General features: G+C 42.1%; 166 protein-coding genes and 7 pseudogenes. 104 read left to right on the top strand and 69 right to left on the bottom strand.

Translation table 11 applies throughout. From position 1 onward, the window contains the following. The coding region (gene dnaX / locus A4S05_RS08670; RefSeq protein ID WP_069069432.1) for a DNA polymerase III subunit gamma/tau at positions 1-1,215 on the top strand (1,215 nt) is incomplete at its 5' end. Next, a complete protein-coding gene (gene holA / locus A4S05_RS08675) occupies positions 1,212-2,165 on the top strand; it encodes a DNA polymerase III subunit delta (RefSeq protein ID WP_069069433.1) in 954 nt (317 codons plus the stop codon). The genes dnaX and holA, both read left to right, overlap by 4 nt. A gap of 245 nt (positions 2,166-2,410) precedes the next feature. Here holA and A4S05_RS08680 read toward each other — a convergent pair whose 3' ends face one another. The 6 genes from A4S05_RS08680 to A4S05_RS08705 form a co-directional block, all read right to left on the bottom strand. Then, the gene (locus tag A4S05_RS08680) at positions 2,411-3,301 is read right to left on the bottom strand and encodes a nucleoside triphosphate pyrophosphohydrolase family protein (RefSeq protein ID WP_069069434.1); all 891 of its coding nucleotides are present in this window, start codon (positions 3,299-3,301) and stop codon (positions 2,411-2,413) included. Positions 3,302-3,506: 205 nt separating this feature from the next. Then, positions 3,507-4,625, bottom strand: a complete 1,119-nt coding sequence (locus A4S05_RS08685) for a nucleotide kinase domain-containing protein (RefSeq protein WP_069069435.1) — start codon at positions 4,623-4,625, stop codon at positions 3,507-3,509. Positions 4,626-4,716: 91 nt separating this feature from the next. After that, positions 4,717-5,532 carry a thymidylate synthase family protein gene (locus A4S05_RS08690; protein WP_069069436.1) on the bottom strand — a complete coding sequence of 272 codons (816 nt, stop codon included), beginning with the start codon at positions 5,530-5,532 and terminating at the stop codon, positions 4,717-4,719. Then, the gene (locus tag A4S05_RS08695) at positions 5,525-6,394 is read right to left on the bottom strand and encodes an ImmA/IrrE family metallo-endopeptidase (RefSeq protein ID WP_218107937.1); all 870 of its coding nucleotides are present in this window, start codon (positions 6,392-6,394) and stop codon (positions 5,525-5,527) included. Before A4S05_RS08695 ends, A4S05_RS08690 begins: the two co-directional genes overlap by 8 nt. Positions 6,395-6,438: 44 nt before the next feature. Beyond that, positions 6,439-6,789 carry a helix-turn-helix domain-containing protein gene (locus A4S05_RS08700; protein WP_069069437.1) on the bottom strand — a complete coding sequence of 117 codons (351 nt, stop codon included), beginning with the start codon at positions 6,787-6,789 and terminating at the stop codon, positions 6,439-6,441. Continuing rightward, positions 6,786-7,079 carry a hypothetical protein gene (locus A4S05_RS08705; protein WP_069069438.1) on the bottom strand — a complete coding sequence of 98 codons (294 nt, stop codon included), beginning with the start codon at positions 7,077-7,079 and terminating at the stop codon, positions 6,786-6,788. The genes A4S05_RS08700 and A4S05_RS08705 overlap by 4 nt, the downstream gene beginning before the upstream one ends. 275 nt (positions 7,080-7,354) lie before the next feature. Between A4S05_RS08705 and A4S05_RS08710 the strand changes: the two genes are divergently transcribed. Beyond that, a complete protein-coding gene (locus A4S05_RS08710) occupies positions 7,355-9,967 on the top strand; it encodes a DEAD/DEAH box helicase (RefSeq protein ID WP_069069439.1) in 2,613 nt (870 codons plus the stop codon). Between the two features lie 62 nt (positions 9,968-10,029). On the opposite strand, the gene A4S05_RS08715 is transcribed toward A4S05_RS08710, so the two are convergent. From A4S05_RS08715 to A4S05_RS08725, 3 genes are read right to left on the bottom strand one after another with little or no spacing between them, the layout of a single operon-like run. After that, positions 10,030-10,377: a hypothetical protein gene (locus A4S05_RS08715; RefSeq protein ID WP_069069440.1), complete on the bottom strand. Its 348-nt coding sequence runs from the start codon at positions 10,375-10,377 to the stop codon at positions 10,030-10,032. Between the two features lie 6 nt (positions 10,378-10,383). Next, positions 10,384-10,746, bottom strand: coding sequence for a hypothetical protein (locus tag A4S05_RS08720; protein WP_069069441.1), 363 nt, complete (start codon positions 10,744-10,746; stop codon positions 10,384-10,386). Further along, on the bottom strand, positions 10,743-11,069 hold the full coding sequence (locus tag A4S05_RS08725; RefSeq protein ID WP_084227035.1) for a DUF5674 family protein: 327 nt from the start codon (positions 11,067-11,069) through the stop codon (positions 10,743-10,745). The genes A4S05_RS08720 and A4S05_RS08725 overlap by 4 nt, the downstream gene beginning before the upstream one ends. A 178-nt stretch (positions 11,070-11,247) precedes the next feature. Between A4S05_RS08725 and A4S05_RS08730 the strand changes: the two genes are divergently transcribed. The 3 genes from A4S05_RS08730 to A4S05_RS08740 are packed head-to-tail and all read left to right on the top strand — an operon-like array spanning position 11,248 to position 13,487. Next, entirely contained in the window at positions 11,248-11,949 is a 702-nt protein-coding gene (locus A4S05_RS08730; RefSeq protein ID WP_256090878.1) for a hypothetical protein, read from the top strand. A 48-nt stretch (positions 11,950-11,997) separates the two neighbouring features. Further along, positions 11,998-12,852 carry a hypothetical protein gene (locus A4S05_RS08735; RefSeq protein WP_069069443.1) on the top strand — a complete coding sequence of 285 codons (855 nt, stop codon included), beginning with the start codon at positions 11,998-12,000 and terminating at the stop codon, positions 12,850-12,852. Continuing rightward, entirely contained in the window at positions 12,852-13,487 is a 636-nt protein-coding gene (locus tag A4S05_RS08740) for a DNA methyltransferase family protein (protein ID WP_069069444.1), read from the top strand. The genes A4S05_RS08735 and A4S05_RS08740 overlap by 1 nt, the downstream gene beginning before the upstream one ends. 209 nt (positions 13,488-13,696) lie before the next feature. Here the strand turns inward: A4S05_RS08740 and A4S05_RS08745 are convergent, their stop codons facing one another. Together A4S05_RS08745 and A4S05_RS08750 are read right to left on the bottom strand one after the other, a co-directional pair. Continuing rightward, positions 13,697-15,559 carry a type IV secretory system conjugative DNA transfer family protein gene (locus tag A4S05_RS08745; protein ID WP_069069445.1) on the bottom strand — a complete coding sequence of 621 codons (1,863 nt, stop codon included), beginning with the start codon at positions 15,557-15,559 and terminating at the stop codon, positions 13,697-13,699. A gap of 127 nt (positions 15,560-15,686) precedes the next feature. Then, positions 15,687-15,920 (bottom strand): hypothetical protein, encoded by a 234-nt coding sequence (locus A4S05_RS08750; RefSeq protein ID WP_069069446.1) that lies wholly within the window; start codon positions 15,918-15,920, stop codon positions 15,687-15,689. A 181-nt stretch (positions 15,921-16,101) separates the two neighbouring features. Between A4S05_RS08750 and A4S05_RS08755 the strand changes: the two genes are divergently transcribed. Then, positions 16,102-17,208: a DUF5895 domain-containing protein gene (locus tag A4S05_RS08755; RefSeq protein ID WP_069069447.1), complete on the top strand. Its 1,107-nt coding sequence runs from the start codon at positions 16,102-16,104 to the stop codon at positions 17,206-17,208. Positions 17,209-17,382: 174 nt separating this feature from the next. On the opposite strand, the gene A4S05_RS08760 is transcribed toward A4S05_RS08755, so the two are convergent. The 3 genes from A4S05_RS08760 to A4S05_RS08770 form a co-directional block, all read right to left on the bottom strand. Continuing rightward, on the bottom strand, positions 17,383-18,111 hold the full coding sequence (locus A4S05_RS08760) for a hypothetical protein (RefSeq protein WP_069069448.1): 729 nt from the start codon (positions 18,109-18,111) through the stop codon (positions 17,383-17,385). 3 nt (positions 18,112-18,114) lie between these two features. Beyond that, positions 18,115-20,082 carry a peptidase M23 gene (locus A4S05_RS08765; protein ID WP_084227036.1) on the bottom strand — a complete coding sequence of 656 codons (1,968 nt, stop codon included), beginning with the start codon at positions 20,080-20,082 and terminating at the stop codon, positions 18,115-18,117. A 298-nt stretch (positions 20,083-20,380) separates the two neighbouring features. Continuing rightward, positions 20,381-20,689, bottom strand: a complete 309-nt coding sequence (locus tag A4S05_RS08770; protein WP_069069449.1) for a hypothetical protein — start codon at positions 20,687-20,689, stop codon at positions 20,381-20,383. 130 nt (positions 20,690-20,819) lie between these two features. On the opposite strand from A4S05_RS08770, the gene A4S05_RS08775 reads away from it, so the two are divergent. The 5 genes from A4S05_RS08775 (at position 20,820) to A4S05_RS41425 (ending at position 25,390) form a co-directional block, all read left to right on the top strand. After that, complete coding sequence (locus A4S05_RS08775; protein ID WP_069069450.1) at positions 20,820-21,518, top strand: hypothetical protein; 699 nt, start codon at positions 20,820-20,822, stop codon at positions 21,516-21,518. Positions 21,519-21,625: 107 nt separating this feature from the next. Continuing rightward, a complete protein-coding gene (locus A4S05_RS08780; RefSeq protein ID WP_069069451.1) occupies positions 21,626-22,168 on the top strand; it encodes a hypothetical protein in 543 nt (180 codons plus the stop codon). A 225-nt stretch (positions 22,169-22,393) separates the two neighbouring features. After that, positions 22,394-24,172 (top strand): bifunctional 3'-5' exonuclease/DNA polymerase, encoded by a 1,779-nt coding sequence (locus A4S05_RS08785; RefSeq protein ID WP_069069452.1) that lies wholly within the window; start codon positions 22,394-22,396, stop codon positions 24,170-24,172. A 472-nt stretch (positions 24,173-24,644) separates the two neighbouring features. Further along, on the top strand, positions 24,645-24,947 hold the full coding sequence (locus tag A4S05_RS08790; RefSeq protein ID WP_069069453.1) for a hypothetical protein: 303 nt from the start codon (positions 24,645-24,647) through the stop codon (positions 24,945-24,947). A 278-nt stretch (positions 24,948-25,225) separates the two neighbouring features. Next, complete coding sequence (locus tag A4S05_RS41425; RefSeq protein ID WP_176726953.1) at positions 25,226-25,390, top strand: hypothetical protein; 165 nt, start codon at positions 25,226-25,228, stop codon at positions 25,388-25,390. Positions 25,391-25,469: 79 nt separating this feature from the next. Here A4S05_RS41425 and A4S05_RS08795 read toward each other — a convergent pair whose 3' ends face one another. Beyond that, a complete protein-coding gene (locus tag A4S05_RS08795; protein WP_069069454.1) occupies positions 25,470-26,072 on the bottom strand; it encodes a hypothetical protein in 603 nt (200 codons plus the stop codon). A gap of 284 nt (positions 26,073-26,356) precedes the next feature. On the opposite strand from A4S05_RS08795, the gene A4S05_RS41430 reads away from it, so the two are divergent. After that, entirely contained in the window at positions 26,357-27,442 is a 1,086-nt protein-coding gene (locus A4S05_RS41430) for a tyrosine-type recombinase/integrase (protein WP_176726954.1), read from the top strand. Here the strand turns inward: A4S05_RS41430 and A4S05_RS08805 are convergent. Then, on the bottom strand, positions 27,439-27,717 hold the full coding sequence (locus A4S05_RS08805; protein WP_256090880.1) for a hypothetical protein: 279 nt from the start codon (positions 27,715-27,717) through the stop codon (positions 27,439-27,441). The two genes, A4S05_RS41430 and A4S05_RS08805, sit on opposite strands and share 4 nt — an antisense overlap. 549 nt (positions 27,718-28,266) lie before the next feature. Beyond that, positions 28,267-28,620 carry a four-helix bundle copper-binding protein gene (locus tag A4S05_RS38695; RefSeq protein WP_084227037.1) on the bottom strand — a complete coding sequence of 118 codons (354 nt, stop codon included), beginning with the start codon at positions 28,618-28,620 and terminating at the stop codon, positions 28,267-28,269. Positions 28,621-28,896: 276 nt separating this feature from the next. On the opposite strand from A4S05_RS38695, the gene gorA reads away from it, so the two are divergent. Together gorA and A4S05_RS08820 are read left to right on the top strand one after the other, a co-directional pair. Continuing rightward, positions 28,897-30,240, top strand: a complete 1,344-nt coding sequence (gorA, locus tag A4S05_RS08815) for a glutathione-disulfide reductase (RefSeq protein ID WP_069069456.1) — start codon at positions 28,897-28,899, stop codon at positions 30,238-30,240. Positions 30,241-30,576: 336 nt separating this feature from the next. Next, positions 30,577-30,939: a multicopper oxidase domain-containing protein gene (locus A4S05_RS08820; protein ID WP_218107940.1), complete on the top strand. Its 363-nt coding sequence runs from the start codon at positions 30,577-30,579 to the stop codon at positions 30,937-30,939. Positions 30,940-31,011: 72 nt separating this feature from the next. Here the strand turns inward: A4S05_RS08820 and fldA are convergent, their stop codons facing one another. Together fldA and A4S05_RS43055 are read right to left on the bottom strand one after the other, a co-directional pair. After that, entirely contained in the window at positions 31,012-31,524 is a 513-nt protein-coding gene (gene fldA / locus A4S05_RS08825; protein ID WP_069069458.1) for a flavodoxin FldA, read from the bottom strand. Between the two features lie 475 nt (positions 31,525-31,999). Next, positions 32,000-32,134, bottom strand: a complete 135-nt coding sequence (locus tag A4S05_RS43055; RefSeq protein WP_256090881.1) for a hypothetical protein — start codon at positions 32,132-32,134, stop codon at positions 32,000-32,002. Between the two features lies 1 nt (position 32,135). Here A4S05_RS43055 and A4S05_RS08830 point away from each other — a divergent pair, with 1 nt between their 5' ends. The 3 genes from A4S05_RS08830 (at position 32,136) to A4S05_RS43065 (ending at position 34,160) form a co-directional block, all read left to right on the top strand. Then, positions 32,136-33,242: a sensor histidine kinase gene (locus A4S05_RS08830; RefSeq protein ID WP_069069459.1), complete on the top strand. Its 1,107-nt coding sequence runs from the start codon at positions 32,136-32,138 to the stop codon at positions 33,240-33,242. Between the two features lie 169 nt (positions 33,243-33,411). Next, a complete protein-coding gene (locus tag A4S05_RS43060; RefSeq protein ID WP_256090882.1) occupies positions 33,412-33,837 on the top strand; it encodes a hypothetical protein in 426 nt (141 codons plus the stop codon). Beyond that, positions 33,774-34,160, top strand: a complete 387-nt coding sequence (locus A4S05_RS43065; RefSeq protein ID WP_256090883.1) for a glycoside hydrolase family protein — start codon at positions 33,774-33,776, stop codon at positions 34,158-34,160. The genes A4S05_RS43060 and A4S05_RS43065 overlap by 64 nt, the downstream gene beginning before the upstream one ends. A gap of 67 nt (positions 34,161-34,227) precedes the next feature. Here the strand turns inward: A4S05_RS43065 and A4S05_RS08840 are convergent, their stop codons facing one another. After that, a complete protein-coding gene (locus tag A4S05_RS08840) occupies positions 34,228-35,130 on the bottom strand; it encodes a polysaccharide deacetylase family protein (RefSeq protein WP_069069460.1) in 903 nt (300 codons plus the stop codon). A 383-nt stretch (positions 35,131-35,513) separates the two neighbouring features. Here A4S05_RS08840 and A4S05_RS08845 point away from each other — a divergent pair, with 383 nt between their 5' ends. The 5 genes from A4S05_RS08845 (at position 35,514) to A4S05_RS08860 (ending at position 42,452) form a co-directional block, all read left to right on the top strand. Beyond that, positions 35,514-36,236, top strand: coding sequence for a DUF305 domain-containing protein (locus A4S05_RS08845; RefSeq protein ID WP_069069461.1), 723 nt, complete (start codon positions 35,514-35,516; stop codon positions 36,234-36,236). Between the two features lie 574 nt (positions 36,237-36,810). After that, positions 36,811-38,478 (top strand): efflux RND transporter periplasmic adaptor subunit, encoded by a 1,668-nt coding sequence (locus tag A4S05_RS08850; protein WP_069069462.1) that lies wholly within the window; start codon positions 36,811-36,813, stop codon positions 38,476-38,478. Positions 38,479-38,480: 2 nt separating this feature from the next. After that, positions 38,481-41,606 (top strand): efflux RND transporter permease subunit, encoded by a 3,126-nt coding sequence (locus A4S05_RS08855; RefSeq protein WP_069069463.1) that lies wholly within the window; start codon positions 38,481-38,483, stop codon positions 41,604-41,606. An 88-nt stretch (positions 41,607-41,694) separates the two neighbouring features. Beyond that, positions 41,695-41,853, top strand: a complete 159-nt coding sequence (locus A4S05_RS41435; protein ID WP_176726955.1) for a hypothetical protein — start codon at positions 41,695-41,697, stop codon at positions 41,851-41,853. Between the two features lie 110 nt (positions 41,854-41,963). Next, a complete protein-coding gene (locus A4S05_RS08860) occupies positions 41,964-42,452 on the top strand; it encodes a carboxypeptidase-like regulatory domain-containing protein (protein WP_069069464.1) in 489 nt (162 codons plus the stop codon). 153 nt (positions 42,453-42,605) lie between these two features. Here the strand turns inward: A4S05_RS08860 and A4S05_RS43070 are convergent, their stop codons facing one another. The 3 genes and pseudogenes from A4S05_RS43070 to A4S05_RS38700 all read right to left on the bottom strand — a co-directional run bounded on the left by A4S05_RS43070 (position 42,606) and on the right by A4S05_RS38700 (position 43,671). Further along, on the bottom strand, positions 42,606-42,734 hold the full coding sequence (locus tag A4S05_RS43070; protein WP_256090884.1) for a hypothetical protein: 129 nt from the start codon (positions 42,732-42,734) through the stop codon (positions 42,606-42,608). Between the two features lie 174 nt (positions 42,735-42,908). Continuing rightward, a pseudogene (locus A4S05_RS08865) lies at positions 42,909-43,301 on the bottom strand (sensor histidine kinase); the annotation flags it as partial. Continuing rightward, positions 43,279-43,671 (bottom strand): ArsR/SmtB family transcription factor, encoded by a 393-nt coding sequence (locus tag A4S05_RS38700; RefSeq protein WP_084227038.1) that lies wholly within the window; start codon positions 43,669-43,671, stop codon positions 43,279-43,281. The pseudogene A4S05_RS08865 and the gene A4S05_RS38700, both read right to left, overlap by 23 nt. 130 nt (positions 43,672-43,801) lie before the next feature. Here A4S05_RS38700 and A4S05_RS08870 point away from each other — a divergent pair, with 130 nt between their 5' ends. Both A4S05_RS08870 and A4S05_RS08875 read left to right on the top strand, forming a co-directional pair. Continuing rightward, positions 43,802-46,333, top strand: a complete 2,532-nt coding sequence (locus A4S05_RS08870) for a heavy metal translocating P-type ATPase (protein ID WP_069069466.1) — start codon at positions 43,802-43,804, stop codon at positions 46,331-46,333. Positions 46,334-46,336: 3 nt separating this feature from the next. Continuing rightward, entirely contained in the window at positions 46,337-47,254 is a 918-nt protein-coding gene (locus A4S05_RS08875) for a cation diffusion facilitator family transporter (protein ID WP_069069467.1), read from the top strand. Positions 47,255-47,376: 122 nt separating this feature from the next. Here the strand turns inward: A4S05_RS08875 and A4S05_RS08880 are convergent, their stop codons facing one another. From A4S05_RS08880 to A4S05_RS08900, 5 genes are all read right to left on the bottom strand, one after another. Next, complete coding sequence (locus A4S05_RS08880) at positions 47,377-47,817, bottom strand: hypothetical protein (RefSeq protein ID WP_256090885.1); 441 nt, start codon at positions 47,815-47,817, stop codon at positions 47,377-47,379. Positions 47,818-47,899: 82 nt separating this feature from the next. Beyond that, positions 47,900-48,565, bottom strand: a complete 666-nt coding sequence (locus A4S05_RS08885) for a class I SAM-dependent methyltransferase (protein WP_256090887.1) — start codon at positions 48,563-48,565, stop codon at positions 47,900-47,902. Between the two features lie 188 nt (positions 48,566-48,753). Then, complete coding sequence (locus A4S05_RS08890; RefSeq protein WP_069069470.1) at positions 48,754-49,794, bottom strand: F510_1955 family glycosylhydrolase; 1,041 nt, start codon at positions 49,792-49,794, stop codon at positions 48,754-48,756. 264 nt (positions 49,795-50,058) lie between these two features. Continuing rightward, positions 50,059-50,373 carry a hypothetical protein gene (locus A4S05_RS08895; RefSeq protein WP_069069471.1) on the bottom strand — a complete coding sequence of 105 codons (315 nt, stop codon included), beginning with the start codon at positions 50,371-50,373 and terminating at the stop codon, positions 50,059-50,061. Between the two features lie 96 nt (positions 50,374-50,469). Beyond that, on the bottom strand, positions 50,470-50,958 hold the full coding sequence (locus A4S05_RS08900; RefSeq protein ID WP_069069472.1) for a heavy metal-responsive transcriptional regulator: 489 nt from the start codon (positions 50,956-50,958) through the stop codon (positions 50,470-50,472). Positions 50,959-51,237: 279 nt separating this feature from the next. On the opposite strand from A4S05_RS08900, the gene A4S05_RS08905 reads away from it, so the two are divergent. Next, complete coding sequence (locus A4S05_RS08905) at positions 51,238-51,489, top strand: thioredoxin family protein (protein WP_010993969.1); 252 nt, start codon at positions 51,238-51,240, stop codon at positions 51,487-51,489. A gap of 126 nt (positions 51,490-51,615) precedes the next feature. Here the strand turns inward: A4S05_RS08905 and A4S05_RS08910 are convergent, their stop codons facing one another. The 6 genes from A4S05_RS08910 to A4S05_RS08935 form a co-directional block, all read right to left on the bottom strand. Beyond that, positions 51,616-52,494: a hypothetical protein gene (locus A4S05_RS08910; RefSeq protein ID WP_069069473.1), complete on the bottom strand. Its 879-nt coding sequence runs from the start codon at positions 52,492-52,494 to the stop codon at positions 51,616-51,618. Positions 52,495-52,537: 43 nt separating this feature from the next. Further along, entirely contained in the window at positions 52,538-52,732 is a 195-nt protein-coding gene (locus A4S05_RS08915) for a hypothetical protein (protein ID WP_069069474.1), read from the bottom strand. 106 nt (positions 52,733-52,838) lie between these two features. Then, positions 52,839-53,033 (bottom strand): heavy-metal-associated domain-containing protein, encoded by a 195-nt coding sequence (locus A4S05_RS08920; protein ID WP_069069475.1) that lies wholly within the window; start codon positions 53,031-53,033, stop codon positions 52,839-52,841. 236 nt (positions 53,034-53,269) lie between these two features. Beyond that, positions 53,270-53,683 (bottom strand): heavy metal-responsive transcriptional regulator, encoded by a 414-nt coding sequence (locus A4S05_RS08925; RefSeq protein ID WP_069069476.1) that lies wholly within the window; start codon positions 53,681-53,683, stop codon positions 53,270-53,272. Positions 53,684-53,792: 109 nt separating this feature from the next. Beyond that, on the bottom strand, positions 53,793-54,698 hold the full coding sequence (locus tag A4S05_RS08930; RefSeq protein WP_084227039.1) for a cupredoxin domain-containing protein: 906 nt from the start codon (positions 54,696-54,698) through the stop codon (positions 53,793-53,795). Positions 54,699-54,709: 11 nt separating this feature from the next. After that, complete coding sequence (locus A4S05_RS08935; RefSeq protein WP_069069477.1) at positions 54,710-56,971, bottom strand: heavy metal translocating P-type ATPase; 2,262 nt, start codon at positions 56,969-56,971, stop codon at positions 54,710-54,712. Between the two features lie 765 nt (positions 56,972-57,736). Between A4S05_RS08935 and A4S05_RS08940 the strand changes: the two are divergent. The 6 genes and pseudogenes from A4S05_RS08940 to A4S05_RS08965 all read left to right on the top strand — a co-directional run. Next, positions 57,737-58,021 (top strand): annotated as a pseudogene (locus A4S05_RS08940) (cell division protein FtsH); the annotation flags it as partial. A gap of 100 nt (positions 58,022-58,121) precedes the next feature. Beyond that, positions 58,122-59,054: a hypothetical protein gene (locus A4S05_RS08945; RefSeq protein ID WP_069069479.1), complete on the top strand. Its 933-nt coding sequence runs from the start codon at positions 58,122-58,124 to the stop codon at positions 59,052-59,054. 755 nt (positions 59,055-59,809) lie between these two features. After that, the gene (locus A4S05_RS08950) at positions 59,810-60,289 is read left to right on the top strand and encodes a DUF2808 domain-containing protein (RefSeq protein ID WP_069069480.1); all 480 of its coding nucleotides are present in this window, start codon (positions 59,810-59,812) and stop codon (positions 60,287-60,289) included. Between the two features lie 278 nt (positions 60,290-60,567). Beyond that, entirely contained in the window at positions 60,568-61,053 is a 486-nt protein-coding gene (locus tag A4S05_RS08955; RefSeq protein ID WP_069069481.1) for a DUF2808 domain-containing protein, read from the top strand. 110 nt (positions 61,054-61,163) lie between these two features. After that, entirely contained in the window at positions 61,164-61,649 is a 486-nt protein-coding gene (locus tag A4S05_RS08960; protein WP_069069482.1) for a DUF2808 domain-containing protein, read from the top strand. A 255-nt stretch (positions 61,650-61,904) separates the two neighbouring features. Beyond that, on the top strand, positions 61,905-63,542 hold the full coding sequence (locus A4S05_RS08965) for an iron uptake porin (RefSeq protein ID WP_069069483.1): 1,638 nt from the start codon (positions 61,905-61,907) through the stop codon (positions 63,540-63,542). 734 nt (positions 63,543-64,276) lie between these two features. Here the strand turns inward: A4S05_RS08965 and A4S05_RS08970 are convergent. Together A4S05_RS08970 and A4S05_RS08975 are read right to left on the bottom strand one after the other, a co-directional pair. Next, positions 64,277-65,605: a hypothetical protein gene (locus A4S05_RS08970; protein WP_069069484.1), complete on the bottom strand. Its 1,329-nt coding sequence runs from the start codon at positions 65,603-65,605 to the stop codon at positions 64,277-64,279. A 29-nt stretch (positions 65,606-65,634) separates the two neighbouring features. Further along, positions 65,635-66,729, bottom strand: a complete 1,095-nt coding sequence (locus A4S05_RS08975) for a cysteine synthase family protein (RefSeq protein WP_069069566.1) — start codon at positions 66,727-66,729, stop codon at positions 65,635-65,637. 1,002 nt (positions 66,730-67,731) lie between these two features. Here A4S05_RS08975 and rppA point away from each other — a divergent pair. Both rppA and rppB read left to right on the top strand, forming a co-directional pair. Then, complete coding sequence (rppA, locus tag A4S05_RS08980; protein WP_069069485.1) at positions 67,732-68,484, top strand: two-component system response regulator RppA; 753 nt, start codon at positions 67,732-67,734, stop codon at positions 68,482-68,484. Continuing rightward, a complete protein-coding gene (rppB, locus tag A4S05_RS08985) occupies positions 68,471-69,871 on the top strand; it encodes a two-component system sensor histidine kinase RppB (protein WP_069069486.1) in 1,401 nt (466 codons plus the stop codon). The genes rppA and rppB overlap by 14 nt, the downstream gene beginning before the upstream one ends. 140 nt (positions 69,872-70,011) lie before the next feature. Here the strand turns inward: rppB and A4S05_RS08990 are convergent, their stop codons facing one another. The 3 genes from A4S05_RS08990 to A4S05_RS09000 form a co-directional block, all read right to left on the bottom strand. After that, positions 70,012-72,141, bottom strand: coding sequence for a heavy metal translocating P-type ATPase (locus tag A4S05_RS08990; RefSeq protein ID WP_069069487.1), 2,130 nt, complete (start codon positions 72,139-72,141; stop codon positions 70,012-70,014). Between the two features lie 271 nt (positions 72,142-72,412). Continuing rightward, entirely contained in the window at positions 72,413-72,844 is a 432-nt protein-coding gene (locus tag A4S05_RS08995; protein WP_256090888.1) for a pyridoxamine 5'-phosphate oxidase family protein, read from the bottom strand. A 629-nt stretch (positions 72,845-73,473) separates the two neighbouring features. Beyond that, entirely contained in the window at positions 73,474-75,849 is a 2,376-nt protein-coding gene (locus A4S05_RS09000; protein WP_069069489.1) for a response regulator, read from the bottom strand. Positions 75,850-76,129: 280 nt separating this feature from the next. Between A4S05_RS09000 and A4S05_RS38705 the strand changes: the two genes are divergently transcribed. From A4S05_RS38705 to A4S05_RS43080, 17 genes are all read left to right on the top strand, one after another. Continuing rightward, positions 76,130-76,483: a four-helix bundle copper-binding protein gene (locus tag A4S05_RS38705; RefSeq protein WP_084227040.1), complete on the top strand. Its 354-nt coding sequence runs from the start codon at positions 76,130-76,132 to the stop codon at positions 76,481-76,483. A 329-nt stretch (positions 76,484-76,812) separates the two neighbouring features. Continuing rightward, entirely contained in the window at positions 76,813-77,541 is a 729-nt protein-coding gene (locus A4S05_RS09005) for a DUF305 domain-containing protein (protein ID WP_069069490.1), read from the top strand. 167 nt (positions 77,542-77,708) lie between these two features. Beyond that, entirely contained in the window at positions 77,709-78,008 is a 300-nt protein-coding gene (locus A4S05_RS38710) for a DUF2933 domain-containing protein (RefSeq protein WP_084227041.1), read from the top strand. After that, positions 78,001-78,681, top strand: coding sequence for a methyltransferase family protein (locus A4S05_RS09010; RefSeq protein ID WP_069069567.1), 681 nt, complete (start codon positions 78,001-78,003; stop codon positions 78,679-78,681). The genes A4S05_RS38710 and A4S05_RS09010 overlap by 8 nt, the downstream gene beginning before the upstream one ends. Then, a complete protein-coding gene (locus A4S05_RS38715) occupies positions 78,671-78,985 on the top strand; it encodes a DUF5676 family membrane protein (RefSeq protein ID WP_084227042.1) in 315 nt (104 codons plus the stop codon). The genes A4S05_RS09010 and A4S05_RS38715 overlap by 11 nt, the downstream gene beginning before the upstream one ends. A gap of 106 nt (positions 78,986-79,091) precedes the next feature. Continuing rightward, positions 79,092-79,589 carry a DUF1269 domain-containing protein gene (locus A4S05_RS09015; protein WP_069069491.1) on the top strand — a complete coding sequence of 166 codons (498 nt, stop codon included), beginning with the start codon at positions 79,092-79,094 and terminating at the stop codon, positions 79,587-79,589. Between the two features lie 68 nt (positions 79,590-79,657). Next, positions 79,658-80,038, top strand: a complete 381-nt coding sequence (locus A4S05_RS09020) for a hypothetical protein (protein WP_069069492.1) — start codon at positions 79,658-79,660, stop codon at positions 80,036-80,038. Between the two features lie 27 nt (positions 80,039-80,065). Further along, positions 80,066-80,260, top strand: coding sequence for a heavy-metal-associated domain-containing protein (locus tag A4S05_RS09025; RefSeq protein ID WP_069069493.1), 195 nt, complete (start codon positions 80,066-80,068; stop codon positions 80,258-80,260). Positions 80,261-80,433: 173 nt separating this feature from the next. After that, the gene (locus A4S05_RS09030) at positions 80,434-82,146 is read left to right on the top strand and encodes a multicopper oxidase family protein (protein WP_218107938.1); all 1,713 of its coding nucleotides are present in this window, start codon (positions 80,434-80,436) and stop codon (positions 82,144-82,146) included. 68 nt (positions 82,147-82,214) lie between these two features. After that, the gene (locus tag A4S05_RS09035; protein WP_069069494.1) at positions 82,215-83,759 is read left to right on the top strand and encodes a phytoene desaturase family protein; all 1,545 of its coding nucleotides are present in this window, start codon (positions 82,215-82,217) and stop codon (positions 83,757-83,759) included. 68 nt (positions 83,760-83,827) lie between these two features. Then, a complete protein-coding gene (locus A4S05_RS09040; protein WP_069069495.1) occupies positions 83,828-85,096 on the top strand; it encodes an FAD-dependent oxidoreductase in 1,269 nt (422 codons plus the stop codon). A gap of 11 nt (positions 85,097-85,107) precedes the next feature. Continuing rightward, complete coding sequence (locus A4S05_RS09045; protein WP_084227043.1) at positions 85,108-87,546, top strand: phosphoketolase family protein; 2,439 nt, start codon at positions 85,108-85,110, stop codon at positions 87,544-87,546. 94 nt (positions 87,547-87,640) lie between these two features. Then, positions 87,641-90,022, top strand: a complete 2,382-nt coding sequence (locus A4S05_RS09050; protein WP_069069496.1) for a phosphoketolase family protein — start codon at positions 87,641-87,643, stop codon at positions 90,020-90,022. A 529-nt stretch (positions 90,023-90,551) separates the two neighbouring features. Further along, positions 90,552-92,162: an oleate hydratase gene (locus A4S05_RS09055; RefSeq protein ID WP_069069497.1), complete on the top strand. Its 1,611-nt coding sequence runs from the start codon at positions 90,552-90,554 to the stop codon at positions 92,160-92,162. A gap of 72 nt (positions 92,163-92,234) precedes the next feature. Then, positions 92,235-92,789, top strand: coding sequence for an HdeD family acid-resistance protein (locus tag A4S05_RS09060; protein ID WP_069069498.1), 555 nt, complete (start codon positions 92,235-92,237; stop codon positions 92,787-92,789). An 86-nt stretch (positions 92,790-92,875) separates the two neighbouring features. Continuing rightward, the gene (locus tag A4S05_RS43075) at positions 92,876-93,868 is read left to right on the top strand and encodes a pyruvate kinase (RefSeq protein WP_256090890.1); all 993 of its coding nucleotides are present in this window, start codon (positions 92,876-92,878) and stop codon (positions 93,866-93,868) included. Next, complete coding sequence (locus A4S05_RS43080) at positions 93,840-94,469, top strand: pyruvate kinase (protein ID WP_256090891.1); 630 nt, start codon at positions 93,840-93,842, stop codon at positions 94,467-94,469. Before A4S05_RS43075 ends, A4S05_RS43080 begins: the two co-directional genes overlap by 29 nt. A gap of 201 nt (positions 94,470-94,670) precedes the next feature. On the opposite strand, the gene A4S05_RS09070 is transcribed toward A4S05_RS43080, so the two are convergent. Next, entirely contained in the window at positions 94,671-94,859 is a 189-nt protein-coding gene (locus tag A4S05_RS09070; RefSeq protein ID WP_069069499.1) for a hypothetical protein, read from the bottom strand. Positions 94,860-95,175: 316 nt separating this feature from the next. On the opposite strand from A4S05_RS09070, the gene A4S05_RS09075 reads away from it, so the two are divergent. After that, positions 95,176-97,209: an ATP-binding cassette domain-containing protein gene (locus tag A4S05_RS09075; RefSeq protein WP_084227044.1), complete on the top strand. Its 2,034-nt coding sequence runs from the start codon at positions 95,176-95,178 to the stop codon at positions 97,207-97,209. A gap of 79 nt (positions 97,210-97,288) precedes the next feature. Next, positions 97,289-97,579, top strand: a pseudogene (locus tag A4S05_RS09080) (CoA-disulfide reductase); the annotation flags it as partial. Here A4S05_RS09080 and A4S05_RS09085 read toward each other — a convergent pair. The 7 genes and pseudogenes from A4S05_RS09085 to A4S05_RS09110 form a co-directional block, all read right to left on the bottom strand. Continuing rightward, on the bottom strand, positions 97,573-98,799 hold the full coding sequence (locus tag A4S05_RS09085) for an MFS transporter (protein WP_069069501.1): 1,227 nt from the start codon (positions 98,797-98,799) through the stop codon (positions 97,573-97,575). The pseudogene A4S05_RS09080 and the gene A4S05_RS09085 overlap by 7 nt on opposite strands. Next, a pseudogene (locus tag A4S05_RS38725) lies at positions 98,796-99,047 on the bottom strand (HAD-IA family hydrolase); the annotation flags it as partial. The gene A4S05_RS09085 and the pseudogene A4S05_RS38725, both read right to left, overlap by 4 nt. 460 nt (positions 99,048-99,507) lie before the next feature. Then, positions 99,508-100,638: an ABC transporter permease gene (locus tag A4S05_RS09090; RefSeq protein ID WP_069069502.1), complete on the bottom strand. Its 1,131-nt coding sequence runs from the start codon at positions 100,636-100,638 to the stop codon at positions 99,508-99,510. Between the two features lie 30 nt (positions 100,639-100,668). After that, positions 100,669-101,337 (bottom strand): class I SAM-dependent methyltransferase, encoded by a 669-nt coding sequence (locus tag A4S05_RS09095; protein ID WP_069069503.1) that lies wholly within the window; start codon positions 101,335-101,337, stop codon positions 100,669-100,671. A gap of 61 nt (positions 101,338-101,398) precedes the next feature. After that, the gene (locus tag A4S05_RS09100) at positions 101,399-102,505 is read right to left on the bottom strand and encodes an ABC transporter permease (RefSeq protein WP_069069504.1); all 1,107 of its coding nucleotides are present in this window, start codon (positions 102,503-102,505) and stop codon (positions 101,399-101,401) included. Beyond that, complete coding sequence (locus A4S05_RS09105) at positions 102,502-103,752, bottom strand: HlyD family secretion protein (protein ID WP_069069505.1); 1,251 nt, start codon at positions 103,750-103,752, stop codon at positions 102,502-102,504. The genes A4S05_RS09100 and A4S05_RS09105 overlap by 4 nt, the downstream gene beginning before the upstream one ends. Positions 103,753-103,813: 61 nt before the next feature. Continuing rightward, positions 103,814-104,278 (bottom strand): hypothetical protein, encoded by a 465-nt coding sequence (locus tag A4S05_RS09110; protein WP_069069506.1) that lies wholly within the window; start codon positions 104,276-104,278, stop codon positions 103,814-103,816. Positions 104,279-104,608: 330 nt separating this feature from the next. Here A4S05_RS09110 and A4S05_RS09115 point away from each other — a divergent pair, with 330 nt between their 5' ends. The 8 genes from A4S05_RS09115 to ltrA all read left to right on the top strand — a co-directional run bounded on the left by A4S05_RS09115 (position 104,609) and on the right by ltrA (position 114,607). Continuing rightward, positions 104,609-106,273: an ISL3 family transposase gene (locus A4S05_RS09115; protein ID WP_069069507.1), complete on the top strand. Its 1,665-nt coding sequence runs from the start codon at positions 104,609-104,611 to the stop codon at positions 106,271-106,273. Positions 106,274-107,137: 864 nt separating this feature from the next. Continuing rightward, positions 107,138-107,890: a reverse transcriptase N-terminal domain-containing protein gene (locus A4S05_RS09120; protein ID WP_084227046.1), complete on the top strand. Its 753-nt coding sequence runs from the start codon at positions 107,138-107,140 to the stop codon at positions 107,888-107,890. Positions 107,891-108,020: 130 nt separating this feature from the next. After that, on the top strand, positions 108,021-108,248 hold the full coding sequence (locus tag A4S05_RS09125) for a hypothetical protein (RefSeq protein ID WP_069069508.1): 228 nt from the start codon (positions 108,021-108,023) through the stop codon (positions 108,246-108,248). A gap of 33 nt (positions 108,249-108,281) precedes the next feature. Then, positions 108,282-108,893, top strand: coding sequence for a hypothetical protein (locus tag A4S05_RS09130; RefSeq protein WP_069069509.1), 612 nt, complete (start codon positions 108,282-108,284; stop codon positions 108,891-108,893). Positions 108,894-108,950: 57 nt separating this feature from the next. Beyond that, positions 108,951-110,660: a recombinase family protein gene (locus tag A4S05_RS09135; protein WP_069069510.1), complete on the top strand. Its 1,710-nt coding sequence runs from the start codon at positions 108,951-108,953 to the stop codon at positions 110,658-110,660. After that, the gene (locus A4S05_RS09140; protein ID WP_256090893.1) at positions 110,632-111,549 is read left to right on the top strand and encodes a group II intron reverse transcriptase; all 918 of its coding nucleotides are present in this window, start codon (positions 110,632-110,634) and stop codon (positions 111,547-111,549) included. The genes A4S05_RS09135 and A4S05_RS09140 overlap by 29 nt, the downstream gene beginning before the upstream one ends. A gap of 123 nt (positions 111,550-111,672) precedes the next feature. Then, entirely contained in the window at positions 111,673-112,023 is a 351-nt protein-coding gene (locus A4S05_RS09145; RefSeq protein ID WP_069069511.1) for a four helix bundle protein, read from the top strand. 781 nt (positions 112,024-112,804) lie between these two features. Further along, the gene (gene ltrA / locus A4S05_RS09150; protein ID WP_084227048.1) at positions 112,805-114,607 is read left to right on the top strand and encodes a group II intron reverse transcriptase/maturase; all 1,803 of its coding nucleotides are present in this window, start codon (positions 112,805-112,807) and stop codon (positions 114,605-114,607) included. Positions 114,608-115,276: 669 nt separating this feature from the next. Here ltrA and A4S05_RS09155 read toward each other — a convergent pair. The 3 genes from A4S05_RS09155 to A4S05_RS09165 are packed head-to-tail and all read right to left on the bottom strand — an operon-like array spanning position 115,277 to position 118,288. Next, entirely contained in the window at positions 115,277-116,080 is an 804-nt protein-coding gene (locus tag A4S05_RS09155) for a hypothetical protein (protein WP_069069512.1), read from the bottom strand. Beyond that, positions 116,055-117,398, bottom strand: a complete 1,344-nt coding sequence (dnaB, locus tag A4S05_RS09160; protein ID WP_069069513.1) for a replicative DNA helicase — start codon at positions 117,396-117,398, stop codon at positions 116,055-116,057. The genes A4S05_RS09155 and dnaB overlap by 26 nt, the downstream gene beginning before the upstream one ends. After that, positions 117,395-118,288 (bottom strand): MarR family transcriptional regulator, encoded by an 894-nt coding sequence (locus tag A4S05_RS09165; RefSeq protein ID WP_069069514.1) that lies wholly within the window; start codon positions 118,286-118,288, stop codon positions 117,395-117,397. Before A4S05_RS09165 ends, dnaB begins: the two co-directional genes overlap by 4 nt. A 283-nt stretch (positions 118,289-118,571) precedes the next feature. On the opposite strand from A4S05_RS09165, the gene A4S05_RS09170 reads away from it, so the two are divergent. The 3 genes from A4S05_RS09170 (at position 118,572) to A4S05_RS09180 (ending at position 120,807) form a co-directional block, all read left to right on the top strand. Beyond that, on the top strand, positions 118,572-118,946 hold the full coding sequence (locus A4S05_RS09170) for a hypothetical protein (protein ID WP_069069515.1): 375 nt from the start codon (positions 118,572-118,574) through the stop codon (positions 118,944-118,946). Positions 118,947-119,201: 255 nt separating this feature from the next. Beyond that, positions 119,202-119,756 carry an IS607 family transposase gene (locus tag A4S05_RS09175; protein ID WP_256090900.1) on the top strand — a complete coding sequence of 185 codons (555 nt, stop codon included), beginning with the start codon at positions 119,202-119,204 and terminating at the stop codon, positions 119,754-119,756. Beyond that, positions 119,722-120,807: an RNA-guided endonuclease InsQ/TnpB family protein gene (locus tag A4S05_RS09180; RefSeq protein ID WP_069069572.1), complete on the top strand. Its 1,086-nt coding sequence runs from the start codon at positions 119,722-119,724 to the stop codon at positions 120,805-120,807. Before A4S05_RS09175 ends, A4S05_RS09180 begins: the two co-directional genes overlap by 35 nt. 29 nt (positions 120,808-120,836) lie before the next feature. On the opposite strand, the gene A4S05_RS09185 is transcribed toward A4S05_RS09180, so the two are convergent. The 8 genes and pseudogenes from A4S05_RS09185 to A4S05_RS09210 all read right to left on the bottom strand — a co-directional run bounded on the left by A4S05_RS09185 (position 120,837) and on the right by A4S05_RS09210 (position 128,293). Continuing rightward, a complete protein-coding gene (locus tag A4S05_RS09185) occupies positions 120,837-121,295 on the bottom strand; it encodes a carboxysome distribution maintenance protein McdB (RefSeq protein ID WP_069069517.1) in 459 nt (152 codons plus the stop codon). Beyond that, positions 121,288-122,052 (bottom strand): ParA family protein, encoded by a 765-nt coding sequence (locus A4S05_RS09190; protein WP_069069573.1) that lies wholly within the window; start codon positions 122,050-122,052, stop codon positions 121,288-121,290. Before A4S05_RS09190 ends, A4S05_RS09185 begins: the two co-directional genes overlap by 8 nt. Before the next feature lie 676 nt (positions 122,053-122,728). After that, positions 122,729-122,860 (bottom strand): hypothetical protein, encoded by a 132-nt coding sequence (locus A4S05_RS43085; RefSeq protein WP_256090894.1) that lies wholly within the window; start codon positions 122,858-122,860, stop codon positions 122,729-122,731. A 1-nt stretch (position 122,861) separates the two neighbouring features. Then, entirely contained in the window at positions 122,862-124,490 is a 1,629-nt protein-coding gene (locus A4S05_RS09195) for an ATP-binding protein (protein ID WP_069069518.1), read from the bottom strand. Between the two features lie 282 nt (positions 124,491-124,772). Beyond that, positions 124,773-125,145, bottom strand: a pseudogene (locus A4S05_RS09200) (four helix bundle protein). 32 nt (positions 125,146-125,177) lie between these two features. Further along, entirely contained in the window at positions 125,178-126,296 is a 1,119-nt protein-coding gene (locus A4S05_RS43090; RefSeq protein WP_256090896.1) for a transposase, read from the bottom strand. Beyond that, positions 126,277-127,068, bottom strand: a complete 792-nt coding sequence (locus A4S05_RS43095; protein WP_256090897.1) for an ISL3 family transposase — start codon at positions 127,066-127,068, stop codon at positions 126,277-126,279. The genes A4S05_RS43090 and A4S05_RS43095 overlap by 20 nt, the downstream gene beginning before the upstream one ends. Before the next feature lie 82 nt (positions 127,069-127,150). Next, positions 127,151-128,293 carry an IS4 family transposase gene (locus A4S05_RS09210; protein ID WP_069069574.1) on the bottom strand — a complete coding sequence of 381 codons (1,143 nt, stop codon included), beginning with the start codon at positions 128,291-128,293 and terminating at the stop codon, positions 127,151-127,153. A gap of 382 nt (positions 128,294-128,675) precedes the next feature. Between A4S05_RS09210 and A4S05_RS09215 the strand changes: the two genes are divergently transcribed. The 3 genes from A4S05_RS09215 to A4S05_RS09225 all read left to right on the top strand — a co-directional run bounded on the left by A4S05_RS09215 (position 128,676) and on the right by A4S05_RS09225 (position 130,437). Next, positions 128,676-129,323, top strand: coding sequence for a primosomal protein (locus A4S05_RS09215; protein ID WP_069069519.1), 648 nt, complete (start codon positions 128,676-128,678; stop codon positions 129,321-129,323). A gap of 173 nt (positions 129,324-129,496) precedes the next feature. Further along, positions 129,497-129,928: a hypothetical protein gene (locus A4S05_RS09220; RefSeq protein WP_069069520.1), complete on the top strand. Its 432-nt coding sequence runs from the start codon at positions 129,497-129,499 to the stop codon at positions 129,926-129,928. Between the two features lie 185 nt (positions 129,929-130,113). Next, positions 130,114-130,437: a hypothetical protein gene (locus tag A4S05_RS09225; RefSeq protein ID WP_069069521.1), complete on the top strand. Its 324-nt coding sequence runs from the start codon at positions 130,114-130,116 to the stop codon at positions 130,435-130,437. Between the two features lie 78 nt (positions 130,438-130,515). Here the strand turns inward: A4S05_RS09225 and A4S05_RS09230 are convergent, their stop codons facing one another. The 5 genes from A4S05_RS09230 to A4S05_RS09250 form a co-directional block, all read right to left on the bottom strand. Beyond that, the gene (locus tag A4S05_RS09230; RefSeq protein WP_069069522.1) at positions 130,516-131,061 is read right to left on the bottom strand and encodes a hypothetical protein; all 546 of its coding nucleotides are present in this window, start codon (positions 131,059-131,061) and stop codon (positions 130,516-130,518) included. 152 nt (positions 131,062-131,213) lie between these two features. Beyond that, positions 131,214-131,999: a DUF6753 family protein gene (locus A4S05_RS09235; RefSeq protein WP_069069523.1), complete on the bottom strand. Its 786-nt coding sequence runs from the start codon at positions 131,997-131,999 to the stop codon at positions 131,214-131,216. Between the two features lie 31 nt (positions 132,000-132,030). Continuing rightward, positions 132,031-132,801, bottom strand: a complete 771-nt coding sequence (locus A4S05_RS09240) for a mobilization protein (RefSeq protein WP_069069524.1) — start codon at positions 132,799-132,801, stop codon at positions 132,031-132,033. 45 nt (positions 132,802-132,846) lie between these two features. Beyond that, positions 132,847-133,389 (bottom strand): beta-ketoacyl-[acyl-carrier-protein] synthase family protein, encoded by a 543-nt coding sequence (locus tag A4S05_RS09245; protein WP_069069525.1) that lies wholly within the window; start codon positions 133,387-133,389, stop codon positions 132,847-132,849. A gap of 2 nt (positions 133,390-133,391) precedes the next feature. Further along, a complete protein-coding gene (locus A4S05_RS09250) occupies positions 133,392-134,540 on the bottom strand; it encodes a ParM/StbA family protein (RefSeq protein ID WP_069069526.1) in 1,149 nt (382 codons plus the stop codon). Between the two features lie 835 nt (positions 134,541-135,375). Here A4S05_RS09250 and mobC point away from each other — a divergent pair. From mobC to A4S05_RS09265, 3 genes are all read left to right on the top strand, one after another. Further along, positions 135,376-135,750 (top strand): plasmid mobilization protein, encoded by a 375-nt coding sequence (gene mobC / locus A4S05_RS09255; protein ID WP_228043408.1) that lies wholly within the window; start codon positions 135,376-135,378, stop codon positions 135,748-135,750. Further along, entirely contained in the window at positions 135,747-137,252 is a 1,506-nt protein-coding gene (locus A4S05_RS09260; RefSeq protein WP_069069528.1) for a relaxase/mobilization nuclease domain-containing protein, read from the top strand. The genes mobC and A4S05_RS09260 overlap by 4 nt, the downstream gene beginning before the upstream one ends. A 132-nt stretch (positions 137,253-137,384) precedes the next feature. Further along, the gene (locus A4S05_RS09265) at positions 137,385-138,740 is read left to right on the top strand and encodes a hypothetical protein (protein WP_069069529.1); all 1,356 of its coding nucleotides are present in this window, start codon (positions 137,385-137,387) and stop codon (positions 138,738-138,740) included. Positions 138,741-138,858: 118 nt separating this feature from the next. Here the strand turns inward: A4S05_RS09265 and A4S05_RS09270 are convergent, their stop codons facing one another. Further along, a complete protein-coding gene (locus tag A4S05_RS09270) occupies positions 138,859-139,476 on the bottom strand; it encodes a hypothetical protein (protein ID WP_069069530.1) in 618 nt (205 codons plus the stop codon). Positions 139,477-139,879: 403 nt separating this feature from the next. On the opposite strand from A4S05_RS09270, the gene A4S05_RS40140 reads away from it, so the two are divergent. From A4S05_RS40140 to A4S05_RS09290, 5 genes are all read left to right on the top strand, one after another. Then, a complete protein-coding gene (locus A4S05_RS40140) occupies positions 139,880-140,068 on the top strand; it encodes a hypothetical protein (protein WP_141699679.1) in 189 nt (62 codons plus the stop codon). 97 nt (positions 140,069-140,165) lie between these two features. Further along, positions 140,166-140,396, top strand: a complete 231-nt coding sequence (locus tag A4S05_RS09275; RefSeq protein ID WP_069069531.1) for a hypothetical protein — start codon at positions 140,166-140,168, stop codon at positions 140,394-140,396. 2 nt (positions 140,397-140,398) lie between these two features. Next, positions 140,399-140,845, top strand: coding sequence for an HNH endonuclease (locus tag A4S05_RS09280; RefSeq protein WP_069069532.1), 447 nt, complete (start codon positions 140,399-140,401; stop codon positions 140,843-140,845). 83 nt (positions 140,846-140,928) lie between these two features. Beyond that, a complete protein-coding gene (locus A4S05_RS09285; protein WP_141699680.1) occupies positions 140,929-141,192 on the top strand; it encodes a hypothetical protein in 264 nt (87 codons plus the stop codon). Positions 141,193-141,194: 2 nt separating this feature from the next. After that, positions 141,195-141,773, top strand: a complete 579-nt coding sequence (locus A4S05_RS09290; RefSeq protein ID WP_069069533.1) for a siphovirus Gp157 family protein — start codon at positions 141,195-141,197, stop codon at positions 141,771-141,773. Positions 141,774-141,945: 172 nt separating this feature from the next. Here A4S05_RS09290 and A4S05_RS09295 read toward each other — a convergent pair whose 3' ends face one another. Further along, complete coding sequence (locus A4S05_RS09295) at positions 141,946-142,509, bottom strand: Uma2 family endonuclease (RefSeq protein ID WP_069069534.1); 564 nt, start codon at positions 142,507-142,509, stop codon at positions 141,946-141,948. Between the two features lie 123 nt (positions 142,510-142,632). Between A4S05_RS09295 and A4S05_RS09300 the strand changes: the two genes are divergently transcribed. The 6 genes from A4S05_RS09300 (at position 142,633) to A4S05_RS09325 (ending at position 147,001) form a co-directional block, all read left to right on the top strand. Beyond that, positions 142,633-143,277: a hypothetical protein gene (locus tag A4S05_RS09300; protein ID WP_069069535.1), complete on the top strand. Its 645-nt coding sequence runs from the start codon at positions 142,633-142,635 to the stop codon at positions 143,275-143,277. A gap of 5 nt (positions 143,278-143,282) precedes the next feature. Continuing rightward, positions 143,283-143,720: a hypothetical protein gene (locus A4S05_RS09305; RefSeq protein ID WP_069069536.1), complete on the top strand. Its 438-nt coding sequence runs from the start codon at positions 143,283-143,285 to the stop codon at positions 143,718-143,720. Positions 143,721-143,870: 150 nt separating this feature from the next. Further along, positions 143,871-144,695: a hypothetical protein gene (locus tag A4S05_RS09310; RefSeq protein WP_141699681.1), complete on the top strand. Its 825-nt coding sequence runs from the start codon at positions 143,871-143,873 to the stop codon at positions 144,693-144,695. Beyond that, positions 144,668-145,426, top strand: a complete 759-nt coding sequence (locus A4S05_RS09315) for a hypothetical protein (protein ID WP_069069538.1) — start codon at positions 144,668-144,670, stop codon at positions 145,424-145,426. The genes A4S05_RS09310 and A4S05_RS09315 overlap by 28 nt, the downstream gene beginning before the upstream one ends. After that, on the top strand, positions 145,410-146,102 hold the full coding sequence (locus A4S05_RS09320; protein WP_069069539.1) for a hypothetical protein: 693 nt from the start codon (positions 145,410-145,412) through the stop codon (positions 146,100-146,102). The genes A4S05_RS09315 and A4S05_RS09320 overlap by 17 nt, the downstream gene beginning before the upstream one ends. Beyond that, positions 146,093-147,001, top strand: a complete 909-nt coding sequence (locus tag A4S05_RS09325; RefSeq protein WP_218107939.1) for a ThiF family adenylyltransferase — start codon at positions 146,093-146,095, stop codon at positions 146,999-147,001. Before A4S05_RS09320 ends, A4S05_RS09325 begins: the two co-directional genes overlap by 10 nt. 163 nt (positions 147,002-147,164) lie before the next feature. Here the strand turns inward: A4S05_RS09325 and A4S05_RS09330 are convergent, their stop codons facing one another. Beyond that, on the bottom strand, positions 147,165-147,884 hold the full coding sequence (locus A4S05_RS09330; RefSeq protein ID WP_069069540.1) for a response regulator: 720 nt from the start codon (positions 147,882-147,884) through the stop codon (positions 147,165-147,167). 740 nt (positions 147,885-148,624) lie between these two features. On the opposite strand from A4S05_RS09330, the gene A4S05_RS09335 reads away from it, so the two are divergent. Beyond that, positions 148,625-149,764, top strand: a complete 1,140-nt coding sequence (locus A4S05_RS09335) for a hybrid sensor histidine kinase/response regulator (protein ID WP_069069541.1) — start codon at positions 148,625-148,627, stop codon at positions 149,762-149,764. 130 nt (positions 149,765-149,894) lie between these two features. Here the strand turns inward: A4S05_RS09335 and A4S05_RS09340 are convergent, their stop codons facing one another. Beyond that, the gene (locus A4S05_RS09340) at positions 149,895-150,221 is read right to left on the bottom strand and encodes a hypothetical protein (RefSeq protein WP_069069542.1); all 327 of its coding nucleotides are present in this window, start codon (positions 150,219-150,221) and stop codon (positions 149,895-149,897) included. A gap of 268 nt (positions 150,222-150,489) precedes the next feature. On the opposite strand from A4S05_RS09340, the gene A4S05_RS09345 reads away from it, so the two are divergent. Then, the gene (locus A4S05_RS09345) at positions 150,490-153,861 is read left to right on the top strand and encodes an RNA dependent RNA polymerase (RefSeq protein WP_084227051.1); all 3,372 of its coding nucleotides are present in this window, start codon (positions 150,490-150,492) and stop codon (positions 153,859-153,861) included. A 70-nt stretch (positions 153,862-153,931) separates the two neighbouring features. Here A4S05_RS09345 and A4S05_RS09350 read toward each other — a convergent pair whose 3' ends face one another. Continuing rightward, positions 153,932-157,000, bottom strand: coding sequence for an NACHT domain-containing protein (locus tag A4S05_RS09350; RefSeq protein WP_069069543.1), 3,069 nt, complete (start codon positions 156,998-157,000; stop codon positions 153,932-153,934). A 291-nt stretch (positions 157,001-157,291) separates the two neighbouring features. Here A4S05_RS09350 and A4S05_RS09355 point away from each other — a divergent pair, with 291 nt between their 5' ends. The 8 genes from A4S05_RS09355 to A4S05_RS09390 all read left to right on the top strand — a co-directional run bounded on the left by A4S05_RS09355 (position 157,292) and on the right by A4S05_RS09390 (position 169,687). Further along, positions 157,292-159,337, top strand: coding sequence for a hypothetical protein (locus A4S05_RS09355; RefSeq protein WP_069069544.1), 2,046 nt, complete (start codon positions 157,292-157,294; stop codon positions 159,335-159,337). Positions 159,338-159,359: 22 nt separating this feature from the next. After that, a complete protein-coding gene (locus tag A4S05_RS09360) occupies positions 159,360-159,992 on the top strand; it encodes a hypothetical protein (RefSeq protein ID WP_069069545.1) in 633 nt (210 codons plus the stop codon). Positions 159,993-160,202: 210 nt separating this feature from the next. Further along, on the top strand, positions 160,203-163,550 hold the full coding sequence (locus tag A4S05_RS09365; RefSeq protein WP_256090898.1) for a hypothetical protein: 3,348 nt from the start codon (positions 160,203-160,205) through the stop codon (positions 163,548-163,550). Between the two features lie 33 nt (positions 163,551-163,583). Further along, positions 163,584-164,402 (top strand): hypothetical protein, encoded by an 819-nt coding sequence (locus A4S05_RS09370; RefSeq protein WP_069069546.1) that lies wholly within the window; start codon positions 163,584-163,586, stop codon positions 164,400-164,402. Between the two features lie 337 nt (positions 164,403-164,739). After that, complete coding sequence (locus A4S05_RS09375; RefSeq protein WP_069069547.1) at positions 164,740-165,858, top strand: hypothetical protein; 1,119 nt, start codon at positions 164,740-164,742, stop codon at positions 165,856-165,858. Between the two features lie 462 nt (positions 165,859-166,320). Beyond that, the gene (locus A4S05_RS09380; protein ID WP_069069548.1) at positions 166,321-167,052 is read left to right on the top strand and encodes a hypothetical protein; all 732 of its coding nucleotides are present in this window, start codon (positions 166,321-166,323) and stop codon (positions 167,050-167,052) included. 17 nt (positions 167,053-167,069) lie between these two features. Next, positions 167,070-168,698, top strand: coding sequence for a TrbI/VirB10 family protein (locus A4S05_RS09385; protein WP_069069549.1), 1,629 nt, complete (start codon positions 167,070-167,072; stop codon positions 168,696-168,698). Between the two features lie 173 nt (positions 168,699-168,871). Continuing rightward, positions 168,872-169,687: a hypothetical protein gene (locus tag A4S05_RS09390; protein ID WP_069069550.1), complete on the top strand. Its 816-nt coding sequence runs from the start codon at positions 168,872-168,874 to the stop codon at positions 169,685-169,687. Between the two features lie 41 nt (positions 169,688-169,728). Here A4S05_RS09390 and A4S05_RS09395 read toward each other — a convergent pair whose 3' ends face one another. Further along, positions 169,729-172,425, bottom strand: coding sequence for an ATP-binding protein (locus A4S05_RS09395; protein ID WP_069069551.1), 2,697 nt, complete (start codon positions 172,423-172,425; stop codon positions 169,729-169,731). A gap of 540 nt (positions 172,426-172,965) precedes the next feature. Between A4S05_RS09395 and A4S05_RS09400 the strand changes: the two genes are divergently transcribed. The 13 genes and pseudogenes from A4S05_RS09400 to A4S05_RS09455 form a co-directional block, all read left to right on the top strand. After that, the gene (locus tag A4S05_RS09400) at positions 172,966-174,342 is read left to right on the top strand and encodes an ATP-dependent DNA helicase (protein ID WP_256090899.1); all 1,377 of its coding nucleotides are present in this window, start codon (positions 172,966-172,968) and stop codon (positions 174,340-174,342) included. Positions 174,343-174,422: 80 nt separating this feature from the next. Continuing rightward, positions 174,423-174,542, top strand: a pseudogene (locus A4S05_RS44180) (ribonucleoside-triphosphate reductase); the annotation flags it as partial. Between the two features lie 224 nt (positions 174,543-174,766). Next, positions 174,767-176,566 (top strand): DUF262 domain-containing protein, encoded by a 1,800-nt coding sequence (locus A4S05_RS09405; RefSeq protein ID WP_069069552.1) that lies wholly within the window; start codon positions 174,767-174,769, stop codon positions 176,564-176,566. A 553-nt stretch (positions 176,567-177,119) separates the two neighbouring features. Further along, positions 177,120-178,184, top strand: a complete 1,065-nt coding sequence (locus A4S05_RS09410; RefSeq protein WP_084227052.1) for a hypothetical protein — start codon at positions 177,120-177,122, stop codon at positions 178,182-178,184. A gap of 281 nt (positions 178,185-178,465) precedes the next feature. Continuing rightward, positions 178,466-178,912 carry a DUF1257 domain-containing protein gene (locus tag A4S05_RS09415; protein WP_069069553.1) on the top strand — a complete coding sequence of 149 codons (447 nt, stop codon included), beginning with the start codon at positions 178,466-178,468 and terminating at the stop codon, positions 178,910-178,912. A gap of 3 nt (positions 178,913-178,915) precedes the next feature. Next, entirely contained in the window at positions 178,916-179,122 is a 207-nt protein-coding gene (locus A4S05_RS09420; RefSeq protein ID WP_069069554.1) for a DUF2997 domain-containing protein, read from the top strand. A gap of 117 nt (positions 179,123-179,239) precedes the next feature. Continuing rightward, positions 179,240-179,497, top strand: a complete 258-nt coding sequence (locus A4S05_RS09425) for a hypothetical protein (RefSeq protein ID WP_069069555.1) — start codon at positions 179,240-179,242, stop codon at positions 179,495-179,497. Then, positions 179,494-181,110, top strand: a complete 1,617-nt coding sequence (locus A4S05_RS09430) for an AAA family ATPase (protein WP_069069556.1) — start codon at positions 179,494-179,496, stop codon at positions 181,108-181,110. Before A4S05_RS09425 ends, A4S05_RS09430 begins: the two co-directional genes overlap by 4 nt. Before the next feature lie 104 nt (positions 181,111-181,214). Next, on the top strand, positions 181,215-181,766 hold the full coding sequence (locus A4S05_RS09435; protein WP_069069557.1) for a WGR domain-containing protein: 552 nt from the start codon (positions 181,215-181,217) through the stop codon (positions 181,764-181,766). 199 nt (positions 181,767-181,965) lie between these two features. Beyond that, positions 181,966-183,417, top strand: a complete 1,452-nt coding sequence (gene dnaN, locus A4S05_RS09440; protein ID WP_069069558.1) for a DNA polymerase III subunit beta — start codon at positions 181,966-181,968, stop codon at positions 183,415-183,417. 318 nt (positions 183,418-183,735) lie between these two features. Next, on the top strand, positions 183,736-184,152 hold the full coding sequence (locus A4S05_RS09445) for a XisH family protein (RefSeq protein ID WP_069069559.1): 417 nt from the start codon (positions 183,736-183,738) through the stop codon (positions 184,150-184,152). After that, on the top strand, positions 184,140-184,493 hold the full coding sequence (locus A4S05_RS09450) for a XisI protein (RefSeq protein WP_069069560.1): 354 nt from the start codon (positions 184,140-184,142) through the stop codon (positions 184,491-184,493). Before A4S05_RS09445 ends, A4S05_RS09450 begins: the two co-directional genes overlap by 13 nt. A gap of 246 nt (positions 184,494-184,739) precedes the next feature. Continuing rightward, positions 184,740-185,012 (top strand): annotated as a pseudogene (locus A4S05_RS09455) (DNA polymerase III subunit gamma/tau); the annotation flags it as partial.

A 185,012-nucleotide genomic window follows, 5' to 3' on the forward strand; every position in this document is an offset into this window, starting at 1 on the left:
GTTAGTGAAATTGATGCTGCTTCTAATAATGGTGTAGATGATGCCCGTGCTTTAATTGAGCGCAGTACCTTAGCACCTGTTGCAGGACGTTACCGAATTTTTATTCTCGATGAGTGCCATTGTCTAACCGGTAACGCCTTCAATGCTTTACTTAAGTGTATTGAAGAACCACCACCTCATGTTGTTTTCATTCTCTGCACAACAGAACTGCACAAGGTGTTACCTACCATTGTCAGCCGTTGCCAAGTGTTTAATTTCCGCACTTTGTCTGTTCAGGCAATTGTGCAGCACCTCGGTATTGTAGCAGATGCAGAATCTATTTCTATTGATGATGAGGCACTAACAGCGATCGCACGACTCAGCGATGGTGGACTCAGAGATGCACTGCAATTACTGGGTCAGGTGAGTCTTTTAGATGAAGATATCACTACCAATCATGTCATGGAAATCGCTGGTGGTGTAACAGAAACAGAATTAATGTCAATTTTACAGGCAATTTCCACCAACAACACCTTTAACTTGCTGCAAGTAGCAAGACTTCTAGTGGACTCTGGTAAAACGCCCAAATTGATTCTCTCCAACTTACTGCAAACATACCGAGATTTACTGATTATCAAGTCTGCACCCAAAGAGCAATCCCTGCTAACTGGTTGTGTGAGCTATGCTCAACTCAAGGTTTTAGCAAATCACTGGAATTTCGAGACGCTGAATTTGTCCCTAACAGAGTTACAAAAAGCAGAAAACTATCTTCGGTACACAGTAAATGCTGCTGTGTGGCTAGAAGTTTGCTTACTGAACCTGATACCCAGTTTATTTCCTGTCAGTGCAACCAAGACGCTAACTGCCAAACCTGTGCATGACGGCAAGTTGCTACCGACAGTTGGAGTATACACCACAAACAAGGTGACAGCTAAACCTGTAGATGACAATTTGTTACCAACAGTTGCAGCCAATACCGCTAACCTGGCTCAAATTTGGCTTTCTGTGATGGATATAGCTAAACCTAGTAATCAAAAGCTGTTGGCTCATGCTCATCTCGTTAAATTGCAAGGTGACAAGGCGATTTTAGAGGTTACACCAGCTTACTTGAATAAGTTTGAAAGTAGTAAAGAGGCGATCGCTAAAATGCTGCAACGAGCTACCCAAAGTCAACAACCAATGACTGTGTTAATTAAAACTGCCAACAAGAGCAGTAATGGGAGGGTAAAAGCATGATTGTATTGCTGACAGGTGATGACCAACACGCCATCCAGGAACAGCTAAATCAATACAAAGCAGAGATTGATGCTCAATGGCTCACACTTTGCTATCACCGATTTCCAGCCGATCGCCTTGACCGAGCTATCAGTGTAGCTCGCACTCGTTCCCTGACTGGTGGTAAAAAACTGGTAATTGTGGAAAATTGCCACCTCAAGCAGTGGGGTGATACTGAGCTGGAAACTTTGCAGCAGCTTGTTCAAGTGCCTGAATTCACAATTCTGGTGTTTGTCGCCACCAATGTAGATAAGCGCCTGAAGATTTACAAACATATTGTCAAGTATGCCAAGTTGTTTGAGTTTCCATTGATACCACCTTGGCGTACTGATTTAATTGAGAAGGCGATCAGTACTCAGGCTAAAAAAATCAAGCTGGTGCTGTCAAAGGGTGCAGTGGAATATCTAGCAGAAGCAATTGGTAACGACATGACTCGTGCAGCCGCTGAGTTACGCAAACTGTATACCTATGGTAAGGGCAGACAACTTGAGCTTGCAGAAATAAAAGAATTAGTACCATGTCAAACTCAGAATAGCCTACAACTGGCATCTGCTATTCGTCAAGGAGAAAGCAATCAAGTTTTGCACCTGCTGGATGATTTACTGTCACGCTCGGAACCATTAATGGTAATTGTTGCTACTCTCCTAACGCAGTTTAGAACTTGGCTGTGGATTAAGTCTGCGATTGTTTCTGGGATTAAGAAAGATAGTGAATTAGCTCAAATGTGCAGTATCAGCAATCCTAATCGCATTTACTATTTGCGTCAGGAGGTGGCAAATACAAGCATCAATGCTTTAGCTAAAGCAGTGACTATGATGCTGGATTTGGATATCTCTATTAAGAGAGGTGCTGAAAGTAAGGATTTACTGCTAATAATTCTTAGTGTTAGCAGGTTATTTAAGTTAACTTAATCAACATAAAGTTGACTGAGAGTTTTGGATTTTGGATTGTATATTTGATTCCGGTCTAAAATCCAAAATCAGTTATTTAAGTAAGTCAAAGTCAATATTTCACGTTGGTAAAAGGCAGGAGGCAAAGGAAATAAGGCATATGGTAAGTACCATAATAGTCAGCCAGGTTTCTGTGAACGCTTGATGTGAACCACCACTTTTACTTACACCAGATGGAGGAGGTATTAAACGATCTGTTTACCACTTTATTTTGCTTGATAACTTATCGAACTTGTATCAATGTCAATAATAACCTTACCGCCCCCATTTTTTTCTACTTGTCGCCAAACTTTATACCCATCAACAATTGCCTTCTCCCAATCACCTAGCGAACACTCTCGAACTTCTAAATGCAAGGTCATATTTTTTATAGTTTTCAATAGTTGGTCATCTATCGTTACAACCCCTTCCAAAAACCCATGATCCTTGGCATAGCTGAATACAAGTGCTGATATACCTTCATCAATAGCTATTGCCCGACCACCATCTTCAACCTCGTCAATACGAGGATTACTTTTACGCTTGCGTTTAAGGTTACTGCGAATGACTGGCGACCATCCCAAAACAGCAGCATAGGACAAATGAAAAATATCATGAAAGCGATAGCCATCACTAAAGTAGGAGTTATCGGTAAGGTAATTTCCAATCTGTTGACCATTAATAAATGCTCTCACTTTCACTGAGTTATCTTCGCTCACTTCAGTAAGATATAGCTCAAACTGTCGCGGTAAACTTTCGTGTTCGGAAAAGTTACTATCAAATATGTAGGCTGTAGTTTGACTATCTATTTGTACCGAATCTCTTCTTCCCCAACGGTCACGACACTTATTCAGATTAATTTGTGCAATTTCTGCCAAATCTAGATCAAATTTACTGGCTACGTTAGCAACGTACCAAAGTAAATCCCCTAACTCTTCTGCAACACAATCTTTAAAAAGTTTATGTGCATCTTTATCCCGGAGATGCTTTTTATATTCAGCGAGGAGTGAACCTGCTTCACCAACCAAACCCAGCAGAGGTATGATTATTCCATCTCCACTTTTAGTAGGAACTTGATCAGTTTTCAGGGCTTGTTGTTGATACTTACGAAAATCCATTATCCACTCCTTATCTTGAGATTATATTTGGTGTTGCTGATTATGGGCATGAAAAAATAGAGTCTGAAAGCAGGCTCACTTGGCCATGCTAAAGTTGCTGAAGCAAAGCCTTCTGTAGAGTTATCGGAGTTGATTAGAAACTTTTGCAAGGAGGGCAAATAATTTTAAATTTTTTAAATTTGCACCCCTCGTTTAGTAATACCTTCTATTTAGATTTGGAAGCAGCTTGAATTTTTATATCCTCTTCAATAGCTTGGTTAATTTTCCATTTTGGTGGATACCAATAACTAATTGGTTGTACGTTAACTGAATACTTTTGCTTTATACGTGTTCTTCCTGATATTCCCGATATTTCAGGGTGTTTCATCCGAGAATACTTATCTACCTCACAAAATAGATTTTGGCAGTCGATTAATTGCAGTCTCCGTCCCCAGAGGGAATGATAATTTAGTCCTAATCGCTCAAACTCAGATTCTTGGATATCTGCCATGAATTTAATAATTTCTGGTTCGTTTAAACCACCCAGGTCAAGAAAACATTTGCGGATACCATCAAGCGCACCAGGACCAGGAATTACAAACTCCATCTCGCTATAGCTAGTAATCTCGCTATAGTTAACATCAGTTATAAACTGGTATGCCAAAAAATCGCCAATAGTTGGATAATTATGTAATAAATCGAAACCCTGGTGCATATTCCGTGAATCTGCTAGCTTCTGTGGCAGATCATCAGCCATCATCTTCTCAATCAACTTGAGATTATTGCGGTGCTTTGTAGTATATCCAAATGTTTTGCCACCCGATGGCATGATATATGCCGCAGAATAGATAGTCTGACCGGACTGCATGGTTTCTGTGAGGATTTTATCGTAGCGTTCAAAGCAATAGTCAGCATAAGTAATATGTCCAATATTTTTTTCTAGAAGCTGCCAAGTTTCAATTTTGTTGAAAATTTTGAAGAGGATAATTCTAAAGAATACCTCATTGATTGAAGATGGTAGATCGTCCCGATAGATGACATTTCGTATCAAGTACTGGCTCGTGCGGTCGCTTGCGCGGTAGGCATTGGTAAATTTGTATGTGGAAAGAATTGGATCATCAGTCCAAGGCACTTGTGCATTTTCTAGCTTCTTGTAAAATATCTTTTGTCGTTCGGCAGCGAATTGCCAATAAGTATTGAATACAACTGTAGGCTTGGCGGGTAGAATATGTGAAATGATAACTGGCGATGAGATAGGTTTTTCTCCACTATCGCCAATTCCAAGACTTAACTGTTTGTTTTGATTGGCGTTTTCGCTAGACTGTTTCTGACGTTTTATTCCCATTTTATCTCTCTAAAGAAACATTTCTGTTTCCTTAAATCCGTAAAGTACTCTCACCCGCAAATATCTTTTATTAAGCTTGTCTGGAAAAAAGCTATGTTTGATCTATTGTATGTTCGCAAGTTGTTTGTTGCATAATATTCCGAGCCGCCTCTATAACTGGAGTTAAAGTTGGCGATTTTGTTCCAATTCTTTCTAATTTTGCTACACCTACGAAGCAGTTCATCCGGTCAAATGTCAGTCCCATTTCGTAAGCCATGAAATTGCCTAATCTGCATAGTCCCAAGTAGTTGCCGTATGCTTTATCAAAAAGTTGTTGGGTTGCGTAGAAAGCATTTAAAACAAGGGTTTTATCTTGATTATTTGGTACAAAGCTAACATGTTGTAAACAAGGAAAGCCTAGTTGCCTACAATTAGGAATATGGTCTCGCCCTGGATCAAAGATAGAAGCTTGGAACATACTTCTTCTGATTGTTGGGTGTGAATTATACTCAAAAATGATGTGTTCGAGTTGGTTGCCATTGTGGGGACCAGAACCAAAATCAATCAGCCTTTCAAAGTAAATACCACGTCGGTTTTTCGACGGTTCAGCAGCTTTGTATCTGGGAAGAGCATTAAGATAAATCTCAAAGAATTTCTTTCGGTCATACTTAGCCATTCGCCAGAGAGAGCTAGGAAAAATCGTATTTGCAACTGTGTGAATTTTTTGTTTTTTGTTCTTTACAAGGCAATTATCAAGAGCATCTCGAACTGATTTGTCTTCATTTACAATACCGCTGCTAAAACCTGTTAAACTAACCACCAATGGCGAAATTTCTTTGCCAGGATTATCGATAATGTGTAGAAATATACGACTCCAAGCGCAAGATAGGTTTGTTTCGTTAATGGGGAGAGGCGCACTATTACTCATCTTCCGGCTCCTCAAGATGGCGATATTTGCTTAGTCCTACAAACTGATAACGCGAAACCCGAACAAAAGCTGCCCACTCAGCGTCATGACAGTAAACGCGCACAATACCAGGACGGTTAGCTTGGAAGAGACGACCCTGTGAGTGATTTTCTTGGAAAGTGATAGTGTCGTTCGTTGCTTCTGCTGTGTTTGGTAGTAGAAGATGACTTCCAACTTCAGCATCAAGTGTAGGCATTGACCAATGTGCATCAGCAATTATCAACGGTTCTGCTGATGAACGCCCAAGAAAATCTTGGCGGATAGACTTGGGTGTAGATTTTAGAAGTGACGCAGCTTTGATGCGATTAATCATTTTTAGGGTATAAGTCATGTGATTGATCAGAGTCTCGTACCCAACACCAAAACTACAGGCAATCGTGAAAATCTGAAGTGGCGTTGCTGAAGCAATATCCCAGCCACGCGAAGCAAATGCTTTTCTCACCCCCAAAGTTGGCATAAGTAAGAAACCTGCAAAGGAGTCAACCAGAAACTCGTCAGGATGGAAAGTCTTAGATTTCTCCGAATCCTCTGTTAGTTCATCAATCGTTGAACTGTGTCCAAAAACGTGGTGTCCGAGTTCATGAGCGCAGGTAAAGTTACGCCTAGTAAGGGGTCGCAGCGCAGAAAGCCATATTTGTGGTTCATCTCCTTTGAGATATATGCCTTCCATGCTACTAATATCAACAAACTTAACTTTGACATTGAGTTTGTCGCACAAGTTATAGATACAAGCTGGGCTTTTAAGGTCTAGACCAGCTTGTTTCCGAATATCGATTGATTTAAGCATGGCCTGTTGAGCCAATTCTTGCCTCTGATTAGCCACAGATTTTTTCCTACACTTGGTATCAAGGTAACTAATATTACTAATCACAGGTTGTCTCTCCCCGTTCGCATTGAAGCAAGTAATGTTAACAGTCGGTCTAAATCTTCTGGCTTAAGCTTTTGGAGTTCTCTAGCAGCAAGCTGAAGTTTATTGTCATGGACATCGACCTTATTCGCACCTTCACCAAGTAGCCATGACACACTGACATCAAAAATTTCTGCAAGCTTTGTAATTTCTTCGGCGGAAGCATTTCTCTTGCCAGCCTCTATTTCAGAAATAGAGGGTCGATGTAGACCAAGAGTTTGAGCTACCTGAGCCTGAGACAAACCTGCCATCTTACGTGCTTCGCGAATGCGAGAAGCAATTATTGCTTTCTTGTCTTTTGCTTCAGTCATCTCCGTTTTTCCTCTTTACTGACGATTTCACAAACTACATCAGCTGATTCGTTGATGGTGAGTCGCCGCGTGCAATCCTCTGACAAAAAAATGTTTTTGTCATTAGGGATGTTCACGTTAAGTTCCGTAGCCAACATAGTGATGGCAACAGGCCAGAGGTAACTGTCAAGCCATGCTAAATCATTGATAGGACAAGTTGTTTCTGTGATTGGCTGTCCTTCATATCCGCTATCGCTCTGGATTTCTTTAAACACTTCTATGAGCTTGACCTTTACATTTTCTGGGGTCATAGTGCAGCACACTATATTACCGTTTGTAAGAAAATCTTACCAAGTGTAGGATAAAATGTCAATCGGAGTTCAGGGTAATATTTAGGCATTTAGATGTTAATCATCTCAAAGTCCTTGAAACCGACCAGAGGTAAGTTATATGTAGCGCACTGTGTGCTGAATATTCTTATGCCCAGGGTGAGCAATACGTAGTAAAGGTTATAATAAATACATATTTTTTCAGTAGCACTCCCCCAATGGGGGATTTTTTAGGGCAGTGAGCGAAGACTACGACTATGACCACGCCCAACTACAATGCCCTGCTACAAAGCTTTTGGACACCACCTCGTACACCCATTACAGAAAATTCCAACTCAAATAACCATCCTACTGAACCAACAGATATTACTGAATTTCTAGGTGAAGATTTACTATGGCAACAGACTATCCCTGCCAAAGAACCTAATCTGAAAAATATCCCTAATGACCTGCCAAATAAATTAATTAAAGCACTTCACTCATTAGGAATCACCCAACTTTACTCTCACCAACTTCAAGCATTACAAGCAATTAGACAAGGTAAAAGTTTAATCCTCACCTCTCCCACAGCCAGTGGCAAAACTCTCAGCACATACCCCGCCATTCTGGAAGGTTGTATAAATCAAGAACACCGAGCATTAGCATTTTATGGACTGCGAGCATTAGCACTAGACCAGTTCCACAAAATCTCTGAACTACTCTCTACCATACCCACACAATCCAGACCTATACTTGCAATGATCACTGGAGATGTCAAATCAGAAAAACGAGAACAAATCCTCAAGAGTGAACCGCATATTTTAGGTGTCACACCAGAATTAATCCACTTTCAACTCAAGCAAGCCTGGAAATCCGCGCATTGGGCAAACTTTTATCAGCGATTACGCTATGTACTGCTTGACGAAGCTCATACCCTCTCAGGTAGCTATGGCGCAAATATGTCCTGGCTGATTCGTCGCATTAAACTAGCAGTAGATCATTACGGTGGCGACTCCAAGAAACTGCAATTTATCTTCCTGAGTGCCACTTGTGGTAATCCTAAACAACTGGCTCTGAAAATCTCTGGTTTGAAACCAACTAAACTCAACCCCAAACCCCTGATTTGGATTCGCAAAAGTGGAGCAGCTTCACCATCTAGACAAATAATTATCACTCAGCCCAGTTACAATTTGACTGGTGATACCGCTCGAATAATTCAATTTTTGCTCAATCAAGGTAAATCAGGTATCGCCTTTTGTAACTCCCGACGCAGTGTGCGGGAACTAACAGAATTACTCAAATCAAACCAAGTAGCCGCCTTCTACAGTGGCATAACTTCTGAGCGTCGGACAGAAGTAGTTGACCAACTCCAGTCTGGCACGATCAAGTGGATTATTGCCACAGAAGCATTAGAAGCTGGAATTGACCTACCAGAATTAGAATGTTGCATTTTGCGTGGCTGGCCTGGTTCTAAAATGGCATACCAGCAACGCAGTGGCCGCGCCGGACGTTCTCAGTCTGGACTGACAGTGCTGCTTCCCAATGCTCTCAATCCCATAGACTGCTATGTAGCAGAACATCCAGAAATGCTGGTATCGCCAGAAGCTGAGGAAGTATTCTTTAATGACGAATATCCCATCTTTGCTGCTAAACATTTGATGTGTGCAGCCGCAGAAACTGGTATTCCTACTAATAAAATCAAGCACTACTTTGGCACAGCCGCTTACGAGGTAGCAAAACTTCTGTTAGCCCAAGGGCATCTAAATAAAGGTCGTAATGGACTGTGGGCAAAGGGTTATCCTCATAAAGATGTTAACTTTCGGGGTGGCTTATCCCAAACTACCATCAAGCTAGTAGATGCAGAATCTGGGGAAGAACTGGAGGAAATCTCAGAAGATATTGCTCACCGGGAAGTCCATCCCCAAGCCATCTACAAACGACAAGATGCCAATGGACGAATGCTGACTTATCAGTGCATCTCCCTTGACTTGAACAGCAAGCAAGCAATTTTAAAACAGACAGCAGATAGCTCACTGTTTACAGTTGCAGTTACAGACTCAGAAACCAGCAGCCTAACAGTGCTGACAGATCCGGTGAAGTTACCATTGCTGTTTTCTCAAGTCATTGAAGTTGATGACTGTCAGGAATACTTAACCCTGGAACTTAGTTTTGGTGAGGTTAAACACATTACCAGTGGTTACAGTTTAATGACCCAAATCTACGAGCAGACTTGTTTGAACAAGCGGTGTCTTAACTACAAAGAGCCGCTACCTAAAGAACGTCGTTGTCCACTTTGTAGCAAACTCACACGTAAGGCTGTAATTGTGAAAACCCTGTCAGAAGAAAAGTTTGAGCAGCCTTTCCGTACTCAATTTTCAGCACCAATGGTCAAAGTAGCGATAAACTCAAGTGCGCGGGAATACCTTCAGCACAATGCCTTGGAAACTAGAACCAATTTAACCCGCAGTGGAGAACCGATTCCCCCTGGCTATCAACAGTTATGGGAATATTCCAGTCCCTTGATTGCTATCCACAGCTTTGGGCATCAAATTATGAGAGCGTTACAGCTGGTGGCTAGAGTTGACCCAAAACAGGTGAATTTTACAGTAGTGAAGGAGTTAGGGGAAAATAACAATTACACAGGCTATTTCTATGATACTAGTGATGGTGGTAATGGTGCGGCTGAGGCTGTGTTTAAGCATCTGCCAAAACTTGCTGGTGCTGCTAGAGCGATCGCACTAGATTGCAATTGCGATACTGGCTGTGCCAAGTGCCTAATTCAACATGGTTGCCCTGATGGTAACACTGCTTTATTAAAGCAAATGGGATTACTGTTGTTAGATGCGATGGTCTCCGACCGACCGGAGGTCATCGCCTCCGACAAAATGTAGCCCATCGCTACACCTGATGTTTGACATGATCATCGTCGTAGACATCGCTCAACTTCCAGATTTTATTGTCCCAGATACTCTATCACTGCCTCCAAGTCTGCAATCGCCCGATTAAATCGATTGAGCATTGCTTCTGCTACTTCTGGTTGAGCCTTGACAGTTGGTAGTTTTTCCCTTACTACACCTTTGAGTGCTTCTAGCCACAGCGACAAATTTGTATGTCCAACTGCTGTCAACAATCCCATGTTGGTGAGAACTGACAAATGAAACCCAAGTTGGTCTTGTCCACCATAACCCAAATATCCGTTGCTCAGTTCTAGTTTTTCTGGAGTAAATTCAAAATACTGGTCAGAGGTAATACCAGCAGATTCTAGTTTGGGTTGTGGTAATGGAGGTTGGGATTGAGTCATTATCAGTTAGGATTGTTGTACAGCAGGTAATTTTGACATTTGCAAAACACTGTCTGACCAAGTGCCAAGTTCTTGAATAATCTGGTTTTTAGCTTCTGTGTTATTCCAGGCTTGTTCCCAGTTAAACAGCCAGCGTGTGAGAAACCTTCCTAAGTTTGCTAACTCAAAAGCATTGTCAATATCTATATCTGGGGCTATCCACTCAAGAAAATACATCGTCTCTCTAATCAGGCTTTTGACCACATCCTCATCCGTAGAATCACTGAAAAGTTGACTTATCCGTGCTAAATTAATTGCCAATTTTCCCAATCTAACAGGAATACTATCTTGCACAAAGGTTTCTTGCTCATAAGTTAAGCCACTATTCATCCCAGAAACTCCATAATAATTGCGGCAACAATATCTCTAATCTTAACGTCCATAATTTCCATTGAACGATTCTGTCGGGGACGGAGATTAACCATAGACTCATAGATTATCTGTTGTGTATCAGGTCTAAAACTAGCAGCCCAAATATCGCTCTGCTTACTACCATCTTCTAGCAACGCCTGTTCACAGTAAAAGTGCATTTCACCTCCCCCAGCCAGAATCCGATGTTCAATATCTACCGCTACCTTAATATAAAACTTTAACTCTTGTAGCATCTGCTCAATTTGCCCCGGTGTAGCACGAACTCTAATAATCTCAATCAAAAAACTTACTCCTATTAAACATACGCTTGCCCTGGCTATCTTGCCTAATTACATTAGCCTTCAACTATCAACATAAAAACCCAATTAGTGCATAACTTTGTAACTAAATTTTCTACTTCCTGCAACCGACAATACGCTGTATATCTGTATTTAAGCATGATTAATCGAAGTAATTAATTTGCAGCTTACCGCTGCATGGGAGAGATGTTATATTCTCTCCAACATGCCAGTAATTAATCTTGCCGATATTCAACAAATTACTAAAACACAACAACAAGTCCTATTCGCCAGTCAAAAATTTCATCCGAATCGCTCTGCCTTTGACTCTATAATTGCAGATAACTTCTCTTTGGTGATGAGACAACTATTTTTAGGACTGACTGTAGAACCTTTATTAAATGCCTATCCTCAAATTGCTCAGTGGGTTTCTCAAATACAGGAACTTGCACCGGAAATTTTTCAATTTCGGAAAAAATTATTAGTCGATAATCCAGTTATTGCACCTCTTGCAATTAATGACGATAAACAGTTTATTCAAGTATTAACAAATATAGCATTTAAACAAGGTATTCCCAGGCTTTATGAATGGGCTATACGCCATCCATATTTAAGCTGGCAAGACCGGGTAAAGTTGTGGACTACGACTATACAATACTCAGTTATTCCTGACCAAATTCAACTCGTAGTTTTAGCATTACATCCTGTTAAACCAGCCCAAAGATTAAATGTACGCTGGAATAAAAAGGATCAGATGCAGACTGAAAAATGGTTAATTAAACTACTGACTCAATCTCCAGATAACAAATCACAATCAAATATAGTCATTCCTGAGTTATCGTCAATGGTCAATTTAGAAGCTATTCCAGAAGTCAAGATTTAAGAGGCTAATGCCTCTGCCATTGGCAAATGTTTATTAAAGATAACACCAATGGTACTCAAATCGACTTTTGAACATGGATGGCTATTATCAAAACTACTGAAATTAGATGATGAATATCAAGGTAGGTGGGAGCAATGGCGATGGACAATGGAAACTGGAGAGCTACCTAAAGAAATACCACAAACTGAGTTTTTAGACTTAGGACATCCTCAAGTTTTACAGATGCTCTCAAGCTGTCTGCAATCTATTCCTAAAGGTGGGTGCGGCAGTCCTTCCAGATTTATTCCCTATTTCACTGACTGGTTACTTTATGCTCTAGGGCATCCTAGCATTCCTAAATTGCCTCATGAGCCAGAGGGATGTAACGGTGCGAGTAATCGTCTTATTCAAGAACTGGAACTGAAGCTTTTGATTTCTTGTCCCTTCGATTACTTCGGTCATTTGTTGGCTGCTAATCATTATGGACAATCAAGAGCTAAATTCTATCCTACTCCTACTTGGACAGCCAGGACAATGGCTATTGCAGCAGTTGACAGTTCTGCTGCAATAGCACCGTTTCATATATATGAACCAGCACTTGGTACAGGAAGATTAGCATTGGAAATGTCAAATTATGCCATCAGTTTGACAGGCTGGGAGTGGGATTCATTACTAATAAAAATAGCAAGTTTAAACTTCATGCTTTACGCTCCCTACTTGGCATTGCCTATTCCTAGTTTGGGTGGAGATTTAGTCATCGGAGACACCCTGACTGGCAAGGGTATTTCTTTTATCCGACCAAATTTAAAGTATGAAACTCCCGCATCAACACCTAAACCGAAGCTAAATAATAGATTGCTAATTAATGGTATCGAATACGAAAATACTAAATCAGAAAATATGTTGCAAGGAAGTTTATTTTGATGAACATTAAAATTACTGAGTGGCAACAACTATTTCAAAATTGTGTCAGTAATCCTCCTCTGATAATTTCCTTGCCTACTGTAGCACTTGCCAATCCTCCCTATTGCAAAATTAATCTCACTTCCGATTCAGAACTAGCCCGATTTGAGATGGCTTATAAATGGATAAAACACGGAGATGGAAGCTACGTTATTACATCCAAGTTGAAAACCCAAGCAGAACAAGAGTGCTTATTTGTAGAACAGTGTTTAAATCAATTGCAACCTGGTGAAATAGTCTGTATCTTGGTATCTAATGGAATTCTGTCTTCATCTAAACAAGCACACTTTCGCCAATGGCTATTAGAAGACATGGCTTTACTAATTGCTTCCATTCAGTTACCTACAGAAAACTTTCAGGTAGAATGTGGGTTGGGAATTATCACCAGCTTTTTAATTCTTCAGCGCAAAGGTGGAGATTTACCAATACCAGAAGACTACTCAATCTTTATGGCAGTTGCGGATAAAATTGGTTTTGATAGTCGAGGTCGTCGTCTCTTTCGTTCAATTAAAAATGGGCAACAAACCCAAGAAATTGATAGTGATTTACCGCTAATTATGGAAGAATTTAAAAAGTTTATGACACAAGTTTGGTAAAATCATATTTACCTAAAGTAATTCAGGACTTATATCAAGCTGGGTACGTAGCAGGCGCTCGTTAAGCATGAAAGAAAGCACTTCCCCCTGCTTTAAGAGCCTCCCTCTGCGGTCTTAATGATAAGTCTTTCACCGAACATGAGATTACTGGGGAGTTACAGGAGTGCCTTGCTCCACGAGGAGCTTTGCTAACAATATTTTGTCAAAATTTAATGCAATCCTGGTGTTTGATAAACTCGTTTAGTAAAATTGTCCAAAACATCAGGTTCACTGCTACTAGACTCCTGTGCAGGTGCTACATCTTCTTCTGGTAAAGGCAACATCCGCGCTGCTGACTCAATCCGTTCATGTAATGCTTGTGTTAACGTTTTAATATCAGGAATTATCACCTGACTTTCTAAAGCAGGTTTAACTTGTGTGTCCCAAAGAGCCTCACTATCATGCGCCCGTTTTTCATCCGCTTTGGACACTGGAATAATTAAAGGATAAGGAATAGAAGCTTGTCCCTCGGAACTGTAACCAGGACTGGTAATTACGCACTTGCCTTGAGGAAATTTCAAAATTTCGTCAGCACTGATTACAGGCATTTTTTGTAAATTCTCACTCCAACTAATTGAACGGCTCATTTGTCCGCCAAGCGATCGCCCTGTGGTACGATTTTTAATCAGCACTTCCTTCTCACCGTAACGTTTGGAGTAATCTTCAGCCGTTTTGTAATTACCAGGATTAAACAAAACATGGGTACTGCAAGCTGATGCGATCGCACTCCCCATCTTATCCCCATAAATATCGTAAAGTTGCTCTAAACTTTGGATACCCAGAATAAAGCAGGCACCGTTGGAACGATATTCATTAATCCACTGTGGTAATCTGTCCAGCTTAATTGATGGCAATTCATCCAAAGAAATAATTAACGGATCTTTGCGGGGACGGCTTAAATTACCAACGATCATCAAGTGCATTGCAGCCGCCAGCAGAGGCCCAACCACACTGCGACGTTCATCATCTAGCTTGAACACCACCATCTCTCTACCTTCAAGCTTAGTAGGAATATCCGATTTCCCTATAAATGCCCTCAGCAAATCAGCTTGGATGAAAGATGAGAAAGTACCTGCTGCTGTGGTCAAAATCCCCGAAATAGTCTTCTCTGCATCCTTGGCACTCAAAAATTGAATAAATGAAGTCGCCACCCATTCATCCAACCTTTTGGACTGTACCGCATGGTCAAGACGCTGTACCAGTTTTGGCAACCGCAGCACAGCATAAAGCATCGCCATATCTGGGTAAGGTGAACCCTTGACTAACTGTAAAAGTGCTTTAGCTAACAAGTCCCCGGCTTTAGCAAAGAACTCATCACTTTTACCACCACTGGAAGCATTGCGGTTAATCACTTGCCCAATTTCTCCTGCCATTACCCCATCGCGTGCATCACGCATATAATCCAAAGGATTGATCACACCGCTAAAGGGTTCACCGGGGGCAAATACTCGTACTTTATAGCCATAACGTGCAGCTAGGGGTGCATGGAGTCGTAGTTGGTCGCCCTTCTTGTCATAGAGTAAAATCGGAAAACCTTGCTGCATAGCACTTTCTAACATCCGGTCTATGGTAGAGTAGGTTTTACCAGACCCAGGCGCACCTATTACCAGTGTTCCCCTTTCGGCATTGGGAAACCAAACACTAGGAGATGCACCCAACATTGTTTGGAGATTAGTAATTAGCGATCGCCACTTGCCTTTTACCCAATAGCGAGGAGTTCCAGACCACAGGGTAACTTTATTGTGTTTGCACTCCTTGATTTGCTTGAGTGCTAGGTTAGTTGCTGCTAGTTTCTCGCTGATACCGGAGACTTTACCAGTGGTAATTTTTCCCTTACCAGTACCACTGATTTGCAACAACAGTATAACGAACAGTATTCCACCTACCATCATCCAACCTTGGGGATTATTATACTGTTGAAACAACTTGCCAAAGTCAATGCTAGCCAGAGGTGCTTGGAAGGATGAGACTTCAATTAATGTTGAGTTAGCAGTGATCTGGTTGTGTGGTAGATTTTTCTGGGAAATGTTCATAGCAGTGAAGTATGCATTTAGCAGAAATTTTAGCTACCAAGTGAAAGCTAGGGTATTGACCTTTTGGACATTTTTTTAGAGGTGTTAGAAACTCTATTTCTAGAGGAGTGTCAGATACATAACAGCTTTATGAATGATTGCTGTTAAACCTGGCCAATACATCTTCACGGGAGAGATTCGATAACTGCAACAGTAAAGAAGCATACTCTTGTGAAGGTAACTCTAGAATAGGCTGAATAATTGTGGCTAATTGTTCATCTAGCGTACCAAATCGAACTGTTAGTAAATTTTCTACAACCATACGTTGCCCTTGCTTTTGAGCCTCTTGCTCCCACTGTATATATAGTGGTGATAATTTCATGATTAACCTCCTGTTATCCTCATCTATATTTTCGCTAGTTTGTAAATTAGCATTCAAGATACTTTATTTGATGGCGTAATTTAAATCTGTGGTGGAGAGTAATTGCCTCATAAACAACGATTGGTAAATAAGTTTTGAGGCTAACGCCTCATGCGTTGGGCAATCATATTTATGTATTCCAATGGTTAAATCTAGGGTTTCAAACAACTCTAATCGCTCCAATCAATCTACTGCCAAAACTGCTGCTTCTAATCCCAAAGCTAATACCAAAGCTCAAGCAGCTAAATCTAAAGCTCCTAACACTCAATTGTCAGACCTTGATATTGACGATATTGACCCAGAACTTCTTAGCGACAGTTATAACCAAGTTAGACGACCGTTACTGCCTTACGGCATTGTCGTTAATGACAAACCCGCCGGACTTCTGATTCCAGAAGATCAGCTAGAAAAGGCTGGCTGGCTTGATATGCCACAGGAGGACGACCTAACTATTGTCACCCTAACTGAAGATGTTACTGGACTCTTAATTACTCAAGCACGGTTACTAGTTTTAGCTTTTGTACCAGAGTATATCCGTTATAAATCAGATGTTGAAGACTTAGGTGGTTCTTTTGTTGGGCTTTATGATGAATACAAACATAACCTTGACAAGAAAACAATGGATGTGTGTTCAGAACATGCACTGGTGTTTCTGGATGAGGATAATCAACCCCTGCATACTACTCCTGTCGTTGTCCGGTTTAAGAATGTAGCTCTCTGGAGTTTTAAATCGGTGCGTGAGGAGTTTTACCGTTCTTTGGAGAAAACCTTTGCTGACTATTTCCAAGTGCCATTTAGCGGCAAAAGCGATAGGTGGCGTAGCTTAGGTGTACTGTCAGTCGAGTTCAAAGCTGTCAAAGAGGGCGAAGGTAAGAATAAACACGACTGTTGTAAGACTGTAGATTATACCAAACCCACCGTTGAAAATCTGTCTCAATTTTATTTGGGTCAACCCGCAGCTAAAGCCCTAATTTGGCAACAACATGATGCGATCGCTGGTTTTAATGAACCTCAATCCCTACCTGCTTTGCCAGGAGAATCGGTGTCTGTAGACGTGGAAGTATTGCCACCAAATAAGAATAGGAACAAAACTCAAAGCGTTCGTAAATCGAAACCAGCGACCAAGCCACCTCGCAAAATTCAACTTATTGACGATGATGACTTCCTCGATGAAACCGACGATTTGGAAGCTGAGTTAGACGATGATGATTTTGAGGAGGAAGACGATGAACTGGATGATGAGGAATAGTCCAATGCAACTATAGCGTCTGTGCTGGTAAACTACCCACTACTCAGCACTCAGCACTCTTCATCCACCATTGACCTAGATACCGATTTAATGGGAATTTCCTAGAGGTTTTAGAATAAAACTCTGCCGTAGCTAAGATGACTATGGCAGAGTTTTATTCTAGATTTCGAGTTATCAACTTTGGGATTTTTTACCAGTAGTGAAAAGCTGACTATCAGCAAGTTGATAGTCGTTGCCATTGAAACAAAAATTCAATTGGCGTAGCTGCTCTTGCTCGGTTTGCAGTACTTTAATGCACGGTAATGCCTGACCTCGGTTCTCTCCCACTGACAACAAATGTTTACCTGTTGGCAAATTGGGATTCAAGTAACTCAAGAATACCTGAGTAATTGGTTTGTCCTTTCTGAGCCAGTAACCAGTATACAGACATCCCAAAGCACCACAGACATCAGGCGTATTCAAGTTGAAAACTGCGAACCTGCCCTCTTTCCCTTCCACACTCCAAGCCAGTATATTTTTAGCAGATACTTTGGCATTCAACTCTGTATTTTCTACAATCACCTGTTCAATTACTGAAGCAGGCACAACATTAGCAGCTTTGTTCCAAGTAACGGTTGCCGCATTTAAGCTACAGCCCCCTAAGCTCATGAGAATCGACAGCAACAAAAAGATGCCCAAACCAATGCGAAACCAATGAATCCAGTAGCGTACCCTCATAGTCGGTGCTGGTAATTGATATGCAGTTGCCTTCAGTGGTTGAGACTGAGTAGGGGAGGCGGAGTCAGAATAAACTCCCTTTCCTTCCCCTGTTTGCCCAAAGTGTATTTTTGAATTGGTATCAGTATCAAATATTTCTTTTATCTCATGGGGTGAAGTAATAGAAGTTTTAGATAAATCTGCCATACTCTACCTCCCATTTTCAGTATTTTTCGCAGTGCTGATGTAGCTAGAATTTACATTAGGAGAACAGGTCAGCGTTCCATTATCGCTATTACTGTTGCGATAACTAGCTAAAGCGGTTTTGCCGTAATCTTTGAGACTGAGGCGACCGAGGGCATCTGAGCCATTTCCATCAACTTTGCTGTAATCACCACCAAAATGCTTTTGAGCCACTCGTTCAATTAGACGTTCGCCCGTAAATGGCTCTCCTGTAGCCGGATCGATTTGCTCTTGTGTCACTTGAATTTTGTTAGCCATATCAGCCATAAATGCCCTATCTTGGTCGGCTGGAGGAAAAAACTCAAATAATTCAGCCTCTGTTGGTTGATGCCCTTGCTCCACTTGACTCAGGAACTCTTGACCTCCAGGCTTGGCAGCAATTAACTGCACTGCATAGGGGTTATAACTCATGAACTGGTAGCGACCGAGAGCGCGACCACAATTTAACCCCCCATCCGCACAGGTATGTATGCCAACTGCTTTGTAATCGCCACTACCAGCGCTCTCAATTTCCGCAATCGCATTTGAGAGCGATCGCAAATCAATACCGGAGAATGATTGATCTGTTATCGACCGACTACCATTACTAAACGTGCATGGATTAATCTTCTCTCTTACTCCAGTACGGTTGATAGTGCTAGCTTTAGGCTCTCTTGTAGCTCCAGTTGGTAGAGACGCAGTATTTGTCCTCTGTTCACTCAAATTGCCTACAAATATCAGAGAGTTAACCTTGTAGCTGAAAAAAGGAACAGGCCCGATAAAATAAGGTGTACAACCCATTCGCCAAGCACAGAACCGAAAGAACAAAGCCGTATCTACCGTATCAGTAGTTTCATCCGGCTCCATTACCACCACCTTAAAAGCTTTACCAAACGGTAGCCTTCCTGTTGGTTCCCGACCGTTGTTCACTGCTTTCAGGATACCCCGCCCGCCCTCGACTTCTTGGTATTTACCGGAAATCCACTGTTTACCTTCTAACTTACTGCGATCGCTACGACCTGTATTTTCCAAATCATCCAATTCTAAGTAAGCGCAGTCTTTTACAGTACAAGGCACAGAAAACCCTTGCACGTCTGAACCAGAAATCGTATTGTTACGGCGGTTTTCTGCTGGGCCATAAACTACATCAATCCGCATTACTAAGCTACCAATTTCAGTGATGGGATTAGGCATTAATCCTAAAGGTACTTGTCCCAAACCAGGAATATCCGAAACATTGCTATTCATCCAACCTGTAAATTGTTGTAGCTGTACTGCATCTAAGTTAGGAATTGAAGAAATAGAAAACTTTGACAAGTCGATTTCTCCCAGCTTCATTTGCCCAACTTCATACTGTGTTAGTACCTGAGCTAGTGTTAAATTAGATGCAGCAATTCCCTTTGATTTTAGTAAGGTTGCAACAGGTGTAATATTGTTTACTTGCGTCTTAGCCAATTCTGGGACAACCTGAGCTAAATGACTCAATGTCTGCTCCCCAATCAGAGGAAATTTACTCAAGGCAATTTTGTTGAAATCTATACTGTTAATGTCTGTGTTCGCCTCTGGTTGTGTGCCCAGAGCGATCGCTTGGATCGCCTGCAAAGAAAACTCCTCTGCCTGCAATGCTTCACTGATATCTCCTAACTTCAAATATTGGTCAGGAGTCATACCCACATTCCAAGTGCGACTCAGGTCATAACCCAGTGTTTGACTGTAGGGACTGCCATCAATTGCACCGGATTGACTGATACCTGGTAGCTGGCCCAGAGAAATGCGGCTCCAGTCTGGCAGCAAAACTTTAGTAGCAGGTAGTCGAGACTGAGGATTTGCAACTTCTACAATTCGAGTCGGTAAATTGCCATCACCAAATGTGTTGATTGTGGCTTGTGCGGCAATGCTATAAATAATACAAGTTATGACAACCAGAAGAGATATCCATGCTTTTGGTATCTTCATAATTCCAGGTTTAAAAATGACAGCACCTATACCCCAACAAGCAAAGTAATTTATTGAATAAAAACCCGGCGTTGCTGAATGAAGGAATGAAAATTAAAAATTCAATCTCTCAAACTCTTATTCTCTGCGCCTCCGCGTCTGGAGCATGTTAGCGTACCCCTGTGGGGAAGCAAGCTACGCGGAGCGTCTCTAAGAGTTGCGGGGCGTAAGCCCGACAAAAATCATCCCACTGATCAGCAACGCCAAAACCCCAATTACTTGTTGCTTATGGGGTATAAGAAGAGAGTGAAAATATGACTTATAACTCTAGCTCCGGGGATGGTGACTGTTGACTTTTCTTAGACTTGTAACCGGAGCCAGAGCCATATCCTGATAATTGAGGATTGGGATTAGCAGCCGATTCAGTGTAAGGTGTATCCCCAAGATTGATTTCAAAAATATTCTCTTGATAACCATCCCTAAATTGGTCTGCTTGCAAAGGATTACTACTATCTCCAGAACTTGATTGCTCAACACCGTAACCTTCAGATTGATAGCCACTGCCAGACTGATAATTACTACTGTCGTCAGTATCAAGATTTTGGTTAATTGTAGGTTCGTTATTCATTGGCATTACCTAAAAAAGCTGTATCAATGCCAGCATAAAAAGATTTATCTAGTATCAGCATTCACCTATTGGACATTAATTTTTTAGCCGATTGGCTATTTTTGGTGATGCGCTCATATCGAGATGAAAAATGGAGCAAATGAATTTCATTTCACCAGAAATAATGGCAGAAATCAGTGATGGTAATAGTACCAAACTGCCAGAAAACACCCGAAAAATGCTGCAAATTCTGGCAAGTTTAAATACACCAAAAGAATTATTAGCAAGTCTTTTGGAAATAGCTGAATTTTCCCTACACCATGTTCGCTACCTTGCAGGGCCATTGGTAATTCATCGCAGTCCTTGGAGTGATGCGATTCCCCAATGGCTGAAGTTTGCTTGTATTCAGGATCGATTGGAACTTATCTTCACTGAATACGAACAGGATCAGGTTGGTGTTTCCAGCACAGCCACAGAAGTTCTTACCTACATGATGCCTGCAACTTACGAAGCACCTCTGCATAGGGATTACGCTGACCTTTATCTTTGGGTAGGTAATGAAGTTTTAACAAAATACGATAAATTACCAAAGGGTTGCAAGAGTTTTTATGAATTTATAGGTGATGGTGATACGAGCAATGCCAGCAATAATCGCATCATTCATTTTAATCAGGTAAAAAATGAATTCAACTATCTTAGCAGGTCAATTCGACGCAGCATAGTTAAACACGCAGCACAAGAGGGATGGGGTAAGCGTCATGTCAATGCCTTGCCTAACTTAGACTCAATCCAAAGAACTCCAACTCCTAAACCTTCATCAAATTCAACTGTGCAAATTAGCTTGTTCTGAATTTTCCAGAAATCCTCAGTCTATTCAAATTTTCATCTGAGGATTTTTCTGTTAAATGGAAGCGATCGCTTCTTTAATTATGAACATAGATTTTCAAGCTAGTCATCATGAACACTCAAGAAACTCAAGAAGTTTTAAATCATCTCATCATTGGAATTACAGCCATATATGCCATTGTGATGGTCGTTGATTTCGTTGTGGGAATAGTCCATCTGTGGCAGAAATTTACAGTCAACATCGAAAACACAACATCTGAAAAATCACACCTGGAATCTATTGATATTAAGAAATCTCTCAATTTGAAAAATCAAAATCAATCAACTAACCGTATTACATCAAAATCAGAACCTCAACCAGACAACTTTATTAGCATTGATGTAGACAAAATTGATTTACGGACAGCCAGAAAAATTGCTACTGCCATAAAAAAAGCTTCAACATCCAATCCTGACTTAATTATCAAACAAAAAGTCAACAATAAATGTGTTCCTTTAGCCTGGTTGCAAGCACAGATTAAGCATCGTTTAGAACTGGCACCAGAAATTGTCAAACCCATTATTAGAGAATTGGCTCCTACTGCTTTGACATCTGTTCGAGAGAATATTCAGCATTCTAACATTGCAAAAACAGGTAAACGTAAAGTCAGTTAATCATATAAAGAGAGGAATATCGATATGGCGGTTATCGCTCGGATGAGAAGACAAAAGTACTTGCTGTACAATCTTTCCAGCAAAGTCTTTGTATCTCCCTCAACTGCACACCGCTATAGTATTACCTCTCCTTAATAGGTTTTCAAATCTTTGTATAAAACTAATTTGAAGTTGCTAGATATACAAGCTATCGCTTCTAGGTAAGAAATTCAAATTTAATTCATTATGGCTACAAGCTTAATAAATACAAATAACACCAGTATTTATACTCCACAATATACTCTTGTTTCCAATGTTTCAACTCTTAATTCTGCTCTCCAAGGTCTGTTTCAGGCAGAAGTTTTAGCCATAGATTGTGAAACAACAGGACTTGACCCTCTAACTGATTCTATTAGACTGATTCAAATAGCTGCACCAAACCATCCGGTAGTACTAATTGATTTACCAGCTATTCCCAAAAGCGATCGCCAACTACTCAAAAAACTGCTTGGTAACTCTGCTATCAAAATTGCTCATAATGCCAAGTTCGACTGGCAATTTCTCACACTCGCAGGACTTCAACCCTCTGGTCAATTCTTTGATACCCAACTTGCTTATAAAGTTCTAACCGCAGGATTAAAAACAAGCTCATCCTTACAAAATATAGCTAAAAAACTATTACACCTTCAACTAGATAAAACTCAACAAATCAGCGATTGGTGTAAACCTCTTACCAAGGTTCAATTGCACTATGCTGCCGTAGATGCTGCCATATTACTTGACCTTTACCCAATTCTCCTCAAGAAGTTAAAGCAGGCAAAGTTACTCAAAATTGCCCGACTGGAATTTCAGTGTATGCCTGTTGTAGCTCAAATGGAACTTAACGGAATGCTATTTGACTTATCCCGATGGCAGATACTGGGTGCAAAACTAGAAGCTGAAAAAACAGATGCTTTAAGCCAACTCAAGCAACTCCGTATTGCTAGTTCTCAGATGTCATTGCTGCCAGAACTGACAGATGCAGTAAACCCGAATTCACCTCAGCAAGTTTTGGCTGCTCTACAAGCTATTGGTATTAAAATCAACTCAACTAATCAAAGTAAATTAGTTTCTTTAGCTGCACAGTATCCCATAATTCAAGCATTGCTAGATTACCGCCGTCTATCCAAAATTATCGGCACTTTTACCGAGAAACTACCCCAGCATATCCACCCCAAAACTGGGAGAATTCATCCCAACTATTATCAATTAGGGGCAAAATCCGGTAGATTTTCTTGCCGCAAACCACCTCTACAAAATATTCCCCGTGATCAAGCAGCTCGTAGCTGCTTCATTGCTGCCCCTGGCTATAAAATTATCAAAGCCGATTACTCCCAAATAGAACTACGAATTATGGCTCGGCTTAGTGGTGATACAAAGATGTGCCAAGTCTATCGCCAGGGGGCTGACTTACATCGATTAACAGCATCTCTAGTAACTGGAAAATATATCAATGAAGTGACTGAGGAAGACCGCAGACTAGCAAAAGCAATAAACTTTGGATTGATTTTCGGTATGGGCGCTGCCAAACTCCAAATTTACGCCCAAGTAAAATATGGGGTGGCAATGACATTAGAACAAGCAAAAGCTTTCTCTAAACGATTCTTTGAAGCTTATCCTGGAATAGCTAGGTGGCATGAAAACATCAAACGTAAATACATCAAAGGCATTAAGGAAAGTCGTACACTAGCAAACAGACGACGGAGATGGGTAAACAAGCCCCGACTATCAGAGCTATTTAACCATCCAGTACAAGGTTTAAATGCCGACATCAACAAATTAGCTATGGTAAAACTTTCAAATCCATTAGCTAAATTCAGAACAAAACTTATCTGTGTAAGACATGATGAAATTGTACTGGAATGTCCAGAGACTGAAGTTGAGCAAGTTAGCAATATATTACACAATTGTATGGTTGCTGCTGCCCAAAAGTTTCTCAGTCCTATTCCAGTTGTTCTAGATATTAAAACATCAAATAGCTGGTGAACTACCCCAACTTGCGGAGTACGACTGAAGTTAGATTTGCAGTCAAGCTATTCTGAGAAGATTTGTCAAAAACTCAATTGCCCTCCTCACAGTATAGCTCGTGCAAAAATGTGATTAGAGGGCGTTTCATTTTTGACTCGAAGCACTATCCCCGCCCTATCCCAATACCGTTTAGTTAAGGACATTTATCTGTTGGGGCGGGCTGTTCTTGAGCAGGGGAAGCAGGGGGAGAAAAAGGCTTAACCCAAGCGTATTACACCCTATCCACTATTTCTGACTATTCCTGAATCGGTATTCTAGCCATTATAAATAACGGAACTATTTTAACTATATCTGCTTACGCAGATTGAGAGTGAATCCAGAGTTTAAAACCCGCTTAATTGGGTTTCATTTGTGTGTCTATAAACTCTGTAACTGACAAATACCTGATGTAATAAATGAGTTTAAATATTTACATATTTGAGGTGTATCAATGTCTAACCCCCGGATTTTAGGGGCAAGAGAAATTCATCTAATTTCACTCTACAGTCACTGGGAATTTGGTATGAAACCAGAAGAATTTTATGCCAAATGGGATGTGAGTTATGAACAAATTGCCTTAATCTGCTGTCGTTCTGATTCTACGGTCAGAGGTTGGTTTAAGCAAGGTAAATTTAGACGCTATCCTCAGCCTAATGATTTACGACATTTGGCATTCATGGACTTTTTACTGGAACATTTTGAAGAAGTTCCCGAACAACTTTGGCAATTGCTATGTCTGACTCATTCGCCTTGATCTCAATAACATTTCTATTCTACATATAGCAATCCGGTTTGATTCATGAAAGGTTTTTAAAACAAAAGCTTTGCCCTGCAAGGTTTTCAGACTCAGTACACAATATTTCATTCCAGTCGGAACGCTATATATCTGTCAAATCAATCTAATACACACATAATTCTAATTGTCAATATCAATTTGACCTGTCTTTGAGTATACCTCCTCGTTTAAGGTAAAATTTGGCGATTTAAAAGCACATAGCATGGTTATTTTACAGCATTTTTAAGAAGGAAAATATGACTTATTCTGAGCAATTAAAACCGTGGTGTATTGTCCGGAATGTTCCCAATCAAGAAAATATTGTTGTGAAAAGATTCCGCCGACGTGATGATGCTGTTGCTTATCTGCAAGTGTTGAAGCAGTCAGGCAGAGATATTGCTTTTAAAATCCTTTTTAAGTAAGGCTCAAAATATCAATATTCCACGGGATAATGAAGCTTTTAACGGTTCATTTTGAGAAGATTTGAAAATCATAAAAATACTAACTTGCCGGATGATATAATCCCGTATTTTCGTTAAATTCCCACCCCATACCCGATTTATCCTTGCCCTTGCACCATGCCACAAAAAGCGGTGGGTGCAGCTTATTTCGTTGCTCGCGTATAGTTTCTACATTTACACCAAGTCTTGAAGCTAAACCTTCTTCGGTTAATGGTTGAATTCGCGGAGTTTGCCCTTTGAAGGATGAATTGTTGTTGTACGATTTATTAGCCCGTCTTGGTTGGTTGTTGAGATGATTTTGAATTTTAATAATCGCCTCAGTAAACTGTGTCATTCGGGCTGTTATCCCCTCAATTTTTTGTTCTAAATCGGCGAGATTATGGATTGCTCCAGTTTCGTTGCTATTAGATTCACCGAAGTTCTGTGATTCCAGCTTATCCAGTCGTTCGCAAATAGCTAATATCGTTTGGGAAGTAGGGTTGGCGCTTCTACTGTTACTGTCCAACGCCAGTATTAATTCATCCAAAGAGTGAAGCAACTCGCTTGTTCGTCCTTGTCGGTGCAGCCGGGATAATTCCCTAACTGCTGGAATCAGGGGAGTGGGTACGCGGATCATCTCGCTGGGTTTGTTCTCGTCAGACATAGTGATATCGCAATTGATAGCAACAGCTATCGATATCAAGTAGATAGCAATGCTATCAACATATCAGGGATTGGTGATTCAAGCACAAAAGAGTTCGGGAATCGTCCGCCGTGTTTTGGGTCTTTCACCCTAGAAAGGATTTTGCTACTTTTGTGCAGGCTTTTGGAATTATTAACGAAGAGTGCCGGCAGTATATCCACTGCGTTGTCGTAGAATATAAAAGCTTCCTGAAAATGGACTTCCAGGAAGTTAAATATATATCGGGAAGTAACCTATTTTTTTATATGGACGCTGCTGATACTGGTGTTAATTCTGTAGAAATTCTTTCTCTCAACCATCAACAGAGTGTAATTAAAGCTACTAGTCAGCAGGTGACTCCTGAAATTGTTGAGGAAATTATTAGGCGATACTACTACCGTACTCCTGCTGTTAGTAATGATTCTGAGTTAATTTTGGCTTGGGCGGGGTCGCAGAACCGCGAACAAACTAAGCGTAAATACTATAGCTTTGGTCAAAAATTACTCAGATGGGTACTCTCTGAAGGTATACCAGATTTACGATTAGTGCAGCAGCCAAAGTTACTTGATTTTATTAATAGTTGGGGTGAGGTTTCCCCTTATACCAAATCTAACCACATTTTGATGCTGCGTTCCTTGTGGAGTTACGGTAGTGGGGAGAGTATTGGTTATTTTTTACGGAATATTGCAAGTACGATTTCTTACGAAAATTTCAGCAATTTACCTAAAGCCGACCGATATCTTGAAGACTGGGAGATGGCAAAGTTGGCTTCGGCTGCTAAGGATTTAGGAGGAATTCACTGGCTGGTATTTTGTTTGCTTTTTTACAGCGGGATGCGTGTTGGTGAGGTTGGTAGAGTGACGGTTCCAGGTGATGAACCTCTTAAACCTAGGGAGGATTATTCGGGTTTATATTGGCATAACTTTCAGTGGTATCCCGACCCCATACCGGAGGATAGACAGCGGGGATACTATACAATTAAGTTTCGAGGAAAGGGTGGGAAGTACCGCGAGATAGGGTTAGACCACAAGACTTCGCTCGTTTTCAAAAAGTATCGAGGTACGGCTCGTGATAGCGCACCAGTTTTTCCAAATGTGTCGCCTGACCCAGCAAAAAGAGGGTTGCCGTTGAGCGATAGGGCGATTAAGCGGGTGATTCAAGATATTTCTGAGGTTGCAAAGGTAAAATTCTCGTGTCACTGGTTGCGGCATTCTCACGCATCCAGGGCTGTGGATAGTAAACCGCTGTTTGAGGTGCAAGACCAGTTGGGGCATAGTAAAACAGATACGACAAAGACGTATGTTCGTTCCAAGAAGGGTGCGGGCACGGGTACAGTGCTGCCGAGATTTTAATTGAAAGACCTATTTTTCGGGTCTTGTCCACTTTTGGTGATCATATTCGGGGATGTTTGTTTAAGCGATAGTGCTGGCAACCCCCTGCGAGTAGCTTCTTCAGCAACTTGCATATGGTAATGGTGCTTTGAACGACTGGGTTTTCGGTTCTTGCTCCATTCGCTGATTTCGACGATTTTGCTCGCTTCTGTACTTTTGCACTTCTTAGGTCTGCCTACGTTTACACCTAATACCTCGTTAGCTTTTGCGATCGCAGACTCCTGGGTTTCTGACAAGATGGTACAAGATGTCCATCTTTTTTTCCACTTTGCTATTGAGTTTTCGGTTACGCCAATCTCTTGGGCTAAAGCTACATATTTTTTGCCTTCGTTTCAAAAAAGTGAGAGGTGATGGCTGAATGGCATACATTCCATTCCTGTTCCAATGCTACTCACGGGCGTAGCTGGGCTAATCGCTTCTCTATCTCCTGCTCATACCGTGTAATACTCGGTAGTGCTTCTGAGAAATCCCATGTATTACGAGGTAAATTAAGAAGGCAGAAGTACGAAGGCAGAGGGCAGAAGGGAATCCCCATAAATAAATTCAGGGGATTTAATAAGGACGCTGTATTTCTCGCGCTTCGCGTCTCAAAACACATCTTTTTTTACTTTGCATAAATAAATTTAGGGGCTTGAAACCCTTGTAGCAGAGGGCAAAAATTGTATTTCTTCCTTCTGCCTCCTGCCTCCTGCCCTCTGCCTTTCTTCGGTCAAGCCAATCATCTACATAATACATGGTGTATTATATCTTTATTTTGCAATCCAGCAGTCAGCGATTATAAATATTTACGCCATAGCTGTAGCCATTTGGCGACAAGACTCGGCGCAGCGACGGCAAGATGCAGCGCAGCGTTTGCAGTGGTCGCTATCGTGTTTTTCACATTCATTGGCACAGCGATCGCAAGCTTCTGCACAGATTCCGCACATTTGAGCATGGAGAGCCGAATTGCGAGACATGAAACGGGCGCACAGAGCGCAAGTATCAGCACAGTCTCGGCACAGCTTAATGCATTGAGCCATCATCTGTACCATGTTGCCACTTAAGCAGGCATCGGCACAGTTTTCGCAATCGCGTAGGCAATCAAAGCAAGCCTCTATGCAAGTTTCAAGCAAGGATTGGTGAGATTGGGTTGTCGTCATAATTATACCTCCGATTTCAAGTCATCAATTTCACATGAGACAGTATTTATGCCTCTGCGCCCTCAGATTAAAAAATAACTAATCTGCTTGCGTCTACCTAATGGCACAAGAAATATTTATTACTAATGACATAAGGAAATTTCATGCTGATTTCATTTGAATATGCATAACTATTTTTTAATTAAAATTCCAAGGATTTCATATTAATTTCATCACTGTGTGGAAAGCTAAAAATATAGGGAAATATAGTGTTCTTAAAAATTGAGTTAATAATTTATGAGCTTTGATTATGACCTCTTTGTAATTGGCGCAGGGCCTGGAGGTCTTGCTGCCGCTAGACAATCTGCTGGTTATGGTGCTCGTGTGTTAATTTCTGAACGCGACCAGGTAGGTGGCACATGTGTAATTCATGGCTGTATTCCAGAGAAACTGATGGCATATGCTGCTAGTTTTTCCCATGTTTTTGAAGATGCTGACGAATATGGTTGGGATAAAGTAAGTGACCGCATTGACTGGCATAAATTTATGACAGCTAAAGACCGAGCAATCCAACATCTGAATAAATTACATATTCAGCATCTTCAAGAAGCAGGGGTAAGCCTAATTTACGGAGAGACAAGATTTTTAGATTCTCATACTTTGGATGTTGGGGGACACCAGATTACTGCCAATAAAATATTGATTGCTGTAGGTGGAGAAGCTGTAAAACCCGAAATTCCAGGAATTGAATATGCTATTACTACACGTCAGATGTTTGAAATCAAGCAGCAACCGGAGCATATTGCGATTATTGGTAGTGACCAGATAGCAGTGAAGTTTGCTGGAAGCTTGAATGGGTTGATTTCAAAGGTTACTTTAATAGTACCGGAAGACCGTATTTTACCAGGTCGAGATGAAGATATTAGAACTACAGTTCAAGAAAGTATGATGAAGAATGGCATTCAAATTTTCTGCAACACTGTTGTCGAAAAAATTGAAAAAGTTCAAGATAGTTTACTCTTGAGTTTATTAGGAAATGAACAAGATAGTATAACTGTAAATACCGTTCTTAGCGCCATAGGTCGAGTTCCTAATTTAAGTGGTCTTGATTTGGAAAAAGCGGGTGTTCAAGTCAAACAAGGAGCGATCGCAGTAGATGAATACAGCCGTACTAGTCAAGCGAATATTTTTGCTGTTGGAGATTGCACCAACCGACCCCATTGGACTCCTGTCGCCATTGCCACAGGTCGTGCCTTTGCTGACACCGTATTTGGTAATCAGCCCCAAACTGTGAATTTAGAGTGCATTCCCTCAGCACTTTCTTCTCGACCGGAAGCGGCTACGGTTGGCTTGACTGAAGCTAAAGCACGCGAAAAATTTGGAGAATCAATACGCTGCTATTCCCAAAGGTTTCAACCTCTTTTCGACACGATTGCTGAACCGGAACAGAAAACTCTGATTAAATTAGTAGTTGATAGCAAATCAGACAGAGTACTCGGCGCTCATATGGTCGGTGAATATGCTGCTGAGATTATTCAATGTCTTGGACTTGCTATTCGGACAGGTATCACTAAAAAAGATTTTGATGCAACAATTGGTATTCATCCTTCAGCTGCGGAAGAGTTTTTCACCTTGCGCTAATTTTTGCTACTGACAAGAGTATATAGGATTTCTATTTGATTTCTGAAAATCCAGATTAGTCCAAAGCTCGGTTAACAAAGCCTAGAGGCTTAGTATACCTACCAAGATTCAAACCTGATTTTTATATCCAGCTAATACTCCTTAATGAAACACGCTTTTTAAGAAGTGGCTTGCTGTAAATTCAAAGGTAAATATGCGCTACAAATCAATTTCAAGGATAGTTTTATTGACACTAACTCTAGGATTATTGCTAATAACGCCACGCTTGGGAGTAAGTCAAAATTCACCTAATTCTATTGAGAGCATTCCCAATTTTATTGCTCAAAGCCCCCCTTCATCTCAGCCTGCGATCAACTCAAATATGCCCAGCATTATCCCTCTACCGAAACTATAAACGCCAAAATTGGTCAAAGAATCCGCTTTCGCTTTATTGGTTCAAATAATGCCTTCATCCACCCAATGCATATTCATGGCGGCCCATTCAAAATTATTGAAACAGACGGTAATCCTGTACCCGCCGTTGCCCAAATTGAAAAGGACACTATTAATGTAGCTCCCGGTGAACGTTACGACGTAATTTGGACAGCTCGTGAGCAGGGGAAGTGGTTGCTACATTGTCACATCGCCCATCATGCTACAAACGACAACGTTGAAGTAGAAGGTGGAGGTGGCTTAACAATGATTATCAACGTTACCTGAATGAAGGAAGCCTTACTGACCGAAAGGGCTAGTTCTGAACTGCACCTTTTCAGTGCGAGACTTTATACTTCTCTATAAACCAAACTCTTGCTTGAGTTGAGCAACCCAAGTTTGAATTCGTTCATTAGTTAAATCAGACTGATTATCTTCATCAAGCGCTAGACCTACAAATTTACCATCGCGGACGGCTTTAGACTCACTAAATTCATAACCATTTGTAGACCAATAGCCAACTGTTTCACCACCTTGTTCTGAAATTTTTTCTGATAAAATTCCTATTGCATCTTGGAAACTGTCAGGATAACCAACTTGGTCGCCTGCTCCAAAATAAGCAATTTTTTTGCCACTAAAGTCAATGCTATCTAGCTCGTCGGAGAAATTTTCCCAATCACTTTGCAATTCACCAATATTCCAGGTGGGGCAACCGATGATGATATAACTGTAATTCTTAAAATCATTAGGCTCCGCTTGTGAAATGTCATTTAACGTTACTACGTCTTCTCCACCAAATTCCTTTTGAATTATTTCCGCTTCCGTCTGAGTATTACCTGTTTGAGTGCCGAAGAATAAACCAATAATAGCCATTTGTCCTCCTTTATTTTCCTTTTAGTGATTGTTTTGCGTTGTGTTTCTGCGGTTGCTAATCTACCTGAAAGCCGCTGTTGTGTCTATGTGTCATCAGCTGATCCCAAGCACAAGAGTCAATAATTTATGCTATCGCCATACACATCTGATGACAAAACTTTCTCGCCTAAACTTAAGAGGTTTCAAGTGTAAAGTTCATCTGGCTAATGGCATGATTATAATTTATTTCCAATGGCTGATAATGATTTCATCTTAATTTCATCTTGATATGTATAAATATTTGAGTATTCTTTCAAGAAGATTTAACCTAATTTTAGACGTAAATAAAAATAGATATAATTATTAATGACAAAGTTTTGCTTTACTCATTTATAATAAATTCGGTAGTGATAAATATATAAGTGATAATAGAAATTTAGTATTTATACTCGGATAATTCAGTAACTATTTCCAGATTTTTGTATTGCTTTTTATACTACCAAATGACGTGCTGAATGTGGGTTACATACTGAGCCTTGGCGAGGGGATGGGAAATTGTTCTGGGGTGGGTGCGATCGCTAGAACGGCGATCTCCTGATGGTAGAATAAGTCTAAAATTAAGAACATTCATAATGTTACATGAATTTCTCTTAGCAGAACGTGACGAAATTCTCGCCTTGTGTTCAAAAAAGATCGCGCGTCTTGCTGATTCCATGAGTTCGAGCGACGAAATGGAAAGAGGATTACCTGTGTTCTACGATGAACTCATTGAGGTATTACGTGCTGATATAGATGAATCTGGGGAAGCACATAACAATTCTATAGAAAGTGTTCACAGAGCCTCCGCAGAGCGCCGGGGGAAAGAGTCATTAAAACTTGGCTACAGCATTTCTCAGGTTGTTCATGGCTACGGCGCTCTTTGTCAAGCTATCACTCAGTATATTCAGGAGAATAGTAGTGAAACAGCATCCCCTCGTGAATTCAATCGATTAAATTTCTGCCTCGATATCGCTATCGCTGAAGCGGTTACAGAGTTTAATCGAGGTCAGCGCGAGAATGCAGAGCGGGATGAGGTTCTACGTCTGGGATTTCTAGCACATGAGTTGCGAAATGCGTTGACCTCTGCTAGTTTAGCTTCCCAACTTATAATCACAGGGAAAGTCGGAGCCAATGGAAGTACATCTCGTATTCTTGAAAATGCCCATAGGCGTATGAGAGACATTATTGATCGTTCACTTGTTGAGGTGCGACTGCGGAACGAATCAACCGGACAATATCAGAGATGTCGAGTTATTCACCTAGTCAGTGAAGTTGAGGCTACTGCATGGTTTGAAGCAAGTGCGAAATCAATTCAGGTGTGTGTTGAGGTAGCGCCGGAATTGGAGGTTTTTATAGATCGTCACCTAATAATATCTGCCTTATCGAATCTAGTTCAAAATGCCATTAAGTTCACGAAGCAGGGTGGGATTGTATGGATACGCGGTAAGGCTGTAGGTGGGCGTGTTTTGCTTGAAATAGAGGATCAATGTGGAGGACTCCCGCCTGGTGAGGCGGAAGAACTTTTTAAGGCTTTTTCTCAGATGGGAACAGATAAATCAGGATTGGGGATTGGGCTTACAATTTCACGACGCGCCGTATCGTTAAACAAAGGTATACTATCAGTTCGGGATATCCCCCATCAAGGATGTGTCTTCTCAATTGATTTACCCAAAGCCTCCTCCCCTCTCCCCACTACATAATCCTCTAGCTCCATCTTCGCTGCTCTGACTTATGTAAACTCCAACTATTTTTCTAGTCTTTTTATCCAAAGCTAAAAATAAATAATCTTAGTTACTAAATCTTTATTATCACTACATATTTACCACTACACAAAAAAACAATTAATAAATATTATTACCACAAAAGTAGATGTCAAAAAAAAGTAAATTTTTGCTGTCATTGTTTCACAAACTTACTAAGATTATTGGTGATAAAATCCCCTGTCTAAATTTAGCTAAAGTTTTCTTGCTAAAAAAAGGGAGGTTTAAGTGGCGAACGCTAATTGTTGGAATATTGTCTATAGCTTTGTTAATTGTTCTTTGGCAAGGATTTAGTACTCGCAAAACCTCTACCATTCCTGAATACACTCCATCTTTAGTAATGAAAGGAGGCGATCCTTACATTCGCGCATTAATGCGGACTATTACTGCTAGTGAAGCTCTAGATTCTAACCCCTATACTTTACTTTATGGTGGTAAGCATTTTGCCGATTTCAGCCGTCATCCCAATGAATGTATAACAATTGTTTCTGTCCCTCACAAAGGCGAGTGCAGTACAGCAGCAGGTCGCTATTAAATTCTTACAACTACCCTACCTGGCAAGAAAAATTAAAAAAATACCATCATAAATTTTTTAATTCATCAAGCGCAAACCTAGAGAGTTTTGAACCACAAATTCAAGATAAAGTGGTATATGCTTGGCTCAATGACCACCACATTTGGGGAGTTGATATTGCAGTTCTGCTGAAACAAGGGAAACTAAATCAGGTTTTACAACTTTTATCTCGTACTTGGACAAGTCTGGGATATGGTACAGAAAATAATCAAGTCACGCCTTTGCTATCACAAGTTTATCAGCGAGTGTTAGCAGAGGAATTGGCAGTAATTAAAACAAGATAATTTGTATAAAAAAAGAATACAGATAGCTTGCATCAGGTAAAGTAATGAATTGATACTTATTGATACTTTATGTACCTTTATTCCCTTTATGAAACTGTGCTGTTGTTACCAACGGTGTTTTTTGTACCTGTATTTCTAATAATTCTGGTATGGTCACAAACCTATAACCACGCTGTTTGAGTGAAGCGATAATTTGTGGTAAAGCCTTAACAGTGCGTGAGCGATCGCCCCCACCATCATGCATCAGTACTATGCCACCAGGCTTTGCGTCTTTCAACACATTATTGATGAGTCTGGATACTGGAGGACGGCGATAGTCGATCGAGTCATCTGACCACATGAGAACAGCGTAATTATTCTTTTGAGCGTAATCAGCTACACCATTGTTGAGGATGCCATAAGGCGGACGAAACAGAAAAGTTTTTACTCCCATAATTTGGTAAATAGCTGTTGCGGTGGACTCAATCTCACGCGCAGCAACAGACAGGTTCATATGCCGATACCAGTGATGCCACGTATGATTACCAATTGCGTGACCATCGGCTACCTCTAGCTTGGCAATTTGGGGAAAATAATGCACCATCTCCCCCACACAGAAGAATGTTGCCTTAATATTTTGTTGCTTCAGTATTTCTAACACCTGTTGTGTGTATTTAGGTGCGGGGCCATCATCAAAAGTTAGCGCGATAACTTTGTCTGGTTTACTCAGCTGTGCTTGCTGAATAATTTTTCCCTGAAACTCATTAGGGACTGTAAAGATGTGGCTGTTTACTTGTGCAACACTGGCTTTATCGGATACCGAACTATGCTGATTGCTCACAGCGCTGGCACTGAGTTGTTCTGGTTTTTTGACTAATTTTTGATGGTCTGAGCGTTCTGAAAACCAAAATCTTCCGAAACTAAAGTCGCATAGGACTGCGACTAACGGGATGAATACTATTCCTCCAATCAATAATTTCAGCTTTACCATATTAAATTTACTTATATTTGCTATAAAGGCAAATTATTTTAAATACGTTACTTTCATAACATGATTATTTGCCATATTCTGAACTCTGGAGCTAACGCCGGCAAAGCAAAGCGGGGTGTCACAAAAGAATTAGAACCCTGTAGTCCTGTATTACAGTGTTCTAATTCCTTGTAGCTAGTCTTTGCCAAGAGCAGCAACCTTTAATTTCATCCTGATTTCATCTTCGGCTGTCAAACTATTTAGTAAGTACGATATTTGCATTGTAAGCAACCAGTTACTTGGGTGATTTTATTACCTGAGAAAAGAATAAATTACCTAAAGGGTTGACTCTCCAGTTTACTGGAGATTGCAAAATGAAATCAGGAAACATTTAGATAATCACTATGCAACTTTCTACTCTGAAAAACAGCTTTTTGTCATTTACCTTAATAGCGATCGCCTCTGTTCCTATCGGCCTGTTAACAGCCTGTTCTACAACTACTTCCCAAAACCAAGCATCAGACCCTACGACCACCGCCACTGATACTAGCGACAAGCAACCGATGAACCATGACGGTGGCATGATGAATCATGGTAGTGGCACGATGAACCATAACATGTCAATGGATTTAGGTTCAGCCGATGCTAATTATGATTTGCGTTTTATTGATGCGATGACTCCGCACCATCAAGGAGCAGTGGAGATGGCAAATGTTGCACAGCAAAAATCAAAACGCCCTGAAATCAAAAAGCTGGCTTCGGAAATTATTAAAGATCAAGATAAAGAAATCGCTCAGTTGAAACAGTGGCGCACAGCCTGGTATCCCTCCGCCAGCAGTACCCCAGTGGCTTATGATGCGAAAACAGGTAAAACAGTCGCAATGCCTCACGAACAAATGCAAGGCATGATGATGAATATGGACTTAGGAACCGCCGATGCTGAGTTTGACTTGCCGTTCATAAATGCAATGATTCCTCATCACGAAAGTGCAATTACAATGGCTCAAGATGCATTGAGTAAGTCTAAGCGTCCTGAAATCAAGAAATTAGCTCAAAGTATCATTGATTCACAACAAACAGAGATTAACCAAATGAAACAGTGGCGAAAAACTTGGTATAACCAGTGAGTCCAGTCCTGTACTGCTTCCCTACGGAACGCTTTGCGTTGCTTGCTTCTAGGAGTACGCAGAAACCGCAGGGTAGGCAGGAAACACACCGTAGGGACTGGCTATCTTCTCTTCTCTTCTTAGGCTGCACCCTAAGCGTAGCTATGCCGCAGGCTTTACGGGACGCTGCGCGTTGCAAGATCCCCGGAGGGTTACGGAGACGAAGGCAGCGAACGAGACGCTCCGCGAACTCAGTGGAAGCGACGTTAAGAGCTTCACGCTAAAAGGTTTGCCAAGCTAGGGAACTGGTGTTAGCGAGTAGTCCAACGTCAGTAAGAGCGTCACCTGAAGGTAAGCAAAAGTATCTATGTGAAGCATGATGTAAGTATCCAATGTCAAATAGATAGGGAACACTTGCTCTCTTGAATTCCAGTTGTGTTTAGAGTGATGTGATTCTGAGAGCGGTCAAAACTTAATTTCATCCTAATTTCATTTCTGAATGAAAGACTAGTAAAAGAGTGTATTTCTAAAATTTAAAAGTAATTTTGACTGTTCGCAATTTCTTCCCTCCCATACTCAAGGATTTTTAGTAGCGATGTCTAACTCTTTGCGTTCCCAAACACCTACAGCTATTCGTTATGTTTCTGGCACATTCCTGAGCCTGTTGTTATTAGCAAGTCCCGCAGTTGTCCTGGCTCATGCTGGACATGGAGACGAATTTCAAGGAGGAAGTGAAGCCACTTCAACGAATAATTCTATTCAGGTTGATGCCGACACAGCCAAACGGTTAGGGATTAAAGTCGAGCCTGTCCAACGTCAGCGGCTAGCCATTGGCATTAAAACCACTGGACAAATAGAGACTCTTCCTAACCAAAAAGTAGAAGTGACTACCCCAATTGAAGGGGCGAAAGTGGTTGAATTGTTGGTGGAACCAGGTGCATCAGTAAAGCTTGGTCAACCTGTTGCTATAGTTACTAGTCCAGGCTTGGTTACATTACGCGTGGAATCTCAGGACAAATTAGCACAAGGTCAAGCTGATTTACAGCTGGCCCAAGCTGACTTAAGACTGGCTCAACAAAATTACCAAAGATATCAACAAATAGCCGACTCTGAAATTGCTCAAGCACAGAGTCAAGTTGATTTTGCTCAAGAAAAGTACAACAAAGACAAGCAGTTAGCCACTGAAGGTGCTTTACCCCAACGCAATGCCTTGGAATCTCAAACCCAGCTAGCCCAGGCAAAAGCCGAACTTACCAAAGCTAACAGCCGTCGGGACGTTATCGGGGCAGAAAATCAACTTAAACGCGCCCAAGCATCAGTTCAACTAGCAAAGTCAAATATTAATCGCAGTAATACTAGTTATCAAACTCGACTTGCTCAACTGGGAAACCTTCCCAATGCTAAGGGATTAGTAACAGTAACCGCTCCTATATCTGGTAAGGTTGCTGATAGAGAAGTTACTATCGGTCAAACTTTTAATGATGCTGGTGGTAAATTGATGACGATTGTCAATGATAGTCGGCTTTTTGCCACAGCTAACATTTATGAAAAAGATTTAGGTAGAGTTAAAGCTGGTCAAAGGGTGACTCTAAAAGTAGCCAGTATGCCTGAGCGTACCTTTTCTGGACGAATTTCCCGGATTGGTACAGTAGTAGAAGGAGAAACACGAGTTGTACCAGTACAAGCAGAGGTAAATAACTCTCTTCGGCAACTCAAACCAGGAATGTTTGCAGAGCTAGAAGTCTTAACAGACCAAACGTCCTCTGCTATTTCAGCTATTCCGACCTCAGCAGTGGTTGACGCGAATGGTAAGAAAGTTGTTTACGTGCAAAATGGTAATGCTTACCAAACAGTTGAAGTGACTTTAGGACAAACCTCTGGAGATATGGTTGAGGTTAAGAGTGGCTTATTTGAGGGCGATATGATTGTCACTCAACGCGCACCACAACTTTATGCACAATCATTGCGGGGTGGTACTAAGCCAACAGGTGAGACAAAAGAAGCTCCTGCACAAGCGACTGAAGTTAAAACGCCCAGCTTCCCAGTACCGTTGTGGTTGCTAGGAGCAGGTGGAGGAACTGCAATAGCTGCTGTAGGTTTCATGGCAGGTCGTCGCAGCAAGCCTCAACTAGTTCCAGTAGGGGCAGAAGCCTATGATGTACCAGAAGATTCTATTAATGGTTCTACAAACTCAGATGATAACCACCGCGCGCCTCATGAAGAACCAAAAGTCATAATTATCAGTAAAAATACTCAACAATAAAGATGCTCAGTGCTATCATCAAATGGGCGATCGCTCGCCGTTGGTTAGTTATTCTTGGTACAATTATCCTCACAATTTGGATATTTCGGACGATTATCCAAATGCCCTTGGATGTTTTCCCTAACTTTGCACCACCCCAAGTTGAAATTCAAACTGAAGCACCAGGACTCGCCCCCGAAGAATTAGAATCCCTGGTAACTTTACCAATTGAAAGTGCGATTAACGGTACTCCTGGAGTGACAGCAGTACGCTCATCTTCAGCAGCCGGAATTTCTGTTGTCAAAGTCATTTTTAACTGGGATACTGATATTTATCAAGCTCGCCAGCTAGTAACAGAGCGATTACAACAAGCTCAAAGTAAGCTGCCATCAGGGGTAGAAACTCCACAAATTTCCCCTACAAGCTCTCCCATTGGAACTGTATTACAATATGCCTTCACCTCCCAAAGCACTTCTTTAATGGAAGTGCGGCGCATTGTTGATTGGCAAGTGACAAATCGCCTTTTAGCTGTGCCTGGCGTTAGTCAAGTAGTGGCGTATGGTGGCGATGTTCGCCAATATCAAGTATTAGTTGATCCAGCGAAGCTAAGAGCCTTTAATGTCACTTTAGAAGACGTAGAGCAAGCAGCCAAAGCTGCTAATGTCAATGCTCCAGGTGGTTATTTAATTACTCCTGACCGAGAAAAGTTAATTCGGGGGATTGGGCGAATTGAATCTATCGAAGAATTACAGCAATCAGTAATTACTGCTCGTAATGGTACGCCTGTCAATATCTCCGATATCGCTGATGTGCAAATTGGTGCGGCTATTAAACGGGGTGATGGTAGTTTTAACGGTCAAAAGGCGGTTATTGTAATGATTAATAAACAGCCTCAATCCGATACTCCTACTGTCACCCGTGCCATAGAGTCGGCAATGTTAGAGATTCAAGCCGGTTTACCCAAAGATATCAAAGTCACACCTACTTTTCGACAAGAAAACTATATTGATTCTTCTATTGAAAATGTTAGAGAGGCTTTAATTGAAGGTAGTATTATTGTTGCCTTAATTCTAATTCCATTTTTAATGAATTGGCGAAATTTAGCTATTTGTCTAACTGCTCTACCTTTATCTTTATTATTAGGAGTGCTACTACTAAATTGGTTGGGACAAGGTTTAAATACTATGACTTTGGGAGGACTTGCAGTAGCGATTGGTTCAGCCGTTGATGATGCAATTGTCGATGCCGAGAATGTCTACCGTAACCTGCGAGAAAATAAATATTCCCCCAACCCGCGTCCAGTTTTAGATGTTGTATTTGACGGTTGTCAAGAGGTACGCGATTCGGTATTTGGAGCTACCATCATTACCATAGTTGTGTTCTCCCCAGTTTTTGCTTTGGCTGGTGTAGAAGGCAGCATTTTTATTCCAATGGGATTGGGCTATATGGCAGCAGTTATCGCCTCTAGTATTACTGCATTAACGGTGACTCCGGCTTTATGTGCAATCTTATTACCTTATGGTCGCTTGCCAGAAACAGAACCTTGGGTTGCAAGATTTTTTAAGGGGCTTTACTATCCTCTATTAACATTTTCTCTACGACATTCTGGAATTGTTATAGGCGCTGCGATCGCAAGTTTAGTGGCTGCGGCTGTAATTGTCCCTTCCTTTGGCAGAATATTTTTACCAGAGTTTCAAGAGCAAACTTTGGTAAATACTCTAACTCTTTATCCGGGGGTTTCTCTGGAAGCTACTAATGCAGCTGGTGAAACACTTCAGCACGCACTTAAGGGAGACTCTAGATTTCCTTATGTGCAGTTGCGTTCTGGACGTGCGCCAGGAGACGGGGATGCAGCCGGGGTGAATTTGGGACACTTGGATATCGAGTTAAGCGACGTAGGGCTGAAAGACAGGGAAGGGACAATTGAGAAGTTACGGGAGGAATTTGCGAAATTACCAGGGGTAGCGCCAAATATTGGTGGTTTTATCTCGCATCGTATGGATGAGGTATTGTCTGGGGTGAGGAGTGCGATCGCTGTCAAAATTTTCGGCCCCGACCTAGAACAACTCCGCACCATTGGACAGCAAGTTGATGATGTGATGAAAACTGTGAATGGGATTGTAGATTTACAACTAGAACCCCAGATACCGATTGAGCAAATACAAATAGAATTCAACCGACTTGCTGCTTCACGATATGGTTTGACAGTAGGAAAACTATCTGAAATTATTGAAACTGCTCTCAATGGACGAGTAGTCTCTCAAGTTTTAGAAAAGCAACAAACTTTCGATTTAGTTGTGTGGTTAAAGTCAGATGCACGGCAAAATCTAGATACTATTCGCAATTTATTAGTTGATACTCCTAACGGTCAAAAAATTCCTTTAGCACAGGTTGCCACAATTGAAAATGGTACTGGGCCTAATACTATAAATAGAGAAAATGTCTCCCGTCTGATTGTTGTTTCTGCTAACGCTAATGGTAGGGATTTGCGCTCTATCGTCAATGAAATTCAAGCTAAAGTTAAACAGCAAGTACATCCACCCTCTAGTTACTATATCCAGTATGCGGGACAGTTTGAGGCAGAAGAAAGAGCAACTCAAAATATTTTAATTTCGAGTGCTATCGCCTTTGTCGTAATTACAATAATTATGTATCTTTCTGTCAAATCTATCCCTTCTACCGCCATGATTATGATTAACTTGCCTCTGGCGTTGGTGGGGGGAGTATTTTCAGTAGCTTTGACTGGTGGCGTTATTTCTATTGCTTCTTTGGTTGGCTTTATCACTCTATTTGGAGTTGCTACCCGCAATGGTTTGTTACTTGTGGATAATTACAACACCAAATTTGCTGAAGGAATGTCAATAAAAGAAGTTTTGATAAAAGGGACAATGGAAAGGCTTAATGCCATCTTAATGACAGCTTTTACCTCAGCTTTAGGGTTAGCACCTTTGATAGTTGAGAGCGGCCCTGGTAAAGAAATTTTGCAACCTCTTTCAATAGTGGTGCTAGGTGGATTGTTTACTTCTACAGCATTAACTTTAATGGTCTTACCAGCTTTATATGCTAACTTTGGTAAGTTATTGCTACCTAAACGTACTATTTCAGTTATAGAGGATGGCAAAGTACCAAAAGCAGTTTTTGAGCAATGATAAATATTATGTAAATTATATCTACTAGAATTCTTAATGAAACATCCAAATATAATTGTTAGCCTTGCATAAATTTGGAGTCATCTTGATGACTATTAGTTTGTGGAGATTGCGCGTCATAACGCAAATGCCCCTCGACGTATTTCCTACTTTCGCTCCGCCCCAAGTAGAAATTCAAGTTCAAGCTTCTGCTTTAGCACCAGAAGAAATAGAGTCTATCGTTGTTACTCAAGGTTCAGTTATATGACACTTAACTTATTAATTCTTCCCAGATGTCCACCTGGGAATGTAGAGATATTCATGCACTACGTATGGGATTTAGCTAAATTTTTCTAATAATCAATGAGGAGTAAATCAATGCAATCATTCAAATTAGGCTTTGTTGTTTTCGCCAGTATAGGATTACTTTTTTTGGGAGCTTGTGGTAATCAAGCTTCTGAGTCCAGTAGCAATCCTTCTGTGGCTACTTCAGAAACCGCAACGAATACAGGAACCACAGCCAACTCTAAAAAATCTGCTCATGGTGGCTCGGGTAGTAAAAATGCTCAAGTCGTTGAAGCAGGAAAATATCACTTAGAGTTTGTGCCTGAGAAAGAAGGTAGCACGACTCACTTAGATTTATATTTGCAAACAGGTGACAAACACGAAGCAGTTCCAAATGCGAAAGTTACTGCTGATATTCAGTCACCAGATGGAAAGCAAAAAACAGTTACCCTAACATACGATGCTGATGGTAAACACTACGCTACCAAGTTGGAGGGAGTTATAGCGGGTCAATATCAAGTGAAAGTTACCGCGAATGTTGGCACAGAAAAAGTCAACGGTAGGTTTAGTTTTAATCAGTAATCCGAGTATTTAGGCATCGCTTGCAGGGCAGTTATGGCTCATATTGATAGTCATTCATTAAGTTAGCCTAAATTTCAGGTAAGCCTTGCTTGCCCACCCTGAAAATAAGCTGATTAAAAATGATTTTTACCTAATTTCGAGCCTGAATATTGCTTACTGCTGAATCTGCTGAAAGAGAGTTTGTGTTTGCTGATACCTCTGGGTATCTCCTTCTTGTTGAAACAGAATTGCAGCTTGCTGTAAATCGGTAATAGCGCTTTTGCGATCGCCGGAATATTCCACTTTTGTTTATTCGTGCTAGTTGCAGTTTTTTCTGACTGAGCTAATTCTTTAGATGAAGGAGATGGTGCTAGAGTTTGATTAATACTTGATAGGTGAAGCCACAGCCTACGTCAAAAGACAAGTTGTTAAACTTAACTTTTTTAGTGATTTCATTTATATCCTTTAGGAGGGTATTCAATTCTCATCTGTTGATAGATAGGTCAGTTGCTTCGGTTCTCCAGTCAAGGGCAAGTGAACGATGAAGGTGCTACCTTTACCGACTTGGCTTTGCACCTGTATACTACCTCCATGAGCCTGAACAATTGCAGTCGCGATCGCTAATCCCAATCCAGATCCACCAGTACGACGCGAGCGTAGGCGCAGCCCGCCGTAGGCATCGCTATTCACTCGATAAAAACGGTCAAAAATCCGCTTTTGCTCGTGCGATGCAATGCCAATACCTGTATCTTGAACTTCAATCACTGCATCAGCGTTGCTGCGCTTGAGGATGATAGTTACATAACCGCCAGCAGGGGTGCATTGAATAGCAGCATTGGCAATTAGATTAGAAAGTACACGTAACAGTAGAGCGATATAAATTGATGACGTGACTATCAGCCAAGCTGTAATAGACATTTTTGCCTTCTCGACGATAACTAACTAAACGCATCGCTTTTAATAATCGCAATTGGTGAGAAACAGCTGATTCCGTCATTTTTATCAACGCAGCTAAATCACAAACACACAACTCTTGGTCAGCCAAAGCTGATATCAGCCGCAGACGATTTGGATCTGCAAGTATTCCAAAGACTTCTGCCATCTGTTTTGCCTTGTCTGTAGACAAGATTTGTGCCTGAGTTGAGCGTACATTATCTAGATGTACCAGATGGGTATCACAGGTTGGTGCATCAAAACTTTGAAGTAAGTTCAAGTCCTGCTTTCGCTTGGGCGTGTTCACGGTGTGTAATTTAGGCAATGGTTATCAATCTCAGTATACATAAAATAATAATATTTGTACAATTGAATAACTGTTCAACTATTTAGCTATAATACTAGCAATTAGCTTTTTAGCCTTTTTTGTAGGTGTCATGACTCAAATACCCTCCTTTAAAACTCAAGCCTTCCAGGTTAGTGGCATGGACTGCGGAAGCTGTGCTAAGACAATTGAAGCCAGCTTGCAGCAGTTAAGTGGTGTGACAGAAACTTCGGTGAGTTTTGCCACAGGACGGGTAAAGGTTTCCTACAACTTAGATGTCTTGAGTGAAGCTGAAATCGTAAATTCCATTACTGCTTTGGGCTATAGCGTTGATGTGGCTCTTACCAAAACCTTACAAGTACAGGTTGGTGGGATGGACTGTGGAAGCTGTGCCAAGACAATTGAGGTTGGGTTGCAGCAACTCCCAGGTGTAAGTGATGTATCAGTCAACTTTGCGACTGAAAGATTGCAACTATCTTATGATCCACAGCAAGTTAGTGAAAAGACAATTTTAGACCAGATTACTTCTCTGGGTTATACAGTCGAACACAGCCGTGATGCTAATCCCTATGATTACGAACACGACCACAGTCACAATCATACCCCTGCTCATTCAGTTTCCAAGCCTGCTCAGAATACCGCTGCGACAAACTGGAAATTCTGGCTTTCCAACCGCCGAGGGCAAAGTGTCATTCTCGCAGGAATAGGATTAATTTTAGGTTTACTCGCTCAATATTTAGCGCTGCCTATTTTTTTAGCGCGTGCTTTTTATGGCATCAGCATAGTTATTGCTGGCTATCCGATTGCACGGGCAGGTTTATTTGAGTTACGCTTGCGCCGCGCCGATATGAATCTGTTAATGACAATTTCAGTTGTCGGTGCAGTGATTTTAGGGGACTGGTTTGAAGGGGCACTAGTCGTCTTTCTGTTTTCTTTGGGTACAACCTTGCAAGTTTTCACTTTTGGTCGAACCCGCAATGCAATTCGCGCTCTGATGGATTTGACTCCACCTACTGCTACTGTGAAGCGGGGAAATCAGGAGGTGACAGTTCCAGTAGAGAGTGTGCGCTTAGGCGAAATGTTGACGATTCGACCAGGAGGGCGCGTGGCGTTGGATGGCGTAGTTATTTCTGGTAACAGTTCCATTAATCAGTCTCCAATTACAGGAGAATCAGTCCCAGTAGATAAAGAAATAGGCGATACCGTCTATGCCGGGACAATGAATCAGACAGGTTTTTTGTTAGTAAAAGTTACCCACACAGCAGGCGATACCACCGTTGCCAAAATTATTCATCTGGTGGAACAAGCTCAAGGAAGCCGCGCTCCCACCCAGCAGTGGGTGGATCGGTTCGCAGAGGTCTACACACCGATTGTAATTTTGATTGCGATCGCCATTGCCCTGATTCCGCCTTTGGCTTTTGCTCAACCTTTTAACGTTTGGGTTTATCGGGCGCTAGTGATGTTGGTAATAGCTTGTCCCTGTGCTTTAGTCATTTCTACTCCTGTTTCAATCGTAAGCGCCATTGGTGCAGCAACTCGTAAGGGCGTTTTGTTCAAAGGGGGTAATGCGCTGGAAACCGCCGGACGTTTGACTACTTTTGCTTTTGATAAAACTGGTACAATCACGCAAGGGCTACCCATTGTACAAAAGGTTTATGACCTTGGCAAAGTAAGCGCAAACATGGTGTTACAGATTGCAGCTTCACTTGAGCAACAGTCAGAACATCCGCTCTCCAAGGCAATCGTAGCCAAGGCTCATGAACAAGGCATGGAGTTAGAAACACCTATAAACTTCACGGCACTACCTGGGAAAGGAATTCAGGCGAACTTTAGGGAGCAGCGCGTTGGAGGGTTTCCCCTCAACCCCACTGTCGTAGGAACCCCAAAGCCCCCTGTTGTAGCGACTGCGTACTCCAAAGGAGAACTCGGAAAGTACCCGGAGGGCGATCTGTTGTACTTCGTAGGCAATCAACGGTTATTTTTAGACCAAGGTATTCACTTATCTAATAAGGCTGAATCTTTGTTAACTGAAATTGAACAACTCGGTCAAATTCCGGTACTGATAGGAACAAATGAAGGGTTATTGGGAGCGATCGCACTTTCCGATGGCATCCGCTTGGAAGCGACAGAAGCCCTGCGACAGTTGAGGCGGGTTGGATTAAACAGGTTAGTGATGTTGACAGGCGATCGCACTGCTGTTGCCAAGCAGATTGCCCAGCAAGTTGGAATTACAGAGTACCGAGCAGAACTGCTACCCGAAGATAAACTTGAAGAAATTCAACTCCTGCGTCAAAAAGGAGTAGTAGGTATGGTTGGGGATGGTATTAACGATGCCCCTGCACTTGCTGCTGCGGATATCAGTTTTGCGGTTGGTGGAATAGATATTGCTTTGGAGACAGCAGATGTAGTAATCGTGGGAAGCGACCTCAGACGACTTGCTTATGCAGTAGAACTAAGCCGTCGCACTGTATCTGTAATTCAACAGAATGTTGTCTTTTCTTTAGTCACAAAAGGTTTGTTTCTGCTGTTAGGAACCTTTGGATTTGTTGGGTTAGCTGTAGCTGTCTTAGCAGATACAGGAACTTCCTTATTAGTTACTGCAAATGGAATGCGGCTATTTAAAACCAAGACTATTAAGGATTAAGCAATGGTACACAACCACAAGCATCAGGGACATAAACACGGAAATCGCAACTACAACCGCGCTTTCGCAATTGGTACTGCCCTCAATATCGGATTTGTGATTGTTGAAGCAGTCTATGGCTACCGAGCAAACTCGCTTGCTTTGGTTGCCGATGCTGGTCACAATTTGAGTGATGTATTGGGATTGCTATTAGCTTGGGGAGCAAGTGCCCTCACCCGACGACTCCCAACCCGACAGTATACCTACGGATTGCGTCGTTCCTCGATTTTGGCGGCTCTGATCAACGCACTTGTTCTTCTCCTAGCAATGGGTGCGATCGCTTTGGAAGCAGTTCGTCGCTTTAGCGAACCTAACTCAGTATCAGGAGGTACAGTTATTGGCGTTGCTGTAGTAGGAATTATCATCAATACAGTTACTGCCCTAATGTTTTTGTCCGGTCGTCAACAAGACTTAAATATTCGAGGAGCCTTTCTGCACATGGCGGCTGATGCCGGAGTTTCGTTAGGGGTTGTATTAGCTGGCATCGCCATTGTTTTTACTGGCTGGTTGTGGTTTGACCCAGTTGTGAGTTTAATTATTGTTGTCGTAGTGGTAGTTGGAACTTGGCAACTGTTGAAAGATTCTGTGAATTTAGCATTAGATGCTGTACCACAGGGAATCGAGCCTTTAGCTGTGCAGACTTATCTGACCGAGCGTCCTGGTGTGGCTGGTGTTCATGATTTGCACATCTGGGCAATGAGTACTACCGAGACTGCACTGACTGCTCACTTAATCATGCCCGCAGGACACCCAGGTGATGCTTTTTTAGTACAGGTTTTTCAAGAGCTTCACGACCATTTTGGCATTGAACACGCTACGCTTCAGATAGAGACTGGCGATCCGAGGTATCCGTGTACCCTTGCTCCAGAAAATGTGGTGTAAGAGTTTACTTGTTTATACTTATCTATATTGACTTAGACGTGCTCTAACACTCTGCTATTCGCTTACCCTTAACAGGAGATCAGGAATAACTGATCTCTTCAGTTACAGCATAATTGGAAAGCTTAAGACTGCCTTGAATCTTTATACCTAACATTAAAAAGTTGCCTCTGAACAAACCAGATAATTATGGGCGGTATCAGTATCCACTGAAGCAAGGGAAGCAAGCCAGTACCTAAGAATGGAAGCGTCGGCATAACATCAGCATATTCCCATCTATCAAGCACACCAGTAGCTAAAGCTTCAAAAATAATCGTAATTGCAACACCAACTAAAATAAAGCTACTTAACTGCCACCAATTTAGCTGACGAAACCACTGGCGCGACTTGGACATAATTGCAACAGTCCAAAAAGCGGTAAGTGAAATTCCAACATCCCCTACAGTAGCAACAGTGCAATTTATTACCTTATCTGTGCAAGAAAATTCAGAAGAAACCTGAAAAAACGGCATTTGCTGCATCTCCCAAAGGAAATTTAGAAGAAAGGAGAAAATAGCGATATTCAACTCTGGTAAATTAAGCAGGTGTTGGGGATGAATGACTTTTGAGGAATTTGACATATTGCAACTAAGGCTATACTTACGTCTGTTAGAGCTTCTTAACTGCTACACCAATTATTTGAGGGCTGACGATAGCAGGGAGGTTTGCCCGAAAATGTTGATAATCTACTTGCTCAAACCCTGCATTCTCCAATGCTAACCAGGTTTCGCGGTCAAGATGGCAACCATCACCAAGCGTTTTCCAAAGCGGTTTTATTCCATGCTGTATCCGTCGCAACATTGTTCCTTGAGGTGCCGCAACGTGTTCAACGAAAAAGAAGCGTCCACCAGGCTTAAGTACTCGTATAACTTCCTGCAATACAGCAGCTAGATTATTTACAGAACATAAAACAAGTGTACTTACAACAACATCCATGCTGTTATCCTCGACTTCCAGGTGTTCGGCAGTTCCACTGCGGAGGTCAATATCTAAGGCGAGCCGCTCTGCTTCTTGCTGTAGATACGGATGCATGAAAGGGTTTGGCTCAATACCAATCCAATGGATGTCAGACGGATAGTAAGACAAGTTGGGGCCCGTACCTGGGCCAATTTCTAAAACGTTGCCATGCAGTTGGGCAAACAAAGCTCGTTTTCGGTCTGCTATTTCCTCCTCGTATTTAGCGTTGCCATGAGCCATCATCCAGGCAAATAAGCGTTTATACCAGTCTGGAGAACCTTTTGTATTTGACGCTACAGTATGTATCTTAGCCATCATTATTTTCTCAATTCTGGAACTACAGCTGGCTTTGCTCAAGCTATCATTATTACTTTCTACTGATTAACTAAGGTAATGGCTGAACTGTAATTTTAATTACAAATAATCCTAACGTTCAAAATGCCTTGATTGCAGATTTGAGCGATTAGTATTTCAAGTTATTATAACTATGTAGATAGCCTTCAAATTTATTTTACTTCTTTCCATGTCTTGCCGCTATCTTGGGATTGAAAGACAGCATTGTTATCATTTACCGTATAAAATATTTCGGGATTACTAGGGGCGATCGCTAATTTTACGACTACACCATTAGTTTCAGTCCAAAGTTTCTCCCACATTTTACCACCATCACTGCTGCGATAGACACCGGGTGCTGACTTGAGAAAGCGATAGCCATACATTACAGTGGTGTTACCCTCTTTTTGCAGAGCTAGACTGGCAACAGGAGCTTCCCGTGTATTAGGTACTAGCATCCAGTCATCGCCACTGTTGATGCTTTTGTACATTCCCGAACGGGTAGTTGCAAACAAATGCTCAGGGTTTCGCGGGTCAACTGCAAGGTCAAAAGGAGCATCGCCTAATCCATTCATGCGGGGTTTATTCCAAGTTTTCCCACCATCAGTAGAAGTATGCAGCCCTTGCGCTCCAGAAGCTGGCCATCCATAAAAAACGTTGGAATTACTGGGTGCGATCGCTATTGCATGAAAATCTACTCCAGGCATGGAAATCTGTTTCCAATCTTGCCCTTGATTTTCACTGATCTGGAATCCTAGATTACCTCCTGTGTGTGGATGTCCGCTGGAATAAAAGCGGTTACTGTCAGTTGGATCGGTAGTAAAGCCCATATAATCAGCTCGCTCTTTTCCCATCCAGAACCATTCCCCAGTTTCAGAACGTTGCAACAGTCCGTTATGACTTGCAACATAAATAATGTTGGGATTATCTCGATTCACAGTCAAACCATGAACGTGATTATTTGCTTGCCAATTGACCGCTTTCTCTAAGGATACATTTACAGCCTTTGGTTGAGGCTGATTGGTTGATTGGTTGGCAGAGAGTGGCTGGTTGGTTGACTGATTGCTAGTCGGTGGCTGGATAAAACGACCGAACCACACCCCCAAACCTCCGCCTAAAAAGAGCGAAAATGCTATGGGCACGGCACAGCAAACCACCATAGCAATTCCCATCCATTTCATCATGTTGTGGTCTTTTGAGTCAGGCTGACTCATAATTGTGTTGCTCCTGAGTAAGTTTTTTGCTGTAGTAAAGCTGTTTACTTATGATGAAATGCAAAAGTAAGGGCGATTTGAGCTTCTGGATAAAAGGAATGAGTCCGATAGTTATCCTGGTTTACCTTAAGTTCCTTAACTAAACTATAAGATGGCTTCCTTAGCAATTAATTCATTAGTCTTTTTCGGCGAGACTTTTCTAAGGACTCCTAGTTTTTTCTGACATTTTTAAAATGTGCTTCCCGCCGAACGATTTATCAAGCTCTATTTTGATGGACTGTCTTGGTTGTTCATCATTCCTGGCATATTGTTCATCATTCCTGGCATCTTATTCATCATTGCTTGGCAGCACTTACATCCTGTTTGGTTTGGCTGCTGTGGCGTTTGATTCGTTGGGACTGTTCTTTGACTGGTCAGCACTTGAATTAGTTTTGCTTCGTTTATAGCCCTGGTGGATTGATTCGGGGTAACAGTTACCTTTGGGGTGTTGGCAAAGGAAGCAGTGGTGGTTAAGGTAAGCAATGCAAAACTAGCTACGGCTCCGCTCAATACTGTCTTAACGCCTGTATTAATGTTCATTTTGTACTCTCCATTATTTTGTTAAATTAGTAGTCTCTGAGAAACTAAAGCCATTCTAAAGTCTCTAGTCGGGTATAGAGTCAAGTAATAAATTTACTAGTCTCGGAAATTGTGAACAGGTATATCAGAGCAAGCAACTTCCTCAATCAAGCTACAAAGCTCTTTATTACAGGGATTATCCAAAGGTCGGTTTGACCAACGTTGTTGATATGCCTCTAGCTCATCCTTCAGTTCCTTCATGCGATAAATCTGCTCCTCAAGATGAGCAATTTTTTGTTTAAGTAAGTCCCGAACTAGTGGACAAGCAGGGTCGCCTTGTGAACGGATGCCTAGCACTTGTTGAATTTCAGACAGGGAAAACTGTAAGGATTGGGCTTTTTTGATGAATTGCAGCCTGTTGATTGCCTCGCAGTCGTAATAACGGTAGCCACTTTCACTTCTTTCAACTGGTTTTATCAAGCCCAAGCCTTCGTAATACCGGATTGTTCCCACTGCTACATCAGTTTGCTTTGCCAGCTCACCAATTTTCAGCAGCTTTTTTGGGGATGATACTTCACAGCAAACTTGTTTCACGACAGCAATCATAGTTATTTACTACTATGTGTTGTTATAACTTTAAAGTCTATAGTCGGCTAGAGAGTCAAGTGATAATTGTCAATTTTTGTGTAAAGTTTAATTACAATACTTGTAGGCAAAAATATTAGCTTAAAACTTGACAATGCAGGCTTGCAAATTTTAGGGAATGATATGTCCAATAAATTTTAATAAAGGTTATTTGAAAAATAATATTTACCTATGGGGTTGACTCTATAGCCGACTAGAGGATTCAGAATGAATGAGTAGAAAAAATTTTTGGTAGACATCATGACAAAACGTCAAATTGAGATTTTTACAGCTGACTGTCCTCTTTGTGATGAGACAGTGCAAATGGTGCAAGAACTGACTTGTCCTGACTGTGAAGTATCGGTCTATAACCTGCGACAAGAGCAGGAGAAAGCCCAGCAGTATGGAGTAAATGCAGTACCAGCGATCGCAATCAATGGAAGACTTGTCTTAACTGGTAAACCGAATCTAGAGCAGTTGCGAGCAGCTGGTGTAGGTCAACCCCTAAATTAGAGGCAGTAAGAAGGAGGAATTTACCACCTATTTGGGTGGTAAATTCGCATAGCATACTGTGCATATACAAAGTTAGAAGCACGGGAGTTCGGCACTTCTCGCCTTACTGATAAAACATCAGCTAAATTAAACAGCATTTATCCAAAAATCAGCTGTGACGATTTTGCCATTGCGATTAAACTGACCCCAGAGCTTATACTTTCCTGGTTGAGGAAAGCTAGTCATAAAATGAACCTGTCCAGCAGGAGCATCTTTTAGCGCGTGAGCATGAATGTAATCTGCTGCTTTCAATGAAGTTGACTGCCGTAAGATGACTAAATGTCCTCTTTCTCCTAAGTATGGCTGCAAGTCTGTAAGCGGTTGATTGTTAGAAGTATCTTGTAATTTAAACATTAAAGTGACTTCTTTCCCTGCTTTCACAGTGGGTTCAGAAAGAGCGAGATTGACTTTAGTATCATTGAAAGTTTTATTGCGATTTAGGTTAATTTCTGGGGCTGCAATACTGTTTCCAGGAACTTGTGTTTTCAACACTGAAATTTGTTCTGTTTGACCAGCAGGTTTGTAGTCACTAAAAAATGTGTAATTGCCTGCTTGCGGAAAACGGGCTGCAACTTCAAACTGCCCATTTTCCTTATATGTCGGATGAAGATGACTGAAAAACTGAAGATCATCGCTGACAAGAATGAGGTGCATTAGCTTTTCTTGGAAAATGTCAAAATTTGCAACCACTTTCCCATTCAAATCTTGAACATCAATCAATATAGGAATACTTTTATTGGGGGTAATGATGCTTAGAACTTTGAGTTTTGCCTGAGTCAATGCTTTCTTCTCATCACCCGCGCCACTTGTTGAATGTTCTCTGTGATTTATCTCACCCATCGAATGCTCCTCATGCTGATGTGTGGCAGCAGATATTGGTTTCCCTTCGTCTCTAACTAATAAGGAGCAACTTTGAGCCAGTATCAAAGTAGTAGTTATAGCAATTGCATTCATAAATCGATTCATTGATTTTGCTCCATTTTTTAATAATTGAAGTTATTCAAAAGTCTCAATTCGTCTGGGGAGTTAATATGGCAAGAATTAGAACCACAACTTTTAGTTGCCAAGGTGCTAATATTAAACTGACAATTAGGCAAGCAACTGTAGATAAACTTGTTAATTCTGCCATGTCGTCACTAGAATTTTTAAACAAATAACTAACTGCTAAACCAATCGTCAGTGGAATCAGAAAAAGTAAACTCATATAAGTCACCTCTCTTCTAAAAGCAGAAGGACTTTTCTGAAATGAATATTTGACTATCAGCAGTTCATTCAATGCTGACTACTGATAGTAGAATAAACTCAAAAACCTAAACAGATGGATAGCCTATGGCAGCTATTACTTCTTTAATTTTAGTTTCAGGTGCTTGAGTTTCTATACTGACAATTTTTGTTTTTGTATCAGCTTGCACTGTTGCTGTAGAATCAATTGATTGAATTGCTTTGGTGATAGTATTCGCGCAAGCAGAACAAGCCAGTTTAGGAACCGTTAGTTGCAGCGTCATAGGATTAAATTCCTTATTGAGGATAACTAATTTTCTGAAAATCGTTGAGTAGATATACGATTAATCTACTCAACTAAAATTAGTTTAATCTCTCCAGCTTACGGGAGAGTCAAGAGGTAAAATTGAAAAAACAACTAATTTATTTATAAATAATTTATATCAATATAAAATCAGCATATCAACTTAGATTAATGCGTTGATATGCTGACAAAAAATCAAACGGACAGCTTGATTGTTTAATTTCTTTCAATAATAGGACAAATTGTTTGTTCAGGATTTTCAGGTATTGTCTCCCAACCAGAAACTAGCCCTGATAATTCTTGTCTCAGAATCAGTAATTGCTGAATTTGTTCATCAATGGCTGTTATCTTATCTTGCAGTTTAGCTTTTATATGTACGCATGGTAATTCACCTCCGTCGTGAACATTCAAAAAATCCTTAATTTCTGATAAGGTCAATCCCAGACTTTGGGCACGTTTAATAAAGTGAAGTCGCTCTAAAACATCAGAGTTAAATAATCTAAATCCACCCTCGGTTCTCCCTAATGACCTGAGTAAACCTAGCTCCTCATAATAGCGAATAGTTTTAATTGGTACACCGCTAGACTTAGCAACATTACCGATGAGTTTTGGTGCTTCTTGGACTAACATACTTAGCTGCTCTCATGTTAAATAAGTTTATTTACCTTATCTTAAACTCTCCAGTTAACTGGAGAGTCAAGTGAGAACAGGATCATCTTGCTAATTATTTGCTACTGGATTATGTGGCAGGCTTTACTTCCACAACACCACGATACATTTTCATCCCGCAGGTGAACTGATATTCACCAGGATACTTAGGTGTAAATTCCACTGAAGTGGTTTGGTTAGGAGCAAGGTCAACGGCTAAGTCAAAGTCCGGTATTAGCAATTTATCAAAACACTTGCTCAAATTGTGACGTTGGAAGTCCAATCTTACTGGTTGTCCCGCCTCTACAATTACTCGCTCCGGTTTATAACCCTTTTCAACCGTAACAGTCGCTTCTTGAGTACCTTCTAGTGTTTTCAATGCTTTTGTTGCTGACTCTGTAGGCACAGAAAGCTGTGGTTGAATATGGTGAGTAGCTTGAGAAGTAGTTACTGGGGTTGCTTTTGCAGTCGAGTCAGAAGATTGAACTTCTATCACTCCTCGGAACATATTCATACCGCAGTTGAAGGTATAAGTACCTGCTTTGTCTGGTGTGAACTCAATGGATGTGACCTGGTTGAGTGGTAGGTCTTTGGCGATATGGAAATCAGGTAGGCGTATTTCTTCAAGACAACTACTAGGGTCACGGCGTAGGAAATTAAGGCGGACTCTTTGACCTGCATTGACTAGAATTCGACTAGGTTCGTAGCCTCCATCTACAGTAATATCAATTTCTTGAATCCCATCATGGGCTTCGGCTTTTTGGGACTTTGGTTTACTTAGGAGAAACCACCAGATTTCTAGTCCGATTAACCCTAAGCCGGCTGTTGTAACTGCACCTTTTACCCAGAATGGTTGCTCAATGCGGCGGAACTGAGTTGTCTGCGATTGCTCGGTAGCTGGCATTTGATGATTCATCTGTGCAACTACTTTATCCGAGGCAACACTGAATACCAATCCCAAGCTTACTATACTGCCAAGAATTACTTTACTCAACATTTGCTACCTCCTTATGCTACTGGTTTAGCTTGAAATTTCCGCAGACGTAGGGCATTTGTCACAACTGAAACCGAACTAAATGCCATTGCTGCACCAGCAATGATGGGGTTAAGCAACCAACCGAAGATAGGGAAGAGAATACCAGCAGCGATTGGAATGCCAGCAACGTTGTAAATGAAAGCAAAAAATAAGTTTTGCCGGATGTTGCGAATCGTAGCGCGGCTGAGTTGAATGGCAGTGACAATACTTCGCAAGTCCCCGGAGATAAGTGTGATGTCACTAGCTGCGATCGCTACGTCTGTCCCGGTGCCAATTGCCATTCCCACATCGGCTTGGGCTAGGGCTGGTGCATCATTAATACCATCACCTACCATTGCGACAATCTTTCCTTCCGATTGCAATTTCTGCACTGTGGCAGCTTTTTGATCGGGGCGGACTTCTGCCAAAACACGCTTGATACCAACTTCACGAGCAATAGTTTCTGCGGTACGGTAATTATCACCTGTGAGCATAACTACCTCTAAACCCAGTTTTTGCAAAGCGCGAATTGCCTGTATGGAGGTGGGTTTGATGGCATCAGAAATACCCATCAATCCCTGAATTTGTCCGTCAACCGTAATCCAAATCGCGGTTTTGCCCAGATACTCCAAACGCTCTTTATCTTGTTGTAAGCCTTGAGCATCAATGCCTAATTCTGACATCCATCGTTGCGTACCAATTTGCACAAGATGACCAGAAACTATACCCTGTACACCACTGCCTGTAATTGCCTCAAATTCCTTGACCGGAGCTAATTCCACTTCTTGAGATTGGGCATATCTGACAACAGCTTCTGCCAACGGATGTTCAGAATTGCGTTCCACAGATGCCGTAAGTTGCACCAACCTCATCTCATTACCATTAGCAGTACCATTGACGGTGACAAAATCCGTAACTGTTGGTTTACCTTGAGTGATGGTTCCAGTTTTATCCAGCACAATTGTTTGAATTTTGTGCGCCAGTTCCAAGCTTTCAGCACCTTTAATCAAAATGCCATTTTCTGCACCTTTACCCGTTCCTACCATTACAGATGTTGGTGTAGCTAAACCCAGCGCACAAGGACAGGCGATAATTAGTACCCCAACCGTGGTAATCAGCGCCAAAGTCACGTTACCTGTAAAATTAAACCAAATGATGAAAGTGAGCAGTGCGATCGCAATTACCGCAGGCACAAACCATCCAGTTACTTGGTCTGCTAATCTCTGAATTGGGGCTTTAGAACCCTGTGCCTGCTGTACTAATTGGACAATCTGCGCCAGTACAGTGTCACTTCCGACTCGTGTTGCCCGAAACTTGAAACTCCCAGTTTTGTTGATGGTAGCTCCAATCACTTCATCGCCTGGTTGCTTTTTGACAGGCACGCTTTCCCCTGTTACCATCCCTTCATCAATTGTGGATGCTCCCTCAATTACTTCCCCGTCAACAGGAATTTTCTCGCCAGGACGAACCAGTATCACATCTCCAATAATTACTTCTTCAATTGGGACATCTACTTCTCGTCCATTGCGAATCAAACGCGCTGTTTTAGCTTGTAACCCAATCAGCTTACGGATAGCTTCTGAGGTTTGTCCTTTAGCACGATTTTCAAATAGTCTGCCTAGCAAAATCAGGGTAATGACGACAGCAGCAGTTTCATAATACACATCTGGTGTTAACCCCTGATTGATGAAAAAGCTGGGAAATAATGTGGGAAATAGCGAATAAAAATATGCTGCACTTGTACCCAAAGCAATTAGGGTATCCATTGTGGCAGCATGACGTTTTAAAGCTTTCCAACCATTGATGTAGAAAGAGTAACCACACCAGAACTGTACTGGAGTAGTGAGTATCAACTGCACCCAAGGATTATGCAACCATGCTGGGATAAAGGGTAAGTGCAACCCTGTCATCATTGGCAGCGACCCAATGACCAATACAATGCTAATGATGCCCCCTACCGTCACTTTTCGGATTAAATCGCGGGATTCTCTTAAGCGATGTCTTTTTTCAGCATCATCTTCTCCCGTCATCAGATTTTGTTCTTGGAGTGGGTAAGCAGAATAACCAGCTGCATCTATCGCCTCTTGAATGGCTTCTAAATCAGTTCTTCTAGGGTCATATTCAACTGTTGCCTGTTCTGCTCCAAAATTCACGATACATTCATTGACACCGGGGACAGAATTAATCGCGTCTTCAACGCTGTTGGCACAAGAGGCGCAACTCATGCCGCGCAGTTTGAGTGTGGTATTCTCCATCTGACTACTCCAATGACTAAATGGCGCTAACTAATTTCATCTTGAATGCTCCAGTACACTGGAGAGTCAAGAGTCGTGCTGAAATTTTTTTTTAAGCGCATATTGATACAGTATTATCAATGCTTACACTTAGAGATGTAGATGGTGAATATGTGGCTCAAATTGCTATCAATAGATAGACTAGATCACAAACTTTCGCAAACTGACGCAATAATAAGGGTTTCAGGCATCGTAAATTGGGGGAAGCAGCGTTTGTTTAAAGGCGATAAGCCTGAAGCATGGCTAGCGCTTACCGCTTTGTGTTAACTAACGGTATTGCCTGAAACGCTGATTAATCAGTCACTGTTTAATGTCTAAGTGTTTTCTTGTAATGTCCATGTGGCAAGGGTTATAAAAAACTTTGTGAGTTACTGAGATTGTTAACTTCTAGTTATTTATACGGCTCATTCCAAGAATTTATGCAAGTAGCTATAAGTTTTGATAAAAGTTCATTTTAAAATCAAAAACACTTTTATTCAGCAATTTCATCTTGGTTTCATCTTGATATGATAAAGCAGTTTTACGCTACACCTAACCTATCAAATTTTAAAACAAAGTTTTGCAAAAATTTCATCTTGATTTCATTTGTGTGTGATATAGGAGTCTTACCTGCTATCTTTAAAGTGAAAGTTGGCAAAGTATTTCATCTTAATTTCATTTCCGTGTGAGAACTTGGTTATAGGGTTCTCTCTTTAGCTGTGGACGACAAACACAACATATATATATGCAGTAACGATGGCTAATTTTAATGAAGCGATTGAACGAATGAGTACAGGTTTACAGCAAAAGTCCTACGTTCTCAACGAGATAGAGGAAAAAACTGTTGTTTACTATGAAGAAGATCACCCCATTGTAGGAGCCTTAATGCCTGGGGCTGGCAAAGTGGAGAAAATTTCTATTGTTCCTTGTGGCGTAAGAGCTTTGGGTTACACCTTGCAACTATCAGAAGAGAACTACTTCCTGATAGCAAAAGATGAAATCTGTACTCGAATTGCCACGCTTGTTTGTGGGACATTTTACTGAGGAGGCTCTTATAATATTTACACAAAATATGCAAAATATTTTGGTTCTGGTGTTTTTTCCAACTTACAGTTACTAATTCGAGAAAAAAATGAAGGATTTTTTTACTGCACTTGCTATCACTTCAACTCTTGTTATCACTCAAGCTTGCGCCTCACAAGTTAAATCTGGTGAAACACCACGCTCTACCACTGTGAGTAATGTTAATTCCCCTGCGAGTCACAATATGAGTGGTTCTCAAGCACCAAAGGCTGAGAAAAATTCTCATGATGGTCATAATATTAATAACTCTCAAGAAGAGCATTCTGGTCATTCTAAGTTAGAATCAGCCAACGCAATCGTAAAGATAACCCTTCCCGCTAAAATTACTCCTAAAATACCTGTACCTTTAGCGATTGATGTAACAGACAAAGAAGGTAAAGCAATTGCTAATTTTGATCAATTCCAAGAAAAATTAATGCATCTAATTGTTGTCAGTGATGACCTTCAATCTTTTAATCATATTCATCCCATATATAAAGGGAATGGACGCTTTGAAGTCGAAGCTAATTTTCCCCATCCAGGCAGCTACAGCCTTTTCAGCGATTACAAAGTAGCAGGAAAAGCAGAACAAGTTTCGGTGTTAAAAGCAGAAGTTCCAGGTAACAGTCCAACTGCACCCAAGATTGATTTAGCTACTACAAAGACTTTTGGTAATACTAAAGCTAATCTCAAGTTATCTCAACCCACAATCAAAACTGGACAAGAAGTTCACTTAATTTTCAATTTACAAGATGCTGCTAGCAACCAACCGCTGAAAGATTTGAAACCTTATTTAGGAGAAAGAGGGCATTTAGTCATCCTCAAGCAGTCATCGCCGTTAACACAAGCAGACTATATTCATGCTCATGCGATGAAAAATACTCCAGCTGCTGAGGTTCATTTTATAACTAGTTTCCCGAAACCAGGAAAATATAAAATGTGGGGGCAATTTAATCGAAATGAGAGGATTATTACTGCTGATTTTTGGGTAGACGTACAATAGGTATCTCAAATTTTATCCTGATGCTCAAATACTAAAATTTAGTCGTCTAAATTTATGGTTTAGTAGTCATTTTAGGCTTTTTAGTTGTGCCACTCTGGTATGGCTTAAAGCCTATATTTATATTATTAATTAAGCAAAACTATATAATCAGGTTTTTTAGAATGAATCTAACTTAATGAGCAAATAAACTGTAAAATTTCATCTTAATTTCATTTTATTTATTTATAATAAATATTAAGAACATGTTCCTCATGTTTCATAACTCTGATGGGCTTATAGTACAAATATAAGCCCATTTTTTTATCGCATATGAAAGTAAAGCAATTTATTTCATCTTAATTTTATCTGGAATTTTTATAATAACATTTATACCAAATCGAGATAGGTTATATTGTTTAAAAATGAGCGAAAATCAGTGTAGCCAAACCTTTAGTAAGTTTCTTTTCTGTGAGACGCTACGCTCAGAATGACAACCAAAGGCAATTTGGTATTGTAACGTATGCAAGTCATACTGGAAATGTACAATGTTGTGCGTATTAGACCCAAAGGAGGTGGCACAGAAGAACGTTGCAGTTTTGGTGATACTACAGTGCATGTAAAAGTTAACTTGTGCTTTGCAATCTTAAATTTCTTTTTTCAACTTGGTTATTTCATCTTAATTTCATAGTGACCTGTCAAACTGGTTTTGTAAAGGTTAATTCGCTGAGAATAAATCTGCAATCTAGTTGAGATAGTTTGTTAATTTAACAGTCAAGATGAAGAAAACATTGATTTATGCTGCTGTATGTATTCTGGCTACCACAACTTTTATTTCTCCTAACTATGCAAATGCGAAAATAGATAATAATAAGGTTGCTAGTATTGAAAATAATACCCAATCTACTCCTGCTGGTTGGCAATTCGTTAAATTGGCCTTCCAGTTACACGTTCCTAAAAAGGGTAAGGCTCTTTCGCAGCTAATTATTGATGCTCCATCCACAGTAGCTGTAACTAATGATATTGATGTCTTGGATGATAAAGGTCAAAAAATAAAAATTAATATTTCTTTAAATAGTAGAAGAATTATTATAGATTTTCCTGAACCAGTTACTTCTAACACTACTAATTTGCTAATAAATCTTAACAAAGTATATCAATCAACTCTTGGTTCTACTTCTATCTTTCATCTTTCGGTTAAAGTCATTGGTAGTGACGTAGAAATTCCTGTAGGTGTAGCTCAATTTTCCACACTTTAATTTATAGATTTTAACGATAATTGCTGAAATTTCATCTTGATTTCATTATGACTTGTCATGCTAGTAGATAGAGGTAGGATACCTCTTTAGCAAAACATCACCGACGATTTGAACTTGATAAGGGCAAGCTAACTACCTACTTCTCCTGATTAACGGCTGTATCAAGGGGTAGTTAAATATGGCTTTGCCAAGTTTTGATCTATCTATTAAGAGCAGATTCACTCACAATGCATGAACCTGCACTTTAACTAACGTGTTTAATTATTTTGGAGATAAATATGAAGAGGTCATTGATTTACGCCATTGTATTGACTCTGAGTAGCACAGCTATTTTTGCTCCTAACTATGTAAGTGCTAGAACAGATGATGGTAGGGTTCCCCATATTGATGGAAATTCACAATTCCCTCCCATACGCTGGGGAATTTTTAGACATACTTTCCGGTTGCACATTCCCCAAAATAGCAAAGCTGTCACCCAACTACTTGTCAAAGTTCCAGACAATGTAACTATAAGTAATAACATTTACGATATCGATGTCGTGGATGAAAAGGGGCAGAAAATTAACACTAATGTATCTGTCAACGGTAAAACAATACTACTAGCTTTCGCCGAACCAGTTGCTCCTAACACTAAGTTTAATGTTTACCTTAACAAAATAAAAAGACGAAATCTTGGTAATGGTTCTGTCTACAGCTTCTCAGCTAGAGAGGTTGGCATTGATGCAGAAATTCCCATAGGTGTTGCTTGGTTTCGTACTTACTAATGCAACATTATTTTTTCAGTAATAAACTATGGGATTTCATTGAGATTTCATCTGTGAATGTCAAACTGATAATAGAAAGGAAATTGAACTAGGTTTTGAGGATAATCAAAATGAAAAAATTGATTTATGCTGTTGTATTCACACTGGCATTTACATCTTCAGTTGATGCTGTTTTTGCAAGCGGTAAACCAGGTGATTTTAGCGCTTCCCATTTAATGAAAAGTGCTGCTAATCCTAATACTACTTATGCCACAGATGCTACTCACAAATTTGAAGTTCATGTGCAGGGTAAACCTCTGGCAGGACTTACAATTAATTTGCCTGAAGGAGTGAAAATTGATAGAGGAATTGAGGTAAAAAATCAATCAGGGCAAAAAATTCCCACGACAGTTTCTATTAATGGACAAAAAGCTACAGTAGCTTTTTCACAACCAATAGACCCTGAGACAAAACTCTCAATTTTAATGAGAGGAGTCAATACTCAAACCTATGAACCAGGCTATGGTGCAACTTGGCAGTACCAAGTCTATGCCAATCAAGTTGGATTCACGCAAGAAATTCCACTTGGTCTAGCTCTGATTCAGACCTACCCTTAGGCAGAGCAATTCTTAGAGTGTAAGGAGCTGGTGTCTAGGGATGTCATGTTGACAGAAGTAGGGATGTAAATTGTGATAGATGCGTGTTTGGTGGTTTTTTGATTCATTAACCTATCATTAACCTGTGATTTCATCCTAATTTCATCATGCTCTGAGAATCTAGTTATAGGAGTGAATCCTGTAAATAGATTTTCAGGTTTGAAGAGACAAGAAATCATGTCGGAATCAAATTTAGGTGTGAGTGAAAAAAGAATCATGACCAAACCATTCTGGAATGTTCTAAGGCTCAGTCCAGTTATTGTTGCCGCTATATTTTTCGCTGCTAACAGCGCCTTAGCAGCTGAGGCTAACGAACAGGTAATAACTGTAGACCAGTTGACTGCCCAATCAGACAACTTCGGTCAAGTCACATCAGTTTCTCAGTTTTCTGACGTACAACCCACAGACTGGGCATTCCAAGCCTTGCAGTCTTTAGTTGAACGCTACGGTTGTATTGCAGGCTATCCCAATAGTACCTATCGTGGCAACCGTGCTTTGACGCGTTATGAATTTGCCGCTGGTTTGAACGCCTGTTTAGACCGAGTTAACGAATTGATTGCCACTGCTACAGCAGACCTGGTAAGCAAGCAAGATTTAGCTACCTTACAGCGCTTACAAGAAGAATTTTCCGCTGAACTGGCAACTCTGCGCGGTCGTGTGGATTCCTTAGAAGCTCGCACTTCTGAACTAGAAGCTAATCAATTCTCCACTACTACCAAGCTGACTGGGGAAGCAATTTTTAACGTGTCTGATGTTTTTGGCAGCGATCAGAGGGCGGTTTCCTCTGGTGTTGATCAGGCTACGGCTCCCGACTTAGACACCAATACTATTTTTGCTAACCGGGTTCGTCTGAAATTGAACTCTAGTTTTACTGGAAAAGACAATTTAGAAATTCGTATCCAAAGCCGGAATATTAGCCCATACGGTACGAATGTAACGGGTACAAACATGACCCGTCTATCGTTTGACGGGAATGAAAATAACGATGCTTTAATCGATAAAGTTAACTACGCTTTTAACCTGAGCGATGCAGTGCGCGTCCAGTTTGATGCTGCCGGTGGTTTGTTGTACGAAAACAGCATTAACACCTTCAACCCTGACCTTCAAAGCAGCGGTAAAGGTTCTATTTCCCGCTATGGTCGGTTCAGCCCCATTTATCGTCAAGGAGAGGGCGGTGCAGGTGCGACCCTAATCTTCAATCCCAAAGGAGCTTTCACTGCATCTGTAGCTTATCTAGCTGGCAGAGCTAACGATCCTAGCGATGGTTCCGGTCTTTTCGATGGTTCCTATGCAGCCTTTGGTCAGATATCTTTCCAGCCCACTCAGGCATTAAATGTTGGTTTGACCTACGCTCGTACCTACCAAAATGGAGGACAGATTAACCTATTTAGCTCCACAGGCAGCGTCTATGCAAATAACCCCTTTCAAGGTGCTACTTTAACTGCTAACCACTACGGTGTAGAAGCTAGCTTTAAACTAAGCACTAATATTACTATTGGTGGTTGGTATGGTTTTAGCAACGCAGAAGCTAAGAATGGCGCTCGAGAGGGTGATGAAGCAGACTTTAACTACTGGGCTACGACCCTTTCTTTCAGAGACTTTGGCAAACAAGGTAACGTGCTTGGTTTTATTTTTGGTCAACCACCTAAAGCGACTGACAACGATTTTATCCAAGCAAACGGTGTTCGTCGTGAAGATGACGGCACATCCTATCACTTGGAGGGGCTGTACAAACTACAACTCACTGATAATATTGCCGTTACCCCCGGTTTGTTAGTCATCTTCAATCCTGAGCATAATGACACAAACGATACTGTTTATGTTGGTACACTGCGTACTACTTTCACTTTTTAAAACTGCTATCATCATGATTTCAGTAATAGTGTTGTCATCAATACATAGAACTGTTTTTAAGTTCTAATTCTGTCTAGTAGTATGTGTTAAATACAACACTCTAATCTTGCGATTAGGGTGTTGTATTATTTAGGCAAGTATAAATTTTAAATTTTCTGAGATAGCTTGATATTTCATCTTAATTTCATACTGATTTGTCACAATAAAGATAACTCAATAGATTTCTTGCTAGCAGTTAGTTAGTTTCCAGAACTTCTCTAACTGACTTTTGCTCACACCAAATTACAATCACTTATGGCAATGAGGTCTATTGAGTTTTTTCTAAATGTTAATAATTTACTACTTTGATTTTAGATAAAATAATAAAAACTTATATATTAAAATCACTAAAGATGAAACTTGTATAGTTTTAAGTAAATTTACTAGATTTTTAAGAGTTATGTGGCGCTAAAGCTTTTTACTTAGCTGATAGTAATAGTAGCGTATATCCTGTTAACTCTATCAGTTGCTTAGTAAACGATACAGCACTTCCGGCAGCTATAAGGTACATCCTAAAAGCTGAAAGCGATGATAGGAGAGGGGTAAGGAGAAAACTATATTGCATAATAGCCGGAAGCGCTGTATACTTTGCGATCGCAAAGTATATATCTTTTCACCAAAAATGCAGAAGAATCGAAATTTTTCAATTTCCTATCCTTCTGTAAGGAAAAAGTACTGCCTGTATTTTGACTCTCTTATTTACGTTGCAGTGCGAAAAAAAGCACTATAATTTCGCTGACAGTACCCGCAAGCATTCCATACGCTGCTGAAGTCGCTCCGTTATGTCTAGTAAAAATCAGACTTCCACATACTATCAGGGTGAAAGCTGCGGCAACTAATGTTGCAAGGTTGATGAACCAGTTCTTTGCTCGGTGAATAAGCAGCCCTTGAAACGTATTTTGCAGTGCTAGGAGCAGAGGGAAAAATGACAGTATTTGTACAACCGGACGAGATGCTTCCACAAGAGATGTATTATTTCCCAAAAACTGACCAAGTAACAAGAACCCTTTGTCTGTAAACCCAAGAAAAATTGGTATTACAGTAAAGCCCAAACCCACAAGAACCACAAAAGCAACCAGTGTCCGCCTGGAAGTTTCTTCATAGACAGCAATCACTACTTGTTGAATCATGCGTGTACCGTTAGCAATCGAAAGAACTAACCCCCAAGCAGCAGGCCACACAGCAAGTGCAAGACTGCCATCGAATGAACGAGCAATGAGACTTAAGAGTATTGCCCTTGCACCCCAAACAATAAGCATTGTTGAGGCTAAAGGAAGATAGTAAAATGTGACTCCTCGAAAAGTTTTAGGCAGTTTCTTAGTTTCAGAATTTACTTGCTGGTTGAGAATAGAAATAGCGCCAAGACGCAAACAAAACCATGTGACCAATACTGCTTCAATAAGTATGGCTCCCATCATGGTGATACCTGCAAGAAATGCCCCGTCACTTCTAAGACTAACCCCCACTGTCAGCGCTACAATTACCCAAGTCAATCGCGCCACACCTGCCCATCCTACAGCCACGCTCTTTTGAGCGCGGATAAGCAGCCCTTGAAAGAATCGTCGCCAAGCAATAACGAAAGGCCACAGGAACATCAATAAAAAAGCAGTTCTCCCTTGCGCTGCAATAAATGGGCTAACACCAAATACCTCTAAAAGAAGCCAGTTATACAAAGGCTCCCAAGTGAGTAAAAGGAAGATACCACTGAGAGAAAGTCCCGCAATTACTGTAAATTGCCAAAGTGCGCGGCGAGATTTGACTTGCCCTCCAAGAGCGGTTGAGGCATGAAGAATCATGATAATGGGGCTTTCTAGAAATACGGCAACCCCTTTGACTACCCCAACTCCGGCTAATGTCTCTTGCGGAAAGGCCAAGCGACTGAGTGCAGCAGTCTGAAGTGGATCGCCGAGAGTCATTGCCACATCAGTTAAGGAAAGAGGTATGAACTGAGCAAGTAACATCAATAGCGATCGCTGGGAAGCTATTTTATTACCTTCCTGTTCTTGCTGGGGTGAGGTGTTCATGAAATTTTTCAGCACTATATAATGAGTCACTAAAAATACACAGGAGTCAATGAGGCGATCGCATCATCAAGATGCTCTCCTTGTTTAAGGGTAAATCCATAACGGTCAAGCCAATGGTCGTCGTAGACTGTTTCAAGATATCTATCCCCTCGGTCTGGATTGATCATTAGAACCCGCGCACCAGCACCAAGAGAACGCGCCAGATGTAAGCCACCGGCCACAATTGCCCCTGTGGAAGCACCCAGAAGCAATCCCTCACGACGTGCCAGTGCATGACACACAGAGTAAGCAAGCGCCTCTGGTATCACATAAGCACGATTAAGCAGCGAAAGCTCCAGATTAGGTGGAAAGAACGATAACCCAACACCTGTCATCTTGTATGGTTTTGCTGGGGTTCCCATAATGACTGAACCCTCAACATCAACGCCAACAATACGTATTTCTGGAAATTGCGGTCGAAGATAACGAGCAATTCCCATTATTTGTCCCGCAGTGCTAACACCCACCACTACAGCATCAAGGTCGGAGGAAAAGTGAGCTTCAATCTCACGCGCAGTATAGTATGAGTGGGCCTCAGTATTCAGAGGATTTAAGTGCTGGCATGGATACCAAGCATGAGGAATAGTTGCGGCAAGCTCACGCGCTCGTTTCATTCTTGCCTTTTGCATCGAGCCTGATTCGTCTGCCTCATGTAGCGGTACATCCACAAGTTCAGCACCGTATGCTTTCAGCATTCGTCTAAAGGGTGGAGCAGTTTTTGCATCGACGACAATAATCACTCGATACCCTCGGACTGCTCCTACCATAGCCAGACCAACGCCGAAATTTCCTGAACTTGACTCGATAATCGTACCACCAGGTATAAGAAGCCCTTCCTCCTCTGCACGCGTCACGAGATAGACTGCATTTTTCTCCTTAATAGAACCTCCGGGATTACAGCTCTCTAACTTCAAGAAACATTCTGAGACAACACATACAGGAGAAATATTCTTGAGTTTTACAATCGGTACATTTCCTATTGCCTCGGTAACATCAGCGGCAGTAATCTTTTTCCATTTACTATGATTGTTCCATTGACAGTTAGAAACGTTCTCGAATGATGAAGATTTTGCAAGCTGATTCATATTTACCATCCAAAAAATTCAAAAATTAGTAGGAATTATCAGGGCTGAATTAACTTGCTCATTGGAGCGGATTTTTATTTGCAATATCACTACTACATTGTTTTATTGACGATACGAATTGTAGTGACTATTGCTTGTATAGCTCATCACCGCCTAAATCTGTTTCAATTTGACCAAAAGTAAATATCAATTAGGTCTGTTCGATAACTACCTGAGCAAGCCTTTAAGTCATGTCCACAAAAATATTGATATCCATTATGGAATCAACCTATTTTTTATCTTGAAGGAGAAATATGAAATCAAGATGAAATTTTCTATTTTGTCTTTAATAATTTCCCAAGTTCAGTATTCATCATGTGTTCTTGTCATCTAATTGACTTATCATTGTTGTATAATTTGAAGAAAGATTCAGAATTCAGGAGTCATAATTAATTACTGGTGGGTCTGAATTACCCACTAATTGAAGTCCACACACTTAAAAAAGTTATGTGGCATTTCACCATTTATTCACTCGCCATTTGCACAGAATTTATGTGCTAATTCTGACTTTTAAATCATGAAACTTTTTTTTGATAAACATAACAAGTTGATATTCAATGCATATGTATAAATTAGAATTAGTTGCAATATTTATTGTTATAACTTCTAACTTTAGTTAGAAGTTGAATGCTAACTTCACTTGCACATCAACTAATTAATGACAGCAAATTTTATAAATGTTATTGAGATAGTTGGAATTTCATCTTAATTTCATATTTACGTGTCAAAATTATTATTGACTCAATAGATATCTTGCAAAACTTAGTTTCTATAACTCCTCAAACTAAGTTCACACCCTATTTTGGCAAGTTGGTCTACTGAGTCTTTTCTCTTTAATTATGTATCGCTAAGATACTAGCCTACTGTTAGGTTTTATATAGCTTAATTCTAATTCTTAAGAATTTCATCCTAATTTCATATCTAAGTGTCAACCTATTTATAGGGATATCCCTATTGCAAACTATGCTTAAGTCACAAATTTACAACGAACCTTTAACTACTCAATTTGATATGAGGGTGCTGCTAGTCGAAGATGAGCCGGATTTGGGGGCTGCTATTAAGCGCACCTTAAATCAACAAAAGTACTTAGTTGATTGGGTAATGGATGGTACTGAAGCATGGGCTTACTTAGAAAATAGCTCGGCACAATATACAGTAGCGATTCTCGATTGGATGCTTCCTGGAATTACTGGTTTAGAATTGTGTAAAAGACTACGTTACAAAGGTAATCCTCTTCCTATCTTGATGTTAACTGCTAAAGATAGAATGGAAGATAAAGTTGCCGGATTAGATGCTGGTGCTGACGATTACCTAGTAAAGCCCTTTAGCATGGTAGAATTACTGGCACGATTGCGGGCTTTGCAGCGTCGCTCTCCGCATTTCCAACCTCAACAATTGACTGTTGGTAACTTGACTCTAGATTATGGCAATAGCACAGTTGTAAGACAAAATACTACGGGTGAACAGCAAAGAATTTCTTTAACTAATAAAGAGTTCCAACTGCTAGAGTATTTTATGAAGCATCCCAACCAAATTGTTACTACCGAACAAATTCGTAACCAGATTTGGGAAGTTAATGCAGAATCTAATAGCAATGTAGTGGCGGCGCAAATACGTTTGTTACGTCGCAAACTCACCAATAGCGACTGTCCTAACTTGATTGAAACTTTGCATGGTATGGGATATCGTTTGAATTTCACCAATGAATCAGAATAAGCTGTTTCGACTCACCCGCATTCGGTTGGCTCTATATTATGCCATCGTTATGGGTTTAATTTTAAGCATATTTGCTTTCGGTTTTTACCGTGCTGTGTTCCATGCCCATGTAGTAGCTTTGGACAGTGAAATCGAGTCTGTAGCAGGAACATTACACGATAGTATCGAACTAAAGCTACAGTCACCTGGACGTTTAGAACCATTGGCACATCAGTTATTCCCAAATATAGATAAATGTAGAACTGGAGCTACTAATTGTATTCAACAACAGCCAGATTCTAAACGTCATCTTCTTGGGATCGTTACTAAAAGTAGCTACTATATACGTTTTTTTGATACTTCGGGAAAATTAATTGCTACTGCTGGTTATTATCCAGAAGGATTACCTGACGTTTTTAATCAAAAAACTTGGCAATTTCTCAAAGACAGCAAAGGCAAAGATTACCATCAAATTACTTTATCACTGCATACCCAAAATTATCAAGACTGGGGATATATGCAAGTAGGGCGAAGTCTACAAGAGTTTAATCATTACTTGGATAGTGTGAAATTAGTTTCGGTATTAGGGTTGTTAATTGCAATGGGTATGACTGCTGCTGCTAGTTGGTGGCTATCAGGATTAGCTATGCAGCCAATTTATCAATCCTATCGACAAATTCAACAGTTTACAGCAGACGTAGCACATGAATTACGAACGCCTTTAGCTGCAACAGGTGCAACGGTGGAATCGGCACTTTTAATGTCCCAAATAGATGAAGAAGAGACAAGGGATATTTTACAAACTATACAACGTCAAAATCAACGGCTAACTACTTTGGTTGTTGATTTATTAATGTTAGCACGTTTAGATAAACAAGCCCAAAAATTACAACGTGAAAATTGTTGTCTAAATGATATTGTTAGCGATTTAGTTGAGGAATTTGAAGCGATCGCAAATGCCGCAGACGTAAAGCTGACATCTTCAATACAAGTGCATCAACCTCTGAATATTATAGGTAATGCTGACCAGCTTTATCGCTTATTTTCTAATTTAATTGTCAATGCAATTCAATACACACCCAGAGGAGGCGAAGTAACAGTTTTCTTAGATTGTAATGACTATCATGCTGTAATTAAAGTTCAAGATACAGGCATTGGTATCCCAAAACACGAACTGACTCGAATTTTTGATCGCTTTTATCGAGTGAGTAGCGATCGCTCCCGTAGCACTGGCGGTTCTGGATTGGGATTAGCGATCGCGCAAGCAATTATTCAGTCACACCACGGCAGCATAGATGTGCAAAGTAACTTAGGTGAAGGTAGCACTTTCACTATTAAGCTACCTTTTAATATACCCGCACTTAAAACCGTTCGCTCTATTTACCCATTTAAAATGTTTTATCCTTAAAGACAGATGCTTACAAAAAACTTTTTAGTTCAACTCTACCCTGATTAGGGGTGTGAGTAGTTTTGAAGCAGTGAAATGGCTTCTGCATCTAGGAGGTAACTTATATTACTCCGTCTCGATTGAGATTTGTTCTGATGTACTCAATCATGCAAACGAATGCCACGTAACGACATTGCATTAAATGAAACAACAACTGTCGAAACGCTCATCAGTATGGCAGCTATTGCTGGTGTTAATAGAATGCCGAATGGGTAGCCAACTCCTGCTGCTAATGGAATGGCAACAACGTTGTACCCAGCTGCCCATAACAAGTTCTGAGCCATTTTACTGTAGGTAGCTTTCGCAAGTTTAAGCGCGTAAGTTGCATCAAGCGGATCGCTTTTAACTAAGATTAGATCGGCAGATTCGATCGCAACATTGGTTCCGGCTCCGATCGCCAGTCCTAAATCTGACTCGGTTAAAGCAGGTGCATCATTGATGCCATCGCCCACAAAGGCGGTCGGCTTCTCAGCTTTGAGCCGATGAATTAGCGCAGCTTTATCCTGTGGTAGGACACGAGCATAGTAGCGATCAATCTGCAAATCTCCAGCAACAGCCTTGGCAACCGCTTCGGCATCGCCTGTAATCATTACCACCTGCACGTCCATTTTCTGTAATTTTACAACCGCTTCTCGTGCAGATGCCCGCACCTGGTCTGCTAACCCGAATAGGGCGAGAACTTGCTTGTCGTCCATCAGGACGATTGCACTTTCACCACGAGATTCACGTTCTTGTAGTCCCTTTTCCAACTCTGGCGGAAACTGCAATTTCAACTCCTGAACCCATTCTGGTCTGCCAACCCGATAGCGCTGACCGTCTACTACGCCTTCAACGCCCTGACCGGGAACTGCTTTGAAGTCACTGGCTTTTGAAAGCTGGAGTTTTCGATGGCTGGCTTCTTCTACGATCGATTGTCCGAGGGGGTGTTCTGATAAAGATTCTAGGGAAGCAGAAATGCCCAAAGCTTTTAACTCATCTATACTATCTGTATAAATTCGTTGCACGCCAAAATGTCCTGTCGTCAATGTCCCAGTCTTATCGAAGGCGATTGTTTTAATGCTTTTGGCACGTTCAAACGCTGCTCGGTCTCTCACCAGGATGCCATTTTTAGCAGACATTGTTGTAGCATTGACCAGCACTAAAGGGACTGCTAACCCTAACGCGTGAGGGCAAGCAATCACTAATACAGTAACCGCACGACTCACTGCAAAGGTTAGATCATCTGGTTTAACAGATAGCCAAACGACAAATGCTAGCGTAGCGATCCCGATCGCGATGAACGTGAGCCAATACGCAAGTCGATCGGCGACTGATTGAAATTTACTTTTAGAGGTCTGCGCTTCCTCGACCATCCGCATAATTTGGCTCAAGGTGGTGTTATCTCCGGTGCGAGTCACCTTGATTGTCAGCGCACCTTCTCCATTGACTGCTCCGGCGATCGCTTCGTCCTGGGCTTTTTTGACCACTGGGCGCGACTCCCCAGTTAGAAAAGATTCATTGACGTTAGAAGTACCGTCTACGATCTCACCATCGATCGGGACTTGTTCGCCCGGACGAACCAGAATGAGATCTCCCTCAACTAATGTACTTACCTGGACATCTTCGCTCCGCCCATTCACCTGCTTGTGAGCGACAGAAGGGACTAATTTTGCAAGCGCTCCTAGCGCATTGCTGGCTCCCTGCACAGAAGCCATTTCCATCCAGTGACCAAGCAACATGATATCGACTAAGGTTGCCAGTTCCCAGTAGAAAGAATCTCCCTTCAATCCGAAAGTCACTGCCACACTGTAGATAAACGCCACGGTGATGGCTAGAGCAACCAGAGTCATCATGCCAATTTTACTGCGGAGTTCGTAGTAGGCTCCCTTCAGAAAAACCCAGCCACCATAGAAATAAATAATAGTTGAGAAAATTGGAATAACCCAATTCACACCCGGAAACTGGATAGCTTGATAGTTAAACCAATCCTGAAACATTGGCGCAAAATAGAGAACGGGCAGCGTTAGCAGGAGACAAACAAAGAAACGTCGTTTGAAAATCTCAGGGCTGTGTCCAGCGTGTTTATCGTGCCCCGTGTGTTGATCATGCCCGGCGTGTTGATTGCGTCCCTCTTGGTTGCCGTGTGGGTCAGGGTCAGGCGGATTCTTTTTAACTTGCTTTCCATGTTCATCGTGCCCAGCGTTTCCCGGCTTGGGCTGCGTTTGCTGATGATTATGGTGATCGTGGTTCACAAATAAATCCTCCTGGTTTGCTGCGATGTCTTGACTATCAGATTTTTATGATGAAACTAAGGCGAAATTTTAGAGAGTTACTAAACTTCTATGCCCCAAGACGCTTGGCAAGTCGGGCATATTGGTATAATCACGCCAGCTTAAGATACAAATGGCGAGCGATACCTTTCCTACGGAACGCTGCACGTTAAGCGAAGCCATGCCGCAGGCTTTACGCTAACGCAGAACTCAAATCAGCCTTCAGCATAATCTTGTCTAAAATCTTCGATTTTCAGTGACTGCTGATGCCATCAGTGGTGCGTCCACTCATCTCACTGGGATGGATACGGTAGAGCGCCATAACCTCTGCACGACCCCAGGCATCAATCCAGGTGCGATTGATCGCAGGCGAAAGCGTTGGGTTTTTCGTTTTGACAAATTGCATCACGCGATCAATATCCTGCTGAAGAGTGATGTGTTCGGCTCGACCTGTCACAGTCACGCTGCGCCAATGCTCTAGATCGTGGACTTCTTCAACTTGCAAACAGACTGATGGATTTACATCCATGTACTGAGTCTTCATTCCGACCGTTGTGAAAATATATATTTCTGAGTCTTTGAGATAATAGTGCATAGGCACAACATACGGATGCCCTTCACCTACACAGCCAAGATGACCATGTCCTACTTTTTGCAAGAGATCATGGATCTCTTTTGTGCTCATTTCATCGATATCTAACATTACTGTTCTCCATCGCTGATTTCAAAATTATCGTTCGCCACTTAAACTGTCTGATACACAAAAACTTCCCCAATGCCAGAATGCGCGCGTTCGGGGGCGTTTGTATGCAACAGTCTTTACATACCCACTTTGACTGTAAAAAAACAATCTGAGGAACTTATGAGGAGATAAGAAAAGTTTGAGTTTTCGTCCAGGTAGAAGCGAAGCACGAGTCCGTAAATGTCGCCCAAAAGCTTACTCCTTGATGACGAAACCCCGGCATGAAGGAGTAAGCAATTGCAAACTGCTTAAACCACTTGTGTTTCGACTTTTCAAGTGTGCCATTCGGCAGGGAGACAAAGCCTGTCAAGTAATCGCACAGAAATATTTATACGTTAGATTTTAGACTGGATAAGGGTTTCAGGTCGAAATTTGTGTAATTAATTTTATCTTACTACTTACATTGATTTACGCAAAAATCTTTTGCTTACTGAGCCTTTGCCAAAGTATTGATCTTCGACACATAGCTGTTGTCCACAATCTCCATGTTCTTGCTCATATTTCGCAAACTTTTACTACAGAAATCACCAAATTTCCATATCACAATTTCTTTTATTTGTCAATACTTTCTACTAGACTGACACTCTAGAGCCTCCCACAGAAAAAATACAGGCACACCCAGCAACTTTAGACTGATGCAAGGCTTCGGATGCGGCTTGATAAAGAGAATGCAAATCCGTTCCATCATCTGGATATTGAGCAATTCCAGCACTAAATGTAATCCGAAATTGAGTCTGATCAGGAGCAACAAATTGTCTGTGGTGGAGCGTTGCTAATAATTGAGTGAGTCTTTGAATGCCATCTGCCTTAATCATGCTAGATAAGGCAACCACAAATTCATCGCTCTCCCAGCGAGCAATGACTGCATTTTGCCTAAAAGTCTGCCGGAGCAACTGTCCCCACTGACGCATCACCATGTCGCCAGTATTGTACCCATGACGATCGTTGATCTCCTTGAAATTGTCTAAGTCCAGAACTGCTAGACAGAGCGGCTGATTCTGTTGATTTGCAAGTTGAAGATATTTGTTTAAGTCTTGAGTTGACTTACGGCGATTAGAGAGTTTGGTCAAATGATCAGTCTCAGCAGCATTTTGAAGGAGTTTGATCCGCTCCAGTCGATTGATAATACGACTGACCAATTCTGGATTCATGATCGGCTTGCTCACAAAGTCATCTGCACCCACTGAAAACACTTGATTAATGATCGTGGCATCAGTATGCGCTGTCAAAAAAATGATCGGCAAGTGACCCCAGTGTGAGTCGTTGCGGATAATCTGGCAAAGCTCAACACCGCTCAACGCAGGCATTTTCATATCTAGAATCAGCAGATCGGGTGAGCAGGATTCTAGCGTTTCCCAAAATCGTTGAGGATCATTCAGCGTTGTTACGCTCAATCCCCAGGGTTCTAGAAACCCCTTTAAAGTTGCGAGAATCTGGGGATCGTCATCGATGACCATCACCCGTTGCTTTGCTGCCTCTGCTCGTTGCGCCGCTTGAGCGACCGTTTTCAGCACATGAGCCGGGGGCAAGGGTTTGTGTAAAAAACCATGTCCGCCGAGTTGGGCAACTTCTAGGCGATCGGTTAATTGATCGTGACTGGTTAAAACGATAACTGGCACAGCAGGAGTTTGATGACTGAGCTTTGCCAGTAGTCTTAAACTATCTGTTGTAGGATGAGTAATGTCGGGATCAAGTAGCACAACGGTAGGCGCATCCTGCTCAATTTTCGTTTCGGCTTCGGAAAGAGTCGTCGCGATCGCGCTCCGAAATCCCCAGTTCACAGCTTCATTCACTAACTGTTCCGCCAGTTGGCGATCGGCATCAATGATCAATAATAGAGGACGCTCATTCGCAAACACAGACTCTTCCTGTTCGCTCTGTTCTGTAGTTAAGTCGTTCGATGCGCGATCGATTTCTTGACGCAGGGCGGTCACCAGTTCGCAAAGGCAGAGGGTTTGATCCGATTTCAAAGATTCGTTGACGCGTAGCAGTTGTTCAATTTTTTCAGCGATTCGAGAGCCTTCGGACAACCCAAAGGTTGCAAGTGAGTCTGATAGGGTGTGAGCTTCCTGAGATGCCTGTTGTTGAATATCTGGACTCAGCATCTGTTGCATCAAAGCTGCACTTGCTTGCTCTAGTATTCTGACCTGTTCATCTACTCTGGTTTTGAAGCGATCCCAAACTTTCGATAAGGCACTGAGGGTTTGTTGTTGAATCGGTTGAGTCCCCTGAGAAGACGTGAATTGATCCGTGCTGATTGAATCGGCGATCGCTTCCAAGGGTTTAAGCCGATAACCTAGCCCATAAACCGTTTCAATCAAATCTGTGGGAGCGCCGACTCTCCTAAATTTCTGCCGTAGCCCCTTAATATGAGTTCTTACGGCATCTTCGCCGGGAGTCTCCTCATAAGCCCAGAGTTGATCCAAAATCACGCTGTAGGTAAAGACTCGACGACCATTCCGCAAAAAAAACTCTAGTATCGAAAACTCCTTGGGACTCAAGCATAGAGGTTGCCCTGCATAAGTGACTTCACGAGTTGCCGGATCAAGCCGCAAACTACCCCACTCCAGCACAGATTGAAAAGCTGTTCCTTTGCGACGCAGCAAGGCTCGAATTTCAGCAATCAATACCTCATGATCGAACGGTTTCACGATGTATGCATCGGCACCTGCATCTAGCCCGATTGCTTGGTCGTGGCTACTGCTTCGCCCAGTAACCAGTAGAATTGGCATTTGATAGCTGTGCGTTCTGATTCTACGGCAGAGACTTATTCCGTCTAAATGAGGGAGCGTAATATCTATCAGTAATAAATCATAGTCATAAACGACAATCAGTTCCCAAGCAACCTCTCCATCGTTAGCGACTTCAACCGTGTAATTTTGGTTGTAGAGAATACAAGTAAGCATGTCGGCATTTGCCTGATCATCTTCTACCACCAAAATTTTCATAGGGCTAACTCCTTTACAGGTTGAGCGCGGTAATCACGGAGTCCGCATACTTCTATCTAAAGTTAACGATAATTGGAGATGATGAAATCAAGATGAAATGAAGTGCTAATCGCCTAAAATCTGGAAAAATCTTTCTAAAGACATAAACCTTGAATCGCTCATAAGTTTCTCATAGTCTGAGTTTAGCTTGAGAGACAGAAGAACTCTGTTATTCCTGCACCTTGGTTGAGGGCATAACAATCTGCTCTTCATTGTGTTGATTCTTTAGGAGCTTTAAGCCATGACAACTACTCAATCCCGTCAATCTCTGCTAGATACATGCATTCAAGATTGCCTCGATTGTCTTCGTGAGTGTGAGTACTGCGCGACTGCTTGCTTAGACAGTGACATGGTGCAGATGATGGCTCAGTGTATTAAGCTATGCCGCGATTGTGCCGATATCTGCGATATTTGCGCCCGCTTCATGGCTCGTAATTCTGACCTGCACGCTCAACTGTGTGCGATTTGTGCAGAAGCCTGCGATCGCTGTGCGGCCGAGTGTGAGAAGCACGACCACCAGCACTGTAAGAAGTGTGCTCAAGCCTGCCGTCGTTGTGCCGAATCTTGCCGTCAGGTAGCTAAAGCAACGGCATAAAGCCATTTAATTTACCGCGTTGGCTGTTGTATGAGTCAGCGTGTCTTGCTTTGCAGCAGCCAGCATTGTGTACTTTGCGATTCAGAGTCATTTCAATTTCTGAGTCCGGGGGTGGATAAGGCAATGAGGATGGCTCAGACCAAATTATGGAACTTCTACTTGATGGCAGCATGAAAACTACATCGGAAACCAGGGTGTTAGACTTTCAACCTAACCATTATTATTTCCTAACAACTCTCATAACGGTCGGTTCGCTCATAGGTTTCTCATAATCTGAGCGTAGCTTGAAAGATAGAGGAACTTGGTCATCCCCTAACCAAGCTGAATTTATGAACAAGAAGTTTTTGGTCTACAGTTTAGTCGGGCTACTCAGTAGTGGTGCTGCTGCCGGATTCGTCCTTGCCAACAGCAAACAGGCTCAGTCATTACCTGCATCAGGAAATCCTCAACAACCCAGATCAGTCCGAGTCGATCAACATTTTATCGAAATGATGATCCCTCATCACCAAGATGCGATCGCAATGGCTGACCTGGCTTTGAGTCGCGCCAAACGCCCAGAAGTAAAAAAAATAGCTGAAGCGATTAAAAAAGAGCAAACTCTTGAAATTGAAGAGATGCGTACCTGGTACAAAAAGTGGTACGGCAAAGAAGTCCCTGCACATTCAATGACTGACATGGGCATGATGGGAAACCACCATAAACAAGGGCAGGGCACAGGCTCAGGCATGATGGGTCAAGGTCAGGGCATGATGGGTCAAGGTCAAGGCATGATGGGTCAAGGTCAAGGCATGATGGGTCAGGGTCAAGGCATGATGGGTCAGGGTCAAGGCATGATGAGCATGAAGACGGACATCGATGCGCTTAAGAAAGCCCCGGACTTTGACAAGGAATTTATACGGCAAATGATTCCTCATCATCAAATGGCGGTGAATATGGCTCAGATGGCATCTGGGCGTGCTGTTCGTCCAGAGATCCGCACTTTGGCTCAGTCAATCATCAAATCTCAAAATGCTGAAATCGCACAGATGCAAGGATGGCAGAAAGCCTGGAATCAATGATTTAGCTTGTTTAGCAGGGTAAGCGATCGTCAATCTGGGTAATACGGCTTAACAATTGCCGTAGGTCAGATATCTTCTAAAACTGGAGTCTGGTAATCGCGGATTTGGCGATCGCGTAGCCTCTCTAAAAGAGAATCGCAAGTCGTTCTATTCAGAATGAGGTCTTTATGCATCAACATGGTTCATCGAATCAGCCCCAGCCAAATCGTTTCAGCTTACCGATAAAAATTGTGCTATTTGCTTCGATCGGGATTATTACGTACTTCCTGATTACAGAACATCGGGCACATTTGGCGGGCTTTTTACCGTACTCTTTCCTGTTCATCTTTATACTCATGCATCTATTTATGCACGTAGGACATGGCGGACATGGAGGTGGTGACGGCAGCAATAGCCGAGAAGGCGGTAATTCGGACTCTGCAAATCAATCTATTTCAAGGAGATCGAACCATGAAGGACATGAGTAACGTTCCTGCTTACGGGCTGTGGTGGTTAGTGATTATTAATTCTCTGATATTTATCATCTTTGCCTTTAGTTTCACCAAGCCGCGTAACCCTAGAGATTGGCGATCGTTCGGGGCATTCTCAGCGTTCATTGTGGCATTGTTCGCAGAAATGTATGGGTTTCCCTTAACGCTTTACTTATTCTCCGGCTGGTTGCAAACCCGCTATCCAGGACTGAACATTTTTTCCCATGATTCTGGGCATCTTTGGTGGACTCTACTGGGGTGGAAGGGTGATCCTCATTTGAATCCGATTCACCTTTTGAGTAGCGTGTTGATTTTTGGTGGACTGATTTATTTAGGCAGCGCTTGGGAAGTTCTCTACAAAGCTCAACGAAGTCATACATTGGCGGTTTCAGGGCCATATTCAACCATTCGCCATCCGCAGTATGTCGGCTTCATTGTCATCATGTTGGGCTTTTTGCTGCAATGGCCCACTCTCTTGACGTTGCTCATGTTCCCTATTTTGATCACGATGTATATCCGATTAGCACACCAAGAAGAACGGGATGCCTTAGCAGAATTTGGTGACGAGTATGCTCGTTATGCCGCAGTGACCCCTGCATTTGTCCCCTGGGGTCGTCGCAACACCCAAAGAAAACTATCTCATGCACAGGAGTCTCATCATGACCCATAGTGTTCACCATACCGAAGAAACCCGTATACGTAGTTATTCAGCACTAAGGCTAAGTGTGCGTTCGCTATTTCTTGCTACAGCGATCGCTTCAGGCATTGCTTATTTAGTTTGTGTTCTATTCCTAACAGTGGCACCTCAAGCAACAATGGCATTCTTTAGCTATGTTCTTCACGCCAATCTGTCTGGTATCACCCGAAGCGTTACCTGGGGAAGCTTTATCGTCGGTCTTCTGATTTGGTCTGTAGGTACAGGTCTGTACGCTGCTTTCGTTGCTCGCCTTTACAACAAGCTTTCTGTGAGATAGAAAACAACAGTCTTCTTGCCATTTTTTTAGAACCAGAAACTGTGATTATTTTTGTGAAAGTTTTTCCTCTTCAAAGCTAAGTGTTCATTTTAATAGGTAGGAAAATATGAGTGATCTAATTGTGATTGGCTTTCCAGATGAATTTAAGGCAGATGAAGTGTTGCTTGATCTCAGAAAACTGGAGCGGGAATATTTGATCGATCTAGAAGATGCCGCGATCGTGGTCAGAAATAGACACGGCAAAGTCAAGGTTAAGCAGACTCAAGAACTTGTCGCTTCTGGTGCATTAAGTGGCGGCTTCTGGGGACTGTTAATCGGCTTGATCTTCCTTCATCCCATGCTGGCAATTTTTGGTGCAGCAGTGGGTGCCCTTTCCGGTGCATTAACGGATATCGGCATTGATGACAACTTCATTCAAGAACTAGGCAACACAATCGAACCTGGAACCTCTGCCATTTTTATCTTGGTGAGAAAATCTACACCTGACAAGGTTTTGGAAGACTTGAGCAAATTTGAGGGAAAAGTCCTACGAACTTCATTATCCCACGAAGATGAGGCAAAACTTCAGGCAGCTCTTACGAAAACCGAAGCAGATAAGTCGTAGCTCCAAGAAATCTCGAAGTCAGCATTTATCACTCCGAAAGGTGATTCTATGTTCAGGAAGTAACACAAATGGAAGCAAAAGCGATCGCAACTCAGCCATCTAATTCACTTCCTCCAAGCCAGCGAAGGATTGAAACTCTCCCTACACTAAATGCAGCTTTCCTGATTATTATTAGCCTTATTATACTCTCGGCGATTGCTGCTGCAATTTATGCTTGCATTCCCAAGAGTCGGCGGCATTCATTCAACTTCAAACCGCATCATAAGGTTCCGTGTCACCGCTGTCAATATTTTAGCGGTAATCCCTATCTTAAATGCGCTCTCCATCCAGTAAGCGTACTGACCGAACAAGCAGTTGACTGTACAGATTACTGCCCGAACACTGAAGCAAAACTGGTTGAAAAGTGGAGAAAAGCATTGCTGATTGTCCAAAAACTTTTTCTTAACTGAACCACATAAAAATAAGGATTTGACATTATGAAACTCCAACTAAAAGTTCCTGGAATGACCTGTGGTGGTTGTGTAAACACCATCACTCAAGCGATTAGAACAGTTGATGCTAAAGCTACCGTTCAGGGCGATCCAAAAACCAAGATTGTATCAGTGGAAACTCAAGCCTCAGAAGCTGCTATCAAGGATGTTATTACGGCGGCTGGCTACCAAGTTGCTTAGGGACTTCCAAAAAATAAATTATCCAAAATTATTTGTACATTTGTAGGGACGCAAGTCCTTGCGCCCCTACGTTTGCGGAGCGTCCCGCAGGGATGGGTTTTAACTGGAAGTCCCTTAGCAAAGTTCTGAACCGACAAGACAACCTCACTGACGTATTCATAAATGAGAGCGATATGCCTATTAAAATCACTCACCAATATCCCCTAGCCCGCCGAGATTTTCTTAAAGGGACTCGACTTGCAGCCGGATTTGTTATAGGAAGTGGAATTCACAGCCTACTATCCAGTTGTTCGCCTCAATCTTCCACCGCAAAAATAGCTAAGGGTAACACCGTAGCCCGTGGCCCGAATGCGAAATTCATTCCCGATATTGAAATCAACCTGAAGGCTGCACCGACAACGGTTCCAATCTTGCCGGGACAAACGACCCAAGTTTGGTCTTACGCAGCAAAACTTGTCAAAGGCGACCCAAACAGCTTACAAACTATTCCCGATAGTTATTTAGGCCCCATTATTCGCGTTCGCCAAGGTCAGCGCGTGCGGGTCAACTTCCAAAATGCCCTTCCTCAAGGGCAAGCCAGCATTGTGCATTGGCATGGATTAATTTTACCAGAGGAGATGGATGGACATCCTCGCTTTGCAATTCAGCCTGGACAAACCTATGTTTATGAGTTTGAGGTTATTAATCAGGCAGGGCTAAACTGGTTTCATCCTCATCCAGACGGGCTTACAGGGGAGCAAGCCTATGCAGGCTTGGCGGGGCTATTTATAGTCACGGATCAAGAAGAAGCGACCCTCAATCTACCCACAGGGGCTTATGAGATACCGATTGTGCTGCAAGATCGTACCTTAGATGCCAATAATCAACTCCTCTATCTCGGCAGCAAAATAGGTACCCCCCGTAATAGCAACATGGGCGGGATGCAACAGGATAACTCAGGTCAATCCAGCAATGACATGGGCGGTATGAGCAGCATGATGGGCTTTTTGGGTCAAAAGATATTCGTGAATGGTAAACCCAACTTCACACTTTCTGCGGCGACACGAGTCTATCGCCTTCGCATCTTAAATGGATCTAATTCACGTATCTACAAGCTTGCGTGGAGCAGTGGCGATCCACTGACCATCATTGGCACTGATGGTAGCTTACTGGCTCGACCTACCGAACGAAAGTATGTCATGTTAGCCCCAGGTGAGCGGATTGATGTTTGGGCAGATTTCAGTAAGTTGAAAGTTGGGACAGAAGTATCTCTAAATAGTCTGGCTTTTTCAGGAGCAGAAAATGTAGGAGGTAGCAGCATGAGCGGCATGATGAGTTCTGATAATGCCCCGGAACTTGGTTCAGCGATGATGCTATTCAACGTCAAGATTGAGCGCAAAGAAAAAGAAACTCTGCGACTCCCCAATCAACTAACAAATCTACCACTATTGCGTCCAGAAGATGCCGTTAATGCCGCACAGCCACGTCCTATTGAGCTTTCTCTCAAAGGTATGAAATGGGTTCTTAATGGGCATCTCTTTGAAATGAATACCGCAACGCCACAGGAAACTGTAAAGCTAAATTCTATTGAACAGTGGGAGATTATCAATAAACTCAACCCTGGAGCCGTGATGGATGCGAAGGGCATGGCGCACCCTATCCATCTACACGGCGTGCAGTTTCAAGTCATTAGTCGGGAAGTGCTGCCAGAACTTGCCGCAGGATGGCAAACTGTCAAGGATGGCTATGTAGACGAGGGCTTGAAGGATACTGTAATGGTAATGCCGGGTGAGCGAGTGAAGCTGCTCATGAAATTTGAGAAATACAGCGGCTTATTTACATACCACTGCCATACCTTGGAGCACGAAGACGCTGGCATGATGAGGAATTATCGAGTCAATGAATAACTGAGGCATCTATCAGGCTAGTTAAAAGGGACTAATCTCTGTTATTAAAATTTATTTAAAGGAAAAAAATGAGTGACCTACCGGATTACCTAATTGTCGGCAGTGGTTTATCAGCATTGGTCTTTGGTGCTTTAATGGCCAACTCTGGTAAGACTGTGCAAATCCTCGAAGCCCATGAGCATCCGGGGGGCTTTGGTCATACGTTTACGATGGCTAAAAAATATACGTTTAATGCCCAATTTCACTATGTATGGGACTGCGGTGAAGGACAAACCGTCAATCGGGTACTCAAAAAACTGGGCTTGGATCGGGAAGTGACCTTTGAGCGGTATGATCCCGATGGCTTTGATCATATGCGAATGCCGGAACATGCGTTGGACATTCCCTCAGAACCAGAGGAACTGATCCAGCGATTGTCTGCTCTGTTTCCTGCTCATAGCGATCGCATTCGCCAATTTATCAACGAAGTGGAAAAGACTGGTGCAGGCTTGAAAAGACTCGCTCCACCGATCAAACCAATTGAACTATTCAGCCATCCAAGTGAAATATTCTGTACCATCCAGCATCTCAACAGCACACTTCAGGATGTATTTGACAAGTTTCAGCTACCCCAAGCCGCCCAAACCCTATTAGCCCTGCAATGGCTTGATTTTTTACTGCCCCCAAATCAACTCTCGTTTTATGCCTGGGTCGCATTGTTCCGAGGCTATCAAGCAGGCGCATTTTACCCAACTCAGCATTTTGAGCATGTGATTAATTCGTTGGTCAATGTCATCGAATCGCATGGAGGACAGGTGTTACTCAACCATGAAGTCACGAATTTTAGAGTCACAGACAGAACGGTTACGGGAGTTCAGGCGATGGATCTCACCACCCATCAAACCCATGAATTTACAGGTGATACTGTGATTTGCAATATTGACCCCAAAAAAGCCGCCAAAATGATTGGTGAGGAAAAGTTCTCCAAAACTGTGCGTCGAAAACTCAACTATGAATATTCGGCATCTAACTACATGGCTTATTGTGTCGTCAAAGATATCGACCTCCAAGACTATGGATTTGGCAAGTGGAATCTCTCGCATACTGGGCATCACGATCTAAATGAAGCCTTCGTGCAGATGTATGAGCGCCATGACTTTTCTAATCCTAGTTTTGCCATCACAACGCCTACTTTACTTACAGAAGCGGGTCGGGACTGCCCAGAGGACTGTCAAATTGTCGAATTCCTCACCGTTGCCAATTACGACTATTTCAAGCAATTACGGGAGAGCGATCGCAAAGCTTACAGCCAGAAAAAACAAGAAATCTTAGACTCCATCCTGGATGTCGTGGAAGAACACTATGTGCCGAATTTTAGAAAACACATGGTTTTTCATATCACGGGCAGCCCTACTACCAATGAGCGTTTTTGCTGGAGTCCTAATGGAAATTCCTACGGCTCCATTTTGACGCCGCGCAATATGGGTCTAGGGCGACTGAATCACGAAACCTCCCTTAACCATTTTTATTTCTGCAATGCCTCATCGGGCTATCCGGGCTTTGCTCCCACATTTTGGACGGGGGCATTGCTCTACCAACGATTATCGGGCGACGTGCTTTTAGGCAACGGCTAAACAGGCGATGTCTACGACGCGCTATTCGGCGTCGCACATTATCCATTTCATAAACTTAGAGGTCAATTATGAGAATCGCTATTATTGGTGGCGGAGCTAGCGGCATGGCTACAGCTTACCTGCTTGATAAAGAAGGACATCATGTCACCGTGTTTGAGCGGCAACCCATGTTAGGAGGGCATATTCGTACACTGAACAAAAACGTGAAACCGAACCAAGCCGATTGCGATGAAATTTTGGAAAGCGGGGTGCTTGAATTTCCAACTGTTTTTTACAACTTCATCTCGCTGATGCAAGAGCTAGGGGTAGAACTAGAACCCGTGGATATTGGTTCAGCAATGTTTCTCAAAGATGGCAGCCACTTTCTATCGGCAGTCACCATCGAGAAAAACTTCGCAGGTATCCACGGGCTGATCGAACAGTTACGCCTCGATACCATCTATGTCCGTTCCGCTGCATTATGGCTGAGAACGCGATTTGCTAACTTGCAAAATTTGTCCAATCGTCCGCTGTCGGAATATTTAAAAGGCTCCGGTAGCCGCGATACCTGGCTGAAGTTGGTGGTTATGTATAGCTATTCAATGCCGTTTGAACTGATTGATGATTTTCCAGCAGAGTTGGCGATCCCTACTTTACGTGACTATCTCGCGGTCAACTGGGTCAGAGTTAAAGGCGGTGTGTATTCTTACATTGAAAAAATTCTGGCGCGATTTAAGGGTGAAATTGTGCTGAACGTAGAGATTGACCGTATTTCCAGAAGCTCGGATGTTGTCAAAATTGTGCGCTCGACGGGTGAAATTCAGGAGTTTGATAAAGTCGTGTTTGCTACACCCCCTGATCAAGTAATGGCGCTGTTAACAGACCCAACGGATGCTGAAACCAAACGCTTTTCTGCCTGGAAAGCCAACCATGTAACAACCTTAGTTCATAGAGATATTTCCATGTACGCCCGCCAAGGGATTACACAACCCTCAGAATTTGATTATTTCCAAAAGCCAGATAGTCGCTGGGGCTATAACGGCTGCCTAAATCAGCTTTGCGGTATCTCGTCGCCACAGCATAATTTTTTATCATTCCAACTAGAGGAGTTGATTGCACCCGATCGCATCATTCACATTCAGAAACACCACACCCCGATGTATACCACTGAATCCTTTCGATACCGGGATGAAGTCGTTGCTACCAATGGCGAGAACAATACCTACCATGCGGGAGCCTACCTTGGCGATGGTTTACATGAAGGAGCAATCGGCTCTGCCTTTCGAGTCGCTCAACTGATTGGGTCAAGCCTTGACTCTAGCTCCTTGAACCAAAAAAAGGAACTAAATTTTTATTGAAGTGAGTAACTATGCGTTTCTCAATTCTGCCGACTCCTGCCAATTCTGAAATTTCGATCCAACAAGTCCGGGCGGCTCATCAGGCGGAGCTAGACGCGATCGCGCGTTATTGTCGCCTAACGAATTACCTTGCGGCGGCTCAAATCTACCTGAAAGACAATTTTCTACTCAAGCAACCCTTAAAGTCGGAGCATATCAAAGACTGTCTGCTAGGACACTGGGGCACTTGCCCTGGCATTAACTTGATCTATGTTCACCTCAATTGCCTAATTCAGCACCATGACATCAGCCTTTTCCTCATCGCAGAGGCAGGATACGGAACACCTGCAATGTTGGCAAACCTTTACCTAGAAAGGTCTCTCCAGGCATTTTATCCCGAACTGACCCTAGATGCTAATGGACTGGCAACCTTAATTCGCGGCTTTTCCTGTCCCTGTGGTTTTCTGAATCACGATTATGCAGGTGAAGAACTCGGTTATGCTCTCACTGTCGCTTTTGGGGCAGTCATGGATAATCCTGACTTGATTGTGGCTTGCGTTATTAAGGATCAAGAAGCAGAAACAGGAGCGACAGCTACTGCCTGGGATAGCTACAAGTTGATCGATCCAGCAAAATCTGGCGCAGTGCTGCCGATCTTGCACCTCAATGGTGATAAGACTATCTACGCTGCGATGAGTGATATTGAACTTCAGCAACGATTTACAGGCTACGGATATCAAGTCCGAATTGTTGGCAGTCAGAAAAATCAGTTTGACAAAGATTCCGCGACTCAAAATGCGCTCGATCTAAATGTTGATCTTTATGGCTCGCTCGATTGGGCATATCGAGAGATTTGCAGAATTCAGCAAGCTGCACGTTTAGGGCAAGCGATTACTCAACCCAAGTTTCCTGTATTGATTGTGCGATCGCCCGAAGACTGGACAGGCATCCAGGAAATTGATCGAGCCTCGATTGAGGAGTCTCATCGCTCTCACCAAATTCCTGCCAAAGATTTAAAGACCAATCCGCAACAGTTGCAGCTTTTAGAAGACTGGTTACGCTCTTATAAAATTGAAGAATTGTTTGACCAACAGGGTTGCCCTATTCAAGAGATTCTAAATCTTTGCCCCCAAGATAAGCAACGCATGGGCTGTCATGCTCACATATCTGGTGAAGGTGTCTACAAGCCCCTAAATTTACCGAATATCTTTGACTTTGAAATTCCAATTCAAACAAAGTTCTGTTCATATGAAGAAGATCAATTCAGCAATACAGAACAGATTGGAAAGTACATCAAAACAGTCATTGAGCAAAATCCACAAACGTTCCGTATTTTCTGCCCAGATCAGCTAGAGTCGAGCAATTTATCAGCCTTACTAGAAGTAAACCATCGCAATGATCATGGTTCGATTCAGTCTGATGATTTGCAGGTCAGTTTGAGAAAAGAACGGATGCTGGAGTTTTTCAGCCAGCACACTTGTCAGGGATGGCTTCAGGGCTATGTGCTTACAGGTCGGCACGGACTTTTTCTATCGTATGAAGCGTCTTTAAACAGCATTATCAGCATGATGAACCAGCACGCCAGGTTCTTGAAACTGTCCAAAACATTCCCGTGGCGTTCGCGAAGCGTGGGCTTTACCCAATCATGCGTCGCCTCTCTGAATTATTTAGCAGTTTCAACCCCGTGGCAGCAGGAATCCAGTGACTTTTCTCAGCAAAGCTCTAGTTTTATCAATGCTGTGATGACGCAAAAAGCAGAAATCGTGCGAGTTTATCTACCGCCAGATGCAAACTGTTTGATCGCGACGATCGCGCATTGCTTAAACACGACCGATCAGATTAATCTTATCCTTACCAGTGCTGATCCGATGCCGCAATGGTTAACGATGGCTGAAGCGATCGCGCACTGTCGGGCAGGTGCTTCAATTTGGCACTGGGCAAGCACCGATGAAGGCATCGATCCTGATGTAGTGCTAGTTGGAATTGGCGATCGTTCCACAGTTGAAGTAATGGCAGCCGCTCACATCTTGCGGGACGAAATGCCAGCACTGCGGGTGCGGGTGGTAAATGTCACCGACTTGCGAGTGTTGGAAGAAGACGCGGAAAATTCTCAGCATTTAGACAAGGAAATGTTTGAAGCATTGTTCACGCGCGATCGCCCAGTCATTATCAACTTTCATGGCACTCTCGCAGTTTTGGAGCAGCTATTTTTTGGTCGTCCAAATCCTGACCGCTTTCAACTAAATGGCGATCGAGGCGAAGTCATCCCCTCGTTTGCTCAGAATCTGCGTCACGGCACTTCACGCTTTCATTTAATCATCCAGACGATTCAATTGGCAGCCCCGCATAATCCCAGTGTTGCGGCACGAGCGAGTGAACGAGTGCATTACTACAGGCATATTTTAGCAGAGCGATATCGTTCGAGCCAGAAACTGGGGGGCGATCGGGCACCGCCTCCTAGCTTGTCGTAATGCTGCACCCGTGATGAGTTTGAAAAAGATTTAATTCGTTACTGTTCCAATCGCTCTTGAAATTTCACTTGTAAACTTCTACTTCTTACCTAACATGACAGTTACTACTGCGATCGCGCCCAAAACCCTGACAACAGAAGAACTGCGAAAGATTCATGCTTACTGGCGTGCTGCGAACTATCTTTCAGTTGGTCAAATTTATCTCCTCGATAATCCACTCCTGCATGAACCGCTCAAACTAGAACACATCAAACCTCGACTGCTTGGACATTGGGGTACAACTCCAGGTCTTAACTTTATTTACGCTCATTTCAATCGTGTGATTAAAGCGCAGGATCTCAATGTTATTTATGTTGCAGGTCCAGGTCATGGAGGTCCAGGAATCGTTGCCAACGTTTATCTTGAAGGAACTTACAGTGAGGTTTATCCCAATATTTCGCAGGATATCGAGGGGATGAAGCAGCTTTTCAAACAGTTCTCCTTTCCAGGCGGAATTCCTAGCCACGTTTCTCCTGAAACACCTGGTTCCATCCACGAGGGTGGGGAGTTAGGATACTCACTGCTTCATGCTTATGGCGCTGCCTTCGACAACCCTGACCTTTTGGTTTGCTGCGTCGTTGGAGATGGAGAAGCGGAAACGGGATCTTTGGCGACCAGTTGGCACTCAAACAAGTTTCTGAACCCTGCCCGTGATGGTGCCGTTTTGCCAATTCTGCATTTGAATGGTTATAAGATTGCAAATCCGACGGTGTTGGCGCGGATCAGCCAAGAGGAACTGCAAAGCCTACTCATTGGCTATGGCTACAAGCCTTATTTTATCGAGGGAGACGACCCCGAAACCTTGCACCAACAGATGGCAGAAACGCTGGACATGATCATTCGTGAAATCAAAGCTATTCAACACGATGCCCGCACGAATGGCTTCTCAAAGCGTCCCCAACATCCCATGCTTGTGCTGCGAACTCCCAAGGGGTGGACGGGACCCAAAATTGTGGATGACCTCCCTATTGAAAATACGTTTCGCGCTCACCAGGTGCCTTTAGCCGAACTCGCAAGCAAGCCTGAGCATATCAAACTGCTGGAAGACTGGATGAAAAGTTACAAGCCAGAAGAACTGTTTGATGAAAGCGGGAAATTAATCGAAGAGTTAGCAGAACTAGCTCCGAAAGGGGATCGACGTATGGGGGCAAATCCTCATGCAAATGGAGGGTTATTGCTCAAAGATTTGAAACTGCCGAATTTTCAGGACTACGCTGTTGAAGTTCCGAAACCCGGTACTATTAAAGCAGAATCAACCCGCATCATGGGACAGTTCTTGCGGGATGTGATGAAACTAAACCTGGACAGTCGCAATTTTCGAGTGATGAGTCCAGATGAAAATAACTCAAATCGTTGGAATGCGATTTTAGAAGTGACAGATCGCGTCTCGACTGCCAAGATATTGCCGACGGATGATCATATTGCAACAGATGGTCGGGTGATGGAGGTTCTGAGCGAACATATGTGCCAAGGATGGCTAGAAGGCTATCTTTTAACGGGTCGCCACGGCTTCTTCTCGTGCTATGAAGCATTTATCCACATCATCGACTCCATGTTCAATCAACATGCCAAATGGTTGAAAGTTACTAATGACATTCCTTGGCGTAAATCGATCGCTTCACTCAACTACTTACTCACTTCTCATGTATGGCGGCAGGATCACAATGGCTTTTCACACCAAGATCCTGGTTTTATCGATCACGTTGTCAACAAAAAAGCAGATGTGATTCGAGTTTATCTGCCGCCCGATGCAAATACTTTGCTCTCAGTGACTGATCACTGTTTGCGAAGTCGTCACTACGTCAATCTGATCATTGCAGGTAAGCAACCCGAATTGCAGTGGTTGGACATCGAAACTGCTAGCAAGCATTGCACAGCTGGACTCGGTATCTGGGATTGGGCAAGTAACGATCAAGGAGTTGAACCCGATGTGGTGATGGCTTGTGCAGGTGATGTGCCGACTCTAGAAACTCTGGCGGCGGTTGATTTCTTGCGTCAACACTTTCCTAATCTAAAAATCCGCGTGGTTAATGTCGTTGATTTAATGACGCTTCAGCCTTCCAGCGAACATCCGCACGGTTTGAGCGATCAAGATTTTGATAGCATCTTCACACGCGATAAGCCGATCGTGTTTGCCTATCATGGATATCCCTGGCTGATTCATCGCCTCACCTATCGCCGCACCAATCACCATAACCTGCATGTGCGCGGGTACAAGGAAGAAGGAACTACGACAACGCCATTCGATATAGTGGTTCTCAATGACCTCGATCGCTTTCATCTGGCTCAGGATGTCATCGATCGTGTCCCGCAACTCCAATCCATCGGCGCTCATGCAAAACAGCTTCTCCGCGACAAACTCATCGAACACAGACATTACATCACGAAACACGGAGAGGATATGCCTGAGATTCTGAATTGGAAGTGGTCGTACTAACTAGCATTGTTGAATACGATTTATATCGTATTCAACCAATTCACTCGGTAAATCAAGCGACAGCGACTCAGAGTACTAGAGCGTGTTTGCAAATTGGCAAAAAGCCAAGAAAAATGTAAATAATTTTAGAAGCTGAAACACATACTCTTTCAATGCTCCTCTGGGTTTGCAAACACGCCCTCAAAAAACAAAATTATCTATTCCATTTAGGCTTTAAAGAATAGGTTATCTATCTAACGGGTGATCTAATGAATTCTCCAACAACATTACCAAAACAACTTTTGCCAAAGCAGCGTTGGCAAACGATTCTATTGATTGATCGTGAGCAATCCATGAGTAGCAGATATATATGTCCCTGCTGCTCAACCATTTTACTCCGTCATATTTGTTTGGGCAGGCTTTACTGGCATTGTAAGCATTGCTATCAGCCAATGCCAGCCCTGGAGCACTGCGTTACGTTCGTCACTTAAGCAAGATTGCTACAGCGGTTTCTTCCAATTGAAATCTTCATCACGGCAGGGCTATTAATATGTCACTAACGAATGAACTCCTTCAGAATTCTGGAATACTCAAAAAGGAATTTAATGCCTATCTGTTGGGTGGTGGTATCGGCTCTTTGGCAGCCGCAGCTTTCATGATTCGCGACGGCGGACTCCCTGGCGAAAATATTTTTATCCTAGAAGCAAAGCCCCTCCTGGGCGGAAGTTTGGATGGAGCCGGGAACCCTGTAGACGGTTATTCGATGCGGGGAGGACGGATGTTGACGACTGACAATTATGAATGCACTTGGGATCTTTACAAGTCGATCCCCTCCCTGAGTTATCCCGGAAAAACGGTATTTGACGAAACTATGGAGTTCAATGAGCAGCACAAGTCAAATTCCATGGCCCGTCTCGTTGACAGCCGACGGGCGAAAGTCCCTGTGAGTTCGATGGGCTTTTCCATGCAAAATCGTCAAGAGTTACTGAAGCTCACCCAAGCTGGTGAAACTGAGTTAGGTGCTAGTTGTATCACAGATTGGCTTTCCCCTGAATTCTTCGAGACTGAATTCTGGTATATGTGGGCTACTACGTTCGCCTTCCAGCCGTGGCACAGTGCTGTTGAATTCAAGCGTTACTTGCATCGCTTCATGCTCGAATTCTCTCGGATTGAAACCCTCGCAGGGGTTAAGCGAACCATCTACAATCAGTACGATTCATTGGTTCGTCCATTGCAGAGTTGGCTCACAGCCCAAGGTGTCAATTTCATCCTAGATTGCAAGGTGATGGATCTGGATCGCAACACCGAAGAGGGCAAGTTTGTGGTGACAGGCATTCATTATCAGCAGAATAGTGAAAGTAAAACCATTGCAGTTAAAAACGGCGACCTAGTTTTTATGCAAAACGGATCTATGACTGATGCCTCAAGTTTGGGGTCAATGACAAATGCACCTGAGAAGCTGACCAAACAGGACAGCGACAGTTGGATTCTGTGGGAAAAGCTGGCGGCGGAAAGCCCAGATTTTGGGAATCCGGCTGCATTCAATAGCAGTATTGCCGAGTCTCTCTGGGAGTCTTTCACTGTCACCCTTAAAACCTCCGCATTCTTCAATAAAATAGCCGAATTTAGCGGCAATCAAGCGGGGACTGGCGGACTGATCACGTTTAAAGACTCAAACTGGCTGATGTCCATTGTCCTCGCCTATCAACCCCACTTTATAAATCAGCCTGCTGATGTACAGGTCTTCTGGGGATATGCCCTTTTCCCCGATCGCGTGGGTGATTTTGTTCCCAAGCCGATGAGCGAGTGCAACGGTGAAGAAATTCTTCAGGAACTTTGCGGTCATTTACGATTCGATTTGGACACTGTGGAATCGGCAAACTGCATTCCTTGCAGAATGCCGTACATCACAAGTATGTTTATGCCTCGTTTACGCACGGATCGACCGTTGCCGATCCCTCGTAGCTCAAAAAACCTCGCTTTCATCAGCCAGTTTGTTGAAATTCCTGATGATGTCGTCTTCACGGTCGAGTATTCGGTGCGAGCTGCTCAGATGGCAGTCTATGAATTCCTGGGTATCAATCGCCAGATCCCACCTATCTCGCCTCATGACAAGTCACTGCGAGTGCAATTTGAGGCTTTAGTCAAAGCATTTAAGTGAGTTTCCCTAAGCCTCTTAGGGAAATCGGCAGACTCAATGGAGCCAACAATATCCATTTAAAAGGAGATCAACATGAGAGTTATTGAGCCTAAAACTGATGAGCAAGTTGTTAGCTCTGGATGGACAACCGCGATCGCTATTCTCATGATCGTGTTGGGCATCATTGCAATCGCATTTCCTTTCTTTGCCAGCGTTGCTTCAACCTTACTGTTTGGCTGGATATTCATCTTTGCTGGAATTACTCAAATTGTTTATGCCTTTCAATCAAGAGGTGCAGGTAAAGTTGTTTTTAAGCTGATTCTAGGTCTTTTGTATCTCCTATCTGGAATTCTCGTGGTGGCAAATCCGCTCGAAGGGGTGCTTGCCTTCACGTTAGTGTTGGGCATTACCATTTTTGTGCAAGGCATCATTCAAGTAGCGATCGCATTTCAAATGCGCCGGATTTCACCTAACTGGGGATTGATGCTTGTGAGCGGAATCATCGGCATTATTTTCGGTATTTTCGTTTGGTCTAACTTTCCGTTTAGCGCAGCTTGGCTGATTGGCACTTTCATTGGAATCAATCTCTTGTTCGATGGAGTTTGGATGCTGACTCTGCATTCAGGACAGCGACGCGCTTTACAGTAAAGAAGCAGATGCTAGACAAAATCATTCTGTCAATCGCCCTCTAAAGCTTTGAAGCAACAGTAATCGGGTAACTAAGAAAAACTTTTATGCAGCTTAAAACTTCAAACTCGAACGCTAAGACAGAAAGCAATCAGCATGGTCAAGAAACTCAGCCGTTTGGCACACTTCTGAATCTATCCAGTCCACAGGGTTTGCTATCAACTCTGCAAGAACTTCGCCAGACTGTTGAAAGCGAAGGACAAGCCACTTTTAACCATTGGAAATTGCACATTCAGCGGACTGAGTTTCTTTCTAGTGCCTTAAATTTAGCTGAATATCTAGCCTTACGTCGGCATGATCTCCGCTCCCTCCAAACCGCATTAATGCCCTGGGGCTTATCCTCATTAGGAAGGATTGAAGCACGGGTGATGCCTAATCTTGATGCTGTCATTGCCACCTTGGAAGTCATTTGCGGCTCTAAGTCTACCCAGCACCTCAACCGTCCACCCATCGAGTTCTTTTTTGAAGGCGATCGCTTACTACAACAGCACACCGAAGAATTGTTTGGTCAGTCTCCATCCCAGCGTCGGGTCAGAATTATGGTAACACTACCCACCGAAGCCGCTACTGACTATGAGATGGTGCGAGAAATTATGCAACGTGGGGCAAATTGTGTGCGAATTAACTGCGCCCACGATACAACCGAAGCTTGGGAGAAGATGATCGATCATGTCCGTCGAGGGGAACAGGAAACAGGAACGCCTTGTAAAGTCATGATGGACTTAGCTGGTGTGAAAATACGCACGGGACGGGTACTTACACCACTTCATAAAAAACGGGTATTTAAAGGAGATCATATCCTGCTGTCGAAGTGTGAGCCTGAACTCAAAAGTGAAGCGGGTGTATTACCTGTAGACATTTTCCAAACTTGCTGTACGGTTACCGAAATTCTCGATTTGTTAACGGTTGACACCCCCGTATATATTGATGATGGCAAGATTCGGACTTGTGTAGTTGATACCCAGTACCCAGTACCCAGTACCCGATGGAGAACCGGGACTTTTACTACAAGTGACCCATGCCAGCCCCAAAGGAGTTAAACTCAGACCTGAAAAGGGGTTGAATTTCCCAAACACAGTCTTACCTCTTAGCCCACTGACTGAAAAAGATTTATCCGACCTGGATTTTGTCGCCACCCACGCAGATATTATTGGCTACTCTTTTGTGCAACGTCCTGCCGATATTGAGTTACTTCAACAAGAATTGGACAAGCGATGTGGAAAATTACCAGCGATCGTGGCAAAAATTGAAACCGCAATCGCAGTTTCCAATTTACCAGAATTAATCATCTATGCAGCAGGAAAGCAATCATTTGGTATCATGATTGCCAGAGGTGATTTAGCCGTTGAAATTGGATACCAGCGTTTAACAGAGATCCAAGAAGAAATTCTCTGGCTTTGCGAAGCGGCTCATGTTCCTGTCATTTGGGCAACTCAAGTACTAGAGAGTTTGGTAAAAGATGGCACACCTTCACGGGGAGAGATGACGGACGCTGGAATGGCTGAACGCGCTGAGTGTGTGATGTTAAATAAAGGGCCATTTATTGCCGAAGCGATCGCCATTCTAGATGATGTTCTCACACGCATGGAAGCCCATCAATTGAAAAAAACGCCACAGTTGCGGGCGCTCCATTCGTGGTAACTCTTTTAACCAGCAAACTAACCATACAGAGCTTTGCGCTCAAGCAAAACCCAGATTTTTGTTGAAAGTGTTGCTTTTAAAGGCGATCGCCCTCATCAGTGGGCTATTAGGATTTTGGCAGCAGCGAGGAGCCTTGAACTCACGTCAACTTAACAATCTAAAGGAAATTATTTTATGAAGACGTTAAGCCAGTCTCCCAATTCATCCAAAAAGCCTAAAACGGGATCTAGCCCATCTGGAGATGCTTCCATTGCGCTTATTGATATCGCTCAACACGACAACAGCATCATCTAGCGCCAGCAAATTCTTTTGCTCAAGCTTCAGAAGTCCCAACAGCACATCTTCAGCTTTAAATTTGTCATCAAAACCTACTACAATCAGTTCACTCATTATGGTGTTATCATTTAGGACTAATCATGTGTCCTTGTAACGTAGCTTACCATCTTCCTAATGCACCTTTGGTCAAGTCCAGGTTAAAGTTACTGCAAGCCATCACGCTGCTGATTTTGGTATGAATTAGAGGTTGGATAAATGGAAACCTTGCTCCGATTCACCTGGCGATTGAGATTTGATGCTTTTTGCTGCCCTATTGCATCCTCATAACTTCCTCAGATTAGTTCTCTAACCTCAAAATGGAGCCAAAGTAAACGGTTGCACTTTAGACATCTGACCTCAGTAAACTCTGAGGTTCAAGGAGAAACACGTAATGCGATCCAATACTTCGCAAACAGGTTTGATAATTGGTCATGGCAGTCCTTTACACAGCAGTGATGATGTTAGGCAACCGACTGCCACCTTGATCGCACCTTCCCCAAGGTTGGATGATGTTACGATTCGCGTCCAGAAGCTATACAAACACTATGGCAAAACGACCGCAATTCGGGGGATTGATCTAGAAGTTCGTCGCGGTGAATTGTTTGGGCTGATTGGTCCTGATGGTGCGGGAAAAACGACAGCTTTCAACATTCTGGGAGGCGTGATGGAAGCGACAGCAGGGACAGCGCAAATCCTGGGATTACCTGCCAGGGATGCCCGTAACTATACTGGGTACCTGACTCAGCAATTCTCCCTCTATCTAGAACTGAGCGTAGATGAAAATATCCATTACAGCGCTGGACTGCGGTTAGTGCCAGAAAATAAATTGGAAGTGGGGCGCACAAAATATCTCAAACTGATGCAATTGGAGCGATTTCGCGATCGCCTCGCGGGTCGGCTTTCAGGTGGCATGAAGCAGAAGTTAGCCCTCTGCTGTGCGTTGATTGCAGAACCACAAGTGCTGTTGCTAGATGAGCCAACCACTGGAGTGGATACCATTGCTCGCCGCGAGTTTTGGGACATTCTGGCAGGGTTAACGGCACAGGGAATCACTATCGTAGTGGCAACGCCCGATTTGGATGAAGCGGAACGCTGCGACCGCGTGGCACTAATTCACAACGGAGCAATCCAGCAAGTTGGTTCTCCGGCAGCATTGAAAGCGGATTTACAACTCAGTCGTCTGGTGATCCGCACCCCTGATCTGATCAATGTTGAACGAACGCTGATGCCCCTCATTGACCCCTCTGGGCAAATTGCTGATGTGTCAACTTTAGGCGATCGCATTGAGGTCTTAGTCAAAGATGCCCAGCAGGGAGAATCCCTTGTGCGCGATCGCTTAGTTCAACATCCTATTGATAGCATTCAATCCGAAGCACCAACCCTAGAAAATGTCTTTATTGCTCTCCTTCGTCGCAAAGACTCGGTACCAAAATCGACTACATTTCCCCGATCCCGACAGTTTGCTTCTCCACGTTCCGATCAAATGATCCAGCAACCTGCCATTTCTGCTCGTCATCTCAATCGTGTTTTTGGTTCATTTCATGCCGTAGTCGATCTCGATATTGATATCCACTACGGCGAGGTGTACGGGCTACTAGGTGCCAATGGAGCCGGAAAAACCACCACCATCAAAATGCTCTGTGGACTATTACCAATCAGTTCTGGTGAAATGTCGCTGGCTGGAGAACGCGGCAATCTACGAAGTGCAAATCTAAGACAGCGAATTGGCTACATGAGCCAGAAATTTACCCTCTACGATGACCTAACTATTCTGGAAAATTTGCAGTTTTACAGCGGAGTCTACGGCATTCCACCCCGGCAGCAACAGGAAAAGATCAGGTGGGTGTTGGCGATTTGCGGTTTGGAAGGGCAGGAACATCTGCTGACTCAGCAACTTCCCGGTGGCTGGAAACAACGGGTTGCGTTTGGGGCATCGGTGATGCATGAACCGGAAATTTTATTTTTGGATGAACCTACATCTGGGGTAGACGTACTGGCACGACAGCAATTTTGGCAGTTGATTAACGACTTTGCTCGCAATGGCACGGCAATTCTCGTGACGACGCACTACATGAATGAAGCAGAACAATGTAACCGAATGTGTTTTATGGTAGCGGGTCGCAAAGTGACTGAAGGTTCAGCCAGTGAAATTAAGGCGATGCAACCGGGTCAGTTATTTGAGTTGCGAGTAGGACAGTTGCAGAATAGTTATGATTTGCTGCGAGGATATCTGGAACCCTGGCGGGTGTCGATTTTTGGTGATCGCCTCCATGTCGTTTTAGATCATTCCAATACAGAATTACCCTGGGTAAAATCGTTGATGCAACAAGCGGATTTACCTGTATTTGACACTCAAACGATCCCTTTCTCGCTGGAAGATGCCTTTATCGGTGAAGTGCAACGGGCAGGAGGTGCGCCGCCATGAGGATACGCCGGATCTGCAACCACTTTTCTGCGAGAACTAGCAGACTGAAGCTGGCTTTAATCCATTTACCGTTGAAACCGAAGTTTGGGATCACAAAGTCTATTACCCAGGAGCGCATCAATTGCGAATTCGGGTGACGGGCGATCGCCAGAGCGGTCGGTTGCTGGGAGCGCAAATAGCAGGGCATTATCAAGCAGAAGTTGCTAAACGCATCGACATCTTCGCCACCGCCCTCTTTCACAACATGACAGTTGACGCGTTGAGTGAGCTTGACTTGAGCTACACGCCACCCCTCAGTAGCCCTTGGGACCCAGTACAGATGAGCGCTCAAGCCTGGAGCAAGCAAGGCTTTCCTTGCATAGTTCAATAAGCAGAATCACTGCCATGACGAGTTTTGAGCCTCCAACCCAGCACTAAGCCAGTTCCAACCAGTAAAACGCCAGCAAAACCATAAGGGACGTTTACCTGCCATGCATACAGAACACCTCCTAATGTTGCTCCCCCAACTTGTCCGAGGCTATTGGCAGCATTTTGAATTCCTAACACTGTTCCCGTGTGTTGACCGCTCCGTTTTGAAATCAAAGCAGTTAAGTTGGGGGTGATCAATGCCATACCGAATGCCAATATACCGACAACTCCCAGCACAATGGGAAGCGATCGTGCCATTAGCAGCAGGAAGATTCCGCTTCCCATGAGTGCAAATCCCAAAGCAACTTGGATGATCGCACTTATATATCGAGATAGATAGCTCACTGCAATAACTTGAAAAACTGCCATCACTGAGCCACAAATCATGAATACAATTCCTGTTTGGACGGGACCGTATCCCAATTTTTCTTGAGCATATAATGCAAATACGACTTCAAAGAGCATGAGTCCAAACTGGGCGATTGTGGTTAAACCCAACAGCAGTAATAGTGGTTTACCAAGCTTTTTCCAATTTAGTGCTGGCTGATGAGCGAGTACAGTTGCTGATTTCGATGACAACGATTCTGGCAACCAGCGGAAAGCAACTAGCAGCGTTAAGAACATCAAAACCGCAGCTAGAAAAAAGGGAGGAGCATAATTTTCAACTTTGAGATCGAAAAGACCAAGGGTGAAATGTAAGTCTTCACGAGTTGTCAAACCACCGAAAGCCGGACCAACAATTACTCCAAGACTCACTGCTGTACCGAGCCAAGCCATTCCCTTGGCGCGATCGCGCTCAGAAGTTAAATCAGAAACATAAGCCGTAGCCGCAGGCAGCATCGCCGAAGATAGAACCCCACCGAATGCCCGAACAACGTACAGCATTGTCATTGAAGAGGCAAATCCAAATAGGAGTTGGGCGATCGCGGAACCAGCAATTCCGATCAAGATTAAGGGTCGTCTGCCAATTCGATCTGACAATTGCCCCCAAAACGGTGCTGTAATAAACTGAGCTAAGGCGTAAATGCTGGTTAATAAGGTAATGTGGATGGCGATCGTTTCACGCGGAATACCTGCTGCATGGAGATGTTTGGCGTAGAAAGGAAGTACAGGCAGGCTTACTCCGAAGCCAATCATGACCACAAATAAGCAAACAAGAAGTAAGAATAGCCTTTTAATCATCTTTTCAAGTATCTGCCTAATTGGGTTTGTAGATCGGTCAGGTGAACGCTTATCAGGTTTGGTAGAACAATGTGGGCAGCTCCAATGCGATCGGCAGTACCGAGTCCAATCGCCCACATACCTGCGGCGATCGCTGCTTCAATTCCGGCGGAGGCATCTTCAATCACAACACAGTGGGCAGGGTCGAGTCCTAACCGAGTCGCGGCGTACAGAAATAGGTTGGGGGCTGGCTTGGGGTATTCGACGCTAGAATTTTGATGCTTCTCTCAGACACAAACCCTGACTCCTCCACTGTTATCGTGCTGCGATAGCGTTCGCGTAGCGTGTCCCCTTGGGACTCAGCGCTGCCTTGAGCAGGTCGCTATCATTCAAACTCTAGAAATAAATTCTGAGAAAGTTATGAGGGTTGTATCAAGCATCAGGAGGGCATCCATCCGAACACATGACAAACCACTAGGCAAGCGCCAAACATGACGATCATTCCGATCATATTTTTAATAATCTTGTAAATGCTGCGAGGATTTGCCGAAATGTCTTCAGTGATTTGAGTTTCAGTTTCTGGGTGATGCATTATAATTTACTCCTGTGAAGTCAAAACTTTAAGTACTAATTCTTGATGTGAATTAAAATTGTATAAATTAAAACTTTACTGCGGTTTACCTACTGAGGTTAAAGGAGAAACAGGTAGTGGGTGCAGATTATATGGATTTATGTTAGCTGTTTGCGAAATTGGCGAATGCTAATAGTTAAGAAAAAAGCAGCAAAAATTAATAACGCTAAAACATTAGGATAGAGCATATCGATGCCGATTCCCTTTAGCAAAATTCCGCGCAAAATACGGATGTAATGTCGCAAAGGATTAAGAATAGACAGGTAACGGAAGAAGTCGGGCATACTGTCGATCGGCGCGATCGCTCCTGAAAGTTGAATCAATGGAATATTGACAAAAAATGCAGTCAAGACAACTTGCTGCTGATTTTTAGAAACTGTTGCCAACAAAATTCCAATACCAATGCCAACAAACAAATACAGACCTGACAGCAATAAAAGCACAAATAAATTGCCTCGCAATGGCACCCCAAATACGAGCCGTGCAACTCCCAAAGAGATTAAAAACGTTCCCATCAGCAATACAAACAACGGCACAATTTTCGCTAACAGAATTTCCCAAATGGCGGCAGGTGTCATCAACAACTGCTCCAAAGTCCCTACATCTTTCTCGCGGATGACTGTGAGTGCAGAAACAAGGGAACTAACAAGCGTGAGGGTAATCCCAATGACTCCCGGTACAAAAAACCAACCACTGATTAACCCAGGATTATACAAAAACGTATGGGCGGGGCGAATTAAAGGTAGAGTAATATTAGGCAATAATTGACGACCTTGTTGCTGAAGAATGCGAAGCAGATAGCCACTGGCGATGCCTGCTGTATTCGCATCAACCCCATCGACAAGAATCTGGATATCTGCGGGCTTACTCTGATCCAACTGCCGCTTAAAGGTAGGAGGAATGACTAAGCCAACGGTAATGTTACCCTCCCGCACTTGTTCACCGAGTTTGGCTTGGCTGGGCTGATACTGTTTCACCACAAACACTTTATTCTCAGTTAGTGCAGCAATCAGTTCCCGGCTTTCGGTGACATTGGCGTAGTCTACAACTCCCAAGTTAATTTTGGTGATATTGGGGTTAAGAGTAAACCCATAGAGCAAAATTTGGATGATTGGGGCGATCGTCAACAAGACAATGATCTCTTTGTTGCCGAGAATCTGGTGAATCTCCTTAACAATGAGTGCTAAAAATGACCCAGGAAAAATGCGATGGAGCAGTTTAATAACCATTTGAGAAAAACCAAGAAAGGCAAAAAAACTCTATACAGGTTGTTGCAAAGTTTTATCGTGGGGTTCATCTGTCTTCTTAAAATTAAGAGTGAAAGCAAACCAACTTCCGTATTGACTATCAAATTGAAATCCGGCAGCCTCAGTCAAACGGCGAACGACGCTGTAGGGTTGATAGTGGGGATCGGGAATCACTTCGGTGATGGAAAGTAACCCACCCGGTTTTAGCGCAGCAAATATTTGATGCAGTGCCGCCTCGCGATCTGAAATTTCACCCAAGACCGTTACAAGTAAAGCGCGGTCAAACACATTTTTCTCTAATTCATCCTGGTCTATTCTGCTGAGTAATATCTGCACATTCGTTAAGTGCTTTGCAGCAACTCGCTTTTTAACCTCTTCCAGCATTGCTGGCTGACCGTCTAGAGCTACTACTGCCCCGTTTGGCGTTACTCTTTCAGCCGCAGGAATAGTCAGTCGCCCTGAGCCACATCCTACATCCAATATCTGCATTCCCGGAGCCAGATTGAGCCGATCTAAAATTGTTGAACTACTGGCAACCGCATTCATATAGGGATTTTCTAGCAACCAGGCTAACCAGACAGGACAGGGTAAAAAGCGAACACGTACAGCCCCTCGCCACCAAAGACCAACCCCGACCAAGAGTAAAAGTAACACGGCGGTGTCTAGAAAAATTGTTTTCATATCCTGCACCTCTTTCGTTAAGTCCTATTTCATTCCAGCTTTAACCCGTAGTAACTCTTGCTTAGTCGGGTAGCTGCATTTTGCGTAAGCCCAAACGGGCAACGATAAAGAGAATCAGCCCCAAGAGAGCAATCATCAGCATCGAAAACCAAATGCCGCGCCAGCCTGTTCCACGCACAAACGCATCGCGGCTAATTTGGATGAAATACCGCGCTGGAACAATGTCAGCTAAATGGTTTAAGGGAAACGGAATATTGCTAATTGGGTAAATAAAGCCAGACAATAAGAGCGCAGTCATAAAGCCTGTTAAAGAGACGGCTTGAACAGTAGAAATCAGGTCTTTCGCTCGTGTGCCGATCGCCAGACCAAACATCACACTAACTGCTAAATATAGTGGTGTACCAACTAGCAAGGGAATCGGGTCGCCTGCAAAGCCAAGTTTGAAAATGAAAGCGCCAACGACCATGAGGAGAAGGGCTTCACCTAAAGACACAATGAGATATGCCAATCCTTTGCCCAAAATTAGCTCAGTAGCCGTCATACTTGTGGAATAGACCTGGATGATATTTCCTTTCTCTTTTTCCCGCACCATTGACATTGCTGCTAACAATGAGGGAAACACCCAGAGGAGAAAGCCAAATACGCCCGGTACGATGTAGAGCGATTCTTTGCGTCCCGGATTAAACCAGATTCGCAAATGAGGTGCGAGTGGATTGCGTCCAGGCTCTAAGCCAGCCGCCGCTAAGAAAGCAGTGGTAGTGGCATGAATGCTATTTTGGATGACCCTGGCATTATTAGTGTCTGTGCCGTCCACAAGAATCTGCACATCGCTGCCGCGCCCCGATTTAATGTCGCGGCTGAAATCCGGTGGAATCATGACCACGGCTTTGGCAAAGCCGTGGTCAAGCGCGTGAATTACCGGATCGCCACCGGGCCAGGGCGTTGCCTGAAATTGATTGGTGGCGAACAAACGCTCAATATAGCTGCGGCTGAGGGGAGTATTGTTTAAATCTTGTACGACGATCGGAATGTTTTTTGCCTCTAGCCGAATGGCAAAACTCAAAATGAACAGAGAGATCAATGGCAGTAGAAACGCCAGAGCAACTGTGAGGCGATCGCGACGAAACTGCGTCAATTCTTTCACACACTGCACCAGAATTCGTTTCACGGCTGTTCCTCTGTGAGAAGAGTAGCATCCGCAGGCATTCCTGGTTTGACAAACCCAGCTGGATTATCAATCTTGAGCTTGATTCCAAACACTTGCTTGACTCGATCATCTTTGAAATAAATATTTTCAGGTGTAAAGGAAGCTTGGGAATCGATCGTGGCAACGGTTGCCGTTAGAGGTTTACTAGAATTAGAATCGAGAAAAACCTTAGCGGCTTGACCGACCCGAACCTTGCCAATGCTGCCTTCTGGAACGTAGCCTCGCAAATAAACAGTGTTGAGATTGACGATCGAGAGCAGCGTTTTCCCACTGACCACGACAGCACCCGGTTCCACACTCCGTGCCGTCACCACGCCATCGATCGGGCTAACCACATTCAGATAAGCAATTTGTGCCTGAATTTGCTGAATGGCTGCCTGAGCATTTTTGACCTCTGCCTGTGCTGCTTGAAGTTGAGCAGTTGCCTGTTGTCGTAGTTGCAGCAACCCTGCAAGTCGAGCATTGCGAATGCCAGGGTTAAAGCTGGAAGTCTTTGCTAAAGCCAGTCCACCACGACCAGCATCAACTTGCTTCTGACTTGCTTCTACCACAGATTGAGCCGTCTCGTGAGCAGTTTCTGCTTGGTCAAACCGTTGTCTGGGTATGGCTCCATCTTTGGCCAACTGAGCAAAGCGATCGCGATCAACCCGTGATAACCTTAACTGAGATTGGGCTTGCTTGAGTTGAGCTTCTGCGACTGCCACGGTAGATTGTGCTTGGAAGACACGCCCTTGCCGATCATCTTGAGATTGTTCTAGGGTTAGTTGAGCTTCCTGGATCTGAGTGTCAACGATCTGAATTTGTAAGCGAGCCTGAAGCTCTTGTTGTTGAACCGCAGTCAAACGCGCCTGTAGCCCACGCTGTTGAGCCTGAATTTCTTCATCATTGAGACGCACAATTAACTGACCTGTTTTGACAGCATCTCCTTCCCGCACCGCGATCGCAGCAATCCGACCCGGTACTTTAGCACCAATATCGGTTTCATATCCTTCGATTCGCCCACTGATTTGAAGATCGTTTGTTTTAGGACGAGAGAGAAAGTACCAAGCTGAAAGTCCGGCTGTGGCGATTACGATGCCCATCCCAATAAACAGATAAGCCTTGCGAGAGCGTTTAGAGGGCGGTTTAGATTCAGGCGGTTTTGAGGGAGACTCTTCTTCAGGAGATGGGACTGTTTGTTTTTGAGGCTTAGGAGGTGATTGAGTCATGGCTGGAGACTTCTATAACGAAGCAAAAGCAAGAGTTAGACCAGAGACAACAAAGATTATTTCAAGCTCTGTTTTTGGGATAGCCCAGTATGTGACGGTAAGCCAGATAAAGGATGAATGGCGGCAAAATGATCCACTGAATTACGGCGAGGAAACTCATTCCTAGAATGGGTACTGCCAGCACCGGAACCCCATAGACTTTGGAAACATTGACTCGATAGGTTTCTATCACAAGGGTGATCAGTAATCCAATGCTCGTAAACAGGAAAGTGAGTTTCCAAGTTGGATAAAGCACCCAATCCCGTGAACGAACTAGCGCACTCACAATCCAACTACTGAGCAAAATGATGACCCCATCGCCAAAGGTGCAGTGCGTTAAGTCATTAATTTTGTCTGCTAAAGAGGGACTTCCATAAAATTCGTAATAGGGAGCTTGCCAAACTTCGTAAACAAAATTGAGCAAAAAGGCAAAGAGAAACAGGTTCGTTTCTGGTGCCGCTAGAATTTTGATGCTTCTCTTAGACACAAACCGTTACTCCTCCACCGTTATTGTGCTGCGATAGCGAAGCGCTGCCTTTAGCAGGTCGCTATCTGTAGCGACCTGCAATACTAATCGCTCAAACCTGCAATCAAGACATTTACAAACCAGGATTAAATGCAACTATAATTGCGCTTCAGCCAGGATTAAATGCAACTGAGCCAGGATTATGGTTCTTGGCAACTTTTGGTGATCCTGGTTGGGGTAAGGCAGAAGGCAGAGGGCAGAAGGCAGAAGGAGGAAAGGAAGAAGTAGTATAATTGAAGTACTTCAAACTTCTGACTTCAAACTTTTAAGGGATAAGCATCAACTTTTGGTATGGAATTGCTATGCCACCTGTTACCCGATAGAACGCATCTGAAAATTCAAAATTGGCTGATTGATGAAGCGAAAGCCAGCATTGGATTGGTCGTTGACTCTACACAAGCCATTGTTAAGTGCCCGGTTTGTAGTTTTCCAACTCATCGAATTCATAGCCGCTACGAACGCTCTTTAGCCGATCTACCGTGGGCTGATTACAGAATTACCCTACAACTACGTGTGCGGAAGTTCTTCTGCATCAATAATTTGTGTAAACGACGCATTTTTACAGAAAGACTGACATCTGTAACCGCACCTTGGGCACGCCGAACTCTGCGAATGGCTCAAAGATTGACCGACATTGGTTTAGGATTGGGTGGTGCAGCAGGGGTAAGGCTTTCACAGCGATTGGGTTTTAGTGTGAGTCGCAACACTCTGCTGTCGTTGGTGCGTAAAATACCGTTACCATCAGTTGGTTCGCTCTCAACTGTTGGAGTAGATGACTTCTGTTTCCGTAAAGGTAAGACCTACGGCACAATAGTGGTTGATTTAGAGCGAAGCCGACCAGTGGCATTATTAAATGATCGATCAGCAGAAACCTTGGCTGAATGGTTGAAAGTCTATCCTGACATAAAAATCGTTTCACGAGACCGAGCTAAAGCTTATGAAAAAGGTATTCGCCAAGGGGTACAATCGGCCATACAGGTTGCAGACCGTTTTCATTTGCTTCAAAACCTAGCTGAAACGCTCTACCAGGTGTTTGGTATGCATGGTAAAGCAATCAAAGTTGTTGAAGAAACACACAACCAAAACGAGGCAATCCGCCGGGATAGGACGGCTCTTGTGCCAGTGCAACCACCAATTCCAACGACTCAACAGCAAGACCTAGCTTCCACACGGCGCAAGCGGCGAGAAGCTCTTTATCAGCAAGTCTGGGACTTGCACTCATGCGGTTGGTCTGCACCAGCCATAGCCCGTTTTGTCGGTATTAGTCGTACAACGGTGTTTCGCTACTTAAGCACTCCAACATTTCCTGAACGCCAGGGACGTAGTGACTGTGGTATTAGAAGCTTGGTTTCCCCCTATAAAGATTACCTTCTCAAACGCTGGAACGAAGGTTGCCATGAAGCGTTGCAGTTATTTGAGGAAATTCAACCACTTGGTTACAAGGGCAGCTATGACACTGTAGCCCGCTACGTTCGGCGCTTGCGTTCCTCTGTTGGAATCAAAACTCAGCAATGGTATTCGATTAAGTCTCTACCAAAAGTAATCGAACCAAATATACTGTCCCTCACACCCCGTCGTGCAGCATGGCTTGTGCTGCGAAGAGAAGAATCACGCTCCGCAGATGATGAAAAACTAATTACTTTGTTAATGGCACAGCACCCCGATTTAGCTGAAGCTATGGAGTTATCAACAAGCTTTGCTCAACTTGTGCGTCAACGACAGCCGGAACAACTCGATTCTTGGCTAGCGATTGCCAATTGCAGTACTCTTTCTCCTTTTCGTCGCTTTGCTAAAAGTTTGAGTGAAGATTATGATGCTGTTAAGGCAGGCGTAACAATGTCAATTAGCAATGGCCCAGTTGAAGGGCATATTAACCGATTGAAAATGTTGAAGCGGCAGATGTATGGTCGTGCAAAGATAGACTTGCTTGAACGCCGATTCTTGTTAGCAACTTAAAGAAGGCAGGAGGCAGAAGGCAGAGGGCAGAAGGAAATACTGATAAATAAATTTAGGGAGTTCAACAAGCATACAATTTTTCTCATGTTATGTGTTCTTTGATAAATTTTCTTATCTTTTTTTCATAAATTCAGATGCTTTAAACACTGTGGTAGAGAGCAAAATATATTTTCTTCCAACTGAGCCTCCTGCCCTCTGCCCTCTGCCTTTCTTCGGTATAATTCTTGTACTTCAGTGCGACCCGAAAGTCGCTCGCGAGAGTGGAACCCTCAAAAAGTTCCCAGGTTAGTATCCAAACCTGTACCCACCCGAAGGGGCATTTTGAGTAATTAGTATGTCTCACAGCTAGAGGGTAATGTCTAATCCCAAGTAATAGTCACAAACGAAAGGGAGGGCTAGGGTAAAACCAATATGGATAATGTTTATGAATCTGCGTTGAGGCTCCGATATTCTGAAGGCTATCGAAAGTGACTGATACGGTAGTGTGGGGTAAATCATCCGTTATGTAAACGGAAACAGGAAAGATGCCTGAAGTACATCTTTATAGGATACCAAGCTCCCGGAGTATAGCAGAATCCTAAATTGGTTGTATCTGTTGCGTGCGAAACGGGGAAAACCCAATGGGGTCTAACTACGTTGCTGTTTGTAGTTAGTAGGAGTAACCGTAAGGTACTCGGAACTCCTCAGTGGGAGTAGGAAACCCCACTAAGCAAATGCTGCCATACCGAAAGGTAATAGAAAACAGGACTTGTCCCTGATAACTAAGCAGATAGGTCTGATGACTAACTCGAAAGGGTGCCGACGGGGGTTGGTAAGTCTCTTGAATCTCAAAGTAAGGGAATCGAACTTTTTGGGAAAAGTTAGATGCAGACCGAAAGGAATGTAAATGTAACCAAAAGAACAACCGATTGGCAGCACGTCAATTGGCGCAAAGCCCATCGCATAGTTAGAAACCTAAGACAGAGAATATTCAAGGCTGTCCAGAAAGGAAACTATCGATTAGTCAGAAGCTTGCAAAAGCTAATGATGGGTAGTTATTCTAACATTGTACTTTCCGTTAGAAAAGTTACACAAACTAATCATGGCAAGAATACGCCAGGAGTGGACAAACTTTTGGTGAAAACACCAGAAGCAAGGGGATTTTTAGTTGATTCGCTCAGAAAATTTATTCCTTGGAAACCACTACCAGCTAAACGGGTGTATATCCCTAAATCCAATGGGAAAAAACGACCTTTAGGTATACAAACAATAATAGACCGTTGCTTACAGGCGATTGTTAAGAACGCACTGGAACCCTTTTGGGAATTCCATTTTGAATTAGGCAGTTACGGCTTTAGACCTGGAAGAAGTACCCACGATGCAATCAGTAAAATATATATGATTGTACGTCCAAATAAAAAGAAAAAGTGGGTAGTAGATGCCGATATCAAAGGTTGTTTTGACAATATTTCTCGAAATTTTCTGATGAAAACTATTGGTAACTTTCCCGCAAGAAAGCTAATAGACCAATGGTTGAAAGCAGGATATATGGAAGAAGGAAAATTCTACGAAACGCCCACAGGGACACCACAGGGGGCTATTATTACTCCTCCTACAATCTTGCAAAAACTTCCATAGAGTTCTCAGTCACTATTCCTCGAAAACAACTGCGTCCAGGCTATGGTAAAGGTTTTGCAGGGGCACCAATAAATACTCATATAGTCTCCGATGATGGCATTACAGGGCTATCTATTGGAGGAAAGAAACCATGAGTAGTCAAAAGCCGAAAAAAAGTCGGATTCTCAAGGTGCAAGTTAGTTTTGAAGCCAGCCGGATATCGGATGAGTGCATGGCTTGTGCCTATGAACAAGTAATTCCTGAACTTCGCCTTTCAACACGAAAATCCAGTCAAAATCCCGGATTACAAAATGAGCTAATAAGAGAAAGGATAGAAGAAATCGATTATTTCAACTCCTTAAATTTTGATAGTGGGTGATTTTGTGACAGAATCAAGAAGGAGCTGAAACTAATGAAAAAAAAGAAGCGACCTGACAACTCTAGTTCACCTAGAGGCGGATATCGGGAGAATGCAGGTAGAAAATCAGGCTGGAACCACAAAGATACTTGTACAATTAGAGTCCCGAAAGAATTTGCCTCTCAACTTGTAGAAATAGCTCGTCGCCTCGATAAGGGTGAGAAGATTGATAATGACACAGAATCTATTCACCGAGAAAAGGATTTAGTTACAAAATCAAAACTAGTTAGTAGTTTAGGCGATCGCAAATTTGTCCACCAGTCAGGGTTGCAATTTGATATTGACACAAATTCTAAATCTTTGGTTGATGATACTGTCACAGAATCAACATCTAGTTCAGGAGAATCTTTATCCCAGCTACAGAAACAGCAAGATTTATCGGCTGAAATTGAAAATGATACAGAATCAAAGCTTGCTAATTTTGATATTGTCACAGAATCAAATTTGCTAGAGATTAGTCAGGCTACTCCCGACTTTTTTCCTGATCTAGCCCTTGCACTCAAAAACGCAAAAACTATCCTGACAGCAAAAAAGTCAGCCCGAGAATCAATTGCCCGATTACTGTCAAAACTTTACTCATCTCAGGTAAAAGCAGATGATCTTTAACTCTTGTTCAGTCGCTAGGGTAGAACACAAAAATTTACTTAATTTGAGGTCTAATTTATGACCACTAACCAAATACAGGCTGCTATCTACGCTCGGGTTTCTACAGAGCAGCAAACAGAAACTCAGACAGTCGCTAGTCAATTAGCTGCCCTTCGCTTGAGAGTAGCAGCAGATGGGTTAAAACTATGTGAAGAACTGACCTTTATCGATGCAGGGTATAGTGGAGCAACGCTGGTACGTCCGGCATTAGAACGTTTGAGGGACTTGGCTTTTGCTAATGGAGTAGATCGGCTTTACGTCCACTCTCCCGACCGATTAGCTCGCAAATATGCCTACCAAGTGCTATTAATTGACGAAATGTACCGTTGTGGCGTGGAAGTAATTTTCCTTAATCGAGAATTAGGACAATCGCCAGAAGATGATTTGCTGTTACAGGTACAGGGAATGGTAGCCGAGTACGAACGAGCCAAAATCATGGAACGCAGTCGGCGAGGTAAACGACATGCAGCAAAATCAGGCTCAGTCAACGTCTTGTCTTGTGCCCCCTATGGTTATCAATATGTCAGCAAAGCTGATGGGGGCGGTCAGGCTCACTTTGAATTAGTTATCGAACAAGCTCAAGTAGTTCGACAAATATTTGACTGGGTAGGCAGAGAAAGGGTGACAATTGGGGAAGTATGTCGCCGACTGAATGCAGATGGACACCTGACCCAAACCGGAAAGGCAGTGTGGGATCGATCCACGGTATGGGGAATGTTGAAAAACCCAGCCTATATTGGATTTGCTGCTTTTGGTAAAACCCAAGTTTGCTCCCGTCGGCAGAGATTAAGACCCATTCGGGGAGCTTCTCCACAACCGAGACGTGACTATTCAAGCAACTCAGTTGATGTCTCAGAATGGATTTCCGTACCAGTGCCAAAGATTGTGGATGAAAATCTGTTTGCTGCTGTACAAGAGCAATTACAGGAAAATCAGCGTCGTTCTCGAATTGGTCAACGAGGTGCAAGATACTTGTTGCAAGGTTTAGTTACTTGCAAGCTCTGTGGCTATACTTACTACGGTAAAGCTATCAGTAATAAATCTGCCAAGAGCAAGCCGAGGGACTATGCTTATTATCGCTGTATTGGTACTGATGCTTATCGCTTTGGTGGGAATCGGGTATGTAGCAATACTCAAGTAAGAACTGATACATTGGAGGCAGCGGTTTGGCAAGAAGTATGTTCTTTGCTCAAAAATCCCCAACGTCTTTATATGGAATATCAACGCCGAGGACAGGAGCCGACTTCAGCTGTTCAGGAAAATATTAAGACAAAAGAATCTCAAATTGCCAAGCTACGCCGGGGTATTGCACGGCTGATTGATAGCTATGCTGAGGGTCTTATTGAAAAAAACGAATTTGAGCCAAGGATTCATAAAATCAAAGAACGAGTTGCAATTTTAGAAGCTCAGGTGAAAAATCTTAATGATGAGGCAACCCTAAACCGGGAACTAAGACTGATTATTGGTCGGTTGGAGGAGTTTTCCTCTAAAGTCATCAACAACCTTGACTCAATAGAATGGAATAGCCAACGAGAAATTATTCGCTTGTTAGTAAAGCGAGTTGAGGTGGATACTGAACAGGTAAATGTGGTTTTTCGGGTAGGGGAAGTTTCTGATGTCCCAAAGTCTGAATCAGAAAGTTTGCAAGATTGTAGGAGGGGTAATTTCGCCCCTCCTCGCAAATATCGCCTTGCATGGGATGGAAGATGCACTGGGAGTAAAGTATAACCGACGCGGTGAAATTGTGAGCAGACGCGCAGTTGTGAGATATGCAGATGATTTTGCAATCTTCTGTGAAACCAAAGAGGATGCAGAACAAGCCCAAATTGATATAAGTAAATGGTTGAAATCTAGGGGACTCGAACTATCAAAAGAGAAAACTAGAATTGTTCACCTCAATGAGGGGTTCTGTTTTCTAGGCTTTAATATCAAACACTACCGAGTCAGCAACACTAAAACTGGATGGAAACTACTCATTAAACCTAGTAAAGAATCTATTCTAAATATACGGAAAAAGCTAAGAGAAGAGTGGCTAAATCTTAAGGGGCATGACATTAAAAGTGTCATCAAAAAACTCAACCCGATTATTAGAGGTGAAGCAAATTATTTCCGTATAGGTGTTGCCTCTGAGGCATTCAGAAGTTTAGATGACTGGATGTTTAAACGGGAATGTAGATACGTAAATCATACACATCCGAATAGAAATAATAAATGGCGTAAAAAGAAGTATTGGGGAAGGCTGAACCTAGAAAGAAAAGATAAATGGGTGTTTGGAGATAAACGCACAGGTTTCTACCTGATAAAATTTTCTTGGTTCAATATTCAAAGGCATCAACTTGTCCTTGGTAGGTCATCACCAGATGACTCAACACTCAAAGATTACTGGAAGGAAAGAGAAAAAGCGAAAGCTTCCAATCATCCTAAAAGTATTCAGAAAATTGCTGAGAAACAAGGTCATGTTTGTCCTGTCTGTGGACAAAGCCTATACAACGGTGAAGAAATCCACAAACATCATAAATTCCCAAGAAACAAAGGCGGTTTAGATACATACTCAAACCTTGAGTTAGTTCATATTTATTGCCATCATCAAATCCATTCTGGAGCTACAGCTACATGACTTGCTTAAGCCGTGTACTTGGAAACTTGTACGCACGGTTTTGAGGGGGGAAAGAGGTAGAAATATCTCTGACCTACCCGACAACTTTCTCTTGACTTCTGAATTCTGACTTCAAACTTAGTTATGAGTTATAGAAATCAGTTTATCTGGCAAAGGGCAGTTCAACTGTCCATTAATTGTTATAAGTTTACCCGCCTATTTCCTCAGTCCGAATTGTATGGTTTGACCAGCCAAATCCGACGTTCTTCTGTATCTGTAGCATCTAATATAGCAGAAGGCTATGGCAGGCGCTCAAAGCCAGAATATATACAGTTTTTACATATTGCTTTAGGTTCTTTGAGAGAACTAGATACGCAATTAATTATTGCCAAAGAAGTAGATTTAGCTGACAAAAACCTTTTCACTCCCCTATTGAATGAGGTCGAGGAAATGCAAAGTATATTAGTTGCTAGCTTAAACAAACTTAAAGCTTGAACTTACTACTTATTTCTTTCTTTCTTCTGCCTTCTGCCTTCTGCCCTCTGCCTTAAGGCGCGTAACCTTTCATCATCACCAAAAGTTGCCAAGAACCTTAATCCTGGCTCAGTTGCAATTAATCCTGGCTCAACTGAAATTATAGTTGCAAATAATCCTGGCTGAGAACAACGATGATTGCAGGTTGGGTGATTTATAATTGCAGGTCGCTAGTGTGATTCGTTCTGTCGAAACGAATAGAAATATTCGGGGATGACAGGCAAGGAAGATAGAAGAGAGAAAACTCCTCCTACTCCTTGATAACTCAATTTTTCGTGATGGTGCAATTCCATCCCTCCAAGTGCAGGAGTGAAAGCAAGTCCCCCATCTCAGCAAAGTGGTTCTTTGTTGGGATGAAGCGGGGAATCATGGCGGTAACTGCAAGCCTAATGTGGAATCCCGCCTAGCATAGCTGGTCATGGGTAGGAATACGAATCTCTTGACTGAATCATCGTAATGCAAAACAAGCCAAAAGGCTGTCAGGCTTGTCCCAAAAGGGAAAGGATAAGTGGTTGGCTGATTAAGCGGCAGACCAATATGCACTCACAATAAACCCGGTGAAGAAAGAGAACCCTAAAACCAGCGACAAACGAAAAATTGGGAACGAAGTAACCCCCTGATGCGCTCTTTTGGAAATGGTCGATTTCCTGAGTAGGTAGCCAGCCGCAAGCCTTCAAGGGGAAGGATTGCCTCAGAAGCCAAAGCCTTTGGGAAAGCCAGAGGATATGCAGACGGAGGCACGGTGACTTGGATTGTAGAGGTACTAGTAGCAATGTACACATCTAAAACGAGTTTCAAGACTACGGTGGAATGGAATGCTATCCCCTGGCGAAAGCTAGAAAGGAAAGTATTTAAGTTGCAAAAGCGTATCTACAAAGCCTCTCAGCGTGGTGATGTCAAAGCAGTTCGTCAACTCCAAAAAACGTTGTTACGCTCCTGGTCTGCAAAGTGTTTAGCGGTTCGTCGGGTAACACAGGACAACCGAGGTAAGAAGACGGCAGGAGTGGATGGGTTGAAAAACTTGTCCCCAAAAGCACGTCTTATCTCAGTACATTCCCTGAAACTAGGTGAAAAAGCCGCTCCCACTCGAAGGGTGTGGATACCAAAACCTGGCTCAAAGGGAGAAAAAAGACCCCTTTCTATACCCACTCTGTACGACCGCGCCTTGCAATCGCTAGTAAAACTAGCCCTAGAACCTGAATGGGAAGCTCGTTTCGAGCCAAACTCATTCGGTTTTCGACCAGGAAGAAGCGCCCATGATGCGATTAAGGCAATATTCAACACTATTAAGTTTAAACCTAAATATGTGTTGGATGCCGATATTGCGAAATGTTTTGACAAAATTAATCACAATGTTCTGCTGTCAAAATTAAATACATTCCCCACCATCTGCCGACAAATTCGCGCATGGTTGAAAGCGGGAGTGATTGATTTCTCTGAATATGCTTTAAGGGAGAAATCTGACAAAATAACATCAATGGGTGTTCCACAAGGGGGTACGATTTCGCCATTATTAGCGAATATAGCCCTTCACGGCATGGAAAATCGAATTAAAGAAGTTGCTCTTACTTTACCCGGAGGTAAAACGGCGAATTGTAAAGCAATAAGCTTAATCCGGTTTGCAGATGATTTTGTGATTCTGCATAAAGACCTTGCCGTTATCCAAAGATGTCAGCAGATTATGGCAGAGTGGTTAAACGAATTGGGGCTAGAATTAAAACCAAGTAAAACCCATATTTCTCATACACAAAATATGTATGAAGGTAACGTTGGTTTCGACTTTTTGGGTTTCACTGTTCGACAATTTCCGGTAGGAAAATATCACAGTGGTAAAAGCTCAAACGGAAAATTACTTGGTTACAAAACTCTTATCACTCCAAGCAAAACAAAGCTGAAGACACACACGCAGAAGATAGGTAAATTGATTGATGGGCATAAATCAGTACCACAATCTGATTTAATCGCTCATCTGAACCCCGTCATCTGTGGATGGACAAACTACTACTCAGGTGTCGTCAGTAAACGCATATTTAATCAGGCTGATACAACTTTATTCAGTCAGCTAAAAGCATGGGCAGAACATCGTCACCCTAATAAATCTTCCCGATGGAGTTGCCAAAAGTATTGGCAAACTGTAGGGTCTGATAATTGGGTATTTAAACCCCATAACCAGAAGATTCGCTTACTCAAGCACCGTGAAACTCCTATTGTGAGACACATACAAGTGCAAGGAATCCGTAGCCCATTTGATGGTGACTGGGTGTACTGGAGTTCCAGAATGGGTAAACATCCTGAAGCGCCAACAAGGGTGGCAACACTTTTGAAGATACAAAAAGGAAAGTGTACTCATTGTGGACTGTTTTTTCACCATGAAGACTTGATGGAAATCGACCATAAAATCCCCCGCTCCCAAGGCGGTAAGGATAGTTATGACAACCTTCAATTACTTCATGGACATTGCCATGATGCTAAAACGGCAGCCGATAAAGTTGCTGTTACAGTTCCAGAAATAGATGAGGATTATCTCAACTGTAATCCCTTTTAACTTGGAATTTATAGGTGTGTTTGTCAAGCACCAAATCATCGAGGAGCCGTGTGAAGTTAACGTTTCATGCACGGTTTTGTAGCCGAGTCAGGGGGGTGACTTCCTGGCTTAGGCATCCAGCTATCATTCAAACTCTAGAAATAAATTCTGAGAAAGTTATGAGGGTTGCATCAAGCATCAGGAGGGCATCCAATACTGCTCGGATAAGCAGGGGAGGCAGGGGAAGGAAGCAGGGGAGGCAAAACTCTTCCCCTGCTCCCCTCAACCAAGAAATTCCTTAACCGAGCAGTATTGGGAGGGCATCCATCCAAACGTATGAGAAATATTAGAAATATTGTCAGTCACACAGAGCTAGACCATAGCAGCTTAGTGGAAGATGTCCTCTAGTTAGCATCTAGAGCTACAGTCTTAGCCTCAAAAGTCGCGCTCCAATTTCTGGAAGGGTTAGTAAATGCTGCATTTTAGAAGCATTGACAGTTTCTGATTGACGATAAATAAAAACATTTGCATTGGTTTTTTTCCAATGTTAAGCAATATTTCGCCAACAGTGTCCGTATCTTGGCGGCCACCCACATAGAAGGCAATAACAATGATAATCATTATTGTAAATTTGTAGTATACTTAGCCGGACTTTCCGATTTGCGTGGCTTTTCTGAGGATGAGGTTTTTCTATAATTTTACTCGTAATACTGATAAAATCTCTCTAACTGGGGCTTTATGTGCTTCTAGCTTCTCTATTCTCTCTAATAGTCGTTTTGGAATATACTTGCATTTTTTAACAAGGCGATCGCCATCTTTCCAAAACTCATAGTGATACCAAGCTTGGGGATAATCTTTGCCGTGAAGGGTGATGGTTTTCCACTGAATGGAGCCACTACCTAATCCTTTGTGTCGTCTAGTTTTACTAGGGTTATTTTTACTGGGGGTTATCTCTGACTGTTTGACATCGTTACTAGGGCTATTTTTACTGGGGGTTATCTTTGACTGCTCGACATCGTTACTAGGGCTGTTTTCGATATCTCCCAGTAATGTGTTTTTACTAGGGCTAGGTACAACACCCAGTAATGTCAAAATTTCTCTAATTGGGCGCTTCTTGAACTCTGCTTCTTGAATAACCCCCAGTAAATTCTTGGGAATGTACTTGGTCTTCTTTCTCCCTTTTTCCTGCCAATGATAATAAGCCTGGGGATAGTCCTTTCCACCCCTAGTAATGGTGCGCCAATGAATAGTGCCGTTACCCTCACCCCAATTTCTGCGTTTTTTACTAGGGTTGTCAATACTTGGAGTTATCTCTATTTCTGAAGAGTTTTTACTAGGGTTATCTTTACTGGGGGGTATTTCTATTTCTGAAGAGTTTTTACTAGGGCTATTATCAATACCCCCCAGTAAAAATTCCGATACAGGAGGCGGATGGTTTCGACAGCAGTTTGAAGACTCAGATATTCCATCACCGCAAATTCTGGATAATTCCATAGGACTTGTCAAAAAATACCGTTGCTGTGCCTGTTTCACCGTGCCGTGCTTTAGCCATGATTAGCTCTAATATTCCTTGCTCTGTAGTGTCTGCGTTGTAGTACTCATCCCGGTAAGCAAGAATAATATTGTCTGCCACCATTTCTAAAATTCCCGATTGGCTAAGGTCGCTCATCATTGGGCGCTTATTCTGTCTGCCCTCAACTCCCCTAGAGATTTGGGACAGTGCTAGCACGGGTATATCCAGTTCCCCTGCCATTTTGTAAAGTCCCCTGGCTACATCTCCTAGTTCATAGCTGCGGTTGCCCCCTGAATCCTCTGCCATCATTTGTAGGTAATCAACTACAACTAACCCCAGTTTTCCCTCTTTGGCCTTAATTTGACGGCATTCTGACGCAATTTGTGAAACGGTGATACCCCTTGAGTCATTCATGTACAGCGGTAATTCTGAAGCAACACCGACGATTTTGGCAATGCTTGTAAATTCCCAGTCTGCTAGGGGTTTATTGCCTGAGCGATGTCTGCGGATGCGATCGCTTTTTAGTGGCGTTAACTCTAAATGCTTGTAAGCGTTGCTAACACTAATTAAACTCCACAGCCTGTACTCCAATTGTTTCTTTGTCATCTCCAAGGAGAAGATGACCACAGGTAGCTCATGGAACAGTATCATTTGGAAAGCCAAAAACAAGGCGATCTGGGACTTCCCCATTGATGGCCTACCCGCAACTATAGTGAGTGTGCCGCTTTCAAATCCCACCATCAAATTATCGAGTTCATGAAGTCCTGTAGGGTAAATGGGGTTTCCTGAATTTAAATCCTCGTAAGCAGCAACGTTAATCGTACTGTTGTGTTCAGTGTTTGAAGATAGGGTTTGATTAGATAATTGGAAAATTTTCTGTTCTGATTGGTCAAGGATTTGTGGTAACTCAGTTTCTGTCTCGTAACCCAGATGTACAATTTCATTTCCAGCCTTGATTAACTGTCTACGCGCGAATTTGTCCATTACCAACTCGGCTAAAGTGTCAATGTTGACAGCTGACACTGTGCGGTCTACCAGAGTTGCTAATTTATTTCTCCCGCCGATACGGACTAGTAAATCGTGGTCAGTAAGCCAAGCTGTAACTGTGAGTAAATCAGTGGGTTTACCAGAGCAATGAAGGCGCTGGACGGCTTGATAGATATCTTTATGGGCGCTAATGTAAAAGGCTTCGGGAATTAGGCGATCGCTCACCCTACCGATTGCTTCTGGGTCAAGCATGATACCGCCTAAAATCGCCTCTTCCGCTTCGATGTTTTGGGGTGGCAGTTTATCAATCACGTCGCACCTCCAGTATTCTCAACGAGATTTTGCCTTTGCGACTCTTCCCAAGCTCTTTTAGCCTGTCGCTGCCGTTCTTCAAGTTCTCGGCGGAATTCATCTCGAGCATTTTTTGTTTCAGTTTTTTTGGCTTGTACCTGTTTTGAAGCCAGATATTTTTCGTAATAAACCTCCCAGCGATTTCTTCCGGCTTTGTTCTTGTGAGCTAACCAAGCCTCAATGTCATTCACTGGCTGGCTAAGATTTTTGGTTTTTTCCTCACAAAATTCTAGAAAATTCGCTCGCTCGTCTTCTGAGAGAGTCTTAATAAAGTCTAAATAATTCTTATTGATCTTAGGGTTTTGTAATCCTCTCTCCACAAGGCTTTCAGCCTCCGCATGGTGCGTGGCGATCGCGCATGGTGCGTCATGATCCATCGTGGTGCGTGGTGATCCACTGTGGTGTGTGGCGATCGCGCTCGGTGCGTCATCACACCTTGGGTGCATCATCACACCATCGGTGTCTTCACACACCATTGGTGCGTCATCACACCTTGGGTGCATCATTACACCATCGGTGTCTTCAATAAATTCGGGTGTGTCATTGCACCATAATCCCTTTGGTTTCACCTTGGTTCTGACTTGCAATAGCTCTAGATCAATGAATCCCTTTGCGTCTAATTCCTTAAGAGCGCGGCTTACAGTTTGCCTGTGGACTATCCGCTCTGGTGCTGACAGCTGACGAGCTACCTCAGCGGCATTGATGTCAATCCCTTGGTTATAAGGGTCAATGGTTCGGATGTAGTATAGGACATCCCTCTGTGCTGGTGTGAGTTCACGGCAGGCTTTCAGCCATTCTTCATGCTTAAGTGGATAGAAACGTCCCTGAATTTTTGAATTTGGTTGTGTCACAATTTTGCTAATACAAATGAAAAGATAAAATTTCACCTCGATCCGTTGGGATAGAGACTAATTTTTTAGGTGTCCATCATTAACACTTAGTCAACGAATTTTTATATTCAATCGCGACAAGGTATTTATTTGATGGCTATGCTAGTAATGTGAAGATTAAAGATATGTCTGGGAAAAAGCACTCCTAGCAAGAGTTTGGTAAGATTAGGGTATACATCATCGTTGTCGTTTAATCAAACATCAAATAGTATAACCGTTAAACTTAAGTATAATTAGCAAAGCAATGCAAAGTTTTGTATCAGAAAAAACACAAAGTTATCAGCAGTTATTCGATGAGATGATGAATCGCTTCAATTTGGAAGCGAAGAAGACTGCTGAACAGGCTAAAGTGTCAGAAGTAATGTTATCCCGCTTTCGTCGCGGGAAGGCGGATCTAGGAGCATCAAAACTAATAGCGCTACTTTTGGCTATTCCGGTAGAAGCTAGGGTGTGGTATTTATCTGAGTTATTTGGTCAGAGGCCAGGAATTAGCCTGCGATCGCTGATTGCTGAAGCACCTCCAGAAGAACAGGCTGAAGTTTTACGACTAATTGCTGATATTTTTGTGAATAACAGCCGTGAGGCTACAGAACCAGTGCAGTTCCTTAAAGCTTTATAACTCACCATTGGCAATAGAATTTAACTAAGAGTAATTATCCACCAAGTTGCAAATATCCAGCAATTCTCATTATGAGAATTACTGCTTTTTCCTACAACATCCCAGATATTAGTGCAATTACCTTAACCTCTCACGGATGGATTAGGGTTAGCCAATAGCTAACTATTTGCTAACAATAGATTACGTATACTAACAAATGCTTCTCGTAGTGGTACATAAACCATACCACTACGAGAAGCAGTCAAAAGACTTGGACTGCATCCAAACACTTTAAAGAAGTACGCAGGTAATGGCAAGATCGAAAGCATCAAAAACGAGGCAGTGCAAAGACTATTTAACGTCGAGTCTTACCTCCGTGGTGCAAGCCAGAAGCTCTCCTTTATTTGTTACTGCCGAGTCAGTTCAACCAAACAACGAGACGACCTTGGTAGACAAATTGCTTACATGCAATCACTCTACCCAGATGCCGAAATCATCAAAGACATTGGCAGTGGAATCAACTTCAAGCGGAAAGGACTGCAAGCCTTATTGGACAGACTTATGCGAGGAGATAAGCTCACGCTTGTTATTGCCTGTCGTGACCGGCTCGCAAGGTTTGGATTCGAGCTTATTCAGTACATGGTCGAGCAAAACGGTGGACAAATCGTGGTTCTCGACAATACTGTACACTGCCCCGAATCAGAACTTACCTCGGATCTTCTCTCCATCCTCTACGTCTTCTCTTGTCGGATGCACGGATTCAGGAAGTACAGTAAAAAAATCAAGGAAGATCCGGATCTTCCTCACGGCGGCACAAAGGCAGATTCTTAAATCTTGGTTTGGTGTGTCTAGATTTGTCTATAACACTACTGTTAAATCGCTGCAAGATTCTAGCATCAAGGCTAACTGGAAAGCGATTAAGACTGACATATTGAATGGACTACCAGAATGGAGTAAATCAGTCCCTTATCAAATTAAATCAATCGCCATCAAAGATGCCTGTAAAGCTGTTAGTAACGCCAAGAAAAAATTTAAAAATGGTGGTGGTATTAGCAAGGTTAGATTTAGGTCAAGAAAAGACACTGTACAATCTTGCTACATTCCCAAGTCTGCGGTAAAAGACTTAGGAATTTACCACACTATATTAGGTGAGGCAATCTTCAAAGAAGCCTTGCCGCAAAGCTTTGGCGACTGTCGTTTAATATTTGCCTACCGTGATTACTATCTGACAGTTCCAGAGAACGTGCCACAAGAAAAATCTGATAACCAAGGACGCGTTGTGGCACTTGACCCCGGCATCAGGACGTTTATCACATTCTTTTCTGAATCTAGTTTTGGTGAAATTGGAACAGCTGCTAATTTGCAAATTCAGAAGCTATGCTTCCGCTTAGATAAGTTGATTTCTAAACTCACCAAAGCTAAATGCAAACAGAAAAGAAGAATGAAACTTGCGGCAAGTTCACTACGAGGTAAAATCAAAAATCTTGTAGACGAACTGCACAAGAAAACTGCTCGATTTTTGGTTGACAACTTTGACATTATTTTGCTACCAACTTTTGAAACATCTCAGATGTCTAAGAAAGCAAAGCGGCGAATTAGGTCAAAGTCAGTACGCCAGATGTTAACACTCTCCCACTACCGATTTAAGCAGTTTCTTAAACACAAAGCTTTTGAAACTAGCAAGTCAGTTATGGATGTTAACGAGGCATACACATCAAAAACAGTCAGTTGGACTGGTGAAATAATCCCCAATCTTGGTGGCGCTAAATTCGTCAAGTCTCCATCTGATGGGCAAGTGATGAGCCGGGATCTAAATGGTGCGCGAGGGATTTTCCTTCGTGCATTGGTTGATACGCCCTCTCTCCAAGAGTGTATTTGTTAATGAATGTTAGCAAAAAGGTATCGGTTAACTTAATCGTTAACGTTGATTTTCTTAGCCAATGTCTGAAATTTGCGTTGTTCACCAGCTAGTTTACGCTGTTGATAACGTTTTCTAGCTTGGTTTAGTACCTCTTGCAATAATTCCTCATTTTCTGAGCAGACGATAAATGCAGCTTCTAGGAAAGTATCTCTAGTAATTTTCTTTACATTGCAAAACGTATCTAGCTTGATATCAATGTCCTGTTCTAACCTGATTGTTCGCCTGATGATCTGCGGTAACTCTACCTGCTGTTCTTGATTAGAAGTGCTTACCTTATCGTTTATAACTTCCTCACTATCTAAATCTGGTTTTGGTTTTTCAGGTAAATGACTAAATTCAGTAATTTGGTCATTTAGTAAATTTTCATGTTGTACTTTTACAAGTGTTGTATCCCGTGCTGGAACACTTGGACGTGTCTTTTTCTTAAGGCGCTCAAAAACATCAGACATTCTTTTGTAACCTCTCGATAATTTGTTGGAAGGGAGTTTCGAGTTGTTCAAAACCTAAAGAGGACAAACTTACACCTTTATCTATGGCCTTTTTAAATTGTTCAGATTCTAAAATTGAAGGTAAAACGACTATTTCTTCGGCAATTGTTCGCATTGCACTGATACTCGCCTTACTTTGTGCGACTTGGTTATTACCTACCCATTTATCTCTGAATGGCAAGATGCCAAGCACTATCCCTGAAAAAGCATCAATTTCTTGAAGTTCCTCAACTAAACTCAGAGTTCGGATGAGAGAATTTACACCTTTGGATGATGCTTCTACAGGAATGATAATATGGTCAGCTGCCCCCAACGATGTAAGGCAGATTTGCGATCGCTGAGGTGGCGCATCGACAATGCAGTATTGGAATAAATCTGATACCTCTTTTAAGCGTTTGCTCAGAACAACAGCTCCCATACCGCTCCCAGACAAAAATTCTTGAGCATTATCTAATCCATCATCAGCAGGAATTAACCATAGGTTTTCTCCGATTTCGTAAATACCGTCTTCAGTATTTATCTGTTTTTTGAGAACTTCTAGAAGCGTGGGTTGATTCTGCTGAACTTCGTGCCCCAGGTAAAAAGTTAGGTTCGCTTGGGGATCGGCATCAATCATCAGTACACGCTGTCCTGTTTGAGCAAGCATTCTACCCAACAAGATTGCAACAGTTGTTTTTCCCTGGCCACCGGACAAGGATGCACAAGTAAGAATTAACATTTTACTGACTACCAGCAGCATTGTGTAAATTAGTCAATATCATAATGCATAATGTTGTTTTTAACTTATTTAGTCATTATGTAATTTAGTCATTTGTAAATGACTAAATTGTAATTAACGCTATTTAGTCATTACTTTAGCTCTCAAAAAGTCCTACTCTTCGAGAAGATAGTTGTAAAAATAGATTTTTGTCCCGTTTAGTTGTTGCTGATTTTAGTCAAGATTGAATTTAGTCATTCATAAATAACTAAATTGTATAATAATGCAATCTAGTAAACCAGTTTTGTTTTTTGAATAAAATAAAACTTCAAAAATGCTAATGGGGGCTTTATAGGGGCTATATGTACCCCAAAGATAATTCAGGACTTCGATGAGTATTTGACACCTATATAGGGTATATATGGGTGTTTTATGGGGTACACTTGGCTGGCTGACACTTTATACCCCACTTAGCCCCCAAGGGTGTATGATAAGCTCTTGAGGCTGGAGAAAAAAGGGGTAGTCATTTTATTCTTCTCTCCTCTGCTCCCCCATATCTCCTCATCTGATAACTTTTACAAATTGAAGCGTATTACCTTTCCCCCAATGTCGAACATTCATACCTTACAAAAAATTTTTCCTGCTGGCTTTGATAACGGTTATGGATGTCACCAGTCGAAGTTAGAGAGCTTTTCACTCAGACATTTTGGTTGTGATAAAAATTACCACGTTCTTCTAATGTAAACCCACCCAGCAATAATCCCAACCATACTTCTACCATCGGCATTTTAAAATCCGACACAAGCTGAATTTCAAAAATTCCACTCATATCACCCAAATAACTCCCGATGCTGATAAGCAAATCGAGAAACATCCAGACTAGCCACAGGTTTAGCATAAATAGCCTGATTGCGAATTGCCTGCATCTGTTCTGACTCTCGTTCCATAGCTGGTGTGAATTCTTGTCGCTGTTTCAGCAAATCCTCAAACTCAATTTCCCCTGGTCTACCTTGATAAAAAGCCGACTCAGCACAACGACGAACTGCATTACCAATTTCTGCTGGACTGCAAATGCGATATTCAGCCAACAGTCTACGCCATTGGTCATCGCTCCAAGGTGAGTTATTGTCTCGAAAAGCTGGAAAATACTTAGCTAAATGTAGATTGAAAACTTCATATCTTGCCCCTTCATGGGGTAAGTCCACAAAAAAGATATCATCAAAACGGCGAACTAACTCCGCAGGTAGCATTGACAAGCGATTGACAGTAGCAATGGTATAAACTGGCTCTTGATGCTCTTGCATCCAAGTTAGTAAAGCCGCAGATAGCCGCCGTGCCACACCTCCATCTGCGTTGGAGTCCCAGCCAGCAAAGCCTTTATCAAAGTCATCCCAATAAAGTACACAGGGAGAAAGGGAAGTCACCAAAGCAATAAACTCCTTTAATGCTCTGTCGGGATGAGGATCACCCAGTAGTACACCCCAGTTAGCTGCTAACAGTGGTAATCCCATTTTCTTAGCTGCTAACTTGGCAGAAAGACTTTTACCAGTACCCGGTGGCCCCCATAAGAGCATCCCCGTGGGAAACTTCAATCCATATTGCTTTGCTTTAGGTTGAAGTAGATAGGTAATAGTTTCCAACCTTTTCTCCAATAAATCTAATCCCCCGGCTGAAGGTACATCCGGTTGAGCAATGTACTCTAAACCCCGACCCCGCAGTTTACTAACTTTATGCTCTAGGACTAATTGGGCGATTTCCTCAAGCCGCTTTGTAAAACCCAGACATTGCTGTAGTAGCATATTTATCTCGCCTATGGGTAAACCCTGACAGGCAAGAAAAAGCAATTGCAGTGCTGATGTTTTTTCTGTTGTTTTTAGCCAAGAATTGCGATCGGTTACAGCGCGGCGATCGCACTCTGCAAACTGCTGAAGCTGGGGATGGCTACTTCCAACCCAGGCATCACAAAACTGCTCCACAACTATCTGCACCTGCTGTTGATCTGGAAGTGGATTTGACAGTATAGGAATAAAAGGCTGTAATTCTAGAGGTAGTTGAATGTAAGTTTCCAATAACACCCAGTAATGATGTTGTTGACTCCAAAGAGCTTGATGACAGGCATTTAGTAATTGATAGCTAAATTTTTGACTTATTTTGCTACCATCACCCTCATTTAGAACTCCCTCCAGTAAATAAATGCCTGGTTGATATTCCTCCAGAAGATACTGAATAATGTCCCCGTCTTTACCCCTGTCAGTTGACTGTAAGATGTACTGACCTTGATGCTGAATTAATTGCTGTAGTCCACAGTAACCAGGATTCCAGACAAAGACTGACAAAGAACGTTCTTCACCCCAATGGTAAAACTGCTGTAGTATCTGCATTCTGTCAGGCGTATGATACTCCACAGCCACAATTGGAGTATTTTGGTTAGCTAGAGCAGGCCAGTCTGTCAACTTCATAAATCTGACTTCAACAACTTACTTTCCCCTTTTAGAGCAAATTTATTACTGATGCTTTAGCCACACGGATAATTATTACTAACGGGTTGGCTATATTTATTATGTGAAAAAGAGCGAGCGCCTCCAGTACAGCGTTAATTTCGGAAACTGCTCTTACTGCGTTTCTTTATCTTTTAATTCCAAAGCATAAATTGGTTCTTGGCAACTTTTGGTGATCTCGGTTGGGGGAAGGCAGAGGGCAGAAGGCAGGAGGCAGAAGTCGGAAGGGTAGAAGTAATAAATTCAAGCTTTGAGTTTGTTTAAGCTAGCAACTAATATACTTTGCATTTCCTCGACCTCATTCAATAGGGGAGTGAAAAGGTTTTTGTCAGCTAAATCTACTTCTTTAGCAATGATTAATTGGGTATCAAGTTCTCTCAAAGAACCTAAAGCAATATGTAAAAACTGTATATATTCTGGCTTTGAGCGTCTACCATAGCCTTCCCTAACGGGACGCTACGCGAACAGCAATGTTGGATGCTACAGATACAGAAGAACGTCGTATTTGACTAGTTAAACCATACAATTCTGACTGAGGAAATAGGCGGGTAAATTTATAACAATTGATAGCAAGTTGAACCGCTCTTTGCCAGATAAACTGATTTCTATAACTCATATAATCAAGTGTAAATTGTCAAAATTTTGTCCTCAAATAGCCAACAAAAACCGTCGCTCCAGTAAATCTATTTTGGCGCGACCATACATCTGCCGCTTTAACATTTTCAGTCGATTAATATGCCCTTCAACTGGGCCATTACTAACTGACATAGTTACACCTGCTTTCACAGCATCGTAGTCAGACTCTAAACTAACAGCAAAGGAGCGCAACAAAGAAACCGAGCTGTTTTTAGCTTTGTTTAACCAAGCATCGAGCTGCTCGCTCAGACGTTGACGCACAACAGATGCAAACTGTTGAGCTAGTTCAATAGCTGACTTCAAATCAGAATGGGCTGTTTGTAGTTGAGCGATGATTTCACGCTCATTAGGCTGTATTAATTCTGGTCGTCGCAAGACTAAAGCTGTGACGCGACTGGGGGTGAGAGGACGATGGGAGGAAGAACTAACCCTGGGGGACGCGTTTTTCTTTGAACACTTTGCTGGCTCAAATCCAGGCAAGGTCTTGAGATAACGAGTGAAGCGAGCGACCGTGGCATAACCACCGATATAGCCGCAGGTGCGAATTTCTTCAAACAGTTCTTGGGTGTTGTGGTTCCCGCTATTCCAGCGACTGAGGAGGTAATCATGATAAGGGTTGAGAAGACTCAGACCGTGGTCGCTACGCTCACGACGTTCTGTAAAAGTTGAGCTACGTAAGTAATTGAATACGGTAGTTTTAGAAACTCCAAGGGATTGAGCAATTGCTAGCCCTGAGAAGCCAACAGACCGCAGTCTCCAAACTTGCTCATGGATTTCCCTCCGTCTATCCCGTGCTTTGGCGGATTGAACTTTTCTTTTTAAAGATGTGTTTTGGGGAAACCTTGGCACAACTGGACTCTTATTAGTCTCAGCAATCATGGAAAGGTTATCGGGGAAAGGCAAAGGGCAGACGGCAGAAGGCAGAAGGTTGGTTTGAGGGTTTTCCTGTGCAGTCAATCCGTCTGTACTCTCTGCCAAAAAGGGTTTAAAACCCCCAGCCAAGTTTTGAATTTCAGTGGTCTGCAATTGGGTGGGGTATGTATCCCCATCCAATTCCCCAATGCCTTCAATTAGTGCTGTTTCCACCTCTAAATGCACTTTAGTATCAATACTAAATACTTGTTTTTCCACAACTTTTACGTACTTTGGCGTGAATACCAAAGACTTGATAGAGCGTTTGAGATAAGTTCTGCAATAAGTGAAAACGGTCTGCAACTTGAATGGCTTCTGGCGCGCCTTGACGAATACCACTTTCATAAGTTTTTGACCGATCTCGTGAGACGACTTTGACACCAGGGTGGGCTTTTAACCATTCTGTCAAGGTTTCAGCTTTTGCATCTTTTAGTAGAGCAATTGGTCGGCTGCGTTCCAGGTCAATTAGTGCTGTGCCGTAAGTTTTACATTTACGAAAACAAAAGTCGTCTACCCCAAGAGTATGTGGCGTTACGATGGGTGGCAGTGGGATTGAGCGGACTAAATTTAACAGTGTGTTGCGAGAAACTTTTATCCCCCATTGCTGTAAGAGTCTTTCCCCTGCTGCACCACCATTAGCTAAACCAATCACACTCAGTCGTTGAGCTAAACGTAGAGTTTTTCTAGCCCAAGGTGCGGTTACATTGGTCAGCCTTTCTGTAAAAATGCGTCGTTTACACAAACTATTGATGCAAAAAAACTTCCTTACCCGTAACTGTAAGGTAATGCTGTAATCAGCCCAGGGTAAGTCTGCTAATAAGCGTTCATAGCGACTATGAATTTTTTGAGTTGGTTGGTTACAAACTGGACAGTTAACTACTCTACTGATGGCGGAAACAATCAACTTTATCTGAGTTTTTATCTCGTCAAGTTGGCAATTATCAAGTTTCAGATTGTTTGAATCTGGTAAGAGGTGAGTTAGCACCGACATAGACCTTGCTGAGGCTTATTCCTCAAATGTTTGATGGAGTGAAGTTTGAAGTATCTTAATTCTTGCGGGGCTACAAAAAGGGCTAGGATGCAGATAGAATAAGCCTCATAGCTCTTTCTCCTTGCTGATAGTACTTACGCTTATTAGGACTTAATCTCAATAATTCAGTGACTAACTCATAAGAATTTTCCATGAAATTGACCCAATTGTCGCCATAAAGACCAACATAAAAACTACTATGTCGTCGAACAATCCGCTTAGATTCTTTAATTCGTCCAACATATTTTTGAACACCCATGCGTTTAATTTTTTGACCAGATATAGTTGCAGCCGTATAAGCAAGTGAGATCAATAATATTAAGGAAATTAGCCTTTGTCCTGATACATTAGTATCTTCTAGGTTATAACCACCGCTCTTAAAATCTCTAAACATCTCTTCAATATCAAAACGTTGTTTATAAGCTCTAATAACTGAATCTAAATCATCTAAGTTGGTAAGGATAAACCAACCCTCCTCCGGCGCAACTCCCAAACGTTTACGTTTCCATTTAGCAGCAAGATTAAAACTAATAAACCCAAGGGATTTTGTATATTTAATGCCTTGGTAAAAGAAGGAAAGACCAGGTGCTAAACCTAAATCTCTTAATTGTAGCCAAATTTCTGGTTCTATTTCTATAAATGCATCTTTTTTTAAGCGTAAACAGAAATATACTTTCTGCTCTGTCAGCCAGTTAGCCAGCTTTATCGAACAAAATTCACGGTCTCCTAACACTATAGTTTTATAATTATTAAAAAGCGGCAATGCTTTTTTGAATACTGCTTCTTGTTCATCAAAATTGCTTGAACCTAATTTGTCTAATAGCTTAAAGTATATTGGGATAGACCTTTTATCCCAAACCACACTAATCATTAACAGATTAATACACCCCCAATTAGTCCGGTCAATTACTAAATAAATAACTTCATTTAAGGGAAAATATATCTCTAACCAGCTTTTAATAATTGGGAACCAAATTTCTTCAATATTTATGTAATTTAATGACAAAAATCTTTGAACTTTCTTTCTTCTACTTTCAAAAAATATGGGGATAGGTAAAGCAGTAGCCAGTGCTTCAATGCTAACAGTTTTAATAGATTGTAATAAATTTATCAGGATTTTTAGTAATAAATATTCTGCACGTCCCAATTCTCGCTTGAGGTTTGTCTCGTAGAATTCTGGTAACATTATCATTAAATAGAGCTTGTTGCGAATTAATGCTCTTTTTCTTTTACCACAAATTGCTACACTACTTGCCATATATCTATTTCAGGGTATTTTGTCTCCCCTCAAGATCTTAATTATATCTTTCTGACTTCCGACTTCCGACTTCTGCCTTCTGCCCTCTGCCCTCTGCCTTCCCCCAACCGAGATCACCAAAAGTTGCCAAGAACCCATAAATTTGCCAGAAACTTAAAGTAAAGATTTGCAGTTTTTTCAAGCATAAATTTGTCGTCGCAGCAAAGACAGGTTTGAAATCGCAAAACAATGAAATTGAAATGAAATGGATGTGAAAGCCGCGATTGCGGCAAGGAGGTGAAAAATTTACTTCATTAAAGGAAGCTGTAAAATGGCATACGCAAAGCGCTCCGAAGGAATCGCTAGAGCTAGAACCAATAACAACAATCGCAACGGAGCTAATACTAAAACATCTGCCAAAACCAATGGCACATCTGCTACAACTAAATCAAAGGTAGCGAATGCTTCACCACAAGAAGAGGCATTAGCATTGTTGAAGGAGTTGCGGAACCTAATCTTCAAGGAATACGGCGTTAAATTACAACTACGGGATTCGCGTGTTTCAACTAAAATCGGTCATGCAGCCCGTGAAAAACTCGGACTTGATATTGCAGCCCAAGTCAAAAAGAAAGGTGGTAACAAAAAGTTTGATTGGCAAAAATGGAATACCAAATTATTTACTAAATTGTTTGGACAACCAGATGCACTCAAATATGCACCAGAAGTAGTGGCAATTTTCATGAGTATGCTATATGACACTATCAGCACTGACCCAGAGCAAGCAATAGCAGATTTAGTGGAATTCAACCGCGCATCTCTGGAACGTCGTAATTCTTTCCAAGAACAAGAAGAGGAAGAACTTGACGATTTAGATGATGAACTAGACGAAGACCTGGATGAAGATGAGGAGGATATTGAAGATGAACTCGACGAAGATTTAGATGAAGATGACGAATTAGATGAAGAAGAAGACGAGTAAATAACTCCTACTTATTCTCAGTAATTGACAGAATAATAACCTAAAATAACCATGTATTGCCTCAAACAATACAGGTTATTTTTTTTGCCGAATAAAGAATTGAAATTGGAGCGAATTGCATCTTTCGATGCTGTTTCTATGATAAAAATACTAAATACCAAGGAGTAATTCTCATGGTTAACGCTAACGTTCGCAAAACTGCTAAAGCATCACGCAAAATTGAAAGGCATATTCCTGCTTTAGAACGAGTAATGACTTATCAGGAAAAAGTACACCTGATGGTAATTGAAGTATTGCGGGAAGAATCAGGAAGAGAATTAGCAGCAGCAGCCAGATTTAACGGACAAGAGTTTGATTGGGACAAACACAATTCCCAGTTCCGTAAGGACTATGTAAACACACCATTAAAAGAACTGGTGAATTATGCCCGCAAACTTTACGGCTTGAATAATCTTGATGAAATTCGAGATAGACGTGCTTCTCATAAAGCTGCTCGGTCTAAACGTATGGACGGACTCAATGGTTTAAGTAGCAACTCTGATGACTTGATAAATGACGATTTTGAACAAGATGAAGATGACGAAGATATAGAAATTGACGATTAATTACAATGCCCTGAATTATCTAATTCAGGGCATTCTATTTCCCACCCACCCGCATCCAACAAACAGAATTCAAGACAGCGATTGCTGCTGAATTCAAGAGATTCAAAAGTGAACTCTAACTCAGAAGGCATCTGTCGATGCTGTCTAGGTGAGATGTGTTAATTCGTTAATCAAAGGATAATCAAATGACTCAAATGACTCGTAATCAGCAACAAACAAAAGCGTTGGATCAAGTAATAGGTTATCAGGATAAAGTGCGATTAATGGTACTGGAAGTTTTGCGTGAGGAATCAGGCAGAGAACTTGCTGCTCAAGCACGTTTTAATCAGCAAGAATTTGATTGGAACGAACATAACATTCAGTTTCGCCAGGATTATAGCGAAACTCCCATAAATGAACTACTAGCATACGCCAAACGTCTGTATGGACTGAAAGATTTGGATGCAGTACGGGAGCGGCGCAAAGCTCATAAACAACAACGTACAGCTAGATTGGCTGAAGCTTCATAATTACCTGCTGGTTCTCACAGTAGCCCCACTAAAATGTGGGGTAACTTTTTTGCCCGCCCACCCTCAACCGTAAAAGCTTTATTTTACCGAAGATGCAGCTTTGCACCCCACCCCACCAAATGTTGTAATTGTCCGACTGGAAAGTTTACTAGTCATTAACTCATTAATCTGCTGGTTTGAAAGTTGAATTGGCTTGACTTCGACTGTGGGTGCAGTTCCTCCCCTGTTGACTTGAATAATGGAATTAGCCCAATAAAACTGCTGTTGGTCAGGTTGGGAATAAACAGGATAACAGCCTTTCGAGGCGATCGCTAATTTATGCTCTACGCTAGAAACTGATGGCAGAGAAATACCAGCACGGACTAATTTTGCCTCTCCTACTGGGCCCCACAAACGTAATTGTTGATTGACACAACGTTTTCCATCCTTGAGAGGGGCAATAATGTTGCCACAAACTTTAACATCCACATCATACATCGGCGGATAATCAGGTACAGTTTGAGCTTGAGCTTGAGTCCTATTCCTCTCATCCTTGCTACTGACATTTACAGTAGTAGGGGTACAAGCTGTAACTATACCTCCTATTACCAGCAGCCAAAGCCAGTTAACTTTGCAGGTAAACATCTGCTGAATCCTCTTCTATGATTGAGAAATTGACAACTAATTTTTTAACTTAAATCCCATCCATTTTGAAACCTGGAGTTTTTAAGGAAAGTGTATTATTCGGTCGTGGCTTTAGTTCTGAGCTTTACTCAGATTCCAAAAAACTATGGTTTTCAAGGTTGACGCGGTTTAGATACAAACTGGCGCTGATTGCTAGGTGATATCCATAACGTGCAGAACCCGGATGAGGCTTTTCTGCTACTTGCTCCAATTTCTAGCGTTACCCCCAAACGCTTAACATCCTTAGCACAAGTAAGTTGACCGTTTTGGTCACGACTCAGCAAATCTTGGTTCCATTGCATTAGGTTGTGAGCAAACTTACCTTCATTACTGGTTGCCCATTCCAAAGCATTGGCTTGGGCTTGTGTGAGTTGGCGTGGCCCAGCAGGATCTAGATGACTAGATTGATACCAGGATATTCCACCTACACTTACCAGTCCGCCTACTCCAGCTGCAATTAATAGCAGTATTCCCGCAGCAATTAAAGAGGGAACTGAATGAATAGCACGCTCAAATTCAGTACGCCTAATTAATCCCGTCACAGCCTGAGCGATCGCTTTTTGCTGACCTTTTACTGCTGCCTTTTCATATGTCTGGAGATGATCATAAAGCTGTGTTTGCCACAGGTCAAACATTGCTTCCATTTCTTTGGGATTGTCTTCCAACAGCACTTGTAGCCTGCCAGTAGCAATCATCATCAGAAATGCTGGGTCATCAGGGTCAAGTCCAGTTTGGACTACTATTTCCCAAACCCTAGCTTTAAATGAATCATCTTTACCTCGAATGGCTAAATCTAGTAAAGTTGGGTAAGGAATTTGGCTCAGTCCTTTGCCTCTAGCAGCTACTGAATCCAAAAATTCATCGTCTAAATCGAGTTCTTCAGTGTGAGAATTACTCATATTTGTATTTGTTTTTAGCTTAGTTGTCACATTACTTCTTGGTAGCAACTTTGCCGTTGACATTAGCATCATCAACTTTTTCTGTTGGGGAAGTAATTGAAGCTGCCGGAAGGTTCCAGATTTTAGCTTGATCAATTTCCTCAGAAGCTTTTTTGAGAAAATTGTGTAATCGCTGCTTACCCAATACACCTAACTCTCCATAATCTCTAGCCGCAGAAAAATTTATCTGATTGGCATCAAGAATATCTCGTTCTCGATAGCTGAACTTGGGAAAATTGATGACAGCTACTTTATGAGCTTTGATTAAATCCTGTAAATTCTTACGTCCATCTACGTGTTTCCAGTCGTCGCATAAACCATAATTGCGTACAAAGATATGCTTAATCTTGTTTTCAAAGCGTTCGAGAGATTGCATAAATAACTGAACGCTGTCATATCCACCACTACAAACAAACCACTTATATATTTTGACCTTATTTTTCCCAGTAAGTTCTAAGATTTGATTACGCTCAACCCAATCAGTTACTGCTGGGTATACTTGAGCAGGTAAATTGACAATGACAGAAGTTGTTAGCGCTAAATTAAAAATTTCATCAGCATCGTAAGCTTTACGCTCTGATTCGCTAAAAACTGCTGTTTTATGATTGTCTGGATAAAATGCGCCTACATCTGGATTACTTTGGTCTGCTTCTACCAACTCATAAGGGAGTTTATTGTCAATGCAGTATTGCACCATAACCCGTGCAAATAAAGACTTGCCAACTCCACCTTTTTCACCATCAATGAAATGAATTGCTGCCATCTTAAATCTCCTTTGTAATTTTACTAAATGTGCATTAATAAATACTTAAATATCCTCAAACATATTGTCTGTGTCATCATGGAAAGACCCCTCACCAGGGATGAAGGAATCAGAATCTATTTTGTGTTTTGGCTTGCTGCTACTATTGGTATTGTTATTACTATCATCAGGATTACTGTGACTGGAATTACCTGCATCTAGACCGAACATAGTAGCAAGTGTTTGAGGATTAGTCATAGTGCTTATAGGCATAGGTAAAACATCACTTGATTTATGCGGTAATCCTAGTTCCATTCGCAAATATGCCAGATGTTGTTCCAGGGCATGACAACAAATCAACCCTACCCGACGCAGTTCTTGATCGCTAATATCTACACCTGCATCTGCTTGTGCTTTGTATGCTAAAGGTAACCAGCACATTCGTAATGCCTGCAATACCATCTCTTTGCTAGAGCGCGCTTCATCTCCCTGTTGCAAATATGAAATTAACTGGCCGTCTACTGTATTTGAATAAGGATGATAAGAAAATCTAAAAATTTTGCGCTGTCTATTAGTGTCATGATTTTTACGTAATTTATTATTAGTCATAGTTATGCCACCTTCTCAATTTGCGCTCTAAACCGCATAAACAAACCAAACGCATCAATCAACCTAAAGGACAAAGCTTCCTGCTCTCGGAAAGTACGGTAATAATCATTACTTTTATCCTTGAATACTTCTTGTACCTGTTGCTGTAAGTCAGCACCCCAATAAGTTGAAATTTCTTGAAAACAATCTTGTAACTCTTGCTCTAAATACAATGCTGCGCCACCACTCAAAATCACCTCGTTCACCGCAGGTAAAGTTGATTCCAGCCAATCGTAAAGCCTAGACCAATACTCAGCTTTAGCAGTAGCAATGGCATTAACAATCATCTGCAATTCATAATCAAGATTTTTAGGTTCTCTGCTTTTGACCAGAGTGCGAATTGCTTGGTTGTCAGGTGTGATATCTGAACCGGCTGCATAGATGGCAGAGGTCAAAGCAGTGGCATCCTGTCCCGATGTGCGCTCAATTACTCGCTTTACCATTTGGTGAAAGCCCAGCCCATTGGTGTAACCCGCCGTCATCTTGCCCCGTTCAAATAATAGAAGGCTGGTATTGCGATGCCCGAACATCAGCACTGCGATGGTTTGAGCGTTAAACCATTCTTTACCATTCTGGCGTTGGCGAATCATTGCTAATCCCGCACCTTCGGGTAAGCACTCGAATCGCTCCAATTTCACTCGCAACCTTTGACCCCGAAACCTAAAATCCTTGAGTGCAGATTGCAACTGTTGCTCAAATGCTTGGCGATTTTGATATTCACCATAGGGCAGTAGTGAGGTCAGTGATAGTGAAAACCTGTTAGGCAATTTGTTGTGTTGAGCGATCGCACCAATAACCGCCAAGGCTTTGTGAATTGAGGTTTCGTACTTGAGCTTATCGAGTCTGGCAGATGCTGAAAACTGCCGTGCCAGGAATCCAACTACCGTACATTGTGTATCATTATCCGCAGGATTTGACACCCAGGCTTCATCTGCTGGTTTAGGAGATTCTAGACCCTTGCGACTCGACATATAAGCGTCAATCGAACTTTGAGGCAACTTCAGCATTTCTGGTTCCATTGTCATCAAACATGGTTTGCCTTCAGTTGCTAGTTCGTAAACAATCTTAGTCAAGGAAGCACCAGGGTCAAAACTGACTATCAGGTTTGACATTGACTGTGGCTCTGATTATCCATAAAAGCTGCTTTTAACTTAAATGCAAATATTGGCTGTGAACATCACTCTACTGACCATTTGTTGGAGCCAAATTTTAGCCAATTGGTTATTTTTTTTTCGTTGCTATTAATTAAGTCGTTACTTTTCTGCTAAAAAATTCAATTTAGAAAAGTGCGTCATTACAGATCCATGCCAGATCCACGAACGAGCCATTGCAGATCCATTACAGTGACAATGTTGATCCAATAGAGATCCATTTGTCTGAGATACGTATTCTATGTATAATTTTTATTTGCAACAATACTTGGCTATTGACAAAAATTATGCGATGAAAGATCCAATACAAATCCCTCAGAGATCCATCACATATTCATCCAGCAGTTGATTCGAGCAGCCCAAAAAAACCTTTGGTGAGTAGCAAGCTATGTTGCTGTCCGGACATTTTTTCTCTTGAGAAAAAACGCACCCCCAGGTGCGGCAACAAACTTGCCCTCTTTTCACGGTTCCCCTACCTAAGTAGGTCAACCACCGTGACAGAGGGGAAGATGATACGAAAATTCTCTGTAGGAGTTTAGCCTGGAAAATTTCTGCAAGGTTTGGTCGGATTAGCTTTTTAATTGCGCGATGAGCTATGCTCCGCCGTAGGCGATCGCTTACTTTCGCTATATCAAAATATCCCTAGCGCTATCTTGACTTTCTTAGTACTCAAGCAAAGCTATTTATTGCAGCGCATTTCATTATCTCACATCGCATCTTAGCATCGAACCAGAATCGTAAGTAACCGCTTGGTCAATGACAAATGATAGTGCAGTCGTCAAACTTAAAACAGCTAATGACTAATGCATCAATAATGCGACAAAAACGCTCACACAGGATAGACATTAGACTGACTTTGGCAGAATACGAGAAAGCACAGTTAATGGCAGATGAAAATAATCTCACTATGAGTGAGTTGTTTCGTGCCAAGACTCTGAAAAATAGATTGCCCAGGCGTGTCACCAAAGTAGCAGGTCAAACTTACTGGGAGTTGGGGAAAATAGGCAACAACCTCAATCAAATAGCTAAAGCAATCAATACTTCAGTACTCATGGGAGAACCTGTGGTCGTAGATAGAGCATTGTTGTCACAGGTAAGAGATTTGGTGAAACAGGTGCGCCGAGAGATTGCTGAAATTGATTTAATCACTGATTTACAAGATGAAGCATGATTGGCAAGCACATCAAAGGTAAAAGTTTCCGGGGACTGCTAAACTACCTCTTTGGCAAAGATGGAGCAAGACAAATCGGTGGGAATATGGAAGGAACAAACCCACGGGAATTAGCAGCTGAATTTGGTATATCTCGAAGATTAAACCCGAAGGTGAACAGGGCTGTTTATCACGCTTCTCTCAGTTTGGCCCACAAAGAGAGTTTAGATGATGATACTTGGCATGAAATCGCCCAAAAGTATCTGCAAGCAATGGGTTTTGATATGAACCAATATGTCGTAGTGCGGCATACTGACCGGACTCATGAACACATACATATTGCTGCCAGTCGCATTCAATTAGATGGCACTACAGTTTCTGATAGCTGGGACGATCGCAGAAGTGAAGCGATAATTCGTAAGTTGGAGCAGGAATACAATTTGCAATCGGTGCAACCAAGTTGGGAAAAAGATAAGCATAGTCCAACTACTGGCGAACGTAGGCAACTTGCCAGAACTGGAGAGGAAAGCGTTAGGGTCAAACTTCAGCGATCGCTCGACCAAGCAACCCACGACCATCCCACTATGCCAGAGCTAATAGAGCGAACGCAACAACAAGGTATTAATGTCCGCGTTGGTTATACTCGCACAGGCATTGTCAAAGGCATTAGTTACCAACTTGATGGTGTGGCTTTTAGTGGTACGCATCTTGGTAAAGCATACACCTTTCCTGGTTTACAAAAGCATCGAGGTGTAAACTACAGTCCCAAGCGGGATGACAAACGCATCCAGAAACTCATGGAGCAAGCTGTTGAAAATTCCACGCCAGCAGTGCCTCCAAAACAGGATGACAAACGTATCCAGAAACTCATGGAGCAAACTGTTGAAAATCATACGCCAGCAGTTACTCAAACAAACTCCTTGCCTATACCAGAACCAACAAACTGGGAGCAAATACGCCTAAACTTAAGCCAGCAGTACAATTTACCCAATTCTCTGCTCACAGAACTGTATGAAAAGGGTTGGCTCTATGCAAGTCAAACAGGTCAAGCAATATTTGTGGAACGCACACTCGATGATCTTCCAACTCTTGCCAAGCAGCTAGAACCAACGGGTGACTTCACCGCCATTCCCCTGAACTCTGAACCGACAAAAAAAGGTAGTTTTTGGATTGCTACAGATGCCACAGTAGAAAGAGCAGTGCTACTAAGTGACCCGATTGAAGTTCTCTCTGTCATTGCCTTAGAATCAACTGTTGACAAAAAACAGCGCAAACCTACGTTGTATTGGAGTGTAGGCGATAGCGAGCAAATACCTTTAGAATTTTTGCGATCGCTCGATGCAGTAGTCATCGCTTTTAAAGATCATGAGAAAGTTGAGAACTTGATAGCTGAGATACTGGCTGAACTACCTCAAGCCAAACAAGTTTCTCCCAGTGAAGCTGGTTGGAATGGGATGCTAACTAACAATCACTTGCAACCCAATCAAAGGCGAATCCCAGAGCTTCAAAATTGGGAACTTTGATATCAGTTATCATTTTTTCCTGAGTGAGCCAAGCTAATTAAAGGTTTCAGGCAAATATTTATATGTGAAGAAGCTGGTTCTAGCGCAGCTAACGCCACTTAGAGAGGGATAAACTCTCTAGGCGTAACTGCCATGACCTTAAATCCCAGACAAACAACCATTAAATTTCTTAGACAAATAGGCTTTACCACCGGAACCAAAATTTGGCTCAGAATTTCTTGGGACTTGCCTACAGAAATGATACCTAAAAACTGGAATAACTACTGTCGCAATGGTCAATTTGTCTACTCCCACTACATTCTCTGCGGTAAAATCACCCAGCAAGGATTTCAACTCTACTGCTGTACTTACGGAGGTCGAGACAAACAAGGCAACACCTGCTGGCGGCTGACACCTAAACGCTATGCTGATGGTTGGGCATTGGCATTTAAAATGTCATATCTTGGTGCTACAGTCAGCTTTTACCCCAACCAACCAGACAAGGGCATCAGCAATCAGCACGTTAGTCAATGCCAATGTTTATTCTACGAAATTGATGATTTGGCATTGAGTGAGCAGCGACAAGCTGTAGATCGGTTAAAGGATGAAATCAACTTGGAACCCGCCGCCATAGTTTACACAGGTGGAAAATCCCTGCACGTTTACTTTAAATGCAGCCATTTCTTGAATCCTGCTGAATGGCTGTATCTCAATCGCCAACTGACGATTATCCAAAATGCAGATCCAGCCATTTGCAACTTAGCTCGTTCCATGAGACTGCCAGGTATGGTTCGCAGACGGGTGGTAGATGGAATATTGAGTGCAACCATCCCCATTACCCTAGAGCATTGGTCAAACTCTCAGTACAACGTGAAAGAGCTAGAAACCGCATTTGATTCTACAGCCTTATTTCCCTACGAACTTTCTGAGCAACGTTGGCGTAAGTGGGTGCAACTTCTCACAAGAGCGAAAAATGGAGAAGTTATCGACCCACAAGCAGCGTTACTGCAACCTTCTGTGACTGTCCCTCGCTCAACCTTGCATTGCCGACGAGGGACAGTAACACAGGCTACAACCAGAGATAATCGCTCATCTCTTAAACAACTACGCGCTAGCGGAGTGTCTGTTCCTATGTCTATCTGTTTAACTTTGAGCGATCGCACTTTACTAAATTATGGCGAATCTCAGGGAAACAGAAACAATTCTGGCTATAAATTAGCTCGTAACCTACTGGGTACATCTAATTTACTCACTAGAAACCTAATCGCTTATCATCCTGAACCACGCCAACTATTTGACCGATATTGCGATCGCTGTATACCTCCACTTGAACCAGCTGAGGCGGATACAATTTGGCACAGTGCAAATAAAACAACAGCCTTTGCCAGCCGGGACTTTGGCTCAATTGTCATGAGCATTCGTGAGTGGAAGTCACACCGCAAATCAAACAAACAGTGCGTAAAAAAACCAAAAAGATTAGTTAACGCAAGGTTGACAAAATCGATGTAATACCCTTGCAATTTTTACCCATAATCTACCGTGTACAGACAACTCTAAAATACTTGTGTGTACACGGTAGCCCTATTTTGGGGAGACTATATGACTATTAAAGGTACTATCTCTAGTTTTATTTTCCCATTTTTGGTAAATAAGACTGACGATAATTGTTCTTAGCCATCAGCCTAGCCTCACGCTTTGTCCACTGTTTTTGTAAAGGAACATCAGCCAATCTTTGCAAGAATATGAATACACTATCATCTCCAGTCAAACGAGCGATGATTTGAGCGATCGCCTTACAACAACTCCAAGGATGACGCACCACCTGAACTTCTGCAAATCTCACCACACCCCAATTGCGCTCCAAGAAAAAACGGTTACGGATTTTATCGTCATCAACATCAATACAGTGGTGAGGTTTACCTGTATCTCCAGCATAAGGTTCATCAATCTCAATATCGAGAGCCAACCCAGAAAACCGATGGTAAAGGATAAAATCAGCCGAGTAACGTCGAGACGAACCAGGAATTTCAAATTCCACCGCTTGACAGATAAGATTCTCTAGAAAAGCACACAGTAAATGGCGAAAAAATTGCTTTTCACTGACACCTTGTTTGGCCGTACCATTTCCATTTGGTAATTGAACGCATCCTTGAAACGAAGCTTTCAGATGCTCCCGTCCTTGATAAGCATTAAACCGTCTTGCTAGTGGTGGATAAAGGATAACCGGATAGTAGCTAGTAGACATTAGTAGTTATCGGGCTGCTCGCGTCTAACGCTTTTTATTCGCAAGTATCAACCTTAATTGTAATCAAAACAAACTATTTAAGGCACTGACCAAGTACATAATTAATAATATCATTCATCGTCACCTAAAACCCGCTAATCTCATCCGCCGTCAGCAATATGGTAAGCTGGGTTTGATTGATGTTAGTGCGGTTAAGTAAATTAACACCCTTCTCATTCAGCAAAGCAAACCCTCTAACGGTACTTGAGCTATTAGTACACCAGGATATATGCCTGATGAACAAGCAAAAGCTCATACCATATTATCTTCTAATGTCTATGTTGTAGGAATGATTGTTATCCAAGTAATGACAGGAATATAACTATATAATTTACAATTTAACACCAATATTATTGAGGTAATTTTGCATAATTTAGTACAGATGAGAGATAGTTTAACAACAGTTTTAGAGACAATGCTGCGTGTTGATTTTAACAAGCGTTATAATTTAGCTAAGGAAGCCTTAGAGTCAGTGAAAACTTTGATTAATCCTGTTCAAGCAACAATTAATCAATCTCATCTTCAAACTCTGTTTAAATTTATACCTCTATGACAAAAATCAATGAACCTTCCTCACTAAATTGCCGAATATTCCAGCATCTAACCCCAATTAACCTAATGATCAAAATCCTCTATTAACGGAGATACTCATGAAAGAATTAATGAAACAGCCTTCATCTTGGCTACCAAATGGAATAAAGCTTAATCTTTCTGATCAGTTTCGTCCTTTTTCTTTTACTGAAGAATTACAAATTCGTTTAGAGGAACTATTAGAAAAAAATAAAGAAAATTTACTCAATTCAGATGAACAGGCAGAATTAGCTGGGTTATTAGAATTAGAAAAAATCTTCAGTTTTATCAACGCTAAACTTGCTTCTTAATTGTGGTCATCAACAATTTTGTTCGCTTAAACGTCCGTAAAAGGGCAAAATACTTGTGTGAATATTGTCACTCTCCAGAACGCTCAAATGCAACACCCTTTACTATTGATCACATTATTCCTCAATCTTTAGGAGGATCAGACGATCCCAATAATTTGGCTTTAGCTTGTCATCGTTGTAATCAAAGGCGGTATAATTTTACAACTGGGATTGATCGAGAAACACAAACAGAAGTTCCATTATTTAATCCGAGAAATCAAAATTGGTCAGAGCATTTTATCTGGACAAAAAATGGGTTAAATATCATTGGAACAACTCCTATAGGTCGTGCAACTTGTAGTCGTTTTGATTTTAATGATCAAGACCATGATGATGGGTTTATTCTAAATTCCCGTCAACTTTGGTTAACAGCAGGTTGGCATCCGCCTATTGATGATCTACGTCAATAATAATAAAAGAATATCCATCTTATATGAACATTAATAAATTAAACTTTTTCGGGTATTTGTGTGAGGGTTTGGAATCCTAGCCATTGACAGATAAAGTCGCTGCGGTTGCTCTCCAGACGCGCTATCGCGCCACGGTTTCTGGCGTTAAGCAAGCAACATTTATGCAAACACTGACAATAACTTTAACTTCGCCTGACTCAACTACTGCTGCTAATCAAAATCTTCAACCTCCACAAAAGGTCACTTTAAACTTATCTCTCAATACTAATTTAGATTCAGGCACTATAGCTATCTTAGAACAGATTGAAGCTGAATATGAATATTACCAAGCTTGTGAGGAGTGGTAGTCATGAATTTAGCACTCGCTCAACAATCCTTAGCAGGACTTTCCCAAACTGCTGCTCATCTCTGGGAACAGCTAACTAATTGCCAGACTCCTGAAGAAGAAGCTGAGATCATCACCGCTATTTGGGAAACTCAGGAAGTTCAGGAAGAAGTTGTTGATATCCAAGCAGAATTAGCATTGCAACTGGATGCTGAAATAGCGGCTATTAAGCAACGGCTAGAACATCTAAAAGCTGTACATCAATCAGCACTGTTAAGACTAGAACGCTGGCGACAAAAATTAGATGAAACTATTTTAGAACAAACCGCCGCAGGAATTCTACCTGAGCAAATGATTGGTAATTCACTTCGCATCACAATTCAAGAAAATCCGCCAAGTTGTGAGGTGCTGATAGATGCAGAACAATTGTCTCCAAAATACCGCAGAGAAAAGACTGTTTACTCAGCAGACAAGAAAGCTATTATTGCTGCTTGGAAGAAAGGTATTCCTGTAGATGGCACTCACATCCAGCGCAAGCGCCGAGTTATTTATGCTTTGACAGCAACAGCAATTCATGACTTCAAAGACTCTCTTTTAACTTAACAATAGCTTTAACTAATTTATCAGCCAACAGCAGGGATTTAACTGTTTTGTTGGCTGCTACTTATAACTCTTTTTTGATACTTAAGTAGGTTGGTACTATGAAAGTCAAATATGTTCACAATGAACTGAATTAAGCCTGGTTTCTAAAATAAATAGTGTTTCATCTGTTTCTCTAACTGCTCATTTTTAGCCAACCAAACACCTGAGCTACAGTTAACTCCAAGTCTATCCCGGCTAACACTGGCAAACGCTCATCACCCTGTAAAAGTTCTGGTTGCTGATTTGGACGGAAGACCAAAATGGAACGATCTTCTGGGTCTATTAACCAACCTAATTGGCAACCATGATCTAAGCAATAGAGAATATTGCCTGTGACTCGATTTGAACTTTGTTCGGGGGAAAGAATTTCAATTGTCCAGTCTGGAGAAAGTAGAAAATCATTGGGTGCCTCCCCATCAGCAGCAAAGGGAATACGCGACCAGTTGAAAACCGCTACATCAGGTACTATTGAGCGGATACCAAAACTACAGCGCAGTTCTGGAAAAGCATAAGCAATATGCACGCTTTCGGCAACATCATTAATACTGTTGCATAGCCTTAACTGTAATCGGCTATGCTTTCCTTTTGGCATTGGCTTCTGAATAATCTCACCATTAATGTAAATGCTTGCAGGCTTTGTTTCTGGTAGCTTGAGAAACTCCTCCAGAGTCAGGGATTGGGTAATTACCGTAGACATGGCTCAGTCGAGAAAAGCAAAGGGGATATGTTTTAGTCTAGCAGTACCTACTCTCAAAAACAGTTTCTACTTCTGGCTAACGCCACAACTGCTTGCACACTAGTTAACAAGGCTAAAAAAGCTATGACTACAAAATGGCTAACACCAGAACAGGCCATTGTCAAAGCCAATCTCACTGTTACATCTGAAACCTTAAAATCTTACATTTCAGAACAACAGGGAAAAACCACTGCTGAAGAACAATTCCAAGCTTTAGGATTGCTATTTGACAGGGAACGTTTGCGTGCAGGTAAACCTAACTTCTTGCAATTTTTAGAACCAGTAAGTGATGAAAATAGCTACGCCGAAGATGAAATCGACTCTCATGAGTTAGACGACGATGAGATACAAACATCTGCTACCAACAATGTAAATCAACTAGAACCATTTATTTTTGAGCAATGCAAAGTTCAAATCGTCATCACTTTACTACCGACAGAACAAACAGGAGATAGACCTGTAATGATTGCTGCCAGCAGTCACGGTGATTTCCCTGTAGTTACCATGCTCAATCAAGACGAACTGGGTGATTTACCACCTGCAATTGTTCAACTACTGGACGAACTGAAAGCCGATTTTCCTAATCGCCAAATTCGCCGGAATATAGCGAAGACTAAAGCTGTCAAAACCAATAAACCGCCCACTGCCCAGACTCCAATTCGCACTGAAACTGCTAGCTCAGATACTACTAAACGAGTCAGTAATACTACGCAAATTTCACTGTTTTAAATGCCATGACTACTACAAATAGTAACAAATTACTTGTTATCTACGAAGGTCAACAACACTGGATTCCAGAAGCGATCGCGTTTGATGACCAATTATTACGAGATGCCTTTACTCCTCTTTGTGCTGAACTGGCAAACGCAGACATTGAGCGTCAACCAGGAGAACCCATTCATATCATCAAGAAGCCCGGTAAAAAAGGTACTTCTCCTCTAGATTGCCTGATAATGGCTCCTGAAGAAATCAACCCCGCAGTCCAAATGTGCTACCAAATGCGTCAACGTCAAATCATCACCGGAATTAACTGGGAAAATGCAGGACAGCTATCAGTCCAAATTGAAGAGGCGATCGCAGCTGGGACAGAATTTTCTGAGTCATTCAACCAAACCCTAAAATCCCTAATAGCCTACACTCCTACATCTAGCGTTATCCCTGAAGGTTTTTGAGTGCTGATAAAAGGAGTTGGAAATTGACTTGAGGGGTAAATTATTGTCCAAATTACAGCAATTTGCATTTCGACTAAAATACACTCAACACCCTAGCTCTGTCTCTTTCTTATTCAATTCCGGCCCCATAATAACGAGTTGCACTAAAATATGTCTCACCTCGTACCCCTCAGTATGGCAGAGGCAATTTATAGTCTTTATCAATGCCAACTTACCTTAGATGCCAAAGAATCACTCGATTATTTGGAAACCCAACTCAACATTTACTCCTTACTAGCACTGTATCAGCACTATTTTCCCACCGAATGGAAAGCCAGCCAAGCCGCTATTTACCCACCGACAAATGTAGATTGCCATAGTCCCAGAGAACTGGAATTCATTGTACTGATTTACACTCATTTGTTTCCGTTATCTCACTGGACTGTAGAAACAGCCTACGAACAAAGATTGCACAGCATTCCTATTACCCCAATGGGTATTGACTGGACAATGGATGGAGAAATTGAACATCTCAAAGATGGTTGGCAACTACTTTTACCTTTTAGCTATGACAGTCGCCGTTGGCTTGATGACATACACCCAGAAGGTAGCGATTGGTTTGATAGTGAATTTGGAATTTACGAAATTACCTACACTGACATCGACCACCCAGACAAAATTGACCACAAAAAACTGAAACGGCAGTGTCATCACTTAGATAATCCTTTAAAGTTTCTGCCTTTAACTTTAAAGCTGCTAGACCATGAAACTAAAAACCTTTGGTTGGATGAGTACGCAGACGATTATTACTACCAACCTTACTGCGCCTCTCTACCTTGGTCAAAAGCATCTATTGATTTGCTCACCAGAAAATGGCAGCAAGCCGACCGAATGCTGAACTGTGCAGCCGACTTAATTGATTGGCTAGAAGCAGACTTAAAACCTCATGCTCAAATCCTACTAAAACTATGGAAACAAGCATTGAAACCACGTTAATCGACGTTACATCCACACCAATTCTATCCAGCGAAATTCTACGAGCAATTTTGGCAGACCCTCCCCGAAAATCTCCAGTAATTCAAGCAGAATTGCTGTTTTTGGATGGCATTTACATCTTCCACCACCGAGACAAAGAAATTGCCGATGCTCATATTTACAAATGTATCTCACCGGCAGCCCTGAGAATTGCTTTTAGCAATGAACCAATTGATACTGGTTGGATGGAACCAGGAATTGTGCGCTGGGGTACGGGCAGTACAGACACATATTTGGTAAAATTTATCCCACCAGCCACTCATACAATCAATTGCGATGAACTTGGTTCTTTAACCGTTCCGCTACCTGCAATGGTGTTTGTGGGCAAGGGATTAAAATATTGGGTTTGGGCAATTCAAGAACAGGAGTTTACTCCTCAAGCAGAAGCTTTTCATGTGCCACTACCCAATGTCTACAGTTCTGGACAGGTTTGCTGGGGAGTGAACGAACCACCTGCTGCTAATGGTCTATCAATTAACCATGCTTGGAATTTGTTTATTTCCAGTATTTTCACCAATCATTTAACAATAAGTAAATCACAAAAATACCGCAAGGATGTTCGCCAGCAACTTCTAAAACTGCACAAAAGATGTAGACGCGCAACCTATCCTGTATCTGATTTTGTGCCTATCGGCAATCAAAAAAGTGTCGCTATGCTTGTGCAGGAAATCCTCGATGAACCCATTGCTTGAAGGCATTATTGGTTACAAACTTGTCACAACTTCATCTCTGCCAACACACACCAGCAGTGGACTAGAGTACCTTTATGCCGGAAATGGCATCTTTGCTAGAGCCATTCGTCCTGGCATAGAGGTATTAATGCCTATTTGCTTGTGTTCCCAAACTATCAAAGGGCTACCTCACCTAACACCTTATCTCAAAGTCACTCCCTTAATTCCCAAATCGCTGCTACTGGAAATGTGGCGGTCGAGTTATCAAGCTGGCAATCAATTTCATGAAATTCTCTTTCACCTCCACTGTATTGATGCAGGCTGGGATTTACAAGTCCCAGAGCAAATTCAAACTCCAACTAGTTGCCAGCCAACTCATTCTGGTAGTGACTCTTCCCACCAGAAAGCGGCTGTGGACATCCATTCCCACGGTTCCTTACCTGCCTTTTTCTCTACCACTGATAATGCTGACGAATCTGGCTTTCGCATTTATGGAGTACTAGGTAGAATTAATACTCTCAAACCAGAGATTAAAATCCGGGTTGGACTGTTTCGCCACTGTTGGGATGTACCTGCTAGAGCAGTGTTTGACATTGATCCAGACTTTTTTATGGTTGATGTCTCACTTTCATCTGGCTGCAAATTTTACAGTACCGATGTACCGCCTGTAAATGTGATGGAGAAGCTATGGAGGTGAATTTCAATTTAGCAAATGCCTGTCCCCTCACCAATACCTGTATCAACTTAACCAACCGTACTATGGAGCTAAATCTTGATTTGGCAAATGCTTCTCCTGTCGTGACTGTCAACTACTCGAAGATAGAACTATGGCTAGTTGGGTGTGGCGGTACTGGTTCTTGGTTGGCTCCTTCTTTGGTTCGGTTAGGCAGAGTTCTTTCTCAGCAAGGTAAACAGGTGAAACTCTACTTTGTTGACCCGGATCATGTTGAGTCAGCTAACGTTTTACGCCAGTGCTTCTGTGATGCAGAAATCGGACTCAACAAAGCCAAAACCCTGGCGCTGCGCTATTCCCTGGCTTGGAAGATGGAAGTTACAGCGATCGCGCAACCTTTCCAATCCAAATGGATTATTCCCAGTTACAATACCCTGATTGTTGTCACTGCTTGCGTAGATAATGCCAAAGCCAGAGAGTCAATTACCCAAGTACTTCAGCACAACACTCATCGCACTGCGCCTCACATTTGGCATTTAGATTGCGGTAACTCCAAGCGTAGTGGTCAGGTACTATTAGGTTCCCATCTGTCTACTAACCCCAATGACTATGATTTTGAGGCTTTAGGCTGCTTTCGCTTACCTGCGCCAACTCTACAGCAACCCGATCTACTGGTTTCACAACCAGAAGAGTTGGCAGACAACAACTTGTCCTGTGAACAAATGGCCTTGCTCAATAGCCAGTCCTTGAGTATTAACCAGCGAGTTGCTGCGGAAGCATTTGATTATTTGCTGCAATTGACGACGGGAAAACTACGACGATTTGCTACTTATTTCGACTTAGAGAGTGGTAGCGGAAAATCCCTGTATACAACGCAAGTCAGTATTATGCAGGCGATTCTCTTGAGTCATTCCTGTGCGTAGGCGTAGCCCGCACTTGTCTACGAGACGCTGCGCGTAGCTTGCTTCCACGTTCGCGTAGCGTCCCGTAGGGAAGTGGTACGACAAAGCTCATTGACCGTCGTAGACATCGCTCCCCTCTCAAGTTAATAACCAAGCACTGTACAGCAGCTTCTGTACAGTGACTTCAATTGAGCAAACCAGCCCGCAACGCTAATACAGCTGCTTGGGTGCGATCGCTTGCACAAAGCTTGTTCAAAACCCCACGTACATATACTTTTACGCTTCCCAGGCTGAGATAGAGTTTCTGGGCAATCTCGTTATTGCTATAGCCTTGGACAATTAACTCCAAGACTTCCAGTTCCCGATTTGTCAGTGGATCTGCTTGCAGAATGCTTGCTTGCTCTGGATCAATTGCAGAGATCGTCACCGTCTGAGTAGCATTCGGTTTCACCATAGCCGCCGCTCCTTGACGAGTATGCTTGAGAATAATACGAGCGATCGCTGGATCAATCCAAGACTGACCTTCATGGGTGATATGCAGCGCTTCCAACAACAACTCGAACTTAATTGTCTTCACACAGTAAGAGTCTGCCCCGGCTGCAAACGCTGCCAGTACCATCTGCTCTTTGGCAAAGGAAGTGAGCATCATAACTTTAGTCTGTGCTGCTGTTTCCGACACTAGAGATTCCCGAAACTGCTGCACCAGCCATATTCCGTCCCTATCCGGCAAGCCAATATCAACGATCGCTATGTCTGGTTTTGTACTTTGAAGCAGTTTCAACCCATTGGATGCTGTAGCTTCATCACCCACGACTTGAATACCTTCTTGCTCGTTGAGAGAACTACGCATTCCAATCCGCGTTAAGCTGTGGTCTTCAATAATTGCTACCCGAATATCTACCATCATTTACCTCAGCAGCTTGGTAACTATACTTTTTTAACTGTCGAATATGGTTTCAAGGAAAGGATTACTCCATTGGACGAAAAATTTTAGCTATTTAGCCAAAATGTGGCTATTGAGATGCAAAGCGGCATTTCAATGTTATTAAACCTCATCCAGGTTGAAACCAGTAGTTTTTACAGTATTGGTTGAAAAGTTCATATATCAAGGGCTACATATCTCAACTGGCTGTTGAAAAAGCTCCAGTGTTCAAAATGGACATCGTTTAATCTGAAAATTCTCTGAAAAAATCTTCCTAAAGTATAAAAAAATATAAAAGCACTGAAGTTAAACTGAAACCAATACAGTTTATTCTGACTTGTGTCCACATCACACTTAGAGGAGGATGTAGCTTATTTCTAAGCGAGAACCCTGGCTCTTACACATAACATAGCCAGATTAACAATTCGTAATTACGTTATGCATGGGAATTTAGACCTCAATCATAAGGTTGTGACCTGTAGAGATGGGAGACTATAACCAGTTTCTTAATTACCAATTACGTAGCTTGCTTCTTGTCGGAGGCGAGTATTACGAATTAGTAATTATATTTACCAGTGCCTTGAGTTTTAGAAAAATCTGATGAATCTTCATCGCTGCGTAGTGGTTAGCATGGTGCTTGAAAATACACTTTTGACAACGAAATTTAGCTTTATTACTCTTTTTCTATACTCAAAAGAAATTAGGTTTATCAAAGGCGTTTTATGAACACTTTATCTTGGAATATAACTTCAGAACAAAGAAACCAAAGAATTCTGCTAGTGGATGACTCAGCTGACAGCCTCCGCTTGCTGCAAGTCACTTTGAAGCTGAAGGGATACAACGTGATCATAGCCGACAGTGGTGCTGAAGCATTGGTAAAAATTGCCGAATCTCCTCCCGATTTGGTACTGCTAGATGTGGTGATGCCGGATATGGATGGCTACGAAGTTACTCGGCAAATTAAGCACAATTCAAACTTACCTTTTATCCCAATTTTGCTGGTGACAGGTTCTGAAAAATCAAGTGTCGTCAAAGGTTTAGATGCAGGTGCAGATGAATTTATTTGCAAACCGGTAGATAAGAAGGAATTACTGGCCAGGGTGCGGGCTTTGTTAAGACTGAAACATAGTATGGACGAACAACTGTTCCTTAGTCAGCGACGGGAAGATTTTGTGACCCGCCTCACTCACGACCTGCGAACTCCGTTGATAGCTGCTGACCAATTCCTAAAGTTGCTACAAAGAGGTGTTTTTGGCAATACCTTATCAGCAATGCGTGAATCTTTAGAACAAATGGCTCAGAGTAACCAAACTTTGTTGTCAATGGTCGATACCTTGTTAGAAGTTTACCAGTATGAAGCTGGAGGCAAAACTTTGGATTTTTTTGTAGTTGACCTGTGGGAATTATGTCAGCAAGTAGTGCAAGAACTAATGCCTTTGGCCGATGTTAAACATTTAACTCTCAAAGCTGTCTTGACAAAGGGTACTGAAGCTTCTTTAGTTAGAGTTAAAGGCGATCGCCTGGAACTACGCCGACTTCTCACTAACTTAGTTGGTAACGCCATTCGCTTCAGCGATGCTGGATCAGTAGAAGTTCGCCTCAATTCCACTGTTCAAGGGGTAACTATTGAAGTAGAGGATACAGGTATTGGCATGAATCCAGAAGAACAATTACTCTTATTTGATCGCTTTAGACAGGGCAAGCATCAACGTCGTGGGAACGGTTTAGGATTATATTTATCCCGTCAAATTGTTGAAGCCCATCAGGGAAATATTTCTGTTTCATCGACTGTTGGGAAAGGCAGTATCTTCACTGTTTATTTACCTGTGGCAACAGCTTATTCAAAAATGTTATCAGCATAAAAAGTTTGGTAAATCGAGCTTAAGGATTTGCACTGAAATAACCTACCTACTTTATCAAAAAAAACTGATAATCAAGGCTTTCAGTTATTCAAAAAGGTAACTTATTGATGCGTGCCTTTTAAGGTAAGTTTTACCAAGATTCATCGGGTTCAGGTGGACGCCAACCACGAGTAGTTGAACTTTCATCACCTAGTCGATCAATTGCCCCAGGATCGCTATTGAGAAATTCATCTAAATCTTCATATCCACTTGGATAATAAAAACCTGATGTAGGTTTGATAGGGTTTTTCTTAATTATTATGCTTTCACCAGGTTTGAGATGAGCATATTCGGGGTAATGATCATCTTGGGATATATCATCAGAAGGAACGATCAACTCATCTCCTGGTGAATCTGGGTCATCGTCATAAAGCATTACTAATAAACCATCTTCTAGTCGTTGAATTCTTTTATTCATAAAATCTAGTGGTAACTTCAAAATTGTGTAGCTTAAGTAACACAGTGGAAAAGTAACACGGTGGAACAATGATAATACGATTAAAAGCGCTGTTCAGCTATTTAACTTTCTTGGAAGTCTGCTAGCAGAGCTAATACCGTATAAAATACCGTCTGCCATGAAATCAGTAAATTATCCACTTGGATGATTTTATCGAGTGTAATTTCGTGCCAAGGTGAATATTGGAGTCTTATGCTTGCTAAATAAGCTATCTAATAGATGATTGGTAATGGATTTAACCACTAGAGTCTTAGAAGGTTCTGGTTTGAGCATACCTATCTTTGATGGGTCGTATAACAATGGTAAGGGGAGATATTTATCTGAACCAGAAATCATTAAAAATTCTCTGCTCGAACAGATGTTTGAAGCAGAAGATTTACAATCTCTACTACTGGTTAAAATTGACAGTAAAAATCCAGATGCCAACCATTTAAGACAAAGAACCTTTCAGGATGGAATCCGACGCAAGTTAGCTTTCAGTTCTGGCAATAGTTATTACTTTGCTGATGGTTCACTGCATAAAAAAATTAGACGCTTATTCGCTACAGAAACGGATACTGCCTGTCGCTATGGTTCTTTACTAGTTAGTAATTGCTACAAAGGCTCAGAAACTTTTACAGGGCTACGAGTCAAAATAGTGGACTTTGAAGATCCACAGTATGCTCATTATAAAACAGGAGACTGTCACGGCAAGATTTCGCCCCAACTTGCCAAACAATTGGGAGGAGAAAGGAATTGTCCATTCCAATTTCGGTTTGCCTGGAGGAGTAATTGGGCTGAACCAGATAATTCCCTGTGCCCAAAAACTAGTTTCTTATCCAAAGGTACTTTCCTACCCGATGCGACTTTGACTGATGCCCAAGGCTACGACATTATTATGGATCGTTCCTCAATTAAAGGCATTAAAAAGTCGGAACTCAAAAACTTAATACCCTGCGGTGACTATGAGTTTCCCCAAGCGGTAATCGGGAATAGAGGTAACGCCAAAGCTACCAGCTACGATAATAGTTGGCAGTTTACCATTTGGTACTCAGAAGAAGCAGTCAGGCAGGATTTAAGTAAACCCACCGAAGAAAAAGCTAGAGAACTTGCCGAGTTACAGCGTAATCCCTTGGTGTTGGCAAAATACATCATCCAACAATATGACAAACAACAGCGATCGCAGCAAGAGCAGTCAGAAGAAGCTTTTAACGAAATTGAGGGTAATGCTAACAATCAAGCGCAGGAATCTCGCTGGATTTCGCTATTACGCAGCGATAAATATGGTCAATTGATTGAAACCCCCAAATTCCGCAAGTTTGCTACCGATTACATAGCCAATCAATGGCGTGACCTAGCAATCAAGGGTGGATACAACCATAATTCGGGTATGGCAATGCCGTGCGATCGCCTAACTCGTGGCACAATCTGTGTACCCCATCTACCGGAAGGAGATGTCATTCTCACCCGTTACCCCATCGTCAATTCAGACAACATCCGCCTCTACCAAAACATCCACGACCCAGAATTGAAAAAAACTCGCAACGTAGTTTGGATTCACCCCAAGGATGCCGAGGAATACCACCAAGCCGATTTTGACGGCGACCAATTAATGGTCAGTTCTGCCAGTAAACTGCCTAATATTGCTCAAGAAACTCTCCGCGCAGGTGAACCGGGGCGATTTGAGCCAGTTAAACAACGCCCTAAGCTGGCGTATACGGAAATTACAGATGAACAAGGCAACTTAAAATACAAAAATTTAGCAGAGATTGCTGCTGCCAGCAGTCAAAATAAAGTAGGGCTGGTAGCAACAAATATTGGGCGTGTACAGTCATCAATGCCCCAAGACGGGGAGAATGTAGAGCGATTTGAAAAACGACAAAGGAAGCTACTAAACCGTCTATTTCAGGCACTTCAGGTTGAGGTAGATTCGCCCAAAAGTGCAGAAAGATTGGAAGATATCAAGGAAATAGGCGGGGAAAATTTACTCGCCGATGCCAAAAAATGGTCAGAGTCTCACCCCAGTTACTTCTTTGACTTTAAGAAAGATGAACGGCTTTATCGCTCCTTTGCCATGCCTGCGGATGCTCCCGGCTCAATTAACGTCATTGCAAGAGTTGTAGTCAATCCTTTATGGGAACCAACACGCATTCGCAGCAGAGATAGGCATGAGTTTCGCTACCTGTTTCCTAAAGAGACGCTATCTGTAGATGCCCTGGAATGGGCGGAGGAACTGAAAACAAGGTTTCAGCAAGCTAGAGACGAAATTAAGGAACGGGTGGGAGATGACAGGGAAGCCTTTAATGAGGAACTAGGGAAGCTCTACGAAAGCTATCGGGCAGAAATTGATGAATTATTCACCAGTCCAGAAGAGAGATTTGTAAATCCTGCGGACAGGCTCAGTCAATGCGTAGCGTCTCGCAGAGAAGGTGCAGCGGCACTGTGGCATACACAACACACCCGTCCAGAATTAGATCGGCATCGCAAAGACTGTTTGAAGCTGGCAGAACAGATGGAAATTACGTTTTCGTTTCAGCACGATTATGAACTGCCAAGTGTTGCATTACCACAGGATATTTATGTTTTGAGTGTTCCTTTCGGTGCAGGTGCTATTAAATGGAAAGAATCTTTGGAACAAAAGGGAATTAAATTTGATGCCACGATTCATCCTCAATTACCTTTGATTGAATTTGCTTTGAAAGACTTATCCCCCAAAGTAGTTGATAAATTAGCAGCTAAATTTGGTGAAAATATTAACGATTTAGATGAACTTAATATCCCCAAAGATTTAAGAATTATCTCACCAGCAGATCATAGTTGGGCAACATCACGTCAGGATTCAGGTGTTGGTGCTTTGGCATATAACCTGTTTACAGAGGAAGTATGTCAACAGCTTCAAGATTTTCAGTTTGATGAAATTAAAGTGTTGGGTATCAAATACAATGACTTCGCCAATGAAAACTTTGCTAGTAAGCAATGGAAAAAGCGCAGCGTTACTTTGGAAGTAGGAGTTTTTGAGTTACCTGAATCACACCCAGAGTTTTATCGTTACAACGGTATACCGATATTACAGATTGATGGTAAGAATTTAGGCACTTTTGCTCCTGATAGTCCGAAACTGCCGATTGGTGCCACATTTGCCGCTACTTTGCAACCAGATGGCTCTAGTATTATCCTCAAGGTTAATCCTGAGTCAATCAATCTGCCAGAAGTTCCATTGCCAGAATCAGAACCAACGTTAGAGACTGCTGGGCAATTCCGAGCCATTCACCGTGAACTCTGGCGTAAAGAAATATTTGATAATTTGGTAGGAGCGATCGCTACTACCTACGACCAGCGACAAGCCAATCAATCTGCAAGTAATGAAATTGAGCAGTTTAAAATTGGTAGCCATTGGACTGCTTATGTGCAACCCAGTGGTGATTTTATTGTGCGAAATGAAGATAAGCGGACGATTTGCCGAGGTAATCTACAGACGGGTGAGGAGATATTTCCACTTTCAGAAGAACGTGCCAGTGAGCTAGAAGCGATGATTTCAGAGAGGGAACGATTACTTTACAGAAAACATGAGTTATCACATAATGGACACCATGTTAGCAGTCAGAATATAGAGTTGAACTAAAGTGGTAAAGGAGATTATTTAAATGTGCGACTGGATTGCGTTGCTGTAAAAAATTCTCTAGCTTTTAATTTTAATCCATTCCAGATCGATATGAGTTTTCTATCGGCAACCAAGGATGAGGATTATTACCATCAAAATTACAATTGTGTGGTATCCACCCTACTTGTTGTAGGTCTTCCCAAAGCCATGTATAAGCTAAATGAGTTACAGGATAAGATCCGAGCATATTTCTTGAAATAGGAGATGTAGATGTAGATGAAGATATAGATTTGGATTTTACTGAAAAGTGTCTTCTCCATTGTGGATATAAAGACTGTATTTTTTCCAAAGCCGATTGTACATTAGACTCTTTTTCTGAAAGTGGATAATCCCTCAATTGAAATTTAACTTCACTGGAACTACCTTCAGGTAACGATTCCCAGTACCAATTCCAAGTAACTGAATTTGAACTAGAACTAGGTGGAACAATAACACCTACTAATCTAGCTGGCAGAATAGATGCTAGTGGAAGTTTAGGCAAAAATTTGGGGTGTAAATTGTTCACCAATTGCTGATAACCTTCAAATGCTCCTAGATAAACATCTTCCACATACTTTCGTAGGATCTCATTAGATATGAAGTTGTTGTGTCTAAAGACTATGAAAGAAGTTGGTAAAGACAGATCAGTTTGTTTTCTTCTACGAGCTGCTTCCATTTCAATCTTAAGTTGAGTCAGACAATGCTGAAACACTGGTGGAAAGTGTGAATCACCAATTTTGACAAGGACAGTTTCAAGTTGAGATAAAGGAATTGGGTAAGAATAGTTAGGATAATTTTTAGGATGGCGATTGGTTATGTAGAGCGCACTAAACCATGCAGCTTCCAAGGACAAACATCCAGCCTCTACTGGTAAGGATCTCTCATTCAAAAGTGAACTTATGACTTGTTCTAGAGTCCATTTCCATGCCCACGATATGTGCGAATAAGGAAGAAATCCTTGAAGAGTTTTCCACCCCAATGAAAATAAATAATCAGAATCTTCTGTGCTTAGAGGTAATTCAACGACATCCGGCAGGTTTTCATTACCAGAATGCCAAGCAACCTCTACCCATGCCGTTGAAAACGGCGCTTCTGAAGGTGAAGTTGTTCCCAGTACTCTTTGACTCAACCGCACTCCTAATGTAGGTAATTTTCCATTTTCCTGAAGGAAAGGAATTGGTGATGAGAACGCTTTAAATCCACTAACCCATGCTTGCATAGCGTCTCGTACCTGTTGCCCAAGTTCCAAAGAAGATAGGGATGAAATCTCTCTTGAGCGTCCATGAAAAGCTAGTGCCTCGCTTACTATATTAGCTGCTAGAGCAGGTTGATTTGTAACAATAGGAGTGAGCAATTTAGATACTTGACTGGGTGAAAAGGTAGCAACAGCAATTACCAGAGGATATTGCCAAAGCTCAAGGCGTTGTCGGTCTTTAGCAATTTTCTCGATTAGGGAAATATCCGATGCTAAAGATTGAGCAGCAAACCATTGTGTCAAAATAGGTAGGGGGAATCGTAAGCTATCAGCATTCTCGACAATTAATCTTGAATCTATAAGCTGTTGTCGCTCAGTCCAGGAAGTAATTTCATTTGATGGAACTATTGTACTGCCCCTATCGATACAAGCTGCTGCGAGTTGCTCTAAAAATTTGCTTGCCTTGAGTACGTGTTCCCGTAACGGACGAAGGGAACGCTCCACTAGATTTGATAAAAGTTGTTCCTTCGACTGAGGTATCGAGATAGCTGACTCTCGCAAGTAACTACTAAGGATGACTGCAAATAAAGGTCTGAGAATTGCATCTTGAACCGATTCGGATAAGCCTTGGTAAGAAAAATATTGTCGTCCCGATAATCTTTTAATTAGTGCCTCAGCCTCCTGTTTGGAAAGAAGATTAACTGTTATTGACTCTGGGGCATTCACAAACTCCATGATAGGTCTACTAATGAGAACTATCGTCGTGTTTTTCCATACTTTGATAAGAATCCTGGCTTCTTTAAGAAGCTTAACTGCATTAGTGATTCCAATATCATCTACATTGTCAATAATTACTAAACTAGGCTCATTTGCAGGATTATATAAATCACTAGCATCTTCTTGTATTACTTTTTTTAGTAAATTATCTTTTATCTGTTCTGCCTCAAAAAAAATAGGAAATGGAGCATTGATATTTTCCTTAGCTTCTTGAATTGTAATTTGAAATAAACGCTCGCCAATCAAGGATTTTCCTATTCCCATTTCTCCAGTTATAATAATTAGTTTTCCTGGCAAAAGCTTTAGCTCATTTGGAGGTAAACCAATAGACATATCATCAGCAAGGGCAATTGCTTCGTCTTCTTTAATTCCTGCACCTTGCCAACTAGCAATACAGCGTGCCTTAGACAGTAGCATTGACTCATCTAACCGAGTTATGTAGCGAACAAATAAAGCTGTGGGATTCGCTCCCGTTGACCGTAATTGAATGTTTCCACGACTTAAGAGATGTGATAGATTTTTGGCATCACGCCGCCCTTTCTTAGTAATTAGATTTATACCTTCTGCAACTAATACGTTCCAAATATTTTCTTCTTGGAGTTGATTTTCTATAATTTGTGAAAGTAAAGTTTGTGCTGTTTTTGCATCTCTCTGAGAGTTATCAAAGTCGGCAATAACAATCCGAAGACGCTTGAAAATTTCTGAATTATAAGGAATATATTCCTGATTCAGCTTTGATATAAATTCATCAGTTATTTCCTTTAAACTGTCTGTTCGCCCTTGCCCAAGTCGCTCAATATCCCGGCTCAGGTCATCTCTGATTATTGAACTTGCTGTAGAGTCAGTTAATAAAATGCCATATAGCAATGGATCGTCTGCAAGACCACGAGTTAATTTAATAATCGCTTCCCAAAACTTTTTATCTCTCTTCAGACCATGTTTTGCCTGAAGCTCTATAAATGTGCCATCTGTAAGTGTGATATTAATATCATCTCCTGGTCCATCTGTTTCTGCTGCCACAGCAATAGGTACATCCATAGTTGAGTGTTCAATCCAACGTAATGGTCGCTGTGTCAAGATGTGAGCAGCGATATATGCTGTTGCTTGTGCCTGATATTCGTATCCACCGCCGCCGCCACTTCCACTCATTTTTAAACCTTAGTTATTACATATCTGTCAACTAGATATTAGGATATTCTTACTTATGTTGCAAAAATTTACTAAGAATATGCAAATATCATTATTGAGCTAGATCCACTTAATCCCTAGTTACTCAAAAATTTCTCACTAGGTGCTTGAAACCAATTTTTTTAGTCAGGATACGTGACATCAGGAGTCAATACTAGCCAACTGGATAATCTATAAATCGCCATTTGGTCTAGCTGTTTCCAGATAAAGTCTTGTTAGGTTAACTCTTAAGGCAATCAGCTTTGAGTACCTATGGCTACCAAAACACTGACCAAACCTAAGCAAAGACAAAATTCTCAAAATCGCTCATGGGAAAACCTGACAGATCGCCGTAAACTCCGCCATATTGAAAACACATTGGATAAAGCGATCGCATCCTCAATTCAGGATGATTCTATCCAGTCCCACGAAGACTTTAAAGCCTATGTAGAAAATTACAGCCAGGAATCGGGTAAAGCCCCCATTACTGTAGAACTCTGTGTAGGAGGTGGGGATGATGACGAGATTAGAGGCTATCGCTTCTACCTCACTAATGATCCCAACCACAGAACCAGTGGCAAGTACCTAATTAAAAACCTAGAAGGAATTACCAGCAAAGATGAAAACTACTTCACCCCTTCTAACATTGCTGAAATTTGCGGTTTTGCTGAAACAGAACTAGACGATCTCGATGATGAATTAGAAGATGACCTACTCGATTTAGATGAAGAAAATGAAGAAATAGATGATACAAACGACGAACTAGACGACCTATTAAATGACGATTTCAACACCAAACTAGATGACCTAGATGACTTAGGTGAAGAAGACGAGCCATCTGTTAGTCGTGTTAGCGCAGCCCAAACTAAAACTCAAGCCAAAACTTCAACTAAAACCCAAAGTAAGTCTCAGCCTAAAACACAACCTAAAACTCAGGACAGAGCTAAGACCAATAAAACTGCTGCCAAAAACTCCAAATCCAGAGAGCCTCTAGACGAAGCTTCGCGTTTAAGTGCCACAGCTGCCACCAATGGGCGAGAAGTGAATGGGCTGAATTTGGCAGGCTTAACAGGTCAACTGGCATCTCTGGGAATTGCTGTGGGACAGGGAGTTTTGGAACAGCTAGCAGCTGAAGCTGATGAAAAGCGGCTGGAACGAATTCTCAAAGAACTGCAACAGCAGAATGACCGCGTAGATAACATAGCCAGTCGCTTGCAAGAAGCAAAACCGGACTCACCAGAGTCTCAAAAGTCTCAAGATTTTCAAACTGTATCTGAAGAATCAGCCGCAAACAATCCACTGGCTGTAGCTGCTACCAAAATCGGCTCGAAAGTAGATAATCTTGGTTCCCAACTAGACCCCAAATACCAATCTCAACCATTTGAATTAAATAAGGATGCTAGCGTCAGCGAACAGCTTGACCAAATTGAAGCCTACCTGAAAGTTCTTTCCAAGCGACTTGACCGTTTAGAAATGGTAATTAGCCGATTGGAAAAACAGATAGCAGCACCACAAAATAATTCTACTGTTGTCGAGTCAGAAACTGATGCAGATATTGTTCAACCTAACTCTGCTAACCAGCCACCAGCAGACGTTGACATTTTAGAACATCTGACGAAACGCCAAGCACAGCAACAACAAGCTGCCTGTGCTGATGCTTTAGTGGGGTTTGCCAAAGTTGCTGGTGAGTTATTTGACCAATCACCCCAAGGAGGTATCGCCATTTCCAGTAACAAAACTTTATGGGTAGAAGCACAGGACAAGCAGGTAGCGATGCCTGCGGCGGGCGTAGCGATCACTTTAGAAAATACCCAAGGTGAAACACTCTTTGCTGGTACTCGTACTCAGGGACAGTGGGCGATCGCACAAGACAATCTTAGCCCTGATGAAAAGACAGGCATCTGTAAACTGCCACAGTCGAAAGAAGAATACGCCCTCAAAGCCAGTACCCAAGCATTAATTCAAAAATTTCAAGAACAACTACCTAACCGATTTAACAGCAACGATGAACCGACATTCACCTGGACTGAAAAGGGCAAAGTCAAGTACGAGTTTGAAGTAGTAAAACTGCCCAATGATACACGGCTACTTCAAGGATTTAACCCTAATCGTAACGATGAACAAGTGCTTGATGCCGTTTTAGTACCAGGGCAGCCCCCGGAGATTTTGCAGTGTAGCATCCCCCTGCGTGAGATAGAAACGCTACTGGACAATCAGCAATCAACTCGCTCTACCCAAGCCCAGACTGATAAAGATACTGCAAGGCAACGCCAGAAACAAACTCAAAGAAAAGCCAGCAAACCAGAAATGCAAGTTTAATTCTACAAACGAGAAGAGAAAAATGAACAACACAAAATCTCACATTTCTCAATTAAAACTGCTGCAATCTCGGAAATTTTCAACCAACTTGAGAAATCTGAAAATCAACCGCACTGACTTACTTTTCATTTTACTATGTCTTGCGATTGGAATTTATTTGTTAGCTACCAAACCCATATTCGTCAGTATTTTGGGATGTGCCACCATTGTTTTCTTGAGTATTGGGTACATAATTCGGACAGTACCAATTCTAGAAAAGTATTTAGGTAAAAAAATTCGCTTTTGGCATATTGTTGCCGCCATTATCACTGTTACCGCTTTACTTGATACCTTTACAACTCCAGCCCAAGCTATTTTCTTAAGCGGGTTGGAAAGCTTCTTCAACAATTTAGCCCAACAAAGTTCCCAAGCCGGAGGCGGTTCTACAGGCACTTTGGATGCCAACGTTGTTGGTTTGACATTCAACCTCATCCGAGGTGCATTCTTGCTGCTGGTTGCTGCTGCTTCTCTATTTGCCTATAACCAAGCACAGCAAGGTAACGACTGGCGGCCGATTGTTACTCAAGTTGGTCTAGCGTTCTCCATCGTAATTGCCATTGATGTCATCACTTTCATATTTGTCGGTAATGGCACAGGAACAACAGCCATCAGGTAAACCCAACTTGAATTTTATACCCATTAAATAAGAATTCAGAAGTCAGAAAACATTCGTCAGAATTCATCAGTGGGGGATGAGCATAGTTAGTTGGTCTAGACAACTTTGAGAGGTTATTGACAAGAAGAAAAGTCCTATTCTCCCCCTTATCTTCACTTGTCACTTCTTGGTTGACTGACTACTAATGCAGCACCAGAGAATTATACAAATATGGCACAAGACAATCGAGAATTCATCAAAGTCAATCGGATTCTAGGCAAACAAGCCAGCATTGGGCCAATTCCGGCTGAACAGCTACTTCCTTGGATTGCCATCATTGTAGTTTGCTATGTTCTCACCAATGGTTTACTCAGTTTGGGTATGGGTTGGTTCTTTGCCACCTCATTCTGGCTAATTATCAGTTGGTGGATTCTCACAGGCAAACAGCCGCATCAGTTTTTAGATCGATGGCGTAATCCACCGGGAACAGAGTGGTGCAATAGTAACAGCATTTACATCTCACCGATTCCCGAATATCGGCCCTGGTGGGTGCGTCGGCGCTACGGGGACTCGCAAGTACAAATCCGATTCAAGCCACTGATTGTACCGAATCAATATGGAGGCAAAAGTAAGCTCATGCCCTTCCAAAATGAGGTAAACATCTGCTGTATTGCAGAAATTAAGAAAGATGATCGTGAAGTGGCTGCCCTGTTATTAGATAAAGGCAACTCTCAGTATCAACTCGTGTTTGGGTTTCGCATCGCTGGACTACATGACATACTCCATGAAAATGAGGTTAGCGAATTTGCCCACTCTATCGAAGAGGGTTTGAAAGAACTACCCCCCGGTGAAAAAATTACTTTTTGTACAGGCTGTTATAGTGATGATACTGAGTTATATCCCCTACAAACAGGCTCTGCTAAGGGAGTACCGCACATACGCCAAACCCCACTTACTGCCTTAGCAGACGATTGCCACTTGAAACCAGTTTCTGTGCTGCTTCGCAACGAGCAATTGCGGGTAGAGCAACTCAAGGAAGCAGGTTCTCGCCAAATCTGGAATCAAATTGCCTTCTGCACTTGGACGAGCGATGATGAAGCTGGTTCACAGCAAAAGGATTTTGTAGGTGGACTGATTGAAAAATGTAGAAAATTCGGCTCTTGGGCAGTTGAACTGATTACAGGGAACAAACGCATTTACCAAGAGGAGTTTTTCAAAAAGCTTTTACTGCAAGGGTTTCAGCAAGGATTTATCCAATGGGAATTGCTACTCAATACCAAAATTGGCTTAGAAGTAACACCTTGCAATGCTACAGATTTGTGGCAGTGGCTTTGGAATCGATTTAATGAGGGTGCAGCACCTCCTATTCCCCAAGTCATTACACTGAAGGAGACAGAGACAGGACTGGAGTTAACAGAAACCCTAACCACCGATAAACACATCTGTACATTACTGATTGAAGGACAACAGGGACGTTCCGCTTGTCCCGAACATCGGGGAGATAATGACCGAGTTTACCTCACAGGTAAAAGCAAGGTTTGTGGAGTTATGGTTGTAGCAGATCCCCCCGTCGGTTGGTCTAATGCCCAAGAGCAGCTAAAGTGGGTCTGGAAAATCCTTGCTTCCAGCTACGTCCACGATACAGAAGCTTGGATTGAAATTAGCCGCAGCAATGACTTCTTAATCCAAGACAACCTGGCGCGTCAGGCAAAACAATCCAAAACAGCCCGCACTTTAGCCATAACCAAAGGACAGGGACGGGACGTTGGAGCGGAAATCAAACAGGAGGAATCCTTTGAAGCCCAACGACGACTTTACGAAGGCACAAAAGCGTTGCACTGTGCGCCTGTATTTCTAGTTTATCGTCACAGTGCCCAAGAGTTAACCCATGCTTGCAACTTATTGGCTAACAGTTTTGAGACTGCCAAAGTCATTCGAGAGCGTAATATTGCTTGGGAAATTTGGCTGCAAACCCTGCCGATTACCTGCAAATGGTTGCTGCACGGAGGTAATCTCAGCGAACGCAGAATAACTTTAGATACTCATACTGTAGCCGGGATTATGCCCCTAACTGTCCCCAAGGACATCGATAAACAAGGTGTGGAATTCCTTACCAGTCGTGGTGGCAAGCCTATTTATGTTGACTTATTTCACCAGCAGATTGGACGCGCGCTAATTACAGGTACTTCCGGTTCAGGAAAGAGCGTTTTGGGATGGCGCTTTGCTCTAGAGGCATTAGCTAACAATATTCCTGTCGTTGGTATGGATATCTCTGCCAGTGGCAATAGCACCTTCAAAACGGCAATTGAACTTTTGGGCGAGCAAGGAGCATATTACGATATTTCCAGTGGCAGCAGTAACCTACTCGAACCGCCAGATTTGCGACGGTTCGACAAGTCAGAACGGGAACGGCGCATGGAGTCTTGGAAGGACTTTATTCGCAAAGCATTAACTGCGATCGCTATGGGTAAAGTCGAAAACCCGCATCTAGCTCAACGGGTTGATGCCTTGCTAGTCAAAGCTTTGGATGTATTTTTAAAAGACCCAGAAATTATTACTCGCTACAACCGAGCATTTGAGATGGGTTGGCTTTCACCAGAATGGCAGCAGATACCCACACTACCAGATTTCGTCAAGTTCTGCACTAGAGAGCGCCTTAATCTGAGATCCTTTGAAGAGATTGACCGACAGGCACTCAACCAAATCCACAATCAGGTTAGCGCTTTACTAGCATCTAGGTTGGGGAAAGCGATCGCTCGTCCCAGCACTTTTTCCCCATTACCGGCGATTAAATTCTTTGCTCTCAGTGGATTGAGTAACGAACAGGATGCTTACTTGATGGCAATTAACGCCCATAGTGCCTGTATCCGTAATGCCCTATCCCATCCTAAAAGTTTGTTTATTGGCGATGAGCTTTCCGTATTGTTACGTAAAGATGGCTTTGCCCAGATTATAGGCGAAACCTGTGCTACGGGAAGGAAAGAAGGCATTGCTGTTCTGCTGATGTCCCAAGACCCGGATACCATTTGCGAGTGTTCGACAGGCGCTCAAATTATGCAGAACATGACCTACCGGATTACCGGACGTATTACCAGTAGCGGTATTGCTTCTTTCCAACAGTATCTGGGCTATCCCGTCAATATTATCAGTCAAAATGCGACTGAAGCATTTTTGCCCCGTACCAGCGACCTTTATTCCTGTTGGCTAGTAGAAACAGGTGGTAGATTCTGGCGTACCCGCTTTTACCCTGGCGAAATGATGCTGGCCAGTGTTGCCAATAATCAGGATGAACGGGAAGCACGAGAACGGGTGATGGCTCAGTATCCAGATACCGCTAAAGGCAATTTGTTAGGACTGAGAGCGTTTACTGATGCTTACATTCCTGCTTTGAAGGAAAACAGAGGGTTTAAGCATATTGGTGGAGAGATAGATCCAAAAAGAGCATTGCGCGATTGGCTACGCCCAGCCGTAAGTCCTGCGGACAGGCCCCAACAAAGCGGAGCATCTCTGCAAGGAGAAAGCGATCGCCAAGAGAATAACGATGGCCAACAGGCTCAAGAACGCCTGATTGCAAGTTGATATATCTAAAAACTGCATTAAGGAAGGTGAATCATGAAATCTAAACTTACCTTTATCAGATTGATAGCACCGATTCTAATTTTGTCACTTGGTTCTATCGCCAGTCCAGCCCTTGCCAGTACTCAAGACAACGGTCGAGATCCAGTAGCTGCTGCTGTTAGTAACAAAACTACTGGTAGTAGTATTTTCACCTCAGACACAGCATCTCAAATCAATGATTTTGTGGGAGATGTCAAAAATTTCGCTCAAAATGACCTATTTAATCCTCTTGGCAATCTGCTCAATTCTGCCTTGGGTGCAATTCAAATTCCAGATTTAAACAAAGTTTTGGCAGGAATCATGAACGGTTCTGCCAACAACGACCCTGGTGCCGTGCTATCTGAAACTTTGGAGAACAAAACCAATGGTCAAAGCTCTTATGGTATCCGTGAAGACCTTGGTAAATATGCTACTAGAACAGTTGCCACAGAGATCGCTAATCAGGCTACTTTGAGCCAAACAGCCCAAAGTCAGATGGCTCAAATTAAGCAAGCTACTCAACAAGATACTCAAGAAAGCGTCAGCTTGGGTGAGGAATCCCAAAGTTTAGATGTCACCCAACAGATTTTGCAAAACCTATCCCAACAGACTGCCCTTAGCAGTCGCGTCAACGAGCGGATGCTTATTGAAGCCCAGCAAGCACGCATTGACAGGGCATTAAGTAACACCTTAACCGCTCAAACAGCCAAGGAACTTTCAGCCATCAATACTGCCGATCGCCGTAAGAGTGTTGCTGCCGGTAATGCTGCCACTCAACAGGCGGGGTTATTGATCATGCCTGGTGGCATTACCCTTGGTTCTGACAAGCAGTAGCTAGGAATTGGAATCTTAGAGCTAGTACCGTAAGGCGGAAGTCCAAAGTCAAAAAGCTGATTAATCAACCTTTTTAGCTATTTCCTAGCAAGTTTTAAGAGTAGGGCTATGGTTGGTTTATTTATGTCGTGCTGTACTAGCTCTAAGTAATTAATTAGACATTGTAAATCAATAACAACTTACGCAAAACCTTCCATTTCTTCGTGTCTTCCCTTCTCTACGAGAGGCTGCGCCCTAAGCGGAGCTATGCCGCAGGCTTTAGGGACGATCCGCAAACTTATTCTTTATCCGTAAGTCCTGTCAATTTTAGCTGCGATCGCTAACGCTTTTGACACTCATGATCCACATTATTGCTCAATCATTTCCAGTAACAGGCGGAGAATCCGATGCCCTAGAAATTATCTCCAGTTCTTTAGAACTTTCTCGCGCCACAGTTGAGTCGTGGAATACCGTCTGGCTAGTTACTTTAGATCCGCTCGGTTCGGCATTATGGATTGGCTTGATTAAATTGGGCATCACCTTGGGAGCCGCCAGCATATTATTTGTGGCGCTAACCACTGGTAAGGAAATCATTGAAAAGCAATCATGGTCAGAACTGGCATCAATCTTTGTTTGGCCCTTCGTGATTATGATTTTCTTGGGGGCCAACGGCAATATGCTGGCGAAGACAATTACTGTTATCCGAGGCTTCGCTTACAACCAAGTGCAAAGCGTTCTTCAACTTCAAGTTGGTGAACTAACATTTCGAGATGCTATTACCAATGTGGCAATTAGCAGTATCGCTAGACAACAGTTAGAAAACCTCTATAGCGAATGTCAAGGAAAAGTCGGTACAGAGTTAGTTGAATGCTGGAACTCAAAGCAAGCCCAGGCACAGGCAATTGTTACCAAAGCTGAAGAGCAAGCTAAATCTCCACTCCAACCACTACGAGATTTTGGTAGTTTTCTCTGGAATAGAACTTTGCCTGGTCAAATCGGTACTGCTGTTCAGTTTGCCAATGATCCAGGTAGTGTGTTTCGAGATACTGCCATCCCCATCATTCGCTTTATCCTGTATGCCCTGCAATGGGGCTTTGTAAATATTTTGGAAGCTGCTCTGTTGCTAACAGCATTATTTGCACCGATCGCAGTTGGTTTATCTTTACTGCCATTACAAGGTCGTCCTATTTGGGCATGGCTGACAGGGTTTATTTCCTTGTTTGGTGTTCAACTTGGTTACAACATTTTAGTAGGTTTAGCAGCCGTCGTGCTGGTAAAGTCTGGTGCTGAATTAGCATCTGATGTCGCATTTTTATGTTTCCTGAGCATCTTTGCACCAGTTTTGGCGGTATTGATAGCTGGAGGTGGGGGAATGGCAATCTATAACGGCATTTCTGCCAATGTCAAAGGCTTAATCGATATTTTTAGCAGTGCCATTGGAACTGCAACCAGTATTGCTCTACTCCGCAGGGGGTAATACCAATTTTGGATTTTAGATTTTGGATTTTGCGGAAAGTCTGTAGCAAGATCCCGCAGGGTGCGCCGACTTCCGCCTCTCCGTTAGCGCAGCGTAAAGCCTGCGGCATAACTAACTTCTTTACGAGACGCTAGCTTGCTTCCCCGCAGAGGTACGCTTAGAGCGACGGAGGAACGTCACTTTTCAAGACAGTCAATCACGGGAAAATCCCACAATCAATGGATGAAAATCCTTATTCCCCTATTTCCTATTCCCTATTTTCAAGCTAAACGGTCATGTAATGAATCACACAACGAGGGCATGAAAATTAACCTACCCTCGTCCCCAGTCCCCAGTCCCTAGTCCCCAGTCCCCAGTCCCTATTTTCAAGACAGGCATCAGAACTTTCCAAGACGAATTAAAAACCTTTAACACAAGGCTGTTTGGTGGATTTTCAAACAATACTACTTATGCCAATTTGGTATGACTCTGCAAATTAAAAGACTTCAAGCTCCATTACTTCCAGAAGCCAAAAACCTCCTAGCTGTTTGCTTTATTTGCCTAACTGCATTTAACGGTCTGATATTTTTGTTGACTCTATTCACCGCTTTCAGGGTCAATAAAATTGCTGATCGCAAGACGACCTTTGCCCAGTTGGTAAATGGTGAGACAATCTACATTTCCGAGCAAGACCGCAACTGGCGTTATCCAGCTGTAATTCAAAAAGTAGTTAGTGACTGGACAACCCTAACATTTAACTGGGATGACAAACTCACTGGCACTAATCAACCAGACCAAGGCATTCAAGTTGGTAGAAATGGGCGGATTCCCACAAATACTTGGTTTGCTTCCCTGCTACTAGAACCGGAATTTGCCAAAGCTTCTCTACCGAAGATAGCCGAATTAGTTCCTACTAGCTTCTTTTCAGGTCAGCTGCGTAGCACCACTATTATTTCTTATTTGTCAGAACCGAGAGCAGTACGACCTGGGGAATGGGAAATAGACATGATTGCTACCCGTATCTTAGTTGACCGCACTACTGGTAGAGATGAGCGGATTTCTTTTAACCGCACATTTACCGTCCAAGCAGTGGAGATTCCCCGATCTCCTTTAGGTAAAGAAGCCCCCTTGGTAGAACAGAAAATTTATGAAGTGCGATCGTCTGGACTGCAAATTACCAAGATGGTTGAGTTCAATTCTCAGCAACGACGCTAAAGGAAAAAGGTAGAATTATGACCAATTCAAATCAAAACCATGAATTTGACCACATAAACGAAAACTCTGCTGATTTTTCGTCGGAATTCAACAGTACTAACGGCAATCATCGCTCTACCCAAGCCACTTTGGTTGCTGATGATGATATCAGCCTTGAAGAGGAGCAGTTGTTGGCAGGTTATAACCCTACCGCCAGTCACCTCATTTCCGAAGAATATCGCTTGAAACAAGATGCAGAAGGAGCAGTAGAGCGACCGTTAGCAGAAAAACCTAGTGTTCGACTAGGTTCAGTAGTTGCCTTAGTGGGAATGGTTATTGGCTCTGTAGCACTGATCTGGTTTGGATTTCTCCAACCGAAACCTCCTGTTAAACAGGTAGTTCAAACTCCTACTACATCTCCAAAAGGCGAACCAGTTTTAGATGAATCTGCCGAACTTAAAAGCAGATTAGCGTTTCAAGACCAACGGCAACAACTTAAAGTGGAACCTGTTGCTGCTAAATCCCCAAATCCAACCTTACAAAATAAACCCAAACCAACGCCATCTCGTCAGACTTTTTCACCGCGCACAACTCCTACATCGCCCATAACACCAATAACTCCTGTAAGAATTTCTCAACCTGCGCCCCCAGTAGTGCGGTATATTTCTCCCAATCCTGTTAGTTATCAAGCTTCAACACCAATACGACAGCCTGAAAGGAATGTCGATCCTTTCCAACAGTGGAGCCAACTAGCTAGCCTGGGACAGTCGCAAATCGGTAACTCTAAAGCAGCTGAAACTCAGTCAGAAGTTGCTGTTAACACTCAAACTCCAACAAGCTTGAAACCAACAGCTAGGCCATCCATTTCCACTCCCGAAGACCCTGGTATTCAAACAGTTTTAATTGGCTCCAAAAGCACTGACAGTAAAACTGATAACTTGACTCCAGGAATGGTAGGTATCCTCAATCGCACCCCTGTAGCTACAACCAATCTTAATGTCAATGAAACTAAAGAGGTAGCACTGGGTACATCTGCCCCAGGTAGAATTATCATGCCGATGATTTGGGATCAGGGAGGCAATAATAAGAGCGATCGCTTTGCCATCGAGTTAACCAAACCTCTCACAGCCACAGATGGCACGGTGGCACTCCCAGCTGGTACTGTTTTAGTAACGAAAACAGTGGCAGTAGGTAAAAAGAATAACTTAGTATCTGCTAGTGCGATCGCGCTGATTTATCCTGACTCCCAAGGTACAGTCAAACAGGAAACCATTCCGGCTGAGACTTTTTTAATTCGCGGTCGAGGACAGCAACCGTTAATTGCTAAAAAGCTGAATGATGTGGGGACAGATATTGCCCAACAAGATTTGTTAGTTGGATTACTCAGTAGTTTGGGTAAGGTGGGAAGCATAGTGAATCAGCCCCGCACTCAATCTAGCACTGTTGTTTCTAGTGGCACTTTTAACCAAAGTACTATTACTAGTAACTCTAATCCTCAGATTTGGGCGGCGGCGCTGGAAGGCTTTTTTAGTCCAGTCAGTGAACGTCTGTCTAGACGCTCTGACCAAGCAGTGCAAGAATTACTAGAACGTCCAAATATCCAGTTTTTACCTGAAGGTACAGAAGTCTCGGTTGTCGTCAATAGTTTTTTGAAAGTTGAACGATGATACCAATTTGGTACAAGTAGCCAGCAATTTAAAATTCAAACAGATTGAAGTCGAGTTATCTACAGCATTCTGGCTCTTGAATAGATACAAACTGAACATTCTACAACTTAATTTTTGAGATTACTAGAACAGTTTATAAGTCAAAACTTCTAGTCCAAAATTCTTTCATTGGTATGAAACAATTTGCCACTCTTGTTATTGCTAGCACCACAATACTATTTGGGGTGACGATACCTGTTGTACAGGCACAAGCACAAACTCCTGCATATCGCTTGATTGAACGGGATATGGCTGCAAGCAATAGGATTCAGGTTCAAGTTACTCCAGGACGTGCTACGCCCATTAGCTTCACTCAAACCGACGAGGCGATCGCCTACATTTTGGTAGCAGACCCTTCACGACTGGTCTACACCACAGATACAGATTTAAAAAACGGACGCGCTACAACCATCTTTCTGAGGGCAATCCAACCGCTAAAGTTTCCAGGGGCTACCACCACTGCCATTACTAACTTACTTGTCCAAACTGTAGACAAAACGGGACAAAAACGACTCTACAACTTCGATATCGTTCCAGTGCGTAGAAACACTGGGTATGTTGGTATTCAGATTGCAAATGCGTTCGTCATACCCCTACAGGGAAGCAAGCTACGCGCAGCGTCTCCGATAGGCTTCGGCACTGCACGTAGACACCGAACAGCTTCTGAAAATAGCGCAATCGCTGGACAACAGACACTATTAATAGATAAAAATCGCAGAGCGAGAGTAGATGATATTGAAACTGGGCTGAGAATTGCTATTAATCGGGGTTACACCAACAAAAGCGATCCAGTTGTTCCTAAAGTGCAGCAAATTTTATCTCTGTTGCGAAATAGCAAAGTAACAATCCCAGAAGCAGCTACATCTGTTGGTGTTCCAGTTGAGGTTATTTCTGAATTAGGAAGAATCGCCTTAAATGACCGCCTACTCAGACTAGGACAGCAGCGCTAGAGGTGATGCACAGGGGAAAATAGAAAGGAATTGACATTTAATCAAGTTTTTAATACCTCAATGATCTTGTCCACAAGTTCCATTGGCTTAATTGGCTTGGCAATAAAAAGTTGAAACCCTGCTTTTAAAATACGTTGCTCATTTTTGGCTTCAGCAAAAGCAGTGAGAGCGATCGCTGGAATTTGTCCCCCTTTCTCCATAGTGCGGGAGCGAACCTGACGAATCAAGGTAAAGCCATCCTCATCTGGCATACTGATATCACTAATCAGTAGAGCAGGCGATTGCTGTTCTAAAAGTGCCAATGCTTCTTTTACTGATGCTGCCACTAATACATCTGCCCCGACGCTCTGGAGGACAGTCTGCATTAACATCCGAGCATCTGCATCGTCATCCACAACCAGAATGCACAAGTTCTGCAATTGGGTAATTTTCTGATTACCATGCAGCAATTCTCCTACTACTAGTTCCTCATTACTCAACTGCGTTGTCATTGTTACGATAGGTAGCCTCACCGTAAATGTAGAACCCTTGCCGAATCCCGCACTGGCTGCTGTGATATTGCCATTGTGGAGTTGTACAATTGTGAGAGCGATCGCAAGTCCTAACCCTAATCCACCAGCAGAACGAGTAGTTGAAGCGTCACGCTGACTAAACCGTTCAAAGACGAATGGTAGAAATTCTGCTTCTATGCCCCTCCCTCGATCAATAACAGTAATCTGAGCCTGAGACTCAACTTGTTCCAACCTGACCTCTACACTTTCATTTTTGGAACTAAACTTGATTGCATTTGAAAGCAAATTCCAAACCACCTGTTGTAAACGAATGGCATCACCCAAAACGTTGGACACAGCATCAAGATGTAACTTAATTTGAATGCCCTTTGTTTCGGCTGACAATCGAATAGTATCTGCTGCTGACCGAATTACACTTGCTAGGTCAACAGGTTCGATTTCCAAATTCATCTCGCCCTTCTGCATCCTAGCCAAATCCAGCAAATCGTCAATTAAGCGAACTTGTAGACGGGCATTCCGCTCAATCGTTTCCAGTCCCTCAATTTTCAGTGCTTCATCCATCTCAGATTCAGTTAGCAATAGTTGCGCCCAGCCGTGGAGATTATGCATGGGAGTACGTAACTCATGAGACAAGACAGCGACGAATTCATCCTTTACTCGATTTATTTCTGCCAGTTCCTCAGTCTTTTGTCTCAGTTCTTCCTCTACACGTTTTTGTTCAGTGATATCAATACCGATTAAAAATGCGGCTCTGTTCTGGTCATATTTTTGAGCCACAATTAAATAGCTACGATCTGCGCTTATGGATTTCAACTCATATAATGCTTCAGATTGATCTTCAGCAAAGAAATTTTGCACGAACTCACGAAACCCATTACCATTAGCTAAAAAACCAATATCCTGACCAACAAAAGCTTCGGGAGGCAAATTAAAACTATCAGCTAAGTGCTTGTTGACACCTAGATAGCACAAATCGGAACTGACCCAAGATACAATTCCAGGTACAGCCTCCAATACAGTCTGCAACTGATCTCTAGCAGCTTGCAATTTTCTTTCTGTCTGGTTACGCTGGGTTATATCTAGAAATACACTTACACACCCCCGCACTTTTCCATCTTCATCAAATAAAGGGGCAGCATACTGCGAGAGATTAATTCTCACACCATCATTACGAACCACCTCAATCTCAGAATCCAGTATTTCCACACCATGAGTGGTAGCATATTGCATAGCTAGTTCTTCTGGAGCTAGTTCTCTGCCATCCTGGTAAACTTTAAAGTTAGTTGGACGTTCATCATTAGGAGCGCTGAGAGAGGCATTTGCGTCAACAGGTATGCCCAGCAGTTTAGCAAGAGCCGGATTAGCTCGAATAGTTCGGCATTCTGGATCTTCTGCAATGCCAATGCCAGTTGGAATCACCTCTAACAAAGTTTGTAGTTCTTTAACTCGTCGATTTAAAGCTTGGTTTAACTTGATAATTTTTGCTTCTGCTTGTTTGCGGTTCGTGACGTTTTGGAAGATTGCCAAGCCCGTCAGAATTTTACTATTTTCATCTTTGACTGGAAAAGTTTGTATTAGATAAACTTGATTGTTATAAGGGATTTCAATACACATTGGAGTACCCTGTAAGGTACTACGGTAAACTGGTTCTATCAGTTCGTAAGTCTCAGGGAGAAGAGTTTCGTGCAGCGTTTTACCTTGGAACTCCTCTTTTGGTAAACCAAAGATTTGCAGTTCTGTACCCTCAGCACCCATAAAGCGCATATCTCGATCAAAGAGAAAAACTACTCCATTGGGTAGATTTTGGGTTAATGTTCGGTATAGTTCTTCACCTTGACGAAGTGAACGCTGACTCTGCAATAAATCTTTTAGATTGATTTGGGCTTCTGTTTTATCAGAATCTGACTGCTGTTTGCTTGACTGAAAGTTAGCAGTTAGCGCACTTATTAATAGACCCTCGATAACAAATAATACAAATTCCAAACTATTGAGAGTAGAAGATGGGTTTGTAAAAAAGTAATGACTAGCTAAAGCAGCCAAAAACACTGATGTCAATCCTGAAATGATACTACCGTACCAAGTACTTATAGAGATAGCAATCAGCCACAAGCTGAAAGAACTTGTAATTCCGGTTAGATGCTCTAGTCCCAGCTTTACTAGCAAGGTTACTCCCACACTGAAAAATGCAATCCTGTAGGGCAGGTATTTTTGTTTGATAAATAACATAGAGATGGGAGCAACGGGATGGGATTTTGTAAGGCCGGATAAAAAACGAGCGATGTCTACGGCAGGCCACGCCTACACTAAAAACTATTTTCAGTGTAATAAAACATTTAGTATATTTAAATACGTAGTAATGCGTAATTAGGTCTAATGTATGGTGACATACGCGAAAATTTGTAATGACAAGAATTCAAGTAGGATTTCCGAGTAGCAATAATTTTAAGATTGAAGATGTTTACCTTAATGGAAAAATATATATGTGCAATTTCAGATTTAACTAAATCATCTGAATCTTAAAAAACTTTGGCATTGCATAAATGCGGCATTAATTGGCGGTTGAAACCATTGAAAATTTGTTCCAAATTGTCCGGAATTATCCCATGATTCAGCAATACCAAAACTTTTAATATATTGATTTCTGATGATGCCGAATGGATATAGAAACATATATTCCTCAAACCAGAAGGAGTATTGTTTTTCGGAGAAGTAAAACCAACAGCTATCGCTGCATTGAGTGGATCAATTAATATAATTAGCGAAGCGATGATGATCCAAACACTTCCTACTTTCGCTGCAACAGGTTCTTTTCCATTTCAACTAACCCAGCAGCAGCAAAAAGCTCTAGATGCAATGTGGACATTTATACAGCCAACTGTGATAGCTGCTTTATTTCTGCTGGTTGGCTATGCTGGAACTGGCAAGTCAACTATTGTTTTCCAATTAGTTAAAGTTCTTGTCGCTACGGGTAAGCGAGTTGTACTGACTGCACCCACTAATAAAGCTGTAGGTGTGCTGCAACGTATGGCGGCAGAAAATGGCGTAACTGGGGTAGAATTCTTCACCATTCACCAGTTGTTAGGACTGGGTATAGTAACTAGAGGTAAAGAGAAAGTACTTGACCAAACTGGGCCTTCTTACATCAATCTATTTGATGTTGTCTTTATTGATGAATGTTCCATGATTGGCAAACAACTCTGGCGCTGGATTGAGGATGTTGCTAACCAATCATCCACCTGGATAAAAATCAAAATTATTCTCATGGGCGATCCAGCACAGTTAAATCCAGTTAATGAAGGAAAATCCCCCAGTTTTCAAGTACCAGATAAAGCAGTATTGACTCAAGTTGTGCGTCAGGGAACTGGTAGTCCTTTGTTAGAGTTTGTCACCGCTTCTCGCTATGCAGTTACCAAGAGCAAGTATCCTTTTGAGCCTTATGCCAAATATCTGCCTGATAAAAGTAATGGGGCGCTGATGGTTAAACGTCAAACTTTGCTGCGCTATGCCTGCAAAAAGATGAAGAGAGAATTTGCTCAAAACCCAGATTGTTTCCGAATTTTGTCATGGACTAATACTCAAGTTGACTTTTACAATCAGCAGATTCGCACACATTTATATGGTGAAAATCTCAATCGCTTTATTCCTGGAGAGAGATTAATCACCAGAGATCCTGTGATGGCTCCTGATGGTAAAACTACGATTCTTTCTACATCTACAGAGTTTACTGTTTTAGATGTCTTTGGGGATCGTTACAACAACTATGATACTTGGAGGTTAAAGGTAGAGACAGATGAAGGGATTGTGCGTCAAATCTATGTTCTGCATGAAGATGAGCAAAAACAATTTGACCAAGAAACCAAACGCTTACTCAAAAGTGCCAAGCGTAATCCCTTTCTGTGGAAGCAGTACTACAAACATTCAGAGCAGTTTGCCAACATCAGAAACTGCTTTGCATTAACTGTTCACAATAGCCAAGGTAGCACTTTCTTGGAAGCGGGTATTGATGGTAAAGATTTGAGTAAACGACTTTATCCAGAACGAGGAGATGACAGTAAGGCAGTACTGGCAAAGATTAGAGAGTTTAATCGTTTGTACTATGTTTCTAGCTCACGGGCTAGACAACGGATATTAGTTATCCGGTAATAATTGTGTATAGCACGTGTGATGCGAAAGTATCACGCACGGTTCTGAAGCCGAGTCACGTTGGCGACAATGTGGCTTAGGGTAATACAGACTGGATAACCAAACCCAAGAACTTTTCCGGTGCTTATAATTGCACCTCTACCAATCTCGAAGACTGGAGTGCCTTCGGATTAATGATGGATCTAGCAATGATGGGCTGCCTTCAACTGGCGAAGGACACCAATGACCGACTAGATAAGATAGCTGCCGAAATTTAGTTTCTGTTGCGTCTTTAAGGGCGATCCTTCCTTTCATGGTTGCGATCGCCTATGGTGGGCGGTTACGCTATTGCTGCTGGGCATCGTTCATAAAGGAATAATACGGGCATTTTAATTTTTTAAAATTTTTCGCAATAATACTTGTTAGCAAGGAAGGGATAGTAATTATGAGTACAGCAAACATTCAATCATCTCCTGTTCAAAGAGAACTTTCAATAAGAAGCGAAAGTATACAACGGATTTATAATTTTTATGTAAATAATCTATTTTATGCTAATAGAAGATATCAAAGAAAATTGGTTTGGACTATAGAAGAAAAACGAGCATTTATAGACTCGATTTTACAAGGTTTTCCAGTTCCTATTATCTTATTAGCGGAAACAGAAAAAGAAAAAAAGTCTGTATTTGAAATTATAGATGGAATGCAAAGATTAAATGCTATTACTGCTTTTATTGAAGGAGAATTTGATATTGAAGGTAAATATTTCGATTTGCAAACAATGGTGGAATCAAAATCTAGATTAGATCAAGAAATATTAGTGCAAAAAGAACCTGTTCTTGAAAGAAAATATTGTGAAATAATAGGCAGTTATATTCTTCCACTCTCTGTTTATTCCTTCGATGATAATGATAAAGTTGACGAGATATTTAGAAGAATCAACTCTAACGGTAAACATTTATCAAAACAGGAATTGCGTTCAGCAGGGGCGACTTCTAAATTTGCTAATTTAGTTAGAGTAATTTCAAGCGAAATAAGATCAGACGTATCAGCTTCAGACATTATTCTTCTTAATGAGATGAAAAAAATTAGTATTACCAATAAACAACTTGACTATGGTATTAAAATTGACGATATCTTTTGGGTAAAAAATAAAATTTTAACAAAACAAATGCTGAGGCAATCAGAAGATGAACAAATTGTTGCTAACATTATCGCATATATTACACTACACCCCGATATTTCCAAAAGTAGTGCTTCTGTCTTAGATGAATATTATGGTTTTAAAAATGGTGAAAATCAGGAAAGAATAGAAACTTTATTAGTATTAAAGCAGCCCGAATTTATTAAAAAACAGTTTATGATTATTTATAACCATCTTCGTGAAATATTAAAAGAATCTAATAAGAATTTTTGCGATTTAATAAGTTTAAATAATCTCAATTATATGCCGCGCCCTTTTCAAATAATATTTTTAAGTTTTTACGATTTAGTATTTCAGGAACAAATGGAGATAGCTAATTATGATGGATTAGTAAAATCTTTAAAAAATATTAATAATGATATAACTACTACTAGCGGCCCGACATGGAGCTATCAAAATAAAAGGCGTAATATAGACAAGGTTAAAGGAATCATTAGAAAGTTTTTTAAAAAAAGGGATAATAACGATCCGGCTAAAGATTCATGGTTAACAGAATTTGAAACTTTACTAACTCAATCGAAAACAGAACAAACTTTATATGACTTTAAACAAGGTTTTACACAACTAAATCAAAGAGGAGAATTTGATCAAGGAAATTTTAGTAAAATAATTCAAACTTTAACTGCAATGGCAAATCATTCTCCTAATGCAATTGGTTATGTTTGTATTGGAGTAGCAGATAATGATCAGACAGCACAAAGGATAAAAAAATTATATAATATTAATCCCGTGGATTATAAAAATTTCAAGATAACAGGAATAGAACATGAAGCAAACAGATTACAGGGAAATCTTGATAGTTTTTATCGCTGGATAATTCAACAAATTAAATTAGAACCTATTCCTCAAACAGCTAAAGATACCATAGGTAGAGAAATTAAAATAATTAATTATTATGATAAATGTGTAGTTATCTTTTGCTTAAAAGCTGAAGATCCAATACCATACGATGGGAAATTTTATCAGCGTACAGGTTCAAATATTGATGAAATTAAACTTGAAGAATATGCAGAGCTTTTTAAACGTTTCTCTAAAAATATTTAAAGACTACATAATTAGGGATAGATATAGTGCAGCTAAATGAGGGGCAAACTAAACAGTATTTTAGTGATATGCGAACGCTGATATCAATTTCTTAAAATGCTTGCGTGTCAATGAGTTGTAAGAATTTTAAAGAATGGCAAAAAGAAACATATTTATGCGTTTAACTCTGTTTCACTCAATTTGAAAAATAACTGGGGTAATTTATGATGCCTAAGTTTTTGTTCGCGGAAATTTTCCGCGAACATCCCTTTTTGTCCAAACTCCAAAAATAGATAATGTCTGATTAAACTTATGACCATTTTAATAAGCGATTAACAATTCTAATAATTTTGTTTATTTTGTATAATAATATTTTTAGATATAAATCTGGATAAATTGCTTTATATCTCAATATCTTTTCAAAAATTAAATCGATTTTATATAGACTTGTTAAGCAATTGAATGAGTTTTTTAAATAAAATTTAAGTCAGCTTTAGTGGCTATAAGTTAAAGCTTTCGCTTTATTTTACTGAATGGGAAAACATTATCATTCCTAGTAAATGTGGTATAAACAGTGATTACCAATTCAAGTGAAACCTTTCTAAAAGACGCTGTTGTTGAAAGATATAATCTCTCTAAGCTGAATAAAACTCGCATCCGTTTCAAGATTCAATTAAAGAAGACAACCAAGAGTAATGCTCCAAAATGGACAGATGTTCTCAAATATTCTCAAGATGAACAAGAATCTGACTTAGTGAAGGTTACAACCTCAGAAGTTGGTTTAAAGGGCATCAAAGTTTTCAAAGCTTTAGACGAAGCAGCAAACCAATTAAGGCAAGAAATTGCTTCAGTCCAAGAATGGATGAATTATGACAATGGTGATTGGATTTGTTCTATAGATTTAGCGCCCTTGGTCTGGAATCAACTAATCGGAATTCGAGATAATATTGCACCTGTTTTACGCACTCAACTGAAAGAAGAGTATGAAAAGGGGTACACAGACTATCAAGAACGTATTGACAAATTTCTTTCACTCAATGCTTGGCAGTTATCTGTAGAACAACAACAAGAAGTTAAGCAGAACTTAGCCAAAGCTTTTCCCTGTTTAGAGGAACTAGAGGACTATTTACAAGTAGTAATTGGTCGTCCTGTCATTATTCCCGCCATCAGTGAACAACTCTCAGAGAAACAAACTGAATGCTTAGGGCAAATAACTCGGTTTATCGAACAGTATGACAGAAATTTAGAACAAACACTGAGGGAATCAGCGATCGCTCTCGGTGAGCAACTAGCAGCCCAGTTGCTCGAAGATTTGAGCAATTGGGAACCAGGACGCAAGCCAGTCAACTTCAAGAAGAAGATGGAACGCCATTTCAAAAAAGTCCAAATGCTTTTGGCTAACGCCAGTTTTGAAGCAGGTAGCAGCCTTGGACAAATGATGACTCATCTAGAAAATGTTCTCGAAAACGCTTCTGTGGATGCTAAAAAGCTGGATTCACAAGGGCGTTCTCAGTTGCAGGGAAAAATGGATGAAATTTGCTCCAAGCTTTTGGATGAACAACGCCATCTCCAACGATTAGCAAGTGATGAGGGTATGGGCTTAACCAGAGCTACAGCGATGTCTCTCAAACTTCGCTAGAAAAAACAATCAAGAACGTATCTGTATCGTCCTTGATCGAAAACGAGGTGTGGGGGAGCCACTGCGGTGGACGGGTTTCCCGACTTGTTCGCGCAGCGTCTCCCCTTGGGAGAGGCGACTGGCGTCAAGTGGCGTTGAAGAGGAAGACAATACGCCCACACTTCCCAAGCTTGCTACGCACTTAAAAGGGGAAGTGATAGGTAGGAAAGGAACTTTTTGCTTCCTTGTCTATCACCACTGTTCCCATTAATTTACCAGTCCACAGTATTTAGAGGTAGGAAATGTCACATTTTTCAACTGTCACCACAAAACTAACTAACCGTGAATGTTTAGTACAAGCTCTACAAGATTTGCAGCTTACTGTCCAAGTTTATGAAAAACCACAATCGCTGAGAGGTTATTACGACGACTCCCAGGGGAAAAGCGCTGAGATTGTTGTCCCTGGTCGTAGTTTAAGTGTCCGTGCAGATATCGGGTTTATGTGGGATCAAGAGGCAGGGGTGTATCAACTCATCCATGATGCCTATGAAACTGTACCCCGACTAGGAGAAAACTTCTTTTCTCACATCCTAATACAAGCCTACGGACAGAAGATGGTTCGCGCTAAAGCAGCCCAGTTACAAGAACATCTGGGAGAATGCACCATCACAGAAGAAACCAATGGTCAGGTACATACTCTGCGCCTTGCATTTTCAGCACATCAGCAAACTCAACAAGTTCGGAGGTAATTTATGAAACGGGCAATATTGATACATTTTGACACTGCTACAGGTGAAGTGAAAATAGAAGCCGAGGGATTTGAGGGATTGTCGTGCCTAGAAGCAACTCAACCTTTTGAGGAAGCTTTAGGTGTGGTAAAGGGCGATCGCGTTTACAAACCAGAATCTCAGCAACAGCTTCGTAGCATCATTACTCATCAACAACAGTTGTACCAATAAATGATGACAAGGGAGATAGGCGAAAGACTTCTTGAATAATTCTTCCCTGTCTTCGTGTCATTCCACCAATAAATATTTCGATGGGGGACAAAGAAAATCCCCCTGCACAATTTTTCTATGAGCGAACTACCTGAAGATTATCCGATGCTCCATATTTATCCCTCAAAAGGAGCGCGGGAACCAGTAATTATCAAAGGAAATGCGGAGGGACTGTGCGCTTTAGTCAATGCCCTAATTTCCGCCATTGCTCATCCAAATTCTTCTGGAGTTGCTGAAGTGTTTAACGGCGATGCCGAAGTTTACGAAGTAGTCGTGCATCTTGTTACCACTAACGAAAAACTTTCTCCCGTACCCGATCAAAATTCGCAACAATGAAACTATCAAACCTGATTACCACCATTGACTCTCAAATACCCATCGTGGCAATAGATGTTCTGTCCCCCGAAGAAGCCACTATCATTCAGTGGTTAACTGCTGAAGTGATGGACAAACTTAACAGTCCTGTGTACTTCTGGAATTTGGGAATTTCTGGCTTGGAGCAATGTCTGATTGCTGACGACGGTGGACTGGTGTTCAAATCAGTCGAGACGTATAAAAAGCCTCCTAACATAGACCCTTTAATATATGTGTTCGAGTACATCAACAATTTCGGCGGTAATGGGGTTTTCATTCTGGGAGATGTTCACCCTTTTGTGGGTAAAAACTCCCTGCAATTGAGTTGGGAAATCCTCACCAGAGTAAAAAACTTGTACCATCGCCTCAAACCGACTGAAAAGCGAATTGTGTTTTTAGGTCAAAACATTCAACTGCACGAATCCCTGCTGAGACTAATTCCTTGCTGTGAAGTTCCTTTGCCCAGCATTGAGCAAATTCAAGACCACTTAGAATCATATTTACTATACTTGCAAGAATCTGCCAGTGAGCAAGAGGTAACTTTTACCGTATCTCTCACCACTGAAGATAAAGAAACCTTGGCAAGGGCAGCTTTAGGCTTGACGCTGGAGGAAATCAGCGACTTTCTGCGGCTCACTGTTAAGGAGCGATTAACTTCTAAAGGTATAGTAATTGATACTACGGTCATCCCTTTGGTTGTCGAATACAAAACCCGCCTACTGTCTCAGATGGGTATTGAATTAGGTAAACTGGCGACCATACCCTTTGGTGGATTAGACCTGTTGCGCGATTGGTTGCAACGCCGTCGTCGGTTATTTTCCCAAGAAGCGCGATCGCTAAATCTACCCCAACCTAAAGGTGTGTTACTGGCAGGGCCACCAGGAACAGGTAAATCGATAGTAGCAAAGAACATTGCAACCATACTCAATCTTCCACTGCTGCAATTAGACATTGCCTCGATGCTTGGTAGCCTGGTGGGAGAATCTGAGGGCAATGTCCGCCGCGCACTCAAGGCTGCTGAAGCTATTGCACCCTGTATCTTGTGGATTGATGAGGTCGAGAAAGCACTTTCAGCTAATGGTGATACCTCTGGAGTCTCACAAAGAATTTTGGGAAATATCCTCACTTTCATGTCTGAGTGTACGGCGGGGGTGTTTGTGGTGGCAACTTGTAATGACCCAACAGCGCTGCCTATTGAGTTCAAGAGGAAAGGGCGGTTTGACGAGAATTTCTTCGTTGACCTACCTACTGAGTTGGAACGCTGCCAAATTCTTAAGATTCACTTAGAACGGTTTGGTATAGAAGTTCCGCAGGAATATTTAGAGGCGATCGCTGCTAGCACCGACAAGTTTAGTGGTGCTGAGTTGGAAACCCTGGCATCAGAAGCAGCACTACTGGCTTTCGATGAGGGAAGACCTCAGCAAATCACACTGGCTGATTTAGAAAATTGTCAGCAAAACATCACCCCTTTAGCTGTTCAAGATGCTGCTGCTGTTGAGCGGATGCAGTCTTGGTCAAAGATTGCGCGACCAGCCTCTAGTCCTGTGCAGGTGTCTAAGAAAGGGCTTCGTACTTCTAGGTTCCGTACTAATTAGGTATTCCCAAATTAGTAATAATTTGAAGCTTTTGTCAAATGAACATCTGTTGTTGAGATGTTCATTTGATATGGCAATATTCTACTTTGAATTAGGTCAATAATATGAAAATTTACTTAATATTCGTAGATGCGGTTCAGAACAGTAACAAATTCTGGAGTGCAAAAGTTGAGCAAAGCAATCTAACTGTTGAGTGGGGTAGGGTAGGCTACAAATCTCAGCAAAAAGTTCACTCTTTCGGTAATGCTCAACAGGCAGTTTCTAAATTCCACAATCTCGTGGCTGAGAAGAAAATGAAAGGCTACCGAGAAAGCCAACCTCAAATTGATAGTACTTCTGATTCTCTAAAAATAAAAAGAGCTATCCAATTACTAGAGATTTTGCGTCCTTATGTAACACAAAGACAATTTACCAATAGAAATTATCTAGAGACATTAAACCAATATTTGAAAATCGTTCCTACACCTTTAGGAATGAAAATAGACCCGTCTCGAATATACCGCGATGTGGCAGATATTGAGCATCAACTATCACTACTGAACTCTTTGCTGGAAACTGATTCTATGCTGGGTGATAACACTACAGAAGAATCTGCTAATAACAGCAAAGTTATCAGTTTAAAAAGCATTGGAAAGAACTTTTGGAGGCATTTGTAGAAATAATTCAGGAGCGGAGCCTGATACTCCGAAAGCTACGATTAGAATAAAGTCTTACCTGAGAGCGGTTAAATGGGATATATCAGTAAACTTCCGTATGTCTCACAGAGTAAAAGCATCTGATTCAAAACTTCACATCCTTTCTTTTCTGCTATCGCAGTCACCTTTCTAACAATGACGCAACCAGAAATAAATTATCATGACTCAAACAGCATCGAAACAAAGGGTAAAGCCTGTCAATCAGACCAAAAAAACAAGTGTAGCTACTCCTAAAGGCGAAAATGAGGTATCAGCAAATATCCCAGAAATATCTACAGTTAAAAAGAAAAAATCTACATCTCCTGATGGTGATACTTCAACTGAGCCTATCTTAAATAAGCGTACTAATAAACGTGCTGCCAAATCAGAGTTAAACTCTCAACCACTTATAGAATCAGGAATGGAGGTAATCTGCTCACAAACTAAATTTCACGATGCGCTCTCTCTAGTTAGTTGTGCTACCCCAGCTAAACCTACCCATCCGATTCTTGCTAATGCTCTAATCATTGCAGATATCGAAACACAACAGATACATTTAACTGTTACTGATTTAGCATTAACAATTCAGGCAAGTTTTGAAGCCCAGGTTTTACTCAAAGGTGAAATTACTGTGCCAGTAGAAATACTATTTGAGATAGTTAAGCATTGCCCTAATGGTAATATTAGCCTCAGTAGTCAGACTCAGATTATACAGCTTAATGATGAGGAGAAGCAAACAAAAATCTGCTCTTTCAGTTTATCTGATACTGATGGTAAATATGAAGTTAGAGGCATTAGTGCTGAAGAATTTCCACCTAGTTCTACAATTGATGCTACTCCCATTCCTCTGCCAACAACAGTTTTCAAAGATGGTTTGAAAGGTGTAATTTATGCTGTAAGCACTGATGAAAATAAATATATCTTGACCGGAGTTCATATCCAACTTGCACAGGAGAAGTTAAAGTTTCTTGGTACTGATGGGCATCGAGTCGCAACCACTGAACTTTCAACTCAAGGAATTGGTAGAAAACCCCGTAAACAAGTAGAATCTTCAGAGATACAATTTACTATTCCCGGTCGAGTCCTCAAAGAACTAGCGCGTAACTTGGATGATTCTGTCGAATTCATTAATTTGTTGTATGATGCCCAAAGTAATCGCTTGGGTTTTGCTTGGCAAGATATTATCCTCAGATGTCAATGTCTGGAAGGAACTTACCCTGACTGCGAACAGCTATTGGCAAGATTTAGCTTTGACCGAGAAGTAATCCTAGAAAAAGCATTATTAGTCAAAGCACTGGAACGGTTAGCTGTGTTAACAGATAAAAAAGAGAAAGGTATTTATTTACAGTTTGATGGAAGTTTGCAGCAGTTACGATTATCAATTGAACGGGAGTTTGGCAAAGGCGATCAGGTTATTGCTGCTCATCTACCATCAGAAATGTCATTGAATATCCAGTTTAACCTCAAGTATTTAGTAGAAGCATCCAAGGCAATTCCCAGTTCTGCTATCAAAATGCACTTGCAACAATCAGATCATCCTGCCATGTTGGTTCCTTATGGAGATAGACCAAATCCAGAACTGCAAATGGAAATGCGTCAATTCTTATTGCCACTGTACACTCTAAATGCTTAATAAATGTTAATCGGAATTTTGAAGTTTTGTAGGGTGTTTTGGATACGAGTGGTGTTTATTTTAGACAGGGATTTGAGGAACCTGGACAAAACTGACAATATAAACGAAAATCCTCGATTTGACAAATAGAAACTGTGCATTTTGGCGGTATATATCCGACTATTTGCCGCCAAAATGCTAAATTTATCCAGTTTTATCAAGAAAAAAGGAAGCAAAGCAGGGTGCAAGAAGGAAAGATAGAAAAGTATGTTTTAGAATCTAATTGTTACCCAATATGGTAAACACTTTACAATCAGAGTATTACTCAATAGTTCCACCATGCCAGCAAAAGACATATACCATAATGAAGTCAAGAACGCATTGATAAAAGACGGTTGGACTATCACAGATGATCCTTACTTTATCAAATATGAGGATGCTGAACTCTACGCCGACCTAGCAGCAGAAAAACCAATCGCCGCAGAACGCCAGGGACAGAAGATTGTTGTAGAAATCAAGAGCTTTGTCGGCAAATCGATGATGTATGATTTTCATAATGCCCTGGGACAATACATAGTCTATCGGAAACTCATTCAACTTACTGAGCCAGAATATAAACTTTATTTAGCTGTTGATGATGTTGTCTATGAGAACTTTTTTCAACGTAAATCTGTACAAGCAGTCATCAATGAAAATCACCTGCTGTTAATAGTTGTAAATACAGAAAAGGAGGAAATTCGGCAATGGATAAGCTAGAACAATACCGCAATGCTATTAAGAAGATATTGACTGAGTATTACGAAACTACTAATACTCAAGTTATAAAAGATACGGGATTTGAAGTAAGCGATCGCTTGGCTTTTGATGAAATCAGAGATCAATATCTTTGGTTTCGGTTCGGCTGGGATGACAAAAAGCAAATACAGTATATTATCATCTATCTCTGCATTAAAAACGGCAAAATTTGGGTGGAGGAAGATGCAACTAATTTATGCGTTGTTGATGATTTGCTATCAGCCGGAATACCCCAAGCCGATATTGTTTTGGGTTTCCATCATCCCAGTAAACGAGGTTTAACAGAATTCGCTACTGCTTAAGGAAGCAGGTAAAAAATAGAAATTTAGCGTTTTATGAGCCAAGGATATGAATTCTAAAATGGCTATAGCTCGGTTGTAAATTCCATAAACTTATACACCTGTTTCAACGTTTAAATAATTAGGCATACTCAATTTATGGTATAGGTAAATACTGCTGGTAACGGTTGAGCAAATCAGCCTACTTTGGATTCAAAATTACACCCCCTTAACAGGGGTAAGGGCGACAAATTAAGGTTAATGAATCCTATGTCTACAGTCGCCCTACATCAAAAATATCGACCCCAGACAATAGCCGAATTAGTTGGACAGCCTTACATCAAAACTGCTCTGACTAATGCTGTCAAATACCTGCAAATTGCACCAGCTTATTTATTCACAGGTTCTAGAGGCACAGGTAAAACCTCAACTGCTCGGATATTTGCTAAATCCCTAAATTGCCTCAACACTAAAAAACCAACTGACCAACCTTGTGGTATTTGTCAATCCTGCCGTTCAATTGAAACCAGTAATAGCCTAGAT

This window comes from Nostoc sp. KVJ20 (assembly GCF_001712795.1).
Classification (GTDB): Bacteria; Cyanobacteriota; Cyanobacteriia; order Cyanobacteriales; family Nostocaceae; genus Nostoc.

What these genes read in the sequence shown, in the direction of transcription:
- A4S05_RS09405 (WP_069069552.1), top strand. Translation starts at nt 174,767, where the DNA reads ATGAGTACAGCAAACATTCAATCATCTCCTGTTCAAAGAGAACTTTCA.
- A4S05_RS43075 (WP_256090890.1), top strand. Translation starts at nt 92,876, where the DNA reads ATGCAGCTTAAAACTTCAAACTCGAACGCTAAGACAGAAAGCAATCAG.
- A4S05_RS09415 (WP_069069553.1), top strand. Translation starts at nt 178,466, where the DNA reads ATGTCACATTTTTCAACTGTCACCACAAAACTAACTAACCGTGAATGT.
- A4S05_RS08710 (WP_069069439.1), top strand. Translation starts at nt 7,355, where the DNA reads ATGACCACGCCCAACTACAATGCCCTGCTACAAAGCTTTTGGACACCA.
- A4S05_RS09370 (WP_069069546.1), top strand. Translation starts at nt 163,584, where the DNA reads ATGAAATCTAAACTTACCTTTATCAGATTGATAGCACCGATTCTAATT.
- A4S05_RS08735 (WP_069069443.1), top strand. Translation starts at nt 11,998, where the DNA reads ATGGTACTCAAATCGACTTTTGAACATGGATGGCTATTATCAAAACTA.
- A4S05_RS08830 (WP_069069459.1), top strand. Translation starts at nt 32,136, where the DNA reads ATGTTACATGAATTTCTCTTAGCAGAACGTGACGAAATTCTCGCCTTG.
- holA (WP_069069433.1), top strand. Translation starts at nt 1,212, where the DNA reads ATGATTGTATTGCTGACAGGTGATGACCAACACGCCATCCAGGAACAG.
- A4S05_RS09305 (WP_069069536.1), top strand. Translation starts at nt 143,283, where the DNA reads ATGACTACTACAAATAGTAACAAATTACTTGTTATCTACGAAGGTCAA.
- A4S05_RS09350 (WP_069069543.1), bottom strand. Translation starts at nt 157,000, where the DNA reads ATGAGTGGAAGTGGCGGCGGCGGTGGATACGAATATCAGGCACAAGCA.
- A4S05_RS09310 (WP_141699681.1), top strand. Translation starts at nt 143,871, where the DNA reads ATGTCTCACCTCGTACCCCTCAGTATGGCAGAGGCAATTTATAGTCTT.
- A4S05_RS08770 (WP_069069449.1), bottom strand. Translation starts at nt 20,689, where the DNA reads ATGAATAACGAACCTACAATTAACCAAAATCTTGATACTGACGACAGT.
- A4S05_RS08750 (WP_069069446.1), bottom strand. Translation starts at nt 15,920, where the DNA reads ATGAAATTATCACCACTATATATACAGTGGGAGCAAGAGGCTCAAAAG.
- A4S05_RS08915 (WP_069069474.1), bottom strand. Translation starts at nt 52,732, where the DNA reads ATGAGTTTACTTTTTCTGATTCCACTGACGATTGGTTTAGCAGTTAGT.
- A4S05_RS09335 (WP_069069541.1), top strand. Translation starts at nt 148,625, where the DNA reads ATGAACACTTTATCTTGGAATATAACTTCAGAACAAAGAAACCAAAGA.
- A4S05_RS09010 (WP_069069567.1), top strand. Translation starts at nt 78,001, where the DNA reads ATGAGTAACGTTCCTGCTTACGGGCTGTGGTGGTTAGTGATTATTAAT.
- A4S05_RS09375 (WP_069069547.1), top strand. Translation starts at nt 164,740, where the DNA reads ATGATCCACATTATTGCTCAATCATTTCCAGTAACAGGCGGAGAATCC.
- A4S05_RS09270 (WP_069069530.1), bottom strand. Translation starts at nt 139,476, where the DNA reads ATGTCTACTAGCTACTATCCGGTTATCCTTTATCCACCACTAGCAAGA.
- A4S05_RS38710 (WP_084227041.1), top strand. Translation starts at nt 77,709, where the DNA reads ATGCATCAACATGGTTCATCGAATCAGCCCCAGCCAAATCGTTTCAGC.
- A4S05_RS43065 (WP_256090883.1), top strand. Translation starts at nt 33,774, where the DNA reads ATGTATAACAATTGTTTCTGTCCCTCACAAAGGCGAGTGCAGTACAGC.
- A4S05_RS09400 (WP_256090899.1), top strand. Translation starts at nt 172,966, where the DNA reads ATGATGATCCAAACACTTCCTACTTTCGCTGCAACAGGTTCTTTTCCA.
- A4S05_RS08970 (WP_069069484.1), bottom strand. Translation starts at nt 65,605, where the DNA reads ATGAACACCTCACCCCAGCAAGAACAGGAAGGTAATAAAATAGCTTCC.
- A4S05_RS09360 (WP_069069545.1), top strand. Translation starts at nt 159,360, where the DNA reads ATGAACAACACAAAATCTCACATTTCTCAATTAAAACTGCTGCAATCT.
- A4S05_RS08760 (WP_069069448.1), bottom strand. Translation starts at nt 18,111, where the DNA reads ATGGCAGATTTATCTAAAACTTCTATTACTTCACCCCATGAGATAAAA.
- A4S05_RS09125 (WP_069069508.1), top strand. Translation starts at nt 108,021, where the DNA reads ATGAGTAGTCAAAAGCCGAAAAAAAGTCGGATTCTCAAGGTGCAAGTT.
- A4S05_RS08755 (WP_069069447.1), top strand. Translation starts at nt 16,102, where the DNA reads ATGGTTAAATCTAGGGTTTCAAACAACTCTAATCGCTCCAATCAATCT.
- A4S05_RS08935 (WP_069069477.1), bottom strand. Translation starts at nt 56,971, where the DNA reads ATGGAGAATACCACACTCAAACTGCGCGGCATGAGTTGCGCCTCTTGT.
- A4S05_RS41430 (WP_176726954.1), top strand. Translation starts at nt 26,357, where the DNA reads ATGGACGCTGCTGATACTGGTGTTAATTCTGTAGAAATTCTTTCTCTC.
- fldA (WP_069069458.1), bottom strand. Translation starts at nt 31,524, where the DNA reads ATGGCTATTATTGGTTTATTCTTCGGCACTCAAACAGGTAATACTCAG.
- A4S05_RS09020 (WP_069069492.1), top strand. Translation starts at nt 79,658, where the DNA reads ATGGAAGCAAAAGCGATCGCAACTCAGCCATCTAATTCACTTCCTCCA.
- A4S05_RS08895 (WP_069069471.1), bottom strand. Translation starts at nt 50,373, where the DNA reads ATGAACATTAATACAGGCGTTAAGACAGTATTGAGCGGAGCCGTAGCT.
- A4S05_RS09030 (WP_218107938.1), top strand. Translation starts at nt 80,434, where the DNA reads ATGCCTATTAAAATCACTCACCAATATCCCCTAGCCCGCCGAGATTTT.
- A4S05_RS09050 (WP_069069496.1), top strand. Translation starts at nt 87,641, where the DNA reads ATGACAGTTACTACTGCGATCGCGCCCAAAACCCTGACAACAGAAGAA.
- A4S05_RS08840 (WP_069069460.1), bottom strand. Translation starts at nt 35,130, where the DNA reads ATGGTAAAGCTGAAATTATTGATTGGAGGAATAGTATTCATCCCGTTA.
- A4S05_RS09130 (WP_069069509.1), top strand. Translation starts at nt 108,282, where the DNA reads ATGAAAAAAAAGAAGCGACCTGACAACTCTAGTTCACCTAGAGGCGGA.
- A4S05_RS08745 (WP_069069445.1), bottom strand. Translation starts at nt 15,559, where the DNA reads ATGAACATTTCCCAGAAAAATCTACCACACAACCAGATCACTGCTAAC.
- A4S05_RS09045 (WP_084227043.1), top strand. Translation starts at nt 85,108, where the DNA reads ATGCGTTTCTCAATTCTGCCGACTCCTGCCAATTCTGAAATTTCGATC.
- A4S05_RS09195 (WP_069069518.1), bottom strand. Translation starts at nt 124,490, where the DNA reads ATGAAGTTGACAGACTGGCCTGCTCTAGCTAACCAAAATACTCCAATT.
- A4S05_RS08775 (WP_069069450.1), top strand. Translation starts at nt 20,820, where the DNA reads ATGGAGCAAATGAATTTCATTTCACCAGAAATAATGGCAGAAATCAGT.
- A4S05_RS09365 (WP_256090898.1), top strand. Translation starts at nt 160,203, where the DNA reads ATGGCACAAGACAATCGAGAATTCATCAAAGTCAATCGGATTCTAGGC.
- A4S05_RS08960 (WP_069069482.1), top strand. Translation starts at nt 61,164, where the DNA reads ATGAAAAAATTGATTTATGCTGTTGTATTCACACTGGCATTTACATCT.
- A4S05_RS09075 (WP_084227044.1), top strand. Translation starts at nt 95,176, where the DNA reads ATGCGATCCAATACTTCGCAAACAGGTTTGATAATTGGTCATGGCAGT.
- A4S05_RS09215 (WP_069069519.1), top strand. Translation starts at nt 128,676, where the DNA reads ATGGCATACGCAAAGCGCTCCGAAGGAATCGCTAGAGCTAGAACCAAT.
- A4S05_RS38715 (WP_084227042.1), top strand. Translation starts at nt 78,671, where the DNA reads ATGACCCATAGTGTTCACCATACCGAAGAAACCCGTATACGTAGTTAT.
- A4S05_RS08875 (WP_069069467.1), top strand. Translation starts at nt 46,337, where the DNA reads ATGGTACACAACCACAAGCATCAGGGACATAAACACGGAAATCGCAAC.
- A4S05_RS08905 (WP_010993969.1), top strand. Translation starts at nt 51,238, where the DNA reads ATGACAAAACGTCAAATTGAGATTTTTACAGCTGACTGTCCTCTTTGT.
- A4S05_RS09170 (WP_069069515.1), top strand. Translation starts at nt 118,572, where the DNA reads ATGCAAAGTTTTGTATCAGAAAAAACACAAAGTTATCAGCAGTTATTC.
- rppA (WP_069069485.1), top strand. Translation starts at nt 67,732, where the DNA reads ATGCTTAAGTCACAAATTTACAACGAACCTTTAACTACTCAATTTGAT.
- A4S05_RS09425 (WP_069069555.1), top strand. Translation starts at nt 179,240, where the DNA reads ATGAGCGAACTACCTGAAGATTATCCGATGCTCCATATTTATCCCTCA.
- A4S05_RS08780 (WP_069069451.1), top strand. Translation starts at nt 21,626, where the DNA reads ATGAACACTCAAGAAACTCAAGAAGTTTTAAATCATCTCATCATTGGA.
- A4S05_RS08975 (WP_069069566.1), bottom strand. Translation starts at nt 66,729, where the DNA reads ATGAATCAGCTTGCAAAATCTTCATCATTCGAGAACGTTTCTAACTGT.
- A4S05_RS09225 (WP_069069521.1), top strand. Translation starts at nt 130,114, where the DNA reads ATGACTCAAATGACTCGTAATCAGCAACAAACAAAAGCGTTGGATCAA.
- A4S05_RS08785 (WP_069069452.1), top strand. Translation starts at nt 22,394, where the DNA reads ATGGCTACAAGCTTAATAAATACAAATAACACCAGTATTTATACTCCA.
- dnaN (WP_069069558.1), top strand. Translation starts at nt 181,966, where the DNA reads ATGACTCAAACAGCATCGAAACAAAGGGTAAAGCCTGTCAATCAGACC.
- A4S05_RS09035 (WP_069069494.1), top strand. Translation starts at nt 82,215, where the DNA reads ATGAGTGACCTACCGGATTACCTAATTGTCGGCAGTGGTTTATCAGCA.
- A4S05_RS09385 (WP_069069549.1), top strand. Translation starts at nt 167,070, where the DNA reads ATGACCAATTCAAATCAAAACCATGAATTTGACCACATAAACGAAAAC.
- A4S05_RS43060 (WP_256090882.1), top strand. Translation starts at nt 33,412, where the DNA reads ATGTCAAAAAAAAGTAAATTTTTGCTGTCATTGTTTCACAAACTTACT.
- A4S05_RS09230 (WP_069069522.1), bottom strand. Translation starts at nt 131,061, where the DNA reads ATGTTTACCTGCAAAGTTAACTGGCTTTGGCTGCTGGTAATAGGAGGT.
- A4S05_RS08690 (WP_069069436.1), bottom strand. Translation starts at nt 5,532, where the DNA reads ATGAGTAATAGTGCGCCTCTCCCCATTAACGAAACAAACCTATCTTGC.
- A4S05_RS09085 (WP_069069501.1), bottom strand. Translation starts at nt 98,799, where the DNA reads ATGATTAAAAGGCTATTCTTACTTCTTGTTTGCTTATTTGTGGTCATG.
- A4S05_RS09025 (WP_069069493.1), top strand. Translation starts at nt 80,066, where the DNA reads ATGAAACTCCAACTAAAAGTTCCTGGAATGACCTGTGGTGGTTGTGTA.
- A4S05_RS08765 (WP_084227036.1), bottom strand. Translation starts at nt 20,082, where the DNA reads ATGAAGATACCAAAAGCATGGATATCTCTTCTGGTTGTCATAACTTGT.
- A4S05_RS09320 (WP_069069539.1), top strand. Translation starts at nt 145,410, where the DNA reads ATGAACCCATTGCTTGAAGGCATTATTGGTTACAAACTTGTCACAACT.
- A4S05_RS09260 (WP_069069528.1), top strand. Translation starts at nt 135,747, where the DNA reads ATGATTGGCAAGCACATCAAAGGTAAAAGTTTCCGGGGACTGCTAAAC.
- A4S05_RS43055 (WP_256090881.1), bottom strand. Translation starts at nt 32,134, where the DNA reads ATGAATGTTCTTAATTTTAGACTTATTCTACCATCAGGAGATCGCCGT.
- A4S05_RS08870 (WP_069069466.1), top strand. Translation starts at nt 43,802, where the DNA reads ATGACTCAAATACCCTCCTTTAAAACTCAAGCCTTCCAGGTTAGTGGC.
- A4S05_RS09070 (WP_069069499.1), bottom strand. Translation starts at nt 94,859, where the DNA reads ATGAGTGAACTGATTGTAGTAGGTTTTGATGACAAATTTAAAGCTGAA.
- A4S05_RS09060 (WP_069069498.1), top strand. Translation starts at nt 92,235, where the DNA reads ATGAGAGTTATTGAGCCTAAAACTGATGAGCAAGTTGTTAGCTCTGGA.
- A4S05_RS09300 (WP_069069535.1), top strand. Translation starts at nt 142,633, where the DNA reads ATGACTACAAAATGGCTAACACCAGAACAGGCCATTGTCAAAGCCAAT.
- A4S05_RS08680 (WP_069069434.1), bottom strand. Translation starts at nt 3,301, where the DNA reads ATGGATTTTCGTAAGTATCAACAACAAGCCCTGAAAACTGATCAAGTT.
- A4S05_RS09105 (WP_069069505.1), bottom strand. Translation starts at nt 103,752, where the DNA reads ATGACTCAATCACCTCCTAAGCCTCAAAAACAAACAGTCCCATCTCCT.
- A4S05_RS09145 (WP_069069511.1), top strand. Translation starts at nt 111,673, where the DNA reads ATGAGTTATAGAAATCAGTTTATCTGGCAAAGGGCAGTTCAACTGTCC.
- A4S05_RS09345 (WP_084227051.1), top strand. Translation starts at nt 150,490, where the DNA reads ATGGATTTAACCACTAGAGTCTTAGAAGGTTCTGGTTTGAGCATACCT.
- A4S05_RS08910 (WP_069069473.1), bottom strand. Translation starts at nt 52,494, where the DNA reads ATGAATCGATTTATGAATGCAATTGCTATAACTACTACTTTGATACTG.
- A4S05_RS08965 (WP_069069483.1), top strand. Translation starts at nt 61,905, where the DNA reads ATGACCAAACCATTCTGGAATGTTCTAAGGCTCAGTCCAGTTATTGTT.
- A4S05_RS08945 (WP_069069479.1), top strand. Translation starts at nt 58,122, where the DNA reads ATGAAGGATTTTTTTACTGCACTTGCTATCACTTCAACTCTTGTTATC.
- A4S05_RS09450 (WP_069069560.1), top strand. Translation starts at nt 184,140, where the DNA reads ATGGATAAGCTAGAACAATACCGCAATGCTATTAAGAAGATATTGACT.
- A4S05_RS09015 (WP_069069491.1), top strand. Translation starts at nt 79,092, where the DNA reads ATGAGTGATCTAATTGTGATTGGCTTTCCAGATGAATTTAAGGCAGAT.
- A4S05_RS09210 (WP_069069574.1), bottom strand. Translation starts at nt 128,293, where the DNA reads ATGTTACCAGAATTCTACGAGACAAACCTCAAGCGAGAATTGGGACGT.
- A4S05_RS09380 (WP_069069548.1), top strand. Translation starts at nt 166,321, where the DNA reads ATGACTCTGCAAATTAAAAGACTTCAAGCTCCATTACTTCCAGAAGCC.
- A4S05_RS09040 (WP_069069495.1), top strand. Translation starts at nt 83,828, where the DNA reads ATGAGAATCGCTATTATTGGTGGCGGAGCTAGCGGCATGGCTACAGCT.
- A4S05_RS08850 (WP_069069462.1), top strand. Translation starts at nt 36,811, where the DNA reads ATGTCTAACTCTTTGCGTTCCCAAACACCTACAGCTATTCGTTATGTT.
- A4S05_RS09445 (WP_069069559.1), top strand. Translation starts at nt 183,736, where the DNA reads ATGCCAGCAAAAGACATATACCATAATGAAGTCAAGAACGCATTGATA.
- A4S05_RS09120 (WP_084227046.1), top strand. Translation starts at nt 107,138, where the DNA reads ATGCAGACCGAAAGGAATGTAAATGTAACCAAAAGAACAACCGATTGG.
- A4S05_RS08885 (WP_256090887.1), bottom strand. Translation starts at nt 48,565, where the DNA reads ATGATGGCTAAGATACATACTGTAGCGTCAAATACAAAAGGTTCTCCA.
- A4S05_RS09055 (WP_069069497.1), top strand. Translation starts at nt 90,552, where the DNA reads ATGTCACTAACGAATGAACTCCTTCAGAATTCTGGAATACTCAAAAAG.
- A4S05_RS08900 (WP_069069472.1), bottom strand. Translation starts at nt 50,958, where the DNA reads ATGATTGCTGTCGTGAAACAAGTTTGCTGTGAAGTATCATCCCCAAAA.
- A4S05_RS08845 (WP_069069461.1), top strand. Translation starts at nt 35,514, where the DNA reads ATGCAACTTTCTACTCTGAAAAACAGCTTTTTGTCATTTACCTTAATA.
- A4S05_RS09235 (WP_069069523.1), bottom strand. Translation starts at nt 131,999, where the DNA reads ATGAGTAATTCTCACACTGAAGAACTCGATTTAGACGATGAATTTTTG.
- A4S05_RS09275 (WP_069069531.1), top strand. Translation starts at nt 140,166, where the DNA reads ATGAAAGAATTAATGAAACAGCCTTCATCTTGGCTACCAAATGGAATA.
- A4S05_RS09090 (WP_069069502.1), bottom strand. Translation starts at nt 100,638, where the DNA reads ATGGTTATTAAACTGCTCCATCGCATTTTTCCTGGGTCATTTTTAGCA.
- A4S05_RS08700 (WP_069069437.1), bottom strand. Translation starts at nt 6,789, where the DNA reads ATGACTGAAGCAAAAGACAAGAAAGCAATAATTGCTTCTCGCATTCGC.
- A4S05_RS09095 (WP_069069503.1), bottom strand. Translation starts at nt 101,337, where the DNA reads ATGAAAACAATTTTTCTAGACACCGCCGTGTTACTTTTACTCTTGGTC.
- A4S05_RS43095 (WP_256090897.1), bottom strand. Translation starts at nt 127,068, where the DNA reads ATGTCGGTGCTAACTCACCTCTTACCAGATTCAAACAATCTGAAACTT.
- A4S05_RS09155 (WP_069069512.1), bottom strand. Translation starts at nt 116,080, where the DNA reads ATGGAATTATCCAGAATTTGCGGTGATGGAATATCTGAGTCTTCAAAC.
- A4S05_RS09240 (WP_069069524.1), bottom strand. Translation starts at nt 132,801, where the DNA reads ATGGCAGCAATTCATTTCATTGATGGTGAAAAAGGTGGAGTTGGCAAG.
- A4S05_RS08685 (WP_069069435.1), bottom strand. Translation starts at nt 4,625, where the DNA reads ATGGGAATAAAACGTCAGAAACAGTCTAGCGAAAACGCCAATCAAAAC.
- A4S05_RS09430 (WP_069069556.1), top strand. Translation starts at nt 179,494, where the DNA reads ATGAAACTATCAAACCTGATTACCACCATTGACTCTCAAATACCCATC.
- A4S05_RS09390 (WP_069069550.1), top strand. Translation starts at nt 168,872, where the DNA reads ATGAAACAATTTGCCACTCTTGTTATTGCTAGCACCACAATACTATTT.
- gorA (WP_069069456.1), top strand. Translation starts at nt 28,897, where the DNA reads ATGAGCTTTGATTATGACCTCTTTGTAATTGGCGCAGGGCCTGGAGGT.
- A4S05_RS09355 (WP_069069544.1), top strand. Translation starts at nt 157,292, where the DNA reads ATGGCTACCAAAACACTGACCAAACCTAAGCAAAGACAAAATTCTCAA.
- A4S05_RS08795 (WP_069069454.1), bottom strand. Translation starts at nt 26,072, where the DNA reads ATGTCTGACGAGAACAAACCCAGCGAGATGATCCGCGTACCCACTCCC.
- A4S05_RS09265 (WP_069069529.1), top strand. Translation starts at nt 137,385, where the DNA reads ATGACCTTAAATCCCAGACAAACAACCATTAAATTTCTTAGACAAATA.
- A4S05_RS09245 (WP_069069525.1), bottom strand. Translation starts at nt 133,389, where the DNA reads ATGACTAATAATAAATTACGTAAAAATCATGACACTAATAGACAGCGC.
- A4S05_RS09185 (WP_069069517.1), bottom strand. Translation starts at nt 121,295, where the DNA reads ATGTCTGATGTTTTTGAGCGCCTTAAGAAAAAGACACGTCCAAGTGTT.
- A4S05_RS09290 (WP_069069533.1), top strand. Translation starts at nt 141,195, where the DNA reads ATGAATTTAGCACTCGCTCAACAATCCTTAGCAGGACTTTCCCAAACT.
- A4S05_RS09315 (WP_069069538.1), top strand. Translation starts at nt 144,668, where the DNA reads ATGGAAACAAGCATTGAAACCACGTTAATCGACGTTACATCCACACCA.
- A4S05_RS08855 (WP_069069463.1), top strand. Translation starts at nt 38,481, where the DNA reads ATGCTCAGTGCTATCATCAAATGGGCGATCGCTCGCCGTTGGTTAGTT.
- A4S05_RS08930 (WP_084227039.1), bottom strand. Translation starts at nt 54,698, where the DNA reads ATGTTGAGTAAAGTAATTCTTGGCAGTATAGTAAGCTTGGGATTGGTA.
- mobC (WP_228043408.1), top strand. Translation starts at nt 135,376, where the DNA reads ATGACTAATGCATCAATAATGCGACAAAAACGCTCACACAGGATAGAC.
- A4S05_RS09250 (WP_069069526.1), bottom strand. Translation starts at nt 134,540, where the DNA reads ATGTCAAACCTGATAGTCAGTTTTGACCCTGGTGCTTCCTTGACTAAG.
- A4S05_RS08705 (WP_069069438.1), bottom strand. Translation starts at nt 7,079, where the DNA reads ATGACCCCAGAAAATGTAAAGGTCAAGCTCATAGAAGTGTTTAAAGAA.
- A4S05_RS09330 (WP_069069540.1), bottom strand. Translation starts at nt 147,884, where the DNA reads ATGGTAGATATTCGGGTAGCAATTATTGAAGACCACAGCTTAACGCGG.
- A4S05_RS09435 (WP_069069557.1), top strand. Translation starts at nt 181,215, where the DNA reads ATGAAAATTTACTTAATATTCGTAGATGCGGTTCAGAACAGTAACAAA.
- A4S05_RS09140 (WP_256090893.1), top strand. Translation starts at nt 110,632, where the DNA reads ATGGAAGATGCACTGGGAGTAAAGTATAACCGACGCGGTGAAATTGTG.
- A4S05_RS09220 (WP_069069520.1), top strand. Translation starts at nt 129,497, where the DNA reads ATGGTTAACGCTAACGTTCGCAAAACTGCTAAAGCATCACGCAAAATT.
- A4S05_RS08720 (WP_069069441.1), bottom strand. Translation starts at nt 10,746, where the DNA reads ATGAATAGTGGCTTAACTTATGAGCAAGAAACCTTTGTGCAAGATAGT.
- A4S05_RS08890 (WP_069069470.1), bottom strand. Translation starts at nt 49,794, where the DNA reads ATGAGTCAGCCTGACTCAAAAGACCACAACATGATGAAATGGATGGGA.
- A4S05_RS08950 (WP_069069480.1), top strand. Translation starts at nt 59,810, where the DNA reads ATGAAGAAAACATTGATTTATGCTGCTGTATGTATTCTGGCTACCACA.
- A4S05_RS09340 (WP_069069542.1), bottom strand. Translation starts at nt 150,221, where the DNA reads ATGAATAAAAGAATTCAACGACTAGAAGATGGTTTATTAGTAATGCTT.
- A4S05_RS08995 (WP_256090888.1), bottom strand. Translation starts at nt 72,844, where the DNA reads ATGAGCACAAAAGAGATCCATGATCTCTTGCAAAAAGTAGGACATGGT.
- A4S05_RS41435 (WP_176726955.1), top strand. Translation starts at nt 41,695, where the DNA reads ATGACTATTAGTTTGTGGAGATTGCGCGTCATAACGCAAATGCCCCTC.
- A4S05_RS08955 (WP_069069481.1), top strand. Translation starts at nt 60,568, where the DNA reads ATGAAGAGGTCATTGATTTACGCCATTGTATTGACTCTGAGTAGCACA.
- A4S05_RS09295 (WP_069069534.1), bottom strand. Translation starts at nt 142,509, where the DNA reads ATGTCTACGGTAATTACCCAATCCCTGACTCTGGAGGAGTTTCTCAAG.
- A4S05_RS09005 (WP_069069490.1), top strand. Translation starts at nt 76,813, where the DNA reads ATGAACAAGAAGTTTTTGGTCTACAGTTTAGTCGGGCTACTCAGTAGT.
- A4S05_RS38695 (WP_084227037.1), bottom strand. Translation starts at nt 28,620, where the DNA reads ATGACGACAACCCAATCTCACCAATCCTTGCTTGAAACTTGCATAGAG.
- A4S05_RS41425 (WP_176726953.1), top strand. Translation starts at nt 25,226, where the DNA reads ATGACTTATTCTGAGCAATTAAAACCGTGGTGTATTGTCCGGAATGTT.
- A4S05_RS43085 (WP_256090894.1), bottom strand. Translation starts at nt 122,860, where the DNA reads ATGAGTGGAATTTTTGAAATTCAGCTTGTGTCGGATTTTAAAATGCCG.
- A4S05_RS09115 (WP_069069507.1), top strand. Translation starts at nt 104,609, where the DNA reads ATGGAATTGCTATGCCACCTGTTACCCGATAGAACGCATCTGAAAATT.
- A4S05_RS08715 (WP_069069440.1), bottom strand. Translation starts at nt 10,377, where the DNA reads ATGACTCAATCCCAACCTCCATTACCACAACCCAAACTAGAATCTGCT.
- A4S05_RS38705 (WP_084227040.1), top strand. Translation starts at nt 76,130, where the DNA reads ATGACAACTACTCAATCCCGTCAATCTCTGCTAGATACATGCATTCAA.
- A4S05_RS08860 (WP_069069464.1), top strand. Translation starts at nt 41,964, where the DNA reads ATGCAATCATTCAAATTAGGCTTTGTTGTTTTCGCCAGTATAGGATTA.
- A4S05_RS09000 (WP_069069489.1), bottom strand. Translation starts at nt 75,849, where the DNA reads ATGAAAATTTTGGTGGTAGAAGATGATCAGGCAAATGCCGACATGCTT.
- rppB (WP_069069486.1), top strand. Translation starts at nt 68,471, where the DNA reads ATGAATCAGAATAAGCTGTTTCGACTCACCCGCATTCGGTTGGCTCTA.
- A4S05_RS08920 (WP_069069475.1), bottom strand. Translation starts at nt 53,033, where the DNA reads ATGACGCTGCAACTAACGGTTCCTAAACTGGCTTGTTCTGCTTGCGCG.
- A4S05_RS09325 (WP_218107939.1), top strand. Translation starts at nt 146,093, where the DNA reads ATGGAGGTGAATTTCAATTTAGCAAATGCCTGTCCCCTCACCAATACC.
- A4S05_RS09135 (WP_069069510.1), top strand. Translation starts at nt 108,951, where the DNA reads ATGACCACTAACCAAATACAGGCTGCTATCTACGCTCGGGTTTCTACA.
- A4S05_RS09190 (WP_069069573.1), bottom strand. Translation starts at nt 122,052, where the DNA reads ATGTTAATTCTTACTTGTGCATCCTTGTCCGGTGGCCAGGGAAAAACA.
- A4S05_RS09420 (WP_069069554.1), top strand. Translation starts at nt 178,916, where the DNA reads ATGAAACGGGCAATATTGATACATTTTGACACTGCTACAGGTGAAGTG.
- A4S05_RS08925 (WP_069069476.1), bottom strand. Translation starts at nt 53,683, where the DNA reads ATGTTAGTCCAAGAAGCACCAAAACTCATCGGTAATGTTGCTAAGTCT.
- A4S05_RS09395 (WP_069069551.1), bottom strand. Translation starts at nt 172,425, where the DNA reads ATGTTATTTATCAAACAAAAATACCTGCCCTACAGGATTGCATTTTTC.
- A4S05_RS08790 (WP_069069453.1), top strand. Translation starts at nt 24,645, where the DNA reads ATGTCTAACCCCCGGATTTTAGGGGCAAGAGAAATTCATCTAATTTCA.
- A4S05_RS08740 (WP_069069444.1), top strand. Translation starts at nt 12,852, where the DNA reads ATGAACATTAAAATTACTGAGTGGCAACAACTATTTCAAAATTGTGTC.